The sequence below is a fragment of the Bartonella taylorii 8TBB genome (assembly GCF_902825155.1).
In the GTDB taxonomy this organism is placed as follows: domain Bacteria; phylum Pseudomonadota; class Alphaproteobacteria; order Rhizobiales; family Rhizobiaceae; genus Bartonella; species Bartonella taylorii_A.
Genome location: NZ_CADEAG010000002.1, coordinates 57,672 through 242,746, shown reverse-complemented (window position 1 = coordinate 242,746; position 185,075 = coordinate 57,672). Strand labels below are relative to the sequence as shown.

At 38.2% G+C, this 185,075-nt stretch carries 142 protein-coding genes, 5 tRNA genes, 2 other RNA genes and 5 pseudogenes (1 of these 154 only partly in view); 71 read left to right on the top strand and 83 right to left on the bottom strand.

The genetic code is table 11. The features are described 5' to 3' along the window. The 4 genes from J7R13_RS03190 to rpsL all read right to left on the bottom strand — a co-directional run. On the bottom strand, positions 1 to 208 hold a 208-nt coding region (locus J7R13_RS03190), incomplete at its 3' end, for a GTP-binding protein (protein WP_246786262.1). Between the two features lie 63 nt (positions 209 to 271). Further along, entirely contained in the window at positions 272 to 2,356 is a 2,085-nt protein-coding gene (gene fusA / locus J7R13_RS03185; protein ID WP_208437440.1) for an elongation factor G, read from the bottom strand. 27 nt (positions 2,357 to 2,383) lie between these two features. Further along, entirely contained in the window at positions 2,384 to 2,854 is a 471-nt protein-coding gene (gene rpsG, locus J7R13_RS03180; protein WP_004859225.1) for a 30S ribosomal protein S7, read from the bottom strand. Between the two features lie 18 nt (positions 2,855 to 2,872). Continuing rightward, the gene (rpsL, locus tag J7R13_RS03175; RefSeq protein ID WP_208437439.1) at positions 2,873 to 3,244 is read right to left on the bottom strand and encodes a 30S ribosomal protein S12; all 372 of its coding nucleotides are present in this window, start codon (positions 3,242 to 3,244) and stop codon (positions 2,873 to 2,875) included. 493 nt (positions 3,245 to 3,737) lie between these two features. Between rpsL and xth the strand changes: the two genes are divergently transcribed. The 5 genes from xth (at position 3,738) to J7R13_RS03150 (ending at position 7,934) form a co-directional block, all read left to right on the top strand. Continuing rightward, positions 3,738 to 4,520, top strand: a complete 783-nt coding sequence (xth, locus tag J7R13_RS03170; protein WP_208437438.1) for an exodeoxyribonuclease III — start codon at positions 3,738 to 3,740, stop codon at positions 4,518 to 4,520. Positions 4,521 to 4,654: 134 nt separating this feature from the next. Then, positions 4,655 to 5,560 carry a transporter substrate-binding domain-containing protein gene (locus J7R13_RS03165; RefSeq protein ID WP_208437437.1) on the top strand — a complete coding sequence of 302 codons (906 nt, stop codon included), beginning with the start codon at positions 4,655 to 4,657 and terminating at the stop codon, positions 5,558 to 5,560. Positions 5,561 to 5,703: 143 nt separating this feature from the next. Further along, complete coding sequence (locus tag J7R13_RS03160; protein WP_208437436.1) at positions 5,704 to 6,456, top strand: amino acid ABC transporter permease; 753 nt, start codon at positions 5,704 to 5,706, stop codon at positions 6,454 to 6,456. Positions 6,457 to 6,458: 2 nt separating this feature from the next. Then, positions 6,459 to 7,175 carry an amino acid ABC transporter permease gene (locus J7R13_RS03155; protein ID WP_208437435.1) on the top strand — a complete coding sequence of 239 codons (717 nt, stop codon included), beginning with the start codon at positions 6,459 to 6,461 and terminating at the stop codon, positions 7,173 to 7,175. 12 nt (positions 7,176 to 7,187) lie between these two features. Next, complete coding sequence (locus J7R13_RS03150; RefSeq protein WP_281432489.1) at positions 7,188 to 7,934, top strand: amino acid ABC transporter ATP-binding protein; 747 nt, start codon at positions 7,188 to 7,190, stop codon at positions 7,932 to 7,934. Positions 7,935 to 8,031: 97 nt separating this feature from the next. On the opposite strand, the gene J7R13_RS03145 is transcribed toward J7R13_RS03150, so the two are convergent. The 6 genes from J7R13_RS03145 to J7R13_RS03120 form a co-directional block, all read right to left on the bottom strand. After that, entirely contained in the window at positions 8,032 to 8,823 is a 792-nt protein-coding gene (locus tag J7R13_RS03145; RefSeq protein WP_208437434.1) for a tetratricopeptide repeat protein, read from the bottom strand. 334 nt (positions 8,824 to 9,157) lie between these two features. Then, entirely contained in the window at positions 9,158 to 11,881 is a 2,724-nt protein-coding gene (locus tag J7R13_RS03140; RefSeq protein WP_208437433.1) for a valine--tRNA ligase, read from the bottom strand. Positions 11,882 to 12,031: 150 nt separating this feature from the next. Beyond that, entirely contained in the window at positions 12,032 to 12,598 is a 567-nt protein-coding gene (locus tag J7R13_RS03135) for a DUF2497 domain-containing protein (protein WP_208437432.1), read from the bottom strand. 269 nt (positions 12,599 to 12,867) lie between these two features. Beyond that, entirely contained in the window at positions 12,868 to 14,184 is a 1,317-nt protein-coding gene (locus J7R13_RS03130; RefSeq protein WP_208437431.1) for a TolC family outer membrane protein, read from the bottom strand. 33 nt (positions 14,185 to 14,217) lie between these two features. Beyond that, complete coding sequence (locus tag J7R13_RS03125) at positions 14,218 to 14,892, bottom strand: protein-L-isoaspartate O-methyltransferase family protein (RefSeq protein ID WP_208437445.1); 675 nt, start codon at positions 14,890 to 14,892, stop codon at positions 14,218 to 14,220. 213 nt (positions 14,893 to 15,105) lie between these two features. Beyond that, positions 15,106 to 15,179, bottom strand: a tRNA-Cys gene (locus J7R13_RS03120). 187 nt (positions 15,180 to 15,366) lie between these two features. On the opposite strand from J7R13_RS03120, the gene J7R13_RS03115 reads away from it, so the two are divergent. Next, positions 15,367 to 15,441 (top strand) — tRNA-Asn (locus J7R13_RS03115). Positions 15,442 to 16,221: 780 nt separating this feature from the next. Here J7R13_RS03115 and J7R13_RS03110 read toward each other — a convergent pair. The 3 genes from J7R13_RS03110 to ilvA all read right to left on the bottom strand — a co-directional run bounded on the left by J7R13_RS03110 (position 16,222) and on the right by ilvA (position 19,753). Next, a complete protein-coding gene (locus J7R13_RS03110) occupies positions 16,222 to 17,601 on the bottom strand; it encodes a DEAD/DEAH box helicase (RefSeq protein WP_208437430.1) in 1,380 nt (459 codons plus the stop codon). Between the two features lie 303 nt (positions 17,602 to 17,904). Further along, entirely contained in the window at positions 17,905 to 18,435 is a 531-nt protein-coding gene (locus J7R13_RS03105; RefSeq protein ID WP_208437429.1) for a hypothetical protein, read from the bottom strand. A gap of 37 nt (positions 18,436 to 18,472) precedes the next feature. After that, positions 18,473 to 19,753 (bottom strand): threonine ammonia-lyase IlvA, encoded by a 1,281-nt coding sequence (ilvA, locus tag J7R13_RS03100; protein WP_208437428.1) that lies wholly within the window; start codon positions 19,751 to 19,753, stop codon positions 18,473 to 18,475. Between the two features lie 147 nt (positions 19,754 to 19,900). Between ilvA and J7R13_RS03095 the strand changes: the two genes are divergently transcribed. Continuing rightward, positions 19,901 to 19,986: transfer RNA gene (locus tag J7R13_RS03095), tRNA-Leu, on the top strand. A gap of 349 nt (positions 19,987 to 20,335) precedes the next feature. On the opposite strand, the gene J7R13_RS03090 is transcribed toward J7R13_RS03095, so the two are convergent. The 3 genes from J7R13_RS03090 to J7R13_RS03080 form a co-directional block, all read right to left on the bottom strand. After that, positions 20,336 to 21,331 carry an outer membrane protein gene (locus tag J7R13_RS03090; protein ID WP_208437427.1) on the bottom strand — a complete coding sequence of 332 codons (996 nt, stop codon included), beginning with the start codon at positions 21,329 to 21,331 and terminating at the stop codon, positions 20,336 to 20,338. Between the two features lie 664 nt (positions 21,332 to 21,995). Continuing rightward, positions 21,996 to 22,268: a hypothetical protein gene (locus J7R13_RS03085; RefSeq protein WP_208437426.1), complete on the bottom strand. Its 273-nt coding sequence runs from the start codon at positions 22,266 to 22,268 to the stop codon at positions 21,996 to 21,998. Next, complete coding sequence (locus tag J7R13_RS03080; RefSeq protein WP_208437425.1) at positions 22,262 to 24,637, bottom strand: mechanosensitive ion channel family protein; 2,376 nt, start codon at positions 24,635 to 24,637, stop codon at positions 22,262 to 22,264. Before J7R13_RS03080 ends, J7R13_RS03085 begins: the two co-directional genes overlap by 7 nt. Before the next feature lie 295 nt (positions 24,638 to 24,932). Here J7R13_RS03080 and J7R13_RS03075 point away from each other — a divergent pair, with 295 nt between their 5' ends. From J7R13_RS03075 to J7R13_RS03060, 4 genes are all read left to right on the top strand, one after another. Beyond that, positions 24,933 to 25,193 carry a hypothetical protein gene (locus J7R13_RS03075; RefSeq protein ID WP_343212162.1) on the top strand — a complete coding sequence of 87 codons (261 nt, stop codon included), beginning with the start codon at positions 24,933 to 24,935 and terminating at the stop codon, positions 25,191 to 25,193. A 72-nt stretch (positions 25,194 to 25,265) separates the two neighbouring features. After that, entirely contained in the window at positions 25,266 to 27,779 is a 2,514-nt protein-coding gene (secD, locus tag J7R13_RS03070) for a protein translocase subunit SecD (RefSeq protein ID WP_208437423.1), read from the top strand. A gap of 97 nt (positions 27,780 to 27,876) precedes the next feature. Next, positions 27,877 to 29,631: a cation:proton antiporter domain-containing protein gene (locus tag J7R13_RS03065; RefSeq protein ID WP_208437422.1), complete on the top strand. Its 1,755-nt coding sequence runs from the start codon at positions 27,877 to 27,879 to the stop codon at positions 29,629 to 29,631. Positions 29,632 to 29,672: 41 nt separating this feature from the next. After that, a complete protein-coding gene (locus J7R13_RS03060; RefSeq protein ID WP_208437421.1) occupies positions 29,673 to 30,626 on the top strand; it encodes a lysylphosphatidylglycerol synthase transmembrane domain-containing protein in 954 nt (317 codons plus the stop codon). A 706-nt stretch (positions 30,627 to 31,332) separates the two neighbouring features. Here J7R13_RS03060 and J7R13_RS03055 read toward each other — a convergent pair. After that, positions 31,333 to 32,883 carry a TerC family protein gene (locus J7R13_RS03055; protein ID WP_208437420.1) on the bottom strand — a complete coding sequence of 517 codons (1,551 nt, stop codon included), beginning with the start codon at positions 32,881 to 32,883 and terminating at the stop codon, positions 31,333 to 31,335. A 463-nt stretch (positions 32,884 to 33,346) separates the two neighbouring features. On the opposite strand from J7R13_RS03055, the gene J7R13_RS03050 reads away from it, so the two are divergent. Further along, a tRNA-Lys gene (locus J7R13_RS03050) sits at positions 33,347 to 33,422 on the top strand. A gap of 293 nt (positions 33,423 to 33,715) precedes the next feature. On the opposite strand, the pseudogene J7R13_RS03045 reads toward J7R13_RS03050, so the two are convergent. Further along, a pseudogene (locus J7R13_RS03045) lies at positions 33,716 to 34,014 on the bottom strand (hypothetical protein). 43 nt (positions 34,015 to 34,057) lie between these two features. Here J7R13_RS03045 and J7R13_RS09525 point away from each other — a divergent pair. Beyond that, positions 34,058 to 34,356 (top strand): annotated as a pseudogene (locus tag J7R13_RS09525) (helix-turn-helix domain-containing protein); the annotation flags it as partial. Positions 34,357 to 35,447: 1,091 nt separating this feature from the next. After that, entirely contained in the window at positions 35,448 to 36,848 is a 1,401-nt protein-coding gene (locus tag J7R13_RS03040; RefSeq protein ID WP_208437419.1) for an amino acid permease, read from the top strand. 96 nt (positions 36,849 to 36,944) lie between these two features. On the opposite strand, the gene ilvC is transcribed toward J7R13_RS03040, so the two are convergent. From ilvC to J7R13_RS03025, 3 genes are all read right to left on the bottom strand, one after another. After that, positions 36,945 to 37,964 (bottom strand): ketol-acid reductoisomerase, encoded by a 1,020-nt coding sequence (ilvC, locus tag J7R13_RS03035; RefSeq protein WP_208437418.1) that lies wholly within the window; start codon positions 37,962 to 37,964, stop codon positions 36,945 to 36,947. Positions 37,965 to 38,744: 780 nt separating this feature from the next. Continuing rightward, positions 38,745 to 39,479, bottom strand: a complete 735-nt coding sequence (locus tag J7R13_RS03030) for a pyridoxine 5'-phosphate synthase (protein ID WP_208437417.1) — start codon at positions 39,477 to 39,479, stop codon at positions 38,745 to 38,747. Between the two features lie 79 nt (positions 39,480 to 39,558). After that, complete coding sequence (locus J7R13_RS03025; RefSeq protein ID WP_078692203.1) at positions 39,559 to 40,680, bottom strand: ATP-dependent DNA helicase; 1,122 nt, start codon at positions 40,678 to 40,680, stop codon at positions 39,559 to 39,561. Positions 40,681 to 41,723: 1,043 nt separating this feature from the next. Here J7R13_RS03025 and J7R13_RS03020 point away from each other — a divergent pair. The 3 genes from J7R13_RS03020 to J7R13_RS09520 all read left to right on the top strand — a co-directional run bounded on the left by J7R13_RS03020 (position 41,724) and on the right by J7R13_RS09520 (position 44,653). Beyond that, entirely contained in the window at positions 41,724 to 42,650 is a 927-nt protein-coding gene (locus J7R13_RS03020; RefSeq protein WP_208437416.1) for a D-2-hydroxyacid dehydrogenase family protein, read from the top strand. 516 nt (positions 42,651 to 43,166) lie between these two features. Then, positions 43,167 to 44,039, top strand: a complete 873-nt coding sequence (locus tag J7R13_RS03015; protein WP_246786260.1) for an MFS transporter — start codon at positions 43,167 to 43,169, stop codon at positions 44,037 to 44,039. A gap of 395 nt (positions 44,040 to 44,434) precedes the next feature. Beyond that, positions 44,435 to 44,653, top strand: coding sequence for a hypothetical protein (locus tag J7R13_RS09520; protein ID WP_246786259.1), 219 nt, complete (start codon positions 44,435 to 44,437; stop codon positions 44,651 to 44,653). Between the two features lie 1,132 nt (positions 44,654 to 45,785). Here J7R13_RS09520 and J7R13_RS03005 read toward each other — a convergent pair. The 7 genes from J7R13_RS03005 to J7R13_RS02975 all read right to left on the bottom strand — a co-directional run bounded on the left by J7R13_RS03005 (position 45,786) and on the right by J7R13_RS02975 (position 54,495). Beyond that, positions 45,786 to 47,585: an acetolactate synthase 3 large subunit gene (locus J7R13_RS03005; RefSeq protein WP_208437415.1), complete on the bottom strand. Its 1,800-nt coding sequence runs from the start codon at positions 47,583 to 47,585 to the stop codon at positions 45,786 to 45,788. Between the two features lie 268 nt (positions 47,586 to 47,853). Beyond that, entirely contained in the window at positions 47,854 to 48,726 is an 873-nt protein-coding gene (gene miaA / locus J7R13_RS03000) for a tRNA (adenosine(37)-N6)-dimethylallyltransferase MiaA (protein WP_208437414.1), read from the bottom strand. 596 nt (positions 48,727 to 49,322) lie between these two features. Next, complete coding sequence (locus J7R13_RS02995; protein WP_208437413.1) at positions 49,323 to 50,840, bottom strand: Do family serine endopeptidase; 1,518 nt, start codon at positions 50,838 to 50,840, stop codon at positions 49,323 to 49,325. Between the two features lie 152 nt (positions 50,841 to 50,992). Next, positions 50,993 to 51,928, bottom strand: a complete 936-nt coding sequence (gene hflC, locus J7R13_RS02990; protein WP_208437412.1) for a protease modulator HflC — start codon at positions 51,926 to 51,928, stop codon at positions 50,993 to 50,995. 2 nt (positions 51,929 to 51,930) lie between these two features. Next, positions 51,931 to 53,076: an FtsH protease activity modulator HflK gene (gene hflK, locus J7R13_RS02985; RefSeq protein ID WP_208437411.1), complete on the bottom strand. Its 1,146-nt coding sequence runs from the start codon at positions 53,074 to 53,076 to the stop codon at positions 51,931 to 51,933. 118 nt (positions 53,077 to 53,194) lie between these two features. Further along, positions 53,195 to 53,704, bottom strand: a complete 510-nt coding sequence (locus J7R13_RS02980) for a dihydrofolate reductase (protein ID WP_208437410.1) — start codon at positions 53,702 to 53,704, stop codon at positions 53,195 to 53,197. Further along, positions 53,701 to 54,495: a thymidylate synthase gene (locus J7R13_RS02975; protein ID WP_208437409.1), complete on the bottom strand. Its 795-nt coding sequence runs from the start codon at positions 54,493 to 54,495 to the stop codon at positions 53,701 to 53,703. Before J7R13_RS02975 ends, J7R13_RS02980 begins: the two co-directional genes overlap by 4 nt. A 229-nt stretch (positions 54,496 to 54,724) precedes the next feature. Between J7R13_RS02975 and J7R13_RS02970 the strand changes: the two genes are divergently transcribed. The 5 genes from J7R13_RS02970 to J7R13_RS02950 all read left to right on the top strand — a co-directional run bounded on the left by J7R13_RS02970 (position 54,725) and on the right by J7R13_RS02950 (position 62,142). Further along, positions 54,725 to 56,041 carry an MFS family transporter gene (locus J7R13_RS02970; RefSeq protein ID WP_208437408.1) on the top strand — a complete coding sequence of 439 codons (1,317 nt, stop codon included), beginning with the start codon at positions 54,725 to 54,727 and terminating at the stop codon, positions 56,039 to 56,041. 1,003 nt (positions 56,042 to 57,044) lie between these two features. Continuing rightward, positions 57,045 to 58,352, top strand: coding sequence for an MFS family transporter (locus J7R13_RS02965; RefSeq protein WP_208437407.1), 1,308 nt, complete (start codon positions 57,045 to 57,047; stop codon positions 58,350 to 58,352). Positions 58,353 to 58,993: 641 nt separating this feature from the next. Continuing rightward, on the top strand, positions 58,994 to 59,140 hold the full coding sequence (locus J7R13_RS02960; RefSeq protein WP_208437406.1) for a hypothetical protein: 147 nt from the start codon (positions 58,994 to 58,996) through the stop codon (positions 59,138 to 59,140). A 41-nt stretch (positions 59,141 to 59,181) separates the two neighbouring features. Beyond that, positions 59,182 to 60,489 carry an MFS family transporter gene (locus tag J7R13_RS02955; protein ID WP_208437405.1) on the top strand — a complete coding sequence of 436 codons (1,308 nt, stop codon included), beginning with the start codon at positions 59,182 to 59,184 and terminating at the stop codon, positions 60,487 to 60,489. Between the two features lie 345 nt (positions 60,490 to 60,834). Continuing rightward, positions 60,835 to 62,142 carry an MFS family transporter gene (locus J7R13_RS02950; protein ID WP_208437404.1) on the top strand — a complete coding sequence of 436 codons (1,308 nt, stop codon included), beginning with the start codon at positions 60,835 to 60,837 and terminating at the stop codon, positions 62,140 to 62,142. 81 nt (positions 62,143 to 62,223) lie between these two features. Here J7R13_RS02950 and J7R13_RS02945 read toward each other — a convergent pair whose 3' ends face one another. Then, positions 62,224 to 62,529 carry a DUF2853 family protein gene (locus J7R13_RS02945; protein ID WP_208437403.1) on the bottom strand — a complete coding sequence of 102 codons (306 nt, stop codon included), beginning with the start codon at positions 62,527 to 62,529 and terminating at the stop codon, positions 62,224 to 62,226. Positions 62,530 to 62,628: 99 nt separating this feature from the next. Between J7R13_RS02945 and ssrA the strand changes: the two genes are divergently transcribed. From ssrA to J7R13_RS02920, 5 genes are all read left to right on the top strand, one after another. Further along, positions 62,629 to 62,985: a transfer-messenger RNA gene (ssrA, locus tag J7R13_RS02940) on the top strand. Positions 62,986 to 63,153: 168 nt separating this feature from the next. Further along, complete coding sequence (locus J7R13_RS02935) at positions 63,154 to 63,699, top strand: SspB family protein (protein WP_208437402.1); 546 nt, start codon at positions 63,154 to 63,156, stop codon at positions 63,697 to 63,699. A 7-nt stretch (positions 63,700 to 63,706) separates the two neighbouring features. Next, on the top strand, positions 63,707 to 63,889 hold the full coding sequence (locus J7R13_RS02930; RefSeq protein ID WP_004859422.1) for a DUF4169 family protein: 183 nt from the start codon (positions 63,707 to 63,709) through the stop codon (positions 63,887 to 63,889). A 10-nt stretch (positions 63,890 to 63,899) separates the two neighbouring features. Next, the gene (locus tag J7R13_RS02925) at positions 63,900 to 64,151 is read left to right on the top strand and encodes a ribbon-helix-helix domain-containing protein (RefSeq protein WP_208434024.1); all 252 of its coding nucleotides are present in this window, start codon (positions 63,900 to 63,902) and stop codon (positions 64,149 to 64,151) included. A gap of 121 nt (positions 64,152 to 64,272) precedes the next feature. Further along, the gene (locus J7R13_RS02920; protein ID WP_208437401.1) at positions 64,273 to 66,591 is read left to right on the top strand and encodes an ATP-dependent helicase; all 2,319 of its coding nucleotides are present in this window, start codon (positions 64,273 to 64,275) and stop codon (positions 66,589 to 66,591) included. A gap of 46 nt (positions 66,592 to 66,637) precedes the next feature. Here J7R13_RS02920 and J7R13_RS02915 read toward each other — a convergent pair whose 3' ends face one another. After that, positions 66,638 to 67,267, bottom strand: coding sequence for an LbetaH domain-containing protein (locus J7R13_RS02915; protein ID WP_208437400.1), 630 nt, complete (start codon positions 67,265 to 67,267; stop codon positions 66,638 to 66,640). A gap of 139 nt (positions 67,268 to 67,406) precedes the next feature. Here J7R13_RS02915 and J7R13_RS02910 point away from each other — a divergent pair, with 139 nt between their 5' ends. Genes J7R13_RS02910 through J7R13_RS02900 form a run of 3 tightly spaced genes read left to right on the top strand, consistent with a single transcriptional unit; the run spans position 67,407 to position 70,731 of the window. Next, positions 67,407 to 67,988, top strand: coding sequence for an SCO family protein (locus tag J7R13_RS02910; protein WP_004859436.1), 582 nt, complete (start codon positions 67,407 to 67,409; stop codon positions 67,986 to 67,988). Positions 67,989 to 68,017: 29 nt separating this feature from the next. After that, positions 68,018 to 68,887, top strand: coding sequence for a 50S ribosomal protein L11 methyltransferase (locus J7R13_RS02905; protein WP_208437399.1), 870 nt, complete (start codon positions 68,018 to 68,020; stop codon positions 68,885 to 68,887). A gap of 17 nt (positions 68,888 to 68,904) precedes the next feature. Beyond that, entirely contained in the window at positions 68,905 to 70,731 is a 1,827-nt protein-coding gene (locus J7R13_RS02900) for an aminopeptidase P family protein (RefSeq protein WP_208437398.1), read from the top strand. Between the two features lie 297 nt (positions 70,732 to 71,028). On the opposite strand, the gene ligA is transcribed toward J7R13_RS02900, so the two are convergent. The 24 genes from ligA to ettA all read right to left on the bottom strand — a co-directional run bounded on the left by ligA (position 71,029) and on the right by ettA (position 102,366). Then, positions 71,029 to 73,176: an NAD-dependent DNA ligase LigA gene (gene ligA, locus J7R13_RS02895; protein WP_208437397.1), complete on the bottom strand. Its 2,148-nt coding sequence runs from the start codon at positions 73,174 to 73,176 to the stop codon at positions 71,029 to 71,031. Between the two features lie 143 nt (positions 73,177 to 73,319). Further along, on the bottom strand, positions 73,320 to 74,981 hold the full coding sequence (recN, locus tag J7R13_RS02890; protein ID WP_208437396.1) for a DNA repair protein RecN: 1,662 nt from the start codon (positions 74,979 to 74,981) through the stop codon (positions 73,320 to 73,322). Between the two features lie 6 nt (positions 74,982 to 74,987). Then, entirely contained in the window at positions 74,988 to 75,881 is an 894-nt protein-coding gene (locus J7R13_RS02885; RefSeq protein ID WP_208437395.1) for an outer membrane protein assembly factor BamD, read from the bottom strand. A gap of 170 nt (positions 75,882 to 76,051) precedes the next feature. After that, the gene (lpxC, locus tag J7R13_RS02880; RefSeq protein WP_208437394.1) at positions 76,052 to 76,924 is read right to left on the bottom strand and encodes a UDP-3-O-acyl-N-acetylglucosamine deacetylase; all 873 of its coding nucleotides are present in this window, start codon (positions 76,922 to 76,924) and stop codon (positions 76,052 to 76,054) included. Between the two features lie 208 nt (positions 76,925 to 77,132). Then, positions 77,133 to 78,902 (bottom strand): cell division protein FtsZ, encoded by a 1,770-nt coding sequence (ftsZ, locus tag J7R13_RS02875; RefSeq protein WP_208437393.1) that lies wholly within the window; start codon positions 78,900 to 78,902, stop codon positions 77,133 to 77,135. Positions 78,903 to 78,970: 68 nt separating this feature from the next. Next, entirely contained in the window at positions 78,971 to 80,272 is a 1,302-nt protein-coding gene (ftsA, locus tag J7R13_RS02870) for a cell division protein FtsA (protein WP_208437392.1), read from the bottom strand. Then, complete coding sequence (locus J7R13_RS02865; protein ID WP_208437391.1) at positions 80,269 to 81,180, bottom strand: cell division protein FtsQ/DivIB; 912 nt, start codon at positions 81,178 to 81,180, stop codon at positions 80,269 to 80,271. The genes ftsA and J7R13_RS02865 overlap by 4 nt, the downstream gene beginning before the upstream one ends. Then, a complete protein-coding gene (locus tag J7R13_RS02860; protein WP_208437390.1) occupies positions 81,168 to 82,088 on the bottom strand; it encodes a D-alanine--D-alanine ligase in 921 nt (306 codons plus the stop codon). Before J7R13_RS02860 ends, J7R13_RS02865 begins: the two co-directional genes overlap by 13 nt. Before the next feature lie 237 nt (positions 82,089 to 82,325). Beyond that, positions 82,326 to 83,306 carry a UDP-N-acetylmuramate dehydrogenase gene (murB, locus tag J7R13_RS02855; protein ID WP_208437389.1) on the bottom strand — a complete coding sequence of 327 codons (981 nt, stop codon included), beginning with the start codon at positions 83,304 to 83,306 and terminating at the stop codon, positions 82,326 to 82,328. Continuing rightward, positions 83,284 to 84,711: a UDP-N-acetylmuramate--L-alanine ligase gene (gene murC / locus J7R13_RS02850; protein WP_208437388.1), complete on the bottom strand. Its 1,428-nt coding sequence runs from the start codon at positions 84,709 to 84,711 to the stop codon at positions 83,284 to 83,286. The genes murB and murC overlap by 23 nt, the downstream gene beginning before the upstream one ends. Further along, positions 84,695 to 85,831: a UDP-N-acetylglucosamine--N-acetylmuramyl-(pentapeptide) pyrophosphoryl-undecaprenol N-acetylglucosamine transferase gene (locus J7R13_RS02845; protein ID WP_208437387.1), complete on the bottom strand. Its 1,137-nt coding sequence runs from the start codon at positions 85,829 to 85,831 to the stop codon at positions 84,695 to 84,697. The genes murC and J7R13_RS02845 overlap by 17 nt, the downstream gene beginning before the upstream one ends. Continuing rightward, positions 85,821 to 86,978, bottom strand: a complete 1,158-nt coding sequence (locus tag J7R13_RS02840) for an FtsW/RodA/SpoVE family cell cycle protein (RefSeq protein ID WP_208437386.1) — start codon at positions 86,976 to 86,978, stop codon at positions 85,821 to 85,823. The genes J7R13_RS02845 and J7R13_RS02840 overlap by 11 nt, the downstream gene beginning before the upstream one ends. A gap of 130 nt (positions 86,979 to 87,108) precedes the next feature. Beyond that, complete coding sequence (gene murD, locus J7R13_RS02835; protein WP_208437385.1) at positions 87,109 to 88,509, bottom strand: UDP-N-acetylmuramoyl-L-alanine--D-glutamate ligase; 1,401 nt, start codon at positions 88,507 to 88,509, stop codon at positions 87,109 to 87,111. 4 nt (positions 88,510 to 88,513) lie between these two features. Further along, positions 88,514 to 89,584 carry a phospho-N-acetylmuramoyl-pentapeptide-transferase gene (mraY, locus tag J7R13_RS02830; protein WP_004859484.1) on the bottom strand — a complete coding sequence of 357 codons (1,071 nt, stop codon included), beginning with the start codon at positions 89,582 to 89,584 and terminating at the stop codon, positions 88,514 to 88,516. 12 nt (positions 89,585 to 89,596) lie between these two features. Next, a complete protein-coding gene (locus J7R13_RS02825; RefSeq protein WP_208437384.1) occupies positions 89,597 to 91,027 on the bottom strand; it encodes a UDP-N-acetylmuramoylalanyl-D-glutamyl-2,6-diaminopimelate--D-alanyl-D-alanine ligase in 1,431 nt (476 codons plus the stop codon). Then, positions 91,024 to 92,475, bottom strand: coding sequence for a UDP-N-acetylmuramoyl-L-alanyl-D-glutamate--2,6-diaminopimelate ligase (locus tag J7R13_RS02820; protein ID WP_208437383.1), 1,452 nt, complete (start codon positions 92,473 to 92,475; stop codon positions 91,024 to 91,026). The genes J7R13_RS02825 and J7R13_RS02820 overlap by 4 nt, the downstream gene beginning before the upstream one ends. Before the next feature lie 23 nt (positions 92,476 to 92,498). Then, positions 92,499 to 94,241 carry a peptidoglycan D,D-transpeptidase FtsI family protein gene (locus tag J7R13_RS02815; protein ID WP_208437382.1) on the bottom strand — a complete coding sequence of 581 codons (1,743 nt, stop codon included), beginning with the start codon at positions 94,239 to 94,241 and terminating at the stop codon, positions 92,499 to 92,501. Next, on the bottom strand, positions 94,241 to 94,645 hold the full coding sequence (gene ftsL, locus J7R13_RS02810) for a cell division protein FtsL (RefSeq protein WP_208437381.1): 405 nt from the start codon (positions 94,643 to 94,645) through the stop codon (positions 94,241 to 94,243). The genes J7R13_RS02815 and ftsL overlap by 1 nt, the downstream gene beginning before the upstream one ends. Then, positions 94,642 to 95,640, bottom strand: a complete 999-nt coding sequence (gene rsmH, locus J7R13_RS02805; protein ID WP_208437444.1) for a 16S rRNA (cytosine(1402)-N(4))-methyltransferase RsmH — start codon at positions 95,638 to 95,640, stop codon at positions 94,642 to 94,644. Before rsmH ends, ftsL begins: the two co-directional genes overlap by 4 nt. Before the next feature lie 266 nt (positions 95,641 to 95,906). Further along, positions 95,907 to 96,297: RNase P RNA component class A (gene rnpB / locus J7R13_RS02800), an RNA gene on the bottom strand. 86 nt (positions 96,298 to 96,383) lie between these two features. Next, positions 96,384 to 96,893 (bottom strand): lytic transglycosylase domain-containing protein, encoded by a 510-nt coding sequence (locus tag J7R13_RS02795; RefSeq protein ID WP_208437380.1) that lies wholly within the window; start codon positions 96,891 to 96,893, stop codon positions 96,384 to 96,386. Positions 96,894 to 97,508: 615 nt separating this feature from the next. Next, positions 97,509 to 97,883 (bottom strand): hypothetical protein, encoded by a 375-nt coding sequence (locus J7R13_RS02790; protein ID WP_208437443.1) that lies wholly within the window; start codon positions 97,881 to 97,883, stop codon positions 97,509 to 97,511. Between the two features lie 1,443 nt (positions 97,884 to 99,326). After that, entirely contained in the window at positions 99,327 to 100,265 is a 939-nt protein-coding gene (locus J7R13_RS02785; RefSeq protein WP_208437379.1) for an ArsR/SmtB family transcription factor, read from the bottom strand. A 451-nt stretch (positions 100,266 to 100,716) separates the two neighbouring features. Continuing rightward, complete coding sequence (gene ettA / locus J7R13_RS02780; protein WP_208437378.1) at positions 100,717 to 102,366, bottom strand: energy-dependent translational throttle protein EttA; 1,650 nt, start codon at positions 102,364 to 102,366, stop codon at positions 100,717 to 100,719. A gap of 149 nt (positions 102,367 to 102,515) precedes the next feature. On the opposite strand from ettA, the gene J7R13_RS02775 reads away from it, so the two are divergent. Continuing rightward, positions 102,516 to 103,049, top strand: coding sequence for a hypothetical protein (locus J7R13_RS02775; protein WP_208437377.1), 534 nt, complete (start codon positions 102,516 to 102,518; stop codon positions 103,047 to 103,049). Between the two features lie 38 nt (positions 103,050 to 103,087). After that, positions 103,088 to 103,696, top strand: a complete 609-nt coding sequence (gene pncA / locus J7R13_RS02770; RefSeq protein WP_208437376.1) for a bifunctional nicotinamidase/pyrazinamidase — start codon at positions 103,088 to 103,090, stop codon at positions 103,694 to 103,696. 47 nt (positions 103,697 to 103,743) lie between these two features. Here pncA and J7R13_RS02765 read toward each other — a convergent pair. Then, a pseudogene (locus tag J7R13_RS02765) lies at positions 103,744 to 104,797 on the bottom strand (DUF475 domain-containing protein). A gap of 345 nt (positions 104,798 to 105,142) precedes the next feature. On the opposite strand from J7R13_RS02765, the gene J7R13_RS02760 reads away from it, so the two are divergent. Beyond that, positions 105,143 to 105,682, top strand: coding sequence for a helix-turn-helix domain-containing protein (locus J7R13_RS02760; RefSeq protein ID WP_208437374.1), 540 nt, complete (start codon positions 105,143 to 105,145; stop codon positions 105,680 to 105,682). A gap of 420 nt (positions 105,683 to 106,102) precedes the next feature. Then, positions 106,103 to 106,282 carry a YegP family protein gene (locus J7R13_RS02755; protein ID WP_208437373.1) on the top strand — a complete coding sequence of 60 codons (180 nt, stop codon included), beginning with the start codon at positions 106,103 to 106,105 and terminating at the stop codon, positions 106,280 to 106,282. 774 nt (positions 106,283 to 107,056) lie between these two features. On the opposite strand, the gene J7R13_RS02750 is transcribed toward J7R13_RS02755, so the two are convergent. After that, positions 107,057 to 107,371: a hypothetical protein gene (locus tag J7R13_RS02750; RefSeq protein ID WP_208437372.1), complete on the bottom strand. Its 315-nt coding sequence runs from the start codon at positions 107,369 to 107,371 to the stop codon at positions 107,057 to 107,059. Positions 107,372 to 107,423: 52 nt separating this feature from the next. Further along, positions 107,424 to 108,014 (bottom strand): hypothetical protein, encoded by a 591-nt coding sequence (locus J7R13_RS02745; RefSeq protein ID WP_208437371.1) that lies wholly within the window; start codon positions 108,012 to 108,014, stop codon positions 107,424 to 107,426. 456 nt (positions 108,015 to 108,470) lie between these two features. On the opposite strand from J7R13_RS02745, the gene J7R13_RS02740 reads away from it, so the two are divergent. Continuing rightward, positions 108,471 to 108,785, top strand: a complete 315-nt coding sequence (locus J7R13_RS02740; protein ID WP_208437370.1) for a helix-turn-helix domain-containing protein — start codon at positions 108,471 to 108,473, stop codon at positions 108,783 to 108,785. Here the strand turns inward: J7R13_RS02740 and J7R13_RS09515 are convergent. Then, complete coding sequence (locus J7R13_RS09515; protein ID WP_246786257.1) at positions 108,709 to 108,891, bottom strand: hypothetical protein; 183 nt, start codon at positions 108,889 to 108,891, stop codon at positions 108,709 to 108,711. The two genes, J7R13_RS02740 and J7R13_RS09515, sit on opposite strands and share 77 nt — an antisense overlap. A 1,213-nt stretch (positions 108,892 to 110,104) precedes the next feature. Beyond that, positions 110,105 to 110,181 (bottom strand) — tRNA-Ile (locus J7R13_RS02735). Positions 110,182 to 110,352: 171 nt separating this feature from the next. Between J7R13_RS02735 and J7R13_RS02730 the strand changes: the two genes are divergently transcribed. Then, positions 110,353 to 111,090: an SIMPL domain-containing protein gene (locus J7R13_RS02730; RefSeq protein ID WP_208437369.1), complete on the top strand. Its 738-nt coding sequence runs from the start codon at positions 110,353 to 110,355 to the stop codon at positions 111,088 to 111,090. 39 nt (positions 111,091 to 111,129) lie between these two features. Here the strand turns inward: J7R13_RS02730 and J7R13_RS02725 are convergent, their stop codons facing one another. The 3 genes from J7R13_RS02725 to dnaG form a co-directional block, all read right to left on the bottom strand. After that, entirely contained in the window at positions 111,130 to 111,591 is a 462-nt protein-coding gene (locus J7R13_RS02725; protein WP_208437368.1) for a YcgN family cysteine cluster protein, read from the bottom strand. A 669-nt stretch (positions 111,592 to 112,260) separates the two neighbouring features. Beyond that, on the bottom strand, positions 112,261 to 114,273 hold the full coding sequence (gene rpoD / locus J7R13_RS02720; RefSeq protein WP_208437367.1) for an RNA polymerase sigma factor RpoD: 2,013 nt from the start codon (positions 114,271 to 114,273) through the stop codon (positions 112,261 to 112,263). A gap of 341 nt (positions 114,274 to 114,614) precedes the next feature. Continuing rightward, on the bottom strand, positions 114,615 to 116,552 hold the full coding sequence (gene dnaG, locus J7R13_RS02715; protein ID WP_208437366.1) for a DNA primase: 1,938 nt from the start codon (positions 116,550 to 116,552) through the stop codon (positions 114,615 to 114,617). 133 nt (positions 116,553 to 116,685) lie between these two features. Between dnaG and J7R13_RS02710 the strand changes: the two genes are divergently transcribed. From J7R13_RS02710 to carA, 5 genes are all read left to right on the top strand, one after another. Then, positions 116,686 to 117,903, top strand: coding sequence for a mechanosensitive ion channel family protein (locus J7R13_RS02710; RefSeq protein ID WP_208437365.1), 1,218 nt, complete (start codon positions 116,686 to 116,688; stop codon positions 117,901 to 117,903). Between the two features lie 69 nt (positions 117,904 to 117,972). Continuing rightward, a complete protein-coding gene (locus J7R13_RS02705; RefSeq protein WP_208437364.1) occupies positions 117,973 to 119,664 on the top strand; it encodes a Na/Pi cotransporter family protein in 1,692 nt (563 codons plus the stop codon). 640 nt (positions 119,665 to 120,304) lie between these two features. Further along, positions 120,305 to 120,556 (top strand): GlsB/YeaQ/YmgE family stress response membrane protein, encoded by a 252-nt coding sequence (locus J7R13_RS02700; RefSeq protein WP_004859563.1) that lies wholly within the window; start codon positions 120,305 to 120,307, stop codon positions 120,554 to 120,556. 1,132 nt (positions 120,557 to 121,688) lie between these two features. Beyond that, positions 121,689 to 122,240 carry a chorismate lyase gene (ubiC, locus tag J7R13_RS02695; protein ID WP_208437363.1) on the top strand — a complete coding sequence of 184 codons (552 nt, stop codon included), beginning with the start codon at positions 121,689 to 121,691 and terminating at the stop codon, positions 122,238 to 122,240. A 1,185-nt stretch (positions 122,241 to 123,425) separates the two neighbouring features. Continuing rightward, positions 123,426 to 124,622: a glutamine-hydrolyzing carbamoyl-phosphate synthase small subunit gene (gene carA / locus J7R13_RS02690; RefSeq protein WP_004859569.1), complete on the top strand. Its 1,197-nt coding sequence runs from the start codon at positions 123,426 to 123,428 to the stop codon at positions 124,620 to 124,622. A 165-nt stretch (positions 124,623 to 124,787) separates the two neighbouring features. Here carA and J7R13_RS02685 read toward each other — a convergent pair whose 3' ends face one another. Beyond that, entirely contained in the window at positions 124,788 to 126,017 is a 1,230-nt protein-coding gene (locus tag J7R13_RS02685; protein WP_208437362.1) for an MFS transporter, read from the bottom strand. 490 nt (positions 126,018 to 126,507) lie between these two features. Between J7R13_RS02685 and J7R13_RS02680 the strand changes: the two genes are divergently transcribed. The 4 genes from J7R13_RS02680 (at position 126,508) to J7R13_RS02665 (ending at position 133,407) form a co-directional block, all read left to right on the top strand. Further along, positions 126,508 to 127,347, top strand: coding sequence for a DUF1460 domain-containing protein (locus J7R13_RS02680; protein ID WP_208437361.1), 840 nt, complete (start codon positions 126,508 to 126,510; stop codon positions 127,345 to 127,347). Between the two features lie 590 nt (positions 127,348 to 127,937). Further along, complete coding sequence (gene carB / locus J7R13_RS02675) at positions 127,938 to 131,423, top strand: carbamoyl-phosphate synthase large subunit (RefSeq protein WP_208437360.1); 3,486 nt, start codon at positions 127,938 to 127,940, stop codon at positions 131,421 to 131,423. Between the two features lie 243 nt (positions 131,424 to 131,666). Beyond that, on the top strand, positions 131,667 to 131,876 hold the full coding sequence (locus tag J7R13_RS02670; protein WP_208437359.1) for a cold-shock protein: 210 nt from the start codon (positions 131,667 to 131,669) through the stop codon (positions 131,874 to 131,876). A gap of 328 nt (positions 131,877 to 132,204) precedes the next feature. Further along, the gene (locus J7R13_RS02665) at positions 132,205 to 133,407 is read left to right on the top strand and encodes a pyridoxal phosphate-dependent aminotransferase (protein WP_208437358.1); all 1,203 of its coding nucleotides are present in this window, start codon (positions 132,205 to 132,207) and stop codon (positions 133,405 to 133,407) included. A 756-nt stretch (positions 133,408 to 134,163) separates the two neighbouring features. On the opposite strand, the gene J7R13_RS02660 is transcribed toward J7R13_RS02665, so the two are convergent. Further along, the gene (locus J7R13_RS02660) at positions 134,164 to 135,069 is read right to left on the bottom strand and encodes a LysR family transcriptional regulator (protein WP_208437357.1); all 906 of its coding nucleotides are present in this window, start codon (positions 135,067 to 135,069) and stop codon (positions 134,164 to 134,166) included. Positions 135,070 to 135,105: 36 nt separating this feature from the next. Then, on the bottom strand, positions 135,106 to 136,059 hold the full coding sequence (trxB, locus tag J7R13_RS02655; protein WP_004859581.1) for a thioredoxin-disulfide reductase: 954 nt from the start codon (positions 136,057 to 136,059) through the stop codon (positions 135,106 to 135,108). Between the two features lie 308 nt (positions 136,060 to 136,367). Between trxB and J7R13_RS02650 the strand changes: the two genes are divergently transcribed. Then, positions 136,368 to 137,762: a TrkH family potassium uptake protein gene (locus J7R13_RS02650; RefSeq protein WP_208437356.1), complete on the top strand. Its 1,395-nt coding sequence runs from the start codon at positions 136,368 to 136,370 to the stop codon at positions 137,760 to 137,762. Positions 137,763 to 138,427: 665 nt separating this feature from the next. Here the strand turns inward: J7R13_RS02650 and J7R13_RS02645 are convergent. Together J7R13_RS02645 and greA are read right to left on the bottom strand one after the other, a co-directional pair. Continuing rightward, the gene (locus tag J7R13_RS02645) at positions 138,428 to 139,486 is read right to left on the bottom strand and encodes a glycosyltransferase family 4 protein (protein WP_208437355.1); all 1,059 of its coding nucleotides are present in this window, start codon (positions 139,484 to 139,486) and stop codon (positions 138,428 to 138,430) included. Positions 139,487 to 139,492: 6 nt separating this feature from the next. Beyond that, entirely contained in the window at positions 139,493 to 139,966 is a 474-nt protein-coding gene (gene greA / locus J7R13_RS02640; protein ID WP_208437354.1) for a transcription elongation factor GreA, read from the bottom strand. A 326-nt stretch (positions 139,967 to 140,292) separates the two neighbouring features. Between greA and J7R13_RS02635 the strand changes: the two genes are divergently transcribed. The 3 genes from J7R13_RS02635 to J7R13_RS02625 all read left to right on the top strand — a co-directional run bounded on the left by J7R13_RS02635 (position 140,293) and on the right by J7R13_RS02625 (position 144,661). Continuing rightward, positions 140,293 to 140,616, top strand: a complete 324-nt coding sequence (locus J7R13_RS02635) for an SH3 domain-containing protein (RefSeq protein WP_208437353.1) — start codon at positions 140,293 to 140,295, stop codon at positions 140,614 to 140,616. Between the two features lie 276 nt (positions 140,617 to 140,892). Then, positions 140,893 to 143,220 (top strand): excinuclease ABC subunit UvrB, encoded by a 2,328-nt coding sequence (gene uvrB / locus J7R13_RS02630; protein WP_208437352.1) that lies wholly within the window; start codon positions 140,893 to 140,895, stop codon positions 143,218 to 143,220. Positions 143,221 to 143,980: 760 nt separating this feature from the next. After that, a complete protein-coding gene (locus tag J7R13_RS02625; protein ID WP_208437351.1) occupies positions 143,981 to 144,661 on the top strand; it encodes a BA14K family protein in 681 nt (226 codons plus the stop codon). 13 nt (positions 144,662 to 144,674) lie between these two features. On the opposite strand, the pseudogene J7R13_RS02620 reads toward J7R13_RS02625, so the two are convergent. Further along, a pseudogene (locus tag J7R13_RS02620) lies at positions 144,675 to 145,040 on the bottom strand (MBL fold metallo-hydrolase); the annotation flags it as partial. A 1-nt stretch (position 145,041) separates the two neighbouring features. Here J7R13_RS02620 and J7R13_RS02615 point away from each other — a divergent pair. Together J7R13_RS02615 and J7R13_RS02610 are read left to right on the top strand one after the other, a co-directional pair. Continuing rightward, positions 145,042 to 145,677, top strand: a pseudogene (locus J7R13_RS02615) (sensor histidine kinase); the annotation flags it as partial. Between the two features lie 569 nt (positions 145,678 to 146,246). Beyond that, a complete protein-coding gene (locus tag J7R13_RS02610) occupies positions 146,247 to 146,882 on the top strand; it encodes a BA14K family protein (RefSeq protein ID WP_208437350.1) in 636 nt (211 codons plus the stop codon). A 66-nt stretch (positions 146,883 to 146,948) separates the two neighbouring features. Here the strand turns inward: J7R13_RS02610 and J7R13_RS02605 are convergent, their stop codons facing one another. After that, positions 146,949 to 147,599: an MBL fold metallo-hydrolase gene (locus tag J7R13_RS02605; protein ID WP_208437349.1), complete on the bottom strand. Its 651-nt coding sequence runs from the start codon at positions 147,597 to 147,599 to the stop codon at positions 146,949 to 146,951. 145 nt (positions 147,600 to 147,744) lie between these two features. On the opposite strand from J7R13_RS02605, the gene J7R13_RS02600 reads away from it, so the two are divergent. Continuing rightward, on the top strand, positions 147,745 to 148,449 hold the full coding sequence (locus J7R13_RS02600) for a response regulator (protein ID WP_208437348.1): 705 nt from the start codon (positions 147,745 to 147,747) through the stop codon (positions 148,447 to 148,449). A gap of 7 nt (positions 148,450 to 148,456) precedes the next feature. Then, the gene (locus J7R13_RS02595; RefSeq protein ID WP_208437347.1) at positions 148,457 to 149,797 is read left to right on the top strand and encodes an ATP-binding protein; all 1,341 of its coding nucleotides are present in this window, start codon (positions 148,457 to 148,459) and stop codon (positions 149,795 to 149,797) included. 51 nt (positions 149,798 to 149,848) lie between these two features. Here the strand turns inward: J7R13_RS02595 and J7R13_RS02590 are convergent, their stop codons facing one another. Beyond that, positions 149,849 to 150,349 carry a type III secretion system chaperone family protein gene (locus J7R13_RS02590; protein ID WP_208437346.1) on the bottom strand — a complete coding sequence of 167 codons (501 nt, stop codon included), beginning with the start codon at positions 150,347 to 150,349 and terminating at the stop codon, positions 149,849 to 149,851. A 373-nt stretch (positions 150,350 to 150,722) separates the two neighbouring features. Beyond that, positions 150,723 to 150,980, bottom strand: a complete 258-nt coding sequence (locus J7R13_RS02585; RefSeq protein ID WP_208432496.1) for an accessory factor UbiK family protein — start codon at positions 150,978 to 150,980, stop codon at positions 150,723 to 150,725. 263 nt (positions 150,981 to 151,243) lie between these two features. Between J7R13_RS02585 and lgt the strand changes: the two genes are divergently transcribed. The 4 genes from lgt (at position 151,244) to J7R13_RS02565 (ending at position 155,465) form a co-directional block, all read left to right on the top strand. Then, the gene (gene lgt, locus J7R13_RS02580; RefSeq protein ID WP_208437345.1) at positions 151,244 to 152,122 is read left to right on the top strand and encodes a prolipoprotein diacylglyceryl transferase; all 879 of its coding nucleotides are present in this window, start codon (positions 151,244 to 151,246) and stop codon (positions 152,120 to 152,122) included. Further along, positions 152,097 to 153,176 (top strand): class I SAM-dependent methyltransferase, encoded by a 1,080-nt coding sequence (locus tag J7R13_RS02575; protein ID WP_208437344.1) that lies wholly within the window; start codon positions 152,097 to 152,099, stop codon positions 153,174 to 153,176. Before lgt ends, J7R13_RS02575 begins: the two co-directional genes overlap by 26 nt. Before the next feature lie 101 nt (positions 153,177 to 153,277). Further along, complete coding sequence (pgeF, locus tag J7R13_RS02570) at positions 153,278 to 154,060, top strand: peptidoglycan editing factor PgeF (protein ID WP_208437343.1); 783 nt, start codon at positions 153,278 to 153,280, stop codon at positions 154,058 to 154,060. 472 nt (positions 154,061 to 154,532) lie between these two features. Continuing rightward, a complete protein-coding gene (locus tag J7R13_RS02565; RefSeq protein WP_208434082.1) occupies positions 154,533 to 155,465 on the top strand; it encodes a ribose-phosphate pyrophosphokinase in 933 nt (310 codons plus the stop codon). Here the strand turns inward: J7R13_RS02565 and J7R13_RS02560 are convergent. Next, positions 155,462 to 156,961, bottom strand: coding sequence for a helicase HerA domain-containing protein (locus tag J7R13_RS02560; protein ID WP_208437342.1), 1,500 nt, complete (start codon positions 156,959 to 156,961; stop codon positions 155,462 to 155,464). The two genes, J7R13_RS02565 and J7R13_RS02560, sit on opposite strands and share 4 nt — an antisense overlap. Positions 156,962 to 157,247: 286 nt before the next feature. Between J7R13_RS02560 and J7R13_RS02555 the strand changes: the two genes are divergently transcribed. Both J7R13_RS02555 and pth read left to right on the top strand, forming a co-directional pair. Beyond that, positions 157,248 to 157,874, top strand: coding sequence for a 50S ribosomal protein L25/general stress protein Ctc (locus J7R13_RS02555; RefSeq protein WP_004859614.1), 627 nt, complete (start codon positions 157,248 to 157,250; stop codon positions 157,872 to 157,874). Between the two features lie 79 nt (positions 157,875 to 157,953). Beyond that, positions 157,954 to 158,553: an aminoacyl-tRNA hydrolase gene (gene pth / locus J7R13_RS02550; RefSeq protein WP_208437341.1), complete on the top strand. Its 600-nt coding sequence runs from the start codon at positions 157,954 to 157,956 to the stop codon at positions 158,551 to 158,553. Positions 158,554 to 158,675: 122 nt separating this feature from the next. Here pth and J7R13_RS02545 read toward each other — a convergent pair whose 3' ends face one another. Continuing rightward, positions 158,676 to 159,425: a L,D-transpeptidase gene (locus J7R13_RS02545; RefSeq protein ID WP_208437340.1), complete on the bottom strand. Its 750-nt coding sequence runs from the start codon at positions 159,423 to 159,425 to the stop codon at positions 158,676 to 158,678. Positions 159,426 to 159,687: 262 nt separating this feature from the next. On the opposite strand from J7R13_RS02545, the gene ychF reads away from it, so the two are divergent. Then, the gene (gene ychF / locus J7R13_RS02540) at positions 159,688 to 160,791 is read left to right on the top strand and encodes a redox-regulated ATPase YchF (protein WP_208437339.1); all 1,104 of its coding nucleotides are present in this window, start codon (positions 159,688 to 159,690) and stop codon (positions 160,789 to 160,791) included. Between the two features lie 782 nt (positions 160,792 to 161,573). On the opposite strand, the gene J7R13_RS02535 is transcribed toward ychF, so the two are convergent. The 4 genes from J7R13_RS02535 to petA form a co-directional block, all read right to left on the bottom strand. Continuing rightward, positions 161,574 to 162,014 (bottom strand): PRC-barrel domain-containing protein, encoded by a 441-nt coding sequence (locus J7R13_RS02535; RefSeq protein WP_208437338.1) that lies wholly within the window; start codon positions 162,012 to 162,014, stop codon positions 161,574 to 161,576. Positions 162,015 to 162,126: 112 nt separating this feature from the next. Continuing rightward, a complete protein-coding gene (locus J7R13_RS02530; protein ID WP_208437337.1) occupies positions 162,127 to 163,005 on the bottom strand; it encodes a cytochrome c1 in 879 nt (292 codons plus the stop codon). Then, positions 162,999 to 164,255 (bottom strand): cytochrome b, encoded by a 1,257-nt coding sequence (locus J7R13_RS02525; RefSeq protein WP_208437336.1) that lies wholly within the window; start codon positions 164,253 to 164,255, stop codon positions 162,999 to 163,001. Before J7R13_RS02525 ends, J7R13_RS02530 begins: the two co-directional genes overlap by 7 nt. 4 nt (positions 164,256 to 164,259) lie before the next feature. Then, complete coding sequence (gene petA / locus J7R13_RS02520) at positions 164,260 to 164,808, bottom strand: ubiquinol-cytochrome c reductase iron-sulfur subunit (RefSeq protein WP_208437335.1); 549 nt, start codon at positions 164,806 to 164,808, stop codon at positions 164,260 to 164,262. Between the two features lie 817 nt (positions 164,809 to 165,625). Between petA and J7R13_RS02515 the strand changes: the two genes are divergently transcribed. Further along, positions 165,626 to 166,102 (top strand): tRNA (cytidine(34)-2'-O)-methyltransferase, encoded by a 477-nt coding sequence (locus J7R13_RS02515; RefSeq protein WP_208434089.1) that lies wholly within the window; start codon positions 165,626 to 165,628, stop codon positions 166,100 to 166,102. 325 nt (positions 166,103 to 166,427) lie between these two features. Here J7R13_RS02515 and J7R13_RS02510 read toward each other — a convergent pair whose 3' ends face one another. Next, positions 166,428 to 167,681, bottom strand: a complete 1,254-nt coding sequence (locus tag J7R13_RS02510) for a CCA tRNA nucleotidyltransferase (protein WP_208437334.1) — start codon at positions 167,679 to 167,681, stop codon at positions 166,428 to 166,430. A gap of 246 nt (positions 167,682 to 167,927) precedes the next feature. On the opposite strand from J7R13_RS02510, the gene J7R13_RS02505 reads away from it, so the two are divergent. The 5 genes from J7R13_RS02505 (at position 167,928) to J7R13_RS02485 (ending at position 175,922) form a co-directional block, all read left to right on the top strand. Continuing rightward, positions 167,928 to 168,959 carry an AAA family ATPase gene (locus J7R13_RS02505; RefSeq protein WP_208437333.1) on the top strand — a complete coding sequence of 344 codons (1,032 nt, stop codon included), beginning with the start codon at positions 167,928 to 167,930 and terminating at the stop codon, positions 168,957 to 168,959. Next, positions 168,959 to 169,870 (top strand): DUF58 domain-containing protein, encoded by a 912-nt coding sequence (locus J7R13_RS02500; RefSeq protein WP_208437332.1) that lies wholly within the window; start codon positions 168,959 to 168,961, stop codon positions 169,868 to 169,870. Before J7R13_RS02505 ends, J7R13_RS02500 begins: the two co-directional genes overlap by 1 nt. After that, positions 169,867 to 172,674 (top strand): DUF4159 domain-containing protein, encoded by a 2,808-nt coding sequence (locus tag J7R13_RS02495; RefSeq protein ID WP_208437331.1) that lies wholly within the window; start codon positions 169,867 to 169,869, stop codon positions 172,672 to 172,674. Before J7R13_RS02500 ends, J7R13_RS02495 begins: the two co-directional genes overlap by 4 nt. Beyond that, on the top strand, positions 172,671 to 174,767 hold the full coding sequence (locus J7R13_RS02490) for a glutamine amidotransferase (RefSeq protein WP_208437330.1): 2,097 nt from the start codon (positions 172,671 to 172,673) through the stop codon (positions 174,765 to 174,767). The genes J7R13_RS02495 and J7R13_RS02490 overlap by 4 nt, the downstream gene beginning before the upstream one ends. 252 nt (positions 174,768 to 175,019) lie before the next feature. After that, entirely contained in the window at positions 175,020 to 175,922 is a 903-nt protein-coding gene (locus J7R13_RS02485; RefSeq protein ID WP_208437329.1) for a metallophosphoesterase family protein, read from the top strand. Positions 175,923 to 176,152: 230 nt separating this feature from the next. On the opposite strand, the gene J7R13_RS02480 is transcribed toward J7R13_RS02485, so the two are convergent. Next, the gene (locus tag J7R13_RS02480; protein WP_208437328.1) at positions 176,153 to 177,061 is read right to left on the bottom strand and encodes a cation diffusion facilitator family transporter; all 909 of its coding nucleotides are present in this window, start codon (positions 177,059 to 177,061) and stop codon (positions 176,153 to 176,155) included. Positions 177,062 to 177,786: 725 nt separating this feature from the next. On the opposite strand from J7R13_RS02480, the gene J7R13_RS02475 reads away from it, so the two are divergent. After that, positions 177,787 to 178,602, top strand: coding sequence for a TrmH family RNA methyltransferase (locus J7R13_RS02475; protein WP_208437327.1), 816 nt, complete (start codon positions 177,787 to 177,789; stop codon positions 178,600 to 178,602). A 71-nt stretch (positions 178,603 to 178,673) separates the two neighbouring features. Here the strand turns inward: J7R13_RS02475 and mnmA are convergent, their stop codons facing one another. Next, positions 178,674 to 179,882, bottom strand: coding sequence for a tRNA 2-thiouridine(34) synthase MnmA (gene mnmA, locus J7R13_RS02470; protein WP_208437326.1), 1,209 nt, complete (start codon positions 179,880 to 179,882; stop codon positions 178,674 to 178,676). 366 nt (positions 179,883 to 180,248) lie between these two features. Here mnmA and sciP point away from each other — a divergent pair, with 366 nt between their 5' ends. After that, positions 180,249 to 180,524, top strand: coding sequence for a CtrA inhibitor SciP (gene sciP / locus J7R13_RS02465; protein WP_208437325.1), 276 nt, complete (start codon positions 180,249 to 180,251; stop codon positions 180,522 to 180,524). A gap of 134 nt (positions 180,525 to 180,658) precedes the next feature. On the opposite strand, the gene J7R13_RS02460 is transcribed toward sciP, so the two are convergent. After that, the gene (locus J7R13_RS02460; protein ID WP_208437324.1) at positions 180,659 to 181,045 is read right to left on the bottom strand and encodes a flagellar export protein FliJ; all 387 of its coding nucleotides are present in this window, start codon (positions 181,043 to 181,045) and stop codon (positions 180,659 to 180,661) included. A 566-nt stretch (positions 181,046 to 181,611) separates the two neighbouring features. Between J7R13_RS02460 and ctrA the strand changes: the two genes are divergently transcribed. After that, complete coding sequence (ctrA, locus tag J7R13_RS02455) at positions 181,612 to 182,313, top strand: response regulator transcription factor CtrA (protein ID WP_208437323.1); 702 nt, start codon at positions 181,612 to 181,614, stop codon at positions 182,311 to 182,313. A gap of 206 nt (positions 182,314 to 182,519) precedes the next feature. On the opposite strand, the gene chpT is transcribed toward ctrA, so the two are convergent. Next, complete coding sequence (gene chpT, locus J7R13_RS02450; RefSeq protein WP_208437322.1) at positions 182,520 to 183,158, bottom strand: histidine phosphotransferase ChpT; 639 nt, start codon at positions 183,156 to 183,158, stop codon at positions 182,520 to 182,522. Positions 183,159 to 183,377: 219 nt separating this feature from the next. On the opposite strand from chpT, the gene J7R13_RS02445 reads away from it, so the two are divergent. Then, positions 183,378 to 183,974, top strand: a complete 597-nt coding sequence (locus J7R13_RS02445; protein WP_208437321.1) for a DUF1134 domain-containing protein — start codon at positions 183,378 to 183,380, stop codon at positions 183,972 to 183,974. A gap of 26 nt (positions 183,975 to 184,000) precedes the next feature. Then, the gene (locus J7R13_RS02440) at positions 184,001 to 184,642 is read left to right on the top strand and encodes a hypothetical protein (RefSeq protein WP_208437320.1); all 642 of its coding nucleotides are present in this window, start codon (positions 184,001 to 184,003) and stop codon (positions 184,640 to 184,642) included. A 146-nt stretch (positions 184,643 to 184,788) separates the two neighbouring features. On the opposite strand, the gene J7R13_RS02435 is transcribed toward J7R13_RS02440, so the two are convergent. Next, positions 184,789 to 185,075, bottom strand: partial view of a DegT/DnrJ/EryC1/StrS family aminotransferase gene (locus J7R13_RS02435; protein ID WP_208437319.1) — the 3' end only. The gene runs 832 nt beyond the window's last position; 287 of the gene's 1,119 nt are visible here — the last part of the coding sequence; the start codon falls outside the window, past its right edge; its stop codon occupies positions 184,789 to 184,791.

Genomic DNA, 185,075 nt, shown 5'->3' with positions numbered 1-185,075 from the left:
GCTTCTCTGTTTCATATTCAACATGCGCTGTAGAAATGGTAATTCCACGTGCACGCTCTTCTGGTGCCGCATCAATTTGGTCATACGCTTTAAATTCACCAAAATATTTCGTAATCGCTGCTGTTAACGAAGTCTTCCCATGATCAACGTGACCAATCGTACCAATGTTAACATGCGGCTTCGTACGTTCAAATTTGCTCTTTGCCATTTGAGCTCTCCATTTTCCGTCCAAATCAAGGACTAAGTTAAAAATTAATTACACAACCAAAAATCACGCGTATTTCTTTTGAATCTCCAAAGCAACAGCCGAAGGGACAGGCTCATAATGATCAAACTGCATTGTATACTGCGCACGCCCCTGACTCATCGAACGAAGAGTATTCACATAACCAAACATATTTGCCAAAGGAACCATTGCATTCACAACTGTAGCAATACCACGCGCCTCAGTTCCTGAAATCTGACCACGACGAGAATTTAGATCACCAATTACATCACCAACATAATCTTCCGGAGTCACAACCTCTACCTTCATGATTGGCTCAAGAAGTTGGGCACCAGCCTTCTTTGCTCCATCACGGAAAGCCGCACGAGCAGCAATTTCGAAAGCTAAAACAGAAGAATCAACATCGTGATAACCACCATCGATCAAAGTAGCTTTTACACCAAGCATAGGGAAGCCTGCAAGAGGCCCCGACCCCATAACGCTCTCAATTCCCTTTTGAACACCAGGAATATATTCTTTAGGAACAGCACCACCAACAACTTTCGACTCAAAAATAAAATCATCACCATCATGAGGCTCAAAAATAATCTTTACACGCGCAAATTGTCCCGCACCGCCAGATTGCTTCTTATGTGTATAATCAATTTCTGCCGTCTTGGTAATAGACTCACGATAAGCAACCTGAGGCTGGCCAATGTTTGCCTCAACCTTAAATTCACGCCTCATACGATCAACAATAATATCAAGATGAAGCTCTCCCATTCCAGCTATAATGGTTTGCCCCGATTCTTCATCAGACTTCACACGAAACGAAGGGTCCTCAGCAGCCAAACGATTAAGCGCTATACCCATTTTTTCCTGATCTGCTTTCGTCTTTGGCTCAATTGCAATTTCAATAACAGGCTCTGGAAAATCCATCCGTTCCAAAATAATAGGCTTCAAAGGATCACAAAGAGTATCACCTGTTGTTGTTTCTTTAAGCCCCGCGAGAGCAACAATATCACCAGCGAACGCCTCCTCGATGTCCTCACGAGAATTTGAGTGCATTTGAAGCATACGCCCCAAGCGCTCCCTCTTTCTCTTCACAGTATTTTCTAAAGAGACACCTTTTTGAACCTTACCAGAATAAATACGACAAAAAGTTAACGATCCAACAAAAGGATCATTCATAATTTTAAAAGCAAGCATGGAAAGCGGAGCATCATCTGAAGATTCACGCGTCGCCTCAGACTCAGTTTTCACATCAACGCCACTAATTGCAGGAACATCAACCGGAGAAGGAAGATATGACACAACAGCATCCAAGAGCGGTTGAACACCCTTGTTCTTAAAAGCCGTACCACAAAGAACCGGATGAAACTGAACCTCTATTGTTCCTTTACGAATAAGATCAACAAGCTGTTCATCGGTTGGCATAACACCTTCCAAATAAGCCTCGGTCGCAGCCTCATCAACTTCAACCGCCATTTCAATGAGTTTTTCGCGGTATTCTTCCGCCTTCTCCTTCAAATCAGAAGGAATATCACCCACTACAGCCGGAGCACCGATAGAACCATCCCACTTTAATGCCTTCATCTCAACAAGATCAACGACACCTTCAAAATCATTTTCAGCACCAATCGGCAATTGCAAAACAAGCGCTTTAGCCCCCAAACGCGAATCAACCATTTCTACACTACGATAAAAATCAGCACCTATTTTATCCATTTTATTAACGAAGACCATGCGCGGCACACGATATTTTTCAGCCTGCCTCCAAACAGTTTCTGTCTGAGGCTCCACACCAGCATTTGCATCCAACAACGCTATTGCACCATCAAGAACACGCAAAGAACGCTCAACTTCGATCGTAAAATCAACGTGCCCTGGCGTATCAATAATATTAAAGCGCCGCTTCCGACCATCCCGCCCTTCCCAAAAGGTTGTTGTCGCAGCAGATGTAATCGTAATACCACGCTCCTGCTCCTGCTCCATCCAATCCATCGTAGAAGCACCATCATGGGTTTCACCGATTTTATGATTTTTGCCGGTATAAAACAAAATACGCTCAGTCATAGTGGTCTTACCAGCATCAATATGTGCCATAATACCAAAATTACGATAATCTTCAATTTTATATTCGCGAGCCATTGCACTTGCCTTAAATTTTTAACACGCCTACCAACGATAGTGAGAGAATGCACGATTAGCCTCAGCCATACGATGAACATCTTCACGCTTCTTGACCGCAGAACCGCGATTATTTGCTGCATCCATCAACTCGCCAGAAAGACGATCAATCATTGTCGTCTCATTTCGACCACGCGCCGCTGAAATCAACCAACGAATAGCAAGAGCCTGACGTCGATCAGGACGAACATCAATAGGAACCTGATAAGTAGCACCACCAACGCGACGCGAACGAACCTCAATATGAGGAGCAACATTCTCCAACGCTTGATGAAACAGAGCCACGGGATCTGTTTTCACCTTCTTTTCCACAACCTCAAGCGCACCATAAACAATACGCTCAGCAACTGACTTTTTACCATCAAACATAATGGCATTCATAAATTTTGTAACAACCAAATCACCAAATTTTGGATCTGGATTAATTTCACGTTTTTCTGCTCTATGGCGACGGGACATTGGCCTTGTCTCTCAATATTATTTTGGACGCTTCGCGCCATACTTAGAACGACGCTGTTTACGATTCTTGACACCCTGTGTATCAAGCAAACCACGAATAATGTGATAACGAACCCCTGGCAAATCTTTTACACGACCACCCCGAATCATAACAACAGAGTGCTCTTGAAGATTATGCCCTTCTCCAGGAATATAACCGATCACCTCAAATCCATTTGTCAAACGGACTTTAGCAACTTTACGAAGTGCAGAATTTGGTTTCTTCGGTGTCGTTGTATAGACACGAGTACAAACCCCACGCTTCTGCGGATTCGACTGAAGAGCAGGGACCTTGTTGCGCTTAACTGGCGCCAAACGCGGTTTGCGAATCAACTGGTTTACGGTAGGCATGCAACCTTCCTCTTTTTGATCTACGTTCGTTTTGCCCTCTTGGGCTTTTTATCTCTTCCGAAAAAATCGGAGCAAATACCCAATCTCACACATAAAATCGGGCAGGACTGTTGCAAACAGCTTACCCGATTACAAGCAGAGAAGGCAATAGCCTTTTGCACTAGCATTCGCTTTTAATCTTTAAAATTAAACCTGTTTGAATGACTTTTTGAATAAACATCAAAACTGCTAACCACTCTCACATCAGCTATAATGTTCTCTAATAGCGAGAACACATACATTCGTCAAGAACTAAACATCAGAAAGTTTTTAAAAATAAATTAAATTGTAACAATTTAATTTAGCTTTTAGAGGATTTCTTGATAAATTAAGCTCTGTAGCAATATCTCTTCACACAACAAAAAAAGAGCCGCAACCTATTATAGTTATATCTATAGAACACTTTAACGTAGCAATATAACAAATTGCATAGGAATATTATAAGACAAACATAATGAAAATAGTAACGTGGAATATTGCCGGAATAAAAGCACGACATGAAACATTATATCAATGGCTAAAACACAATCAGCCGGATATCGTCTGTCTACAAGAAATTAAAAGTACTGATGAGAATTTTCCACGCGATGCAATTGAAAGACTAGGTTATCACATAGAAACACACGGACAAAAAAGTTTTAATGGTGTTGCGATTCTCTCTAAAAAAACACCTGATGAAGTGATCCGTCGATTACCTGGCAATGATAATGATGAACAAACACGTTACATTGAAGCCGTTTATTCAACAAATAAAGGCATTGTTCGTGTTGCCTCCCTCTATCTGCCCAATGGAAACCCTATCAAAAGCGAAAAATATTCTTACAAAATGGAATGGATGGAAAGATTGTATGTACATGCAAAAAAATTACTTTCGTATGAAGAACCACTTGTCCTAGCTGGTGATTACAATGTCATTCCTACCCCATCGGATGCAAAAAATCCTCAGGAATGGAATCATGACGCTTTATTTCTTCCACAAACAAGACAAGCATTCCAACGCATTGTTCATTTAGGTTTTTATGATGCTATTCGTAATGTAACTGATACCTCCTCATTCAGTTTCTGGGATTTTCAAGCTGCTGCATGGCGCAAAAATAATGGGATTCGCATTGATCATTTGCTCTTATCACCAGAAGCTATTGATCAACTTATCTGCGCTTATAACCAAACAGAAGTAAGAGGATATCAAAAACCATCAGACCATGTACCCGTTTGGATTCACCTTAATTTCAATTAGCTAAAGTACAACACTTAATTTTATTGTGATAAAAAATATCCCACCTAGAAAATAAATGTGCTACACCGTGCATAAAAATATACCCTAAACAATAAAATCAATTACTAAGAATCGTAAATGAATGGAGGACATCAATGAGAAAATCACTGTTAATGTTTATTGCAGCAACTGCCATTGGGCTCACAAGTGTCGCACATGCTGGAAATGATACCCTTGAAAAGATAAAGAAAACAGGAGAGATCACGCTGGGTGTCCGTGAATCATCAGGTCTAGCCTATGCCCTTGGTAATGACAAATATGTAGGTTTCCACACAGAAATGGCAGAGCGTATTATCGACGATATTTCAAAAAAAATTGGTAAACCAATCAAAATTCATTATCTCCCTATCACATCACAAAATAGAATTCCCCTCTTGAAAAATAGTACCTATGATTTTGAATGTGGCTCAACAACAAATAATGTTGCCCGTAGTAAAGAAGCCACATTTGCTTATACCACTTATGTCGAAGAAGTTCGAATTGCCGTAAAGAAAAACTCTAACATTAAATCTCTTGCCGATTTAAATGGAAAAACAGTCGCAACTACTACTGGTACAACGTCTGTTCAACTTATCCGTAAAAATAAACGTGCAAAAAATATTCGCTTTAATGTTGTGAAGGGAAAAGATCACGGAGATAGCTTCTTATTATTAGAATCTGGTCGTGCAGACGCATTTGTTATGGATGCTTCAATTCTTGCGGGACATATTACAAAATCGAAAAATCCATCTGATTATATCATCCTAGATACTGTACTTTCAGTTGAACCTATCGCCTGCATGCTCAGATTAAATGACAAAAACTTCGAACAAGCAATTAATGATAGCATCGTGCGTCAAATCAAAGACGAATCACTTGAAAAACTTTATGATAAATGGTTTATGAAACCAACTCCGCCTGCAAACACTATTGTCAACCTCCCTTTATCTAAATCAACGAAATATGCTTGGGAACATCCAAATAATAAACCTCGCGAAGACTATACAGAGAATAATTTGTAGAATTAAAAAGAGAATAACCACACTCTTTGAAAATTGAGTGTGGTTATATTTTAGTTTATTTTTTAATAAATTCAGCATATGTAAAAATACTGCTGATTTATTGTTCTGTTTTGCGGATTACTAAATTTAGGAAATATTAATTAATGGACTTTTCTTTCCTTTGTACAGATGATCTTAACCAAACACTCGTGGCTGGGTGTCTTGGCACGCCTGGTGTAAGTCACACCTATCTAGATACGCTGCTTGATGGCTTAAGAAATACAGTTATCTTGTCCATTTCTTCAATGATCTTGGCTATATCTTTTGGCATTATTATAGGAACAATGCGCACTCTACCTAACACTTCCATGATCCGCTGCTTATTACGTGCTATTGGAAGTATGTGGGTAGAAATCATGCGTAATATTCCTTTGCTTGTACAAGTATTTTTATGGTATTTTGTTGTTCCTAAAGTTTATCCACCAGCGATGAATTTTTCACCCATTCTCTTAATAACATGTGCCTTGGGATTCTTTACATCAGCCCGCATCGCAGAACAGGTCCGCTCAGGCATTGAGGCGATTCCTTCTGGACAGCGCCACGCAGCTATGGCAATGGGATTTACGACCTACCAGATTTATCGTTATATCATATTACCGCGCGCTATACGCACAATCATGCCACCACTTACTTCAGAAGCAATGGGCATTGTGAAAAATTCGTCTATCGCATTCGCCGTTTCAATAAATGAACTGATGCAATTCCAATACCAAACAATCGAAGAAGTCAGTCATGTTTATGAAAACTATCTGATTGTTACAGTTCTTTATATTTTTATAGCCTTATTCGTATTTATTATTATGACAATAATTGAGCAAATGCTCAAAGTTCCTGATTTTCAAACAAAGGAACACTAAATATGATGAATTTTATAACCTCTCAGTTTGGATTTTCTTCTCCTTTCAATTTTTCAGATTTTGATTTTTCATTTTTTACTTTTGATGTATTCTGTTCTTATATTCTATCGGGTTTGCTCTTTAGTATTTTTCTAACCCTCTTTGCGACGATATTAGGACTTATTTTTGGCACACTCTTAGCAATGATGCGGCTTTCTTCTATAAAACCGCTCTCTTGGCTTGCAATAATTTATATAACTGCCATGCGCTCAATCCCGCTTGTTATGGTTATCCTATGGTTTTTTGTGCTTTTACCTTTCCTAACTGGGACATCAATCGGTGCAAATAAATCTGCACTCATTACCTTTACCGCATTTGAAGCCGCTTATTTTGCCGAGATTATGCGTGCTGGCATAAATTCTGTTTCACAGGGACAAAAACATGCGGGACAAGCTCTTGGAATGACATATTGGCAAAATATGTACATTGTAATTCTTCCCCAAGCCTTTAGAGACATGTTGCCAGTTTTTTTAACACAAGTCATTATCCTCTTTCAGGACACAACGCTTGTTTACGCAATCAGTGGCAATAGCCTCTTGAACGGTTTTGATATTGTTGCTAACAATTTTGGTGTAAAGCAAGAAGCTTATGTCTTGGCAGCTATTTTCTATTTTGTTATCTGTTTTACGCTATCGCAAATAGTTCTGTATCTACAGAAAAAAATATCCATTATTCGCTAACAGGAAAGAAAAATGTCTAATCATATGATCGAAATAAAAAATGTTTCTAACTGGTATGGCGAAATTAATGTTCTTAAAAACTGCACAACCAATATTAACAAAGGGGAAGTGGTTGTAGTTTGTGGCCCATCAGGCTCAGGAAAGTCGACATTTATTAAAACTATTAACGCTCTCGTTCCTTTTCAAAAAGGTGAAATTTGGATTAATGGAACACCGGTTCATTCAAAAAAAACGAATCTGTCTAAATTACGCAGTAACGTAGGAATGGTTTTTCAGCACTTCGAGCTCTTCCCACATTTATCCGTTACAGAAAATTTAACAATTGCACAAATAAAAGTCTTAAAGCGCAGCAAAAAAGAAGCACTCGAACGTGGTTTGTTGTATCTTGAACGCGTTGGACTCATTGAACATAAAAACAAATATCCTGGTCAACTTTCTGGAGGTCAGCAACAACGTGTTGCTATCGCTCGTGCCTTAACGATGGATCCACTTGTTATGCTTTTTGATGAACCAACATCTGCCTTAGATCCTGAAATGGTAGGTGAAGTATTAGATGTCATGATTAGTTTAGCAGAAGAAGGTATGACGATGATTTGTGTAACGCATGAAATGGGGTTTGCGCAAAAAGTCTCTGAACGTGTTATTTTCATGGACCAAGGACAAATCCTCGAAGACTGCTCATCAAAAGAGTTTTTTCTGGATCCGCAAGCCAGAACACCGCGCGCGCAGGATTTTTTGTCTAAAATCCTGAGTCATTAACTGTCTTGTTATAACTAAAAGCTTTTTTGTCGTAAGCTCAAACATGAGTTATTAAGATTTCATATAAGAGATACTAAAAAATGCTGCGATAAAATATTCAAAAATTATTATTTTTTATAATATCAGGAACCAACGACATCGCGGTACGTCGCTCCAATTCATTACAAAGAGTAAAAGCGTGCTTTTGCAGAGGACCGATCCAATTGCGATCTTTTACATTCGCTTTTTCATAGGCTACAGTTAGCAATGCTGTACCGCGAACAACGTTTCCTGACTGAAGCAGCATATTCCCAAGCATCGCTTGAGCAAGAGGATTTCCTTTTCTTGCAGAAAGCTGAAACCATCGTGCCGCCTGTACAAGATTTTTTTCTCTTCCCTCTCCCTTTAAAAATATTTTTCCTAAATAGTATTGAGCTTTAGGATTTCTATAATTCACCGCAGCCTGCATATAAAGACGAACAGCATAAGAAGGATTAGGTTTTACAGGTGAGTGAGGGATACCTTTTTTTATATAACCCGCAAGCTTAACCAATGCATCAGAAATATAACTTTCATTCTCTGGACCAAGATCAGCACCTTTTTCAACAATATACGCAAAAAAGTTGTATGCCTTATAATCATCTTCAGGGACACCATCACCCTCTGCATAAATATAGCCAAGCTTCCAATACGCACCAATATTTCCCATATCCGCTGCACAACGCAACGCTGAAAGTGCCTGATTTATTTGTCCATTTTTATAAGCAGACATACCACGTTTTAAAAAATAAAACGAATTATCAATAGTTTTCTGCGCGCTATTTGCATCTATTACACAAGAAAGTAAAAGAGCCCCTCCCAAAGTAGCAATAATCGAGACTTTTTCCCATACTCTAAGCCCATTTACCATCTAAAATTTCTCCCCTCATCTCAGTTTTAATCATCACATATATCACAAATTGCTTCTTATGTATTCGAACCTTCTTAGTAAGAGAAACAAGCTATTTCAAATAGCTTATATTCTAGCAGAAAGATGAATAAAACAAAATCGCCCAAAATATCTGACAAAAAAACTTTCACTTTTATGGACAATAAAACAATTTTTAATCATAAATCGTCGTTCTGTATTTTATATCAGATCTCTTGGTACTATAATCTGGTTGTTTTAATATTCTCATTATATTATTAAATTCAGCAACCTAATGACAAGAAGTTATCCATGAGAAGAATAGAACAAGGTCCAATTACAACAATCTCTCTAAAGCAATAGATATTTTCTTTTGCGCAGCACGCAATTCTACAATTCTGTTACGTTCAACCTCAACAACTTCCGACCTTGCATTTGCTATAAATTTTGGATTGTTTAATTTAACCGATATTCTTTCAATATCTTGCTCAATTTTACTAACGTCTTTCATCAAACGAGCACGTTCAGCTTCCAGATCAATCAATTTCCCCAATGGTAAACAAAAAATCGCCTCTCCAAAAATCATTTGCGCTGAAACAGCTGGAACTTTATCAGAAAAATTTATTGTTTCAATACGCGCTAACTTTTTAAGAAGAGTACCATAACGCTGCACACGCTCTTGCGTTAAGTCCCCTGCCTCTACAATAACAAGAGGTGCAAGTGCCCCTGCTGGAATGTTCATTTCAAAACGAACAGACCGAAGCTCACTGACAACATCAATAAGCCAATTAATATCGGCAGCAGCCTCTTCATCTACAAACTCTTCCTCTGGCCATTGTATCAATGCTAGCACATCTTCACGTTTCATGCTTGGCGTTTCTGTAAGAGACCACAACTCCTCCGTCATATGAGGCATAAAAGGATGAAGAAGTTTATAAACCTCATCTAAAACCCAAGCAGTACAGGCTTGAGCCTCACTTTTATCATCCTCATTCGAACCTTGAAAAATAGGTTTGAGAAGCTCCAAATACCAATCACAGAGTGTATTCCAAATGAAGCGATAAAGAGCACTAGCAGACTCATTAAACTTATAATTTTCAATACCAGCGGTCACTAGAGAAACAGTTTTAGATAACTCTGTTAAAATCCAACGATTAAGTGCAAGTTTCACTTTTTTTGGCTGAAAAGTAGGATCATGCTTAACACCGTTCATCTGTGCAAATCGGGTAGCATTCCATAATTTCGTAGCAAAATTACGATAACCTGCAATACGGGAGGGATCAAGTTTTACATCACGCCCCTGTGCCGCCATAATAGCCAAAGTAAAACGCAATGCATCTGCACTATATTGATCAATGAGCTCCAATGGATCAATTATATTCCCCTTCGACTTTGACATTTTTGCCCCCTTCTGATCTCGAACGAGAGCGTGCACATAAACCGTTGGGAAAGGAACCTCACCCATAAAGTGAAGCCCCATCATCATCATACGGGCAACCCAGAAAAAGATAATATCAAATCCTGTAACGGATAGAGATGTTGGATAAAAAGTGGCTAATTCAGTCGTTTTATTGGGCCAACCTAGCGTTGAAAAAGGCCAAAGAGCTGATGAAAACCATGTATCTAAAACATCTTGATCACGGGTTAATTCAACCATTTCACCATAATGAGAGAGAGCTGAATCCAAAGCTTCTTCTTCACTTTTTTCAACAAAAACCGTACCATCAGGACCATACCAAGCCGGTATTTGATGCCCCCACCATAATTGGCGCGAAATGCACCAAGGTTGAATATTTTGCATCCAATTGAAATAGGTTTTCTTCCAACTATCGGGAACAAATTGTGTTTCCCCTTGACGAACAGCCTCTATCGCTGGCTTAGCTAATTCTGCAGCATGGACATACCATTGATCTGTCAAGAATGGTTCGATAGGTACTCCACTACGATCCCCATGAGGAATAGTGTGTGGATGATCATCCACAGCTGCTAAATATCCTCCCTCTTCCATTAAAGAAACAATCTTATCGCGCGCAACAAAACGATCAGATTTATCGAGATTTTCTACCAATATTTTTAATTCATCCGATAAAATCAAACCATCAAAAAATGCTTCATTCTCACGTAGAAAAATCTCCGCTTTTTTCGTAAAAATATTAATCAAACGTAGATTGTTGCGCTGCCCTACTTCAAAATCGTTAAAATCATGTGCTGGTGTAATTTTTACAGCACCACTTCCTTCATCAGGATCTGCATAAGCATCGCCAATAATCAATAACCTACGACCAACAAGCGGCAAAACAGCGTTTTGACCTATAAGATTTTTATAACGATCATCTTCAGGATTAACCGCAATTCCCGTATCACCAAGCATTGTTTCTGGCCGTGTTGTTGCCACTGTTATAAAGGTTGTGGCATCATTCGGATCAAAAACTTTACCTTCAAGTGGATACCTAAAGTGCCACAAATGGCCTTTGACTTCTTTTTGTTCAACTTCAAGATCCGAAATAGCCGTTAACAATTTAGGATCCCAATTAACCAAGCGTTTATCCCTATATATCAACCCTTGTTTATAAAGCGTGACGAAAACTTCACGAACAGCTTGAGACAAACCTTCATCCATTGTAAATCGCTCACGCGACCAATCACACGAAACACCAAGACGACGCAGCTGGTTTGCAATAACACCTCCAGTTTTGTGACGCCATTCCCAAATACGCTCAACAAATTTTTCTCTACCCATTTCTTGACGCGTAGGCTCTTGACACTCAGCAAGCTGACGCTCGACAACCATCTGCGTAGCAATCCCCGCATGATCCATGCCAGGCTGCCATAATACATTTTTACCACGCATCCGCTGAAATCTAACCACAATATCTTGAATTGTCGTATTGAGTGCGTGGCCCATATGAAGTGAACCCGTAACATTGGGAGGCGGAAGCATAACGCAAAAAGGTTCTGCATCACTTTTTGAACCCGCTCCCGCTTTAAAAGCACCACGAGCCTCCCACCTCTTCGCAACCCGTTGCTCTATGGAAGCAGCATCATAGTTTTTTTCTAACATTCCACCCATCCATAACGCCGCTGAAAAATGCAATATATGATCTAAAATCTGATCATATCCTTTGCAATCCTCACATATTCATATTAAGCCTGCAAAATTGCAAACAAAATCCCTATAAAATAAAATGAAAAACGTAAAAATAACGAAGAGTTAAGACGACTTTTTAATTGCCTTAACAATCTCTTCACGTAAAATATTCTCAAGTAAAACAGGCAATTTAGACTGTAACCATTCTGCTATAGCTGGGCGCAAGACATCCTTTGCAATCTTCTCCGCAGAAGAAATACAATATTCAGACAATTCCACATGACCAGCAGCCACATTTTCCGAGTGTAATGTACAAACCTCATCACCATACTCTTTTGTTTTATGAACAGAACGCTGTTCTTCAGAAGAAGACTTCATCTTTTGCATATCCGCACCAACAGTATTACTTCCTTCCACCCTATTCTCTTTCTCTTGTGTTAAAGAAAAATCGTGACTTTCAGAAGAAAGACCAATACGATCAGCCAAAGCCTTCATCGCATCATCAACCGATAAAGTCGTGTCATAAACACCTTCCGGTGTGACTGGCGAACGATCTGCAGACGCATTCACTGCAACATCTTCATGTAAAAAGTGATCAGGTTGAACTGCATTTTCTTCGATTATTTCACGAATAGATGTCAAAATTTCATCCATACTTGGCTCACGTAATACGCTTGAACTCTGTACCATACTTTAAACCTCTCAAAGACGCAATAACAAACAGAATCACACTTTTAGTGTAAGGAAAAGAATCATAAGATCAACATGCCTCCTGTTATATTTTCAAATATGCCATTATATTTTCAAACATAATTGTCACGAAGAAGACGCTATACACAACTTTCCTTCTTTATTATAAAACAATATTCAACCGCTATCTTTTTCAACATGCTCAAATACGGATTTTCTGACTTTTTAAAAATTAAAACTATTTGCACCTTAAAAGTCACTTTTAAGCATTATCGGATATATTTTACTGTTTTTAAACCTAAATAATCTGCAGTTAATTTACCAATAGAAGATTGAACACTATAGCTTGCAATAACAGCATTACGTTCTGCCGTAGCAAGCGCAATCTGAGCATTAATCAACAGAGTTCGAGAATTTAAAACATCCAATGTCGTCGCCTGTCCCACACGATTTTCTTGAAGACGGCCTTTAAGAGCAATTTCAGCAGCACGTACACTCTCACGATAAGCAACGACAGATGCGCGTGCCCCCTTTAACTGAAACCAAGCAGAGGTAAGAGACTGTCTTATATTACTATGAGCTAAATCAAGTTGAAGATGAGCCTGCCCAAGTTGTTCCTTGGACTGGCGAATCTGAGCAGATGTACGCCCCCCTTCAAAAATTGGAACACTTAACGACAATCCTATTGATTTAGAAACACCATCCTCCCCAGCACCATTGTAAATCCGGTTATAAGACGCTGTTGCAGAAAAATCAACTTTAGGAAGCAACGCTCCTTCTTTTGCCTTTACATTGTAAAGGCTAGCATCAACCAAATATTTTGCATAAAGAATCGCTGGATGCAATGCAACGCTCATTTGGTAAGCAGCATCAAGACTAACCGGCAAATCTTTTGCCACTGGTGGATATGTTAATTTTTCAGGATCAGAACCAATAACTTGTCGATAAACTGCCTCTGCTGATTTTACATCAGCACGTGCAAGACTTAGTTCTGAAACAGCCACAGAACGCGCAGCTTGCGCTTGGGAAAGATCAACACGCCCCCCCTCTCCCACATCAAATTTTGCTTTATTCGAACGAACTTGCTCTTCTAGAGCCGCCAAATTTTCTCTACGAAGATCAGCAATACGACGTGCTTGATATACATTAGCATATGCTGTTACAGTATCGAGAAAGGTATTTTGCTCAGTATTACGAAGATATTCACGCTGTGCCTGCAGCTTAACCTGGGCTGAAGAAAACATGTTTTGCGTAATAAAACCGTCAAATAATCTTTGATTTAATCTTATTCCTATAGACCCAGAAGTTATATAAGGACCGGACATAGACTTATTCCGCCCATAACTTCCAATCCCCTCAATTTGCGGCAACAACCCCGACCGTGCAATAACTACATCATCACTTGAGATACGTAAAGCCGCCCGTTCACTATTTAACTTAGCATTGTGTATATACGCTTTAGCAAAAGCATCCATCAATGTTTCAGCACCAACCGACCCTGATAGTAAAAGACTCGAAACCAGCAACAAACACGCTTGAAATTTCTTGTTTATTTTGAACACAACAACACACCCTAAATTAATCATAAAACTATCTTTTATTCACAAACAAAACAAACACTAAAATACAAAATCAGGTGTTTTTAAAAAACTAGGAAGAGGCTTCACAGCGAGATTAAAAGCACGACGAGCTGCAATAATACCATCTTGTTTTACATAGATTCGTGCAACACCGGAATTCCCCTGTCCTTCAACCACAACAAGACGTCCAGTGTCTTTTATTTGGTCAAAGATACCCTCCGGAATAAAATCAACTGAACCCTCGATAAAAATAAGATCATAAGGTCCCTCAACAGCATATCCCTGCTCCAAAGGGCCATGAATCACAACCACATTATCACACTGATTACGTTCTAAAATCTTAGCTGCTCGTTCCGAAAGAGCTTTATTACTTTCTAATGCAATCACAGACCGTGCTAGCTTTGAAAGCAATGCCGTACAATAACCACTATTTGCACCAATATCTAAAATAATATCTGATGATTTTATAGCCGCAAGCTGTAATAATTTTGCGAGAGAAGCAGGCCTCATTGAATAGCACGCAGGTAACCCGTTTTGCGCAGGACATACAATAATATCGCTATCAAGATAACTTAAGGCTTTTATATCTTCGGATATAAAATCTTCACGCGGTACCGTTAAAAAAGCTTCGAGAACCGATAAATCCGTCACATCTACTGTACGAATTTGATTGTCGACCATTTTGCGGCGAAGCTCTGCAAAATCTGCAATCATAACGACCATCTTCTCCTACATAAAACAAGAACCACAACAAAACGGCGATAATGAGGGCCTAAAATCTTTTACTGTGGGTGTTACAAAAAAGTACGCTACAGTCAACAATTAGATTCTAACCGCACTATTTCTCGTGATAAAATCTCTTACCATAAAGGAAAGCCGTTTACTTGCGCATATTATCCACTCAAAGCCATTTTATTTAAAACCGGCTGGAGGCCTCGCCCGGAATCGAACCGGGATACAAGGATTTGCAGTCCTCTGCGTAACCATTCTGCCACGAGGCCTCGTCGACAAACATGAAGATGTCAATAAGGGAAGGCAACGCATCCGTCAAGGTATAGAAAATCTTCTCTGCTCTTTTTTCCTCTTCTTCTGCGATTTATGACATTTTTTTTAAAAAAAAGTAATTTTATCCTTTGCAAATCAGTATTGCTTTGCTATAGCCCTTGCAGTTGAATAACTTGGCACTGTTCCCCGGTAGCTCAGCGGTAGAGCAACCGGCTGTTAACCGGTTGGTCGCTGGTTCGAATCCGGCCCGGGGAGCCACTCTCTTTTTAATAGCGTTTTTTGAGATTAAAGAGTACAAGTAGATTTAAGAGAACAGAATTTTAAAATATGCTTTTGTAAAGTGCATCATTTTTTGTTTTTTTTAGCTTCTTTGAGTTCTAATAAGTTCTGTTATGAAAAATTCAACGAGAGCCTATGACATATCAACAATCTCATAACTAAACAAATTAATTGAACGACAATAGTTAAAGTCTTATTATCAGATATTATTCACTTATTATCAAACATAATAAAAATTCCTATCACTCAAAAAATATAAGGGAAGAATGCACATCGTTCTCCGTTCTGCACTTCCAATTGCAATGCGTATCAAACGAAAGCAAAATCTATCAATATCATCTCCAGATATACCAAAATATTATTGCAATTAAGTTGGAAGAAGACTGAAAGAATTTTCATCAACTATAAAATTCTCTTATATTATAAGTCAGCATAGAAAAACAAAACAACACATCCCTATTATAAGTAATGTTTGTACTTATTCACATCTTTAAAAATGGAGCATGCACCAATAGATACGAGAGAATAATTTTTTTTAAAGTCGCTTCTACTGATTAATACGAATGATGATTTCTTTCCAAGATATTTTTGATTATACTAGACATGCAAAATGTTTTTATTTAAAAAAATAAGAGCCTTTTAAAAGCCCTCTTATTTTTGCGAGAATGTTGTTTGTATTTCTCTTTCCCTCATTTAAACTGAGAAGAAATCGAAAAGAAGAAAATATTCTAAGCTCACGATTTCTTCTAAAGATTTTACTCAAGCTGCCTTCTGCACTGACTTGCGAAAACGCAAAGATTTCGTACGCTTTGCAGTCGCCTTTGCTTTTTTGTGCCTTTCATTTGGAGATGGAGAATTTTTGCCCTGTAATTGTTCAGCTTTATCTTTACAATTCAAAAACCGCTTCTGACGTTTAGATTTTCTAAAACAAAGTTTACTGTTTTCGATTTTTTCATCTTCTGACACAATCAGCTTTTCTGAAAATGCAGCAAACTGTACTGGAACAGCTTCACGCACTAACCGCATAGAAATCAAACGCTCTACAGCACGCAACCGCGCTCCTTCTACTCCTTCATCAAAAAGTGTGAGTGCTTCACCAGACGCACCATTACGTCCTGTACGACCGATACGATGCACATAACTTTCAGCATCATCTGGTAAATCGTAATTAATAACGTGGCTTATTCCTAGTACATCAATACCGCGCGCTGCAATGTCTGTCGCAACAAGAATCCGCACAGCCCGTTCACGAAAAGCTTTTAAGGCAGACTGGCGAGCACTTTGCGATTTATTTCCATGAATTGTTGCAACAGGATACCCTATTTTTGTTAAAGTACGCGTGACAGCATCAGCACCATGTTTAGTTCGAGTAAAAACAATGACCGAAGTGAGAGCTGGATTTGTCAAAAGTTTACCTAAAACATTCTTTTTTTCACTAGTAGGAACGCAATATAATTTCTGAGTAATTTCTGCAACGGTTGTCCCTTGAGGAGTAACCTCTATTTTTACTGGATCATTGAGCAAACACTTTGCAAGTACAGTAATTTCTTTCGGCATTGTCGCAGAAAAAAGCGCTGTCTGACGCTCTTGGTGCAAAAGCTTTGCGATTTGCTGTACATCATTAATAAACCCCATATCTAACATACGATCTGCTTCATCCAAAACTAAAAAACGAGATTGAGAAAGATCAACGCATTTTTCACGAACAAGATCTCTTAAACGCCCTGGCGTTGCTATCAAAACATCCACACCAGCTCCTATGCGTTTAATTTGTTTTAAACGCGATACCCCACCAAAAATAAGACATGTTGAAAGATGCGTTCCTCTTGCAACAACACGAATTGTTTCATCAATCTGAACAGCGAGTTCACGCGTAGGAACCAAAATCAAAGCTCGCGCAGTTTTAGGGCAGCGTTTATCGCCCAAAGCCAAAATTTGATTTAGAATAGGTAAACTAAATGCCAATGTCTTCCCAGAACCTGTCTGTGCAATACCTAACATATCATGCCCATTCAACATCGCTGGAATAGCTTTTTCTTGAATAGGTGTAGGTTTACTCATACCAGCCATGAGCAAGTTTTTACTCAAAAGAGTAGATAAACCCAACTTTATGAAAACATTTTCTCTATTTATGGTCAAAATAAAATCTTTCCTCAGCTCAACGACTCTAAACAAGTAACAAGCTGAACTCTGTTACTCAAGAATCCGCGCAAAAAAGATCTTGATATTACAAATTTGTTAAGCAACGCTTGAAAGAGCGATTTGCGCACCCAATGAACACCCTGAAATCAAGGAAAAAGGTGCATAAATTCATTCTCCAAAGAGCTAATTAAATTAACCAGCTTAAACACCTTCATTTATATTATCGTAGGATTATGACAAAAAAGCAAGTGCTTTGCGAAAGTTATTTATCACAAACAAGAAACACAATGTTTTAATCACTTATTTCTTTATTATTGTCTCCTTCGGTAAATGTACCCTATCAAAATCAGGATAAATTTCTAGAAAAACTGGATTTTGTAAAGTTTTCTGACCACCATAGATTAAATACCATTGCGTTTTATCAAAAATCGCCAACGTTTTATATTGGATGATGCGATTTTTCATCTCAAGCGTCGTCGGAATCAAAGCATAAAAAGTACCTTTATCAGTTTGCAAATAATCTATGTTTGTTTCATCTAAAAAATAAGCACCATCAGGCAAACTCTCAAATTGAACACGCAGCTGTTTAAGAAAACTGTGACGTAAATTATTCTCTGTCGTCTTCAATCGGCGCGCCATTTCTTTATAAAGCCGATCAGGCATATAAGCAGCAATAGGTGCAAAATTCCCATTTTTTACAGCATTATTGACATCAATAATTAATCTTGAAAGTTCAGTTTTTTGTATTGTCGCTGGCTCAGATGCTGAAATCTGTTTAGCAACACTTAAAAACAAGAACAGACTCAGTAAAAAATAAAAAACAGATTTCATTCTTAATATCTCTCACTTTTGCAAAAAGTTCCGCTTCTCAAATAACAAAATCAAACAATGTTTGATCGTCGGTAATATCACGATAACGCCAACCTAAAGCTTGAAACTTTTTCTCTAAGAGGCAAAAATTATCGTATTTTTTTGTTTCAATTGCGATCAACACAGAACCAAAACTTCTAGATGATTTTTTGAGATATTCAAAACGCACAATATCATCATCTGGAGAAAGTTGAGCAAGAAAACTACGCAACGCACCAGGATGTTGCGGAAAACTAAAAATAAAATACTTTCTTAAGCCCTGAAATCGCAAAGAACGCTCTTTAATATCTGGCAAACGCTCAAAATCAAAATTACCACCTGAAATAACAAGAAGAATTTTTTTTCCTTTCAACTCTTGAGAAGAAATACTGTTAAGAGCATCGATTGATAAAGCACCTGCTGGTTCAAGAACTACACCTTCAACATTGAGCATTTCAACCATTGTAGAACAAACACGATTTTCAGGAACTGTAATAACAGAATCGGGTGAAAATTGCTTTAGCATTGTGTAATTTAACGCACCAATTTCAGCCACAGCAGCACCATCTACAAATGTATCGATAGTTTCAAGCTTGACACGTTTTCCACTCTTCAAACAAGCAAGCAAACTTGCAGCTCTTTGTGGTTCAACAAAACGAAGCTCGGTTTTCCAACCATATTCACGTAAAAATTTGCTCACACCACTAGCTAAACCACCACCACCTACAGGTACAATCATCAAATCTGGCTCACTCTCCCCATTAAGTTTTTTCCATTGCAAAACAGACTCACAAAGAATCGTCGCCTGCCCCGTAATAATGCGAATATCATCAAAAGGTGGTGCCATCACTCCCCCACTCTCCACAGCAAAAGACTGCGCAGCCGCATAACATTGATCAAACGTCTCACCAACTAAACGGATATCAATAAACTCTTTACCAAAAACGCGCGTCTTATCAATTTTCTGTTGCGGAGTCGTCACAGGCATAAAAATCACGCCTTTACGCTTAAAATAGCGACAAACAAAGGACACTCCTTGCGCATGATTCCCCGCTGATGCACAAACAAATGCAGCATCTTGAGAGATCTTATCAAGCATCTCTGAAACAAAATTAAACGCACCGCGAATCTTATATGACCGCACTGGTGTTAAATCTTCACGTTTTAAATAAATTTCTGCATCATATTTTTGACTAAGAAAATCATTTCTCTGAAGTGGTGTTTCAGCAAACACATGATGCAAAGCCACCATAGCTTTATTTACGTCTCGAATAAATTTACTGCTCATAACACCAATCATTTCATGCTTCGTTAATATTATACAGGCTCCTTCTAACTATAAAGACAACCATTGTCAGTCAGAAATTGAACCAAATACGAAAAGTTCTGCTCTTAATCATTAATTCTTGATTCAATAAAAGATATAGCTTATGAGAGAGCTCTTATCGCGGACGTGATGAAAACGGTAAACATAGCAGACTTAAAATCTGCCGGTCTAAGACCTTGCGGGTTCAAGTCCCGCCGTCCGCACCACAGTATGTGTATTTCTCCTTATTTTCAATAGTTTATTAGAAATCAACAAAAATAAACACCTTCTAAACCAGCTTTTGCAACTTCATTATAACACTACCAAACAGCATTTAACGGTCTTGATTGCGAATCATAATTCCTTTTTGAATATGCATTTTAATCGTGCCAATGACCTTGAAATTTTTCATTCTAAAAAATGGAAATCTCACAGTTACTCTCATTTCATCATAAGCATTTAAAAATTAAAGGCTTCCTTTATCTCTACAAAGGATAATATTCTACAGGATAGCAAATAAAAACAAAGGCCCCATAAAAGATAGGACCTCTGAAAATCAATTTAAGTTCACAAAAATTAAAATTTATAAGCTACACCAATACGCAAATCATTTGTCTTATACTTAAGTTCAATCTCATCTTTGAATTTCTTTTTACCAAAATCTGAATAACGGTATTCCGCACGCAAAATAACATTATCTGCTACTGCAACGTCAACACCACCACCCAGAGTATAACCAATCATCATCTTTGTATCATCTGATATAGCATTAAAGGGCTCTGTTCCAGTAATCTTTGTCGACAGTGTATCTTGAAATTGCCCATAAGCAATACCACCAGAGATATACGGCATAATACGATCAGCAGAAAAACCAACACGTATCCGTGTGGCACCAACCCATTTCTCTTTTAATCTATGGCTAAAAGTTATGCTGTCTTTCTCTGTCCCTCCCACATCTCTGTTTACCCCATTTCTTAATTTCTTAACCCTTACCCGTTTTTTCTGTTCTGTAGTTCCCTTCTCCGTGTCTGTTCCCCCATCTGTGTCTGTTCCCCCATCTGTGTCTGTTCCCCCATCTGTGTCTGTTCCACTCTCTGGGGGCTTTCCACCCTCTGGTAGCTTTCCACCCTCTGGGGGCTTTCCACCTCCACCTTCACCAGAATCATTATAATGGACGCTAGTTTTTGTATCTTTGCGACCAGAAAGAAGTATATCTGTTTCAAGCCCCACGACAAAATTATTGCCAAGATCCATATTGGCACCTAAATAAAAACCACCTACAAAACCAGAAAGCTCAGGCATATACTGTTTCTCGATGGGTACCCATGGTTTACTTTTACTTGCCTCATCAGGATAGAGAGGAATATTAACATTACGAGTAGTTGCAGAAATCTTACTTGAAAAACCACCAACTTGGCCTCCAAAATAAAAACCTGTCCAAGAAAAAGGTGGAGAAACAATAACTGATGAAGCAACATGTTCTGGCTGTTCAGGAACAACCACATCTGCTGCCTGTACTATAGAAGCTGAAACGAAAGTAAAAACGGATGCTGTTATAAATTTTGTATTCATAAAATTATACCCCACTGCTATTATTCAAATATAATCAAAAATCACATTTTAAAAAACAAAGTGCTTAAAATTTTACGCTGCAAAATCACATATACTCTTCTATAATTACATCAAAATTTAAGGTTAGTAAATAAATTTTAATTATTTTTAATATATTATTAATAATCAATACTTAAAAATATAAAAATGTAATAAAAACAACTTTTATTTTTAAAAAATATATTATGATATTTTCTTGTCTAAATTGTTGCCTCAAAAACCACATACTGTATCATTCAACAGTCTGTTTTCTTGGGACATTTTCTAAAGTGATACAGATGATTTTTGGAAAGTCCCTATCTACCAGTTATTATTACAAATATTTTATAGTTAATACAATATTTAGAAAATAAATTATCCTGAAATAACGTAATTTCTTATATAATTAACAAAATTAAATTGGCTTTTATTATTGATATAAAATACTAAGAATACTGCAGAAATATCTAAAAGTCATTAGACTGAGAGCACCATTTCAAATTATGTGTATATTTAAAAATCTCACTATCTTACCGAAAACTATACTTTTTATCTTTCTCTCTTTAATCGTACTACTATCGATTTACACAAAAGTGATATTATAGTCCTTCTAAATCTTATGTAATTACAAAAATTTTAAACCATTTTACTTAAAAATTGCTCTACCCTTACTGATTTCTATATTATCCTCTGCCTTTATTGCAAAACGGTCTTTATTAGGAAAAGTGATAAAACACCCCTTCATACAAATCGTAACTGTTTGATGAGCATTCAACGAGATATTTAAAGGTATACTCCCTTCAACAATGATGAGAGATTGTGCCTTTAAATCAGTATTCTTCACCGTTGCTGCAAAAGCTTTCATAGTCAAAATATCCAACAGTGCTGTCACTATAAAAATGTGAAAATATTTTAGCATTCTAGGATTCCTTCCTCAACAAAACGCTTATATAATACAAAGCGAAGAGTATTAGTCACCTTAGAGGGTGAAGTGATATTAGGCACATAGATAGCCAAATTAAATGAAAATTTCTTACTATCAAATGCAGTAAAACTCACTCGTGGTGCAGGATTTTTTAAAACCCCTTCTGTTGCAGAAGCAATCTCTAACAAAATTTCAACAACACGGTCTGGAGCAAGATTGGAGGAAACAGTAACAGGGATATCAATACGCCCCATTTTACTACGCCGAGTCCAATTACTAACATTATTATTGATGAGACTTGAATTAGGAATAATAATCGTCTTGCGCTGCAATGTTTCAAGTTCCGTTGCACGCACACTAATACGTTTGACAATACCACCTACTGATCCAGATTCTACATAATCTCCTAGTTTAAATGGTCTTCCAACCAAAATAATCAGCCCAGAAACAAAATTTTGAACAATATTTTGCAAGCCAAAACCTATACCAAGCGAAAGCCCACCAGCAATAAGCGCAAAATTTTTAAGATCCAAGCCTGCCATTGACAGCCCTATCAAAACTGACACGACAACACCACAATAATTTATAACCGTTTTGATAGAATTACGCACCCCAGGATCGAATTCACCATGTGCCAATACAGTTCCATCTAGCCAACCGACAAATTGACGAATGACGAAAAAACAGGAGAAAAAAACAACGATTCCTGTTACAATAGAAATCAAAGAAATAGACACATTTCCAATTTGAAAACCCGTCATCAACTGCCACAACACTGCTCTAAAGTCGGAATACGAAAATCCAAACTGCGCAACAATTGGCATTACACAAAATACGACAACAAAAAAACTGAGAAAAATACTAATAACAACCCCCAATTGATTCATCGTTTTCTCTTCTAAATGCAACCGTTTCATTAAAATATGACCAACGCTCGTTTTCATAAATTGTCCTTTAGTTCCAAGTGCTTGAGCGCTTTTCATCCCTAAATACATTAAAATCAAAAATGCCCCGCCGATTATAATTTGCTGCATAATAAAACGTGCCAGACCAACATAGCCTAAAAAATCCATAACAATCAGCAATACTCCCAATAAAATGAGAGGAATACGTATATAAAGTGGCAAAAAGCGCGGCTCTCTTTCTTCACTTTGAGAATCCCCACGTCTAAACCGCAAAGGCACAAACGAAATAATAAACAGTAGTATCGCTACCAAAAAAACAGCAACGAAACTTTTGGCTATTGTTAAAGAAAGAGAAGCTGAAACTATTTGATAAATACTATCGAGAACAGCATCAAATGCCAAAATTACACCTAAAGAAATAAGTAAAATCACCAATTGATGTGCTGCCGACGGTGCAATATTGAGAAGATGCATATGAGGCATATTCGATGATAAAAGAACAACGGCCAAACGATTTATCAGAAAGATTAATATAATTTGACACCCTACCATATCAAATACTGTTGTGAGCTTCCCTGGATCCAAACTAAAACCACGGAACAAGAATAATACAAGATAAACGCAAACAACACACACAAGCGAAGGTAAAAGAACTGAAACAAAAGCAATCAATAAGCGTTGTAAATAAGATACTTCCTCATTGCTCTTGATAAAGTGGCAGCGCATATGTGCAAGAACTTTATGAGAAAAATAAGAAAGTCCCAAAGCGATAAAAAGCGGAATCAAAAAAGAAAGAAATAGCTGTAATAGTTTGAAATAAAATACAAAATTCCACCAAGAGCTCAACAAAAAAAGAAAATCAGATGAAGCCTCTTTGGTTTTCTGGGCGAGATGTTTAACCATCGAGAGCGAAAACTCAAGCCTATGTGTAAGTGTGCGTTTAAAAAGCTCTCGAGATTGAGAAATAGCAAGTTCGGCTATTCTATTTGTGGTCAAAAAAATTGCTTCAAACTGGAATACTATATTATTAATTTTAGCTTTTTGCTCCATCAAGTGAGAGCGTTCCTCGCCTGTTTTTTCCAAATTTTTTAGATCATCATGGAATTCTGTTAATTGATCAAGAAGTGCATTAATATCATTAAGAGGAGCACGCAAAACAAACGCTGCTTCTATAGCTCGTTTACTGATATCTTGTGCACGTAACCGCAATTCTACCAAAGCACGCGGATCTTCTGATTTCTTTTCAAAGTCTTTTTCTAAAGTTTCAGTGTTTTGTTTAAGAGTCTCAATAATATTCTGTTTTTGCTGAATAATTTCATCAATTGAATGAGAAGTGATCTCTTGTCCAATGATGGTATTTTGCGATTCAAGATTCCCCCAAGCACAAGAACTGAATATAACGATAATCCCAAAAATAAAGAAAAGTATGCGTAATTTTTTTTTAAAAAATGGATACATAGCTGCCTTAGATGTATAAAGAGGAATCTACTACTTCTTAAAAATATTGCATGGAATAAATATTTTCAACTTTTATAGAATAATCTTATAAAAGCTTTTCCTTATCCGATAATGCTGATAATAAGAGGAAGGACAATAATAAGTTTGTGGACTCAATAAGATTAAACAAAGGCGCTCTGGCATGTATTTTTTGCACCTCTATTGCAAAAAAGAAAATTTTCTCCCTTTTACGACGTGGCTTCTTCTGTCCAGCTTTGGCATGTTGTTAACAAATAACGCAGGAGCGAGGGCCTATTTGATCAAACAACTACGAGCAAATAATATAGTTGAAACGAGTACACTTGATTCACAAAACAAACGTGATCAATTAAATGTTACAACAATTGAAAATAAAAAATTTGTAACACTTCATGGAGATTCTGTTCTGCCTCTCAATATTTTTCGAAATATCCTAGTATGGAATCTCTTTTTAATAACGACCACATTTGTTTGTACACAACTTGAGAACCTACAAACACAGTATTTTTCAAATAAACGTGCTCCTCCTCTTGCTTGAGTCTTAAATTATGAAATGATTATATTGTATTACCTTTAATAACTCTTAGATTGCCTATTAGCGGAATATATCATGCGTACACCCGGTTGGTTAACTACCCTTTATTGTTTTATCCTTTTAAGCAGCATTTACGTCGCTTTACCCAATTTGTTTTCGCAAGAACAGGTTACAAACTCACAATTCTTAACCAACACCCGTGTGACACTTGGACTTGACCTTCAAGGAGGTTCTTCTCTCCTACTTGAAGTGGATGGCAAAACATTGAAGCGCGATCAACTGCATATCCTTTTAGGAAATGTGCGTAATACACTCCGTGAAAAACAAATCCGTACCTCGAGTATCCGTATTATCGAAGGGGGCGTTGTTGCACTTATTTCTGATCCATTACAAAGTGAAAAAGCACTCTCTGCTTTGAAAACATTGGTAACTCCCATACACAGCAGCTTTGGCTCTACAGCCGATGATATTACTATCAGTTCTCAAAATGAAACTATCCATATCATATTAACTGAAGCTGGTATGAAGGATCGTATGAGCAATGCTATTGAACAAAGCTTAGAAATCATCCGTCGCCGCATAGATCAAGTTGGTGTTACTGAGCCTGCTATACAAAAGGTAGGGACCGATCGTATTATGGTTCAATTGCCGGGTTTACAAGACCCAAAGCAGCTACGTGACCTTTTAGGAACAACTGCTAAGATGACCTTTCATCTGGTGCCCTCTAATGTGGATGTAAATAACCCACCCGCAGGTGTTTCAATTCTTCCTGGATATACGGATGAGACACAACGCTACGCAATTTATAATCAAATCGCCTTAGACGGAAATGTCCTGAAAGACGCCCGTGCAGGTTTTGATCCGCAAATGCCAGGACGTTCTATTATCTCATTCACTCTGAATTCTGCTGGAGCAAAAATATTTGCAGAAATAACACGACAAAATATTAATCATCCTTTCGCAATCGTTCTTGATAACAAAGTTTTGACTGCTCCTACCATCAATAGTGTTATTCCCAATGGACAAGGTCAAATTACAGGAAATTTTGATCCAAAAGAAGCCTCAACTCTGGCTGCGCTCCTCCGTGCTGGTTCCTTGCCTGCACCATTAACGGTAATTGAAGAGAGGACTGTAGGTCCAAATCTTGGTGCTGACGCCATCCAAATGGGGCTTTATACCGGCATAATCGGCTTTATTCTTGTTACTATTTTTATTTTTCTTCTCTACAGAGTCTGGGGAATCATTACGAATATAGCACTAGCACTCCACACTATTTTAACATTTGCTGCACTAAGTCTTCTGGGCGCGACACTCACATTACCGGGTATTGCTGGTATTATTTTAGGCATCGGCATCGCCGTTGATGCCAATATTCTCATCAATGAACGAATCCGCGAAGAAAGCCGAAAAGGTGTCAGCGCCTTTGCAGCCTTAGACCGTGGTTTCAAACACGCTTTCGCAACCATTGTTGATGCCAATGTTACTGCAATTATTGCAACTATTTTACTGTTTTGGTTTGGTACCGGTCCCGTTCGCGGTTTTGCTGTAACAATGTTGCTTGGTATTATTATCTCCATGTTCACGAATATCACAATTGTGCGCATCATGATGATTTGGGTGATCCGTAAGTGGAAAATTAAAACTCTGCATCTTCACTCTATTTTCAATATTATTCCACAAAATACAAACTTTCGCTTTATGAAAGCGCGTTTCATTGGTATTGGTGTCTCAATTATTTTATCAGTTGCTTCAGTCTTTCTGTTTTTTAAGCCTGGATTGAATTTTGGAATTGATTTCATTGGTGGCAGCCAAATGAGTATTACCACAAAAACGCCAACAAATTTAGCAACCTTGCGTTCTAAGCTTTCCACCCTTAATATTGGTGAAATTACCTTGCAAAATATTGATAATGCAAACACTGTATTGATTCGTATGCAGAAACAAAGTGGCAGTGAAGCACAACAAACTATCGCCATTGATAAGGTTAAAACAGCAGTACAAGACATCTATCCAGATGCTACATTCGATCAAATAGAGGTTGTTGGTCCAAAAATTTCAGGTGAGCTTGCCACCGCTGCTTTTACTGCTGTTATTCTAGCAGCAATTGCCATGTCCCTTTATATATGGTTGCGTTTCGAATGGTTCTTCGCAGTTGGTGCGATTGTAACACTTATCTTAGATACCACAAAAATGATTGGTTTTTTTGCCCTATTTCAATTTGATTTCAATTTAACAGCCATCGCTGCTCTTTTAACGATTGTTGGTTATTCCATAAATGATAAAGTCGTTGTCTATGATAGAATGCGCGAAAATATGCGCCTTTATAAAAAAATGTCGTTGCGTGAACTTATTGATCTCTCAATTAACCAGGTTCTTGTACGCTGCCTCTTTACATCAACAACCACAGTTCTTGCTATGTTACCTATGGCTATATGGGGTGGAAATGCTGTCCATAATTTTGCACTTCCGATGGTCTTTGGAATTATTATTGCAACATCATCCTCTATTTTTATTGCCGCTCCTATTTTACTCTTGCTAGGGAATTGGTGGCGTGAACGGAAAAACCATACAAACACTAAACTAAAATGAAAATACCATGCTGAATATGACATCTCCTCCTTTATTCTCATAAAAATTACAATCATCTCAACTCAATTGTTTTTTGATAAGAAGTCGTAAATAATCCATGCTCCACGATACACCACTGATTACAACTATTGTTGCAGGTTTATGTTTAGCATTTCTTTTAGGAATGATTGCTAGCCGTTTGCGTATCTCACCACTCGTAGGATACTTGTTAGCCGGCGTTATTGTAGGACCAAATACAGGCGGTTTTAGAATAGATTCCGTCATTATCAACCAACTCGCTGAAATTGGTATTATTTTGCTGATGTTTGGTGTTGGACTCCATTTTTCATTAAAAGACCTTTTATCCGTAAAAGCTGTTGCTATTCCTGCTGCCATTACAGAGATGGTATTTACTACTTTTCTAGGCCTATGCCTTGGTCTGATCATGGGGTGGGGGTTTAGCGGTAGTTTAGTCTTCGGTTCAGCTCTATCAATCGCAAGTACCGTTATCCTTCTGCGTGCTTTGCAAGAGCGCCATCTTATTGAAACAGAAAAAGGACGTATTGCTATTGGATGGTTGATTATTGAAGATTTAGCAATGGTTTTTATCCTTGTTCTCATACCATCACTGGCAAATGTCCTTAGCAATACAAAAAAAGAAGCGTTTGATCCTCTTGTTCAATGGTTGGACTTAAGTATTTGGGGAATTTTTGGTCTCACCATCCTGAAAGTTATTGTATTTATTGCACTTATGCTGATTATTGGGCGACGCTTTATCCCATGGTTGCTAAAGATGAGCGCACAATCGGGATCACGCGAATTATTTCGTCTTAGTGTCTTTACTATTGCATTAGGAGTAGCTTTCGGAGCAGCTCAGTTATTTGGTGTTTCTCTTTCTCTTGGTGCTTTTTTTGCAGGCATGGTGATGAGCGAATCAGAATTAAGCCATCATGCAGCGGAAGAATCCTTACCACTACGAGACGCATTTTCTGTTCTCTTTTTTGTTTCTGTGGGTATGTTATTTGACCCAGGGAAATTGTTGACTCACTTTTTCCCCCTCTTAGCGACATTATTAATTATTGTATTAGGAAAATCTACTGCTGCCTTTTTTATCGTCAAAGCCTTTCGCTATTCTAATGCAACAGCTTTGACTATTTCTGCAAGCCTTGCTCAAATCGGAGAATTTTCTTTTATCCTTGCAGGTTTAAGTTTGAACTTGGGACTTTTAAGCAACGATGCTCATGATTTAATTCTTGGAGGTGCTATCCTTTCTATTTTACTCAATCCCCTTGTTTTTATGGCCTGTAACAAAATTAAAAAACATCTAGACAAAGTTCCTACAAATTTGCAAGATACAGAAACAATTATTGATATTGATCCGCAAGATCCCGATCAAGAACCTTTACAAATGACCTTAAAAACCAATCACATTGTGATTATTGGCTATAGTCGTATTGGTAAATGCGTTGCACTATCTTTAGCAGACAGAGGAGAACCCGTAGTGATCGTAGAAGAATCAAAACGCTTCGCTGATCAAGCAATTGCAGACGGCTTCGAAGTCATTTGCGGCAATATCATTCAACAAGAAGTAATGAATGCAGCAAATATAAGTGATGCACACAAAGTTGTTATTACAATGCGAAGTACCATTGAAGTAGGAGAATGTGTAGTGAATATACGTGGTATGAAGAAGGATATCCAGATCATCACGCATGCACTATCTGATGTAGAAACATCTTATCTCGTTGATTTAGGTGCAGATATCGTAGTAACTGATGATGAAGAAATTGCTAATGGTGTTATCGAGCATATAACGGAACAAAGACCTGTAGAGAATATGCACAATCATGAATTGAATTTACAAAAAATATAAAATGGGTATATTTACAAAAAACATAAAATGGATAAAGAAGCGTGAAAATAAAGCAATTTATATGGCCGTTTATTGGTATATTAGCAATGCTGATATCCATTCGCATTCTTTATATAAAGCTCTCTGCAATTTCCTTTAGTGATGTATTGGAACGCTTAAGCAATTTAAATGCACCACAATGGCTGTTAGCCTGTTCATGTTCTCTCCTAGCTTATGCTGCTCTTGCTGGATATGACCGAATTGCCTTACAGCATCTTGGCCATAAAATTTCTTGGATTTTTATCGCCATATGTTCTTTTACTACTTATGCCCTTTCACACAATATTGGTGCTTCCGTTTTTTCTGGTGCGGTCGTGCGCTATCGCGCCTATAAAATGAAAGGATTAAGTGGAACTGAAATCGCGATATTGGTGGGTTTTTGCTCTTTTACCTTTGTGATAGGCACAATCTTACTCTTTGGGATCGTTTTGATTCTACAACCCGAAATTATCACTCTCATTCATGATGAGCTTCCTGAATGGCTTGGAACAACAATTGGCGCAATCCTTCTTGGTTGTATAGCACTCTATACTTTTGGCAGCTGGCTTCAATTAAAACCCTTACACTTGAGTAAAAAAATTCAACTTTCTTACCCACGGCTAAAAATTGTCATTCAACAGCTTCTCATTAGCCCCCTAGAGCTCTTAGCAGCAGCAGGAATTATATACGCGGTTCTTCCGCATAATACAGATGTTCATTTTATTTCTGTGCTTGGTGTTTTCCTAGCATCTTTTACGATAACTCTTCTCTCCAATGCTCCAGCAGGAGGAGTTGGTGTTCTAGAAGCCTTATTCATAACAGGTATGCCCAATGTAAATCCAACGGATGTTGTTGCAGCACTTATTGTATTCAGAATGTTTTATTTGATCATACCGTTCATCATTTCGCTATTTGTTGTAGCAATTTTTGAAACTCAACAATATTGGAAACGAACTCCTAAGACACCGCCTGAATAAATAAAAGGAAATCAATGTTTTCTTTTTTTTGTGGTGTGTAAAGAACAATAACCACACCGAGTTTGGCTTCGGTATGGAAATCAATTAAACATTAATCTTCATTTATCTTTTTTATATTTGGCCTTGAAACGCCTTTCTTTTTATACCAACACCACAATAAAAAATACATGGAATATTTGATACTTCAATTCTCCTTCAGAAAGCCATTCATTAATCTTTCAAATAAATTCTGTATAGAAAAAATAGTTTCTTCTATAACCTTCAACCGATTTTCAACATTGCATATTGGGATTGCCATTTTGTAGTGTAATACACTCTATAATACTTTTCATAAAAAGAGTTCTTCTCAACGAACGTATAAAAATACAAGAAAAAATCTTATAAAATTTTTATCTCTAAAAAACGCAGAAATAATGCATATGCAATCATCATTTCTGAAATTAATGACTACTTACAAATAATTCTGTACCCTTTTATCTTCCTAGAAAATCATCAATTAAAAGCCTTCATTTAGTATGAAGATTGCCTATTCTAGCCTAAAGATATTGACATCCAACTTTTGCTTACTTCATGTTTCACGCTCAAAACCTGTTTAAAAATAATGACAACACAATCGGTCGGCTAATCTCCATATCCTCTTTGCCCTCTTTAATAATAAAGGGTTTTCCTATTATATGACCTATCAAAATAATGTGCTTTTTTCTGGTTACACGAGGGGAGAAATCAGAATTTTAGATACATTTCGTCGATCCATTTCTATAACTTTAAAGCGCAACCCGTCAGCTTCAAAGCTTTCTCCTTCATTTGGCAAATGACCAAACCGCCAAAGCATAAACCCTGCCAGAGTCGTATAACGGTCTGCCTCATCAACAAGATTACGCCCAAGATAACCACTCAAACGACGAATATCAGCATATCCCTCAACAAGAATGCTTCCATTTTCAAGTTGTTCTGCGATCATGGGTTCTTCATCATCATCAGGAAAATCACCTGCAATAGCTTCAAGAATGTCAGTTGGTGTTGCAATCCCTTCAAAAGAGCCATGCTCATCAACAATAATTGCAAGCTGAATCGAAGAATGGCGTAATTGCTCCATCAATCGTAAGACGCTTGTATTTTCATGAACCACGAGGGGTTCTCGCATAGCTTTTTTCCAATTAATCTTTTTTCCTTCAGCCAAATTCAAAAGAAGATCTTTTGTCAAAGCAACACCAACAAATTCATCCACTTTATCACGTGCAAGAATTAAGCGACTATGTTTAACCTGTTGTAATTCTTCACGCATTTCATTCTCGTCGCCATTTAAATCCAACCACTCAATTTCATTGCGCGGCGACATGATAGACCGAACAGGACGGTCAGCTAAATCGAGAACACCACGAATCATCTCTTTTTCTTCAGGTCGAAACAGCTCAGAAGCTGCTGCTTGTTCAGCAATGACATCCACAGTCTCACCAAGATTACCCTCCTTGTTTCCCCCTCCCAAAAGCCTCAAAACAGCATCAGCTGTTCGACCACGTAGATCATTTGTTGTAATCATCTTTTCACGATTACGACGTCCAATTTGATTAAAAGCTTCAATAAGAACAGAAAAACCAATAGCAGCATACAAATACCCTTTTGGAATATGAAAACCAAATCCTTCAACAATGAGAGTAAATCCAATCATCATCAAAAAGCCAAGACAAAGGATGACAATAGTAGAATGACGATTAATAAAGCGCATAAGAGCGCCAGATCCACACATCATCACACCCATAGCAGTAATTACTGCTATATACATAACCACTGCCTGCTCTTTTACAATCATACCTGTTGCAGTAATAATACTATCTAAGGAAAAAACGGCATCCAGCACCACGATTTGAACAATTACCTGCCAAAAAACAGCATAAGCACCCCCTGTTTTCCTTTCATGCGGTATCCCTTCTAACCTCTCATGCAATTCTAGCGTTCCCTTTGCCAACAAAAAAGCCCCACCACCAATTAAAATAAGGCTATGCCAACTAAATACAAAAGAAGAAAGTGAAAAAATTATCGTATCGAGATTCATCACCCATCCAATGACCGTAAGAAGGAAAAGCCGCATAACTAATGCTAAAGTGAGACCTATCAAGCGTGCGCGATCACGCAAATGCATCGGCAATTTTTCAGCTAAAATTGCAATAAAGACAAGGTTATCTATTCCTAAAACGATTTCGAGAAAAATCAACGTGACCAAGCCAAACCACGCATGGAGATCCGTGATCCACTCCATTATAGCTCACCTTTTAAAAACTTAAGAGTGCGGAATTGACAAAACAAATTCATGAGCTCTCATTCGCACAATTGATCAAAAACATTAAATGCAAAAAAACTGCGTTCAAAGCAAACAACGGCAAAATATTCCTTAAACGCATACGATTATTGATAAAATTTATAAAACAGAACACTGGCCTACACTGCTTACAACCACAAGAAGGCTCCTCTGAATTTTGCTCGGGCATTACGCTCGATGATCCTCCACCTATAGTTCCACATAATAACCAGAACATTCATTTATAGAGTTTCTTATAATGGGTCTATTTTTATTTAAGATCAAGAGGTCGTATCATATTTTTAACTGTACAACCAATTTAGCGATAGATTTTACCATTTTCATATAAAAAACAATAAAACATCTAGACATCCCTCTTTATGAGCATTATAGAACCGCTCATCCTCATCTTTTGAAGAGTTGTGGGTGATTAGCTCAGTCGGTAGAGCAGCTGACTCTTAATCAGCGGGTCGTGGGTTCGATCCCCTCATCACCCACCATTTCATTTTGTGATTGTATGTGGCTTGTTTGTAGCTTGTCAGCGGGCTTTATATATTTTGACACCAGATGTTGTACCAATTCATTTCTTTTCAAAAGGGTTTTTAAAGGGTATTTGAAATCCCTTTAATGAATCTTTCTAAAGATCGCAATTTGTGATGATGAGTTCCTTAACGGGAACCGTATTATTTGAAGAGTTACACGAATAAATTGTTCTTACTTCTTTTAGTGTAAATTGACTGAAAATTTTTTGTATCTCTTGTACATCATTGATGTGAGAAAAGATACTTCCCCTTTAATTTTGCAAGTATCTTGGACATCGTCTAATAATCCTCCCATGTCGTGCTTGCATGGCAACAATACTCCGCCGCGGCAGCTCAATCTGATAATGAAAAATATGAATGGCAATTTGCCGCGCTAACGCCGCATCAAATGAGCCATTCGGAGGGTTTATAATATAACCCGGATCGGCAGATGCTTAAATCCACCACTCACCGCCTTAAAAGAACAAGCAAGCATCGCTTCCAAACGTTCAACCTCTGAATAAGGATTGAGGATCTCATCTTTGGGAACGTACCAATTTATCTTGCCCATTTCGTATTGATCTTTAGACATTGATAAACCTTTTTATCTTACGGTATTTAAATTCATGGCAAAGGCAAAAGCAGCAGGTTTTAAAGCGCCTACCATTCCGACTGGACTTATAAAAAGCTCGGTCGCATGGCTTATACAACCTATCGCGATGCGAATATAAAGCTCCCCCTGAAGATATAGCGGAACTCGCGGCGGGAACTTTATAAAAAACTGCAAGAGCTTGTTCAAGACATCAACGACACGGAAGAAATAGAGCTTACTTTGCCTCTTCTAAAATTGTATTTAAAGCGTCAAATCGAGGCTGAAAGAGTACATCTAGAAACTACACAAGATACGACGTAATGCCCCCTTTAATATGAAAAATAAAAGTAGAAATCTTTTTACATTAAATAATTTATATAACATTTTGATAAAAAATGTTTTTTAATCATTTTTTAGAGACTTCTACACATATATGGAAATCTTTTTTGCTTTTTTAGTCATTTTGAGCTGATTTTGGAGTCAATTGAACTTTTGGAGTATTTTTTTTCAAAAGATCTTCAAAGAATTTTCACAGATCTTTCAAAGCCTTCTACCATTTTTACCATGGAAACGCACTTTTTTCTGAGTTTCACTCTTTTTTGCAATTTTAGGTGTTAAAACCCATTTTGACAAAACGCGCATTTAATGGTAAAAAACAGTCATAAAACAATAAGTTATTGTATATTTTTATCTAATCCCACCTCTTTCTACTTAGTGCAAGGTCCATCAGAAAAAGAAACACTACAAATCCATTGTATTTTTATTTTCTTTATTCATCTTCTAAAGATCTTTATGTGATGAATCTGAGTCTCTCGTGAAGTTTTACCAAGTGATATAGATATCTGAATGGAATTCTTATTCACAAATTGAGAATAAAAAAATTATAGTTTTTTCACTTACCTAGCACAAAAAAAGTAACGATCTTCCGTTTATGATACCAAACAAAATGATTATAAAAATCATTTTGTTTTTCTCGTTATAAGAAATTTTTCTTAAGTAATATGATAGTTACACACTCTATTTTAATGAAAATAAAAGATTTTTTTCTTTATAAAATCTATAACAACTATCGTTTTATTATACGAGTAGGATTTGCTACGGTCTATGAGCAGTTTCTTACAAATGTTTGATAAAGCTTAAAAATAACTGGCATAATAATACTAAATCTTTGTATCAACCATTTATCAGTCACCTCAGTTAAAATTTAAAACTCTGTACTCAAATATCTATTATATCCGTTTGGGAGTGAAGGAGTATATCCTTGTCATTCCTATATTCTTTTTCTTTATCCACATGAAATCATAAAAAATGTTTTTCCCCTTTACTCCTTATTTATATCATGCTTCGATACAGGAGATTACTTTTTTCAGTGTAATTTTGAATCTTAAATAATTAAAGGGAACCTTCAAAAAATGAACTATGAACAAAATTTAGAAGATCATACTCAGAAAAAACTACAACGTGGATTAGATAACCGTCATGTACAACTTATAGCCCTCGGTGGAGCTATTGGGACAGGTCTCTTCATGGGGTCAGGAAAAACAATTAGCATAGCAGGCCCTTCCATCGTACTCGTTTATGCTATTATTGGATGTGCCTTATACTTCGTAATGCGCGCTATGGGAGAATTATTACTTTCTAATTCACAATACCGGTCTCTCGTTGATTTTTCGACCGATATGCTAGGACCAGGAATTGCTTTTTTTGTTGGCTGGAGTTACTGGTTGAGCTGGGTTGTAACTGGTGCCGCGGATATTATTGCCATCATCACTTATATGCACTTTTGGTGGCCTGAACTCAATCCATGGATTGTCGTTTTTTCTTGTATTATTTTCTTTTTAGTCTTTAATCTCTTTGCTGTAAAAATGTTCGGTGAACTTGAATTTTGGTTTGGCCTTATCAAAGTTATAGCGATTTTGGCATTAATTGTTGTTGGGTTTTACATGATCTCTATTGGCTTTACCTCTCCCAATGGAACTGTTGCCTCTCTCAGTCACGTATGGAACGATGGAAATATATTTCCTCGGGGAATTACAGGTTTTTTTGCTGGATTTCAAATTGCCATTTTTTCTTTTGTTGGTATAGAAATTGCCGGAACAACTGCAGCTGAAGTTAAAAACCCTAAAAAAGTTTTACCAAAAGCAATTAATGCAATACCAGTTCGTATTGTACTTTTTTATATCTTTTCTCTCGTTGTGATTATGTCTGTCACACCTTGGGATCAAGTTATTCCAGATAGAAGTCCCTTCGTCGAGATGTTTTGGCTTGCTGGCATTCCGATAGCTGCTGGTTTGGTGAACTTTGTTGTTCTCACATCAGCTGCCTCTTCAGCAAATAGTGGTATTTTTTCTACCAGTCGCATGATATATGGGCTTGCAACGCAAAAAGGAGCGCCGCGCGTTTTGGGCAAACTTTCCAAATACCATGTCCCAGCCAACGCCCTATTCTTTTCTTGCTTGTGTATTTTATTAGGCTACACAATTACATCACTATCCCCAAGTATCATAAGTGCTTTTACAATTGTAACTAGTATTTCAGCTATTGCATTTTTATTCGTATGGTCTGTAATTCTCGTTAGCTATATTGTGTATCGTCGCAATCGCCCTCAGCTACATGCTGAATCAATCTATAAAATGCCAGGAGGTGTTGTCGTATGCTGGGTTATTTTAGCTTTTTTTGCTTTCATGCTCTATTTGTTAACATTAGAATCTGATACCCTAACAGCTTTAAAATATGGTATAGTATGGTTTATCGGATTAGGTGTAACGTATTTCCTGTTTATAAGAAAAAAAGCTACTCAAGATAAAAAATAAAGTCTATACATGAAAAGCATATCAAAAAGGGTAACCAAAGTTACCCTTTTTGTACATACAGCGTAAAAGCTGTTTACATAATATTTCATATGAATTTTAATTACGCTCTTTATCAACCAAAGCATTAGATTTTATCCAAGGCATCATAGAACGGAGCTTTTTGCCGACTTCTTCAATAGGATGACTATCATTTAAGCGCCGCATGCTTTTAAAATGAGCAGCACCAGCTTTGTATTCTTGAATCCAATTCGATGTGAATTTACCTGTCTGAATATCCCTCAAAATACGCTTCATTTCTGCTCTCGTTTCATTCGTAATCACACGCGGACCAGACGTATACTCGCCCCATTCAGCTGTATTAGAAATCGAATAGTTCATATTTGCAATGCCACCTTCATACATGAGATCGACAATAAGTTTAACCTCATGTAAACACTCAAAATAAGCCATTTCCGGTGCATAACCTGCTTCCGTTAGTGTTTCATACCCTGCTCGGATCAGCTCAACAAGACCACCACAAAGAACAGCTTGTTCACCAAAAAGATCAGTTTCGCACTCTTCTTTAAATGTTGTTTCAATCACTCCAGCACGTCCACCACCAAGACCACAAGCGTAAGACAACGCTATATCATGGGCATGCCCTGAAGCATCTTGTGCAACAGCAATTAAACAAGGAACTCCACAACCACGTTGGTATTCATTACGAACTGTATGACCTGGGCCTTTAGGAGCAATCATCACGACATCAACTGTTTTTTTAGGTTCAATTAAGCCAAAATGAATACTCAAACCATGCGCAAAGGCAATCACAGCCCCATCACGTAAATGCTCATGAATATGCTCTTTATAAATGTCAGCTTGCAATTCATCTGGTGTTGCCATCATAATAAGATCAGCCCATTTTGCTGCTTCAGCAACACTCATAACCTCAAAACCATCCACCATAGCCTTTTTAGCTGTTGTCGACCCTGAACGCAAAGCAATCTGTACATTTTGAACACCGGAATCTTTCAGATTTAAAGCATGCGCATGCCCTTGTGAGCCATAACCAACAATGGCCACTTTTTTTCCTTTAATCAAATTAACATCCGCATCACGATCATAATAAACACGCATAGAAATACTTCCTCTCTACATTTAAACTGAATTTAAGCTTATTTTGATGGAATAAAAATTACCTTAAGTGCTTCACACACTATAAATAACAAAAACACCGCTCACAATAATACAGTAATTGAACAATCTTTTAAAATTTATATGTTTCATACAAAAAACTATGCCCCCCAAAGCGTCAAAAAAAAACAACAAAATTCCCCAATAGACTTCAGCTACTATTCTACAAAACGGTACATTATACAAAATAACACTTCTGAAAAGAAATTCTTAAGATTCCTCTTCTGCATAGTGAACCATTGTATCCTTAAAATTAAGATACACTATACGATTTTTAACATGAACTAAATCAAAATGGATAGCAAGAAAAATTATAAAATAAGGAGGAGCATTTTTATACTTGAGCACAAAAACACAATTTTACCTCTCTCAAGATAAAGAATACTCTTCGTATAACTCTTAATTTCGGCATCGCCGCTATGTATGAAATCTACTATTTTGTTAGATAAGAGTGCGATCTTATAAGACATTTGTTTAACAAAAAACGAGCAAACGCTGCTTGAAAACTATAAACGTTTACACAAACTTATATAAATCTTGTATCTCTAATAAAATCATCCGCTGATTTTCTGCTTCTTTAAAGTAGATCGTACCAAAGCTAAAAAGCTCTGTTCATAGCCTTTCTCTTTACAGGCTAATATGAAAAAATTATCGCTAATTGTTTTAAACTGAGCGCAGCACTTTATAGAAATTTATCCTCTCAACCGTAGAAAAGGAAAAGGATCACACTAATAACCGAATGAAACGCTGAACAGTATCATGCATTCCATACTCTAACGCATCAGCAATAAGTCCATGACCAATAGACACTTCATCAAGCCAAGGAATACAGTTAACAAGAGCAGGAAGATTCATAATTGTTAGATCATGTCCTGCATTAACACCTAAGCGCAGCTCTTTAGCTCTTCTTGCTGCTAAAACAAGTTTATTGAGCTCTTGATCTTGCTTTTCCTTATCATTAAACACACCACCATAAGGTCCCGTATAAAATTCTACACGATCAGCACCAATCGCTTTAGCAATATCAAGACCATCTATAGTAGGATCAGCAAATAATGACACACGAATTTTTTTTTCTTTCAAATGCTGAATAATAGGTGCTAAAAATTCTGCGTGTTGAGAAAAATTCCAACCATGATCAGAAGTTGACTGAGCTGGGTCATCAGGAACAAGAGTAATCTGATCAGCATATTTTTCTGCTATATCCAAAAACCTATCGCTTGGATAACCTTCAATATTAAATTCAGCAGCAGGAAACCTGCTGTTTATTAAATAATGTATATCTGGCAAATCAGCAAAACGGATATGCCTTTCATCAGGTCGCGGATGAACCGTCAAACCAGCAGCGCCAGCTTTAAGTGCTATAGACCCAATCTCCTTGATATTTGGCCACGGAAGATTACGCCGATTGCGTAAAACAGCAATAGCATTAAGATTAACCGAAAGCTTTATTGCCATGCACACTCCTATTTTCCGTGTATAATTCTAAAGACAGAAAAAAATACATTCGCCAACATAGTTCCAAAGAATAAATTTTCTATCGAACAATTGTTAATCGCTCTGCAGCTCGTGTAATTCCGGTATACAGCCAGCGCGCATACATGTCACGAAAGGCAAAACTTTCATCAAATAAAACCACATTGTCCCATTGAGATCCTTGCGCTTTATGAACAGTTAATGCATACCCATAATCAAAATCGTCATATCTTTTTTTTAATTGCCATGAGATCTCATTATCAGGGTTATCAAATACTGCTTTTAAAAGCTTAATCTTTGCCACCCCACGCTCACTTTCTTCTGGTTTAACGAGAAGATTAATTCCCAGTTTAACCGTTTCCTTCTGTGAAGTCATCACTTTCCATAAAGAACCATTCAACAAACCTTTAGCAGGATCATTACGCAAACATACAAGTTTATCACCTGCTTGTGGATAATCTGCTGTAAACCCCTTCAGCACACGTAAACGTTTATTATAAAGGTGACGCGTTCGGTTCACCCCTACCAATACCTGATCAGCCTCTAAAACCAATTGTTGATCAACCTCTTTACGTGTAACAACGCGAGCTGCCCCATAATCTCCATAAGCAATATCGCGTCCTTCGCGCACATCCATAGCAAGACGAACAATCGGATTATCACGCGCTTGCCGATGAATTTCTGAAAGAAGAAAATCTGGTGTACCATTGGAAAAAAAACCTCCTCCTGATATAGGAGGCAACTGACCTGGATCACCGAGAACAAGTATTGGTGTCCGAAAGCTCATTAAATCACGCGCTAATTGCTCATCCACCATCGAACACTCATCAACAATGATAAGTTTAGCTTGCGCAGCAGCACTTTTCCGATTTAATGCAAATGTCGGTGCAATAGACTTTTTTCCTGTTACTTCATCAGAAACTTCTTCTTCTCCACGCGGACAATAAATCAATGAATGAATAGTACAAGCATTACTTGCACCTTTAGAACGCAAAACCTGTGCTGCTTTGCCCGTAAACGCAGCAAATTGGACAGAACCATCAACTGTTTCAGCAAAATGACGAGCAAGTGTTGTCTTGCCCGTCCCCGCATAGCCAAAGAGACGAAAAAGCGGAGAACGCCCATCTCTCAACCACGTGGCAACAGCCTTTAAGGCATTATCCTGTTCCGGTGAAAACTGCATAGTCTATCAAAATAAGATTCGCATAAAAAGAGCAAGCATTTTGAAAACAAAACCAATATCAAGAAAAATTTTTGTCGCCAAGAATTTCTGATACAGAGCCATCTCACCACTTTCACAGAATAATGATCAATTATTTACCCATTGCTTTTTCAAGATATTGTAACAATCTAAATTTCATCTATACATCGATCTTCTTGGTAACACCTTATACTTATCAAGTAAAATATCATTTTTTACAACAGTAACACCAACAATGGAATATGCATATCTTAAATTTAAAATAACACCTATATACGCTTTTTCTAACCAAAATTTAGAATGAAAAAAGAGCATTGCAATTGCAAAACCCTCGCTAGAAAAAGTCTCCTTAACAGGATAAGAATAATGTAATTTTATGAATACTATTTTACACAATCAATCAGCTTTCTTGCACATAAAAATAAATTACATCCACTATTACGAAATAATAATTAAATATATCAAAAACCTTTTGCCAGAAATAGAAATAGCTCTCAAAAAACTACTTAATCCTATGATAATACACCTATAAAGCTCCTATCTCCCTCTTACCATGATTTTAATAAATTTACTCTTCATGCTACAAATAAGTTATATCTCAACGAATAAAGAGAGACATCATGCTTATATGAAGCACGCTTTATCTCGCACAAATATGTAGCTTTTTCTGTTTCGACAATAAAATCTGGTTTGTAAGTATGGCCTTCTTGGTAGTTTATTATAAGAAAATTGGGACATGGGTTTCAGTCCAGCGTAGCACTTCAGGTCCGTCCTCTAGAATATGAGAAAAGTGCAATTCTCCATCTACTGTATCAAACTTTTTCTTTTTGTCGCAATGTTTTAAAGTTTATAAAAACTAACTGATTAATGCTATTCTTATTCTAGAAATAACAATGAAATCAAGGGGTATAATTTGTTAATAGGCTTGGCGTTATGTCAAAATATCAGCGATGAGATTGCTTTTTGGTTGTTTTAGAAATGAAATAATGAGCTCCAATATTGATGAATGAAACGGGAGGTTTAAATTGAAAATATTAATTCCAGATGACTATCAAAAAGCCACCCTAACATTACAGTCTATTACAAAATTAATGAAATCGCATGAAGTGCTGGTTATAAATAATTTAGCTAAAGAATGTGATTTAGAAGATAAGCTCAAAGAGATAGATATTCTTATCTTAATCAGAGAGCGGACTATAGTTGATAGAAATCTTCTCCTGAAACTGCCAAATTTAAAATTAATCTGCCAAACAGGACCTATAGGTTCACATATTGATATAGAAGCTTGTAGAGACTTAGGAATTGAAATATTAGACGGTGGTGGAGATCCAACTTCTGCTGCTGAATTTGCGTGGCTCTTAATTATGTCTGCGCGTAGAAAACTCTGTGAATCTGTGTCTGACATGAAAAAAGGACGATGGCAAACAACATTTGGCAACCAAATGAAAGGGGCTACTCTTGGAATATTCGGGTTTGGGCGTATTGGTAAAATGGTTGCTCAATATGCTCAAGCTTTTGGCATGTCCATTTTGATTTATGGGAGCGAGCGTTCAACGCAAGAAGCAAAAAATTTAGGTTATCATTTTACGCATTCAAAAGATGAATTTTTTACACGTCCTGACATTATATCCGTACATTTACGTTTAAGCGATAAAACCAGAGGAATCATTCAATTAGATGATCTATTGAGCATGAAACCTCATGCTATTTTTGTCAACACAGCACGTTCAGCTTTGGTTGAAAAAGGGGCTATAGAAAAAATACTAAGTTTGGAAAATTCAACTTACTTTGCACTGGATGTTTATGACAGCGAGCCGGTATATGAGAGCAAATTATTGCAATCAGATAGAGTTCTTTGCACACCGCATCTGGGCTATGTGACTGGAGAAAGCTTTGAGAATTATATTGAAAAAGCTTGCCAAAATATAGCGTCTTTTATGAAGAGCGCTTAATGCCGGCTGAGCCAATGTTTGTAAAATTTATCTTATATCGCTAGCGTATCAAATTTGCACTACACATAATAGCTTATTTCCTTAAATTAAGCATATTCCTTAGCTTTTATATGAATACCAAACGTATCGACAGATTTTTATGTAATCAGCGTAAAATACCTAATTTATTGTTGCAAGCATTATTAAAAAAGGCCACTTTATTGGAATACACTTTAATTGGAGGGGGTGGAGTGAGCAATAATAAATTTATAGGAAAAAATTATTATAGATGAATTATATTGCTTGTTGCCACTATCGCTCAAGCATCAGCCTGCTTCTTTGTTCAAGGGATTGGTCCTTTAGCTGAATTTTTTAAGAAGGATTTCTCGCTTAGTGACTCTCAGATAGGTTTGCTGTCTTCAGCAGCGCAATTCCTACCTATTATTGGGTTACTTGTAGCTGGCGAATTACTAGACAAGTTTAACGAGCGCTATACTTGTTGGAGTTGGCGCGGTCGGCGTTTCTGTCGCTCTTTTGTTGGGAGCAATCGCAGATAACTATATTTCCCTTTTGGTTTGTTTGCTAATTGTAGGGGGATTTTATAGTTCTGCTCAACCCGGTGGCGCTAAATCTGTTTCTTCATGGTTTCCACAATCGCAGCGCGGATTTGCAATGGGAATAAGGCAAGCGGGGCTACCATTTTTGGGGGCATTAGCTGGGATAGTTCTTCCTGCTAGTGCGTTTGTCTATGGCATACAAGGTGCGTTTTTGGTCGGTGCCATAGTTTCTTTTTTAGGTGGATGTATATTTATTATTTTTTATCACTCACCAGCAAAAGTTGTAACTATCGTTCCAGAAAGCAAGTCAAGGGTTTCGTTCTATGCAAATGTAAGGTCTCGTCTTGCAATGTCGGCTGCGCCGCATATGAAGAATATTATTTTTTCAGGCGTTTCACTTGTGATAGTTCAATATGTTTTAACCATTTTTATAACGATTTATTTTTATAGAATCTATCACCTGTCTTTAGATAAAAGTGCTTATTTGTTTTTTGTTTCACAGGCTTCTGGTGCCTTAGGAAGAATTATTTTAGCAGCGTGGAGTGATCATTGTAGAAAAGAACGATTTTTTCTTGTCTTGTTTTGCATGATTGCAATAGTTTTTGGATTTTTAATATTAATTTGGGACATGAGTGGATCCATAATTTATTTAACTATTTTATCTGCTTGGTTAGTTTTTTTTGGAATGGGATGGTATGGCCCTTGGGTTGCTTACATTGTAGACTCTTCGCCGAAAGAAAGCGTTGGCTTTTCTCTGGGTTTAGCAATGTCTGTAAATCAAATCGCAATTATTACTGCTCCACCATTATTTGGATTAATCCAAGATTTTACAAACACTTATTTACTAACATGACTGATTTTAATTTTAATGATTGTTTTTTCACTTTTCTTAATAAAAAAATAGGAAAATATAATCGGGGAGGAAATTATAATGATAAATAAAAATACTTTTGAATTGAGCAATATCGAAAGAGACAAACTTTGAGAGGCTTTAGACCATGTTATTTATGATCCATACGGGTGGTATTGAATATTCGGCTGAACTAAAAAATAGCATTTTCGCTGCGACCACATAGAATATTGACAATTCTTATGAAGCAAAAGATGTCTATTACCCCTAGACCATATTTAATCTTTGAAAACCTTCCAATTGATAGACAAATGAATACGTCACCTAATCCTTATAATTTAGATGCGTCTTGTAAAAGTGGCTATATTAGCGAAAATTTAATTATGATGTTTTCTTGATTGATCGGAGAGCCTTATTCAATTAAGTTTGAAGGCGAACATATAGTAAATAATCTGGTTCCTTTAGAGGAGAATAAAAAAGATTATACAGGATTAGGATCTGAAGTTGAGTTAGATTTTCATATAGAAAATGCTGCACTAAAATTTATCACTGGTTTAAATTTATCTCCTAAAGGAATATTTTTTCTGGTGTTCGCAATGATATTGATGGACCGTTAACGAGAATATCTGATGCACATCTAGCTTTAAAACTTTTAAGTGAGAAGGATTTGAGTAGCTTAAGGGATAATTTATATATAATTAATATTCCCTATAGAGGAGAAAAAATGAGGTAATCTCTACAAGTAAAGTGCCACCTAGTTCAAGGGGACGGTGAATTCCCAGATATCAGCGCTGTTTTTTATCCGGGCATGTTAGAGCCACAGTCAAAAAAAGCCAAGGAAGCTTTAGACCATTTTTATGAAACTATGGAGGCTGTATCTTTTGGAATTGATGTACAACTAAGAAGATTATTATACATTGGTAACAAAATGGCTCTACACTCTAGAGATAAATTTTTGGGATCATTTGATAGTTATGAAAATCCAATGCGGTGGATTCAAAGAGTATTTGTGTCTACAGATTTATGGAATCATAGATATGTAGACACAAATAAAAGAAAGAGTATTTGATTTTCAATGTTAATGTCCTGGTAATGATATGATGTTGAGTATTATTCTGATTTATATATTGACTACACATCTCATATGTATAGATTTGTCCCGCATAATCAGGTGAGGTTACTACCTAACTATAAGCTATGGTGTCCACAATTGATTTTCTATGGCTGCATTTAATCTTTGTTATTTTTACCCTTCCTTTCAAGCCGCTAGGAGAATTCTCCTATCAAGCCCTTGAAAAAGCGATTTGGAGTAATTTCATAATGCGAAACAAAAACATAGTGACAAACTATTGTTTTCATAGGCATGACGGTTTGCATGGTTGCCCCCTTTAAGCACGGTGACTTTTTTTCTTGCACGATGGAATCTTTCATATATGAAACAACGTAATCAATTTATAACAGATAATTCAATATATTATCTAAAAAATGCACCGAAATAGCTATTAATGTGAACATATGAATTTAAAAAACAAACATCGCGTACAAATAAATTCAAACATAATTGGGCACACGACTTATAACATTTTTTAGATGAACAAATAATAATACACCCCATGTCTTTAAACAAAGAATGAAAATCATAAAATGAGCTCTAAGAATAATAGGAACTCTCCACAAAGAAGAGACAGAGATGAAGACTCCAAAGACTTCATCATCACCATCCTTCACTATTTTGTTAACATATTCATTTTATACAAGAATCTTTCCCTCAGAAGAAACAGCATTTGCAACGGCTTCATCATTAGCTTCATCAGGTAACAGCATATCATTATGCGCACACCCAGATGGAATCATGGGAAAACAATTTTCTAAATTCGCAACACGACAATCGAAGAGAACTGGCTTATCACAAGCAATCATTTGCTGAATTTTATCATCAAGTTCATCGGGTTTTGAACAACGGATACCAACCGCTCCATAAGATTCTGCTAATTTTACAAAATCAGGCATCGATTCTGTATAAGAATGAGAAAGACGGTTGCCATGCAACAACTGCTGCCATTGACGAACCATACCCATATACTGATTATTTAAAATAAAAGTTTTCACTGGCGTATTATGCTGAATTGCCGTTGCAAGCTCTTGAATATTCATCTGAATTGAAGCATCACCAGAAATACATAAAACAAGCGCATCAGGATGTGCAATTTGAACACCAATAGCAGCAGGGAGACCATAACCCATAGTCCCAAGGCCACCAGAAGTCATCCAATGGTTTGGTTCTTCAAAGCGATAATATTGTGCTGCCCACATCTGATGCTGTCCAACATCCGTTGTGATATAAGCATTCGCACCTTTGGTAAGAGCATAAAGTTGTTCAAGAGCATATTGCGGCATGATAACATCTTTTTTCTCCGCATACGCCAATGAATTACGAGCTCTCCAGCGGTTAATCTGCATCCACCACGCCTCACGACTTTCGCTTTTAAATATAGGCTGCTGTATGTGCAAGCGCCGATTGATATCCCCTAAAACATCAGCCACATCACCAATAAGTGGCACTTTCACTTTTACGATCTTATTAATAGAAGAAGGGTCAATATCAATATGTATAATACGCGCATGAGGCGCAAATGCATCCAGTCGCCCAGTGATACGATCATCAAAGCGCGCACCAACAGCCAACATAACATCACAATCATGCATGGCCATATTAGCTTCATAGGTTCCATGCATCCCAAGCATTCCAAGCCAATTTTTGCCAGAAGCGGGATAAGCACCAAGCCCCATGAGTGTTGACGTAATTGGAAAATCACCCAGTTGAACTAAATCGCGCAAAAGCTTTACAGCTTCAGGGCCTGATGAAATAACACCACCACCAGAATAAATAACAGGACGCTTTGCTTCTACTAAAAGAGAAACAGCACATTCGATAGTGTTAGTATCTTCTTTAAATTGTGGACGAGAACGCAGAGATGCCAAAACTTGAGGAGCTCTATAAACACCTGAAGCAAATTGCACATCTTTAGGAATATCAATCAAAACCGGCCCTGGACGTCCTGATTGAGCAATAAAAAAAGCTTCATGAATGATTTCCGCAAGATCATCCACATTTTCAACCAAACAATTATATTTAGTACAGGGCTTTGTAATACCAACTGTATCAGCCTCTTGAAAACCATTTGTTCCAATCACAGTTGTTGGAACCTGACCAGAAAAACAAACAAGTGGGATAGAATCCATAAGTGCATCTTGCAAAGGTGTCACAGCATTCGTTGCCCCTGGACCAGAAGTCACCAGCATAACGCCTACCTTCCCTGTACTACGTGCATAACCTTCAGCAGCATGACCCGCTGCTTGTTCATGACGCACCAAAATATGACGAACTGCATCTTGTTGATAAATAACATCAAAAATAGGAAGGACAGCCCCACCAGGATAACCAAAGAGATGTTTAACCCCTTGATCAATAAGAGCTTGAACCACCATTTCAGCACCCGACATTATTTTTCTGTCTGCACTCTCTTGCATTCTTGGATAATCTGTCATTTTTCCCACTCGCCTACTTGGTAGCATAATAAAAAAGCCCCCGAAGGAGCCCATAAAAAAAGGCTCCGAGAGAGCCCATTACACACAAAAACATATATTGTATGACCCCCTACTTCGCATAAAACACTTAAGAAGAATATCCCTTTGTGAGGAAGACTTTAATTCCATTGATATCATTCGTCAATAAAAAATTATCTCACTAGAAATTTTCCGTTTACAATATTCTCAGCGCTTCTTCAATTGCATTGAAAGCCTTTCAGCTCTCTTATCAAGAAAACAGCATCCACTCTTCATCAAATTGATTACGAAACCATGTCATTTGCCTTTTTGCATACCTCCTCGTTTGTGTTTTTACCGTTTCAAGAGCATTCTCAAAACTTCTATATCCATCCAAATAAGCTATAAATTCAGGTACACCAATAGCCTTCATCGCTGGTAACAAAGGGGAAAGCATAAGCCTTTTCATAGCAACCACTTCTTCTAAAGCGCCTCTTTCAATCATAGAGCCCAACCGCTTATGAATACGTTCATAGAGCAATTGACGTGGTGGAATGAGAAGAATTTTTTCGACACAATCTGGCACAATTAAGGGAGAAGTTTTTTGCTTCTGCCACCAACTTAGCTTCTTATCAGTTGCATCATAAACTTCCAAAGCACGTATGATACGCTGACCATCTTGTGAAGAAATTTTCTCAGCAAGAACAGCATCAACCTGCAACAACTGGCGATAAAGACTTTCAGCTCCTTCTTTATCAAGCCGAAGTCGCCATTTCTGCCGCACAACATCTGGAACATGAGGAATTTTTGAAATCCCCTCTAAAAGAGCACGAAAATAAAGCCCTGTTCCACCAACAAAAATAAGTGATTTCGAGGTAAATGTAGTCAACAACTTCTCAACATCACGTGACCATTGCCCTACTGAATAATTCAGAGTAGGACTCACATAACCATAGAGATAGTGTGGAACAATTGCAGTATCAGCTTCCGTTGGCCGTGCCGTTAAAATATTTAAAACATCATAAACCTGCATTGAATCAGTGTTAATGATGAGAGCATTTTTTTCTTGAGCCATGCGTAAGGCAAGCGCTGACTTCCCACTTGCCGTTGGCCCCGCTATCAATGTAATCGTTCTCTGTATCATGAATGGAATACCTATATCCATCAATCAACAACGTATTGCAACACACATGACTACCCCCCAAATCCCTGCATTTCATCCATAGTATCAGAAAGTAAACTCTTCAAAGGAAAATACAAACAAACAACGTATATAATTAACACAGAGAAAGTTCCTATGATTATTCTGCCACCTTTGAAAAAATAAACGCAATAATCTCTTAAAAAAAATCTCAAAGCATTTCCTTTTGCTACCATTATTCAATAACAAAATACCGCAACAAAATTCTTTTCAGGATGACCAACATAAACAAATATAATTTTTACAATTATCTACAAGAAGAGACGATATTCTTATTTATAATAAGGCTTCAGTAAATCACTTTCTTAAAGCTCCCATTTTTCTCATAATTTTTTCTTTTTTATCAACCACAAAACAATATACAGTAACACGCATAAATTATGAGCTCTAATATGAATCTTTCTGTATAATGGCTATTTAAAGAACCAAAGCGAGCAAACTATCATCACTCGCATACTTTTGTAACAAAAACAGAGATATAAACAATTAAACACACATTCAAAAAAATAATTTCCAAAGCATCCATTCACCCCAAAATATCAATCCATTGGGATTGTTACGAACCGTAACTCTCCATCTGGCTGAGCAACAACGAATAGAGCATTTTTGCGTCCAGCTTCACGTAGTTTATGAATACGTTTTTTAGCCTCATCAATTGTTGTGACAGAACTTTGGTTGATATCAACAATCACTTCACCAATGCGAATACGCTTTTTATCAGCCGCGCTATTTTGTGTAACAGATGTCACCACCAATCCCTGAACTTTATCTGTAATTGAATAACGATGACGCAAATCCACTGTAAGCTCAGATAATGTCATTCCCATAAATTGCATCGTCACACTTTTCGATACAGAACTGTTTTTTTCATCATCGGATTCTTCTTCTGTATCTTCATTTGCATCTGTCTCAATCAAACGGCCAAGCTTAACTTGTACTGTTTTTTCTTGGCCGTTCCGCAAAACAGTAACATCTACCACTTTTCCTTCCGGACTTTCTGCTACTAAACGCGGTAAATCGCGTGCATGCTTAATTTTCGTATCCCCAAAGGAAAGAATAACATCTCCATCCTGCAACTGACTATTATCTACATCTGCCTGTTCTATTTTACCAGCAACCAATGCCCCCACAGCGTTGTCTAGTTTCAAACTTTTTGCAATATCTTCTGTTACTGGTTGAATACGAATAGCCAACCAACCGCGCCTTATTTCTCCAAAATCACGTAACTGATTAATCACAGAAAGAGCCATATCCGATGGTATTGCAAAACCAATACCAATAGACCCTCCAGAAGGCGAAATAATTGCTGTATTAATCCCAATCACCTCACCATTTCTATCAAACAACGGACCACCAGAATTTCCTCGGTTAATCGCTGCATCTGTCTGAATAAAATTATCATAAGGACCAGCATTAAGATCACGATTGCGTGCAGAAATAATACCAACAGTTACACTTCCACCAAAACCATAGGGATTCCCGATAGCCATCACCCAATCACCAATGCGTGCTTTTTCTGAATCACCAAAACGTACAGCCTTTAATTTTTTATTTCCTGCATCCACTTGAAGCAATGCTAAATCAGTCTTGCTATCCTTTCCAAGCAATTTTGCTTTCAGTTTTGTACCATCGGTAAAGTTAACTTCAATATCATCAGCATCAACAATAACGTGATAATTGGTAACAATAAGCCCTCTTTGCGCATCAATCACAAAACCAGATCCCAAAGAACGTACCTTTTGCAACTGACTATCCTTTTGACCATCTTTGGGTGTAAAAAAATCACTAAAATATTCTTGCAACAATGAATCTTTCGGAATAACAGGCACCGAAGTATACTCATCCTGTTCGCTTCCTTCAACGGTTTGTGCTGTGGAAATATTCACAACCGTCTCCAAAAGCTCAGCAGCTAAATCGGGAATGGGAAGATGTGCATTCTTTGTCTCCTCTCCCCAAGAAAAACTGATTGAGGCTGATAAAAACACACCCACACAAACAACAACTCTTGTAGCAAAAAACTTCAAAGACGTATTTTTACCTATGATATTTCTACCCATGACATGCCTTTAACAAAATGCTGTAAAAAGCCTCATTAAATTTATCTATGCACAATCAGTATGATTGAATACCCTAGCTTGCATCATAAAAGAAAGCCACCCTCGACCATACTTCTCACGTCAAAGCTTCTATCCACAGTCCATCATTTCATCTAATCTCCCCCAAGTTTTTGGTCAGTTTTACCGAAGCCCATATCCATTGTTGATGAAAATTTTCTATTTGCTTGCAGTGGATTACGGAAATAGAAAAAGAAATCCTCGTTTGGTGAAATCACCATAGGAACACGCTCCAAATTTTTGTACTGTTCCATCGCTAACCAAAAATCATAAAATGATGGATTAGCCTCTCTTGCATTCAATAAAAGACGAATGCTTTCAGCCTGACCTTCACCACGAGTAATTTCAGCATCACGTTTTGCAGCTGCTACGATTTCTTCATATTCGCGATTAGCTTCCGCGACAATACGATCCCTCTCCTGCTGCCCGCGAGCACGAATATTTTCTGCTGCAGCTTCACGTTCAGCGGCCATTTGCCGATAAACATCCTCCGACACAGCATCAGTCAAATCAGTTTTGCGAATACGCACATCAAGAATGGTAATACCCAATGAACCTGCATCTACAGAAAACTGCCGCTGCACTTCAGCCATCATCGCTCCCCGTTCATCTGACAAGGCTGCCTTAAACTCTCGCTTACCATAAACGGCCCGCAAAGCATCAATAAAACGCGGTGCAAGATTTTCACGGGCAGCAATTTGCGGACGCCCCGAAGCAATGCGCTGTAAAAACAACTTAGGATCCGCAATACGATAAATAAAGAACGCATCCACTTCATAATAAGCACCACCACGAACCTGCACAGATTGTGTGGGAACATCGTAACGTAATAATCGGTTATCAATAACAATCATCTTATCCACAAAGGGCATTTTCAAATAAATCCCAGGATCAGACTCTACCTTAACAATTTGCCCAAAACGCTTAATTGCCACTTGTTGACGAGGATAGACAATAAAAAATGACATCCAAAAGATCATCAAAAGAAGCACTATGGTACTAAACATAAACAAGAAACGAGACTGCTGCATAATTAGCGTCCTCCAGAAATGCGAGAATCCAATAGCGACGTAGAACGTGCTGATGTTTTTTTCGTGTTTTCTGATAAATTGCTACGTAGCAATTCATTCAGAGGGAGATAAGGCACCGCCGGAGAATTTACTTGATCAAGAACCAACTTATTTGATGAAGAAAGAATACGCCCCATAGTCTCCATATAAAGTCGATAACGCGTAGCCTCTGGTGAGATTGCTGCCGCGCGAGCGATAGCCTGAAAACGCTCAGCACGCCCGCGTGCCTCTTCAACCATTTGCGCCTTTTCACCTTTTGCAATTTCCCGTGTGCGTGAAGCTTCACCATTCGCTAAACCAATCTTAGTAAAACGCACACGATTGCCCTCTTCAATCATTCGTCCACGTTCTTGCTCTGCCTGCTGAACAGAATTAAATGCAGCAGCAACCTTCGTAGGAGGAGCAGCTTCACTGATCGACACACGGCTTATTTCAACACCAAGTTGATATTTATCTACAGTCAACTGGGTAACTTTTCTAACATCATTAGCTACTTCTTCTTTCTTGTCACGTAGAACATCATCCACAGGCCGTGAACCAATAACTTCACGCATTGCGCTCTCAGCAACCTGACGAACTGTCCCTTCTTGATCATTCACATTGAATAAAAATTCACTTGGACGTGAAATTCGATAGTAAACGGAAAAATTGACATTAACAATATTCTGATCACTCGAAAGCATCAAACCTTCACTTTGTTGCGCCTGACCAGACTGACCACCAATCGCGATTGTTTTTTCCGTTAAAGGCACTTTCATATAGGTCTCAATTGGCCAAAAGTGAAAATGCAAACCATCACTGATAATTCCTGCCTTAGGAACACCAAAACGCAACTCCACCGCTTGTTCATTTTGCTGAACGATATAAATTGACTGATACAGTAAAAACAACACGGCAAGCAGAAGCAATAGAACAAAAATCCCACCTTTACCAACCTGTTTAAACTGATCCTGCCCTTTACGCAAAATATCATCAAGATTGGAACCATTATCACCACCATCATTGCCACCAGAACCAAAGAGATTCTTAGCTGGTGTTTTCTTATCACCACCCAGTTTATTTTTATCGCCGCTCCACGGGCCACCACCATTTTGATTTGTCCAGGGCATCATCACCTCTTTAACTGACTACCATTAATCAAATATCAACCATTCACTCGATCTTATAGGATACCTCTTACCCGATTACAATGTAACTAACAGGCTTCTTCCACTTAATTACAAATGATTATTTCCGCTCATAAACCACAAAACGTGATGGATGACTGTCTTTATCTCCTTCAGGAATATATTGTGTTTGTACAATAGTCCACTTTTCTTTATCGAAAACAGGAAAAAAACTATCACCTTTAATGGAAGCTAAGACTTCTGTAAGGAATATTTTATCAGCAATAGGCAACCCTTGTTGAAAAATTTCACCGCCACCAATAATAAAAACTGCATCTGCACTATTTTGAGAAGCCACCTTTTTTGCAACTGAACAAGCCTGAGATAAAGAGTGAGCAATAACAGTTCCTTCAGCTGTGAAAGCACGATTGCGGGAAATGACAATATTCGTGCGCCCAGGTAAAGGACGCCCAAGAGAATCCCAAGTTTTCCGCCCCATAATAATGGGCTTACCGAAAGTCAAAGTCTTAAAGCGTTGCAAATCCGTCGACAAATGCCAAGGCAGAGCACCTTCATGCCCGATAACACCATTTTCTGCAACAGCTGCAATTAAACAAACTTGAAAAGTCATATTGCTACCGGTGCTTTAATATGTGGTTGTGCTTCATAATTAAGCAATTCAAAATCCTCAAATTTAAAAGAAAAAAGATCTGTTACCTCTGGATTTATACGCATAAACGGCAAAGTATTTGGTACACGTGATAACTGATATTGAGCCTGGTCAAAATGATTGGAATAAAGGTGAACATCACCGAGAGTATGAATAAAATCTCCTACTTTAAGTCCGCTCACTTGCGCAATCATCATTGTTAATAACGCATAGGAGGCAATGTTGAAGGGAACACCTAAGAAAATGTCCGCCGAACGTTGATAAAGTTGGCAGGATAATTTACTATCAGCAACGTAAAATTGAAAAAGACAATGACAAGGTGGGAGAGCCATTTCCTCTATCAGTGCAGGGTTCCAAGCAGACACAATTAAGCGACGAGAATCAGGCGTTTTTTTGATCATAGTTAAAAGATTATTAATTTGATCAATATGTCGTCCATCGGGAGCTGGCCAAGAACGCCACTGATAACCATAAATAGGGCCAAGATTCCCCTTTTCATCGGCCCATTCATCCCAGATTGACACACCATGTTCCTTCAACCATGCGATATTTGTATCACCTTTAAGAAACCACAAAAGCTCATAGATGATCGAGCGCAAATGCAATTTCTTTGTCGTCAACAATGGGAACCCAGCCTGTAAATCAAACCGCATCTGATAGCCAAAAACTGATCGCGTCCCAACACCGGTGCGATCTGCACGATCAATGCCCTGATTTAAAACATAAGATAAAAGATCAAGGTAGGCTTTCATAGTAGCATTATGCTCGATTCTATATAATACAAAAAATAGAAACTGTAAGATTCATAAAAATACAGTTCAAATCTCTTTCCTCAAACATCTTACACAAAAAGTCATCATGATAAGATTAAATTTTTGACGCAGAAAGTAAGGTAATATAAATATTTCATAAATAAATACAGGAATAATCAAGAAAAATGAACAGAAAAAAGGATAGACTATAGAAAAAAGGAATAGAGTTATGGGGAATGAAGCGACTCTAACACCGCATAATACAAGAGAACGTATTTTTTCTATCATATCTAGTGCATCAAGTAATCTGATAGAATGGTATGGTTTTTATGTTTATTCTTTTACATCCATTTATTTTTCGTCACAGTTTTTTCCCTCCAATGGGGATATTACCGAATTTTTAAAGTCTTCCATTGTCCTTTTTATAGGCTTTCTCATGCGTCCAATTGGTGGTTGGCTTTTTGGCTTTATTGCTGACCGTTATGGACGCAAACGCTCAATGCTTATTTCTGTTTTTATGATGTGCGGTGGCTCATTCCTCATCGCTTTACTGCCTACCTATGAAACCATTGGAGCAACAGCAGCGATTTTGCTCATTTTACTTCATATGCTTCAAGGACTCTCAGTGGGCGGTGAATATGGTACAACAATAACTTATATGAGCGAAGTTGCACCCCAAAGTCGTCGTGTGTTTTTTAGTTCATTCCAATATGCCACACTGATTGGTGGTCAGCTTCTCGCCAGTTTAACTATGTTTACTCTAGCACTCTATTTAACAGAAGATCAGTTGAAGGCATGGGGGTGGCGTATTCCTTTTGCAATTGGTGGATTGGGAGCAATTGTTGCAATTTACCTACGTCGTTCACTTCATGAAACAACGACAAAAGAAGGGCGTTCTAAAAAACAGGCTGGTAGTCTTGAAGAGCTTCTATGCAATCATGGAAAAGCTTTCTTTTTAGTGATTGGTTTTACAGCTGGAGGATCTCTCACATTTTATACCTGTACGACCTATATGCAAAAATATCTGATAACGACTACCGGATTTGATAAACATACTGCTACAACAATAATGACTTCTGCACTCTTTGTTTTCATGTTACTCCAGCCCATATTTGGTTCCCTCGCAGACAAAATTGGCACAAAAAATTTACTGCTTATTTGGAGCACTTTGTCCATCATCTTTACAATCCCTGCACTGAGAATCATTGGGAACACTGATGATACATGGGTAGCATTATCTGTCATTATTGGGATGCTCTGCATTATGAGTTTTGATACATCTATCTCTGGTATCGTAAAAGCAGAAATGTTCCCTGCTTCAATACGCGCAATGGGTGTTGGACTCTCTTATGCTATTGCTAATGCATTGTTTGGTGGTTCTGCTGAAACTGTAGCGCTTGGATTAAAAGATCTTGGATATGAATCTTTATTCCATTTTTATATAGTCGGTATGATGATCATTGCATTTATCATAATTTTCTTTATACTAGATACTCAAAAAAAGGGATATCTTCAGGGATATCTTCAAGGGGACAGCATTCATTAACTTTTTATGTTAATAAAAAAACTTAGGACACTGAGCTTTTTTATGCCTATCATATGGAAATCAAATATTTACAAACTTCCCTCCTTTAATATCGTAAAGAAGCAATACTCTCTGCGACAAGCTCTAAAAAGTAAATTACTTTTTATTATTACAAATATGTCATTTTTTTCTTTTACAAAGATATAACCTTTAAGATCAAAAAATATTTAACTATTTTAACAAGTATTGCTTTTAAAAAGCATTCACTCTTTTTATTAAAATCGAAGAAAAAAGGAGTTTTTTCAATAATAATTAACTTTTATTGAAAATTACTCCCTTCTATAACAAAAACTGCATCTTCCTCATTTTGAAAAATTCTTTTTGCAACAGTAGTTAAGTGGAAAGGAAAATGAACAACAATAACACTTTCAGCTGTAGACGTGTAGATTGTGGATCACCACAACATGGATATGCATAATAAGCCTCCCTCAAGAAAAAAACCTTGTTTCCTCTGAAAAACGTATTATAAGTCAGATTCTTAAAATATTGCAAATTTATCAATAAACACCAAGTATTTCACAAATTCTTATAATAATGTCAGTTTATAAAACAATAGAAATTACATAAATGAAAAAGTATTACACTTTATATGAATCTATATTTATCTCAACTTACAATAAAATGATATTTTTATTAACCACATGAATTTCTTATACTCTAAAGAAATTAAAATATGATTTTACCACAAAAACACTGTATTTTTATATATTTTTATCTGAAAAGGATTAATATTATTAAACAAGTAATAAAAACTAAAAATAGCTTTCCTATTAATATTATAACTCTTCTCCCTGACTGAAATAAAACCCTAGAAAGACACGACTTTACAAGCAAAATCATAGGTCTTAAATAGTTCTCATAAAAAATTATCGCTGTAGAATTAATCTTTTTATGATATAAGATACAAATCGCAAACAACTCTAAATAGAAAAAACAAACCATAGATCTAAAAGGGGAATACTTCATGAAAAGTAAAACAACTTTAGCGCCACATGATACAAGGAAACGTATCTTTGCTATCATAGCCAGTGCATCAGGAAATCTCGTAGAATGGTATGATTTTTATGTTTACTCATTTACGTCCATTTATTTTGCATCACAATTTTTTCCTTCTAATGATGACGTTGTTACGCCACTGTTAAAAACAGCAGGAATCTTTTTTATTGGCTTTCTTATGCGTCCTATTGGAGCATGGATTTTCGGATACATTGCTGATCGTTATGGACGCAAACGCTCAATGCTTATTTCTGTTTTTATGATGTGCGGCGGCTCATTCCTCATCGCCGTACTTCCTACCTATGAAACTATTGGAGCAACAGCAGCAGTTCTTTTACTTTTACTTCGAATGCTTCAGGGACTTTCTGTCGGCGGTGAATATGGCACTACAGCAACTTATATGAGTGAAGTTGCCCTCAAAAATCGCCGTGGATTCTTTAGCTCTTTTCAATACACTACGCTGATTGGTGGGCAACTTTTAGCCAGCTTTGTTATATTTATTCTGGCGTTTTATCTCACAGAAGATCAGTTAAAAGCATGGGGATGGCGTATTCCTTTTGTAATCGGTGGATTAGGAGCAATTGTTGCAATTTATGTCCGCAGTTCGCTTCATGAAACAACCACAGAAGAAAGTCGTTCTAAAAAGCAGGCTGGTAGTCTTATAGAGCTTCTACGCAATCACAGAAAAGCTTTCTTTCTGGTTGTTGGCTTTACAGCTGGAGGATCACTCACATTTTATACCTATACCACTTATATGCAAAAGTATCTGATCACGACTACCGGATTTGATAAACATACAGCCACAACCATAATGACCGCTGCTCTTTTCGTTTTTATGTTACTTCAACCTGTATTTGGCTTTCTAGCTGATAAAATTGGCACAAAAACTTCACTCCTCATGTGGAGTGCTTTATCTATTATCTTTACGATTCCTGGGCTCAGAATGATTGCTAACGCTAACGATACAGCGATTGCACTTTTAATCATTATCGGAATGCTCTGTATTATGAGTTTTTATACATCCATCGCTGGTATCGTAAAAGCGGAAATGTTTCCTGCTTCAGTACGTGCAATGGGAGTTGGACTCTCCTATGCCATTGCTAATGCATTATTTGGCGGATCAGCCGAATACGTAGCACTTGGATTAAAAAATATGGAATATGAATCACTCTTCTATTTTTATATAACCGGCATGATGATAATTGCATTTATTGCAGTTCTCCTGATGCCCGATGCCCGAAAAAAGGGCTATCTTCAAGGTGATGGAATCCATTAAAACCTTCTATGCTAAATCAAAAGCCCTAATAGGGCTTTTGATTGTGATAACCATGTGAATTCAGTATTTACAATCTGTTATATCTCCATATCTAGTACCATAAACGAAATCACATACTTTTCTTTGACATAAACTGCAAAAAGTACACTCTCTCACCATATTGTGAGTACATTATTCTTCTACAAAATTCAGTACACTTAAAATTAAGAAAGAAATTATTATCCAGTAATAAGCAACCTTTATCGAAAATTATTTCTTTCCATGACAAAAACCGCACCTACCTCATTTTGAAATTCTCCGTTTTTCAACAATACAAGCGTGAAAGAAAATGAGGAGCAACAGTACTTTCAGGGGTGAATGCGCAGATTGTGAATTATCACACCATGTATGTGCACAGTAAATCACACTCAAGAAAAACAAAAATCCCTATCCATTATAAATCAATATCTTAAAATAGGGCAAATTTGTCGTTAAATGCCAAGTATTGCATAATCCCCCCAATAACGCCATTATATGCATTGATGTTTAGCTAAATTCATAATGAAGCAACAAAAATAACAGTTTTTTTAATCACACAAACTTTTCCTCCTCTAAGGGAAAATCACAAAAATACAGTCCAATTAAGCAAAATAAAGCTTCTTATGAAGATTATATTTTTTCATCCTACTACCAATAAAGAATCCAAAAAGCATGAACAGTTAACCCAATTAAGCCGTATCAAAGAACTTTTACAAAAAATTATCATTATACAATTGAATTTTGATGATACAAATCGTAAACAACTTTAAATAGAAAAAATAAACTATAGATCTAAAAAGGGGGGTATTTTGTGAAAAACGAAACAACTTTAGCACCACATGATACAAGGAAACGTATTTTTGCTATCATAGCCAGTGCATCAGGAAATCTCGTAGAATGGTATGATTTTTACGCTTACTCATTTACGTCGATTTATTTTGCTTCGCAATTCTTTCCTACAGATAAAGATCCCGTTACGCAGTTGTTAAAAATCGCAGGAATCTTTTTTGTTGGCTTTCTTATGCGCCCGATTGGAGCATGGTTCTTTGGCTTCATTGCTGACCGTTATGGACGTAAACGCTCAATGCTTATTTCTGTTTTTATGATGTGTGGGGGCTCATTTCTCATTGCCATACTTCCTACCTACGAAACTATTGGAGCGACAGCAGCATTCCTTCTACTTTTAATTCGTATGTTTCAAGGACTTTCAGTTGGCGGTGAATATGGTACAACAGCAACTTATATGAGTGAAGTGGCTCTTAAAAATCGTCGCGGTCTCTTTGCTTCCTTCCAGTATGCTACAACGATCACAGGTCAACTTCTCGCCAGCCTCACTATATTCATTTTAGCACTTTATCTTAACGAAGATCAGTTAAAAGCATGGGGCTGGCGTATTCCTTTTTTAATTGGTGGCTTTGGAGCAATAGTTGCAATTTACCTACGTCGTTCACTCCATGAAACAACCACAGAAGAAAGTCGTTCTAAAAAACACGCTGGTAGTATTATAGAACTTTTACACAACCACAAAAAAGCTTTCTTTTTGGTTATTGGCTTTACAGTGGGAGGGTCGCTCACATTTTATACCTATACCACTTATATGCAAAAATATCTGATCACCACCACCGGATTTGATAAACACACTAGCACAACAATAATGACTGCTGCACTCCTTATTTTCGTGTTACTACAGCCCCTATTTGGTTCTCTAGCCGATAAAATTGGAGCAAGAGCTTCTCTCATCATGTGGAGTACCTTATCCATTATCTGTACAATTCCTGCACTGAACGTAATTGGTAGCACTAATAATACATGGGTTGCACTCTTAATTATTGTTGGAATGCTCTGTATTATGAGTTTTTATACATCTATCGCAGGTATCATAAAAGCAGAACTATTCCCTGTTTCAATCCGAGCAATCGGCGTTGGACTTGCTTTTGCCATTGGGAATGCACTATTTGGCGGTTCTGCTGAAACTGTAGCATTTGGATTAAAAAGTATGGGATATGAAACTGTCTTCTTCTTTTATATAGTTGGTATGATGATCATTGCACTCATCTCAATTCTCTTGATGCCAGATATAGACAAAGGAGGATATCTTAAAGATGATGAAATCCATTAAAATTTCTATATGAAATAAAAAAGCCTGAGAAATTGGGCTTTTTCCATAATCACCAGACATCACCTCTGCAACTTTTGAAGCTGCTATTTTTGCATTCCATTCATCCGTACCAAAGACATCTTGAACCTATCTTTCAAGGTATTGTCTCTCTTGAAATCCGATTTGATAACTTTTATCCACCTACAAAAATATAGGTTTCAAAAGGCATAAACAGTTAGCCCAATTAAACCGTCTCACAGAACTTTCACAAGAAATTATCATTATACAATTGAATTTTGATAATACAAATCGTAAACAACTTTAAATAGAAAAAAATAAACTATAGATCTAAAAGGGGAGCGCTTCATGAAAAATGAAACAACTTTAATACAACATGATACAAGAAAACGTGTTTTTGCTATCATATCCAGCGCATTAGGTAATCTGGTAGAGTGGTATGATTTTTACATTTACTCATTTGCATCGATTTACTTTGCACCACAATTTTTCCCTTCAGATGGAGATGTTGTTACCCAATTTTTAAAAACTGCAGGAATCTTCTTTATTGGTTTTCTTATGCGCCCAATTGGAAGTTGGCTTTTTGGCTTTATTGCTGATCGTTATGGACGCAAACGCTCAATGCTCATATCTATTTTTATGATGTGTGGTGGCTCTTTTCTCATCTCTATACTTCCCACCTATGAAACTATTGGAATAACAGCAGCAATTCTTCTGCTTTTACTTCGAATGATGCAGGGACTTTCAGCAGGTGGTGAATATGGTACAGCTGCAACTTATATAAGCGAAGTTTCCCTTAAAAATCATCGCGGTCTCTTTGCTTCTTTCCAATCTACCACACTTATTACTGGTCAACTTTTAGGCAGTTTTATTATATTTATTTTGGCACTTTATCTAACGGAAGACCAATTAAGAACATGGGGCTGGCGTATTCCTTTTGCGATTGGTGGATTAGCAGCAGTAGTTATACTTTATCTACGTCGTTCGCTTCATGAAACAACCACTAAAGAAAGCCGCTCTCAAAAACAAACTGGGAGTCTTAAAGAGCTTCTAAGCAAACACACAAAAGCTTTTTTTGTTATTGCTCTCTTCGCCTCTGGAGGATCTCTCACATTTTACACCTGTACGACATATATGCAGAAATATCTGATCACAACTACCGGTTTTGATAAACATACCGCGACAACCATAATGACTGCTGCACTCTTTATTTTCATATTACTTCAACCCGTATTTGGTATTCTAGCTGATAAAATTGGGACAAAAAATTTACTTATCATTTGGAGTGCACTCTCTACTCTCTTTACGATTCCTGGACTTCTCATAATCGGCCACACGGATAATACATGGATTGCGCTATCAACCATTATTGGAATACTCTGTATTATGAGCATGTATACATCTATCTCTGGTGTCGTAAAATCAGCAATGTTTCCCTCTTCAGTGCGAGCACTAGGAGTTGGTCTCTCTCATGCTATTGGTAATGCATTATTTGGTGGTTCTGCTGAATACGTAGCACTTGGATTAAAAAATATAGGACATGAATCACTCTTTTATTTTTACGTAACCGGCGTGATGATCATTGCATTCATAGCCACTCTTTTTATACCGGATATGAGTAAGGGGGGATATCTTCAAGAGGATGAGCCCCATTAAAACTTCCCACATGAAACGAAAAAGCCCAAGTACTTGGGCTTTTTTTGTAATAATTGTATAAAAATTTAATTTTGATACTGTTTAAATTTTATGAAGTGCGTTTAATTGTTTAGCGACCAAATAATAAAAAGTCATACGACTTTTCCTACGCTCTCCAGACATCATATCTGCAACTTTTGAAACAACTGTTTTAGCGCTCTGCGCATCGGCAACTAATACATCTTGAACCCATTTTTCAACGCGTTCTAGCTCTTTTGGATCTGATGTAGCAACCAATGATGCATCCTGCTTTTGCATCACCAAAGCCAAACGCTGTCTTAGCCGTTCTATGGCAGCTTCATCAGGATTTGGATCATATAATTTAATATCTGCTAGATCATTTGTCATTCTGCGACATCTCCTCTCCAAGAATTAGCGGCTGTATTTTGGCAGCCACATCTAAATATAGCTTATAAATAATTAGAGGATTTAAAATATTAACAACCCCCCCTTTCCGAAAGGCTGTTCTTCATCTATATTTAAAGAGCTGGCTTGCCAGCTATGGTAATAAATGGACGGTGAAATAAACCTATTGGACCCGGGGGCGGTACCCGGCGCCTCCACCAAAGTATACTCTCTATTGGTTATATTTTGATGGGGGCGAAATAGGATCGACAAAGGCGTAAAGATCGCTCTTTTACTCGGCATGGTACCACCGTTATCGGACTAAATGAGTAGTTGCAAATGACAACTATGCGGAAGCACGTCTCGCCGCTTAAGGTGGTGTGAATGCTTCAAATTAAGCCTTAAACCGTCGCAGGTTTAAGCGGGGTTCGAAGGCACCTGGCAACAGAAGCCTTCACTTTTATTAATATTATTGATTGATCTATCAGATATTATTTTTCATAAAATTTCATATTATTTTCGGTTAATTTAGATGCATCGTAGACAAAATATTGCTAGCTTTAAAATACATTCTATTGCACAATATTATGCACGCTCATCTTCTGCGTGAAATAAAAGGAATATTCGATGATTCAAGATCAAATCCGTTACGATATTCTCGTTCAGGATGCGCTTCGTGGAGTTATCCGTAAAGTTTTATCGGAAGTTGCTAAAGCAGGGCTTCCAGGAAATCACCATTTTTTTATTACTTTTTTGACAAATGCCCCAGGCGTAAAAATCTCTCCTCGGCTTAAAAGTCGTTACCCAGAGCAAATGACAATCGTATTACAACATCAGTTTAGAGACTTAAGTGTTTCGGAAAATGCCTTCGAAGTAACACTATCCTTTAGAGAAATTAGTGAAAAACTCGTGATTCCTTTTACTTCTATCCAAGTATTTTATGACCCTGTAGCATCATTTGAAGCAGCATTTGATCTTCCTTCAAATCTTAACCTTAGAGAGAGTAAAAACTCAGAAAATACATCATCCACACCTATCATTCTATCGGACAAACAAAAAAAAGAAAATACGCTTATAAAAGAACAAGATTCCAGTACAAGTCAGGAAACTTCAAACAATGATGCAAAACAAAGTGCTGATGTTGTCTCATTAGATTCTTTTAGAAAAAAATAAATATCTCATGACTGAACCGATTAACCTTCGCCAATTTCGAAAACAAAAAAAACGTGCAGAAAAAGCTGTTCATGCAGAAGAAAATCGCAATCGTTTTGGACGAACAAAAGCTGAAAAACTTTTCGAGAAAAAAGAAGCTTTAAAAGCGCAAAAATTTCTTGATCAAAATCGTTTATGGTACGACGAATAAGAGTAAAAAAATGCACGAAAATAATCTTATTGATTGGTCAAAAGTGGTACCACGAAAAATATCCGTACGAATTGGTGGACACACAACAAGCGTATCTTTAGAGCAACCATTTCTAGACGTTCTCAAAGCCATAGCACATAGAAAAGGAAAATCCTTAGCCTTTATTATCACCGATATTGACAGCAAAAGACCACAAAAAGTGAGTCTTTCGGCTTCATTACGCGTTTACGCACTCCAAAGCGTTCTTACTCAACGCCTTTAATACTCGTTTTATTTTTATAATCTTTGTCTTCTTATTCAACGGAAGATGTTGCGGCTTTTTTAAGAAAATATTTTTTTAGGTCTAGCACTCAGATGAAAAAAATACTACACGAAAAGGTATAATGAATAATTTTTTCGATGACATACCATTTTTCGAAGATGAATCGCCGCCCCCAAAGCATGAAAATAGCCCTAGGTTAGTTGCTCATACTGCACAATGTGCTGCTGATTATTTAGAACAACTTAATCCCGAACAGCGACAAGCTGTGATGAATACACAAGGGTCTCTCTTAGTTCTTGCGGGTGCTGGTACTGGAAAAACACGCGTTTTGACTACCCGCATTTCTCACATTTTACGCTCTGGACTTGCCTCTCCTCAGCAAATACTTGCTGTAACTTTCACCAACAAAGCAGCACGCGAAATGAAAATGCGTATTGGTGCGCTTATTGGTGAAATTGTTGAAGGTATGCCTTGGCTTGGAACTTTTCATTCTACCGGCGCAAAAATCCTGCGCCGCCATGCAGAACTTGTTGGTTTAAAAAGCAACTTTACAATTCTTGATAGCGATGATGTCCTTCGACTTTTAAAACAACTTATTCAAGCTGAAGGGTTAGACGATAAGCGTTGGCCCGCACGAAATCTCGCTATAATGATTGATTCTTGGAAAAATCAAGGGCTTTCACCAGAACGCATTTCAGAAAGTGATGCTCATTCCTTTGGTAACGGTACGGGACGCAAACTTTATCGTAGCTATCAGGATAGATTAAAAAGCCTTAATGCCTGTGATTTTGGCGACCTTCTACTTCATTCTATCTCTATCTTTCAACATAATCCAGACATTCTTCGCGAATATCATTCTAAATTTCGCTATATTCTTGTGGATGAATATCAAGATACGAATACAGCACAATATCTTTGGCTTCGCCTTTTAGCACAACAATCTAAAGAACAACATGTCAACCTTTGTTGTGTTGGTGATGATGACCAATCTATTTACGGGTGGCGTGGTGCTAAAGTTGATAATATATTGCGTTTTGAAAAAGATTTTTCTCCTGCAAAAATTATTCGTTTAGAACGCAATTATCGCTCAACATCACACATTCTCAAAACCGCTTCTCATCTCATTTCTCATAATCAAGGAAGACTTGGAAAAACACTTTTTTCTGATCAAATAAATGCAGAAGAAGAAAAAGTAAAAATTCATGCAGCATGGGATTCAGGAGAGGAAGCGCGTGCAATTGGAGAAGAAATTGAACGTGTACAACAAGCTGGACATTCATTAAATCATATAGCTATATTGGTGCGCGCATCATTCCAGATGCGTGAATTTGAAGATCGCTTTGTCACGCTTGGTCTTAACTACCGCGTCATTGGTGGCCCACGCTTTTATGAACGAATGGAAATACGTGATGCCATGGCTTATTTACGCGTTGTTGTTCAACCAGCAGATGACTTAGCCTTTGAACGCATTATCAACACGCCTAAACGCGGCTTGGGAGACGCAACCCTACGCACCCTTTATGAAAGTGCACGTGCACGCTCTATTCCTCTCTTTTCTGCTGCAACAGCAATAATTGAAACGGATGAGCTAAAACCAAAAGCACGCAGTTCATTGCGAAGCATTATTGAAAACTTTCGCCGCTGGCAAAATATGCTGCAATACACCCCTCATAGAGAACTTGCCGAAACAATCCTTGATGACTCAGGCTACACAGCTATGTGGTTAGAAGATCGCTCACCAGAAGCACCAACACGGCTAGAAAATCTCAAAGAAATGATCCGTTCTATGGAGCAATTTGAAAGCCTTCATAGCTTTTTAGAACATGTTGCACTAGTAATGGATGCTGAAAACAATGAAAATACCGACGCAGTCAACATCATGACTCTTCATTCAGCCAAAGGGCTTGAATTTGAAACAGTTTTTCTTCCTGGCTGGGAAGAAGGACTTTTTCCCCATCAGCGCTCATTGGATGAAGGAGGGCGTGCAGGTTTAGAAGAAGAGCGGCGGCTAGCTTACGTAGGGCTAACAAGAGCAAAAAAACATTTGCATATATGGTTTGTATCCAATCGAAGAATTCATGGATTTTGGCAACCTGCACTTCCATCCCGTTTTCTAGGTGAATTACCAGCAGAACATATAGAATTAATAGGAATGGAAACATCTTATGGTGGTTATGGAAAATCGCACTTTAAACAGCAAAATCCCTTTTATAATGATTATTCCAAATCAGGATGGAAACGTGCACAAAAAAACATTGAAGGAAAAGTTATTGCCCAATCAGTCTCTGACCCTCCTTCAGATTTTTTAATCAATGATCGAATTTTTCATATAAAATTCGGTTATGGTCGTATCACAGCAATAGACAACCATAAGCTAACCATTGTATTTGAAAAAGCTGGAGAAAAGCGTGTACTCGATAATTTTGTAAGCAAAGCCTAATGAAATTATCTTTCCTAACAAAAAACATTTTTTCATTTTATTTTAATTACTTCCATTTGTAAATAAAAGCCTCGATTGGAAGGTTTTGCATATCAGGCAATGCGCTGTAAATTTTATCAAGCGGCCAATTCCACCAAGCCATCTCTAAAAGCATCTGTATCACATGATTAGAAAAACGCATCCGCAACAGCTTTGCAGGAACACCAGCAACAATGGTATAAGGTAAAACATCTTTTGTTATAACAGCGTTAGCACCAATGATAGCGCCATGTCCAATTGTCACCTCAGGCATGATAACCGCACCATGTCCAATCCATACATCATGCCCAACAATAACACGTTTTGCACAACGCCTTTCACGAAAAGAACTGTCCAACGGCATATAGCGAAAATATTCGTTAGGGCGATATGTTATTTTATGCGTCGAAAGGCGTTCCATAGGATGCTCTAGCGCATTCAAACAGACATGAGATGCAATAGAACAAAAACGCCCGATATCGCTATAAATAGCTTCACTGTTACGCTCAAAATAAGAAAAATCTCCAACCATTACATCACGCAAAACCACCCGCTCATTGATTTCCACATAGCGTCCCAATTTACACCCATGCAGCCGTGCTGTCGTATGAATACGAGGCTCACTGTCATGGAATCGAAGATCTTTCTCAATGCCCATTCATCTTCTACCGATTGTTTTCCCATAAATAACATGGCAAAACATACCAACTAACTAAACAAAATCAACCATGAAACAGAGATTGCAAAGTTAACTAGCCAATGTTACAATTTCCCGATCTATCTAAGAGAGTCAAACTATGAAAAATGTAATACGTATCTTGGGGCTGACAGTCATATTTCTTATAGGCATTTTTATTTATGATACGTTGAGAAATAAGCCTTTAGGCGATAATTTTACACTCACTGATTCCAATGGAAAGACTATCACCGAAGTTGATATTCGAAGCAAACCCTCAATAATTTTCTTTGGCTTCACCATGTGCCCTGAGAGCTGCCCTACCACACTGATCAATCTTGATCGATGGCTTACAGCACTTGGCCCAAAGGCTGATAAATTAGGGGTATGGTTTGTTACTGTTGACCCTGAACGTGATACACCAGAAGTACTTCATGATTATCTCAGTAATTTTAACAATAAAATTACTGGTATCAGTGGAGATCCTGAAAAAGTTCATAAAATGGTAGATTCTTTTAACATCGTTGCTGAAAAAGTACCAGGAACAGATGGGAACTACACTTATAACCACACAGCAGCGATTTTTTTACTCAAAAAAGGCGGAAAACTATCCGGTGTTATTCCTTATGATGCAAAAGAGAGCGACAATGAATTAAGAGATGATATCGCCATTGAACGGCTAAAAAAACTCGTCTCGAACTAAATAAAAAGCTGGTTAAAAGAAAGAACAAAATGTCGCAGCAAATTCGTCTGTATTGTACTGTTTTCAAAGAGGAAGCAGAACGGTTTTATACTCTTATGGAAACAGCCTTTGATGAAGAAGGATATCCTCTTGCGCTTGCAGAAGTAGATGAGAAAAATGCCATGTATGAGCTGTCACTTTATGTAGATAAAGAAGGCCTAGAGAATGCCTCAGAACGTTTTTCAAATATCCTTTCTATAGATCCCAATAAAATTAACCATGAAATTTTACCCGATATTGATTGGGTTAAACAAAGCCTTAAAGGACTAACACCTGTGCGTGCTGGTCCCTTTTTTTTACATGGAAGCCATAACCGAAGCGACATTCCACCGAATGTTTTTCCTATTGAAATTGAAGCTAATCAAGCTTTTGGTACCGGACATCATGGAACAACAGCAGGTTGTTTGGAAATGATTGCCAAAGTGGTGAAACACGAAAATCCACAAAATGTTCTTGATCTTGGTACCGGTAGCGGTGTACTTGCCATTGGCATCGCGATGCTCAAACCTGTTTCTATACTTGCATCTGATATTGACCCCATTGCTATTCAAGTTGCACAACACAATGCCGAACTCAATGGTGTAAAAAAATATATTACAACTGTTACAGCAACAGGTTTTACCCATGATCAAATTGCATCACGTGCGCCCTTTGATCTTATCATTGCCAATATCCTTGCTAATCCACTCATTGAACTTGCGCCAGAAATGGTGCGAGTGCTTCAAAAAGGCGGATCACTTATACTCTCTGGAATTCTTGAAGAGCAACACGCCTCTGTATTGGAAGCTTATGTCAAACAAGGTCGACAACACATTGAAACATACCACCGTCAAGAATGGGTTACGATACACCTAAAATAAAAGAAAAGGATGTTGTTATGTATCAATCTTTTGAAGCAACAACAAATCCCACTCATGCTCTCGAGCGTATTACCTCTCTTCGTAAAGAACTCGATCACCTCGGACTAGATGGCTTTCTTGTCCCACGTGCAGATGAACATCAAGGAGAATATGTCCCCCCACATGCTCAACGTCTTAGCTGGCTTACTGGCTTTACTGGATCATCAGGTATTGCACTCATTTTAAAAAACAAAGCCATCATATTCACAGATGGGCGCTATAAACTCCAAGTTCGCCAACAAACTGATCCTGATATTTTTGAGTATGAAGATCTCGTAACTTACCCACCTTCACAATGGCTTGAAAAAAATGGACACAAGCTTTCTATTGGCTTTGATCCATGGCTCCACACCATTGCAGCTATAGATACATTGAGAAAAGCATTAGAAATGAACGCAAGTGGAAGGCTTATAACAGTTCAAAAAAATCCCATTGATCTTATCTGGCATGATCAACCACAATTACCACAATCTGCCTTATCGATTCATCCTCTCAAATATGCAGGATATAATACCGATGAAAAGCTGTCCTTGATTCACCAAAATATCAAACAAGCCAATGCAGATGCTTTTATTTTTACAGACCCCTCCTCTATTGCATGGACATTCAATATACGTGGTAATGATGTTTCCAACACACCTTTTGCCCTTTGTTTTGCTCTTATTCCTATCAAAGAAACGCCCGCCTTATTCATTAACGGCACAAAATTAGGTATAGAACAGAAACAATATCTGGAACGTTATGCAAAATTATATGAACCAGAACAGCTTATTCCAAAGATTAAAGATTATGTTCAAAAGGGAACAATTTTTGCCTTAGATCCACGACTAACGTGCGAAAAATTACGCACCACTATTGAAGAACAAGAAGGTTCTTTTATTAAGCTTACTGATCCCGCGGCTCTACCACGTGCCATTAAAAATAGTACAGAACTAAACGGTGCGCGCAAAGCACACCTGCGCGACGGCGTAGCCCTTACACGTTTTTTTTCTTGGTTAGATAAACAAACACTAGGGTCTATAAATGAAATTTCTGCTGCTCAAAAATTAGAAGCATTTCGCACAACAACAGCAAAAGAAATGGGAGAAAAACTTGAAGACCTCTCTTTTGATACGATTTCAGCAGCAGGAGCAAATGGTGCCATTGTTCATTATCGTGTAACGACTCAAACAAATAAACAACTCAATGCTGGTGAACTTTATCTTGTGGATTCAGGTGGACAATATCGTGATGGCACGACAGATGTCACACGCACAGTAGCAATTGGGAATATTGGAGAAGAAGAAAAACGCTGTTTCACTCTTGTCCTCAAAGGCATGATTGCTCTTTCAACCGCACAATTCCCAAAAGGTACACGCGGACAAGACATTGATGCTCTAGCACGTATCGCCTTATGGAAAGCAGGTTTTGATTATGCCCATGGCACTGGTCATGGAGTTGGCTCTTATCTCTCTGTTCATGAAGGACCACAAAATCTTTCGCGCAATGGGTGCCAAGAATTGATCCCCGGAATGATTATTTCTAATGAACCTGGATATTACCGCGAAGGTGCTTTTGGAATTCGTATTGAAAATTTGATGATCGTAAAACCAGCACAAAAAATTAATGGTGGAGATATAGAAATGCTCTCATTCGAAACACTCACAAATTGCCCCATTGATCGACGCTTAATCCTCTCAGAGCTTTTAACACTAGAGGAGCGGAAATGGCTCAACGACTACCATGCACATGTTTATCAGGTTAATGCACCTTACTTGAATGAAGAAGATAAAGAATGGGCAAAAGAAGCAACAATGCCTCTTTAAGTAAAGTAGCGTACAACTTTTACTCTTTCTGTAAAAAACTCCCTCTTCTCTTTTTTAAGAAAAATACAGAATTTTCATCAAAGAATATAAGAACAACCCCTTATACAAATAGTCGTATTTAGAATATTCACAAATCAAAATTCTTCACAAAATAAAAGAGAACATAACAATCTCAAGAGAAGAAAGAGAGTATCAGCATTCTCATGATAGCACACAAGCGCAAGCAATGTTTTACATGAGATGAATGATAATATTGGTGTATTCATCATTCTTGAAGGAAAAACTTTAAACGTAATGTCACGCAATCAACTGCAGCCAAGTCTCTTCATCTATAACCTCAACACCTAATTCTTGTGCTTTAGCTAACTTCGATCCTGCCCCAATTCCTGCAACAAGAAGATCCGTTTTTTTAGAAAGAGAACCTGAAGTCTTTGCACCTAATCGTTCTGCTAACGCTTTTGCTTCATCGCGTGACATTCGTGCCAAAGTTCCTGTAAAAACAATGATCTTTCCTGCTATTGGTGAAAAATCTGTCATCACGAGTTCTTCATCAAGAGGCGTTACTTCATTCAGCAAAACAGACAAAACCTCGCGGTTATGCGCCTCTTGATAAAAATCAATAATTGAGCTCCCTACTTGTGGTCCGATTCCTTCGATGCTAGTAAGCTCTATCCAAGCCTCATTACCTTGTTCATTTTCCTTATCACATGACATAATCGTTGCCATTGCGGCAGTCTCGAAAGCAAAATAATTTTGATAGGCGCGCGCAAGGCGTCGTGCATTAACCTCACCAACATGACGAATTCCTAATGCAAACAAAAAACGGCTTAAAGGAATTTTTCGGCGCGCATTAATGGCATCATAAAGTTTACGAACTGAAACAGTACCAAAACCTTCCATATTTTCTAAACGTGTCAAAGATTTTTCTTGGCGCCGTTGTAAAGTAAAAATATCAGCTGGTGTATGAATACAAAGCGTCTCGTCTTGAACATGGAAAAAGAACTCCACCTGTTTTTTCCCAAGTCCCTCAATATCAAAGGCATTACGCGAAACAAAGTGACGAATACGCTCAATCGCTTGTGCAGGACAAATAAGCCCCCCTGTGCATCGACGCACAGCTTCACCCACTTCACGAACGGCATGACTCCCACAAGCGGGACATAAGTGAGGAAAAACAAAAGCAGAAGCATCTTTTGGACGCTTTGCAGCAACAATATCAACAATTTGAGGGATCACATCACCAGCACGCTGTACAATCACTGTATCGCCTACACGTATATCACGCCCTTCACGAATTGGCTCTCCTTTATGACCAATTCCCTTAATATAATCCTCATTATGCAAACTTGCATTGGTAATCACCACTCCACCAATGGTAATAGGTGCAAGACGCGCAACAGGGGTTAATGCTCCAGTTCGACCTACTTGAATATCAATGCCTTCCAAAAGCGCCATAGCTTTTTCTGCCGGAAATTTATGCGCAATTGCCCAACGTGGCGAACGAGAGACAAACCCCAAACGCACCTGTAGCATCAAATCATTAACTTTATAAACAATCCCATCAATATCATAACTTAAGGAATGACGAAGCTCTTCGATATCATGATAATATGAAATAATCTCTTTTAATGTCTTAAAAACTTTTGTGAATGGATTGATAATAAAGCCATATTCTCTTAGCTTTTTCATCATCACTATTTGACTTTCTGCCGGCATTTCACTTACTTCACCCCAAGCATAAGCAAAAAATTTAAGCTTTCTACTTGCGGTTATCCGCGAATCAAGCTGTCGTAGCGAACCTGCTGCAGCATTCCTAGGATTAGCAAAAGCTAATTTTCCCTCTCCCTGTTGTTTCATATTAAGCTCTTGGAAATCCTTCCGTTCCATATAAACTTCACCACGAACCTCAAGAATATCAGGAAAATTACCTTGTAATATTTTTGGAATATCATAAATTGTTCGCGCATTCGCAGTGACATTTTCACCTACATATCCATCACCACGTGTTGCGGCCCGCACAAGCCTTCCTTTCTCATAACGCAAAGATAAAGATAAACCATCAATCTTCGGTTCAGCTGTTATTTCCAAAACTTGTGTTTTTGGAAGTCGTAAAAAACGACGAACACGTTCAATAAATTCACTGACATCTTCAAAACTAAATGCATTATCAAGAGAAAGCATAACCTGTGCATGAACAGACTTTTCAAACTTTTCAGAAATAGGTGCACCAACTCTATGTGAAGGAGAATCTTCACGAATGAGCTCTGGAAAGAAAGCTTCAATTTCTGCATTTCGCCGACGAAGAGCATCATATTCTGCATCAGAAATTTCAGGCTGATCGTTAGTATTGTAAAGCAGATCGTGACGTGCAATCTCTTTTGCCAACCACTCCAATTCACTTTCTGCTTCAAGAACAGTTAAGTTTTTAATTGCATCCTTGTTCATAAAATCTATTCCAAATGATAAGCTATGGTCATAAGAATTTCAGCGCCTTATTACGAATAGAATCCAAATAAACACATGCTCACCAATAATATAATTGAAGTGATATAATTGATAAGCGATTAAAATATCGCTTATCAATTTATCTATGCAAGAAGCTTTTGAGCCGCTGCACGCGCCTCTTCTGTAATCTGTTCTCCTGCCAACATGCGGGCAATTTCCTCCGCACGCTCATACGCCTCCATTTTATGAACACCCGTAACAAAGCGACCTTTATCATCACTTTCCATCTTTGAAATAAGAAAATGACTATGTGCTTTAGATGCTACCTGTGGTGCGTGCGTAATAGCAAAAACCTGAATACTTTCTGATAAACGCTGCAACCGTTGCCCAATGGCAGCAGCAACAGCACCACCAACCCCTGTATCAATCTCATCAAAAATCAATGTGGGAGCTGAACCACGATCAGACAAAACAACCTTTAATGCCAATAAAAAACGAGATAGTTCACCGCCAGAAGCCACACTGAGCATTGGTCCTGCTCGTGTACCAGGGTTTGTTCGAACCCAATACTCAATACGATCTATCCCCTCTGCAGTACGTTTTTCAGCATCACTTTGCATTTCAACGATAAATTCTGCTTTCTCCAGTTTCAATGCTGGCAGCTCAGCCATAACACTTTCAGACAAACGATTTGCTGCTTTTCGACGCTTTATTGACAGCGTTTGCGCCAATGTATCATAATCTTTCTGTGCTTGCCCTGCCTCATCTTCTAAACGCATTAACGTGCTCTGAGCTTCCTCAAAGCCAGTGAGTTCAGCATCCATTTTATCACGCAACTGAACCAATTCATCTGCAGAAACGTGATATTTACGAGCAAATCCCCGAAGAGCAAAAAGGCGCTCTTCTATCCGTTCCAATTCACCTGTATCGAAATCCAATGCCCTCATTGCCGTTTCAATACCTTCTTGCGCTGTTGCAAGTGCATGCAATGCTTCATCAATAGATTTCACCACAGGTGCAATCAACGCTTGCGCCTCAGAGATTTTCCGTTCTAAACGCCTCACCAAATTGGAAAGAACTGGAATTGGCGATTTTGACCCCCCTAAAAGATCATCTGCTTCCTTAATATCGGCCGCTATTTTTTCTAATTTCAGCATATCTGCACGACGAAGAGAAAGAGCCTCCTCTTCACCAACTTGAAAATCAAGCTTTTCAAGCTCTTCCACACACGCACGAAGATAATCAGCCTCACGCACAGCATTCTCTACTTTAATACGCTGTTGTTGCAAACGCTCTTCAAACTCACGCCAAATCCGATAGCAGCAACGCAAATTTTCTACTTCATTTTCAAGCCCACCAAAAGCATCTAATAACTGGCGATGTGTCGCAACATCAACAAGCGCACGGTCATCATGCTGTCCATGGATTTCAACCAACATACGGCCAACACTACGCATTAACGCAACACTAGCCACCTGATCATTGATAAAAACACGACTACGACCATCACTTGATTGCACACGCCGTAAAATGATATCGCCTTCATCATCAAAACCATTCTCACGGATAAGCTGACGCACAGGATGTGAAACAGGTACATCAAAAACAGCCGTCACCTGCCCTTGGGCAGCACCATGACGCACAAGCGAAGCATCACCTCGCCCCCCGAGAGCTAGTGACAAAGCATCAAGGAGAATAGACTTCCCAGCGCCCGTTTCACCAGTTAAAACCGATAACCCCGCTGTAAAATGAATATCGAGCGTTTCGATCAAAACAATATTGTGAATCGAAAGCTGTACCAGCATATAAAATCAACGTGCCTTATTCTTACCACCACTCAAAGCATGTGAGATCCAAGAAGATTTATGCTCCTGTGGCGATATGCTATTTTTTTGCAATAAATTATAAGCAAATTTATACCACTCACTTTTGGGATAATTACGTCCTAAAATAGCTGCTGCTGTTTGCGCTTCCGCAGTTAAACCAAGAGCAAGATTAACTTCCGCCAAACGAAAAAGCGCCTCTTCAATTTGATTTGTATCAGAATACTCCTCAACGACCGTACGAAATCTTCTACTTGCAGCAAGATAGCGGCGACCTTCCTCATAGTAACGGCCAATCTGCATCTCTTTACCAGCCAACTGCTCCCGCCCAAAACGTATTTTAGCTTTAGCATCCTTGACATATTCAGAATTCGGATAACGCTCTATGAGAAGCTGCATGGCAGCAATAGCACGTTTCGTATCACGTTGATCTCGCGTAACATCAGGAATTCGACGGAAAGAAGAAAGACCAATAATATAATAAGCATAAGCAGAATCATCTGCCTCTGGATAAAGAGTAATATAGCGCTGAGCCATACTGATTGAATCATCATATTTGCCGAGCCGATAATTTGTAAAAGCCCCCATCACTAAGGATTTACGGCCCCAGTCAGTATAAGCATACTGCTTTTCAATCGTAAGAAACTTTTTTGATGCATCCGCAAGCCGTCCACTATCAAGGCTAGCAAGTGCCTGATTATATAAAACATCTGGTGGATCCATTTTTAAAACATATGCAGATGGACTAAGGGTATTTTTCTCTTTAAATAAACAACCTGCTAACATGCAAGTGCTCCCTAAAAGTATCACCCCCAATACCTTGCATACAATGTTAGATTTTCTATATGCCGTATTTTCAATACATACATGAGATTTTATCATAGTCTTATCCAACCTCCAGAGAATATCACCTTGTAGCAAAATTATTTATTAAAGTTTTCTATACCATATCACTTTAAGATCCACTAACCAATTTAGTAGCTTAGGTCAATCATCCCCTTAAAAATCAAACAAGCAATAAGAAAATCTTTTCAATTTTTCTTTCACGCTACCTATAAATAACTTTCTTCGTAATGAGATTCATCTGCCAAAACAGCTTTCACCAACTGCGAATTAATTCTATGCCCACTACAATAGGAACGAAACAATCCAATAAAAGGTGCCCCCAGCAAAGCGGTATCACCAATAGCATCAAGCATTTTATGCCGCACACATTCATTTTTCCAATAAGGACCATTTGAATTCATAATTTCATCATTAAGATCAATAATAAGGGAATTTTCCAAAGAAGCACCTATCCCCTTTCCAGAAGCCCATAATTTTTCCACGTCTTTGACAAAACCAAAAGTGCGTGCACGTGATAAATTATCTCTAAACCCTTGTGTGGTAAGGTCAAAACTTAAATATTGTTTACCAATAGCAAGAGAAGAAAAAGAAATCGCTACATCAAAACGGCACCCATCAAACGGCAAAAACTCAGCAATTCCACCACCTATTTCAACCCGCAGCGGCTTTTTTATAATGAAATAGGAACGTAATGCATCCTGCTGTACAATGCCAACATCTTCAAAAGCTTGACAATACTGCCATGCAGACCCATCCAAAATAGGGACTTCATGACTCGATACTTCAATAAAAAGATTATCTAAATTATAAGCAGCGATTGCAGCCATCAAATGTTCAATCGTTTCAATTCTGCACTCTCCATGCCCAAGCACCGTTGATAATTCAGTTGCTCCCGTTTGCGATGCATGCGCTTGAAATATTTGCTCTGTCCCATCTAATCCACAGCGCTTAAAAACAATACCATGCCCAGCGTCAGCTGGATAAACCTTCATCACAGACAAACAACCACTGTGAACACCATAGCCCTTAAATGTCACGGCTTTTTTAAGAGTAGACTGATATTTTTGCATCAGCTTCATTCTGTCACTTCATTGTATTGTTTTACGCCTTTTAAAAATATTTATAAAGCCATAAAAATGATATGCATAGCAAATAATAAACCCGCTTATTATAAGCGGGTTTATAAAAAACAGAGTATTTTTTCCAAAGCACAATATATTTCATTGCACAAAGCTTTTACTCATCATAGAAAAAGTCAAATTTTCCCTTTTTCTCACTTCTTTGCGATTAATTTGCTTGACGACGCAAAAACGCTGGTATTTCCAACTGATCCTCTTCACTCATAAAATTACGCTGATCTTGCGGTACGTGGGGGTGCAATTCACCAGAACGGCGTGGAACATAAACAGAAGCATCTTGAGAAAGCGCCTGAGAACTTTTATTATAAACGTGCGTGTCTTGTTGTTGAGAAGATTTCACAGCAGGCTCCAACCTAGCTTCTGGCTCAACTTCCTCGCGATGTGTCAAACTCTGTTTCAAACGCTGCCAAAGATTGCGAGGTCCTTGGTTGGCTAAAGATACCCTTTCACGTTGACCATGAGCAACAGGAGGAAAATCCTTTAACTCAGGCATACGCATAGGTAAACGCGCTTGCATTTGTTGTGCTTGTCTTTGTTGCACTTGCTTTTCTTTCTGCTGTACAACTCCTGACATCTCATCAAGAACATGCGCTGTTGCTTCCATGCTCACTGGCGCAACAATAGATGCCTGAGAACCACGGTTAACTTGCATACGTGGTGCATTTAACATCTGCCCATGCACACTACTTGATCCATAAGGAGCAGCATTCGCACTTCGTGCAGCAAGAGCATCTGCAGGCTGTGCAAAAATTTGACTTTTAGGACGGAATTGTTCTCCAGCCGGTTTACCGTTTTCTATTTCAAGCGCTTCTATCACTTCTACCATTGACTCAGAACGCAAAGGAGGCGACTGAACATGAAAAGAACTCTGCGACATTCCAGGATCGCTCTTACGAATTGGAGCTGCTGGTCTCTGAGCTTGAGGATGAGAAGGCTGAATCACATCACTCATCTCACGATCAATACCCGTTGCAACCACAGATACACGAATAACACCTTCTAGTGACTCATCATCAATGGCACCAAAGATAACATTCGCATCCGCATCCACTTCTTCGCGAATACGATTAGCAGCCTCATCGACTTCAAAGAGAGTCATATCACGACCACCCGTAATGGAAATAAGTAAGCCACGAGCACCACGCATAGAAGTATCATCCAACAGTGGGTTCGCAATAGCAGCTTCAGCAGCATTCAAAGCACGACCTTCACCAGACGCCTCGCCCGTTCCCATCATTGCTCGACCCATTTCATGCATAACAGAACGAACATCAGCAAAATCAAGATTAATGAGCCCCTCTTTAATCATGAGGTCCGTAATAGAAGCAACACCAGAATAAAGAACTTGGTCAGCCATAGCAAAAGCATCAGCAAATGTTGTCTTTTCATCCGCAATACGGAAAAGATTCTGATTGGGAATAACAATCAACGTATCAACAGACTTTTGTAATTCTTCAATACCAGCCTCCGCCGTCTTCATGCGACGTGCACCTTCAAACTGAAATGGCTTAGTCACAACACCAACGGTCAAAATACCTTTTTCACGCGCTGCGCGAGCCACAACAGGCGCTGCCCCCGTTCCAGTACCTCCACCCATACCGGCAGTAATGAAAACCATATGGGAATCTGCCAGATGGTCGATAATTTCATCAATACATTCATCAGCAGCTGCCTGTCCAACTTCTGGCAAAGCACCAGCACCTAAACCTTCTGTAACTGCTGCACCAAGCTGGATAACACGTTCAGCCTTTGACATAGCCAAAGCCTGTGCATCTGTATTTGCAACAACAAAATCAACTCCCTGAAGACCAGCATTAATCATATTATTCACGGCATTCCCACCACCACCGCCAACACCAAAAACGGTAATACGTGGCTTCAATTCCGCGATATCTGGCCGATGCAGATTAATCGTCATTTCCTTTTCCTTCTCATAAGACACCGCAAGCCAAAGCGATGAAATTTAACTTCCCTTTATAGACTTACTTAAAAACTCTCACGCAACCACTGACCAACACGCTGAAAATACCCACGCGCGCCTGTCGATAAATGATTCACTGCAGTCTGCATTGTTCTTTCTTCAAAACCCACCAATTGCGGATAAATCAATAACCCAACCGCAGATGTAAACGCCGCCCCTTTTGCAAGAGAAGGAAGCCTCGAAATACCCAAAGGCCGCCCTATACGAACATTTCTCCCTAATATAGTACGTGCCATCTCTGGCAACCCTGTTAACTGGCTGGCTCCCCCAGTTAAAATAACACGCTTACCAATAATATGACCAAAACCAGAACGATTTAAACAGTCACGTACCATCTCTAAAATTTCTTCAACACGTGCACGAATAATACGACCAAGAACAGCGCGAGGATATTGAGTTTCACGATGTTCGCTCCCAATCTCTGTCACATTAATCATATGCTGCTCATCAGCACTTGTTAGAAGTGCCGAACCATAGACAACCTTTAAACGTTCTGCCTCTGTAAGGGACATAGAGAATCCACGTGCAACATCGAGAGTTACATGATGTCCACCAACTGCAAGTGCATCTGCATGAACAAACTTCCCTTCAAAAAACACCGAAAATGTTGTTGTTCCACCACCAAAATCAATACATGCCGCTCCTAAATGCGCTTCCTCATTCATCAAAACAGCAAGACCACTTGCAAAGGGGGTTGCAACCATTGCCTCAACACTCAAATGCGCACGATTAATACAAGTTTCTAAATTACGCAAAGACGCTGTTTCCGCTGTGACCACATGCACATCCACACCAAACAATTCTCCTGCCATTCCAACAGGATCAGAAATCCCTTTATCTCCATCCAACATATAAGAGACTGGAACAGAGTGCATGACATGACGCTCAGCATCAAAAGCTTTGCGCGAAACATCTGAAAATGCCACGCGCACATCACGCTTGGTTACTTCACGACCGTTCAAACGTACCACGCCATTGATAAGAGCACTTTGTAATCGGCTTGAAGAAAAGTTCACAATCACAGAATCCACCACCAAACCAGCCATTTTTTCTGCCGCATCAACAGCCAAGCGTATTGATTGCTCTGCTGCAAACATATCCATCACAACACCGGATTTGATACCGCGTGAACGCTGCACTCCAAAGCCTAAAATTTCCATAGAATGCGTACGACCATGTAAATAATGCGCATGCTTTAAAGGACGCAAACAAGCAATAAGACAAACAATCTTACTGGAGCCAACATCAAGAACCGTTAAAAAACGTGTTTTACGGCTTCCCACATGATGCGATCTGAGCGACATCATAGGTTTCCTGCCTTTCGCGCTTTCAAAATGCGTTCTTCTTCTGCCACAGCAGCACCACGACGTTCCAAAGCCTCATCAGACAAAGAAACTGTAATGCGATCAACAAGACGTAAATCAACACTTAGAATATCGCGAGTAAAAAGATTCTGCATTGTACCTGTCTTAATAAGAGAAGAAAGTCTTTCAAATGCATCCTTTTCAGGCAACATAACACGCACCCCATTATCCAAGACAAGATCCCAACGCCGATCACCTACACGCACAAAAGCGCGAACACGACTGTACAACTGTGGATATGCCGAAAGCGTTTGAATAAACATTTTAGCAGAGTTCTGCGCACCCTGACCAACCACAAGAGGCAAACCAAGAACGATCTTTCCTTTAAAGGGCACAATGACGCGCCCTGTATGATCAATAATATCCATCATGCCATCATGCTGCCAAATTGCATACGGCTCACGCTCCACAACAGAAATAAGCACTCTGTTAGGATAAATCTTCTGAATATTAACCGATTGAACCCAAGCCTGCTGTTCCAAAAGAGAACGTGCCTTATCAACATCAAAAGTGAATATAGAGGGAGCAGTATCCAGTTCTAAAATTTTCAAAATTTCCTGTTTTACTAAGCGCTTATTACCACTTATATCGACATCGGTGACCACAAAACCAACATCCGATACTACGGTCTTTATAATCATTCCCATATGACCACTTGATGAAAGCCCATAAAGCACCGTAACAAAGAAAAATAATAAAACAGCAAAAGAACCTAAATGACGTGGAATATGGAGTCTGATAAAAACAAACTCAAACATAAACCGAAGAAAACGACGATAAAGACGTGGCAAAGCTGACACTAACGACACCTCCATCAGAATATCTATTTTATTAATATTCAACGCATACACGACGCGTCCTCCACCATCCACTGAACAATATCGCCATAAGTACGACCACTCACTTTCGCAATATCAGGGACAAGAGATGTAGGTGTCATACCGGGCTGCGTATTAATTTCAAGCCAAACCAATTCTCCCGTTTCCTCATCAAAACGAAAATCAGAACGACTAACACCTCGACAACCTATCGCCTGATGTGCTGCTAGAGACATTCTTTGCACATTTTGGTAAATATTTGGTGAAAGTTGTGCAGGACAAATATGAAGAGAACCACCAATTTTATATTTCGAGTCATAGTTATAGAATTGAAAGTGCTGATCAGGGAGAATTTCACAAACATCCAACACCTCATTTCCCAAAACAGCACAAGTAAGTTCGCGACCAGGAATATATTTTTCAACAATCACTTCATCTGCATAAACCCACTCAGCCTCCAAAATATTATGCGGCGGGGCAGATTCATTTCTTTGCACAATCACGACACCAAAACTCGACCCTTCACACACAGGCTTAATCACATAAGGAGGCTCTAGAGGATGTGTTCGCCCCACATCAAAGCGGCTCATCACACGAGAAGGAGCAACAGAAACCCCAACGCTTGCAACAATAATCTTTGCACGCCCTTTATCCATTGCCAGCGCCGACGCCATCACTCCAGAGTGCGTATAGGGAATTTTCAAATATTCAAGAATACCCTGAATACGACCATCTTCACCAAATGGTCCATGTAACGCATTAAAAGCAATATCAGGCTGCAATTGTTCAAGAATAGAAGCAATATGACCATCAACATCTATGCGGCTCACGCGATATCCCTGCGCTTCAAGAACATCAGCACAAGCAGTACCTGAAGACAAACTTACAGACCGTTCAGAGGAAAATCCTCCCATTAATACAGCTATATGCTCATCTTTCATAACCACTTACCCTCATCTGTGTACTATATATAGATTACATAGAAACCACTAACACCATATACGGGAAATGCTAAGATTTATCATTGCGAATCAATAACCTAGCATTTTGCATAATGAATCAGACTCAAAGGCATGACGCAAGAGTTTCTTTGTTAATTTATTGATTCTTAATAGATTTTTTTCATTATCTCTTTGAAATGACTCAATTTTTTATTACATTTTTTTTGTTATATTGAATCAATGAATTAAATGGTCAAAAGAGGAAACACTACGGCCTTGTTCAAATTGACCGAGACGTTGTATTTCCCACTGTAAGAGATGGGCTGAGTGAGCAAAAACACGAGCACGTACTGTTTCTCCCAACATCTCAAGATCATAGCCTGTTGCTTGCCCTGTATTGATCATAAAATTACAGTGCATTTCACTCATTCGAGCTCCACCAATCCGCAAACCGCGGCATCCTGCTTCATCAATAACACGCCATGCAGATGTATTTTCAGGATTTTTGAAAGTTGATCCACCTGTTTTTTCGCGAATAGGCTGTACTGTTTCCCTATGAAGAGCAACTTCATTCATGTCCGCACGAATATTGTCTTTATTTCCTAGATGTCCTTCCAATAAAGCAGCAGTAAAAATAAAATCTTCAGGAACATCGCAATGACGATAAGAGTAGTGCATATCTTTTAAACTCAAGATATGACGCTGTCCTCTACGATCAAGAGCATAAACCTCCACAACACGTGCAGCTGTCTCAATACCATTAGCCCCTGCATTCATTTTAAGTGCTCCTCCAAGACCACCAGGAATACCATGGTAAAAATGAAAACCTGCAATCTCAGCCTCTAAAGCTGCCGCAGCTAAATGTTTACCTGCCGTAGCAGCACCAACCAAAAAACGCTTTGGAGAAACTTGCCGCACTTGCCCAAAGCCTTTAGCTGAAAGACGAATAACAACGCCAGGAATCCCCCCATCACGCACCAGAAGATTAGAACCAATCCCCACAATTGTTACAGGAATAGATTCAGGAGTATTTTGAAGAAAAAGAGCTAAGTCTGCTTCATCAGCAGGCTGATAAAAAAGTTCTGCCAGTCCGCCAGTGCGAAACCACGTCACTTTACGCATATCAACATGAGGCGTAAGTTTGCCTTTTATTCCACTTAACGCCGGTTGCAATCGCGCTAACAGCGCCTCACCATCAATGAGTTGAAAATTTATCATGACTATCAAGTACCGCTAACTGATGAGGCAATGCACAAGCCCACTGTGTGATATTGCCCGCACCAAGAAAAACAACATAATCGCCCGATTTAGCAGAAGTAGAGACAATCGAAACGACATCTTCTAGACAATGAATCAAACGCACATCACGATGACCAGCCATTTGCATGTGTTCTACCAATTCTCTCGCACCAAAACCAGCAACTGGCTCTTCACCAGCCGCATAAACGGGTGTAATCAAAACTGTATCGGCATCATTAAAACAAGAAGCAAAATCATCAAACAAATGATACAAACGTGAATAACGATGTGGTTGCGCAATTGCAATCACACGCCCTTTTGTACTCTCACGCGCTGCACATAAAACAGCTTTTATTTCAACAGGATGATGCCCATAATCATCAAATATTTCAACGCCACGCCAACTTCCTGTTTGCGTAAAACGCCGTTTTACTCCACCAAATTTTGCTAAGCCCTTTTTTATAGATTCATTGGAAATGCCAAGTTCATGAGCAATGGCAATCGCCGCAGTTGCATTAGAAACATTGTGTCGCCCAGACATTGGTAAGATCAAATTTTTCAACTCAGTCTCTCTCCCTGTCTTGCGTGAACGAATAAAAACATCAAAATGCGTTTTTTGACCATCCATCGAAAGATTAAGAAAACGAACATCCGCCTGTGGATTTGCACCATAAGTGATCACCCAACGATCATCAATACGACTAGCCAACGACTGAACCTCTGTATGATCAAGACATAAAACAGCAAAACCATAAAAAGGTACATTCTCTACAAATTGCCGAAAAGCTTGGCGCACAGCACCAAAATCCCCATAATGATCCAAATGCTCAGCATCAATATTGGTAACAACAGCAATATCAGCAGGTAACTTTAAAAATGTACCATCACTTTCATCGGCTTCGACCACCATCCAATCACCTTCGCCCATACGCGCATTCGTTCCATAAGCATTAATAATACCGCCATTAATCACCACCGGATCAAAATGACCAGCGTCCAGAAGTGCTGCTACCATTGATGTAGTCGTTGTTTTACCATGTGTACCACCAACAGCAATTGCGCGACGAAACCGCATAAGCTCCGCAAGCATTTCCGCGCGTCTCACAAGAGGCAAATGCTTTTCTTTTGCAGCAATATACTCAGGATTTGTTTTTTTTATAGCAGTAGAAAAAACAACAACCTCCGCATCTCCTAAATTTTCAGAGCGATGGCCTATATAAACATTAATTCCTTTTCCTCGTAAACGTTCAACATTTGCACTTTCAACTTGATCTGATCCTTGAACTTTATAGCCAAGATTATGAAAAACCTCTGCAATTCCACTCATGCCAATACCACCGATTCCAACAAAATGGATAACGCCTATATTAAGCGGCATTTTCATCAAAAAACTCCTCTTTTATATCTGACAATGATCGCCCCACAATCAACCCTTCAACCATATCAGCAAGGCGACTAGTTGCATGAGGCTGTCCAACTTTTTTTGCAGCAAGCGCTTGTTTTCTTAATAAGTGCGGCGCACAACAAGCTTCTGTTAAGAGAGAAGCGAGTCTTTGTGCGTTTAAATCTTTTTCTAATACAATTTGAGCCCCTCCCACATGTGCAAGCAGTGCAGCATTCGCAGACTGATCATGATCGAGAGCATGAGGATATGGAACCAACAAAGCAGGACGACCAATGACCGCTATTTCACAAACGGATGATGCACCAGCGCGCGATAAAATAAAATGAGATCGCGCCATACGTTCTGCCATATCATCAAAAAAAGAAGCAACTTCTGCTTGCACACCCATCATATGATAGGTTTTTATCAACTCTCCAGCTTCACCTCGAACTTGCTGCACAATCCGCAAGCGTTTACGGTTCTCATCATCCAACAAAGCAATCGCTGCCGGAACAATCTGTGAAAAAGAAGAAGCCCCTTGACTCCCACCAAAAATCAAGAAATGAAATGGCTTTCCACTCGTTGAAGAATGATAAGGGATTTCTGCTGCTTTGAGAACAGCCTCACGCACAGGATTCCCAGTCAAAAGTATTTTATGAGCATAAGTATTATTTTGCGACAACAAGCCACCTGCTATTGCATGCACAAAAGCTGCCAACATCCGATTGGCACGCCCCATAATAGCATTTTGCTCATGAATAAATGTTACACGCCGCGTTAAAGCAGCAACAATAAGAGGAGGAAAGGTAGGATACCCCCCAAAACCACCAACAAGAACAGGACGTAATTTATAAAAAAGCACCAACGATTGCCCCATTCCTTTTAACAAAGCCCAAAATGTTTTTATAAGAGCAAAAGGATGGCGTCCTGTAAATGTTGCCGATGAAAGTATATGTGTATGCTCTTCATCAAAGCAGCGTACAAAACGTTGCGCTCTTCCATCCGTTGCCAAATGAACATCATATCCACGCTGCCTTAATTCAACGGCAAGTGCTTCTGCAGGAAAAAGATGCCCGCCTGTACCACCAGCCACCAAAACAATAACTTTTTTATGAGTCATGAGTGGTATCCAAAACAGAAAGAGAGGAAAAAGCTGAAAGACGCGCTTCTGGCCAACGGCGTGTTAAACTAAGCAGAATGCCCATTGAAAGTGCAATTGCCACCATAGATGAACCACCATAAGAAATAAACGGTAATGTCATACCTTTCGGGGGTATTAAATGAAGATTAACTGCCATATTAATCGCTGATTGAAAACCTATCATCATTGCTATGCCAGTAATACCAAGACGTATAAATGAATCACGCGTATTCAGCGCTATATACAATGAGCGCATAACAATAAAGCCAAAAAGCATCATAATTAAGAGACAGAGGATAATACCATATTCTTCAGCAGCAACAGAAAACACAAAATCTGTATGGCTATCGGGAATGATACGTTTCACAGTTCCCTCTCCCGGTCCTTGCCCAAACCAACCACCATTCAAAATAGCCTCACGTCCTACATCCACTTGAAAGGTATCACCTTCACCTGTCAAAAAACCATTAATCCGTTCACGAACATGATGAAGAAAAAAATACGCCAAAAAAATTCCTACAATACCTAAAATGATAAAGAGGAAAATAACAGTAAGGGGCACACCAGCAACAAAAAACAGACCGCCCCATGTTGCACTTATTAAAAGTGTTTGACCAATATCAGGCTGTAGAACAAGAAGTGTACAACAAAAAGCATAAAGCACTATAGCGAGTGTGTAGCCAAGAATACCTCTACCTCGTATATGTTCTGAAAAAAGCCAAGCAGACATCACAACAAACGCTGGTTTCATAAACTCTGAAGCTTGTATAGAAAAGCCAAACACAGGGATCCACCGTCGTGCTCCCTTTAACTCTGGACCAACGAACAAGGTTGCAACCATAAGAACAAGCGTTACAATAAGCAAAAGAGCACATACACGGCGAATATTACGAAGCGAGAAAAAAGAAACCGTAACCATCGTAAAAAACGCTGGAATACTAAAAATAATATGCCACCGAACAAAATAAAAACTATCAGCAATTCCGATTTTTTTTGCAATAGTGGGGCTGGCAGCAAAAGACAGCATAATGCCAATCCCCATTAAAATCAAACAAGCCGCAAAAATAGAGCGATCAATCGTCCACCACCAATTCGCAATTGGGTCTCTATCTGCACGCGTAACCATTATATCCACTTTATCCTTTTCATAATTCTACTCAAAGTGATACAGTTCCCAACTTTTTAGCAAACACTTCAAAAACTGAATTACACAAAAAAAGATTCTGGAGTATTAACGCAAAAATATTTTTTTAGGTTCATGTTTCTTTTAACTGCATAACAAAAGAAATAAATGCTTCTCCACGTATTTCATAATTTTTAAATTGATCATAACTTGCACAAGCAGGTGAAAAAAGGACCACAACCTCTTTCGCCTTGCAACGCATTGCATCAGCAGCAGCTTCATACACTGCATTTTCCAAAGTTACGCTCATCGAAAAAGGAAAAGCAGATCCAATAACACTGGCAAATTCTTCCGCCGCAGTGCCAATCAAATAAGCTTTGTGAATTTTATGAAAAAAGCTTCTAAGAGAATTAATTCCACCTTCTTTCGCCTGCCCTCCCACAATCCAAAAAATATCATTAAAAGCAGAAAGCGCAGGAGCTGATGCATCTGCATTTGTAGCCTTGCTATCATTAATAAACAAAACCACCCCCATTTTACGCACCTGCTGCATACGATGCGCTAACCCTTTATAACTTGCTAAATGCTTGTTCATATGTGGATCAGTTATTTTTAAAACCTGCAATGTAGCTAACGCCATAAGAGCATTTTGCGCGTTGTGACTACCGCGCAATGCAGGCATATGAGCGAGATCTGCAAGCATCTGACGCTGCCCATAGCGAACAGAAAAGAGTTTAGTCCCATCCGCATAAAAACCATTTTCAACAAAGTTTTCTTTAGAAATTGCTTCAACGGGACGCTCTTCATGAACCAATTGTTGATACAAACCACGACAAGCAGCATCATCAACTGAAACAAAAGCATGAGAAGCCTCAGCAACTAAATGCCTTTTGCTCCGTACATAATGAAAAAAGCTACCATGGCGATCAATATGATCAGGCGCCAAATTCAATAAAAGTCCAACGGTTGGCTGAAGAGAGGGCGTGAGATCAATCTGAAACGATGAGCATTCAATCACATAAATACGTTTTTTAACAAATGGCTTAAGCGTCAATATTGCAGTACCAATATTTCCCCCCATTTGTACATCATAGCCCATCTGTTCCAAAAGATGAGAAAGCAAAGCTGTTGTTGTCGATTTTCCATTCGTTCCCGTAATAGCGACGAACGGAACATCCTGATCGCAAAAACCATGATGTTGTAAAAAATGATTGCGTGCACGAACAAATAACTCAATATCACCGATAATTTCTATATCTTTTTGACGTGCTTTCTCAACAACCCAATGCGGACGAGGATAAGTTAAAGGAACGCCAGGGGCTAAAATCAATGCAACAAACTCAGACCAATCCTCATGTCGAAGATCTCTTGTTGGAATATTTAGCCGACAAGCTGCTTGTACACCTGAAAAATTATCATCCCATGCAACCACATCTGCACCACCACACATCAATGCTTGCGCAGCAGATAATCCGGATTGCCCTAATCCAAACAGAGCAACTTTTTGACCTTTATAACACGTAACAGAAATCACACTTTCACCGCAATTTAAGTGTTGAAAGACCAATCAAAGCAAGAATGATCGAAATAATCCAAAAACGTATTACCACTTGGCTTTCAGTCCATCCTTTTTTCTCAAAATGATGGTGTATGGGTGCCATAAGAAACACACGCTTTTTTGTTAATTTGAAATAACCAACCTGAATAACAACCGAAAAACCTTCCAAAACAAAAAGCCCACCAATAAGAGCCAAAACAATTTCATGTTTGGTTGCCACAGCAACAATACCTAAGAGCCCTCCAAGAGCTAACGAACCTGTATCCCCCATAAAAATAGCCGCCGGAGGCGCATTAAACCATAAAAAACCAAGACCGGCACCAACAACAGCTCCCAATAAAACAGCCAACTCTCCTGTCCCCGCCACATAATGGATTTGTAGATAATCAGCAAAATTTATATTACCAGAAAGGTAAGCAATCAGAGCAAAAGAAAGGGCTGCAATCATCACAGGAACAATAGCTAGCCCATCAAGACCATCGGTCAAATTAACCGCATTACCAGTTCCTACAATCACAAAAGCAGAAAAAGGAAGAAAAAACCAACCCAAGTTGATAAAATAGTCTTTCACAAAGGGGAAAGCTAATCCTGGCGAACTAACTTGTAAGATCACAAAAGCAGCAATAACTGCAATCAAAAATTCCAAACTTAACCGTGCTTTACCAGAAAAACCTTTCTCGGTCTGTTTTGTTACCTTCAGATAATCATCATAAAAACCAATTGCCCCAAAAGAAAGCATAACAAACAACGATATCCAAAAATAAATATTAGATAAATTACACCACAAAAACGCCGATACCATAGTACCGGTTAAAATCATCAGCCCCCCCATAGTAGGTGTCCCAGCCTTTTTAAAATGTGTTTGAGGTCCATCAGCGCGAATTGGCTGCCCCTTTCCCTGCCGCAATTTTAGAGAAGCAATGATGCTAGGACCAAACAAAAATACAATAAGCCCTGATGTAAGCATCGCTGCTATAGTGCGAAAAGTAATGTAACGAAAAACATTAACGCCTGGAAGCCAGTCACTAAATGAAGAAAAAAACAGCATCATAGTACAAGAAACCTATTTAAATGAAAGAGAAACCGTTTTATAGTGATCAAGGAGTGCAACCACAATATCTGATGAATAAAGACTGCGAGATGATTTTATCATGAGCAGATCCCCACTGGAAATTTCTGCAAAAATGAGCGGTAAGATTTTTTCAATATTTTCAGCATAATGAACCCTAACGTATGCGGACAGATCAGTAGCTAAAGACTTCATTGCCTCGCCAAATAAAAAAACTGTATGAGCACCCGAAAGACAGATTGGCTTTAATAAATCACGATGGAATTTTTCACTATAAGCTCCGAGTTCAAGCATATCACCCAAAATAGCAATTCTCCTACCATTCTCCCCTACAGGCCCTGTAGCAAGTAGATCAAGAGCAGCACGCATAGATGCGGGATTAGCATTATAGCTTTCATCAATTAAATGAAATTCACCCCCTCTTGGTAAAGATAGGCGATAACAAACACCACGTCCCTCTTGAAGAGAAAAATGGTTCAAAGAAAGAAAAACAGGTTCCAAATCTACACCAATGGCATCACAAGCAGCAATAACACCTAAACTATTTTGTACAATATGTCGTCCTGGAGCACCAATTTTAACCCCCTTGTCTTGCCCTAAAATACGTACAATCATAGAGGAACAATCGGTTAGAAGACGTATATCTCTGGCCTGATAATCAGAGTTTTCAGCCTCACCAAAGCTTAAGATTTTTTTCACACCACATTGCTTTGCCTTTTGGACCAAATAAGAGAAAAAATCATTATCAGCATTTAAAAGGGCTACACCTTCATCATCTAATCCTTCAAAAATTTCAGCTTTTGCATCCGCTATTTCTTCAAGATTTTTGAAAAAACCCATATGTCCCGCAGCAATATGCGTAACCAAAGCAATATGCGGACGCACCAACTTCACCAGAGGGCGAATTTCGTCTTTATGATTCATCCCAATTTCAAAGATGCCATAATCACTCTCCACAGGCATTCGTGCCAAAGTGAGCGGTACCCCCCAGCAATTGTTAAAAGAAGCAGGATTTGCATGAACTTTTCCAAAATTTGCAAGTACTTGTTTGAGAGCTTCTTTGGTCGTTGTTTTTCCCACGGAGCCTGTTATTGCGATAATCTTAGCTTTTGAACGCTTACGCGCAGCTTGTGCAAGTTTTTCTAAAGCTTGTAAAACATCAGGAACAACAATCAGTGGAGCGGATATTTTTTCCATTTCAGCCAAACGATTTTCTGCAACGATGAGAACACCTGCTCCTCGCGCATAAGCTTGCGCAGCAAAATCGTGACCATCAAGACGATGTCCTTTAATACAGAAAAAAATGTCACCTTCTGCAAGAGTACGACTATCAATGGAAATCCCAGAAAAATTTTCTGGCATACACCCCACGAAAAAGCCATTTACTGCGGCAACAAGTGCTTGTTTATCCCATAAAGCTGTCATCTATTACGTTCCTGCAACGCATCAATCACTTTCAAGCGATCTGAAAAAGGATATGTTTTTTCCCCTATAATTTGACCATCCTCATGACCTTTCCCAGCAATAATTAATGTATCCCCTGCTTTTAAAAGCCCCACCGCATGAGAAATAGCTTCACCACGATCTGCTATTTCTATTGCTCTTGGCGCTGCTTGTAAAATATCCTTGCGGATTTTTTCTGGCATTTCAGTGCGAGGATTATCATCCGTTACAATAACAATATCAGCCTTATTTTCTGCAATTTTTCCCATCAAAGGCCTTTTTCCTTGATCACGATCACCTCCGCAACCAAAAACAAGGATTAAACGTCCTTGTGTAAAGGGACGAACAGAAAGTAAGACCTGCTCCAAAGCTTCTGGTTTATGCGCATAGTCTATATAAACAGGAGCATTATTTTCTGTCTTTCCAACCAATTCCAATCGCCCAGGTGCTCCCTGCAAAGTTTCAAGCGAATGAAAAACCTTATCAGGAGAGATACCTGTTACAATTGCTAATCCCGCTGCCATAAGCGCATTGGTCACTTGAAAGTCTCCAGCGAGAGGCAAATCAAATGTATAAATATTGTTTTCAAAACGACATTCAACACACTGTTTCGAACGTTGGTGTTCAATACGATTAATGGTGATAAATTGCCCTTTACGCCCAATTGTTAAAACACGACGGCGCGCTTTCGTGACAGTATCAATAACCTTTTGCGAATAAACATCATCTGCAAAAATGAGAGCAGGCGCATCTTGAGGCAAAAGCGTATCAAACAACCTCATTTTAGCACGCAAATAGTCCTCTACGCACGTGTGATAATCCATATGATCACGCCCTAAATTGGTAAAAGCACCAGCAGTTAAACGTACCCCGTCAAGTCGGCTTTGATCAAGTCCATGCGAAGATGCTTCAAGGGCTGCATGTGTAACTCCTTCATGAGCAATTTCAGAAAGTAAACGTTGCAAGACTACCGGATCAGGTGTTGTAAGAGAACCATAATCATTCCGGTTAGGAGAAATAACACCCACCGTCCCTATACTAGCAGCACATAAACCAACATGATTCCAAATTTGCCGGACAAAAGAGACAACGGATGTTTTACCACTTGTCCCTGTCACAGCTACAACCGTTTCAGGTTGAGAACCGTAAAAACATGCAGCTGCTCTCGCTAAACTATGACGGACATCACAAACACGTAAAACGGGAACAGGTAAATCTTCAAAAACAACATTATGATCTGTAACAATTGCTTGTGCACCACGCTTTAGTGCATCATTTATATAGTGTCTGCCATCACCTTGATTTCCTTGAACAGCGACAAAAACATAGCCCGGAAAAACTTGCCGAGAATCTGCACTTATTCCTGTTATTTCCATTGAAGAAAGGTTCTCATCTTCAACACATTCTGTAAAAACTTTTCCAAACAACATGATAGCGCACCTTTATATTAATTTTACCGTTGTTTAACGAAACTCGAACTGTTCTTTGTGCTCAAAATAGGCTCGTACTCTTTTTCAAAATCTGGTTTTATTCCCAAAAAACTAGCTGAACGGCGAATAATGTTAGCAAGCATCGGCCCTGCATTCATTGCTGCTGTTGCTGAACGCTGTCCATCTTCAGGCTGCGGTTCATCAATAATTGTTAAAACAACATAGGAAGGATTCTCAATAGGAAAAGCAGCAAGAAAACTATTGAAATTTTTTGTTTTAGAATATTTTCCATTTTCAACTTTTTCGGCTGTTCCTGTCTTACCACCAACGCGATAACCTTCTACCTTTGCATTACGTCCCGAACCAATATCACTGTTTAATTTATAAAGATAACGCATGTTTTGACTCGTTTTAGCCTGCAAAACTTGTTTTGCACGTTGCAAAGCCTGTTCTTTTGTACGTTTTAAAAATGTAGGTTCAATTAACAAACCACCATTTATTAAAGCAGCAGCACCTACTGCTGTTTGCAAAGGCGTTGTTGCCATACCATGTCCAAAAGAGATCGTCATCGAATGGATATCTTTCCAATGAGGTGGCACAATAGGGTGTGCAACTTCAGGTAATTCCGTTGTCATTCGATCAAGTAAACCAAGTCGTTTCAAAAAATCACGATGTCCGTCAATTCCTATCGCCAATGCTTCCCTAGCAGAACCAATGTTAGAGGAATAAATGAAAACTTCCCATAGCGTTAAGGGACGATTTTTCCCATGAAAATCACGAATAAAATAATTTTGACTTGCTTTAATAGGTTGTGAAGCATCAATAACACTATTTAAATGAAAAAGCCCTGAATCAAGTGCCATTGCGGTCGTAAAACTTTTAATAATAGATCCCATCTCAAAAGTTCCAGCGGTCATCCGATTTAAGCGATCACTTTTCAAAGCTTCAACAGGATTTCCGGGGTCAAAACCTGGTAGTGATGCCATAGCCAGAACTTCATTCGTGTGGATATTTAAAATAACAGCTCCTGCTGCAATCGCTTTATAACGCTTCATTGCCTTCTTAAGTTCATCATGCACAATTGTCTGAACACGCACATCAATCGAAAGCTGAACTGACTTTAATGTTTCTTCAGTTGCAAGACCAGCTGCACGCAAGGCACTCAAGCCAGCATCATCAATATATTTTTCCATACCCGCTATGCCTTGATTATCAACATTCACCATGCCGAGAATATGCGAAACCACAGGTCCACTCGGATAAAAACGACGGATTTCAGTACGAAACCCAATTCCAGGAATACCAAGAGCCATAATTTGCGTCTTCTGCATTGGCGTTAACCCACGCTGAATCCAAGAAAAACTAGACTTTCTTTTTAGGCGTTTATAAGTTTCTTGCCAATTGAGATCAGGCAAAACTGTTGAGAGCAATTCAATGGTTTCATCAACATCAATAATGCGTTGCGGTTCAGCAAAAAGCGAATAAGTTTTAATATCTGTTGCCAACAAACGACCATTACGATCAATAATATCAGGCCGTGCAGTCAATTGAAAAACACTAGGTCCTTTTGCTTCTTCAATCTGCCCACCTTGAAGCCCATAAGAAATAAGACAAGCCCCCATAACACCATATAAAATAAGGAAACAGAACAAAGAAAAAAGCAAACGTAGACGACTAGAATACGAGCGACGAACAGGAAAGTTATGAACATCAAATGTTTTTTTTAAGCGCTTTTCCTTTTGCGAAAATAGAAAGTATGATTTCATCACCGCACGCCTTTTCGAACAACACCATTCATCTGAGAATCATGATTATTCGCCAAAATATCCTGCCCCTCTTTCAAGATATTTTGTTTAATCACTTCTTCAATTGGATCATGTACACGTACAGGAATATCTTTAAACTCTACGATTTGGCGAGGCTGGATGATCTCTAAATCAAGCTCTTTTTGATAACGCTTCGCAAGTTTTTGCATTCGTGAAGGCTCTATCATCACAGCCCATTCAGCATGAAGCAAATTCACTGTATTTTTTGCTGCAGAAATTTCATGTTCAAGACGACGAACTTCGCTCATCCGCTTTTGAACATCATATTTCACCTTATAAGTAAGACCTGCCATACAAATCATAATCATCACTAAAATCATATCAAATGTACGAAAAACTGTCATTTTTTGCCGCCTTCAAAACTGGCAATCTCTGATAAATCAAACAATTTCATATCTGAAGCGAGACTCTCGGCCTCGGTACGTACCCCAATACGCAATCTCGCAGAGCGTGAACGAGGATTTTGCTGGAGCTCTTCTTTAGTTGCAGTGATCCCACCTTTAAACAAAGGAAAAAATGTTGCTGGAACTGTCTCTATTTCAGGAAGATAGCGCGATCTCATACGCTCTCCTGAACGAGCAGAAAAAAATCTTTTGACCATACGATCTTCAAGAGAATGAAAACTTACGACACCCAAACGTCCTCCTGCTTTTAAAACGCGTTCAGCAGCAAATAAGCCACGCGCAAGTTCACCAATTTCATCATTAACATAAATACGAAGAGCTTGGAATACACGCGTTGCAGGATGAATGCGATCTCCACTTTTACGGCCCACCAACGCCTCGATGGCATAAGCAAGATCACCTGTACGCAAAAAAGGTTGAACGTGGCGGCGCTTTTCAATCATCCGTGCAATTCGGCCCGCATAGCGTTCTTCCCCTAATATTTTAAAGATTCGCGCTAAATCATCACCTTTTAAACGATTGACAACATCTGCGGCAGTAAAACCATTCTGAGCCATTCGCATATCTAATGGGCCATCTTTTTGAAAAGAAAACCCCCTCTCAGCTTCATCAAGCTGCATTGAAGAAACACCAATATCCAAAATAACAGCATCCACCTTCTCTTTCACGACGCTCTCTAACTGTGAAAACTCCATCTGCACTAAACGAAGTCGTGGAAAAAATTCATCAACAAGCAATTGCCCCTTTTCAATTGCATGAGGATCACGATCAAGAGCAATGACCTGTGCACCCGCGTTTAATAAAGCACGCGTATAACCACCAGCACCAAAGGTGCCATCAATGACTCTTGCCCCAACCAATGGCATAAGCCCAGTTAAAACTGGTTGTAATAACACTGGAATATGGCGTTCAGCTCTATGACCCTGCTCTGTCAAAATAATCCGTCTTGATTTATGCTTTTTCAAATCAATAGCCATCAGTGGCAACTGATATCAGAATAACAAAAGCCTCAACTTTCATGTCTATCACAATGAAAGAACATAAAGCTAAAGTTAACCCTCTTACACATCCTAACGCATTATACTTAAAAAAATGTTATATAATTAAAAAAACACGCTTGTTTAAATATAAACTTCAAACACGTGCCTTCATAAGAAAAAAGCCCATGTGCAATGCCCGTGGTGTATGATATCAATCATAGAATATCAGTCGGCCTGTAAGCCGGGTTCTGTATGGTAAAGCTTACACTCTACGTGGCAACCATTCATCTGGGACGGATGTTACCATCCGCCTCATGCAACCTACCCAAATGACTCGCCCGGAAACTGGCTGCAAGCTAAGCCTTGCGCGTCATTTCTATTCGGTCTTGCTCCCGGTGGGGTTTACCTTGCCACATTCATTACTGAATGCGCGGTGGGCTCTTACCCCACCCTTTCACCCTTACCTATAAAAATAGGCGGTTTGCTTTCTGTGGCACTTTCCCTAGGGTCGCCCCCGCCGGGCGTTACCCGGCACCGTTTTTCCATGGAGCCCGGACTTTCCTCACCTGCCGCCTTTAGGCATTGGACAAGCGCGGCTGCCCAGCCGACTGACGCACCATTTATAAAACATTTTTAGTTAAGTGAAAAGTGCACTCTCAGGATATTTTATAGCAAATATATCACCTGCAAGGCCGTTTTTATTTTAATGAAGCCAGATAAGTTTTTACTTTTAAGCAATATTTCGCCGAAATGGAATTCATTTTTTTTGCAGCATGACCCGCATTATATTTAAGGATCGTGCCACACGTATTCCCACCACTGAGTTTATATGCCCGCGCCAAATAACGCATACCATATTCAAGATTTGTCGCAGGATCGTAAAGATCTTGTACAGAACCATTAAAACCCAGCCCTCGCGCTGTAGAGGGTTTAATTTGCATCAAGCCTATTTCGCCAGCAGCCCCCTTTGTACGCGCCTTATAATTACTTTCAACTCTTACAACAGCATGTGCTAAATTAACGGGAACATTATGCTTATTTGCAAATTTCTGAATAAGGGATTCATAAGGACGAGCAGAAATTCTAGAAGCAATAATCACTGAGCTTTTATTTGAGTCTACAACATTTAAAATGGTACGAGCCAAACTTATATCAAACACAAAAAACACAGCAAATGCTGTATTTAAAAGGATTTTCAAAAATCGCATTTTCTTTCTCTTCACTAAAACATTCTCAAATCCTAGCCGCAATGGCCTTGTGTACGAATTTTACATAGAAAAAAAGCTAAAGAGCGGCTCTAAAATGAAAATATTAAGACGATTTCAAGATATTTTTTTGTATAATAAGAGATTGAGAAATAAAAAAAATATAACGAAATCTTAAATATAATAAATAGATAATATACTCTATTAATTGATGATAATAAATACAAAGTATATCATTTTAACAAACGAAAACAACATCAAAAATGCCTATAATACTTTTTACAGCTTATTACGAAAATCTTTATTGAAACAAGTTCTATAATCGTAAAAAGCAACATAAGCTAGGACACCTTGACCAAATGCCCTCTATATCGCAAAAACTCTATGCCAAACAAGTCATCTACCAAAAACAACCATTATGTATGGGAAACGCATCAATATATACAAGTACACCAATCTTTGATCGTGTAGAAAAAAGGGAACTCCAAGTACTTCACTATTTTTATCACCCTATGCGATCAAATAAAATGGGTGGTATTTTCTCTACACGATTTTCAAAGTCCACAAAAACGCAACAGCATTTAAGATTAACCATAAACGTATAACTTAAAGAAACAATTAAAAATAAGCATCAGCAATGGAAGGACGAGAAACCGCTTTCGATAAAACCATAGCAACAGTTTCACCCAACTTCTGAGCCTGCTCATTATTCTGACCACTTGCAGAAGCAGCAGCAACCACCTCGCGACGCACCTGCTCAATCAATTGCTTTTGTTGCCTAGGATTCAGCTTAGAGAGTTGTGCTATAATATCGGGAAAAGACACCGCCAACCTCTCTAAAAGTACCTCCTCTGTAACATGAACCTGATGAGAGGAAAAAGACCGGTTAAATAAAAACTGATGAACAGAAGCATTCCGAAAAGCAAAAAGACTGACGAAAAACACTAAAAACATAAATAAAATGAGAAAAACACGACGCCAGCAAAACCCCATCATTTTCTACCCAAGCATCACTGCACGCAAAGAAAACCCTTCCTCACAGCATCTTCCGAATTTTCAATAAAGAACAATTTTCTCATCATTGAAAACACCTGAACAACACCAGTAACAAAAAAAACCTTAACACCCCTCCTTTATACAAACACTACATAATCCTTGGTGCCTAAACCCCTTCCCCTTAGGAACACTCCATCAGACTATAACACCAAACCCCAAAAAGCCTGACTGAGAAAAAACTCAGCCAGGCCAGACAATCTAAGGGATCCACGCGGGGGGGGGGAGGAGGTTCCCCGATCGTCTTTCACATCAACCACTAAAGTAGCTGGTGTAATATTTTTGCTATGGAATAAAATGTTTCAAACAACAAGAAATTCTTATCATTTTTCCCACAAAAAAACAGAAAAAAACTATAAATCGTTTAAAAATGGAAAAATTTAGGCAAAAAATATTCAAAATGATCCAATTTGAAGCAATTTTATTTCAATAAGCACCAATAAAAAGAATCTGTAATCATCATAATTTGCAAAATAACCCTTCCCCAAAAATCGCGTAACCGTAGAAGTTTAAAAACATAAATGATTTACACGAGCTCCTCTTATGGAAGACAAAGCTTATAAAAGCAATAAGATTATATAAAATTAAAACCCCAAAGGTAATTTATTCCGAATCATTCACTATCGGATTTAAGGTTTCTACAGATTATTTTGTAATCAGCAACAAACTCCAACCACTCTCATAAATGACAAAGATTAACGGAAATACTTTCCCCTTCTCTACTGCTTAACTCTCTCACAAAATGATAAAACAGCAATTTCTGTATCCCCAAATTACTATATTTCTCTCTCTTTAAGGAGATAGCACTTTCGTTTTTCTACTCGCGTTCCTTTATGGAATCATATTCCTCACAAAAACTGCACACTATTGTACTGCCCATTCACATGTTTGCTTTAAAGAAACATCCTACTTTGCTTCCGATCCGTCTTCCAACACCATATTATATTTACCTGCTCCCCATGTTACCAACATGCTCTTGCATATAAACAATTCATGAGAAGCATATTTATTCCTTTCTCAAACAGTTTTTACTCATACTTTAATCCCTCTTGTGACATGCAAACAAACAATTCTTTCGATTCTGAATCAGTGGTTTGAAGTGAGAAAATATTCTTCTATTCAGAATTCTCACTCAAGTTGTGAATAAATAAATTACCGTTATAAGTAATAGATAGATCAATGAACAAATACTGTACCAACATGCGTTAAATGACTATTCAAACGACTTTGCCTCTATAGTTATACAGCCTACACCCCCACACCACCAGAATCTAATGCACAAAACACACCACCAGTGCAAAAAAAATTCTTCAAAGACTTACTAAAATTTTACCTTTGCACTTTTAATTGCAAAAACAGGGAATAAAACACGTTAACATATAATTATGCAAACTCTAGTTCTTTGTCTTTGATATCATCTACCAGTAAACGCGAATCACGCGCAAGCCAAAGCGTAACCGTTAACCTCTCATTATTTTCGTTTTGCATAGGAGCAAGACAAACCGTTTGTTCTAAAATAAGCCCCGCATCTTTAAGCCATTGTTCTATTTGTGAGTCTGAAAACCCAAGATGCATATCTGCATGGTAAGAATACGAAGAATCCGCTGCATAGCGAACAAAGTCAACAATCAATAAACGCCCATGAGGACGCAAAACACGTGCCACCTCATTAAGAGCCATCTCAGGATCTTCAAGAAAATGTAAAGCCCAGTGAAGAATGACCAAATCAAAAATTGTATCTTGAATAGAGAGATGCAAAACATCGCTATCAAGTATAACTTCAACTGCACGTGTATAAAGACCTGAAAATAATTTTAAGATAGGGTCTGGATCTATACCAATACCCAACATTGTATCAAATGGTTTATCGCCAACGATTTCAAGTAAAGCGCTTTCCACAACATGATCCGCAATATGGGAAAACCGAAATGCATCCCATTGCGCTTTCTTTTGTAAAAAATATTTCTTTCCCTTTTTTCGGCGCTGCTTTTTAACCTCCATCAAACGCGCTAAATCGTGTACCAGCTTTACATCATGCTTTGACAAAACTGAAAGAGCAGCCATCACAATGTCTTTACCCCAACAACCATAACAAAGCTTAAAATAAATCCGATCTCCCATCTGATAACGTTCAATCAACTTTGCCTCGTACAATAAACGTAAATGCCATAAAACACGCGATTGTGACTGACTAAGGATAAAAGTAAAATCAGAAATCGTTAAATCTTCGTGGCACAAAAGTACAAGAACACGCAAACGACTTGTCTCTGCCATCGTTTTCAGGAGCACAATCATTGCATCCAAACTTACTATTTTTTTCATCATATTCCTTACTGCTCAGATAAGCATTTATTCCTATTCATAGAAAATCAAGCAGAAGGCATAGAGTTGCATTACTTCTATTTATATTGTTTTCTGACAAGCTAAACAACAAGCAACTCCTAAAACTAACGGCCACTTTATTCTCGTGATACCCTTTGTTCTCGTGATGCTAGAGAAAATATTGATACTGCAATCGCAAAACTGTGTACAAAAACTTGCAACTCTCCCTTATAATTCGATAAGTAATGGGTGCTCGTACACGTAACCAACATATAAAGCACGATATATATTCCGTGAAGGATATAATCAAGATTTTACATTCTCATTTCTATCTTATGAAATGCGATAAATAAAACTTTTCAACATGGTGCACACACCCTCATTTGAAAAATAAAGACAATACCAGACACCATCTTCATTTTCTCAATCAAATTATACAAAATATAAAATTCTAGCGTGTAAGCGGCTTATAATTTACACGCTTAAGATTAAGAGATTCTGCACCGAGACGGCGAACCTTATCAGCCTCATATTCGGCAAAATTACCTTCAAACCATTCTACATGGCCATCACCCTCAAAGGCCAAAATATGCGTTGCCAATCGATCAAGAAACATACGATCGTGTGATATGATTACTGCACAACCAGCAAAATTTTCCAATGCATCTTCCAATGCACCCAAAGTTTCTGTATCAAGATCATTTGTAGGCTCGTCAAGAAGAAGAACATTGCCTCCTTCCTTTAAAAGTTTAGCCAAATGTACGCGATTACGTTGCCCTCCTGATAAATTCGCCACCTTCTGCTGTTGATCTGCACCCTTGAAATTAAACGCACCACAATAAGCGCGACTATTCATCTCATATCTCCCCAACTTAATAATGTCATTTCCGCCAGAGATTTCCTCCCAAACGGTTTTATCACCGGCCAACGAATCGCGATTCTGATCAACGTAACTCATGTGAACTGTTTCACCGATGCGTATTTGACCTGAATCTGGCTGTTCCTGTCCCGTCAACATTTTAAACAAGGTAGATTTTCCCATACCATTAGCACCAATGACTCCAACAATACCACCAGCAGGAAGTTTAAAAGAGAGATCATCAATTAACACACGCTCACCATATGCTTTAGAGAGATTCTCAACTTCAATGACAACCTGCCCTAATCTTTCTCCAATGGGAATAACGATTTGCGCCTCTCCAGGACGACGCTCACGTGCAGCCTGGACTAACTCATCATAGGCCTTAATTCGAGCCTTTGATTTTGCTTGCCGCCCTTTTGGGCTAGAAGCTATCCATTCTTGCTCACGTGACAATGCACGCTGACGAGCAGCCTCCTCACGACCTTCTTGAGCCAAACGCTTAGCTTTTGCCCCCAAATAAGCAGAATAATTCCCTTCATAAGGAATACCTCTACCGCGATCTAATTCTAAAATCCAACCGGTTACATTGTCGAGAAAATAACGATCATGCGTAATCAAAAGCACCGCACCGGAATATTCACGTAGATGCCTTTCAAGCCAAGCTGTAGTTTCAGCATCCAAATGGTTTGTAGGTTCATCCAAAAGCAATAAGTCGGGTTTCGACAAAAGTAATTTACAAAGAGCAACACGCCGCTTCTCACCTCCTGAAAGTTTTGTCACATCCTCATTTGCTGGTGGACAACCAAGAGCAGTCATAGCCATTTCCACTTGACTTTCTAAATCCCAAAGATTCTGGCTATCGATAATATCCTGAAGTCGTGCACTCTCATCAGCCGTTTCCTCACTATAATTCATCATTAACGCATTATAACGCTCGACAATGGCCTGCTTATCCGCAACACCTTCCATCACATTGCCGCGCACATCTTTACTTGCATCAAGAAGAGGTTCTTGCGGTAGATAACCACAACGCGCCCCTTCAGAAAGCCATGCCTCTCCTGTATATTCCTTATCTAGCCCAGCCATAATACGTAAAATAGTTGATTTACCTGCACCATTCGGTCCTAAAATACCGATCTTTGCATCTGGATAAAAAGACAAATGAATGTTCTCTAAAATTTTTTTATTGCCATAAGCCTTATTAAGCCCAGCCATGTGATAGATAAATTGACGTGCCATAAATTTCTCTTTACATTGTGCGGTATTAAAGGTTAAAACTTTGAAAAAATTGCTTTAACTGCGCGATAAGCAGCGCTTGCGCTGTATCAAAAGCTTTTCACTATATTGATACACTTTTTCTAATCTCACAAGCCCCATTACGGTTCTGAATGCAAAAAAACGCCTCTTCGAAGAAAAACAAGAAAATTTTTTTAGCTGCACCTGAGGCGTGTTATCAAACATCGCCTCTTTTTTTCTTACCAGATATAACAGTGTGTTTTTATCGTATTAAGCCGACTTACCAATGTAGTAACGTATCACCCCAAAAAACAGTCCTCTATGCCCCCTCTTTTTTTGCTTTGTGGGCTTTACATTATGCAGTAGAAAACCCTTCCTTTTTTTCATCAATTTTATGTTACGGAAAACAATCGACTTCACCCCTTGCATTGATATGGCTTAAGTTATGTTTACAGAATGAACGCCGCCTTCTGGGATCAGACGTCCCAAGCATGAAGATCATGCAAGCTTTGCGCCATCATGTAGCGATTAATGACTACAGTGCACTTCCCATTGGTACATGGTTGCAATTTATAGAAAATTATAAAACAAATTGTAAAAACTTATCTACTCCTCTTTTTTGGCTTGATAATTATAAAAATAATACCAATATCCATGAAATTATCTCAAAACTTCAAGCCTTTTAAAGTACCATAAACGCAAGTCTCCTAACAGGAATATATTAATGGAAAAAAAAGTCTTAATCGTCATTGATGTGCAAAATGACTTCTTACCAGGTGGAGCACTTGCAGTACCACAAAGTGATACCATTTTACCGGCTGTCAATAATCTCATAGACCATTTTGATCATGTCATTTTAACCCAAGACTGGCATCCTAAAAACCATTGCAGCTTCGCTTCCTCCTATCCTGAAAAAATACCCTATGATACCGTCAACCTTGAGTACGGCCCTCAAATACTTTGGCCGGATCATTGCATACAAGGAACACAAGGAGCAGAGTTTCACACATCTCTCAGAGCGGAAAAAGCACAACTTATCCTTAGAAAAGGCTATAATCAAAAAATTGATAGCTATTCGGCCTTTTTTGAAAATGATCAAAAAACACCAACAGGCTTACAAGTTTATCTCAAAGAACATGGTTTTACTAAGCTCGCCATGTGTGGCTTAGCAACCGATTTCTGTGTGGGATTTTCTGCACTTCACGCCATACAATGCGGCTTTAAAGTCAGCGTTTCATTAAACGCCTGTGCTGGTATTGATTTAAACGGATCGCTTAACACAATGCTTAAAACTATGAATGAATCCGGTATAGAGCTCTTAATGTCCTCCTAAAATATCTTCTTTTATCCTGCTATTGCAACGCATAAAAAATTTTTAATTCATTCAGACACAACATGCTTATTCAGATAGATGACCCTTAAAACGAAGAGAAGAATAAAATGCCATTCCAATAATAAAGACCCCCACTAGTCCTGTAAATACTTCAGGAACCGATATAATAGTTTGCAGATACATAATCACTGCGAGTACCAAAATTGCATAAAAAGCACCATGCTCCAAATAACGATAATGCAACAACATCCCTGATTCGACCAACATAATCGTCATAGAACGAACATAAAACGCACCTATACCAAGACCAATTGCAATAATAAAAAGATTGTGTGAAAAAGCAAAAGCACCAACAACGCCATCAAAAGAAAAACTAGCATCTAAAATTTCTAGATACAGAAATGCACCGGCCCCCCCTTTTGCAACCGTGGTTAACGATGTTTTTGGAGTATCCAAAAGCGAACTGACAACGTCGACACCTATAAACGTCAAAAGTCCATAAAGGCTAGCAAGTAAAAAAGTCATTTTATTTTCTGTTACAATCTGTTCTGAAAAGAACAATATCAAAGTCAAAACGATTGCAATATCAATACCACCAAGAGCCCCAAACTTTTGAGCAGGTTTCTCTATAAAGGAAAGCCAATGCACGTCTTTTTCAGGATCAAAAAAATATTTCAAACCAACCATCATGAGGAAAGTTCCCCCAAAAGCTGCAATTCCCACATGAGAATCTGTTAAGATTGCGGCATATTGATGTGGTTCCCATATCGCTAATTTTACTGCCGAAATTGGATTAATCCCAACAGCAACGACAACCACCAATAACGGAAAAACAATCCGCATCCCAAATACAGCCACCAAAATGCCCCATACCAAAAAACGACCGCGCCATAACGGATCCATTTTTCCAAGAATACGTGCATTAATAATGGAATTATCAAAAGATAAAGAAATTTCCAAAATTCCTAAAACACAACAAATAAAAAAATATTTAAGAAAACCAGTAACACTTCCTGTCTCAAACCAACCAATAGCCCCTCCCATAAAAACGCCAACAATCGTGAAAAAAAAAGCCCATCTAAAATAGCCTAATAGGGCCATAATCATTCCTCAAAATTTATTTTTTTAATCCATCTGTAATGCGAATCAAAAGATTGCATCTATCAATGCAAAAATAGATAAGATATACACGGCACATCAATATGGAATTTTCTGCAGAAAAAACAAGAAAAGAACCGATAACTTTATCATTTTTTCTGAAATGAATACCGATCTTAAATAATATGCAATATAACAAATTAAAAATAGCTTTCTATCCACTAAAATTAAAAAAAATAAAGAGAAATAAAACTATAAATATTGACATTACATCATGAGGTATTAATACATAGTGTGCCTTTATCGGTCAAAATCTATACCATGATGATTTACTGAGGGAGATAATTCGTGGCACGTCCTGAAACTGAATCAAAAACTATATTTGGAAAACGTTTACGTTATGTACGCCTTGCTTTAGGAGATCCATCACGTGAAGCACTAGCTAAAAGTTTTAGCATGACAAAAAACTCCATCGCTTTTTATGAGCGTGGAGAAAGAGAACCTAATCTTAGTGTCTTACAAACATATCGCACGCTATACGGTGTCAATATTAATTGGCTTTTAACGGGACAGGGAAAAATGTTTGACACCGAGTATACTAAAGGTGACTTTGATTGGAACTATTTTATAAAAAAAATTGAGGGTCTTGAAGAGATTCTTACCAACGGTGATAGTGGTGAAAAACTAAATCAAGAAAAAATTGATAGCTCTTATGAAAAGTTGCAGCAATATTTATCAAGACAAGGTTTATCTAATAACCTTAACCCAAAAGTCACAACTTCTCTGATAGATATAAAGGCAAAAATGGCTAATTCTTATACTCTTAGTTTGTTCATTGATTTACTCATTCGCAGCATATCGCAAAAAGAAATTATAGCTAATCAGTAGATATCTTTATCAAAAAGGATGAAAAAGATAGATGTAAGCTTTATCAGCACGGAAAAATGTGCTTTTACTTTTTTTTGTGTTGGTAAAGTTTAATATACTGTATAAAATTTATTTCTATAGTAATATAGTTGAATATATTCAACTAATAGCAATGGAAAAAAATTCTTACTATAAATTAAGAATACAATGGATTGAGAATTAAAAAAATAAATTTTATAGTATAAAATACCTATTTATACATTATTGACAATAAATATTTTCTTGTTAGAAGATATGATTCTCGTGGAAATTGTTGTTGAGATTAAAAAAATAAAAAGGAATATATTGACTACTCACTATAGAGACATACCTTAATTCTTATAGTCAAATTGGTTGAATATTTATCCTGCAAATTATCGGCTATTTTATGAGGTGGAAAGCATGTTTTTTGAGGTGTTTCAAGGAGTTCACAATCAATGGTACTGGCGTCTAATCTCAGGAGATGAACAAAAAATCGCTTTTTCTAGTAAAGGCTATCCAACGAAACAGGATATCTTGATAAATATTGAGCAGATAAAAGAAATTACGCATAAAGCCCTTATTAGAGAATTACGTTCCTAGCGCTCTTTACCGTTGAGACGGGAATTTTTACTTTGTATCTTGGGAATTTTACACTTTTATGGTGAGTAAAATAATGACTGGCTTTTTTCAATGGGAGAGTGATTTTTTTATGCAGTTTTTAACATACACAAATAACTTAGATAAAGCTTCTCGTGTATGCTGTAGTTTATATCCAAAATAATAGTCAAGCTGCTATTGAATTGACAACCAGAAATTTTCTCAAGTCTTGTATCTGTTCGTACAAGTAAGAGTAATAAATGTAATGGAACGTACGTAAATCATGAATGTGATTATTATACCAAATACCAATGTCTTCTGCACGCGCCCTTCTTTTCCTATTTCTTTTGACCACTTTATCTTCCAAATTAACAGTAAGCTTTTTTCTTGCTACTGCTATACCAATTTCTTGAGACGATTTTACATAATATACTTCATTCCCCAAGTTAACGTACCACCTTCAATATTGTTTGTAGCAATATGTATATCACCACAAACAGCTGCATTTTCATAAAAAGTTACGGAATCATATATATGTATTCTTGCTAACCTTGGCATATCCATAAATCAGTGCATCGCTATAAACTTTTACATTGCCACAAATGACTACCCTTCGATAAACTTTTAGCATTACCCCAAAACATAATCTTACCACCAACCCAACATTTACTTTTATGACAAAGGCTTACCTTTCTTTTTATCCCTCACCCCTTTAATTACCTTTTTTAACATTACCAAAATCTTTTAATACACAGATCCAATGCAAATGTGCACAAATCATCTTTTCGCATCATCCTCAGATTTAATTGCTCCCCGATGTTGCTTTATAACTTCTTCGTGCTGCTTAATTTGTTTTTTTAGTTTTTCAATTGCTTTATCACGTCTTTTAATCACCATACTTTGATCTCTAATTGCCCTATCTCGTTCCTCAGTCATCTTCATAGAATCTCTTAAGAACTCATGTTTTATTTTTCTTGCCTCTTCTTTCAGAGCTTTAACCTGACCACGATAATAAAAAGCAAACCAAAACGTAATACCACTTAAAAGCACAATAATAACTACAACTCCTAATAAAATTTCATTTACATTCATTTTGATCTCCTTTAGTCTTTATTAGATTAATCTTTTGACTGATTTGTTTGGTTCAACCCTCCATAAAAAAGAATACTAAAAATTGTACATGCCAAGTATAACAAATCACGCTTAGTACTCTTATTCTTTCTACAAAACACTCTAACAAGTGACGCAAAATAACCCCATGAAAGCTGCCGAAATCTATACTCTTACGCCAATCATTTGCACTGTATTTATTTATATAAACCGTAAAAACACAAACAATTTCAGACAATGCTAACGGTATGATAGGCTCTACACGCAACTCCCCCACTTTGTTTTTGGGGATCTTTTTTATAGTATAGAGAATGCGGTTATCTATGCAAATTTCCTTTTCATTGCGAAAATCTTCATAGTTACAAACCTTAGCATTGTCGTAAAAACAAACACTGCTAGAAACAAGCAATATACAACATATCTGTGCATTGATAATGCTGTCATTGCAAACACGAGCACTATTAGAAATCAGAATAGTATCAGTAAAAGCAAATTCACCTTTGATAAAGTATTGATCACTTATACGATATTTCCCCGAACAATCACCTTCATACTCTATAAAATCACCAAAAATACTTTTTTTGGTATTTCCAAAGTCTCTTAATACACACATACGATATACCATCTGGTAGTAACCTGATCTATTAAAACAAAAAAATGACATCTCGCACTTATGAATTTACATTTTTTACAGCCATGATCCTTCTCTTAAGGCTGTAAAGCTTTATTCTATCTGCGTACCACCTTAACGCAGAAATTCCTTACAAATGCCAATGTTAGGGGATATCTTGATTTATAGTGATGCTGCGTATATTATCGGCAATATTTCATGAACATACTAAGTGTATTTCCATTTCTGGTTATACGCATCCATTCTGTCACAATCGTGGAACTAAGTAACCATTTTGTATTGATTCGAATCTGAAAGTGCATGGGGGAAATTTTGTTATTAGTTAAAAACAACCCTCTATCCTCCACAGGCGAAAAGCTACGCATGGATATCTTCACGCTCCTTATATCATCTATTCTAGATTCGCAGTGCAATATTAACGCTATAGCGTAAATGTGTAAAGGTCTAAAAATGAAAAAGACTGAAAAAGATTGGTTCCAACGCTTAATTGAATTAATAAAAAGTGACGGACGCACAATGATTGAAATAAGCAAAGCAGCAGGCTGTGGACAGAACTATGTGCAACAAATGATAAACGGAGGGAAAAGGCCCTCTGTAGATAAATTAATGGCTATTCTTAATACACTCGGGAATGCTAGCGCCATATATGTGATAACTGGTTTTAATATCTCCGATGAAGATTTAAAACTCATCGCTTTGATTTCGTCTGGAGATAAAAAGAAGATTGAAGCTTTAAGTGTTCTATTGACTGAGAAGCAGTTGTAGAACTTTCTACTATTTTTAATATCTCTTGCTTTTGAGCTGTCGACAAAGCCTCCCATTTCACTATAATATCAGATAAAGTTGCCTCGAATTTTTCGCTATTCTTCATAGTTATACTCCATGTAGTCAAGCTGTATAACGTTAAAGCGTTTAAATACATCCCATACATTAGAAAAAAATATTTGCAATAAGCAGTATGGAAGCAATTGTGTACAAACTATTTTTATGCAATCAGATGGGATTCTGTTAGTTATGTACCATGGTGAAACAGAAAACATCGAACAGTCCGGACTTTTTTATGAAAAAATTGGCATCATCACTTTTATCAACAACGCTAATAATGTTACTCAAATTTTGCGAATCAAACCAATAACTAATTGATGTGAAGATATCTCTGAAGACGTTGCCGGCCTTTATGTAAAAAAATACGAAAAAGCTTATTTTAAAGGAAAAATATATCACAATTTTATTCTACACAGCACTATCTACGTTTTAAACGATATCGCAAAGCAAACATAACAATGCGATATATATAATTCTTATGAACAGCAGCGCTGCCTAGGACTCTGTGACATGCTTTTTTCTAAAAAAGGCCGCCTTTCCTCTGAAAGCACCCTTGAGATATCAGCATAGAGACTTATCATGAACAAAAATGGCAATACTTAAAAAGAAAGAATGGGTCAAGCCCTAATGATACCCGAAGATAAACTGTAAAAGCATTTACAATAAAGTAGAGTAGATTCTCAGCTTGAAAAAACAGCAAAAAACGTTATCATTTTCCCTCCACGATATACATAAACGTTTGTGGATTACTTTCTTTTGTATAGGCTTGAATCACCAGATTTGAATCAAACCGATACAATTCTGAGCGTCCGAAAAAATGTAGCAGATAACATTACTTATTCAAAAACAGAAAAAAACCGATTTAAAATAAAAATTTCTCTTCCAATTTTACCTGAACACGCAGAAAACTTTAAAAATTGGTGCTTATTAGGACAATAATAGTCTCTTTGCAAGAAAAGCAGTAATAATAAACATATCAAAGGAATTTTTTGCACCCTATTTCGTGAAGAATGTAATACAGCAGAGACTAAAAATCAGCATAAGGACGAATAAAGTAAGCACTGATACCTAAAGCTGATGCAAATACTACAATATCACAATTAAAAACACCTTTCGCTAGCCTGAAAACAGCATAACATCCCTTGATATTAAATTGCTGATAGAAAATCGCATACAATAGCACGTTCAAGATAAACAGTCCCCAAAAAACAAAAAACACAGAATCTAGAAGACTCTATATAACCTATTTATCTATTTAATGGTGGGCCCGGAGGGACTCGAACCCCCAACCAAGCGGTTATGAGCCGCTGGCTCTAACCAATTGAGCTACAGGCCCCACACAGGTCGCTTTTCTCTAAACTAAAACGCTCTATGATACAAGAGCCTACCTAAATTATAATCTATCTTTTTTTCTTTTCTATCGGTTTTTTTTTCCAGTGCCCTAATTTCTTTACAAGAACTTCCAAAAATGAGAAAGTAGTGAACTGACAAATATAAAGGAATAGATATGATAAAGACAATTTTCCAACAGCTGAATCATTATAGAATTAAAGTAGTTATGATAGCACTCGCATTGCTAGCCAGCTCACTCCCCATACATGCTGGAGAAAGCAAAATGAAAAACGCAACTATTAGAGTTACAGCAACTGGTGAAAGCCAAGCAACACCGGATATGGCAATTATCAACTTAGCCGTTGTTACATATGACAAAACTGCCCAAAAAGCATTAGCAGCCAATAATAAATCTATGAATGATATTGTAAACGCTTTTAAGAACAATGGCATCCAAGCAAATGATTTACAAACATCAGGCTTGTCCATTTATCAATCTAACCCTGACAAACATCACGAAAAAAAGAACTCCGAAAGACTGTATCACGTTTCAAATTCTTTAACAGTGCGTATTCGTGATCTCGCTAATGCTGGTAAAATATTTGATCAAGCAATGGCGCTCGGCGTTAACTCAGTTAATGGCATTACTTTTACCAACGCCGATACAAAGCCATTTTATCAAGAAGCACGTAAAAAAGCTATCACTGAAGCCATTGAAAAAGCTGAGACTATAGCACAAGCAGCAAATTTGAAATTAGGAAAAATCATTGAAATCAATGAAAATAATGATAATTATTATCCAAGTCCGCGCCTTATGAGCAGTGCATCCCGTGCAAGCTACGCTGATACAAATTTTTCAGGAGGTGAATTGGGTTATAATGTCAGTGTTACTGTAGTGTTCGCTATAGACTAAATCATACGATCTCATCAGTTATTATGCAAAACAATCATATCACTGACCCTCACAAAGAAGACCGGTGATATGATGGAGATAAGCTTCTTCAGACGATAATTCATCTTCATAAATTTCTATCTGTCCACGCGCAGAAAATTGTGTTTGATGCACCGTCTGCCAATCTCCTGACACCAGTGGATGCCACCATGGAAGGTCTTTTCCCTCATTAATGAGCCGATAAGCACAACTTTCTGGAAGCCAACGAGCTGTTTTAACAGTTGCAACATCCAACGATATACAGTTTGGAACAATTGATTTACGATGAACATAATCCTGACACTGACAAGTTTTCCCATCTAAAAGACGACAAGCGACACTGGTTGCATAGATATCACCAGTATCATCATCTTCTACTTTGTGCAAACAACAACACCCACAGCCATCACAGAGACTCTCCCACTCAGCAATGGAAATTTCTTCTAGTTTTTTTACTTTCCAAAAAGGAATTTCCCTACACATAAAATCAACCGTATTTTTTGAAATAAAAAAATCTCTCAAAATGTAGTTCTTATAATTTCATCGATTTTGTTTCTTTAAAAACATTACATTCACCACGTTTCCTCAAAACAATCTTTTTAAAATCAATTCAATAAAGCCGTACTCCATCTTTAGCAAACATCTCATATAAATGTATAAAAACCTCCATTATGAGCAAACACAAAAAACAAAAAAACGCGCAATTTTAAATATTTTATATTCTAAAGCAATAACATAATCTGAATGAAAACTTATAAACTCCCATAGTATTACATAAATCGCTTGTGTGAATGCCTCTGTAGTACAAGAAAAGTAGCACTTTTGTTACCAAAAAGTTGATCCACCTCGATATAAATCACTCTTAAAATATCACGTCTCTTAATAAACTTACAACTACACGCAATATAATGCTTTAGATATCGTTCATTCCTTTGAGAAATCGCTGCATAATTTTTATGCCATATATTTATCGTTTCTATAGAGAATAGCACAGATATAAAAGCTAAGAGAAACGCTACATCATCGATTCTATAGAGATTATTCAACACCTGCCCTGCACTTTTCTCAAAAAAACTTTTAAGAACTATATAACATGCCCCCCTCACATGCATCAAGAAAAGATACATCTTTGAAAATGTATAAATCCTCTTATTAAGAATCGAGAAAACTACGCAATTTGCGTGAACGGCTAGGATGCTTCAATTTACGAAGCGCCTTTGCTTCAATCTGACGAATACGCTCCCGCGTGACTGAAAATTGTTGACCAACCTCCTCCAATGTATGATCAGTATTCATCCCTATACCAAAACGCATTCGCAAAACACGCTCTTCACGTGGCGTTAATGAAGCAAGGACGCGAGTTGTCGTATCCCGCAGATTAGCCTGAATAGCCGCATCAATCGGCAATAATGCATTCCTATCCTCAATAAAATCACCCAAATGAGAATCATCTTCATCACCAACAGGCGTCTCAAGTGAAATAGGTTCTTTTGCAATTTTAAGGACCTTTCGCACTTTTTCTAACGGCATAGAAAGCTTGCTAGATAATTCTTCTGGTGTGGGCTCACGTCCAATTTCATTTAAAATCTGGCGGGATGTACGAACAATTTTGTTAATTGTTTCAATCATATGCACCGGAATACGAATAGTACGTGCCTGATCAGCAATTGAGCGCGTAATCGCCTGACGAATCCACCATGTCGCATAAGTTGAAAATTTGTACCCACGCCGATATTCAAACTTATCCACGGCCTTCATCAAACCAATGTTACCTTCTTGGATAAGATCAAGAAACTGCAAACCACGATTAGTATATTTTTTTGCAATTGAAATCACAAGACGCAGATTAGCTTCCACCATTTCTTTTTTAGCAATTGTTGATTCGCGCTCACCTTTCTGCACCTGTGTAACAATCCGACGAAATTCTCCAATCGAAATGGCAGTTTCTTGTGCAAGATTTTGTATTTCGCTACGCAAACGTTGAATTTCTTTTGCTTCACGCATTGAAAATTCTTGCCAACCAGGACTTGGCAAAGTTGCAATATAATTCATCCAATCAGCATCCAATTCACGCCCTTGGTATTCTTTTAAAAAGTCCTCATGACCAATGCCATAACTGTTAGCAATCCGTTTTAGTTTACCTTCATTATGAATCAGCCTTTTATTGATATCATAAAGCTGCTCAACCAAAGATTCGATACGGTTTTGATTCAAAGAGAGAGATTTTACTGCTTGAATCAACTCTCTCTTCAGTTGAATGTATTTTTTCTTCTGTGAAGGTGAAAGAGCCCCCTCTTTACGCTCCGCCAAACTGCTCTCAACATGCTGGTCTTGTAATTTTCGCAATTTTACATAGGTTTGAGCAATAAAATCCAATGTTTCCATGACTTGAGGACACAGTTCGTTTTCCATCGCAGCAAGTGATAAGTTAACGTCATCCTCGTCTTCATCATCATCTTCAATACCTCTCTCTCCCGCAATTTGCTCCATATTACGTGTACTAGAAGATGTTTTTTCCTCTTTTATCTTATCAACTTCACTTCGTTCAACAAGTGGAGCTTGCTTAGCTTCTGGACCAGCATAGGTCATTTCAAGATCAATAATTTCACGAAGAAGAATACGCTGCTCTTTTAATTCTTCCCGCCAAATAATGAGGGCCTGAAAAGTCAAAGGACTCTCACAAAGTCCCGCGATCATTGTTTCGCGTCCTGCCTCAATACGCTTAGCAATAGCAATTTCGCCTTCCCGAGAAAGCAGTTCAACAGCTCCCATCTCACGTAAATACATACGCACCGGATCATCAGTCCGATCTGTTATCTCACGCTTATTCGTTGTCGTTGCAATTGCATGGCTAGAAGCCTCTACTAAATCACCACCCTCTACCGTAACTTCCTCGTCATAACGTTCAGACTCAACTTCCTCTTCATCGTCCACGACATTAATACCCATCTCGGAGAGCATCGCCAAGATATCTTCAATTTGTTCGGACGTAACCTCATCAGAAGGAAGAACTGCATTGAGTTCGTCCATTGTCACATAACCATTTTTTTTGGCGAGTTTAACCATTTTTTTAATGGCATCATCAGAAAAATCAAGAAGAGGGCTATCCAAACTTGCTTGGCTTGTTACTTCCACATTATCTTTCTGTTTAACTTTTGTTGCCATACCGTAACTCCACTTGATCACTCCACAGCTTCCACGTGACCAGCTTTTTGCGTTCTCACTTAAACGTACTAACAGTTTTTCATAATATACCCCTTCTGAGAGGAGATTACTATTTGAAAGAATACATTTCGTATCACCCTTCATTCACACAAAAACGCGGGAAAACTCCAGAAGTCTCCCCGACACCTCTCAGCCTTTCTGAGATAATCTCTGCACCATACAAGTAAGAACCAATTTCCCGCTTTTCCCAAAACTTAGTCGTCATTCTTTATAAAAATGTCGCTCTCCATGAACTTCCTCATCTTACGCCTTAGGTGACTGATTCGCATCAAAAAAGCGAATCATTTTATCGTATCTTGCTTATTCCCGTCTATTTTTTCATCCAACCAACTTCCAAATCCCTCAATTAATGCTTCTGTCGCCTGCATTTGTTCTAACTCATTTTTTATCTCACGAAGCAGACCAAAAACCTCACTCTTAGGATTTTCCACAAGTTGCTCTTCAATATCTTGTAGCCTCTTATGTAGGTGGTATTCTTGAAGATGCAAGTAGATGGCCTGTTTTAATATAGCACGAGCATCTTCTATAGGAGCTCCGAAAAAAACAGTACGCATACCAATATTTTGTACAAGACGTTTCATACGCTCTAATAGAGCTTTTTGCCCTTTTCCTTCTAAAAGCGCAACCATTGTCTCCTTATCATGAAGCTGTTGATTTCCAAGAATTTCCAGCATGGATCGATGAAAACACACTAATTGAGAGTTTTGTAACTCTAACTCAGCAAGAATTTCAAAATTTTCATACCATAGCTCAGGATAGTAAGCTAAAATCAATAAAATAACGGCCTCACGCACAGGAATAGATTGCGAAGAATTGCGTACGATATCGGAATTTGCCAAAATAGAAAAAGACCGATCTTTAAACATCTTATTTTGGGAAGGCTGATAATATTGCCCTGCGGCTTTTTTTTTCGAAAACGAAGGACGAAAAAAATCAAAAAGTCGTTTCTTTATATCCTGCAAATAATAACGGCGTATATCTTCATCCTTAATCGTAAAAATTTGCTGTTTCAGTTGTTTTTCTAACGCCGCTCGTGCCTCTGGAGTTGCAAAATTCTTTCCATAAGTAGCGTGCCACCACAAAAGCTCAATCAACGGAATTGCTTTTTGCAAAAAGGAAGAAAAAAGTTGTGCACCACCGGTAGAAATAATTTCATCCGGATCTTTACCTTGTGGCAACAAAACAAAGCGTACAGAAACCCCAGCTTTTAAAAGGGGCAGCACACGATCAGCAACACGAAAGGCAGCTTTTAAACCAGCGTTATCTCCATCAAAACACAAAATGGGATCACTCCCCATCTGCCATAAAAGCGCAATTTGCGCTTCGGTTAGTGCTGTCCCCAAAGGGGCTACCACTCCTTCAAAACCAGCTTTAGTCAACGCAATCACATCCATATACCCCTCAACAACAAGGAGTGAATGGATTTTTTCATCACCAACGAAGCGGCTATTTTTGCGAGCAGCAGCTGCATTATAAAGCATATTTCCTTTATGAAACAGCACTGTTTCAGGGCTATTGAGATATTTAGCCGGCGTATCCTTCTCTAATGCACGCCCTCCAAAAGCTACCACACGCCCACGTAAATCTTCAATAGGAAACATAATACGATTTCTAAATCGGTCATAGGAAACCGTATCATTTTCACCCGTTTTGAGAAGCCCGCAATCTTCCATTTGTTTTATTGAAATACCGCGCGTGCTTAAAGCTTCTTTCAAAGCTGTACGCCTCATAGGAGCAAAACCAATCCGAAAACGCTCTGCAAGTTTTGACGTAACACCACGCGCTTCAAGATAACGACGCGCCTGCATACCTTCTTTACTGCGTAAACTGTGTTGAAAAAAATCCGTAGCTATTCTCATAACGTCATAAAGATCAGCCTTTTCAATTTGACGTTTATGACTTTGTGGATCCAAAAGAGGTAATTTTATCCCAGCAAAATCAGCCAAACGCTCTACACTTTCTGAAAAGTGCAAGCCATCAAGCTCACAAAGAAAAGTAAAAATATCACCATTCACACCACAGCCAAAACAATAATAGCGGCCTTTACGATCATCACAATGAAAACTTGGAGTTTTTTCGCCATGAAATGGACAACAACACCAAAAGTCTCCTCGCGAAGGCTTACTTTTCCGGGGGTCAAAGACCACCCTTTGACCAATAACTGTTGAAATTGGTAATTTGGTGCGAAGATCATCAAGGAAATCAGGCGAAAAGCGCATTATCTCTCACAGAGTTTTAAAATTCTTTTTTGCATATTTAACGACTTTAGAGCATAATTCCAATACTTCCTTTTAAGCGATTGAAAAATTTTAAAGGGTCAACCGTATATAATTTTAGAAATGGAGATGAAAAGTGATAGAGTTTGTTGTTCAACATCCGTGGTTAAAGACTCTTGCTTGGCTCATTATTCTTATTTTTGTTGCTCTTTTAGTTAACTTTTTAGCACGCAAACTATTCATTCACGGGGCAAAAAAGCTCTCTTCTTTCCTCCCCAAGAACACAACTGCCGATATAGAAAACGCCATTCAGTACATGGCAAATATTGTTTCAGCTTGTATTCTTTCAATTGGTGTTGATTTTATCCCAACATTGCCTGATACATTCAGCACTATTATAAGCAATGTTGCTAACGCCTTCATTATTTTTGTTATTGTACTGACAATTTCTGCTCTTCTCAATGTCATTAATATCATTTACGAACAACGGCCAACAGCGCGACTAAAACCGATAAAAGGTTACATTCAAATCGCTAAAATTGCTCTTTTTGCTGTCGCGGCAGTTTTAATGGTAGCCACATTGATTGACCGCTCGCCTCTTATTCTCTTCTCCGGTCTTGGTGCCATGGCCGCTGTCCTTATGTTGATTTTTCAAGATACGCTGCTTTCCCTCGTTGCAGGCATCCAAATTTCATCCACCGATATGGTGCGTGTCGGTGATTGGATTGAAATACCCAATCTTGGTGCAGATGGCGATGTTATTGAAATTGCACTTCATACCGTCAAAGTTCAAAATTTCGATAAAACAATTACTACCGTGCCTATCCGTAAACTGGTGACCGATCCTTTTAAGAATTGGCGTGGAATGGAAGAATCTGGTGGAAGGCGCATCAAACGATCCCTCTTCATTGACCAATCAAGTATTCGTTTCCATACGGAAGAAGAAAAAGAATATCTTTCTCGATTTAATTTGTTAGAAAATTATTTCACGCAAAAAATACCTGAAATTAATGAATGGAACGCTCAATTAGATAAAAATCATGATGTATTGGCCAACACCCGCCGTTTAACCAATATTGGAACTTTCCGTGCTTATGTTGTCGCTTATTTACAACAACATCTAAACATCGAACAAAACATGACCCTGATGGCGCGACAATTGCCTCCTACACCAAATGGTTTACCCTTGGAAATCTATTGCTTTACCAATACAACCGTTTGGTTAGAATATGAACAAATTCAAGCTGATATTTTTGACCACCTTTATTCCATTCTTCCTAGCTTTGGTCTAAAGATTTTTCAAAATCCAAGCGGATATGATTTTAATCATGTATTAAAAGCAAAAGCAGAGTAAAACGGTAAACTTCAATTGGTCAATTTTTGGATCAACCGTATCCATAACAACAAAGAAAGAAAAAGTATCATGAATAGTTCATTGGTACTCCTTCATCTTGCAGGTGCTATTTCTTTACTTCTTTGGGCTACACGCATGGTGCGCACGGGGGTTGAACGCGCCTATGGTGACAAGCTTAAATACAAAATGCGCCACGTCATTTCCAAACCATTGTTTGCTATAAGTTTTGGACTTTTTACAGCAATGATTTTACAAAGCTCTACAGCAATAACACTCCTTGTTGGCTCTTTTGTTGAATCGGGTTTTGTCTCTGGATTAGCAGGACTTATGGCGGTGCGTGGGGGAGAATTAGGATCAGCATTAGTTGTCAAAATTCTCTCCTATGACCTCACTATCGTAGTACCACTTTGTCTTTTAATTGGTACTTGTATCTTCATGACAACTGAAAAACGTGAATGGCGTCAAATAGGACGCATTGTCATCGGTATTGGCCTTTTGATTTTGTCTTTACAAATGATAAGCACAGCCACAGAACCTTTACGAGACAGCGCGATTTTGCCTAGCATCATTCGTTATCTTTCAACAGATTTCGTGTCCACTTTCTTGTTAGCAGCCGCATTGACTTACCTCTTACACTCATCTATCGCAGGAATAATTTTGCTGGTCAATTTCGCCAACTATGATCTTATCCATGCTCAACTATGTGTTGTAATGGTTCTTGGCGTCAACTTTGGCTCTTCTCTTATAGCACCACTTTTAACACGCAACGCTTCCCCTAATACCCGCCTCGTTCCCTTGGGAAATTTACTCATGCGTGGAGCCGGTTCAATCCTTGTCCTTATCTTATTTCTCTCCTTTCAACCACCAATCACATGGCTTGGCAATAACGCCTCTACTCAAGTTATTAACGCCCATATCATTTTTAATGTCTTCATTCTGCTTGCTGGAATACCGCTCTCGAAATGGATTTTAAAACTGACCACGAAAATTGTCTATATAAGTACAAAAAAAACGCAAACCGATACAACGCTTAATTTATCTGATCAAACAGCTCTTGATGATAGCGTTCTTGATCGCCCAAGTTTAGCACTTTCTAATGTCAGGCGCGAAGTCATCCATATCTGTGATCTTGTGGATATCATGCTAGAAAAAATTATGGGACTTTATGAAAAACCCGATCCCGATATCATCCGTGAGCTCAACAAACTGAATACCATATTGGACAAAAAGCATATCGCAATCAAACTGTATCTCGCACGATTGGCTGGACAGAAACTGTCTGATGAAGAAGCCCTTCAAACACAAGAACTTCTCGGCGCATGCATAAAATTAGATCAAGCAGGAGATATCATTATTCATAATATGCTTATGCTGGTTAAAAAGAAACAACAAAAAGGCCTACAATTCAGCAGTGACGGATGGAGTGATCTCCTTCGTTTCCACGCCATTGTTCTAGCCAATGCACATATCGCATTTAATGTTCTTGTCTCGCGTGATACACACACTGCGCACTTATTAGTGCAGAAAAAAGATCAGCTCCGGAATTTAGAAAAAGAGATGAGTTTAAAACATTTTAAACGCCTTCGTGAAGGTAATCTCAAAAACATAGAGTCATCTAGCCTTCATCTTGATACTGTACGCGATTTGAAACAAATCAACTCCCTTTTAACCTCAATGATCTACCCAATTTTAGAAGCACAGGGACTTCTCCAAAGTTCCCGCTTGCGTAATCCTGCTGAACAACAAACAGCCAAATCTTAACCTGAAGAAAACTTGATTAATGGACGAACCACATCGACCATGAGATCTTAAATATTCAGATATCTTGGTCAAATCAAATGCCCTTGTAAAACGTGTACCACACTACAGTATTATCAAAGTAAGAAGTATACCATGATAAATGCAAATACCGGTTGGATTGCAATGGCTATAGCAATATCCTATAGATTCAATTTACACAAACATTTTGCAAAAAGTTAAGAAAAAGCATTTTTTAATATCATAGCAAGCAAGATAGATATCATATTGGCAAGTTTACTTGCTATATTATTTACATAACTTTAGTTTTTTCAAAGATTTTTATAGAAGTTTGCAACAAATATTCTGATAAATATACTTTTAATGCTATAAAAGTACTTTCATATATATTATTTTTTCTTACATAAAATAGTTGCTAACTTCAATGATTTTTGATATACAGAAGGGGTTATGTGTATTTATAGTTTTATGGATATAATAGTTCACACATAGGATATTCACGTTAGTTAAAAACCAGTGACGTAAAAGTTGTAACAAAATTTTACCAGCAATATCCTCCACTCGAGCAGAAAACGAGCCTTGACCTTTACGAAGCTTACTCTAGTTAGAAATAACAGTTTAGATTCAGGCAAAGGAGAGTATCATGGAAGACGCAAACATCGGCTGGATTGCAGCTATTATCATCGGCGGCCTTGCAGGTTTGGCTGCACAATATCTTATGAAAAGCCAAACAGGGGTGCTTCTAAACATTATTTTAGGAATCATTGGAGCCGCATTGGCCAGCTTTCTTTTTGGCCTCTTAGGCGTGAGCTTTGCTGGTTGGCTTGGCTATCTGATTTCAGGTTTTATAGGAGCTTGCATTCTTATATGGATAGGGCGAAAAATTAGATCTTAGGGGACTTATTCATTTTTTAAGGTACCTTTGGTGCCAAGTAGAGTTGTTAAAATATTTCCACCATAATTAAAAATTATAAACAGTGGTGAGGTGGTGGTTAGGTGCTTAAATTGCGATTTTTTGCATCTCCATCATTGCAGCATTAAACTAAAAAACAACAAAGGTCTTTAAACTTACCATCTCCTACCAGTGTGCTATAGTCTATTTATACCTGCAAAGATGGCGGCGTTATTTTAGTGTAATACTGGCTTATTTTTTACGATCCCCACTCAAATATCGTTGTTTTTAATATCTGATTGCTTCGACACCATATCTATATTCAAAATTCCAGTAAGAAATAGAAGAGTCCAGCCCCAATAAAATTTTGCTTATTCTCCTGTAATACCAACACAACTACTGCATGCTATTACAAAGAATATAACGCTCATCACAAACTCTATCGTACAGCATTTAACTCTTATGCGCTTCACTAATAAGAGGACTTTACCAGAAAAATCAAATAACCCTTTTGAACTTTATAAATGAGAAAAGCATGTTACTAGTATACGTAACAGATAAAAAATAAACGCTATAAAAATAATACTCCACTTTTTCTTTCGGTATCTTTTTCTCGTTGTTTATTAATTAAAAATTTTCTAAATTATTTAAGTGCATTTCTGAATTATAAATAGTTTTATTACCTTTACATCTAAATTCAAATGGTTTGAGCCCCCTTCATTTTCCAAACTATTAAATAAGCCCTCTCCTACTCCTTATATTTCTTTTTTAGTCCTTCTCACATACATGAATTCTTCATCTCTTTTTATATGCACTACAAACGAATTTTAAGGCACTAAACGCTTTCTCCCACCTCCCATTACTATCAAGAAAATTCCATAACACATTGTATGAAAAAGCTTGATTTAAATCGTAGTACATGATTTTACCTTCTAATGATTTTTATCTTTTCTGATGAAAAATCAACCCATGATATATTTCTGCATATCATTCCTTAAATACCCCTACAGTAAATTTTCTCTGTACACGCTCTTATTTAAAATCTTGCTGCCTTTGCATTTCTGCACTACAATAAAGACATCTATTTGTATCACCCAGCACAGTGTATGGAATGCGATTTTAGATGTGGAGTAAAATGACGTATGATCCTAGATATTCTATCTTGCCACCTCTGAAGTGGCTCTCTGATCAAGATCCTTCCATACCAGAAAACGTTCGTGATTGGCTCATGGAATCGGGCTCGATGACACTCAGATTGCAAAATCATTGTACTTGCATACGTGTCGAACCACAACGTGAATGTTTCATTACACATGACAAATTGCAAGAAGAAGCAGAGCATCTTCCAAAGAGTGCACGTTATTGGCTACGCGAAGTCATACTGATGGGAGATAATCAGCCTTGGCTTCTTGGGCGCACTGTAATCCCGCAAGAAACCCTATTCGAACACAATCAAGCACTCATGCATTTGGGCACTGTACCATTGGGACACTATTTATTTAACAGTGGCAAATTAACCCGCGATTACATTCATATGGGCCAACAAGGTGCACTGTGGGCACGCCGTTCCCGATTGCGATTAACAGGAAAACCATTGTTGCTAACCGAGCTATTTTTAACAGCTTCACCGCTTTACACAACAAACCCCGCACAAACGGAAAAAGCTATACTTCTTCTACATGAGTAAAAAATTGATTTTTATATATATTTTTTAGGTAACAGAATAAAGTTTTCAAGCTTATCTCAACAGCGTATTACAAATGAAACTTTCTTTTCGAGATACTTTTTGTAAGATGCGCTCCTGAAAAAAATCATCTGCATTTAAATTTCCTGTAGAATAATAATCACTCTTGAAAAGACAATAACACTCAATAAAATAAATGCGTTAGAACATCAAAAAGGGCAACGACACGCTCCTAGAAAAATTTTAAGGCAGCTTTTTAAACCACCTTATTTTTTCTCAACGCTTGTCTGGATTGAAAGCTATAAATCTTTTTTAGAAAGGAATTAAAATACTATCTTGTTTATTTCAAAGAAGTATTCTTTCGTGCTAACTTTTATGAAATAAGCGTACTATCAACATTGTCTTCATACTCTCTGTACACTGGACGAGCTGCTGGTAAAAAATAACTTTCAGATACCCTTGGCAAATTAATACGATTTATCTTAATTTTTCACGAAGACTACTGCAAACTTTAGAAAATTCATTTGCCCCGTATAAAGTTCCTTAAACCATGTCATAATCGTACTGATATCAGGGAAACTTTCAGCTTTTATTTGTTTCAAAACTTCAAAAAGCGCCTATTCAACTTCCCCTCATCAATCTGATAAAGAAAGAAGTTCACGAATGACTTCCATTTCCACCTATTCCTCTATCAGTGCTAAACAACCAGATTCTTTATAAACACGCGTTGGCTCCTCACGCTGTTGAAGTATTCTAGTGAAAATAGACTGTATCTGATGATCATACACTTCTAGTTTCTCTTCATCATGAGATAAGAATATCACGCTCTCTAATGGCACATACATTAAACAAAGTATAGAAAAACGCGTGCTATCCTGCACCTTTAAAGTAGTTTTGAGGACCATATCAATTTGAGCACACAACATAGATTTACTCAATTTGAATTTGTTCAGACAGAAAGACGGTTTTTAACCAATCTTTACACATCTTGCTATGCACGATACAAAATAATGACACTAGATCTTGGAAAATCCAAAAACAGGACTTTACCTCTTCATGGAATAGACCTATACTCTCCACCTTAAGCGAAACATTGTAAGAACAATATACACAGCATCTGTTATAGTTGTGCTTTTGTGTAACGTTAGTCATGATACCTTTCAGAAAATAACATTGTGGGCACACACTATGACACAATCTACCCCATCTTGCGAACCATGGAGTGTAAGCAAACCTACAGCCCTCTTAGTATTAGCTGATGGAACAGTTATTGAAGGTAAAGGAGCAGGTGCTACGGGTATTGCTGAGGCGGAAGTATGTTTCAATACCGCCATAACAGGCTATGAAGAAATTCTTACAGATCCATCATATACGCAACAAATCATTAATTTTACTTTTCCTCATATAGGAAATGTAGGTACAAACAGCGAAGATATTGAAGATCTCACGCCCCTAAACTGTCATGGTGCTGTTGGAGCTATTTTCAAAGCAGACATTACAAATCCCTCTAATTACCGTGCAAATGAAAACCTTAATCAATGGCTCAAAGCACGTAAAATTATTGCACTTTGTGGTATTGATACGCGTGCGCTAACCATTCTTATCCGTGAAAAAGGTGCACAAAATGCCATCATTGCGCATGATCCTCAAGGGAATTTCGATATCCCTTCTTTGAAGAAGCGCGCACAAAAATGGCTCGGTCTTCTCAATCTCGACCTTACGAAAGAGGTTACATCTCAATCATTAAGGCAATGGAATGAAAAACCATGGGTATGGAATAAAGGATATAGTGAAAACAGTGTACATAATCTTCATATCATTGCAATCGACTATGGCATTAAGCGTAACATTCTTCGTCTTATGGCTACACAGGATGCACACATTACTGTTGTGCCCGCACACACGAATGCAGAAGAAATTCTAGCAATGCACCCTGATGGTATTTTTCTTTCTAATGGACCTGGGGATCCAGCCGCTACAGCCCAATATGCTAGTACAACTATCAAAACATTGATTGATCATAATTTACCAATTTTTGGTATATGTCTCGGTCATCAACTTCTTGCTCTTACTATGGGCGCAAAAACCGTAAAAATGCACCAAGGTCATCATGGTGCCAACCATCCTGTTAAAGATCTTAACACAGGGAAAGTCGAAATTGTATCAATGAACCATGGTTTTGCCGTAGACGCTACATCTTTACCAAACCACGTTCAAGAAACACATATCTCCCTTTTTGATGGTTCAAACTGTGGTATCCGTATCATTGGAAAACCAATTTTTTCTGTTCAATATCACCCTGAAGCTTCCCCTGGGCCACAAGACAGCCACTACCTCTTTCAACATTTCAGCGAACTTATTATGAACTATAAAAAAATAGCGTAATTAAAATGCTTTTCTTTTGGTTATCTTCCCTCAAATTTTACCCTTTTTCTATGCACAAACATATCGCTTTTCAGCAAGAAAGCAGCTCAATTTACTTATAGAATTCAGTTTTGCCTTTTGAATTTCTTAGCAAAAAAATTCTGACCAGTTATCATTTTAAGATGATTAGCGTACTCGTAAAGCAAAAACTATCATCGTAACGATAAGCATACAGAAACTTCCCAAAAAAGGCGCACCAGAAAAATAAAATGCCATACCTTTCTGTGTAAATCGCTCGAAGAGAAGCATATAAAAAATGGATCCAAATATTAAGCCCAATGAGATAACAGATGTCATTGCTCCCTGCAATTCTCCTTGTACATTTGGCGGTACCTGTGCCGAGGCAATAGCACGCATAGGGGCTTGAACCAGATACTCACACATTGTACACACAAACACCACATAAACCATCCACCCTTGTGTTGCAAATGCGTATCCAAGCTCACCAACCAATGCAAAAAGGAGCCCCACCATCACAATACACCAGTTACTCCATCGTTTAGATAAATAGGGCAGAAAGAGAGCTACAACAATAATCTGTCCTACCCCAAAAACACTATACGACAATCCAATAGACAAGGAATTCCAACCATAGCGTTCTTTAGCAATGAATGCCCAAATGCTTGGCCATACAGATTCTGCAAACCAATAAAGAAAAAAGACCAGTAGCACCCAAAGAACCATCGGATATTGTCTGAGTTCCCAAAGAGCTCCCAAAGGATTTGCACGCTTAATATTAAAACAGCGCCTATTTTGTATGGGAAGAGTTTCTGGAAGCATAGCCCACACAAAAATAAAAATAATAAGTGAAAAACCAGCAGAAAAATAAAATGGAGTACGCGGGCCGAATTGTCCTAAAAAACCGCCTATAAACGAACCTAAAATAAACCCTAATCCGGATGCAATTCCTAACAAACCGAAGTTGCGCGTTCGCGTTTTATCATCGGATATATCAGCGATATAAGCCATACAAACTGCTAAACCAGCACCGCTCACCCCTGATAAAAGACGTCCAATAAACAATATAGGATAGCTCCACGCTATAGCGCATATGAAATGACCAATCATAAAACTGATAAGAGAGATAAGCAAAATAGGACGACGTCCATAACGATCAGAAAGATTTCCAATAGCAGGAGCAAACAGAAATTGCATGGCTGAATAAGCTGCCAGTAATTTCCCTCCTTCAATAGAAGATTTCCTAATATCATCTCCCATCAACAGAGCAAAATATTCAGGCAAAATAGGATTAATGATTGTGGTACCAACAATATCCAATAACAAAGTAATGAAAACTAAAAGAAGTCCACGGCGAATAAGCTTTGGATTAAGTGTTTTATCATTGATAGCATGCATATTGTGTTCCCCACTATCTTCTGAACTCTACCTCTTGTTAAAAATCGCTAGATAGCATTATTTTCATAAAAACTATGGTTAAAGTAAAAAATTTAGAAAAAACCAAAAAATATTACAAATTTTTACTTTATCTGATACGTAACACTGCATGCATTTTTGTAAATTATCCTCACCATTTTCAAAAATGACTTGGTGAATATAATGAAAAATTACTATTAATAATATACTTATTATAATATTATTAATATAGATATATTATAAAATATACACAAATGATTATAGGATAATTAATATAAAAGTAATAATATTTAAAATATAAATACAAAATTTATAAACAAATATAGTTATTATACAATAAAATATCTATGTATATTTATATATAAAGTGTTATATGTTATTGTAAACGCAATACTAATCTTATTATAATAGTAAAATATCATTTTTAGTGATTACTTATTGATTAATTCTTAATATAAAAATGGTGAATAAAATGCGAAGAATATTCCAATTAATGTTAATCTCAGTTTTGGGTACAGGATGTGATATCCAAGATTCTAGCGTAAACAAGGATACTCCAGCACACAAAACGGAAATACAACAAACATTAGAAGTAAATCTAGATGCATATACCTTAAATAAACTGAATACTCTTCTTGAAAAACGTTCGAAGGTTAATAATCATGAGAGAGGAGAAATGATCAGCGTGCTATCTGAAGCTTTTTTAGGAACACCTTACAAAGCGAATATGTTACATGGCACAGAAAATATACCAGAAAAACTGATAATCGATTTTAGAGGTTTAGATTGCTTCACTTATCTAGACTATGTTGAAGCATTACGGAAATCAACATCGCAAACAGAATTCATAAATAATGTCATAAAAACACGTTATGTTGATGGGAATGTTAGCTTTTTGAACCGGAAGCACTTTTTCACTGATTGGGCTTATAGAGAATATAAACAAGCCGATGACATAACCGCACAGCTAAGCCCTAATACAGTAAGCACTGAAAAGTATCTCAATAAAAAAGCTAATAGTGGAAATTACCTTCCTGGGCTACCAATTGTTAAACGCAATATAACGTATATTCCAAGTAACTTTATTAATGAAGAGGTTATAAGCCGTTTACAAACTGGTGATTTCATTGGTATTTATACCAAACTTGCTGGATTGGATGTAACCCATGTAGGTTTCTTTATCATGACAGACAATGGCCCAATGTTACGAAATGCTTCTTCACGAAAAGAAAATGAAAAAGTAGTAGATTCACCTTTTATGGATTACGTCACGAAAACACCAGGAATCATTGTTTTAAGAGCTCTCCAATAAAATATATGGGGGATAGAAATGTCCCTCATACTACCAAACATGGATTCAAATCAGCACTTAAGTCATCAAGATAAATATTCAAATTCATGCAATCTGTGCAAATACAATGTTTTTGTTTACGATTTTAATCGCAATATCAGATAATTCTAGTCTAGCTTCGTATATTGAGAAAACCGCCAACTTAATATCAATAATTACTTTTTTCCATTATAATTGGAGATCATAAAATTGACTTACAATACCAAATAATGATAAAGTTGTTATACTCATCACCGCACATAAAAAGCCTCGTTTTATTTCATGACGTTCCTTTTTCTTGCAAATAACTGCTTATACTTAATCAAGCATGATAGTCTTCAAAATTCTGACTTTTCGACACATTATTGTCTCCTTATTAAGATCACACTCTCGTACTCATATTAAAGTCGATCAGCAAAAAAAAGACATTGATTTTTAATCAATAAAAAAAACATGGAAAAGGCATTTTTGTGCTTACTTTCTTTGTCACTTAACCTATAAAATTATTTTAACCGCAAAATTTAATTCTGTCTGCCTCAATCGCGCACGGATATTTGTCATAGGGAAAAACCATGCCAAAACGCACAGATATAAAATCTATTCTTATCATTGGAGCAGGACCCATTGTTATCGGTCAGGCGTGTGAATTTGACTATTCAGGCACACAAGCTTGCAAAGCTCTAAAAGAAGAAGGTTATCGAATAATTTTAGTGAATTCCAATCCCGCCACCATTATGACAGATCCAGATTTAGCTGATGCGACTTATATTGAGCCCATTACTCCTGAAATAGTTGCACAAATTATTGCTCGTGAACGTCCTGACGCCCTTTTACCAACTATGGGAGGTCAAACTGCACTCAATACTGCTTTATCATTAAAGCGTATGGGAATTTTAGACCGCTACCATGTTGAAATGATAGGTGCAAACGCAGATGCTATTGATAAAGCGGAAGATCGAGCCCTATTTCGCAAGGCAATGGCAAAAATTGGTTTAGAAACACCACGTTCTATGTTAGCCAATGCAACGGAACTCAAAGAAGAAAATCGCCAGCAGCATGCAAAAATGCGCGATGAACTTAAAGCGAAATTTTCTGGTGATGCGCTTGACCAAGCACTAGAAGAACTTGAACGCAATTGGCGACACACAGAAGCCGACCGCAAACAACATTATATCGCACATGCAACAGCAAAAGCGGTTCAAGCTCTTGATGTTATTGGTCTTCCAGCTATTATCCGTCCTTCATTCACCCTTGGCGGTACCGGTGGAGGAATCGCTTACAACCGTTCTGAATTTTATGAAATCATTGAACGCGGACTTGAGGCTTCGCCTACAACAGAGGTTTTGATTGAAGAAAGTGTTTTAGGATGGAAAGAATATGAGATGGAAGTCGTTCGCGATAAGAACGATAACTGTATCATTGTTTGTTCTATTGAAAACATTGACCCTATGGGAATTCACACTGGCGATTCAATCACCGTAGCGCCTGCCCTCACTTTAACAGATAAAGAATATCAATGTATGCGCAATGCTTCAATTGCCGTATTGCGTGAAATTGGTGTTGAAACCGGTGGATCAAATGTACAGTTTGCTGTTAACCCTGAAAATGGCCGCCTCATCGTCATTGAAATGAACCCGCGTGTTTCCCGCTCTTCAGCGCTTGCCTCAAAAGCAACAGGTTTTCCAATTGCCAAGGTAGCAGCTAAGCTAGCAGTTGGCTACACACTTGATGAATTAAAAAATGATATTACTGGTGGTGCAACACCAGCATCATTCGAACCTTCTATTGACTATATTGTTACCAAAATTCCTCGTTTTGCCTTCGAAAAATTTCCTGGTTCATCATCTGTCTTAACAACTGCGATGAAATCTGTAGGAGAAGTGATGGCAATCGGTCGCACCTTTCAAGAATCACTGCAAAAAGCGCTCCGTGGACTTGAAACGGGTCTTACCGGTCTTGATGAAATTGTGATCCCTGAACATGCTGAAGGTGATGAAAAGAGTTCCATACGCTCCGCCATTGCAATACCAAGTCCTGATCGTCTACGTTACATTGCCCAAGCAATGCGGACAGGCTTGCCTTTAAATGAAATTCATCAAATCAGCAAAATTGATCCATGGTTTCTAGAACAAATAGCCTCAATTATTGAAATGGAACAGCGCATCCGCACCCATGGTTTGCCCCAAGATGCAGACAATCTACGCATGTTAAAAGCTATGGGTTTTTCGGATGCACGTTTAGCCACCCTTACAGGACAAGAGCCCGATAATATAGCTGCTTTGCGCAAAACGCTTAATGTTAAGCACGTTTTCAAACGAATTGACACTTGCGCAGCTGAATTTTCTTCACCTACCGTGTATATGTATTCAACCTATGAAGTTCCCTTTGCAGGTGTAGAACACTCAGAAGCACAAGTTTCTGACCGCAAAAAAATTGCTATTTTAGGCGGGGGACCAAACCGCATCGGACAAGGCATTGAATTTGACTATTGTTGCTGCCACGCTGCTTTTGCGCTACGTGATGCAGGTTTCGAAGCGATTATGATTAACTGTAATCCTGAAACTGTCTCAACAGACTATGATACTTCTAATCGTCTTTATTTTGAATCTTTAACGACAGAAGATGTACTCGCTGTTTTAGAAACAGAACAGAAAAAAGGCGAATTGGTTGGGGCCATTGTCCAATTTGGTGGACAAACACCATTAAAATTAGCAAGCGCACTAGAAAAACATAATATCCCTATCTTAGGCACTTCACCTGATTCCATCGATTTGGCAGAAGACAGAGACCGTTTTCAAAAATTGTTGTTCAAACTTAACCTCACACAGCCTAAAAACGGTATTGCCCATTCAATCGAACAAGCACGCCTCATCGCCCATGAACTAGGCTTTCCATTGGTTGTGCGCCCTTCTTATGTTTTAGGAGGACGTGCTATGCAAATTATCCGCGATGAGCGCGGCTTGCAAAATTATTTGCTTGAAAGTGTACCTGAACTGATTCCAGAAGATATTAAATCTCGCTATCCCAGCGACAAAACGGCACAAATCAACACATTGCTTGGTAAAAATCCACTTTTATTTGATACCTATCTAACAGAAGCAATTGAAGTTGATGTTGATTGTCTATGTGATGGAGAAAAAACACTCGTCGTTGGCATTATGGAACATATTGAAGAAGCCGGTATTCACTCTGGTGATTCAGCATGTTCTTTACCAGTGCATACGCTCTCACATAAAATAGTAGCTGAATTAGAGCGTCAAACCAAAGCATTAGCACAAGCACTTCATGTTCGTGGCTTAATGAATGTACAATATGCCATTAAAGATGGAACAATTTATGTCTTAGAAGTTAATCCCCGTGCTTCGCGTACTGTCCCATTCGTTGCAAAAACCATTGGTCGTCCCATTGCCAAAATAGCCGCACGTATTATGGCAGGAGAAACTCTCCACAAAGCGCTTCAAGCTTATGGTGGACTACCCTCTATACAACAAAAACAACATATCGCTGTCAAAGAAGCCGTTTTTCCTTTTGCTCGTTTTTCAGGTGTCGACACACTTCTTGGTCCAGAAATGCGTTCAACCGGTGAAGTTATGGGACTTGATTACAAATTTGCTCTTGCTTTTGCTAAAGCCCAACTTGGAGCTGGTGTTGAACTTCCAAAAGAAGGAACTTTGTTCGTTTCTGTAAGAGATGAAGACAAAAAACGTATCTTAAATCCCGTAAAACTTTTAACTGAACTGGGCTTTTCTGTTTTAGCAACAAGTGGAACACAGAAATTTCTTGCTGAACATAATGTTGAAGCAAAAAAAATCAACAAAGTGCTAGAGGGGCACCCCCATATTGAAGATGCCATTCGTAATCGACAAATTCAATTGATTTTTAATACAACCAGTACTGCCAGTGCCATCTCAGACTCAAAATCACTACGCTATGCAGCACTTATGCAAAAAGTCCCCTATTATACAACAATAGCTGGAGCAAAATCCGTAGTGGAAGCCATCGAAGCACTCAAAAAAAGTAGCCTTGAAGTGCGCTCACTGCAAAGTTATTTCACTTAAAACTTTTATATGCAGCAAAATATACCGCCCTTTCTTTATCTTCGTATAAAAATACCAATTAAGACTTGCATTTTATCTCAAAAACCTTTATATGAGTTTCATCGAACTTTCGGTTATGTGACTTTCTTTCCTGTGCGATCTGCACTTTCGACGAAACTTCTCCCACCTAATTTCGATCTAAAACCGTATTGAATGCTTTTAGCTTCAGTACACAATATAATTATATATTCTAAGGAGTTTCCTATGTCTACAGGAACAGTTAAGTGGTTTAACACAACAAAAGGTTTCGGATTCATTCAGCCTAGTGATGGAAGTGCAGATGTATTCGTACATATTTCCGCTGTCGAGCGTTCTGGTCTCAATAATCTTAATGAAGGGCAAAAAATTTCCTATGAAGTTCTTCAAGATCGTCGTTCTGGGAAATTTGCCGCTGGTAATCTTAGCGCACTTTGATATTCAAATTTTAGATGCTATTTCAAAATCCTCACCTGCAAAGATGAGGATTTTTGTTCTTTATGAAGCATAATTTATCCTTATAAAACAAAATACTGCCTATCTATTTTGCAAAATTATAAAAATACTTCTGTCCCTCCCCTTATGCCATAAATCCTCCAAACACCTTCCTTGTAAAAACTTCAAAAACAAAGATACAAATTCCATATTTTAAACAAAACTTTCTAGGTATTTTCCGACAGTTTTTTATTGCACACAATGTAATCTTTTATAAAATGCCCTTAAAAAGAGCGATGACCCTTTTTGATATCGTATAAGGACTGAAATTATGGCTTTTATTGCCGACAAACTCTCATACATTAAACCTTCTGCAACAATTACTGTTTCCCAAAAAGCACGTGCTTTGAAAGCGTTAGGACGTGATGTTATCGCTTTAAGTGCCGGAGAACCAGATTTTGATACACCAGACAATATCAAAAATGCTGCTATTGAAGCTATTCGACGTGGGGAAACAAAATACACGCCTATATCTGGTATTCCAGAATTGCGACAAGCAATTGCTGCAAAATTTCAAAGAGAAAATCATCTCTCTTATCAACCAGAGCAAATTATTGTTGCTACCGGTGGTAAGCAAATCCTCTTTAATGCATTGATGGCAACTTTGAATAAAGGAGATGAAGTAATCATTCCTTCCCCTTATTGGGTCAGTTATCCAGAAATGGTTACCCTCAACGGTGGTATACCTATCTTTGTAGAAACCAAAGCCGAGTTTTCTTATAAACTTCAACCACAAGAGTTAGAAGCTGCCATTACGAAAAAAACCAAATGGTTCATCTTTAACTCTCCTTCAAATCCATCAGGTGCCGCTTATACGCATGATGAATTAAAAAAGCTAACGGATGTTTTAATGAAATATCCTCATGTTCATATCCTCACCGACGATATCTATGAACATCTCACATATGGAGGGTTTACCTTTGTCACCCCAGCAGAGGTAGAACCAGAGCTTTATGATCGTACACTAACAATGAATGGTGTTTCTAAAGCCTATTCTATGACGGGTTGGCGAATCGGTTATGCAGGGGGCCCGCAAGAATTAATTAAAGCCATGGATACCATTCAAGGTCAACAAACATCTGGTACAAGTTCTATCTCACAATGGGCGGCTGTCGAAGCACTCAATGGTCCCCAAGACTTTATAACTCAAAATAAAAGTGTTTTCCAAGCACGCCGTGATCTCGTGGTTTCCATGTTGAACCAAGCTCCTGGTATTCACTGTCCAACGCCAGAAGGTGCCTTTTATGTTTATCCTTCCTGTGCAAAACTCATTGGAAAGAAAACACCCAATGGCCAAGTTATTACGAATGATGAAGACTTTGTAATAGCGCTTCTAGAAGCAGAATCAATTGCTGTCGTTCATGGATCTGCTTTTGGGCTTGGGCCAGCTTTTCGTATTTCTTATGCGGCATCAGAAAAATTGCTTGAGGAAGCTTGCTTACGTATCCAGCGCTTTTGTAATAATTTGCTTTAAAAACCTTGAACTCATCTGTTTTTACAATTTTTCGTTGCCAAACAGCTGATCTGAAAGATTTTCAGTCATTTGAATATAGCGTAAGTAAATGGATTCTACAGAAAATATGTATCGATAAAACAACATGGAGATATTTTCTTAGAACAAAGCAAAAAATGATATAATTATAAAACACATCTTTATCTTCTTTTCCTCATATGGAACGTGCTATTGGCATCTTTCACTTTATGATCAAGAAATCACTCTTTTCGAATTTTATAGCCATATTAAATGACTATCACCAAAAAACGCCTTTCCATACTCATGCAGCTTACACTTCTCAAATTAAATTCGTATTGCTAAAGAAAATTTGACACTTATAAATCCTATGCTTCTCAATCAAACTTTTCCTATTCCGCAATAATTATTATAATCCTAATATTCCTCAAAGCTCCTCATCACACCTTGAGGTGCCTGAAAAATATTGAATACCCATAAAATTTTTGGAAGTTTTTTCTTATTATTTGCTAAGAAATCTACATTTTTAGAGGATCTTCCAAAAAATAAAAAAAAAGCCGAACAAACGCTCGGCAAATTTAGAAAACCCCCAGAGATAAAATCAATCTGAAAGATTCTCATAAGGGAACACTCAAGAAAATGCAATGGGAGGCAACATAATCAAGAGATGGTATTTTATGTCATTTTATGAGAAAAAGCACAATAAAGACTTAAGCGTACCTGCTATGCAATAAATACATAGCTTAAAATATCACATCATTAAAAAGACCACTGACGCGCTTTTAAAAAAATATAATCTCGAAAAGCCTTCAACTTTACCAAATTCTTTAAAGCGTAAGGGTAACAAAAAAAAGTATCAAAGGAAGGAATATCAACAACCTCAGGAAAAAGACGCACGAGTCGCTCATCATTATTCACAATATAATCGGGAAGCACAGCGATACCAAGATCACACATAATCGCCTTCTTGATTGAAATAATATTATTGATTCGTAATACTGAAAGACGCAAAGAACCATCACTTCTACCAGCTTTTTCCAACCAATTTAAACCAGACAAATAAGGTGGAACAGGTTCTCCAAATGAAATAATCCGGTGTGCATCCAGCTCAGACAATGTTTCTGGTTTTCCATGATTTGCAATATAACTTTTCGAAGCATAAACATGCATATGAATTGTAAAGAGTTTTCTTTGTATAAGATCAGGCTGCTGGGGTTGTTGTAAACGAACAGCACAGTCTGCGTGACGCATCGTTAGGTCGAGTTCTTTATCATCAAACAAGAGCTGAACCCGTATATCCGGATAAAGACTAAGAAATTCTGGCATACGCTCCACAAGCCATCCTGCTCCCATTCCAAAGGTCGATGTAACCCGTAAATTTCCTGCTGGCTTTTCACAGCTTTCACTTAATTGCGAGCGTGCACTTTCAAGCTTCATCAAAACATCATGCGTTGTCCGATACAGAATTTCACCCTGCTCTGTTAAGATTAACCCCCGCGCATGACGCTGAAACAAGGACACACCAACATCGCTCTCTAAAGCTGAAACCTGTCGTGAAATGGCTGATTGGGATAAATGAAGCTTTTGTGCCGCATGTGTAAAAGATCCCGCTTCTGCGACAGCATGAAAAACCCTCAACTTATCCCAATCCAACGGTGACGTCACAATTCTACCTCTAATTTTTTCATTTTTAATAAATTGTCATGTTTGTAGATCTAAAAAACGTTCTGCCTCCAACGCCGCCATACACCCCCTACCCGCTGCTGTTACAGCTTGACGAAATGTTTCATCTGTTACATCACCTGCAGCAAAAACACCAGCAATGCTTGTTGCTGTTGAATCTGGTTCTGTCCATAAATAACCGCCTCGTTTTTGTTTCAGTTGCCCTTCAAACAAAGAAACAGCAGGATCATGACCAATGGCAATAAATATTCCCTCTGCATTCACCTTAATTTCTTGACCGGTTTTAACATTTTTAAGGCGTGCACCGGTTACAACAGCTCCCCTTGAGTCCTGAGCTGGCAAACCAACAATTTCTTCTACCACATGATCCCAAAGAACACGTACATTATCGCAAGCAAGCAATCTATCTTGCAAAATTTTTTCTGCCCTAAAATAACCCCGCCGATGAACCACGCTTACACTCTTTGCCAAATGGGATAAATAAAGAGCTTCTTCAACAGCTGTATTTCCACCTCCCACAACAATGACATCCTTATCACGATAAAAGAAACCATCACATGTAGCGCAGGCAGAAACACCGCCACCCATAAAAGTCTGTTCACTTTCCAAACCAAGCCAACGCGCTTGCGCTCCTGTTGCAATAATCAGCGCATCGCAACAATATTGCGTTCCTGAATCTCCATATAAAATAAAAGGGTACTTCAATAAATCAGCCTTTGTAATACTATCATAGACAATTTTTGTACCCATATTTTCGGCTTGTTTTGCCATTTGTTCCATCAACCATGGTCCTTGAATTGGATCAGCAAAACCTGGATAATTTTCAACATCAGTTGTAATCATCAACTGACCGCCCTGCTGTAAGCCAGTAACTAAAACCGGCTTGAGCATTGCTCTTGCCGCATAGATCGCCGCTGTATAACCAGCTGGACCCGAGCCAATAATAAGCAACCGAATATGCGATTGTGCCATAGAATCCCCTTCACTTTTCCTTACTTAATTGTTCTATAAATTATAACGGAATGCTGTATTAAAAAAACATTTTTCAACAACCTCAATTATGGTGTATACGTATTTTTTTCAAATTTAGTGAAAAGGTTTGGTTGCCAATTCATCCAATCCTGCTTAATGTAAAAACCAGTTTTTACCCTATAAAGAAAAAAACGTAAATTCTTATGAGCACAAAACCATAATAAAAAAAGATACAAAGATAGGGAACGATCATTTTTCAATTTATTATCAATGTTTGTGCACGTTTTGCGTTAATCATGGGAGGAGCAATGCTTCTACCAATTTTTGTAGATTTGCACGACAGCAACCATAATTGGATAACCTTTCTTTACTCTTGCGCCATAACTACCGTATTAGCAACTCTGATTCTTTTAGCCACAAGAGGCGCCACCTGCCGTTTTTCAGCACGGCTTGGCTTTATGCTCACTGTCTGCCTTTGGCTAACAGGAAGCATCGTGGGCGCCTTACCTCTTTACCTTTCGCCTCTCCCAATTTCTCTAGCAGAAGCCATCTTTGAATCCGTCTCTGGAATCACCACCACAGGCTCTACAGTACTCACGGGCCTTGACAATTTATCGCGCAGTATTTTGTTATGGCGTTCTATCATATGCTGGATTGGAGGCATTGGCTTTATCGGTTTAGCGTTATTGCTTTTGCCTTCACTCCGTGTCGGGGGAGTGCAACTTTTTCATATGGAATCATCCGATAAATCTGAAAAAATATTGCCCCGTATCAATCAAATTGCCAATGGGATTATCATAGCCTATGTTGGATTAACATTTGCTTGTATGCTTTCCTATTTTGCTTCGGGCATGAGCTTATTTGATGCCATCAACCATGCAATGAGCACGATAGCAACAGCTGGATTTTCAACTCACGACGCCTCTTTTGGCTACTTCTCTGATAAACCAGCCATCTTGATTATTTCAACAATCTTTATGTTGCTCTCCGCACTACCCTTCGTGCTTTATGTTAAATTAGTGCTTCCTGGCCACTCCAAACGCTTCATTGATCCACAAGTGATCGTTTTTTTCTATATTGTTTTTCTCTTCAGCTTTGCTTTAGCAGCATGGCTACGATTTCATGATCATCGCGCTTTCCATTTAATTTTTCTTGATGTCATTTTTCATCTTTCATCCATCATTAGCACAACTGGCTATAGCGCAGAAGATTATCAACTTTGGGGGCCGTTTGCGCTTGGAATTTTCTTCATTGTTTCTTTTACAGGTGGATGTGCTGGTTCTACCTCTGGTGGAATGAAAATTAATCGCTTAATTATCCTTTGGCGTATTACACAAACAAATATAGAAAAACTTCTTTTTCCTAATGTCATTGTAAAAGCGCGCTACGACCATTCAAACATCTCGAATGATGTTGCCAAAGCAGTTTTATTTTTTGTATGTCTTTATATGTTTTGTCTTCTTATCGGCACTGCACTTTTGCTTACAACTGGTCTTGACTTTACTTCTGCTTTTACGGGGGTCTTAACAGCTCTTTCAAATATTGGCCCAGGTTTTGGAGATATTATTGGTCCTGCTGGCAATTTCTCTACAATTAATGATAATGCCCTATGGATTTTGAGTTTTCTCATGCTCGCTGGGCGCCTTGAAATTATAACCATATTCGTACTTTTTATCCCCGCTTTCTGGCGTGAACAATTTTAATGCATAGCATTTAATTCCAAGTGATAAGAAATTGACAATATAAACACTACACATAACTAACAAAATAGTCCCTAAAGTAGGAACCTACACCTCTCTTTTTAGGCACATTAACTGTTTAAAATGGATGCAAAACACCAAGAACTCTCCCGTATCAGATCCTTCACGTCAGACGAGATCTTACAACATTCTTGCTTTGTGCACCTTCCTCATCAAAGAAAGGCTTCATGTAATATTTCAATATACCTTATCAACAGTCTTTAATTAAGAAAAACATAGAGGACTTCTAGTAAAAATATTTTTTTCTATTACAATACGCCTGTCATACTTTTATTATTGCAAAATACACAATCACTTCCACTACTGAAGCAACACGAACAGCTTTAACAGTCCAGTCTTTATAGAAAGAATACCACGCTATATTCTCAAAAAGCATTACCTGAATAAGAAACGATCATCCCTTCCCTGTATTTATATCACTCTAAAAATATAAAATTTTAGCTTTTCTATCAAAGATTTTGACAGCTTATCGTTACATCACCTTAAAAAGGTGCTAAATTCTACGAAATAACATTTGCATTATTAAGCCATTCACTTGAAATATTTATTTGTGGAGACCTTTAAAGATGGCACACTTTCTCCTCTTGCCAAGAAGATTTCCAATATATTCAAAGTGTTTTTTCCACAAACATTTCCTCGTAAACGCTCCCAATTGCTGCTGCTTCCTTTTCCAAAGGAAAGTTGGCACGAACATGGGCTAAAGCTCTTTGCCCTGCTAGCATTGTTTTTTCTAAATCAGTAAAATAAGGTTCAATCGCTGCTGTTAAAGCTGCTCCATCTCCTGCTTTCACAACCGTTCCTGTTCCCTCTACCACCAATTCTTTAAAAATTCCCACATCGCTGGTCACGACAGCTGTCTGTGATGCCATTGCCTCCAATGGTGTCAAACCAAAACCTTCCAAACGAGAAGGAGTCACATAAAGTGACAGACGACGATACCACAGAGGTATATCAAGCCTCTCACCAAGAAAAATAATGCGATCGCTCAAACCGGCCTCAGCAATCTTCTGACGTAATTTTTTTTCAAAACTATAATGTTGCTCTGTAGTTCGACCAGCGATAAGCGCTGTCCACTCAGGATAGTGGGGCAATAATGTTATCATTGCATCCACAAACAGATCAGTTCCCTTTGCGTAGCGCACACGCCCAAAACACCCCACCGCATATTTTCCTAGAAACCCTGCTGCTGGGAAAAAATCATCAACAGTCTCCGGTGGTGAAAAACGCCTAACATCCACCCCATGCATAATAACTTGATGAGGCACTTCTAGATAAGTCCCCGTACATGCACTGGTAGCAATAACCTTATCCATACGACGAAGCAACCATTTGGTAAAAGGTTTGTGTTTGCGTCGAGATGCCGAAGTAAAAATGAGTTTAAGCTTCATTCGCAAAACATCCCGAAGAAATACTCCGCAAAGCATCTCAATATTGCGCCGAGCATGCCAAATACGAAACGGCCTCCCCTTTGGACTTTTCCAAAGTCCAAAAAGGTCACTAAAGGAAAGAAACGGTAAATCTCGCGGTAACCCAAATCCAAAAGTGGATATATGCATACCCTGTTCTCGCTGCAATGGAACGAGTTGGATAACTGTAGAGGTCACTCCTGATAAGCGCTTTTTAAAGTGAGGAGCAATAATCTCCGTTTCTTCCAAAGATACATGCATAACAAATTAGATGTACTGAACCTTAATAATTTCGTAATTATGCGAACCGCCTGGTGCATTCACCTCAATCACATCACCTTCTTGCTTGCCAATGAGTGCACGCGCAATAGGGGATGAAATAGAGATTTTACCAGTTTTGACATCAGCCTCTTGATCACCAACGATCTGATAAACCTTTTTCTCTTCAGTATCTTCGTCCAAAAGCTTGATAGTGGCTCCAAACTTAATTTTGTCACCTGAAAGGCGTGAGACATTAATAACTTCCGCCCGTGCAATATAGTCTTCAAGCTCATTTATACGCCCCTCATTATGACTTTGTGCCTCTTTAGCAGCGTGATATTCAGCATTTTCTGATAGATCACCATGTGCACGTGCTTCGGAAATTGCTTCAATAATTCGCCGACGTTCCTGTTGTTGGCGCCAACGTAACTCTTCTTTAAGACTTTCAAAACCAGCTGTAGTCATCGGAACTTTTTCCATAATCCGTCCCTTTCTATTACACGGAAGGTTTAATAAAAACACAAAAAACGGCCTCCAAAATCACTTTTGGAATCCGAAAACCATAATCCTCACTCATTATATAGTACAGTATCCCCGTTTTCCATATAAAAATAAAAAGGGAATAAAGTATTCACCAATTGTGTTTAAGCTATCTACTATTTTAGCGTTTAAAATGCCAAACCGCATTCCAACCATGAGAATTCTAAAGAAGAAATAATTGTATTTTTTTCTGTTTTATCATAACCTAACGGAAGAGATCTCATATGAAGAGAAAAGAAAATCTCTAAAGGAAGCCTCTACAAAAAATGAAAAAGCTCGTAATTTTTTTTGTTTTTGGCTCTCTCTCTCTAACCTCAACGGTATCCGGAGCTGCAGATGCCTTTACCACAAACAACCTTAATCTTAGAACGGGACCAAGCATTCAATATACGCTTCGCGGCTTAATCCCCGCAGGAAAGTTGGTATTTGTCCAAACATGTAAAAGGAACTGGTGCAACATCAGATATAACACCCAAACAGGTTGGGTATCATCTCGTTACCTCTCATTTAAAAATGGAAATGATCTTTATCAAACATACACAACTCTTCCAGTAACAAATTACAATACATACAGTCATTATCCACGGTAGCCACAGTAAATATTATAAATAAACGCCCTGTCAACAGCATGGCGCAAATGAGATAGTGTAGATGAACGACTACAAATGTCACCACACCTCTAAAAACCCAAAGAACCTCCTTAAAGAATTAGTCTCATATCCCAAACCTATCAAATATCCTATGAAACATACAATAAACCGAAAAAAACTGCTAATTAACGTTTTGTCGTTATCGCGATTAAATTGTAAAATTGAGTATTTCGTTTAAAACCACAAGCACTTTTTTATATCAAAAAGGATGCAATAATGAAAAACGGTGTCACAGCAACAGTAGAAGCTCTTTCTGCCCTGATTGCGTCAGGCAATCCCCTTTTTAAGAATGGCGTATTATGGACACCCCACCGCCCTGCTCGTCCTGAAAAATCTGAAGGTGGCATTCCATTTCAACTCGAAACATCTTTTGAACCTGCCGGGGATCAACCCCAAGCAATCAAAACTCTGATTGAAGGGATAGAAAAGGATGAGCGTACACAAGTGCTTTTGGGTGTTACCGGTTCAGGAAAAACCTATACAATGGCCAAAATCATTGAAAAGACACAACGTCCAGCTTTGATCTTAGCACCAAATAAAACTTTAGCAGCACAGCTTTACGGAGAATTTAAAAGCTTTTTTCCCCACAATGCCGTCGAATATTTTGTTTCTTATTATGACTATTATCAGCCAGAAGCCTATGTTGCGCGCTCTGACACTTATATTGAAAAAGAATCTTCTATCAATGAACAAATCGACCGTATGCGCCATGCTGCAACACGTGCTGTACTTGAACGTGATGATGTCATTATTGTTGCATCTGTATCCTGTATCTACGGAATTGGTTCAGTAGAAACCTATACTGCCATGACCTTTGAAATAAAAAAAGGTGACAAACTCAATCAACGACAATTACTCACTGATTTAGTTGCTCAACACTATCGTCGACAAAATATCAACTTTATTCGTGGTTCCTTTCGTGTCCGAGGAGATATAATTGAAATTTTTCCTGCCCACCTTGAAGATCGTGCTTGGCGTATTTCTCTTTTTGGCAATGAAGTAGAAACAATTACTGAGTTTGATCCCCTCACAGGCCAAAAAACAGGTGATCTTCAATCAATTAAAATTTATGCCAATTCACACTACGTAACACCACGCCCAACATTAAATCAGGCAATGAAGTCCATCAAAATGGAACTGGTGCAACGCCTTGCCGAATTAAATGCCGCGGGACGTCTTTTAGAGGCACAACGTTTAGAACAGCGTACAATTTTTGATTTGGAAATGTTAGAAACAACCGGCTCATGCGCCGGAATTGAAAATTATTCACGCTATTTAACAGGGCGTAAACCCGGTGAACCACCTCCAACCTTGTTTGAATATATTCCAAACAATGCTCTCGTTTTTATCGATGAAAGCCATGTCACTATTCCCCAAATTGGTGGCATGTACCGAGGTGATTTTCGAAGAAAAGCAACCTTAGCAGAATATGGATTTCGTCTCCCTTCCTGTATGGACAATCGTCCCTTACGCTTTGAAGAATGGGATGCCATGCGCCCACAAACTATTGCTGTCTCTGCAACGCCTGGACGCTGGGAAATAGAACAAGCTCACGGCATTTTTGCTGAACAAATTATTCGCCCAACAGGATTGATTGATCCAGCAACAGAAATTCGCCCAGCCTCCAGCCAAGTCGATGATGTTGTGAACGAAATTCGTAAAACAATTCAAAAAGGCTACCGTACCTTAGTAACTGTCCTAACCAAGCGTATGGCCGAAGATTTGACAGAATATCTCCATGAACAAGGCATTCGCGTACGCTATATGCATTCTGACATTGATACGTTAGAACGTATTGAAATTCTACGTGATCTTCGGCTTGGCACCTTTGATGTTCTCATCGGTATTAACTTACTTCGGGAAGGTTTAGATATTCCAGAATGCGGTTTTGTTGCTATTCTAGATGCCGATAAAGAGGGGTTTTTGCGCTCTGAAACTTCGCTCGTACAAACAATTGGACGCGCTGCACGCAATGTAGATGGCCGCGTTATCCTTTACGCAGATACAATCACAGGTTCCATAGAACGCGCCTTACAGGAGACACAAAGACGTCGACAAAAACAAATAGCTTACAATGAAGAGCACCATATCACACCAACCAGTATCAAAAAAAATATCAATGATATTCTCAATTCAGGAGGCGAAAACAACCATACTTCCACAAATATTCCTGATTTTATCAGGCAAAACAATATGGTTGGCAACAATTTAACACTCCACATTAAATCCCTTGAAAAATCAATGCATGAAGCAGCTGCTGATCTTGACTTTGAAGAGGCAGCACGACTTCGCGATGAAATCAAACAATTACAAAAGATAGAACTAGAAATCGCGGAGAATCCCTTAACACATCATAGAGAACAATCCAGCCATGACCCGATATTACAATCAAGTCTTTTCTCCAAACCAGACCTTGATCACATGGGACCAACCATGGATACTGGTATTTTGGAAAATAGAAAAGGAAAATCTCGTAAAAGCACCCCTAACCAAGCGACCATAAAACGAAAAAAAACGCGTCCAACAAAGGAGCGAAAAAATTAAAATCACCAAAAATAATCTTTTGCTCTTCTAAAAAAATAACTAAAAATGAAAAGCAACAAATATTGCCCTAAAAATAGATAACCTCAAACATTAAGGATGCTCCAATTTGTTTAAAACAACATAAGAAAGAACATTTTACAAAAAACTCTTAAAATTATTGACTTTTTAAGCAATTTTTCTTGTTAAACAACGTTATAAAAAAATCCCTAAAACTATCAAAAAGCGCCAAAAATACTTCTAAAACCTAAACGAGCACAAAAAAATTAAAGAGAATGTCTCTCATATATCAAAAAAAGTTCCCGCAATATATTATTTTATACAGTTATAATCTGATATCGAACTCAATATTTAGCCTCATAAGAGAGTAGTCAAACAGGACTGTATTCTATCACACAAATAAAGTAAAATAAGGTTTTATCATAGCACCATAAGCCTATTATAAAAAACGCTAACTTTTATTCATACACCTATTGTTCAATTCATATTGTATCAAGCAATAAAAAAGTACTCATAAATAAAGAATTTATAACCAATAGTAAAAATCTGCTGCTCTCAGTACAAGCTGCTTAATTAACCTTAAGAAGAGTACATTAATTGAAATCAAAATTCTGTCATGATTTTATTTTATCGTATTAGCAATAGCTTTAACTAAATGAATTTTTATTTTTTTTGTCATAATAAAGTCCAAAATTGTTCAGGCTCTATTCAGTTTGACACGTGTAGGATGTGAAAAATACGAATTTACACAAGGAGCATCATTATGAAAAAGGTGATCAAGCTAGCGGTATTGTCAGCAATGTCAACTCTAACCGTTTTTATGCCGCTAAATGCAACGCTTGCGGATATAATATGGGATCTTACTCACCCTATCACGAAAGAAATAGATGATGCGACAAGGGAAATTGATAAGAAAATTGATGATATCTGGCGTTCTAGTTTGTCTCGTTCCCATTGTTCTGATAGAAACCGCGGCTTTTTTTCTGATGATTTTCAAAAGTTTATTGATGATTTCCACGGGTGTTCTAGTGACAAAGACAAAAGCAAGAAACAGCAACAACAACAACAGCAGCAACAACATCATCACCATCACCATCACCATCACCATCACCATCATCAACATGTTGAAAACAAGACATATCACTACGTCGAGCGCGAAAAGACAAAAGCAGATACGACTCCTAGTACAATTTTAAAAAAACCAGAACAGCCACAAATTGTTTATCAAATAGTACCACAATATCAAATTGTATATCAACAGGTTCCACAAGAACAGATAATTTATGAAGCTCCGCAAACGGTGGAATATGGGCCACACCAGCAATCGTCGGTATCTAATTGGCTTAACTATTGCAAGAAAAAATACCGTTCGTTCAATCCTAAAACAGGCACTTTTCGAGACCGGAATGGTTTGGAACACTTTTGTTATGCTCCAATAAATTAATTTCTGTTCCGTCCTACCAAAAAATCTTAAATAGCACAAAAAACGCTCCAGAGCGTTTTTTGTGTTTATATGCTAACCATTTGAAAAAAAGGTTGTTTTGGCACTCATAGCCTATGCAACTTCCTGAACCATGCCCACAAATAAAACAAACGTCATCACCTAAGGGCAAAACTTTTTCCTTAAGAGATCTCACCAATTCTTCATGAGAACAGAATGGAAAATCCGTACGTCCAATAGAACCACGAAAAAGGACATCACCCAATAAAGCGAAGCGTTCTTTTTCATTGAAATAAATGACATGACTAGGGAAGTGTCCCAGTGTGTGAAAAACCCTAAACTCATGTCCAGCAAAATGCACACACTCACCATCTTCTAACCATATCGAACAACGCACCATGATGCTTTCGGGTGTAAGCCATGATTTAAGAACCATTCTCACCCGTTTTAAACTTCAGCTAGCGTTAGCAAATACTGACTTTGATAGTAAGCCACTTGAGCAAGATGTAAGCGACATGCAAAATATGTTAGAAGATTACCTTGCTTTTGCACGTGGTGAAGGAAGTGAATGTGTCAAAACCTTTGATTTAAATGCTCTTATGCAAAAATTCTCTACCGATGCGCATCTTCACAAACGTAAATTTTCCTACATCATTGAAGGCCCTACACAAATACAAGTACGCCCAAGTGCCTTCACGCGTCTCATCAGCAATCTTGTGTCAAACGCATTTTGTTACGCCAATACTGTCAAACTAACAGCAATATCCCAACAAGAATCTTTCATCATAACTATTGACGATGATGGACCTGGTATTCATAAAAATATGCGCTCAGAAGTCTTTAAGCCATTCTTTAGACTTGATAAAGCACGAAATCAAGATGCGAGTGGAACAGGACTTGGCCTTTCTATTGCTCAAGATATAGCACGTAGCCATGGAGGCAATATTAAATTGGACGATAGCCCTCTAGGGGGCTTGCGCGCTATTATTGATGTCCCCTTTAGCAATTTTCCTTGTTAAACCACATTATAAAAAAATCCCTAAAACTATCAAAACACGCCAAAAACACTTCTAAAACCTAAACGAGCACAAAAAAATTAAAGAGAATGTTTCCCATATATCAAAAAAAGTTCCCGCAATATATTATTTTATACAGTTATAATCTAATATCGAACTCAATAGCCTCACAAGAGAGTAGTCAAACAGGACTGTATTCTATCACACAAATAAAGTAAAATAAGATTTTATCATAGCACCATAAGCTTATGATAAAAAATGCTAACTTTTATTCATACACCCATTGTTCAATTCATATTGTATCAAGCAATAAATAAAGCACTCATAAATAAAGAATTTATAACCAATAGTAAAAATCTGCTGCTCTCAATACACGCTGCTTAATTAACCTTAAGAAGAGTACATTAATTGAAATCAAAATTCTGTCATGATTTTATTTTATTGTATTGGCAATAGGTTTAACTAAATGAATTTTTATTTTTTGTCACAATAAAGTCCAAAATTGTTCAGGCTCTATTCAGTTTGAAACGTGTAGGATGTGAAAAATACGAATTTACATAAGGAGCATCATTATGAAAAGAGTGATCAAGCTAGCGGTATTGTCAGCAATGTCAACTGTAACCGTTTTTATGCCGCTAAATGCAACGCTTGCGGATATGGCATGGTATCATAACTATGATACGATAAGAGAAATAAGGAGGGAGGCTGGTTTACCGTCTCACAATTTTAGCTCCCATTTTTCTCATAGTGAACATCACTCTTTTGATAATCCCCACAAGCGTCATTATGTCAGCCATCAATGGGGAGCACAACAACATCATCATTTTGAACACAAGACATATCATTATGTCGAGCGCAAAAAGACAAAACACAGTAGTATTAATATAAATAACTCAGGAGAAGCTTTAGCAATGGGCATTCTTGCTCTTGCAGCAGGTGCACTTCTCGGCAAAATTTTAAAAAAACCAGAACAACCACAAATTGTTTATCAAATAGCACCACAGCATCAAGTTGTATATCAACAGGTTCCACAAGAACAGATAATTTATGAAGCTCCGCAAACGGTGGAATATGAGCCACTCCAGCAATCGTCGGCACCTAATTGGCTTAACTATTGCAAGAAAAAATACCGTTCGTTCAACCCTAAAACAGGCACTTTTCGAGACCGGAATGGTTTGGAACACTTTTGTTATGCTCCAATAAATTAGTTTCTGTAACAGTTTGCAAAAGAAATCTTAAATGGCACAAAAAATGCTCTAGAGCGTTTTTTGTGTTTATATGCTAACCATTTGAAGAAAAGGGTTGTTTTGGCGCTCATAGCCTATGCGACTTCCTGGACCATGCCCACAAATAAAACAAACGTCATCACCTAAGGGCAAAACTTTTTCCTTAAGAGATCTCATCAATTCTTCATGAGAACAGAATGGAAAATCCGTACGTCCAATAGAACCACGAAAAAGGACATCACCCAATAAAGCGAAGCGTTCTTTTTCATTGAAATAAATGACATGACCAGGGGAGTGTCCCGGTGTATGCAAAACCCTAAACTCATGTCCAGCAAAATGAACACACTCACCATCTTCTAACCATTGGTCAGGGATACAAATGCATGCATCTCTAATGCCGTAACTTTTTGCGCTTTCACTCACAACATCCATCAGGGGCTTGTCATCACGATGAGAACCAATGATTTTAACATTAAGCGCCTCTTTCGCTTGCATTGCCGCTCCTACATGATCAAAATGACCATGTGTTATCCAAATAGCTTCAACGGTAACACCCCTTTTCTGGATCACTTCTTGAACGCGAAGCCAATCACCACCGGGGTCAACCAAAACCCCTACTTTTTGTTCATTATCAAAAAGCAGGGTGCAATTTTGTTGAAAAGGTGTAACTGGAATAATATGTGTACTAAAATTATTCATGATGCCCTTTTCAAAAATAAAATTCTTCCAAGCTTACAAGGCACATTTCCTCCCCTTTTATAAAAAATAGACTGCTCGACAGCTTTATATAACTTATGTAAACTTAAGTTTTGTGTAAACTAAATTTTTGTCAAGGTTTTTAAGAATGACCGATCATGTTGAAGTTTTGTGTGACGATGCACCTCACCTTCTTGTGATTGATGACGACACCCGTATTCGCAATCTTTTATTTCAATTCCTCATTAAAAATGGTTTTCGCGTTTCAGTCTCAGCCAATGCCGATGAAGCAAAACGACAACTCGCATGCTTAGATTTTGACCTTCTTATAGTTGATGTCATGATGCCCGGTGAAAACGGCATCGATCTCACCTACTCACTGCGACAAACAAAAGATGTTCCTATCCTCATGCTTACAGCTTTATCGGAAACAGACCACCGTATCCATGGCTTAGAAGCAGGCGCTGATGACTATCTTGCTAAACCGTTTGATCCTCGTGAGCTTTTACTTCGCATTAATGCTATTTTACGACGTGGTTTTCTACTAAACCAACCTAAAATCGAGCAGATCGTTTTTGGACCATATATCTTTTCAATTGCACGGCGCGAGCTAAAAAAAGGGGGAGAAGTGATTAAACTGACAGATAAAGAACAAAAAATGATGGTTCTTTTCGCAGAAAATGCAGGTGATATCATTCCACGTCATAAATTTACAACAGACGATAACAATACCGGTGAACGTGCCATTGACGTACAGATCAATCGTCTCCGTCGTAAAATCGAAAAAAATCCAGCTCTCCCGATATGGCTCCAGACCGTGCGAGGAATAGGTTATAAACTCTCAATTGAATAGACACGCAATGATTGAAACCTCAAAAAAAATCGTCGGATGGTTAACAAAGAAGATGCCTAAACGGCTTTATGCCCGCTCTTTGATCATTATTATTGCTCCTATGGTACTCTTGCAAACAGTGATTGCTTACGTTTTTATGGAACGTCATTGGCAAATGGTAACCGAGCGTCTTTCAACCGCTGTTGTCCACGATATCTCAGCCATTATCGATATCATTGAAACATATCAGCAACAAGATAACTATGAAGATATCAAGCGCATTGCACAACAACGTATGGGATTAAACATTTCTATCCTCCCCCCATCCCCCCTTCCCCCCCCAGGACCGAAACCATTTTTTGCAATTCTTGATTATTTTCTAAGTGAAGAAATTACTCGCCAAATTAACCGCCCCTTCTGGATTGATACCGTAGGAGATTCTGATCTTGTCGAAATTCGTATTCACCTTGGTCACAGCATCTTGCGTGTTTTTGCACCACGCAGCCAAGCCTACGCTTCCAATACCGCTATTTTTTTAAGCTGGATGGTAGGAACAGCTCTTGTTTTATTATTGATAGCGATTTACTTCCTGCGTAACCAAATCAAACCAATTCAACAATTGGCTGAAGCAGCAGAAAGTTTTGGACGCGGTCGTCCTTTACCAGAAGGGTTTCAACCACAAGGAGCTGATGAAGTCCGTCGTGCTGGCTTTGCTTTTTTACGCATGCGTGAACGTATTGAACGGCAAATCGAACAACGCACCATGATGCTTTCGGGTGTAAGCCATGATTTAAGAACCATTCTCACCCGTTTTAAACTTCAGCTAGCGTTAGCAAATACTGACTTTGATAGTAAGCCACTTGAGCAAGATGTAAGCGACATGCAAAATATGTTAGAAGATTACCTTGCTTTTGCACGTGGTGAAGGAAGTGAATGTGTCAAAACCTTTGATTTAAATGCTCTTATGCAAAAATTCTCTACCGATGCGCATCTTCACAAACGTAAATTTTCCTACATCATTGAAGGCCCTACACAAATACAAGTACGCCCAAGTGCCTTCACGCGTCTCATCAGCAATCTTGTGTCAAACGCATTTTGTTACGCCAATACTGTCAAACTAACAGCAATATCCCAACAAGAATCTTTCATCATAACTATTGACGATGATGGACCTGGTATTCATAAAAATATGCGCTCAGAAGTCTTTAAGCCATTCTTTAGACTTGATAAAGCACGAAATCAAGATGCGAGTGGAACAGGACTTGGCCTTTCTATTGCTCAAGATATAGCACGTAGCCATGGAGGCAATATTAAATTGGACGATAGCCCTCTAGGGGGCTTGCGCGCTATTATTGATGTCCCCCTTTAGCAATATTTCATAAATCATCTATAAGAAAAAAAGCTAAATAAACTTGAAGATTTAGGCATTCCCTACAGTTTCAAACAAAGTATATTGCAGTGCCTTGCAAGCGCTTTCCCCACACCAAGCGACCATCTGAAATGCAACATAATAGCTTTCACAGACTTTAAGAGCATTTATTAACAATGTTTCAACCTGTACATGAGATGGATGTACTCCACCAGCCAGAAGAAGTCCTTGTCGATAAATAACCGAATGATTCCCTTGCCAATAATCAAAATGTCCCAGCAATAATTTTTCATTAATTGCTAACAATAAGCGATGCATTTCTGCCATACGAGCGTTTTCAATAGAAAGATCAAATGCACAAGCCAAATGAAGAGCTTCCTGCTCTTCCATCCATGAAAAAGCAAGGTGATAATTTGCCCTTTTTCCTTCCACACAAACACTAATTTCATCTTGTGCGTCCCGTTCAAACGACCAATCATATTTACAAGCAATCTGTTCGATAAAGTCAACAGGATGCTCTTCTCTTTCTGTGGTGCAAAATGCAAGCCTCATCATAATCCTCAATCATATTAAAACATTGTCAACAGAACATAATCAGCCTAAAAACTGTAACAACATTTTGCTACAATCAAAGCCTTTACACCAAACAAATACACATTAAAAACATCGACAGCACACACCCCACAGAACCCAATAATGCTTCCTGCGGCAGCCTGATAACAATAAAACGAATCATCAAGCTTTTTCAGTGTATTGATACAATTTCATAGTACCAGTCCCCCACATTCAAAAAAGTGTTTTTTTACAAGAAACAAATAGATAATCTGCTCTAACAGACTCAGGATTAAGCATTTTTTAGTTTCATACATTCTATTGAAAAATTGGGGATATTTTTTCTAAAACTCTATTTTTTATAAAAACTACTTTACTTTTTTCGGGTTTGCGCTTTTTCCAAATCATCGAGGCGCCCTTTCAAATCAGCATTGTCGGCATGTGCTTTCAGCACCATCTCCTTAAACGTTTCAAATTCTTCACGTGAAACAAGATCAAGTTTGTTGGCTATCTTTTCAGCCTGAAAACGAAAAGCTGTTCCAGCTTCACGTCGTATACCTTGCACAACATCAGCGGCATCCGTTGCTAATTTTGCCAATTCATCAAGAATACGGTTTGATCCATTACGCATAATGTTTTTCCTTACATTTTAATTATTGACACACGCACTATAACGCATTTTCATAACATTTAGATACTGCATTTGTTCCTTTTATCCGATAGATTTTATCTTACCATGCAGATTTTTCTCTGAAATTTTTTTTAAGTCTTTTTACACTTCTTTTACCACATATAAACTAGTGAAAACCTATTACCCTTCTGACTTGACCATTGTGTATTCATCTGTCATTTCTGTCCACCATGTAACTTCATATAATGTAAAATGCTTAACTCATGAACAGTCTTTCTTGTCCAGCCATTGCTTTTCCATCTTTTCTCGACCCCGTAATTATCCACTTAGGTCCTGTAGCTCTTCATTGGTACGGATTTGGGTACGTGGTGGGCATTCTTTTTGCTTGGTGGTATGCACAAAAACTATTAAAAAAACAATCCCTATGGCATGCAAATCAGCCTCCCATGGACAACCAGACGATTGGAGATTTTGTTGTCTGGTCTGCTATCAGCGTCGTTGTTGGTGGCCGCTTAGGACAAGTGCTTGTATGGGATCCCATTTATTATTTTAGCCATCCAAACGCCATTATCGCAGTATGGGATGGAGGAATGTCGTTTCATGGTGGGCTTGTTGCCATCATCATTGCAATGATCTGGTTTGCTCGTAAAAACAATATCAGCATACAAGCAATGTTTGATATAATTGCGGCAGGTGCCCCTATTGGTATTGGCATTGTACGAATATGCAACTTCATTAACCAAGAACTATGGGGTAATATTACCACATACCCTTGGGCTGTTTGCTTTCCCTTAGATCCTTACTATTTACCACGCCATCCAAGCCAACTTTATGAAGCGTTTATGGAAGGATTTCTTCTCTTCATCATCTTATTTATTCTTATTTTTGCTTTCAAAGCATTAAAACGCCCTGGTGCCGTATCAGGAATATTCATCATAGGCTATGCAATAGCACGCAGTATTTCAGAGATTTACCGTGCACCTCAAGAAGATCCAGAATGGTTTTCTACCCTTTTCCATTCTATGGGGTTTACCTATGGCATGGCTTTATCTCTTCCCATGCTTGTTTTGGGATTTTATCTCCTTTTCCGAGCCTTCAAACACAAATCTACAGAAAATGGCTACTCTCAAAGAAAAAATTAAGGAAATTATCGCGCTTAATGGGCCAATCACTGTCAGTCAATATATGACATTAGCACTCACAGACCCCCAGTTTGGCTACTATCAAACACAAACACCCTTTGGGAGAGCTGGTGATTTCATTACAGCACCTGAAATAAGCCAGTTATTTGGAGAGATGATTGGCATTTGGACTCTTGCAAACTGGAAAGCTCAAGGTTGTCCCAATCCTTTCATCCTCGCCGAAATAGGTCCAGGACGTGGAACTTTGATGGATGATATTTTGCGCACCATTCAAAAATTATCCACCACAGCATTTAATGCTGCTGAAATTTTTCTTATTGAAATAAGTAAACAGCTTGCAAAAGAACAAAAGAAACGTCTTTTACCTTATAAAAAACAAATCTACAATATTGAAAGTTTTGATAAAATCCCTTCAAAACCTCTCTTCTTAATTGCCAATGAGTTCTTCGATACACTCCCCATCAACCAATATATTAAAGTCAAAGGAGAATGGAAAGAACGTCGCATTACAATCAATCAAGATGGAAACTTCATATTTATTGCTGCCCCAAGAAAACTTCCTTCTTCTTGCTTACAATCCTACTGTTCTGAAATACCTGATGGAACAATTTTTGAACATGCACCCTCACGGCATCAATTAATGCAACAAATCAGTAACCATTTGATACAAATGAAAGGTTCTGCTTTACTTATTGATTATGGAGCTTCTGATCTTGCATTTGGTGATACGCTGCAAGCAATCTCAAAACATAAATTTCGTGATATTTTTGATGCTCCCGGTGAACATGATTTAACATCACATGTTTGTTTTTTCTTTTTAAAAAAAGTCGCCCTTGAACAAGGCTGCTTTGCTGAAATTCTACAACAAGGAGATTTCCTTTTAAAAATGGGACTGCTGGAACGCGCAGCACAGCTTGGAGTCGGCAAAAGTGTTACAGTGCAAAACAAAATTCACCAAGATATCGAACGATTAGCCGGCCCAGATCAAATGGGTAAATTGTTTAAAGTCTTATATGTGAGTGATAAAAACATACCATTGCCACCTAGATTGTGACTACCAACAATAGTACGCCCAGTAATAATACGCATTGACAAATATAAACATCTCACACACCATTCTCACTTGAAAAATAACCATCCACATAAGGAACTTTTATGAATCCTGTGCTTCATCCCATCCTTGCAAAAGATCTTTCTGCTTTACACCCGTATGGGATAAGGCATGGTTTTTTTACACGTCAAGGTGGGGTTTCTAAAAGCCTTTATCAAAGCCTTAATGTTGGACAAAGTTCAAATGATCACCCTAAAAATATTGCACAAAACCGCATTTTAATCGCTGATTATTTTGATGTTGAAGTACAAAGTTTAATCACTGTCAATCAAATACATTCTTGTGAAATTGTAGTGGTTAATCAAGCTTTTGTTGATGAGCCTCCTAAAGCTGATGCTCTTGTTACAACCATGCCAGAACTCATAATCGGCATTCTCACAGCAGATTGTGGACCAGTTCTGTTTGCTGATCCCAAAGCAGGTGTCATCGCTGCAGCACACGCTGGCTGGCGAGGAAGCTTAAATGGAATTATAGAAAAAACAATTTCTGTTATGGAAGAACAAGGAGCCAAAAGACAATCAATAACAGCAGTCCTTGGACCTTGTATTGGTCCTTGCCACTACGAAGTAACAAGCGAGTTTTACAAGCAATTTATTGATTGCCAGAATAAGTTCCAAAAATATTTTTTAAAAACAGATAAAGTAAATCACTTTCACTTCAACCTATGGGCATTCATTATGAATCAACTACAAGAAGCAGGAGTTCATGCTTCTTGTGTGGAGCTTTGCACCTACCAAGATGAACAGCACTTTTTCTCCTATCGTCGTGCAACACACCGCAACGAACCTGATTATGGACGGCAAATTTCTGCTATTATGCTGAAATAATAAAACCTTTTTGCAAAAGAGAAGACCAAAACTACAAAATAAAATTTCTACTTAAATAAAACAATAAGACCTCTTACACTGTGCTTTTTTTAATAATTCATTAACGTACAAAATGTGAATGTTTTGGCTATTATTATTTTCAATATTGGATTGTGATGATTAAGTTTAAGAGAAATTCTTTTTAACAGCGGCTTCCCTTGGTCCATTTCACACATAAGAAACCGCTCATATTGAAGCTATTCTTTTATAAAGAAAGTAAAAAAAGCTTAATCAATATGTATCTTTTTCTCCATGGATAGAAAACATTGCTCTAAAAATAACAAAAATCTTGGAAAAAGAAAAAACAAAATGCATCCCTCTTTAATAATGATAGATAAAATTGTAATGCTTTCGTAATTGTTTCCTTGCAATCTGGTGACAAGAAGTTAAAAGGCGTTGTCGCACTCTACTGTGATTATTCAGAGGTTCTACCATGAAACTTTTCTGCGGAAATTCTAATCCACGTTTAGCTGAAGATGTTACAAGTTATTTAAACATCCCATTAGGTAAAGCAACTGTGAAGCGCTTTGCTGATCAAGAAATTTTCGTAGAATTACATGAAAATGTCCGCGGACAAGATGTGTTTGTTTTGCAATCCACCTCCTATCCTGCAAACGATCATTTGATGGAATTGCTCATCATGATTGATGCTCTTCGCCGTTCTTCAGCGCGTCGTATCACAGCTGTTATACCCTATTTTGGTTACGCTCGCCAAGACCGTAAACCTGGACCAAGGACCCCCATTTCAGCAAAACTTGTTGCCAATCTGATTACTGAAGCAGGAGCCCATCGTGTTTTAACATTGGATCTTCATGCAGGACAAATTCAAGGTTTTTTTGATATTCCAACGGATAATCTCTATGCGGTTCCTGTTATTTCTCGCGATGTCAAGATCCATTACCCCCTTGAAAATGTAATTGTTGTTTCACCTGATGTCGGTGGAGTGGTGCGCGCGCGCTCACTTGCCAAGCGCTTAAACAGTTTGCTAGCTATTGTTGATAAACGTCGTGAACGTGCTGGTGAATCAGAGGTTATGAATATCATTGGAGATGTATCTGGAAAAGATTGTCTTTTGCTCGATGATATTGTTGATTCAGGTGGAACGCTATGCAATGCAGCAAGTGCTCTCCTTAAACACGGTGCCAATAGCGTCACCGCTTACATCACACACGGTGTTCTTTCTGGGAATGCTATCGAACGCATTACAAATTCAGAAATGAAAGAATTGGTTATTACAGATTCAATTATGCCAACACAAGTAATTGAAAAGGCACATAATATTCGTGTTCTGCCAATTGCCGACTTAATTGGAGAAGCAATTGCAAGAACAGCAGCTGAACAATCTGTTTCAAGCTTATTTGGTTAAACTGGTGCCTTGGGATCTCCTAGTGCTGTTTCTACACCAAGCTCAGGGAAAGCTATAATACGTTGACCACTCAAATGTGTATGAATGACAATAAGTCCACGCTCTTCAAAGTAGGTTAAAAGTCGACGTGCACGACTTAAAGAATGGGTTCCATAAAGACGTGCCAAAAATGCATCTGATGGGCATGGTTGTCCGCTTAAAGCGGCTTGTGCTACATTCAAAAAAACACCTTGGACATCGTCTTCCAAACTTTCCGATAGATGTAAAACGCGTTTCCAGCTTTCACTAATAGCGATTTTTTCGTCAACACAAGCCTGAGCAATAGCTAATTTACGCCGAAATTGCGAAAGGTTTAAAAAATCTCCTGAGTGACCATGAATACGGCAACGAACCAAAAAATCTTGATAAAGCACCGCGGTTGAACGATAAGAAGCCTCGGGATCATCAAGAATTTCCCGAATAACACGTTCTGCTTGGTTATCACGATCAACAATAGACAGTTCAGGAAATAAGTCTGGTTCTTCTTCTAATAACTCTTGTTTTTTATGCACAGCCTCTTCTAACATCTCATGAATTGATTTTTCTTTTACCAACTCTCGTGATTGTTTAAATGGAATTAAAATTTCCTCCGGTGAAGCAGTAAAAACAAGCTCTTTTACATCAATCCGCTCTGTTGGAAGCGGCATTAATTTTGGGCTAGAAGAACGTGCCAATGTTTCAACAGGACCAATAATAATTGGTAAGGAACGCCTTGATAAAGCGGGGCCTAAAGCTATAAAATGACCGCGCTCAAGGTCTCTGAACATTTCCGCTTGGCGACGCTCCATTCCCAAAAGATCAGCAGCACGCACCATATCAATATCTAAAAAAGTTCGCCCTATTAAAAAATTTGAGGCTTCAGCAGCTACGTTTTTGGCAAGTTTAGCCAAACGCTGTGTAGCAATGACACCCGCAAGACCACGTTTGCGCCCTCTACACATAAGATTAGTCATAGCACTCAGTGAAATTTTACGCGCTTCATCAGAAACTTCTCCTGCCGCAGCTGGAGCAAATAATTGTGCTTCATCAACAACAACGAGCATGGGATACCAATAATCACGTTCCACATCAAACAATGCACCAAGAAAAGCCCCCACAGCGCGCATCTGTTGTTCAGTATCCAAACCTTCAAGATTGAACACCACCGAAACCCGATGTTGACGAATGCGTTGAGCAATACGTGTCAATTCTAGTTCACTGCATTGAGCCTCAACAATAACATGACCAAATTTATCTGCTAAAGTGACAAAATCACCCTCTGGATCAATCACGCAATGTTGTACCCATGAAGCGCTTTGTTCAAGAAGGCGGCGAAGAAGATGTGATTTTCCTGAACCGGAATTGCCTTGCACAAGAAGACGCGTCGCCAATAATTCTTCTAAATCAACAAAAGCCGGTACAGATTTACACAAAGCACGACATTCTGCCATCTCACCCAAGGCAATCTCAACCTTCATAGCATCTCCAGTATTTGATTTTGAATATATCAGCAAGTGAAGTTATTTATTCTCCATCTAAACTATGCTTGTAACATTTCCTCTCTCTAAACGATAGAAATCATCGATTTTTCCCACAACTCTTGCATCTGTGAATAGTTTGAATTATAGAAAAACTTCTGCGTAGACACCCTTGGAGGCAACGCAGAATGGAGCAATCGCTGCTTGGCAGTGCATATCTTCATATTCATGCAAAAACTGTTGTTGGTTTTTGATGGATCTCCAATCATGTAAAAGGACTTAAATCATGAGCAAAAGCTACACTCTTAAGGCCGAGATACGCGAGCGGGTTGGTAAGGGGTCCTCCCGTGAACTTCGCCGCAACGGTCTCATTCCTGCTGTCATTTATGGTGAAAAACAGCCTCCTTTGGCAATCGCAGTTCCCTATAAAGAAATTTTCCACAAAATTCACGCCGGTGGTTTTCGTACCACTGTTGCAACTATTGCAATTGGCAAACAAAAAGTTACGGTTTTACCAAAAGATTACCAATTGGACCCCGTGCGTGACTTTCCCTTACATGTAGATTTCCTGCGTATTTCAGCAAAATCTGTTGTGGAAGTGAATATTCCTGTACACTTCCTCAATGAAGACACAGCTCCTGGACTTAAAAAAGGAGGCGTCCTCAATATTGTTCGACACGAAATTGAATGTATCGCTCCAGCAAATGCTATCCCTGAAGCAATTGAGATTGATCTCTCCAGCTACTCTATTGGTGATTCTATCCATATTTCAGCAGTGCAACTGCCAAAAGATGTTACTCCAGTCATCCAAGACCGGGACTTTACTATTGCAACCATCGCAGCTCCTGCTGGCATGGATGTCAGTGATGAACCTTCCGAACAAGAAAATGACGAGAACAACAAAGAAACTTGATAAGTTTTAGCAGGCGGGAATTTTCCCGCCTTAACTTTTTAGACATTTATTAACCGCTCACACTTTACTGAAGGTGCACATGTGGCTTATTGCTGGCCTTGGCAATCCTGGTTCACAATACAAAAATAACCGCCATAATATCGGATTCATGGCTGTTGATGCTATTTACCAATCTTTTTCTTTTTCTCCATGGTCAAAAAAATTTCAAGCCGAAATTGCCAACGGTCTCATAAATGGTGAAAAAACTTTTCTTATAAAACCTCAAACATTCATGAATCTTTCTGGCCAAGCTATTGGTGAAGCCTTACGATTTTATAAATTAGATTTGAAGAATTTGATCATCATTTGTGATGAGCTAGATTTACCGCCAGGAAAAGTACGTGTAAAAGTTGGTGGAGGAAATAATGGACATAATGGTATAAAGTCTATTGATGCCCATTGCGGGAATGATTACTGCCGTGTACGATTAGGAATCGGGCACCCTGGAACCAAAGAACTTGTTCATCAGCATGTTTTAGGAAATTTTACAAAATCTGACCAAGAATGGCTCCCTCCTCTTTTAGAGGCAATCGCAAAAAGCATTGCTTCTCTCATAAAAGGTAACAAAGTCCTCTTTATGAACGAAATTTCACAAACAATGAAAAACAAAGATCTTCACAATAACAACCCATTTCGCTAGAACATAAAACATAATCAATACTACTTAGTACAATTCTTGCGCATAGCACTTTTTTGAGAGAGCTCATTAGCAGAAAGCCCAAAATGATCGAATAACACTAAATAAGCTTATCCTCCTTGGAATTAAAAAATTTCACTTGAATTTGGATTGATTGTTGACTGTAATGGATCGTAAACTTTTGATTGTTGACTTAAAACACGAGATCTACTCTCACCATTTTGCAACACCACTACACGCGAACCAGTGGGAACACGATCATAAAGATCAATAATATCTTGATTGAGCAAACGTATACACCCGCTTGAAATAGCATGGCCAATTGACCACGACTCGTGTGAACCGTGAATGCGGAAAAGTGTATCTTGTCCATTTTTGAAAAGATAAAGTGCTCGTGCCCCCAATGGATTATCAGGACCCGGTGGCATTCCTTTCCCCAAATGACCATAACGTTCTGGTTCTCGAGCCATCATTGCCGCTGTAGGAGCCCAATTTGGCCATCGGCGTTTGCGCTGCACAACCCCCTCACCTTCAAACGCCAACCCTTCTTTACCAACCCCGATACCGTAACGCAAAGCTTGCCCATTTTCACCAATAAGGTAAAGAAAACGCTCCTGCGTATCTATAACCAATGTACCAGGTGGATAAGACGTATAATAAATTACTTTTTGACGCCAAAATTTTGGCTCAATTGTCGAAAGATCAACAGCAGGCAATAAATAAGGCTCATTTGTTACAGGGCCGTACAAAGCCTGCATCTCTGCTGGGATGTATCGAACTTGTTGAGAAGAAACAAACGACATATCCGACTGACGCGTAGCACATCCAACCAAAGCCAAAGGTACTGCAATTAAAAAGGCAAGACGAGATAACACTCTTATATTTTCTCCAATTAATTTTTTATGTAGATTTGCATACTATGAAAAACTTAGCACATTGTTAACGTTAATTCTGAATTCTCTTACTGATATAAGATAGGGAGTATTTAGAATATGGCAAAAAAACAGATTCGTTTATCGACATAGACTTTTTTTTTATCTACAGCAACAGGAGACTATGACTCTTCTCAAAATATGCTATAGAACTTTCTAAAAAGTTTTATCTTGACCATAAAATCAATAGAAAAGAAAGACATTCATGGGTTTTAAATGCGGTATTGTGGGATTACCCAATGTTGGTAAATCAACCCTTTTTAATGCATTAACAAAAACAGCGACAGCACAAGCTGCCAATTATCCTTTTTGTACGATCGAGCCCAACACGGGCGAAGTTGCAGTTCCAGATTTGCGAATGGAAAAAATTGCCTCTATCGCTGGTTCAAAAGAAATCATTCCCACACGCATCAGTTTCGTTGATATTGCCGGACTTGTACGTGGCGCTTCAAAAGGTGAAGGTTTAGGTAATAAATTTTTAGCCAATATTCGCGAAGTCGATGCCATTATCCACGTTTTACGCTGTTTTCAAGATGAAGATATTACCCATGTAGAAGGACGCATTGATCCCGTTTCTGATGCCACAACTGTTGAAACGGAACTCATGCTCGCGGATCTTGAAAGTCTTGAGCGGAGAATCGTACAAATCCGTAAACGTGCAACCGGAAAAGATAAAGAAGCTCTAATAATTCTTCCCGTTATGGAAGCAGCATTAAACTTGCTGCAGAAAGGAAGTCCCGTCCGGTTATTACTTAAAAATATCTCTTCCGATGAACGCCGCATCCTTGAAAGTTTGAATCTTTTAACTTCCAAACCTGTACTTTATGTGTGCAATGTAAGTGAAAATGACGCCGCTCATGGAAATAGCTTTACCCAAACGGTTGAGAAAATGGCAACAGAGCAAAACGCTCAAAGCATTATCATTTCTGCTTCCATCGAAGCTGAAATTACCCAACTTAATGATGCAGAAGCCTCAGAGTATCTTAATGCCCTAGAACTCTTCGAACCGAGTCTCAATCGCCTCATTCGCGCTGGTTATCATTTGCTTAACCTCATTACTTATTTCACCTGTGGTCCTAAAGAAACACGAGCTTGGACAATTACGCGTGGCACGAAAGCACCCCAAGCAGCTGGCGTAATTCACTCAGATTTTGAACGTGGCTTTATTCGTGCTCAAACCATCAGCTACGATGATTATATTGCTCTAGGTGGAGAAAATGGCGCAAAAGAAGCAGGCAAAGCCCGCGATGAAGGCAAAGAATACGTTGTGCAAGACGGCGATATTATATTATTTAAACATAACACCTAATACCGATTTCGTCTTATTTTACATTTATGAAGCAAACAACAAAGTGTTTTTTTAATGGAGAATACCCCTTACGAAGAATGGCACATTATTATATTATTCATTCACGCACTTGCCTTAAAGAAATATCTCTCGTTTTACCCTTAACCCTATTTCATAGTACTATCTGTGACGGGTATAAGCTGGCGTCATTTTTTTTTGCAAACTCCAAATGATGCAACTATTCTTGCATTAAGATAATTCATGTGAGGCATTTCTATTCCTTTCTTAAACGGCTTTTATCTACACGTTATTTCCTCTTGGTGAAAGACAAGAGAATGATTTTTCTGCTTCATCAAAAGAGAGGATGAAATGAGAGAATATCCCTGTCTTCAAGACTCTCACTCAAGGTGCATAACGATGAATTATCTTCATAAATAAGTTATCCAATATAAAGAACATCTTGTTTTGTGAATCTTTTAAAAGATGAGGATGCACAAATGAATATAAGGGATAGGATTTTCATCACTACCTCTCTTTAAGAATTAAGAACTCTGTTTGAGGCATTTTTTAGCGCTGTTAAACATTCAAAGTATTTTTTTCCCAAAAAAACAAAACCGTTAAAGAATTCTTTGATCTCATCACAATCATTAAATTTTAATATAGATTTGCCTTTCATATCTTAAAAAAGAAAATAGCTTCTTGCATAAAATTCTTGCAAAACCTTCAAAAAGGCCCTACGAAAAAACAGTGCCACCATATATATGATAGCAACTGTTCTAGTCATAGAAAATGAAAATACGAAATTAGCGTGCCCAATGTCCTTCATATTTAAATGTAGGAGCTTCCTTTAGGGAATCTTTTGTTGCATTCGTAATAAGTTTCCACTTGCCATAATCGTTTGTCATCTGGATTGTTTCTGGAGAAACGACAACATAACTCTCCCCTATACCAAGGAAACCACCAACTGCAATAACAAATCCCGCAATGTTATTTTCACGCAGAATAATATCTTTTACTTCACCAATATTTTCATCTTCTATATTGTATACATTTGCACCAATAAGGCTTGAAGCAACAAAATCAGTTGCTAAAGGTGTAACATAACGCACAGACATATCTGAACCAACCTGTACGACACCCGTCGAAGAAATCATTTCAGGTGTAGAAGGTACTGGGAAAGACTGAGCATAAGTACTAGAAGCCATCAAAACTGACATAAGAGTAGTATAGGCAATTTTTTTCATTTTAACATCTCCGTTTTTACTTTGCTTTTACTTAACAAAGTCTCAATGCATCACGCTCAGATTTGTTCCCTATACTCCTTTCAAGACCAGAAGCCCTAAGCTTTTCTCTTTTTCAGTCTTTTGTCTTCTCCTCCAATTTTTCTTCTAAACCCTGCCAAATACGGGATTTTAAAATATAAACAAGCCATGCAAAAATGATAAGAAATAAAATAACACAAAAACCAGTTTTTTTACGAATCTCCATGTGGGGATCAGCAGCCCACATCAAAAAAGCAGAAACATCACGTGCATAATGTTCAACTGTTTCGGGAGTGCCATCCTCATAAGCAACAACTCCATCACTCAAAGGAGGCGCCATAGTTAAAGAATCACTACTAATAAAATAAGGATTATACCAATAACCATCAGCAATTTCTGTATTCTCTGGTGCTTTCTGATATCCTGTTAAAAGAGCAGTAATATAATCTGAACCGGCAGTGTTATAATGAGTCAATATGTCAGAAATAACAGCAGGAAATGGCAAAGATACGGCACGTGCACGTGCCATCAGTGATAAATCGGGAGGATAAGCGCCGTTATGAATAAACCTTGCTTCTTCTTCATTCGCAAAGGGAGAAGGAAAAGTGTCTGTTGCAACACCTGCGCGTTTAAAAAATTTCCCTTCTCGATTAGGGCCATCACTCACTTCATATTGCCCCGCAAAAGCCTTAATCTGTTCCTGATCATAGCCAAGCGCCTTTAAATCGCGAAAAGCCACATATTTTAGCCCATGGCAACTAGAACAAACCTGTTTATAAATTTTTAATCCACGCCGCAATTGCGCTTTATCATAAACCCCGAATGGCCTTGAAAAGCTCCATTCCTGTTTTTTAGGAGAGCGCAAGGGGAAAGAAATAAACTCCTTCTTTGTATCAGAGATACTACCAGCAACACTGTGAAAAGAAAAACTCATCACTGTTATAAAAATCAATCCAATAAAAACATTTACCATAGTATATTTTTTTTCTGTTTCATATCTTCAGTAATTGAAGAAGGAAGAGAAGCACTCTTTTCAAAAGAGGGCAGGATCGGTAAAATAATCAAAAAGAATATAAAATAATACGCCGTAGCCAATTGCGTCCATAAAAGAGTGCTGTCACTGATCTCTTGTGAACCAAGCCAACCAAGAAAAATAACATCGACAATTAACGCCCAAAAGAAAATTTTATAAACAGGTCGATACCTTGCGGAACATATTTTAGAGCGATCTAACCATGGAACAAAAATTAAAACGAAAACCGAACCAGCTAAGAGAACAACACCCACAAAAGTTGATGAAAGAGCACCAATATTAAACGTTATAGCACGCAGCATCGAATAAAAAGGCAAAAAATACCACTCCGGCACCACACGAAGAGGCGCCTTTAAAGGATCAGCAACGCTATAATTTTCAGCCTGTCCCATATAATCAGGCATATAAAACAAAAACCAAGCAAAAAAGATCAAAAAAACAGTAATGGCAAAAATATCTTTGATAAGGGCATAGGACGCAAAAGGAACAGTTTCTTTATCTGATTGTATTGCAAGGCCGGTTGGATTACCCTGCCCAACTTGGTGGAGTGCAAAAATATGTAGCCCCACAAAAAAAAGTAGAACAAATGACAATAAATAATGAAAAACATAAAAACGGTTCAAGGTTGGTTGTCCTACGCTATAACCACCAAGAAATGTTTCATGCAACCACATCCCCACTAAAGGAATAGCTTTTAAAAGGCCTGCAACCACTGAAGCTGCTGAAACAGACATCATCCCCCAAACCAGCACATAACCAAAAAATGCTATTGCCATCATGATGATATAAATGCAAATGCCCGTGATCCAAACCATTTCTCGCATATTTTTATAAGAACCATAATAAAGACTACGTGCTAAATGGATATAAACAGCAATAAAAAAGAACGAAGATCCTACACAATGCCATGGACGAAAAAGCCAACCAAACTGCCCTTCACGCCTAAAACGTTCACCAGTTTCAAAAGCTAAATGAATATCTGGCACATAATGCAGTGCTAATACAATACCGGTTAAAAGCTGTGATAAAAGCATAACGGTCAAAATACCGCCAAATGTATAAAAATAATTAAGATTACGTGGAACAGGAAAAATGATAAATACATTATAAAAAAGTCGAGGAAGAGGTAAGCGCTTATCAAACCAACGGGCAAGAGCACTTTTAGGAAAATAAGAAGGAAATTTTGTCATCACTTTATCCTATTTTCAGCAAAGTATCAGAAAGAAATTGATAAGGCGGAATGGCTAAATTATAGGGTGCTGGCCCTGAGCGCACTCTTCCAGCTGTATCATAAACAGCACCATGACATGGACACAACCATCCCCCAAATTTACCTGATTGTCCAAGTGTTACACAGCCTAAATGCGTACAAAGATTAATGAGAATAAGCCAATTCTCACGCCCCTCGCCCGCAGAACGCGCGAAATCCGTCGCTTCTTCTTCACCTTCAAGATTAGGGTTACGCGCCTTACGATCTCTAAGAATATCCAATGTGGTAGCACGAGCTTCAGCAATTTCTTTCGCTGTACGGTTGCGAATAACAACAGGCTGTCCACGCCACCTGACTGTCACCGACATACCCTCTTCAATACCAGAAAGATCAACCTCAACAGAAGAAGATGCCAAAACAGCCTCATCAGGGCGCATTTGACAGATAAAAGGCCATACAACTGCACCAATTCCAACTGCCCCTGTAACACCTGTTACCAAAAACAGAAAATCGCGTCTTGTCTGCTCACTCATTACCTTAACTAAAGGATCCTATCCCCTAAAAAATTTTTTACCATACCCTTCCCCATTACACAATCCCTGATCATTCAATCTCCTAAACCATAAAAATATCTCTAAAAAACTTTTTACCATTTGTATGATTTGTCCTCTTTTGTCTTTCCTTAACTAAACGCAATTTCAACCAATAATTGAGCACCAACATCCCCCATATTTGCTATCTTCAACACTCTTTTATTTTTAAAATCCTACATTTGGAAATTATAATTTTCTTGTTTCAATCGTAGACGCAACTTCAACATCCTCAAGCTCTATAAAGAAATATTATCAGATATATTACCTGCTACAGCTAACCTATTTACTGCGAAACCTCAAAACTCTTTTGATTTTCAACTCACTAAATATTCTACTATTGCTTCTACCAACAATATCGAAATTCTGCGTTTAATCTGCTTTATCACCTCATCGAAATCATAAAGCTTATTTGATAACTGGTATGACCCCACGAACTATCTTTATTGTTAATCGAATTCTCACACTGATAAGTACCAAGCTTATGCAATAAAATGTTGCGAGAAAAATAAACCTGAACATTCTTTGATAGGACATATTTTTGTAATCATCCAAATCTGTATTGGAACGCATTAACCATAATCATCTTTCACTGCTCATGCTTTGCTCATCTCACAACAAATCTAGATGCATAGCTTTCCTTGAAATCTAAAGTGAATAACAGATAAACAGAAAAACCACATGCTTCTCAATTATATTTTTTTAAGTAAGATACAGAGCTTCTTTACAAACACGAAGGAAAAATCATACTACATAGAATATGACACTTCACATTGCTCTTTTTCAACCCGATATTGCTGGCAATACTGGAACGATTTTGCGTCTTAGCGCCTGTTTTGGTTTACATGTGCACATTATTGAACCCGCAGGCTTTAATCTGTCAGATCGCAACCTCAAACGAGCAGGGTTGGATTATCTTGAATACGCCTCATTAGAGCGACACATTGATTGGCAACATTTTATAAAAACCATGAGACACTTTAACCGCCGTCTTTTACTTTTAAGTACAAAGGCAAAAACATGCTATACGCAGGTATGCTATCAGAAAAACGACGTTTTACTTTTTGGTCGTGAATCGGCCGGAGTTCCTGATTATATTCATAAAGCCGTTGACTATGCGCTGAAAATTCCCATGCAACCACACGCACGTTCTCTCAATCTTGCAATGAGCGTCGCTATAACAACAGGAGAAGCGCTTCGCCAAATTGGTTATAATGAAAAAAGAGAAACTTCATAAAGAAAATACAAAAATCTCATTAAGGGATTCAATAGATTGATAAAAACGCCTCGTGTATTGTACATATCCCATAGCTTTCAAAAAAACGAAATCGCCACATTTTCCGAAGACTTACAATACCCTTAAAATTTGATAATCTTCAATTATACTTCTGGTATAATCCTCCAAAACACCTTCACAAATCATCAGGGGAAAACTGCATAGAACTACATGAAAATCAGAGTGTGTATAACCTTCATTGCACTATTTCCGCTATCAATAATCAAGCAACTACAAACAAACCTAATATTAAAAAATAACAAAAGCGTCTTTATAAAAATTCATATTACAAATTAATTTTTTCTAATAATGCATGACGATCCATTAAAAATCCGCTTTCAATCCATATCACTTCTAGCTCTTTGAGCTTTTTTCCTAAAAGGACTCCTTTACAAAAACCTTTTTTTATCAAATCCCCTCCTTTAACAGGAAACGTCGGAATCTGCCATTTTTGTGCAAGCTGGTAAAGTCTAATATAATCTTCTGCTTTTTGCGAAGTCCCATTTCCCCCAAAAGTATCAGTATGTGCTACTGCCACAGATAAAGATAACTGATCTAAAACCGGCTGACGACCATGAAAATAAATTAATTTTTGCACAACACCATCTGAACAATTTTGACTAATCGTTTTTAACTCTGCCCATTCCTTTAACCGCATTGTTTCTTTATGAGAAAAACGCAAGCGATGCGCCATTTCATGAAGACGTGCGGGATCAGGAGGAAGAAGACTTTCCAGCCGTAACAACGGATCGATCTTCCAACCAAAAGCCTGTTCTGCTTTCACCAATGAATGAATTTCATCAATTCCCCATTTTTCTGTTTCAGGGAGAATGCGTGTTAAAATTCCACTTTGACGCATCCATAAAAGAGCACGTGTCGGATCTGAAGCAGCGAGAAGCTTTTTCATTTCTCCCCAAATACGCTCAGCTGAAAGTTTTTGCAGACCATCTTTTAAATAAACACATGCTTTCAACCCCTGCACATCAGGTCTTCCTGCTCCATACCAAGCAAAAAAGCGAAAAAAACGCAAAATACGTAAATAATCTTCGCGAATACGATTTTCTGCAATACCAATAAAACGCACCGTGCGGCTGGCAATATCATCCAAACCTCCCACATCATCATAAAGCTGCCCAGCAGCATCACAATAAAGCGCATTAATCGTAAAATCCCGCCGTTCAGCATCTTTTTGCCAATCGCGACCGAATACCACTTTTGCATGACGACCATCCGTTTCAATATCAGAGCGAAGTGTTGTTATTTCGTAAGAACACGACTGAGAAACCACAGTCACTGTACCAAACGCAACGCCTGTAGGAATAGCTTTAAATCCTGCTTCTTCTACCCGCACTATAACCTGTTGTGGCAAACAGGTTGTCGCAATATCAATATCACTAATAGGCTGCCCTAACAACTGATTGCGCACTGCCCCCCCCACAACACGCGCCTCTTCACCCTCCAAAGATAAAATACGAAGAAGTGTTTGGACGTCACTATGCTGCAACCACTTAACCTGTTTAAAACTTTGTCTTATACTCACCCTTTAAACCTTTCAAAAAATTGTCCTCATTGTCTTAACCAGATATCTTCATAAGAACAATATTTCTAAGCTATCCTTTATACAACACATCTATTTGTTCCAAATAGATTACTCTGTGTATGTGCAAATATAAAAAAACAACATATTACACTTCTTTTCTTCTTATTTTCTGTTACAAATTATAAAATATTCATTATCATGCAGAAAAAATCAGTGATTTTGCAACAGATGCCTTAAGGAAGAAATATGAGTCAACCTGATATATCATCCAATTCTCTTAAAGAGGCTAATATCAATCATGAAGCCCAAGAAGTTATTAATGATATTGATACAGCACACAAAGAATTGGATATTTTACAACAAGAAATTGATAAAGTTATTTTTGGACAAAATCATGTGATTGAATACGCTTTAATAGCTATTTTCGCTGGTGGACACACCCTTCTCGTCGGTGCTCCAGGACTTGCTAAAACGCGTCTTGTTGAAACTTTGGGAACGGTATTAGGACTTGATGAAAAACGCATTCAATTTACCCCCGATTTGATGCCATCAGACATTATCGGTTCTGAAATTATGGATTCAGATGAAAATGGTAAACGTTCCTTCCGCTATGCTCAAGGCCCTATTTTCACTCAACTTCTCATGGCTGATGAAATTAATCGCGCCTCTCCTCGCACACAATCAGCTCTTTTACAAGCCATGCAAGAATATCATGTCACTGTCGCTGGTAACCGTTATGATTTACCACAACCTTTTCATGTACTTGCAACCCAAAATCCTTTTGAGCAGGAAGGAACCTACCCACTTCCTGAAGCACAACTGGATCGCTTTTTAATGCAAATTGACATTGACTATCCTGACCTAACCACAGAACGACGTATTATTTTAGAAACAACGAGAGAGAAAAACAAAAAAGCAAAACCGATTTTGTCAACGCAAAAACTGCAAAAGATTCAAAAGATCGTTCGTAAAATGCCACTCTCAGAAAATATTATAGAAGCCATTTTAAAGATCGTCCGTTCAGCCCGCCCCCATAAAGATAACACTCTTGCAAATGCTTATATTGCTTGGGGACCTGGTCCTCGAGCATCGCAAGCACTTTCACTTTGTGTCCGCGCCCGTGCTCTTTATCATGGGCGTTTAGCTCCTTCACTTGATGATGTTGAAGCATTAGCCCACCCCGTATTACAACACCGCATGGCACTCAATTTTTCCGCACATGCTGAAAATATAACAGTAAAAGATGTTATCAATGATCTCGTGAAAGACGCCCTCTGATGGCTATTGGTAAAAAAGTTTCAAAACAGTCTCCAATGTCCCTTGCGGTTAAACTGCATGAAGATGCTGCGAAGATGCCATATTTTCTTCTACAAGCACGTCAAATCGCTAAAACACTGATATCTGGATGGCACGGGCAACGTAAACGCGGCAACGGAGAAAATTTTTGGCAATTTCGCCCTTATGTTGAGGGGGAATCCATTACACGCATTGACTGGCGCCGCTCAGCACGTGATGAACATACTTACCTACGCGAACACGAATGGCAAATGACACAGACAGTGTGGCTTTGGCCTGATCAAAGTCCATCTATGCATTACTGTTCGCGCTTTTCCAAAATCTCTAAGGGTGATCATGCCATTATTCTTACCCTTGCATTAGCATCACTTCTAGCACAAAGCGGTGAACGTATTGCTATCCCTAACTTAATGCCCCCTACAATGGCATCCAATGTACTAGAACGGATGGCATTAGCTTTGGCAAATCATCAAAGTGAAAATCCATTTCCAAACTTTTCAACGATTACACGTTTTTCACATGCTATCATAATAAGCGACTTTCTTGATCATCCTGAAAAAATCATCCAACATTTAACCATTTTATCCACAAAACAGGTCACTGCTCATTTAATTGAAATTGCCGATCCCGCAGAAGAAAACTTTCCCTACAAGGGTCGCACAGAATTTTCTGATCCTGAAACAAAAGAAAAGCATATTTTCGGAAAAGCAGAGAACCTTCGTAAGCACTATTGCAAACTGTATCAAGCAAGGCGACAAGAATTAGCAAATTTTTGCTCACGCCAAGGATGGTCCTATCACGTGAGTACAACAAACCAGCCCTTCAAAGAAACCATTTTGCATCTTGCAAACAAAATGGGGGGCTCTTCATCTCATAGCAGGAGGTTGCTTTGAGTTTTGCTGCTCCTCTGCTGTTACTAGGACTTTTATCCCTACCAGTCATTTGGTGGTTGTTGCGGATAACACCTCCATCCCCGCGTAAAGAGCTCTTTCCTCCTTTGCGCTTTCTACCAAAACCAACGGATCAGCAAGAAACCGCAAACCATACACCTTGGTGGTTACTGTTATTACGGTTAACCATAGCAGCACTCATTATTATCGCTTCGGCACAACCCACTTGGAATCAAAAGCCAATTACATTCTCTGGGTCTCATCCCCTTGCACTCATTATCGACAATGGATGGGCGTCAGCGAAAGAATGGGAAAAACGCATTTCTGTTGCCAAAACTCTCCTTGCACAAGCAGAAAAACACCAAAAAGATATTTATTTACTTGCAACTGCTGAAGATGATACCTCCCATATAGGCCCCCTGCCCGCGCAAGCCATAAAACAACATTTAATGCATTTGCAGCCCCGCCCTTGGGCCGTCAATCGTATGCCAGCGCTAAAAAAACTCATTGAAATAACCAAAGGCGACCCTCTTGATATTGCTTACTTAAGTGATGGATTACAAATAAGTGACGGTGATCAAACTTTCGCTCTTATTGAACAATTAAAACCCAAAACATTCTTATGGTACTCAGCTGATATTTCTGATTTAATTGGCATAGCGGCCATAGAAAATAACAATGGAAACATGGTAGCACGCGTCATCCGTCCAACGACACATGGCAAAACTCCAGCCACGCTAAGCCTTTACGATGCAAACAATCAATTGCTCGGACAATTTACAACAAACTTTCCTGAGGGAGAAACAACAACGCTTGTTCCTTTTAATGTACCACTTGAACTCCACAATGATATTGCTTGGATGAAAATCAATAACCAAGCGCATGCTGCTGCTACCTTCTTAGTAGGCAGCCACAATAGAGTGAACCGTGTTGCTCTCCTTTCACCAAGTACTAATGAAATGGTACAGCCTTTACTCTCTCCATTTTACTACATTATCAAAGCATTACAAAGCGATACACAGCTTATAACAGCCGATGGAAGAGAACTTTCAGCTGATATTGATCACTTACTTAAACAAAATCCTTCTGTTTTCATTATGGGGGATATTGTGAACATATCAAAAGAAGCAGAAAAAAAGCTGTCTAACTTCGTAAATAAAGGAGGAACACTCATTCGCTTTGCAGGAGAGAATCTGAGTAGTGCAGAACACTATGATAGCCTACTACCGGTACCACTGCGTCCTGGTAAACGTTCTCTTGGAAGTATTATGTCTTGGACCAAACCGCAAAAACTTGCGCCTTTTGCAAAAAATAGCTTCTTCTTCGATCTCCCTTTTCCAGAAGATGTCACTGTCACACGCCAAATCTTAGCAGAACCAAGCTCAGATCTTTTTGAAAAAACATGGCTCAGTCTTTCTGATGGAACACCTCTTATTACAGCAACGCGTCGCGGCAAAGGAACGCTCATTCTTATTCATATCGCTCCCGATCCCACATGGTCAAATCTTCCACTTTCTGGCTTTTTTGCACAAATGTTGCAAAAACTGATCACATTGAGTGCCTATGAAAACACAAACCCAACACACATAAAAAAAGGAACAGCAATACAAAATCCTTGGCGAACAGTGAGTGCCGACGGGCAATTACAAAGACCTCCTTCCCATGTTGTTCCACTAGTCCTTGATGCCCAAGATCCGCCCCTTCCTTCCTATCATACCCCACCTGGACTCTATGGCGTTAAAAATAATTTTTATGCACTCAATCTCTTAAATCATGCATCACACTTGATAAAGCAATCATCATTACCATCCTCTTTAAGCAAAAGTCCTTTATCTTACGATACTAAAGAAAAACATCTTACTGGCCCACTTTTAGGATTAGCTCTCTTATTATTTACCTTTGACAATTTTCTCATGTTATGGATGGGAGGCGCTTTTTTTCTCAACCGGCAGCGCAATATGCTTCTTTTCCTCCCTCTTACAATAGGTCTCATCACCTTATTTTCCCATGATCCAACAGTTCATGCACAAGGTACAGAAAATCATAATGAAATCATAATACAAGCAGCTGGTGCTACACATCTTGCTTACGTGATAACGAATAATCATGAAATTGATACAACGAGTAAAAGTGGTCTAGAAGCCTTAAGCAAATTTATTGCAGAACGTACAATGCTCTCGCCAAGCTCTGTGATAGCACTTGATCTCGATAAAGATGAGCTCTCCTTCTACCCTCTCATTTACTGGCCAATTGATGCTAACAGTCCTGTACCAACTTCAAAAAGCCTTGAAAAAATAAATAACTTCATGAAACACGGAGGCACCATTTTATTTGACACGCGTGATCAGATAAATACCAACCTTAATCTTGAAGGAGCGGCCACCCCTGCTACACAAAGATTACGAACCATCTTAAAGGGATTGAACATTCCAACCATTGAACCAGCATCGACCGATCATGTTATTGCGCGCTCTTTTTATATTATGCCTGATTTCCCTGGCCTCTATCGTGGCTCACCTTTGTGGGTTGAAACATCATCAACAAATAAAAAAAACAAAAGTTCTCTTGCCACCGGTGATAATGTAAGTTCCCTTCTGATCACCGCGAATAACTTTTCTGGTGCTTGGGCACTAAATGAAAAAGGCATGTGGAAATACCCACTTATTCCTAATGATCCAATGCAACGCCTATGGGCATTTCGTGCAGGATTAAACATTGTTATCTATGTGCTTACAGGAAACTATAAAGCTGACCAAGTTCATGTTCCAGCACTCTTAGAACGCTTTAAAAGAGAAAGAAGGCAATGATAGCATTCATCACTTTTCAGCCTTTTTTACCACTCTCTTGGATTCTCCTCTTAAGTGGATTATCTACCGTGTTCGTCATTATTGGCTTTGTTACACAACGCCAAGGCTCTTTATTGCGGCTGATGGCATTGTTCTCATTGATTCTTGCTCTGCTTAATCCCATGATCATAAAAGAGCAACGTGAACCAGTTAAAAGCACTGTAGGCATTGTCATTGATCGCAGCAAAAGCCAAACATTTGGCACACGCACAAGTGATAGTGACACAGCACGCGCGCAATTAACCAATGCATTGGCGCATTATCCGCAATTTGAACCACGATTTATTGAGGCTGGAAAACTTGCTGATAATCAATATGCCCACTCAACAAATTTGTTTAATGCCTTAACACAAGCGCTATCTGATGTCCCACCATCTCGTTATGCAGGTACAATCTTCATCACTGATGGGCAAGTCCATGACATTCCGCCTCTCTCAGAACTTCACCATAAAGCACCTGTCAATGCCCTTATAACAGGAAGATCAGATGAATTTGACCGCCAAATCAAATTTATTTCTCCTCCCCGCTTTGCCCTTATTAACAAACCACAAATGCTCTCCATCTTGGTAGAAGATAAAGGAAAACCCAAAGAATCTCTACCAACGCAAGCAGACATTACTATAAGTATCAATGGACAAGAAGTTGGCCATTATACTGTAACTCCTGGTATTATTTTTCAAACTGAAATCACTCTTCTTCATGCTGAAAAAAACATCATCCAAGTTACTACTAATGCGCACAAAGGTGAATTAAGCTTTGAAAACAACCGTGCCATAACTATTATTGAAGGAATCAGAGAAAATTTGCGTGTCCTCCTTATTTCAGGAGCACCTTACAATGGTGAACGGACATGGCGTGATCTTTTGAAAGGTGATTCCAATATTGATCTTGTTCATTTTACTATTTTGCGTCCTCCGAACAAAGCAGATAATACGCCATTGAGCCAATTATCACTTGTAGTCTTTCCTACAAGAAAACTCTTTGTTGAAGAGATCGGGAATTTTGATCTCATCATCCTTGACGGCTACCAACATTCTGCTGTTCTTCCATTAATCTATTATGATTATATCGCGCAATATGTACAAAAGGGTGGCGCGTTGCTAATGGTAACAGGGCCTGAATTTACTCAACAAAACTCGCTTGCGAAAACACCTTTAATAAGCATCCTGCCCGCACTACCAAATGGTGTTATTATTCAAAAACCTTTTCGCCCCCAATTAACTAAAGACGGTGAACGTCATCCTGTCACAAGAGGGCTTGCAACACCCACTGATCCAGCCTCTCAGTGGGGGCAATGGATGCGACAAATTGCCATTCAAAACAGACACAAAGGCACTTCTCTCATGAAAGGAGCTGATGAACAACCACTTTTACTTCTTTCCCATGTTGGTAAAGGACGTGTAGGCATGTTACTCTCCGACGAAAGTTGGCTGTGGGCAAGAGGCTTTGAAGGAGGAGGACCTTATGCAGCTCTTTATCGCCGAATTGCCCATTGGCTTATGAAAGAACCAGAACTTGAAGAAGAAAAGTTAAGTACCACCAGCGACCAACATCGTTTAATGATTCACCGCCAAACGCTCAAAGATCACCCAGAGCCAGCCGAAATAACTTTTCCTTCTGGAAAAAAAGAAAATATTATCCTTACAAAAGAACAAGAAGGTGTCTTTACAGCAACTATTAATACGAATGAAACAGGGATTTTTACCATCAAAAATGGCAATCTAACAGCGCTTTCTTCTGTAGGGATATTTGATAATCTCGAATTGTTTGACTTAATTTCAACGGAAGAAAAATTAGCCCCTATCAGTAAACACACTGGCGGACATATCACGCGTTTATACAACAAAGAAAGAGGAAGCATTCATCTTCCTCCTCTCAAGGTAATTCAATCCCCAAAAAGCCCAACATCTCTTTCTTCTCATTCAATTATTCTGAAAGAAGCAACACAGACCCGTTTAATCAATACTTTTCATTTTTCGATCTTTTCCGGTTTCTTTGCACTCCTTGCTTGTCTTTTACTATTAAACAGCATGTGGTATCGTGAAAGCCGTTAAAAAACTTGAGAATTTATGCAGCAATCTAAAAATGCAATGCATCCTACAAAAAAATATACACCGATGAGTTAAATAATAACGCAGAGTATCATACTCCCTTTTTATCATCCAAAAACCAATGAAGCATAAATTCTCCAAAGGTTTTTCTTACAGTCACAACAAACTATTTTTTTATTTCACAATCCTCTCTTTCCTCCCAAAAGCACTGGGTTGTTTTATAATTTTTTTATTGCCTAAATCGTTTTCAACGTTATGCTAACGCTTATGTTTTATCTTGCTCATATATCGGATGTGCATCTTTCACCTTTGCCGCAACCTTCCCTATTTGAACTTTTTGGCAAACGCCTTACTGGCTATCTTAATTGGCAAAGAAAACGTAAGAGCCAAATGGCAACCAATGTCCTAGAATCTTTAATGGATACCTTAAACAAGACAAATCCTGATCATCTTGTAATCTCTGGTGATCTTGTCAATCTTGCTCTCGACAAAGAATTTGAACAAGCACATAATTGGTTGCTTAACCAAGGACAGCCTCAAAATATTTCTTTAACATTTGGCAATCATGACGCCTATGTCCGTGGAGCATTTCTGAAAGCCTGTACTCTCTTTCAACCTTGGATCTCAAGTGATCCCCCTCAAAAACCTTCCCTTCCCTTTCCTTATATGCGCATTCGCAAGAATATTGCCATTATAGGCGCTTGCTCAGCCATCGCTACACCACCTTTTCAAGCTTTTGGTTATTTTGGTAAAATGCAAGCGAAAGCTTTATCACAACTTTTAAACGAAGCAGCAGCACGCGATCTGTTTCGTGTCGTCATGATACATCATCCTCCCTTTCATCATGCAACCTCTTGGCATAAAAAATTATGGGGCATCGAGCGTTTTCTAGATGTTATAAAACATCATGGCTGTGAACTTGTTCTTCACGGTCATACCCATTTACCCACACTAAAGGTCATTGAAGGAACAATAGGAAAAATTCCTATTGTTGGTGTTGCTTCCGCATCACAGGCTTTTGGTGACAAAAAACCACCCGCAGGTTTCAATTTATTTTCCATTGAGCGCTTTCACCATCGCTGGAACTGTCAGCTGCAACGCTATAATCTTATCAATCAAAAAAATGAAATAGCGTGTACTGAAATAATTAATCTTTAAACAATCTATAAGAATAGCCCAAAAGTTGTAAAAACAAGCAAAAAACGAAAATATCTTTTAATTCATATTCCTTTAAATAATAATTTTGCCTCTTCTTCACCCTAAAAGAAGAAAGTTTTTAACCATCTCTGATTACAGATTAGTTCCTCTCGAGTGTGTATCATCAAGCTTTATATCACTATCCTAAAAAACAATGTTTACGCTTCTACAGATAATTGGGGAAAATCTTTTTATATAAAAGGAACCACCGTCGTGCCCAAGGGTAACTTAGCTTCATTTTCAGGCTCAACATGAATAGAAATACGCACATTATCAAACTCTTTTTGAAGAACCCCTTCAATTTTATCGCAAATCTGATGTGCTTCTCCTACCGACATTGCAGCTGGAACAACCAAATGAAACTCTATAAAAGTAACTCTACCAGCAACACGCGTAAGCAAATCATGGACTTCAAGTGCACCATGCGCATTTGCAGAAATAAGCTCCCGAATGCGCATATTTTCATTCAATTCAACTCCAACATCCATTAACCCTTGAACCGCACTCCTAATCACCTTCCAGCCTTGTAAAAGAATATTAACCCCAACAATTATCGCTAAAATCGGGTCCAAGACACTCCATCCACCCACAAAACCAGCAACCAAACCAATTAAAATGGCAAGTGACGTAAAAACATCTGTCATGAAATGCATTCCATCAGCTTTAAGAGCTGGTGATCGATGAATTTTCCCCTGCCGCATCAGAACCCAGCCCCACATGTAATTTATAACACTTGCAACAAGATGAATAACGAGCCATATTCCAGGCTTCTGCAATAATTTAACGGTTGAAAGAGCCATCCATGCTTCTCTTAAAATAATAATTGCCGCAATAATGATCAGGATTCCTTCAAGAATTGCAGAAAAGTATTCCGCCTTATGATGTCCAAAAGGATGATCATGATCCGCAGGCTTCAGACTGATTTTAACAGCCCACCACGCTGCTAATGCAGCAAGTATATTTACGATCGATTCTAAAGCATCAGAATAAAGTGCAACGGAATCAGTAATGTAATATGCCCAATATTTCAAAGCAAAAACGATACAAGCAACGAAAATAGAGTATAAGGTTAAGCTTTGTATATTGATTTTTACATCCATAACCACACCCTTTTCTTCAGGTTATAAGAAATAACACTTTTAACCATATACCCTATGATATTTTTGACATATCGCCAATATTTCTCCAATATCACAGAAATTTCATAATACAATCAATGACTCTCACAGCGCACCATTGTTATTATAACAACTGCTCTCTACTTATACTCAGTATAATACAATGAATAGGAGTAACACGGATATGATTCAAACCAACAGCTCTTAAGAGAAATCACTTGTTATTTTTTCTCAAATGCATCACTCTCAAACATCATCATTCAATCTTTTTTATAATCATAAAGCCATTCAACAAATTAATATAATTGCGCACAGCGTAAAAAGATCGCTTAACATTCTGTTGCAACCTTACACTTCAACTCTATCAAAAAATATGACTGCTAAAACAACTTAAAAACTATTTTCAGCGACGAAAAAAGGATACCCCAAAAAAGAATCTGGGCATTGGGGACCCAGATTCTTTTCCCTTAGGAATTAAGGGTATGCAGAGCTCAGGAAATAGCGGGGACCTAAAACCCTGCACCCGATGCGAAAACAAAATACATTGTACCGCCCTCGGTATTTTCTATGTATACTAATGGTTGTGTTATGTCAACATAAATTCTACTTTAGGTTTAAAATAATGTTGTTTTTCGTCTTAACTCTTCAAAAATAAAGCAAATATTTAACATCTGGCAATTTAGAAAAAAGAACATTAAAAGCTCCATATGTATTTGAACATCACCACAATCTACGAAACTGATGATCCACGTTTGAGAGACTATCACAATATCCGTGAAAAAGATCTTGTTGGACGGCAACATCAATTTATTGCTGAAGGCAAAGTAACATTGTCGGCATTGCTGCATTCAAAAGAATTTTCTGCTCTCTCTCTGCTTATTGTGACAGAACGTCTTCCTGGACTTATGCCCCTTTTAAGAGAAACACAGCCAACATGCCCCATTTATTGCGTTCCACAAAAAGTCATGGATAATATTGCTGGATTCCATGTTCATCGTGGTGTGCTCGGTATCGGTAAACGCAAAACGCTACTATCATTACAAAATTTTTTACAAGATCTTCCAGAAAAAGCCTTGATTCTAGTTTTATGTGGCATCTCTAATCACGATAATATGGGTGCTATTTTTCGTAATGCAGCTGCCTTTGCCAGTAATGGCATTATCGTTGACAAAACCTCATGCGATCCACTTTACCGCAAATCAATCAGAGTTTCTGCTGGTGCAACTCTCAAGATACCCTATACACAAGGCGCCGATATTAATAACATTATAACAGCTTTACACGATGTAGACTTTCATCTTTATGCGCTTTCTCCCTCTAGCCCATGCACTCTAAAACAAGCAAAAATAACAAAAAGGACAGCCCTTATTTTGGGAACAGAAGGGGATGGCTTACCAAGCCATGTACTACAAAAATCAGACACCTTACGTATTCCAATGGCTCATGGCTTCGACAGCCTCAATGTAGCCACAGCATCAGGTATTGCCCTCGCCCATTTTAGCGATTCTTATAAACTCTATTAAAGATTGATAATATTTTAATTTATAAAAAATATCCGATGAAGATACCACTTTTATTTATAAGAAACGGTTGTTTAAATTTTGGAAGAAACAGTAGCTTTTGTTTCCAGATTACACAAAACGCGCTTCAACATCACTTCAGCACCGGCATCACGTTCTGAATGAGTAACAAAACCACCTCCAAGAACACGTGCTCCATCACCATTTCCATCATAAAGAACACAAGCTTGCCCTGGCGCCACACCGTTTTCACGTTCCAACAATTCAACGGAAAAAATACCGTCCTGATAATATACGCGAGCAAGATGGGGCGGACGTGTTGAACGAACTTTTACAGCTACCTCAATACCATCAGAAGGGAAATTATCTAATTGCTCATCACCAAGCCAATTTACGTCACGCAAAAAAAGCTTATGTGTTTCCAGCATTTCACGTGGTCCAACAATAACACGCGCATTTTCTACATCGAGATAAATCACATAAAGCGCTTCACCCGTTGCAACACCAATACCACGACGCTGACCAACAGTATAATTAACAATTCCCGAATGTTTTCCTAAAATCTGTCCATCAATATGCACAATAACCCCAGGATTAGCTGCTTCTGGACGTAATTTTGTGATAACATCAGAATATTTTCCTTGCGGAACAAAACAAATATCTTGGCTGTCATGCTTATTGGCAACAACAAAACCCATTTCTGCTGCTATTTCACGAACACGTGCTTTCGGAAGATCACCAAGTGGAAAACGCAGATAATCAATCTGCTCTTGTGTCGTTGCAAAAAGAAAATAACTCTGATCGCGATCAGCATCGAGAGGACGAAAGAGCGCCCGATGTACTCCATGGGGACGCGAGCGAATATAATGCCCTGTTGCCAAAGCATCTGCCCCCAACTCACGCGCAGTTGCTAATAAATCAGCAAACTTGACAGTTTGATTGCAGGCCACGCAAGGTATGGGCGTTTCTCCATGTGCATAACTTTCTGCAAAAGGATTAATCACAGCTTCGCGAAATCGCTCTTCATAATCAAGAACATAGTAAGGTATCCCCAGTGTCTCCGCTACGCGACGCGCATCTTCGATATCTTGCCCAGCACAACACGACCCCACCCGATGTGTTGCAGCACCATGATCATAAAGTTGCAACGTAATGCCAATGACATCATATCCCTCCTTTTTTAAGAGACCTGCAACAACCGATGAATCAACTCCCCCCGACATTGCTACAACAATGCGAGAATTCTCAGGTGATCCTGGCAAATCAAGACTATTCAAAAACATGTATTCATTCTCTATTTAATAGACACCCGTTCGTTAATGCCCTTATACGTGCTAGTTCATTGCTTTTTATGCTATTCATTGTCCTTTTATATTGTTTTTTTATCCTTTCCACAACCAATAGCATCATTTCCTTAAAAGCGGCTGCAAACAAAAAAGAGTGATAGAAATAAGGCACAATGCAAATCCTTTTTGCTCTTTTTAAAAAATCAGACAAAAATATTGCAAAATATTATTCTATGCACTTTGTTTTGCATCATATTTTACGCGCTTACCCATTTTGTTAATTTTTTTTCAACGCGTTTAGCTCTTTTTTAAATTTCAAGTTTTACAAACGAATCGAGTCCTTGACTAAAGGTAGAGGATATAATGACTACTTTGATAAAAACACAAATGAAATATGTTATTGGGCCAGATGGAGGCCCACTGACAATGGCCGATCTACCGCCAAAAACAACACGGCGTTGGGTAATCCGTCGCAAAGCTGAAGTTGTTGCGGCTGTCAGAGGTGGATTATTAAGTCTTGATGAAGCGTGTCAACGCTATACTTTAACCGTAGAAGAATTTCTTTCATGGCAAAGTTTGATCGATGAACACGGTTTAGCTGGATTACGAACCACCAGAATTCAACATTACAGGCATTAATTGCCATTGGTAATGATCTGATAAAGGCTTAAAAATATTTTTAAAACAGCCAAACTCAATAAGAGTTTGGCTGTTTTTTTATCTTTTCAGAACATAAACATCTTAACGTATTGATTTCCAAATAAAAACTTTTATCATCCAGTCATTGAGTTAGATTGAATTAAAACACAATCATCATCGACTTTTGCCTTCTTTTCCCGCATCTCCAAAAGCTGTGCGCGTTGCAACTCTGTCTTGACTTCATGGAGAGCAATTTCAGCATTTGTTTTTTGAAGCTGCAAATCACGAATCGAATTTATAAGATTATCACGCCTCTGCCGCGCTGCACGAGCAAAAGCAGAATAAGCAAAATGGTGAACATCATTATTTCCAGATTTACGTTCTTCATTAATAATTTGTGCTTCCAATTCTAACACCATTTGCTCAAACTCTGCGATCATCATCTCAAGCTGTGCAATTTCGCGATGCTTCCCACGCATTTGAAACATCCTCAATTGCACCATACTTTCCCGTGGCTTCATACTCTCTACTCCTTGATTGCGCCAACCCAAAATTCGCATCCACACTCTTACATATACTTTTAATTACACCTTTTCTGGCGAAAACGGTGCATTTCTTAACTTAAAATTATAATTGTTTCCCTTCCTTAAAACAGCTCAAACACAGTCTGCCTTTAGAGAGAAATAACCATTTCTTTACTTTTCACCCCCATTGTAGAATGAAGAGGCTTAAAGCTCAGTAAATAAACACTGAAATTGTGAAAAAGTAATTTAAAATAACCTGTTATAATTTTTTTAAGTCAAAGTTATTGGAAAAAGCACTTCACTTTTTTATTACGTTAAAAAATATGCGATTTTTCTAAAATAATTTTATAACCTCTTTCAAAAATAAAAATATTTTGTTAACCACTATAATAGATAGTGGGGAATTCAGTGGTGATTTGTTGCGCGTACTACTGAAATATTCATAGACACTTTTATTGTAAGTGTTTGATTTTATGAATTGTTTTTTATAAACAGTGGTTTTACCAACTGTTGTAAATAAAAATGCTCCTTTTGATTCGGAGGAGCAAAGTGAGGGATCTAAAATGCGCGTATTACTAATTGAAGATGATAAAGCAATGACTCAAAGCATTGAGTTAATGTTAAAATCAGCAAACTTTAATGTCTATATCACTGATCTAGGTGAAGAAGGCGTCGATTTAGGTAAGCTTTATGATTATGATATTATTTTGCTTGATCTGAATCTCCCTGATATGTCAGGATATGATGTTTTGCGGACCCTAAGATTAGCAAAAATAAAAACCCCTGTTCTCATCCTTTCCGGCATGAATGCCATTGAAGACAAGGTACGTGGTTTTGGCTTTGGTGCAGATGATTATATGACAAAGCCCTTCCATAAGGATGAGCTCATTGCACGTATTCATGCAGTTGTTCGTCGCTCTAAAGGGCATGCGCAATCGGTTATTGTTACCGGCGATCTTACCGTTAACCTCGACGCAAAAACAGTCGAAGTTGCTGGACGCCCCGTTCATTTAACTGGTAAAGAGTATCAAATGCTAGAGCTTCTCTCTCTGCGTAAAGGCACTACTCTTACCAAAGAAATGTTTCTCAATCATCTCTACGGTGGCATGGATGAACCAGAACTTAAAATTATCGATGTCTTTATCTGTAAACTACGGAAAAAGCTGGAAGCAGTCTCTTCTCATGTAAATTACATTGATACAGTTTGGGGACGTGGTTATGTGTTACGTGATCCAGTTGAAGAGAACGCACTTAAAACCGCTTAAACAATGAAATGCACATTGTAAAATCTCGGAGTGTAGCGGGCCGAGATTTTTTTTCTGTTGCAATCAAAGGCTCGCACACGAAAATCTCTCGTGTAGAGGGAGTGTTACTTAAAAAATCCTATTCCCATTTACAGATACTATTTTGTCGTTCACGGAATATAATTTAAGCCATTTTTCCCAACACGGCTTAGACGACTCTAACTTATTCAAAACTTCTTTACACTTTCCAAAATAATACAACTATCAGTTTTATCGATGTTTATTTTCATCTCTGTCATCTCAGCAAGTAACACTGTGTAATAAAATTGGATAACATGAGCGTCAATCAGTTCTTCTTGAATGTTTCCATTATATAACGCAATAAAATGAGAAGGAATACGCAAAATTTTACCATAAATCTCAAATCGAAAAGAACGTTTATCTTCATCCTGTAGAAGCATAACAAGGATTTCTCCCCCACGAGAAACTGTTGCATTTGCAATTAATAACAAATTAAGCAAAAGTTTAACTTCATTTTTTGGTAAAAGGAGAGAAGGAGATTGCCATTTTAAAATTGCTTTTTCTTCCTTCATATATTGTTGCGCAACCTGCTCAGCAGAGCGTGTATCTATTTGTTCCCCACTTGCTCCTGCAAAACCAAAGGCCAATCGTGCAAATTGTAGACGCGCAGAAGCACTGGCAACGGACCAACGCACCAACTGCAAAGCATCCTCTTCAGCTCCTCCTTCATCATAGAGCTCCATCGCATTCTGGATAGCACCAACAGGTGAAATCAAATCATGGCAAATACGACTACAAAGCAAAGCAGCAAAATCCATAGGCTTTAAAGAAACAGCTAACGTCATAATTATTGAGAACTCCCAGAATTTAAAAAATAAGCCTTATTTTAAAGAAATAACTCTTAATATCCAGTGCATATACATAGGAAAGTTTTGCAATTACACTAATTTTTTTCAGAAATAAATTCAGGAATTTAAATAATCTCACATTCTCTTTTTTATTTGAATAGAATAAAAATTCTAATATTATCTTTTTGTTTGTAATTAATAAAAGGAAAAAACTCTATGGCTCTTCTTCTTCTAACACGCAGGTACAAAAGTATTGTATCTTTTATCTTCCTTTTATTTGTAATCATAAACACTGCAAATGCTCAACTTCGACCGATAGAACAAAACCAGCCCCATTATTCGCTACAAGAAATTATCGATTCTGGTCATACTTTTTTTGGAAAAACTGCTAGCGGTATGGCAGTAGCAATTCAAAATATCTTTTCACGGTATGGTTATCCAAATGCCTATATTTTAGGAGAAGAAGCTTCCGGTGCTTTTTTTGCTGGATTAACTTATGGTGAAGGAACACTTTTCACCAAGAGCTACGGTCAGCATAAAGTTTTTTGGCAAGGACCCTCTGTGGGATGGGATTTTGGCGGACAAGGTTCTCGTTTAATGATCTTAGTTTACGATCTTAATAATACAAATAATTTATGGGGACGCTATGGCGGTATTGCAGGTTCGGCCTATTTAATTGCAGGTGTTGGTTTTCATGTCCTTAAACACAAAAATACTTTATTAGTTCCAATACGCACCGGAATTGGCGCACGTCTCGGTATCAATATAGGATATTTAAAATTAACACCCAAACCAACATGGAATCCATTTTAAACGGAATCTTACTGAAAAGGAAATTTATGCTTATCCAATCGTTTCTTTTTTTTATTCTTGGAGTAGCCTTTACTTCCTGGTTACTGGTGCTTTTTGCCCCTCTCATTTGGAGAAAAGCTGTTCATTTCGCGCATAAATTTACATCTACGCAAATGCCGTTATCATACGCTAAAATACAAGCAAACTATGACTTTCTCTGTGCACAACACGCTGTAGAACTAGTGCACAACGAACAAAAATACGACTCTTTGCAAAAAAAATATGCCCAACAGAAAATACAACTGAGCCAAGTAACAGAGCAGCTTTATCGATTATGTCTCGCCCCACAAGACATTTCTTCTTCCTCTAAAGAAGCTATTTGGTACAAACAAAGTGCTTTCGCAACAAACACTTTCATAATGGAAATCAAAACTATGCGTGAAAAAATAGCACGTTATCAGCAACGTTTACAAAAAATTCAAACTAATGATTCTAACACCAAGATTCATCTTCAACTCCTAGATGAACTGCGTGAAGAAACAAAAGAGTTAGCAGCAACATTAGCTGCTCAAATAGCACTACAAGAGGGGGAAACATCTCCTATCAACACATTAATCCAAGATTCCAAAAGCAAAGACGACCTCGCATCGCGTATTCGCAAGAAGATAACCTGCACTAAAAAAACATAAGACATGCCTTTAACATTGAACTCTTCTCTTTATAGTAGAGTCTCCGATTTTGAGTTTGTTTTTCATGACAAACCAAAAATACCTTCTAGGAAATACAACCAATATAAAGCCTATTCTTCAAAAGCTAAAAGAAGAAAAACATTCTCTCAAGAATGATAAAAATCTCTTATTCGCTGAATAATTATATCCTGATCATTTTGCGTCAAATATGGATGCATCGGTAAACTTAAAACACAGTTTCCTAAAGACTCAGAAACGAAAAGGGAATCTTTTACATAAGAAAAGTGTTTATAAGCCTGCTGTTGGTGTAATGGAGTCTTGTAATAAACCATTGTAGGAATAGAATTTTTCTGTAAATAGTCCTTTAATTTATCACGCTCTTGCACCTTAAGAGTATATTGTGCGTAGGCACAACGAACATTTTCTCCTACTT

Coding starts and splice junctions, on each gene's coding strand:
- fusA (WP_208437440.1), bottom strand. CDS start 2,356: ATGGCTCGCGAATATAAAATTGAAGATTATCGTAATTTTGGTATTATG.
- rpsG (WP_004859225.1), bottom strand. CDS start 2,854: ATGTCCCGTCGCCATAGAGCAGAAAAACGTGAAATTAATCCAGATCCA.
- rpsL (WP_208437439.1), bottom strand. CDS start 3,244: ATGCCTACCGTAAACCAGTTGATTCGCAAACCGCGTTTGGCGCCAGTT.
- xth (WP_208437438.1), top strand. CDS start 3,738: ATGAAAATAGTAACGTGGAATATTGCCGGAATAAAAGCACGACATGAA.
- J7R13_RS03165 (WP_208437437.1), top strand. CDS start 4,655: ATGAGAAAATCACTGTTAATGTTTATTGCAGCAACTGCCATTGGGCTC.
- J7R13_RS03160 (WP_208437436.1), top strand. CDS start 5,704: ATGGACTTTTCTTTCCTTTGTACAGATGATCTTAACCAAACACTCGTG.
- J7R13_RS03155 (WP_208437435.1), top strand. CDS start 6,459: ATGATGAATTTTATAACCTCTCAGTTTGGATTTTCTTCTCCTTTCAAT.
- J7R13_RS03150 (WP_281432489.1), top strand. CDS start 7,188: ATGTCTAATCATATGATCGAAATAAAAAATGTTTCTAACTGGTATGGC.
- J7R13_RS03145 (WP_208437434.1), bottom strand. CDS start 8,823: ATGGTAAATGGGCTTAGAGTATGGGAAAAAGTCTCGATTATTGCTACT.
- J7R13_RS03140 (WP_208437433.1), bottom strand. CDS start 11,881: ATGTTAGAAAAAAACTATGATGCTGCTTCCATAGAGCAACGGGTTGCG.
- J7R13_RS03135 (WP_208437432.1), bottom strand. CDS start 12,598: ATGGTACAGAGTTCAAGCGTATTACGTGAGCCAAGTATGGATGAAATT.
- J7R13_RS03130 (WP_208437431.1), bottom strand. CDS start 14,184: ATGATTAATTTAGGGTGTGTTGTTGTGTTCAAAATAAACAAGAAATTT.
- J7R13_RS03125 (WP_208437445.1), bottom strand. CDS start 14,892: ATGATTGCAGATTTTGCAGAGCTTCGCCGCAAAATGGTCGACAATCAA.
- J7R13_RS03105 (WP_208437429.1), bottom strand. CDS start 18,435: ATGAAATCTGTTTTTTATTTTTTACTGAGTCTGTTCTTGTTTTTAAGT.
- ilvA (WP_208437428.1), bottom strand. CDS start 19,753: ATGATTGGTGTTATGAGCAGTAAATTTATTCGAGACGTAAATAAAGCT.
- J7R13_RS03090 (WP_208437427.1), bottom strand. CDS start 21,331: ATGAATACAAAATTTATAACAGCATCCGTTTTTACTTTCGTTTCAGCT.
- J7R13_RS03085 (WP_208437426.1), bottom strand. CDS start 22,268: ATGCTAAAATATTTTCACATTTTTATAGTGACAGCACTGTTGGATATT.
- J7R13_RS03080 (WP_208437425.1), bottom strand. CDS start 24,637: ATGTATCCATTTTTTAAAAAAAAATTACGCATACTTTTCTTTATTTTT.
- secD (WP_208437423.1), top strand. CDS start 25,266: ATGCGTACACCCGGTTGGTTAACTACCCTTTATTGTTTTATCCTTTTA.
- J7R13_RS03065 (WP_208437422.1), top strand. CDS start 27,877: ATGCTCCACGATACACCACTGATTACAACTATTGTTGCAGGTTTATGT.
- J7R13_RS03055 (WP_208437420.1), bottom strand. CDS start 32,883: ATGGAGTGGATCACGGATCTCCATGCGTGGTTTGGCTTGGTCACGTTG.
- J7R13_RS03040 (WP_208437419.1), top strand. CDS start 35,448: ATGAACTATGAACAAAATTTAGAAGATCATACTCAGAAAAAACTACAA.
- ilvC (WP_208437418.1), bottom strand. CDS start 37,964: ATGCGTGTTTATTATGATCGTGATGCGGATGTTAATTTGATTAAAGGA.
- J7R13_RS03030 (WP_208437417.1), bottom strand. CDS start 39,479: ATGGCAATAAAGCTTTCGGTTAATCTTAATGCTATTGCTGTTTTACGC.
- J7R13_RS03025 (WP_078692203.1), bottom strand. CDS start 40,680: ATGCAGTTTTCACCGGAACAGGATAATGCCTTAAAGGCTGTTGCCACG.
- J7R13_RS03005 (WP_208437415.1), bottom strand. CDS start 47,585: ATGACAGATTATCCAAGAATGCAAGAGAGTGCAGACAGAAAAATAATG.
- miaA (WP_208437414.1), bottom strand. CDS start 48,726: ATGATACAGAGAACGATTACATTGATAGCGGGGCCAACGGCAAGTGGG.
- J7R13_RS02995 (WP_208437413.1), bottom strand. CDS start 50,840: ATGGGTAGAAATATCATAGGTAAAAATACGTCTTTGAAGTTTTTTGCT.
- hflC (WP_208437412.1), bottom strand. CDS start 51,928: ATGCAGCAGTCTCGTTTCTTGTTTATGTTTAGTACCATAGTGCTTCTT.
- hflK (WP_208437411.1), bottom strand. CDS start 53,076: ATGCCCTGGACAAATCAAAATGGTGGTGGCCCGTGGAGCGGCGATAAA.
- J7R13_RS02980 (WP_208437410.1), bottom strand. CDS start 53,704: ATGACTTTTCAAGTTTGTTTAATTGCAGCTGTTGCAGAAAATGGTGTT.
- J7R13_RS02975 (WP_208437409.1), bottom strand. CDS start 54,495: ATGAAAGCCTACCTTGATCTTTTATCTTATGTTTTAAATCAGGGCATT.
- J7R13_RS02970 (WP_208437408.1), top strand. CDS start 54,725: ATGGGGAATGAAGCGACTCTAACACCGCATAATACAAGAGAACGTATT.
- J7R13_RS02965 (WP_208437407.1), top strand. CDS start 57,045: ATGAAAAGTAAAACAACTTTAGCGCCACATGATACAAGGAAACGTATC.
- J7R13_RS02960 (WP_208437406.1), top strand. CDS start 58,994: ATGAAGATTATATTTTTTCATCCTACTACCAATAAAGAATCCAAAAAG.
- J7R13_RS02950 (WP_208437404.1), top strand. CDS start 60,835: ATGAAAAATGAAACAACTTTAATACAACATGATACAAGAAAACGTGTT.
- J7R13_RS02945 (WP_208437403.1), bottom strand. CDS start 62,529: ATGACAAATGATCTAGCAGATATTAAATTATATGATCCAAATCCTGAT.
- J7R13_RS02935 (WP_208437402.1), top strand. CDS start 63,154: ATGATTCAAGATCAAATCCGTTACGATATTCTCGTTCAGGATGCGCTT.
- J7R13_RS02930 (WP_004859422.1), top strand. CDS start 63,707: ATGACTGAACCGATTAACCTTCGCCAATTTCGAAAACAAAAAAAACGT.
- J7R13_RS02925 (WP_208434024.1), top strand. CDS start 63,900: ATGCACGAAAATAATCTTATTGATTGGTCAAAAGTGGTACCACGAAAA.
- J7R13_RS02920 (WP_208437401.1), top strand. CDS start 64,273: ATGAATAATTTTTTCGATGACATACCATTTTTCGAAGATGAATCGCCG.
- J7R13_RS02915 (WP_208437400.1), bottom strand. CDS start 67,267: ATGGGCATTGAGAAAGATCTTCGATTCCATGACAGTGAGCCTCGTATT.
- J7R13_RS02910 (WP_004859436.1), top strand. CDS start 67,407: ATGAAAAATGTAATACGTATCTTGGGGCTGACAGTCATATTTCTTATA.
- J7R13_RS02905 (WP_208437399.1), top strand. CDS start 68,018: ATGTCGCAGCAAATTCGTCTGTATTGTACTGTTTTCAAAGAGGAAGCA.
- J7R13_RS02900 (WP_208437398.1), top strand. CDS start 68,905: ATGTATCAATCTTTTGAAGCAACAACAAATCCCACTCATGCTCTCGAG.
- ligA (WP_208437397.1), bottom strand. CDS start 73,176: ATGAACAAGGATGCAATTAAAAACTTAACTGTTCTTGAAGCAGAAAGT.
- recN (WP_208437396.1), bottom strand. CDS start 74,981: ATGCTGGTACAGCTTTCGATTCACAATATTGTTTTGATCGAAACGCTC.
- J7R13_RS02885 (WP_208437395.1), bottom strand. CDS start 75,881: ATGATAAAATCTCATGTATGTATTGAAAATACGGCATATAGAAAATCT.
- lpxC (WP_208437394.1), bottom strand. CDS start 76,924: ATGAAGCTGATGCAAAAATATCAGTCTACTCTTAAAAAAGCCGTGACA.
- ftsZ (WP_208437393.1), bottom strand. CDS start 78,902: ATGACGATTAATCTGCATCGGCCAGATATCGCGGAATTGAAGCCACGT.
- ftsA (WP_208437392.1), bottom strand. CDS start 80,272: ATGATGTCGCTCAGATCGCATCATGTGGGAAGCCGTAAAACACGTTTT.
- J7R13_RS02860 (WP_208437390.1), bottom strand. CDS start 82,088: ATGAAAGATGAGCATATAGCTGTATTAATGGGAGGATTTTCCTCTGAA.
- murB (WP_208437389.1), bottom strand. CDS start 83,306: ATGATAAATTTTCAACTCATTGATGGTGAGGCGCTGTTAGCGCGATTG.
- murC (WP_208437388.1), bottom strand. CDS start 84,711: ATGAAAATGCCGCTTAATATAGGCGTTATCCATTTTGTTGGAATCGGT.
- J7R13_RS02845 (WP_208437387.1), bottom strand. CDS start 85,831: ATGACTCATAAAAAAGTTATTGTTTTGGTGGCTGGTGGTACAGGCGGG.
- J7R13_RS02840 (WP_208437386.1), bottom strand. CDS start 86,978: ATGGTTACGCGTGCAGATAGAGACCCAATTGCGAATTGGTGGTGGACG.
- mraY (WP_004859484.1), bottom strand. CDS start 89,584: ATGATGCTGTTTTTTTCTTCATTTAGTGACTGGCTTCCAGGCGTTAAT.
- J7R13_RS02825 (WP_208437384.1), bottom strand. CDS start 91,027: ATGACAGCTTTATGGGATAAACAAGCACTTGTTGCCGCAGTAAATGGC.
- J7R13_RS02820 (WP_208437383.1), bottom strand. CDS start 92,475: ATGTTGTTTGGAAAAGTTTTTACAGAATGTGTTGAAGATGAGAACCTT.
- J7R13_RS02815 (WP_208437382.1), bottom strand. CDS start 94,241: ATGAAATCATACTTTCTATTTTCGCAAAAGGAAAAGCGCTTAAAAAAA.
- ftsL (WP_208437381.1), bottom strand. CDS start 94,645: ATGACAGTTTTTCGTACATTTGATATGATTTTAGTGATGATTATGATT.
- J7R13_RS02795 (WP_208437380.1), bottom strand. CDS start 96,893: ATGCGATTTTTGAAAATCCTTTTAAATACAGCATTTGCTGTGTTTTTT.
- J7R13_RS02790 (WP_208437443.1), bottom strand. CDS start 97,883: ATGGGGTTTTGCTGGCGTCGTGTTTTTCTCATTTTATTTATGTTTTTA.
- J7R13_RS02785 (WP_208437379.1), bottom strand. CDS start 100,265: ATGAAAAAAATAGTAAGTTTGGATGCAATGATTGTGCTCCTGAAAACG.
- ettA (WP_208437378.1), bottom strand. CDS start 102,366: ATGGCACGTCAATTTATCTATCACATGGCTGGGCTTAATAAGGCTTAT.
- J7R13_RS02775 (WP_208437377.1), top strand. CDS start 102,516: ATGCAAAAAAACGCCTCTTCGAAGAAAAACAAGAAAATTTTTTTAGCT.
- pncA (WP_208437376.1), top strand. CDS start 103,088: ATGGAAAAAAAAGTCTTAATCGTCATTGATGTGCAAAATGACTTCTTA.
- J7R13_RS02755 (WP_208437373.1), top strand. CDS start 106,103: ATGTTTTTTGAGGTGTTTCAAGGAGTTCACAATCAATGGTACTGGCGT.
- J7R13_RS02750 (WP_208437372.1), bottom strand. CDS start 107,371: ATGAATGTAAATGAAATTTTATTAGGAGTTGTAGTTATTATTGTGCTT.
- J7R13_RS02745 (WP_208437371.1), bottom strand. CDS start 108,014: ATGGTATATCGTATGTGTGTATTAAGAGACTTTGGAAATACCAAAAAA.
- J7R13_RS02740 (WP_208437370.1), top strand. CDS start 108,471: ATGAAAAAGACTGAAAAAGATTGGTTCCAACGCTTAATTGAATTAATA.
- J7R13_RS09515 (WP_246786257.1), bottom strand. CDS start 108,891: ATGAAGAATAGCGAAAAATTCGAGGCAACTTTATCTGATATTATAGTG.
- J7R13_RS02730 (WP_208437369.1), top strand. CDS start 110,353: ATGATAAAGACAATTTTCCAACAGCTGAATCATTATAGAATTAAAGTA.
- J7R13_RS02725 (WP_208437368.1), bottom strand. CDS start 111,591: ATGTGTAGGGAAATTCCTTTTTGGAAAGTAAAAAAACTAGAAGAAATT.
- rpoD (WP_208437367.1), bottom strand. CDS start 114,273: ATGGCAACAAAAGTTAAACAGAAAGATAATGTGGAAGTAACAAGCCAA.
- dnaG (WP_208437366.1), bottom strand. CDS start 116,552: ATGCGCTTTTCGCCTGATTTCCTTGATGATCTTCGCACCAAATTACCA.
- J7R13_RS02705 (WP_208437364.1), top strand. CDS start 117,973: ATGAATAGTTCATTGGTACTCCTTCATCTTGCAGGTGCTATTTCTTTA.
- J7R13_RS02700 (WP_004859563.1), top strand. CDS start 120,305: ATGGAAGACGCAAACATCGGCTGGATTGCAGCTATTATCATCGGCGGC.
- ubiC (WP_208437363.1), top strand. CDS start 121,689: ATGACGTATGATCCTAGATATTCTATCTTGCCACCTCTGAAGTGGCTC.
- carA (WP_004859569.1), top strand. CDS start 123,426: ATGACACAATCTACCCCATCTTGCGAACCATGGAGTGTAAGCAAACCT.
- J7R13_RS02685 (WP_208437362.1), bottom strand. CDS start 126,017: ATGCATGCTATCAATGATAAAACACTTAATCCAAAGCTTATTCGCCGT.
- J7R13_RS02680 (WP_208437361.1), top strand. CDS start 126,508: ATGCGAAGAATATTCCAATTAATGTTAATCTCAGTTTTGGGTACAGGA.
- carB (WP_208437360.1), top strand. CDS start 127,938: ATGCCAAAACGCACAGATATAAAATCTATTCTTATCATTGGAGCAGGA.
- J7R13_RS02670 (WP_208437359.1), top strand. CDS start 131,667: ATGTCTACAGGAACAGTTAAGTGGTTTAACACAACAAAAGGTTTCGGA.
- J7R13_RS02665 (WP_208437358.1), top strand. CDS start 132,205: ATGGCTTTTATTGCCGACAAACTCTCATACATTAAACCTTCTGCAACA.
- trxB (WP_004859581.1), bottom strand. CDS start 136,059: ATGGCACAATCGCATATTCGGTTGCTTATTATTGGCTCGGGTCCAGCT.
- J7R13_RS02650 (WP_208437356.1), top strand. CDS start 136,368: ATGCTTCTACCAATTTTTGTAGATTTGCACGACAGCAACCATAATTGG.
- J7R13_RS02645 (WP_208437355.1), bottom strand. CDS start 139,486: ATGCATGTATCTTTGGAAGAAACGGAGATTATTGCTCCTCACTTTAAA.
- greA (WP_208437354.1), bottom strand. CDS start 139,966: ATGGAAAAAGTTCCGATGACTACAGCTGGTTTTGAAAGTCTTAAAGAA.
- J7R13_RS02635 (WP_208437353.1), top strand. CDS start 140,293: ATGAAAAAGCTCGTAATTTTTTTTGTTTTTGGCTCTCTCTCTCTAACC.
- uvrB (WP_208437352.1), top strand. CDS start 140,893: ATGAAAAACGGTGTCACAGCAACAGTAGAAGCTCTTTCTGCCCTGATT.
- J7R13_RS02625 (WP_208437351.1), top strand. CDS start 143,981: ATGAAAAAGGTGATCAAGCTAGCGGTATTGTCAGCAATGTCAACTCTA.
- J7R13_RS02610 (WP_208437350.1), top strand. CDS start 146,247: ATGAAAAGAGTGATCAAGCTAGCGGTATTGTCAGCAATGTCAACTGTA.
- J7R13_RS02605 (WP_208437349.1), bottom strand. CDS start 147,599: ATGAATAATTTTAGTACACATATTATTCCAGTTACACCTTTTCAACAA.
- J7R13_RS02600 (WP_208437348.1), top strand. CDS start 147,745: ATGACCGATCATGTTGAAGTTTTGTGTGACGATGCACCTCACCTTCTT.
- J7R13_RS02595 (WP_208437347.1), top strand. CDS start 148,457: ATGATTGAAACCTCAAAAAAAATCGTCGGATGGTTAACAAAGAAGATG.
- J7R13_RS02590 (WP_208437346.1), bottom strand. CDS start 150,349: ATGAGGCTTGCATTTTGCACCACAGAAAGAGAAGAGCATCCTGTTGAC.
- J7R13_RS02585 (WP_208432496.1), bottom strand. CDS start 150,980: ATGCGTAATGGATCAAACCGTATTCTTGATGAATTGGCAAAATTAGCA.
- lgt (WP_208437345.1), top strand. CDS start 151,244: ATGAACAGTCTTTCTTGTCCAGCCATTGCTTTTCCATCTTTTCTCGAC.
- J7R13_RS02575 (WP_208437344.1), top strand. CDS start 152,097: ATGGCTACTCTCAAAGAAAAAATTAAGGAAATTATCGCGCTTAATGGG.
- pgeF (WP_208437343.1), top strand. CDS start 153,278: ATGAATCCTGTGCTTCATCCCATCCTTGCAAAAGATCTTTCTGCTTTA.
- J7R13_RS02565 (WP_208434082.1), top strand. CDS start 154,533: ATGAAACTTTTCTGCGGAAATTCTAATCCACGTTTAGCTGAAGATGTT.
- J7R13_RS02560 (WP_208437342.1), bottom strand. CDS start 156,961: ATGAAGGTTGAGATTGCCTTGGGTGAGATGGCAGAATGTCGTGCTTTG.
- J7R13_RS02555 (WP_004859614.1), top strand. CDS start 157,248: ATGAGCAAAAGCTACACTCTTAAGGCCGAGATACGCGAGCGGGTTGGT.
- pth (WP_208437341.1), top strand. CDS start 157,954: ATGTGGCTTATTGCTGGCCTTGGCAATCCTGGTTCACAATACAAAAAT.
- ychF (WP_208437339.1), top strand. CDS start 159,688: ATGGGTTTTAAATGCGGTATTGTGGGATTACCCAATGTTGGTAAATCA.
- J7R13_RS02535 (WP_208437338.1), bottom strand. CDS start 162,014: ATGAAAAAAATTGCCTATACTACTCTTATGTCAGTTTTGATGGCTTCT.
- J7R13_RS02530 (WP_208437337.1), bottom strand. CDS start 163,005: ATGGTAAATGTTTTTATTGGATTGATTTTTATAACAGTGATGAGTTTT.
- J7R13_RS02525 (WP_208437336.1), bottom strand. CDS start 164,255: ATGACAAAATTTCCTTCTTATTTTCCTAAAAGTGCTCTTGCCCGTTGG.
- petA (WP_208437335.1), bottom strand. CDS start 164,808: ATGAGTGAGCAGACAAGACGCGATTTTCTGTTTTTGGTAACAGGTGTT.
- J7R13_RS02515 (WP_208434089.1), top strand. CDS start 165,626: ATGACACTTCACATTGCTCTTTTTCAACCCGATATTGCTGGCAATACT.
- J7R13_RS02505 (WP_208437333.1), top strand. CDS start 167,928: ATGAGTCAACCTGATATATCATCCAATTCTCTTAAAGAGGCTAATATC.
- J7R13_RS02500 (WP_208437332.1), top strand. CDS start 168,959: ATGGCTATTGGTAAAAAAGTTTCAAAACAGTCTCCAATGTCCCTTGCG.
- J7R13_RS02490 (WP_208437330.1), top strand. CDS start 172,671: ATGATAGCATTCATCACTTTTCAGCCTTTTTTACCACTCTCTTGGATT.
- J7R13_RS02485 (WP_208437329.1), top strand. CDS start 175,020: ATGCTAACGCTTATGTTTTATCTTGCTCATATATCGGATGTGCATCTT.
- J7R13_RS02480 (WP_208437328.1), bottom strand. CDS start 177,061: ATGGATGTAAAAATCAATATACAAAGCTTAACCTTATACTCTATTTTC.
- J7R13_RS02475 (WP_208437327.1), top strand. CDS start 177,787: ATGTATTTGAACATCACCACAATCTACGAAACTGATGATCCACGTTTG.
- mnmA (WP_208437326.1), bottom strand. CDS start 179,882: ATGTTTTTGAATAGTCTTGATTTGCCAGGATCACCTGAGAATTCTCGC.
- sciP (WP_208437325.1), top strand. CDS start 180,249: ATGACTACTTTGATAAAAACACAAATGAAATATGTTATTGGGCCAGAT.
- J7R13_RS02460 (WP_208437324.1), bottom strand. CDS start 181,045: ATGAAGCCACGGGAAAGTATGGTGCAATTGAGGATGTTTCAAATGCGT.
- ctrA (WP_208437323.1), top strand. CDS start 181,612: ATGCGCGTATTACTAATTGAAGATGATAAAGCAATGACTCAAAGCATT.
- chpT (WP_208437322.1), bottom strand. CDS start 183,158: ATGACGTTAGCTGTTTCTTTAAAGCCTATGGATTTTGCTGCTTTGCTT.
- J7R13_RS02445 (WP_208437321.1), top strand. CDS start 183,378: ATGGCTCTTCTTCTTCTAACACGCAGGTACAAAAGTATTGTATCTTTT.
- J7R13_RS02440 (WP_208437320.1), top strand. CDS start 184,001: ATGCTTATCCAATCGTTTCTTTTTTTTATTCTTGGAGTAGCCTTTACT.